The sequence below is a fragment of the Pseudomonas sp. 18173 genome (genome assembly GCF_050432945.1).
In the GTDB taxonomy this organism is placed as follows: Bacteria; Pseudomonadota; Gammaproteobacteria; order Pseudomonadales; family Pseudomonadaceae; genus Aquipseudomonas.
On sequence record NZ_JBKFTN010000005.1, the window covers coordinates 57063 to 287748 of the forward strand.

Sequence of the window (230686 nt, forward strand, 5' to 3'; positions counted from 1 at the left end):
CAAGACCTGTACGGCCTGAAGATCGCCGTGGTGGAAAACTACGCCCCCCACGAGCTGCTGCGCACTCACCACCCCGACCTGAACCTGGTGGCGATGCCCAATGTCAGTTCGGCGTTGCAGGCGCTGGCCACCGACGCAGTGGACGCCGTGGTGGGCGATCTGGCATCCAGCGTCTGGAGCCTGCGCCAGCTCAAGCTCGATGGGCTGTATGTCAGCGGTGAAACCCCCTATCGCTATCAACTGGCCATGGCGGTTCCGCGCGGCAACACAATGCTCATCGGCATTCTCGACAAAGTCCTGGCGGACATGAGCCCCGCCGAAATCAGCGCCATTCAGGAGCACTGGGTCGGCAACGTCCTCGATCATCGAACGTTCTGGAATGACCTGCTGGTGTATGGCCTGCCCGGATTGCTGCTGCTGACCATCGTGCTGGCCTCGGTTATCCGCATCAACCGCCGCCTGAGTTCGGAAATCGCCCGCCGGGTCGATCTTGAACAGGAACTGCGCAGCAGCGAATACCACTACCGAGGCCTGGTGGAGAGCCTGTCGGCCATCGCCTGGGAAGCAAAGGTCACCGACTTCACCTACAGCTATGTATCGCCCCACGCCGAAGACCTGCTTGGTTATCCCCTGTCCCACTGGCTGATTCCAGGCTTCTGGCGCAACATCATTCACCCCGCTGACCTGACCCGCGCCCAGACCTTCTGCGACCACGAAGTGCTGGCCGGGCGCGATCATCGCCTCGACTACCGGGTGATCACCGCCGACGGTCGCTGTCTGTGGGTGCGCGATATCGTCAGCCTGATCGAACACGGGCATGAACCAGTGTTGCGCGGGTTGATGATCGACATCACCGACGCCAAGCGCACCGAAGAAGCGCTGCGCCTGTCGGAACAGAAATTCGCTTCGGTGTTCCAGCAATGCCCCGACATCCTGGTGATCGCGCGCCTGAGCGACGGCTGCCTGCTAGAAGTGAACGAAGCGTTCGAAGAGCAGATCGGCCTCAAAGCCGAAGACGTCATAGGCCTGACCGCTACCGACCTGAACATCTGGGGGATCCCCGGCGTCGGGCCAGGCCTGTTGCAACGCTTGCAGGCCGGCAGCATCCGCAACCTGGAAATGCCCTTTCGTCGCAGCAATGGCCACGTGTTTACCGGCCTGATCTCCGCCGAACCGTTCGACCTCGACATGACACCAGCGCTGGTGGTCGTGGTGCGCGACATCACCCAGCTCAAGGAAACCCAGCAACAACTGCAAACTTCCGAGGAGAAGTTCGCCAAAGCCTTCCATGCCTCCCCCGACGGCTTGCTGCTGTCGCGGCAAAGTGATGGCCTGCTGCTGGAGGTCAACGAAGGTTTCAGCCGCATTACCGGGTTCAACAGCGCAATGTCGGTGGATCGCTCAGCGCTGGACCTCGGTATCTGGGTCAACCTGAATGAACGCAAGCAGATGCTCGACCTGTTGCACCGGGACGGTTTCGTCCGCGACTTCAGCTGCCATATCCGTCGCAGTGACGGGCAGATCCGCCTGTGCGAGGTGTCCAGCCGCCCACTGCCGATTGGCGATGAAGACTGCATGCTGACCATCGCCCGGGACATCACCGAGCGACACCTGATGCAGGAAAAACTGCAACAAGCCGCCACCGTGTTCGAAAGCACCGCCGAAGGCGTATTGATCACCGATACCCAACAGCACATCAGCGCGGTCAACCGTGCGTTTACCGAAATCACCGGCTACAGCGAGAGCGAAGCCCTGGGCCATACGCCACGCCTGCTCGCCTCGGGCCTGCATGACAGCGCATTTTACGCGGCCATGTGGCATCAATTGACTGCCGAGGGTCACTGGCAAGGCGAGATTTCCAACCGACGCAAGAACGGCGAACTCTACCCAAGCTGGCTGACCATCAGTGCCGTACGCAACCGTGACAAATTCATCACCCACTTTGTTGCGGTGTTCGCCGATATTTCCAGCCTAAAACACGCCCAGGCCAAACTCGACTACCAAGCGCATCACGATCCGCTGACCGGCCTGCCCAACCGCACTTTGTTTGAAAGCCGCTTGCTGACAGCGCTCAACAATCAACAGGACAATGGCGGCCAGGGCGCAGTGCTGTTCCTCGACCTCGACCGCTTCAAGCACATCAACGACAGCCTCGGTCACCCGGTCGGCGACCTGTTGCTCAAGGGCATTGCCGTACGCCTCAAGGAGCAGTTGCGTGACATCGACACAGTGGCGCGACTGGGCGGTGACGAGTTCATTATCCTGCTGCCTGGCCTGCAACAACCCAGTGATGCCGAGCACATCGCCACCAAGTTGCTCAATTGTTTCGCCGCGCCGTTCCAGGCTGGCGAACACGAGTTCTTCATCAGCGCCAGCATCGGCACCAGCCTCTATCCGAAGGATGGCTGCGACGTCGCCACGCTGATCAAGAACGCCGACGCCGCGATGTACCGCTCCAAGGCCAAGGGCCGCAACCGTGTCGAAAGCTACACCCGCGACCTCACCGCCCAGGCCAGCGAACGCGTGGCGCTGGAGCACGAACTGCGCCGCGCCATCGAACGCAATGAGTTGCACCTGTGCTACCAGCCGAAAATCAGCCTCGTCGACTACAGCCTGGTCGGCGCCGAAGCCCTGATCCGCTGGCACCATCCAACCTTTGGCGACGTGCCGCGGGAACATTTCATCCCGCTGGCTGAAGAAAACGGCATGATCCTGCAAATCGGCGACTGGGTCCTGGAAACTGCCTGCCGGCAGATGGCCGAATGGCACCGGCTGTACGAAAGCCCCGGCCCGCTCTCGGTCAACCTCGCCGGCGCCCAGTTGCGCCAACCCAACCTGCTGGGCCGAATCGAACAGTTGCTCAAGGACAACCGCCTCAACCCGGGTTTCCTGCAACTGGAAATCACCGAAAACTTCATCATGAGCCAGGCCGAAGAAGCGCTGGCGGTGCTGCATCAACTCAAACATCTGGGGGTGCAACTGGCCATCGACGACTTCGGCACCGGTTACTCGTCCTTGAGTTACCTCAAGCGACTGCCGCTGGACATTCTAAAGATCGACCAATCCTTCGTCCGCGGCCTGCCGGACGACCCCCACGATGCGGCGATCGTACGCGCCATCATCGCGCTCGGACGCAGCATGCAATTCACCGTGATTGCCGAAGGCGTCGAGACCCAGGCGCAGCAGCAATTCCTGGCCTATGAGGGTTGCGAACAAATCCAGGGCTACATCGTCAGCGTGCCACTCCCCCCGGACGAATTTGCCGCGACGTTTCTTCGTACAACCGTAATGGCTTTTTCGGATGGCACAGCCGCGAAACCGTCGTTATAATCCGCGACCTACTGAGGGCCTATAGCTCAGTTGGTTAGAGCAGAGGACTCATAATCCTTTGGTCCACGGTTCAAGTCCGTGTGGGCCCACCAAACAAGAAAGCCGCGCAATGCGCGGCTTTTGCGTGTCTGAATGGCCCGAAACAGTAGAGCCATTTTTTAATCGTTCAGTTGGCAAAATTTTCGATCTTTACCTGACCCTCGGGGAAAGTGGCAATGATTTCCAACTCGCCCCCCATGGCGCGGATGTAGTTGCGCAAAGTACTGATGTACATGTCCGTTCGCCGCTCCATTTTGGAGATCGCAGCCTGGTTGACATGCAGTGTCCTGGCCAATGTGTCCTGACTCAACGCTTGCGCCTGGCGCAACTCGTGCAACGGCATTTGTGCTCGTAGCTTCTGATGCAAGGCCTCGACACGCGCCTGAGACTCTGGAGAGCGACGCGCCACCAGATCAGCAAATTTTTTAGCCATTGTCATAGCCCTCTTTCTTCAAAGTTTCCAAGTGCTCGTCGTAGAGGCGTTCGGCCAGTGGCACGTGTTCCGCATACCAACGCTCCTGACCGGTTTTATCACCGCCAATCAGCAGAATCGCACTGCGCCGTGGATCAAACGCGTACAGCACACGGTAAGGCCTGCCAGCGTGCTGCACCCTTTACTCACGAAGGTTGCCATGCCGTGAACCCTTGATATCGCTGGTATGTGGAAAACCCAAATGTGGACCATCCTCCCCCAGCAACATCACCGTAGCCTGAACCGAGTCCTGTTCGGCGTCGTTCAGACGATCCCACCAGGCCTCAAATTCATCCGTGTATTCGACGTCCCATTTCATACAAATATGCCACCAAAAGAATATAACCTCAAAGGAATAAATGTATGAGCTTCAGAGGTACCCAGCCACCCTGGTTCCTCTGTCAATTGTTAACGTTGGTTACTGGCAGAGGGTTTGCCGTCTCGCCAAATCCCTGACCGTCGATGCCGCTGCACTCAAGACTCCGACCGCCATGCCTGGGTTGCGCATTACCCGACGACGATGAGCAAAGCGGTGATTGATGATGTGGTGAAGGTGCTGACGAGGCGGCCAGCTGGAGCGAAAGAGGAAGCAGTCCAACCGAACAACACTTAATCACAGCAGCGTTGCCAATGAAGGAACCTGTAGGAGCGAGCTTGCTCGCGAATAATCCAGGAGCGCCGTTGAGCATCTGGCTTTACGCGTGATCGTTCACGACCTTCGCGAGCGAGCTCGCTCCTACAGGGGGTTCAATCGTTCAAGCATTTCACGCGTCAATACGATCTCATAGGTGTCCGCCGGTCGGCCCCACTGCTCCACGAGGACCATGCGGTCTACCAGCGTCTCTCCAAGCTCGGTAATCGTCTCGGCCAATGCCTCGACGATTTCTTGAGTCTGGGCCCACAGCCGATCGGTCATCTCCTTAAGCTGCGCCGCTATGCGCTCACCCGACGCTGGATCGGTATCGGGATACACAATATTGCGCAGCAGATGCTGAAGCTCCCTGATTTTTGCGTAGTCCTGCTCCGCCCCCTGTTCGCCTTTGAGGATGGCTGTGGCTTTCGGCTTATCGACGCGTTTGGCAGCCGAAGGTTTTGAAGGCAGTGTCTGCGCCATGGCGCCAGCCAGGAGCACCATCATCCGGGCTTCCAGATGCTCCTTCATGGCGTCGATCGACGAAATCGGGCGCACCAGCGTAATGCAGGCTCCACCTTGATGCCGCAAATCCATGGTCACCGTCAGGGTCACGCCGCCCGTGGCAAAGCCCAGGGCGTGGGCCACGACGTAGTGGCCCATTTCGTGATGGGCGATCTGCAGGGCGCGGTCCCGTACAGCGGCAGGTAGCTTCGTTGTCATGTCCTTCGCCTCGCACCTCGACTGCCTCAATCCTAGCCGATGCCTTACAAAAAGCCGCGCAACGGCGTAAGGCTGATCAGTCAAGGCATCAGGCAGCCTCTGTAGGAGCGAGCTCGCTCGCGATGAACTCAAGTACGACGCGTTTACTCAGCAAGTACGCATTATCGTTCACGTCCATCGCGAGCAAGCTCGCTCCTACAGCAGTCGCAGAGTCTTAATCAGGCAAAGCGTAGGCAATCACATAGTCCCCACGATCCGTCGACTGACGCGCACCGCCCACCGTCAGCAGGATGTACTGCTTGCCGGTTTTCGGCGAAACGTAAGTCATCGGCCCGGACTGACTGCCCACCGGCAAGCGCGACTTCCAGATTTCGTTGCCGTTGCCGGTATCGAAGGCGCGCAGGTAGAAGTCCTGGGTGCCGGCGAAGAACAGCAGGCCCGACTGGGTGGCGAGTGATGCGCCGAGGGTCGGCATGCCGATCGGGATCGGCAGGTGCATACGGATACCCAGCGGGCCGGTGTCCTGCACGGTGCCGACCGGGACTTGCCACATCAGTTTGTGGGTCTTGAGGTCGATGGCGGACATGGTGCCGAACGGTGGTTTCTGGCACGGAATGCCGACCGCCGAGAGGAAACGCTCGCGCATGGCGCCGAACGGTGTGCCTTCCTGCGGTACCACGCCCATTTCGATGCCGCTGGCCCCGGCGCCGATCTTCTCGCGCGGGATCATGTAGTTGGCCAGGCCCAGGCGCATGTCGTTGACGAACATGTAGTTCGTGTTCGGATCGACCGAGACGCTGCCCCAGTTCATGCCGCCCAGCGAGCCCGGGAATTGCAGGGCGCGGTCCATGCCCGGCGGGGTGTAGACACCCTCGTGGCGCATGCCCTTGAACTGGATGCGGCACATCAACTGGTCGAACGGCGTGGCGCCCCACATGTCGGATTCAGTCAGGGTCTTGTTGCCGATTGACGGCATCTCGACCGAAAACGGCTGGGTGGGCGAATAGCGTTCGCCGGGAACCTTGCCTTGGGGCACCGGGCGTTCCTCGACGCGGGCAATCGGCACGCCGGTCTCGCGGTTGAGCAGGAAGATCTCGCCCTGCTTGGTGACTTGCGCCAACGCTGGCTGGGTGCCGCCCTTGTCGTCCGGCACGTCGTACAGCAGCGGTTGCGCCGGCAGGTCGAAGTCCCACAGGTCGTGGTGGGTAGTCTGGAAGTGCCAGCGTACCTGGCCGGTTTTGACGTCGATGGCGACGATGGACGAGTTCCACTTGTCGTCGAATTCGGTACGTTGGCCGCCGAAGAAGTCTGGCGTCGCGTTGCCGGTCGGCAGGTAGACCAGACCGAGTCTGGCGTCGTAGGACATGGCCGACCAGACGTTCGGCGTGCCACGGGTGTAGGTCCCACCAGCCGGCGGACGCTTGGTGGTGTTCGGATTGCCCGGATCCCATGCCCATACCAGCTCACCGCTGCGCACGTCGTAGGCACGAACCACGCCCGGCGGCTCGCCAGTGGAGTAGTTGTCGGCCACGCGGCCACCGACGATCACCACGTCCCCTGCGACCAATGGGGTCGAGGTCTGCTGGTAGTAACCGGGCTTCACCTCGCCCATGTCGGTAGTCAGGTTGACGGTGCCTTTATTGCCGAACTCTTCGCAAGGCTTGCCGGTGTCGGCATTGATGGCGATCAGGCGCGCATCGCCGGTCGGCAGAAACAGACGTTTCGTACAGGCAGCTGGCTGATTGTCCGAAGAAGCCGGGGTTTCGGAGTAGCCCAGGCCACGGCAACGCTGCCAGTTGGGCGCGGTGCCTTGCGGGTCGAACTTCCAGCGCTGGGCGCCGGTGTCGGCATCCAGGGCGAAGACTTTGCCGTAGGCGGTGCAGGTGTAGACCGTGTCACCGATTTGCAGCGGGGTGTTCTGGTCTTCGGCACCGGCGCCGGTGCTTTGCGGGATGTCACCGGTACGGAAGGTCCAGGCGACCTGTAACTTGTCGATGTTGCCTTTGTTGATCTGGTCCAGCGCGGCAAAGCGATTGCCGGCGGTGGTGTTGCCCCAGTGAGCCCAGTCTTTCTGCTCGGTGCCCGGCGCGACCGGCGTTACCGCAGGCTCAACGGCGGCCTTGACCACGTGGGTCGGGACGAACATGTAGGCCATGGTCGCAACGACGCCCACGCCCAGAATGCTGGCCAGGCCGTAAGCACCACGCCCACCGGTCGCGCCCGAAGCGCGGACCAGGGTCGGATAGATCAGCGCCACAACCAGACCGATCACAGCGAACGTCAGTACCCGCGAGACCAGCGGCCAGTACTCGAGACCGGCATCCCATACCGCCCAGATCGCCGTGAGGATCAGCGCCCCACCATACAGCCATGCACCGAGCGGCTTGCGCCGGGCAATCATCAATCCGGACACCAGCATTGCCAGGCCCATCAGCAGGAAATACCAGCTGCCGCCGAGCGCGATCAGATAACCACCGCCACCGGCCAGGCCGAGCCCGATCAGTGCAATCAGCACACCCAGCCCAGCCAGCAACCATTTGCTGCCGGCGGCAGCCCCAGAATTGTTCATGTCGGAAATTTTCCCCATTTGTGACAAGGGCGGAATAATGTACTAACCAGTTACTTATGGCAATTTGTCGCAGGCAGAAATGGCATGAACGGTACTCAGACTAGATCCGGGATCCGTCGCGAGCGTCGTACAGAATCTGCCTGTAACATGCTTGCGCACTGATTCATGCCGCTGGAGATAAGCCTTTGCCTGACACTCGCCCACCTGTTCTCGATGAAATCGACCGCCAGTTGATTGCCGCCCTGCAGATCAACGCCCGCGAGAGCGTGGCCATGCTTGCCCGGCATCTGGGCATCGCTCGCACCACGGTCACTTCGCGCCTGGCTCGGCTGGAAAAGGCCAAAGTGATCACCGGTTACGGCGTGCGCCTCGGGCAGCGAGTGGTGGATGGCGGGTTGCAGGCGTATGTCGGGATCACTGTGCAACCGCGTTCCGGCAAGGAGGTGTTGCGACGCCTGAGCGCGATGGCGCAGGTGCAGCAGCTGTGTGCGGTAAGTGGCGAATTTGATTATGTGGCGTGGTTGCGCACTGATTCGCCGGAACAGCTGGATCAGTTGCTGGATCAGATTGGCAGTGTGGATGGGGTGGAGAAGACCACGACTTCGATCATCTTGAGCAGCAAGATTGATCGGGGGCAGCCGGTTTGAGTTTTTTCCGGTGGTTTTGGGTGTCTGACAGGCCTGCAAAGACCTGTAGGAGCTGGCTTGCCAGCGAAGGCGTCCGGACCATCAACACAAAATTCAACGGCCTCTTCGCTGGCAAGCCAGCTCCTACAGTGGGCAGTGTGCGCAATTTTATCGTCATAATGACCGTGAAAATGGCAAAACGACGACACTTTGCGTCTTATTAACGTGCTCTGTGCTCTCTAGAATGGCTGGCATCTTTTCCTATACTCAGATGCGCATTCCGCGTCGGGTCGCCAGTAAGGTCAGCCATGAACAAGAACAATCGCCATCCTGCAGACGGTAAAAAACCAGTCACCATTTTCGGCCCGGACTTTCCCTTCGCCTTCGACGACTGGATCGAGCACCCGGCGGGCCTGGGCAGCATTCCCGAGCACAATCACGGCGCCGAGGTGGCGATTGTCGGCGGCGGGATCGCCGGCCTGGTGGCGGCATATGAGCTGATGAAGCTGGGTTTGAAACCGGTCGTCTACGAAGCTTCGAAAATGGGTGGCCGTCTGCGCTCACAGGCGTTCAACGGTGCCGAAGGCATTGTTGCCGAACTGGGCGGGATGCGCTTCCCGGTGTCGTCCACCGCGTTCTATCACTATGTGGACAAGCTCGGCCTGGAAACCAAACCGTTTCCCAACCCGCTGACGCCCGCGTCGGGCAGCACAGTGATCGACCTTGAAGGCCAGACCCATTACGCACAGAAGCTGTCGGATCTTCCTGCGCTGTTCCAGGAAGTGGCTGACGCCTGGGCCGATGCCCTTGAGGCCGGCTCGCAGTTCTCGGATATCCAGCAAGCCATTCGCAACCGCGACGTGCCGCGCCTCAAAGAACTGTGGAACACCCTGGTGCCGCTGTGGGACGACCGCACCTTCTACGATTTCGTCGCCACCTCCAAGGCGTTCGCAAAGCTCTCGTTCCATCACCGCGAAGTGTTTGGCCAGGTCGGTTTCGGCACCGGCGGCTGGGACTCGGACTTCCCCAACTCGATGCTGGAAATCTTCCGCGTCGTGATGACCAACTGCGACGATCATCAGCACCTGGTGGTCGGCGGCGTGGAGCAGGTGCCGCAGGGCATCTGGCGTCATGTACCGGAGCGTTGCGTGCACTGGCCAGAGGGCACCAGCCTCAGCTCCCTGCACCACGGTGCACCGCGTACTGGCGTGAAGAAGATTGCCCACGCGCCAGGTGGCCGTTTCGCCGTCACCGACAACTGGGGCGACACTCGCGAATACGCCGCGGTGCTGACCACCTGCCAAAGCTGGCTGCTGACCACCCAGATCGAATGCGACGAAACCCTGTTCTCGCAAAAGATGTGGATGGCCCTGGACCGCACCCGCTACATGCAATCGTCGAAGACCTTCGTAATGGTCGACCGGCCGTTCTGGAAGGACAAGGATCCGGAAACCGGTCGCGACCTGATGAGCATGACCCTCACCGATCGCCTGACCCGTGGCACCTACCTGTTCGACAACGGCGACGACAAGCCGGGGGTGATCTGCCTGTCCTACTCGTGGATGAGCGACGCGCTGAAAATGCTCCCGCACCCGGTGGAAAAACGCGTGAAATTGGCGTTGGATGCACTGAAGAAGATCTACCCGAAAGTCGATATCGCCGCGCGGATCATCGGCGATCCGATTACCGTGTCCTGGGAAGCCGACCCGCATTTCCTCGGTGCATTCAAAGGCGCCCTGCCCGGCCATTACCGCTACAACCAGCGCATGTACGCGCACTTCATGCAGGACGACATGCCGCCCGAGCAGCGCGGGATCTTCATTGCCGGTGACGACGTTTCGTGGACGCCGGCCTGGGTAGAAGGCGCGGTGCAGACGTCGCTCAACGCGGTGTGGGGCATCATGAAACACTTCGGCGGTGCAACTCACGCCGAGAATCCGGGTCCAGGAGATGTATTCAACGAGATCGGTCCGATCGCCCTGCCCGAGTAAGAGGAATCTGAAATGCGCGTAGCCCTTTACCAATGTCCGCCGCTGCCCCTGGATGTCGCCGGCAACCTGCAACGCATGCAGCAGCTTGCGCAGGAAGCCAAAGGTGCGGATCTGCTGGTGCTGCCGGAGATGTTCCTGACCGGCTACAACATCGGCGTCGATGCCGTCAGCGTGTTGGCAGAGGTGTACAACGGTGAGTCGGCGCAGCAGATCGCGCGCATTGCCAAGTCGGCCGGGATCGCCATCTTGTATGGCTACCCGGAGCGCACCGCCGACGGGCAGATCTACAACGCCGTGCAACTGATCGACGCCCATGGCGAGCGCGTGTGCAACTACCGCAAGACACACTTGTTCGGCGATCTCGATCACTCGATGTTCAGCGCAGGTTCCGACGAGTTCCCCATCGTTGAACTCAACGGCTGGAAGCTCGGTTTCCTGATCTGCTACGACCTGGAGTTTCCGGAAAATGCCCGGCGCCTGGCCCTGGCCGGTGCCGAGCTGATCCTGGTGCCGACCGCGAACATGATTCCGTTCGATTTCGTTGCCGATGTCACCGTGCGCTCCCGCGCCTTCGAAAACCAATGCTATGTGGCTTACGCCAACTACTGCGGCCATGAAGGCGACATCCACTACTGCGGCCAGAGCAGCATCGCCGCGCCGGATGGCAGCCGAATCGCTCAGGCAGGCCTTGATGAAGCATTGATTGTCGGTGAACTGGATCGTCAGCTGATGCTCGACTCCCGTGCCGCCAATCGCTACCTGATCGATCGTCGTCCCGAGCTTTACGGCGACTTGAGCAAGCGCTGAGCCACTCTAATCCGCTAGCATTGGCACTTCACTGTTCTGGAAGTGCCCATGCCCGCGCTGAATCACCCTCGCCCCTCTACTGAAACCCTGGCCAACGGCCTGCGGGTGACGCTGCGTCATGCCCCGAACCTGAAGCGCTGCGCGGCAGCGTTGCGCGTCGCTGCGGGCAGCCATGATGTGCCGCTGGCGTGGCCCGGCCTTGCGCATTTTCTTGAGCATCTGCTGTTTCTGGGGACTGAGCGCTTTCCCGCGGGGCAAGGGTTGATGGCCTACGTCCAGCGTCATGGCGGGCAAGTGAATGCGCGGACCAGCGAACGCACCACGGATTACTTTTTCGAACTGCCACCCCAAGCGTTTGCCGGTGGGCTGGAGCGTCTGTCAGACATGCTCGCCCATCCGCGCATGAATCCGGACGACCAGCAGCGAGAACGGGAAGTGTTGCAGGCGGAATTTGTCGCCTGGTCGCAGGATGCCGCAGCACAGCAACAGTTTTCTTTGTTCAGCGGGCTTGGCCAGGCTCATCCATTGCGGGGTTTTCATGCCGGCAATCGTGACAGTCTGCCGCTGCAGCAACCCGAGTTTCAGCAGGCGTTGCAGGACTTTTATCAACGGTTTTACCAGACCGGACAAATGACCTTGAGCCTGGTCGGGCCGCAGAGCCTCGATGAGTTGAAGGCGATGGCCGAAGTCTTTGGCAGCATCATTGCCAAAGGCGAAACAGTCACTCAGCAGCCCCCGGTGCCACTGATGAACGCATCGGCCAACAGTTATCAACAGGCTGGCGAGCGACGCCTGGACCTGCTGTTTGCCCTTGAAGCACTACCCGAATTCTCTGCCCAAGCGCTGGCGTTCCTGTGCCACTGGCTGAACATGGCAAAACCCGGCGGCTTGCTGGCGGACCTGCGCGAACGCGGGCTGGCCGATCAGCTGAAGGCCCAGCCGCTGTACCAGTTCGCCGGTCAAGCCTTGCTGCATCTCGAATTCACCCTGCCCGCTGCGTCCCCGGCAACCGGTATCCGCGAACGCCTGATGGACTGGCTTGGCTTCTTTGCCGAACAAGACTGGCGCCCATTGCGCGAAGAGTACGCCACCCTGCTCCAGCGCCAGCAGCAAGTCAGCAGCGCCTTGCAACTGGCCCGACTGGACTGCGAACAACGTGAAGTCGGGCTGTCCGAGTCGGGGGTTAGCGCCCTCAAACGGATCCTCAAACAGCTCGGCGCTGTGGATAACTTCAGCGGCCCATGGCAATTGCCGACACCCAACCCGTTCTTACGCACCGAAACACCGGCACCCAATGCCGGATTGATTCGCGGCCAGACCAGCGCCCACCGCGGCCTGCGCACGTTTGCCCAGGACCGTTCGCGCAGCCGCCGTGAACGTTCGCCGATGCAATTCAGCCAGGCATGGCCGGACAACGCCGTTGAAGGCGCGATTTATCTGCGCTGGCGTCTGGGCTCGACTCCCGACAGCCACCTTCAATCACGGCTGGAAAACCTCCTGCAACCGTTGCGCGAAGACGCGCGTCAGGCCGGTGTGGATTTTGCCTTCAGCGCGTCGGGCAACGAATGGCTGCTGCAACTGAACGGGCTTCAGGAGCCGATGCCCAGCGTCCTCGAACATGCGCTGAAAGTACTGACACAACCTGATGCCGCTGTCCCACAGGTCGAATCGACGAGCGTGGCGCTCATACCGATTCGGCAGCTGCTCAAGGCATTGCCCGATCGCTGCGTTGAGCGCACCGCAAACTCGGATGACCTGCAGCAACTCTGGTCGAGTGCGCGATGGGATGGGCTCGCCATCGGCTTATCGGCTCAGACTCAAGCGGCCATGGGTCTGGCCCTGAGCCGCATACCTGGCACGCCGGACAATCAACTGACGCCACCCGCTTCGATCCATTCACAACGTCTGTGGAGCCAGATCGATACCGCCTCCAGCGAGCACGCGCTGCTGCTGTTCTGTCCGACAGCCACCCAGGCGATAGCCGACGAAGCCGCGTGGCGCTTGCTCGCTCACCTCTCCCAAACGCCGTTCTACCAGCGCCTGCGAGTGGAGTTGCAACTCGGTTATGCGGTGTTCAGCGCCCTGCGGCAGATTCACGGGCAAACCGGGCTGCTGTTCGGTGTGCAATCGCCAAGCGTTGTGCCGGTGGAGCTGCTGCAACACATCGAGCAATTCCTGAATCGATTGCCGGAGCTGATCCAGGCGCTCGACGACAGCACCTTCAGCGCTCAACGCCAGGCTCTGGCGGATCAATTTTCCAGCGCCGCACTCACCACCGCTCAAGCGGCCGAATTGCTCTGGCAGGGCAAGCTGGCCGGCCGCCCGTCGGAATATCTGACGCAATTACCCCAGGCCATTGTGCACGTTGACCGGGCCGCACTTCTGGCTGCAATTCGACGCCTGAATCAGGCCGAGGGCGGCTGGCGTTGCCTGGCCAGCGCCGCCAGCCCGGGTGATCCATGGCAAGCGGCAAAATGATCATTACCGGGGCTGCAAGGAGCTTTCTCAAAGTTTCACGGGCAATTTCTTTGAAATTTTGAGTAACATAGCAACCTAACTATCTGGAACATCTCTGAACTGAGGTGGACTATACCTATAGATAGCGCTGTCCCACCCTACCTGAAGGAGTTCGATTTATGGCCTGGACCAAACCTGCTTACACCGACCTGCGTATCGGCTTTGAAGTCACCATGTACTTCGCAAGCCGCTAATCTCTGCCTTGGCAGATGTGCAGCACAACGCCTCGCTTATCCGAGGCGTTTTATTTTCAGCGTTGAAATGATGGAGCGCTCATGTTTGTCCAGATTCTAGGTTCCGCCGCCGGCGGCGGCTTCCCCCAGTGGAACTGCAACTGCGTGAACTGCGCAGGCTTTCGCGACGGCAGCCTGCGGGCCAGCGCGCGGACGCAATCATCCATCGCGATTTCCGATGACGGCGTGAACTGGGTGCTGTGCAACACCTCGCCGGACATCCGCGCCCAACTCCAGGGCTTCGCCCCGATGCAGCCGGGCCGGGCCCTGCGCGATACCGGGATCGGCGCGATCATCCTGATGGACAGCCAGATCGACCACACCACCGGCCTGCTCATGTTGCGTGAAGGCTGCCCGCATCAGGTCTGGTGCACCGACATGGTCCACGAAGACCTGAGCAGCGGCTTTCCGCTGTTCACCATGCTGACGCACTGGAACGGCGGGCTGAACTGGAACCGCATCGAACTCGATCAAAGCTTCACCGTCCCCGCCTGCCCGAACCTGCGTTTCACCCCGCTGCCGTTGCGCAGCGCCGCGCCACCGTATTCGCCACACCGCTTCGACCCCCATCCGGGCGACAACATCGGCCTGATCGTCGAAGACCGGGGTACCGGCGGCAAGCTGTTCTATGCGCCGGGGCTGGGCAAGGTCGATGCGCCACTGCTGGAGATCATGGCCGGCAGCGATTGCCTGCTGGTCGATGGCACCTTGTGGGATGACGATGAAATGCAGCGGCGTGGCGTCGGCACCCGCACCGGGCGGGAGATGGGCCACCTGGCGCAAAACGGCCCCGGCGGCATGCTCGAAGTGCTGGAGCAACTGCCCGAACAGCGCAAGGTGCTTATCCACATCAACAACACCAACCCGATTCTCGATGAGGATTCGCCGCAGCGCGCGGAGCTGGAGCGGCGCCAGGTTGAAGTGGCGTATGACGGCATGAGTATCGTGCTGTAGCGGAGGGCCCCTTCGCGAGCAAGCCCGCTCCCACATTGGGTCTATGGCGTACACAAAACCCTGTGGGAGCGGGCTTGCTCGCGAAAGCGTCCGCCCAGACACCAAAGAACCCACCGGATGTTCCCCGGAGAAAAGCAATGACCGACACCCCGCTGTCCCCCGCCGAATTCGAAGCGGCCCTGCGCGCCAAGGGCGCCTATTACCACATCCATCACCCCTACCACGTGGCGATGTATGAAGGCCGGGCGAGCCGCGAGCAGATCCAGGGCTGGGTCGCCAACCGCTTCTACTACCAGGTGAACATTCCCCTGAAGGACGCAGCCATTCTGGCCAATTGCCCGGACCGCGAGATTCGCCGCGAGTGGATTCAGCGCCTGCTCGACCACGACGGTGCGCCCGGTGAAGACGGCGGCATCGAAGCCTGGCTGCGCCTGGGCCAGGCCGTGGGCCTCGACCCGGACCAGTTGCGCTCCCAGGAGCTGGTGCTGCCCGGCGTGCGCTTCGCCGTGGACGCCTACGTCAACTTCGCGCGCCGCGCCCGTTGGCAGGAAGCTGCCAGCAGCTCGCTGACCGAACTGTTCGCCCCGCAAATCCACCAGTCGCGCCTGGACAGCTGGCCACAGCATTACCCGTGGATCGATCCGGCCGGCTATGAATATTTCCGCACGCGCCTGGGCCAGGCACGGCGGGATGTCGAGCACGGCCTGGCGATCACCCTGCAGCACTACACCACCCGCGAAGGCCAGGAGCGCATGCTGGAGATTCTCCAGTTCAAACTGGACATTCTTTGGAGCATGCTCGATGCCATGAGCATGGCCTACGAACTGAAACGCCCGCCGTATCACAGCGTGACCGGGGAACGGGTCTGGCACAAAGGAATCACCTTATGAGTTTCGATCGCAGCAAGACCCCGACCTGGCGCCCCGGCTACCGGTTCCAGTACGAACCGGCGCAAAAAGGCCACGTGCTGCTGTACCCGGAAGGCATGATCAAGCTCAACGAAAGCGCCGCGCTGATCGGTGGCTTGATTGACGGCGAACGGGATGTCGCGGCGATCATCAATGAGCTCGACCAGCAGTTCCCCGGCGTGCCCGAGCTCGGCGACGACATCGAGCAATTCATGGAGGTGGCCCGTGCGCAGCACTGGATCGAACTTGCCTGAGGCATCGCTGCAAGTGCCGCCCACACCCGAAGTCGGCCTGCCGCTGTGGCTGCTGGCCGAGCTGACCTATCGCTGCCCGCTGCAATGCCCCTACTGCTCCAATCCGCTGGATTTCGCCGAGCAAGGCCAGGAGCTGAGCACCGAGCAATGGATCAAGGTGTTCCGCGAAGCGCGGGAAATGGGCGCCGCGCAACTGGGCTTTTCCGGCGGCGAACCGCTGGTGCGCCAGGACCTCGCCGAGCTGATTGCCGAAGCCCGCCAGCTGGGCTTCTACACCAACCTGATCACCTCCGGCATCGGCCTGACCGAGCAGAAAATCAGCGACTTCAAGCAGGCCGGCCTCGATCACATCCAGATCAGTTTCCAGGCCAGCGACGAGCAGGTGAACAATCTGCTGGCCGGGTCGAAAAAGGCCTTTGCACAGAAACTGGCAATGGCCCGGGCGGTGAAGGCCCACGGCTATCCGATGGTGCTGAATTTCGTCACCCATCGGCACAACATCGACCAGATCGACCGCATCATCGAGCTGTGCATCGCCCTCGAGGCAGACTTTGTCGAGCTCGCCACGTGCCAGTTCTACGGCTGGGCGCAGCTCAATCGCGTCGGGCTGTTGCCGACCCAGGAACAGCTGGTGCGTGCCGAACGCATCACCAATGAATACCGCGCCAGACTGGAAGCCGAAGGGCATCCGTGCAAGCTGATTTTCGTCACCCCGGACTATTACGAAGAACGCCCGAAAGCCTGCATGAATGGCTGGGGCAGTATTTTTCTGACGGTCACACCCGACGGCACCGCCCTGCCCTGTCACGGTGCCCGACAGCTGCCGGTGCAGTTTCCCAACGTGCGCGACCACAGCCTGCAGCACATCTGGTACGACTCGTTCGGTTTCAACCGCTTTCGCGGTTATGACTGGATGCCCGAGCCGTGCCGCTCCTGTGACGAGAAGGAAAAGGACTTCGGCGGCTGCCGCTGCCAGGCGTTCATGCTCACCGGTGACGCCAGCAACGCCGACCCGGTGTGCAGCAAGTCGCCACAACACGGCGTGATCCTCAAGGCTCGCGAAGAAGCCGAACACGCGACCCAGACCATCGACCAACTGGCCTTTCGCAATGAACGAAACTCACGCCTCATCGCCAAGGGCTGAACCCCTCAGCGCTGCCAAAGCCGTCGCGGCCGGTATCGACTTTGCCGAGCTGCAGGTCGGTCGACAGGGCCTGTTCTGGAACGAGTACCGCCCCGAAGACGCGGCGTGCCGGATATGGCATTGGCGTGACGGCGCAGCAAAATGCCTGACGCCACCTGGCTTCAGCGTGCGCAGTCGTGTGTACGAATATGGCGGTGGAGCGTTTTGTCTGACGGACGACGGCATCGTTTTCGTCAACGAGGCCGACCAGCAGTTGTATCGGCAAACACTGCAAGGCGAAGCGCCTGAGAGGCTGACGTCTGGCGTGTGCCGTTACGGCGATCTGCAATTTGCCCAAGGGCAGGTGCTGGCGGTCGAGGAGCACCGCGATCAACACCGGCTGGTGGCAATCGATCTGCACGATGGCGCACGTCACCTGCTGGCCGAAGGTGCTGATTTCTACGCGGCGCCGACGCTGAGCCCGGATGCCCGGCGCCTGGCCTGGATCGAATGGAGCCGCCCGGATCAGCCATGGACTGCGACTCGCTTGATGGTTGCCGAGCGCCACGCCAACGGCGGGTTTGCCGAGGCGCGTTGTGTGGCGGGCGACGGCGCTCAAGAATCTGTGCAACAACCACGGTTTGATGCCGGCGGTCGCCTGTATTGCCTGACGGATCGCGCCGGTTACTGGCAGCCATGGAGGGAGTCCGCAAAAGGCCTGAGCCCATTGCCAAGCGCTGCCGCCGACCATGGCCCCGCGCCTTGGCAACTCGGCTGCTGCACCTGGTTGCCGCTGAGCGAAGAAAGCTATCTGGCCAGTTGGACCGAAGGCGGGTTTGGTCGATTGGGCATAGGCGGCGACTCCAGCGTCGACTTCACCGGCAACTACAGCCGCTTCCGCCATCTCGCCGTGGATGAGCAGTTCATCTATTGCATCGCGGCGTCACCGATCAGCTCAACCGCTGTCATTGCCATCGACCGCCAGAGCCGGCAAGTGAACGTATTGGCCGGTGGCATCGCACCGCTTCCTCCCGAACAGATCAGCCGCCCGCAAACCTTGCGCTACCCAAGTGGCTCAGGCGAAGCACACGGCTTCTTCTACCCGGCGATGACCGGCGAGGCGAAACCACCATTGGTGGTGTTCATCCATGGCGGCCCGACGTCGGCGTGCTACCCGATGCTCGATCCGCGCATCCAGTTCTGGGCCCAGCGGGGTTTCGCCGTGGCCGACCTCAACTATCGCGGCAGCAGCGGTTATGGCCGGGCCTATCGCCAGGCTCTGCACCTGAGCTGGGGCGATGTGGATGTGCAAGACGCCTGCGCCGTGGTCGCTTACCTCAACGAGCGCGGCTTGATCGATGGCGACAAGGCCTTCATTCGCGGCGGCAGCGCCGGTGGCTACACCACCCTTTGCGCCTTGGCCTTTCACAACGTGTTTCGCGCCGGCGCCAGTCTGTATGGGGTCAGCGATCCGGTGGCGCTGGGGCGCGCGACCCACAAATTCGAAAGCGACTATCTGGACTGGCTGATCGGCGATCCGCAACTGGATGCCGAACGCTACGCGGCCCGCACGCCGCTGCTGCATGCCAGCAACATCCGCGTGCCGATGATCTTCTTTCAAGGAGAACTGGATGCCGTGGTCGTCCCGCAGCAGACCCGCGACATGGTCTCGGCCCTGCAGGACAACGGCATCCTGGTCGAAGCGCATTACTACGCCGACGAACGTCATGGCTTTCGCAAGGCCGGTAACCAGGCCCATGCGCTGGAACAGGAGTGGCTGTTTTATCGGCGGGTGATGGAGTTGGCGGACTGAAACCCGCGCTCATTGCCGAAACGGCGGCGCCCCCTTCGCGAGCAAGCCCGCTCCCACAGAGTTTTCCGTAGATCCTGTGGGAGCGAGCCTGCTCGCGAAGGCGATCCCTCTGAAGCCGCAAAAACTCAGCGCTTGGCGATGATGTAAACCGCATGCACGATCCCTGGAATGTAACCGCACAACGTCAGCAGAATATTCAGCCAGAACGCTCCGCCAAATCCTACTTGCAGAAATACACCCAGTGGCGGCAACAGGATGGCGATGATGATGCGAATAAAGTCCATGGGGGCAGCTCCTGATTGGGGTGGGCTCGTTCGAGCCCTACAGCTAATCGACCTGTACCGTTTGTCAGGGTTCAGTCCCACTACTCCCGAGCTGTACCCCTTCATTGAATGTCGCAGACAAAAAAACGCCCCACGCCAAAAGAGTCAGGCGTGAGGCGTGCGTTTTACCGCGAGACGGTTCTGGAAATTGATTGGGCGCGCCGGATCAGACGGCAATCCCATTGCGGCACTGCAATTGTGTAGTGCGTACGCGGGAGAAGGCGCGCGCCAGGCGCAGGAGCATTTCATCGATGTTGGCGTTGCTGACATTCAACGCCGGGGTAAAGCGCAGGCAGTCGGGTTGCGGGGCATTGAGCAGCAAACCTTCGTACAGTGCAGCCTTGACTACCGCGTCAGCGCAATCGTCCGACAGTGTCAGCCCCCACAGCAGCCCTTGTCCGCGCAGCTCGCCGTGGCCATAACGATGGGCCAGACGCCCCAACCCTTCGCGCAGGTGTTGACCGGTTTCTGCGACGTGCTTGAGGAAAGCCTTGTCCTGCACCGTTGCGAGCACCGACAGCCCCGCAGCGGTCATCAACGCATTACCGTGATGAGTACCGGTCACCTCGCCAATGTCGAAACAGCAAGCCTTGCCCCGCGCCAGCAGCGCGGCCAAGGGCACGCCACCGCCCAGTCCTTTGCCAAGCACGACGATATCCGCCGTTACACCGAACGACTGCTCCGCGAGCAAGGTGCCACAACGGCCGATGCCGGTTTGCACTTCGTCGAATATCAGCAAAATGCCGAGCTCACGGCACAGGCGTTCGACACCCTTGAGGTAATGGGCGGTGGCCGGGATCACGCCGGCTTCACTCTGGATCGGCTCGAGCATGATTGCTACGGTCCGTTCATCCACAGCCGCATGCAAGGCCGGAAGGTCATTGAACGGAACATGGCTGAAGCCCGGCAGTTGTGGCTCGAACCGGTTGACCAATGCCGAACTGTCCGACGCTGATATCATCGCCAGGCTCCGGCCATGACAAGCGTTGTTGGCCACAATGATTCGCGACGCACCGCCGCGATGCTGCTGGCCCCATTTGCGCGCCAGCTTGATCGCCGCCTCACAGGCTTCGCTGCCGGTATTGAGCAGATATGTCTGATCACTGCCGGTGCTGGCACACAGATGTTCAGCGAGGCTGAGCATGCCGCGGTTATGCAGGCCGAACCCCGGATTGATCAGCGATTGAGCCTGGGCCGTGATTGCATTGACCAGTACCGAAGGGCTGTGGCCAAGGCTGTTGGCCCCGCCGCCCTGGGAAAAATCCAGATACGCACGGTCATCGCTGTCCCACAACCATGAGCCCTGTCCACGTACAAATACCTGTTTGGGCCGCTCGACACTGGGCATCAAGTACTCGCTGGAAAGGTTTTCGCCTTGGGATGGCAGGGAGGCGCCCATGACCAGATCATCAAGACTGGGTGGACTGCGACGCAGACTGAACAGATTCATCTGAAAAAACCTCTTTTGAGGTTTTTTGCCCTACCTATGTAAACACCATCGAAGCAAACGCTATTCATCGCGCTCTGTGGCCCTGTAAGCCCTGTGAATGCGGTTAGACTAGGCTCAGGCGAGGTGTTCAGCCATTTCGATTTTTCAGCATTTTCAATAAGCAATACTTATGGATTTCAAGCAACTGCGTTATTTCGTCGCGGTCTATGAAGAAGGCCACGTGGGCCGGGCCGCCGAGCGCCTGTCCATCTCCCAGCCGGCGCTGTCCCAGCAAATCCGCCAGCTGGAACAAAACCTCGATGTGAGCCTGTTCGAGCGCAGCAGCAAACGCCTGTTGCCGACGCTCGCCGCCCACACGCTGTACAACCATGCCCTGCCATTGCTCGATGGATTACAACGGGCGCGGGAAGCACTCGGCAACTTCAAGGGGCAGGCGCTGCGTACCCTGGCCATCGGTGTATTGCAGACCGTGCACACCAGCCTCGTTCCGCAAATGCTCGAGCGAGTGCGCAAGGCGCAGCCGCATCTGGTGGTACAGATCTATGAACTGACCGGCCTGGAAATCGAGCGGCGCCTGCTCAACGGTTCCCTGGACATCGGCATCAGCTACCTGCCACCCCGCCAACCGGGATTGCATGGCGTGATGCTGTACGAAGATGAACTGACCCTGGTCATCCCGGCAGAGCATCCGCTGCGTGAATTCAAGAAAGTGTCCATGAGTCAGGCCGCAGAGCTGCCGATGTTGCTGCTGGGTGAGGAATTTCAGATAAGGCAGATCTGGCAGGCACAACTGGCAAGCCTCGGACGTCGCCCACAAGTGCAAGCCGAACTGAACAACATGGCCGGCATCCTCGACAGCCTGCCGCACACGCGCCTGGCAACGGTCCTGCCCGGGCGCTCGCAAAAGACCCATGGCAACCATGAACTGCTGTGGAAACCCCTGAGCGAACCGCGAGTACCGCTGAAAGTCGGTCTGGTGTGTCGGGATGTGCAACGGCAGCAGACCTCGCTGGCATTGCTGCGGACATTGCTGGAAGAGGTGATAAATGGCCCGGATGTGCGCTTGAACAGCGCGCAGGCCCTGGATGGGCTGGGCTAGAACTTTTCTTTGGGCAAAAGAAAACCCCGCCGAAGCGGGGCTTTGCAGACTGTTTCCCTGACATCCATTTCACTCCGCCGTCCTGGCAGAATCCTACGTGTCCCTGTTGTTGCTTTGCGCTTCCTGCGCTACGTCCATGTGAAGTAGATTAGCTGTGGATCCAATCTGCTTCTATGGGAAAACAGCAGCACGTTATGTAAGAGAATGCTTACATAACGTTTCTTCATCAGAATTGTCCTGCATCCAGCAGGAACAACGATTCGCTACCGGCCTTCACCGACGCGTTCAACGAGTGAATGCGCGGCAACAGGCGGGCAAAATAGAACCGCGCCGTGCCCAGTTTGCTGGCGTAGAAATCGTCTTGCGCTTCCTTGCCGAAAGCCGCCTTGGCCATCAGGGCCCACATGTACGCATAGGCCACGTAGCCGAACACCTGCAGATACTCGACCGACGCCGCGCCAATTTCGTTCGGATCGGTTTTGACCCGGTCCAGCAACCATGCGGTCAGTTCGTCGAGGGTGGTTACGGCGTCGTTCAACGGCTTGGTGAACTCGGCGAGGTCCGCGCTGGCGGTCGCCGTGAAGTGACGAATCTCGTCGGCGAACAGGTTGTAGAACGCCCCGCCGCTGCCGACGATCTTGCGCCCGACCAGGTCCAGTGCCTGGATGCCGTTGGTGCCTTCGTAGATCTGGGTAATGCGCACGTCACGCACCAGCTGCTCCTGGCCCCACTCACGGATGTAACCGTGGCCGCCGAAGACCTGTTGGCCGTGTACGGTGGTTTCCAGGCCGAGGTCGGTCAGGAACGCCTTGGCCACCGGGGTCAGCAATGCCACCAGGTCTTCCGCACGCTTGCGGGTGACGGCATCTTCGCTGAACTTGGCGGTGTCCAGTTGCATCGCCACGTAGGTGGAGAACGCACGACCACCTTCGTTCGAGGCTTTCATGGTCAGCAGCATGCGACGCACATCCGGGTGGACGATGATCGGGTCAGCCACTTTGTCCTTGTTCTGAGCGCCGGTTGGCGCACGGCTTTGCAGGCGATCACGCGCGTATTCCACGGCGTTCTGGTACGAGCGCTCGCCCGTGGCCAGGCCCTGGATGCCCACGCCCAGTCGCTCGTAGTTCATCATGGTGAACATCGCCGCCAGGCCTTTGTTCGGCTCGCCGACCAGGTAACCCACGGCCTCATCGAAGTTCATCACGCAGGTGGCGGACGCCTGGATACCCATCTTGTGTTCGATCGAACCGCAGTTCGCCGGGTTGCGCGCGCCCAGGCTGCCATCGGCATTGACCATGAACTTGGGCACCAGGAACAGCGAAATGCCTTTCGGACCCGCCGGTGCATCCGGCAGCTTGGCCAGCACCAGGTGGATGATGTTTTCGGTCAGGTCGTGCTCGCCGCCGGTGATGAAGATCTTGGTGCCGCTGACTTTGTAGGAACCGTCGGCCTGAGGTTCGGCCTTGGTGCGAATGATCCCCAGGTCGGTACCGGCGTGCGGCTCGGTCAGGCACATGGAACCGGCCCAGATGCCGGCATACATGTTCGGCAGGTACGCGGCTTTCAGCTCTTCGCTGGCGTGGGCGTTGATCGACAGGCAAGCGCCGGCGGTCAGCATCGGGTACAGACCGAACGACAGGCTGGCGGAGTTGACCATTTCTTCGACCTGGGCCGAAACGGCTTTGGGCATGCCCATGCCGCCGTAGGACGGATCGCCACCGACACCGACCCAGCCACCTTCTGCGTAGGTCTGATAGGCCTGCGGGAAACCTGCCGGCGTGGTGACGGCACCGTCCGCCCAATGGCAACCTTCTTCGTCAGCGGCACGGCTCAGCGGTGCGATGCTTTTGCTGGTGACTTTGCCGGCTTCTTCCAGGATGGCTTCAACCGTTTCCGCATCGACGGTCTCGGCCAAGGCAGGCAGCTCGGCCCAGAGTTTGGCGACCTCGAAAACTTCATTGAGGACGAAGCGCATATCGCGCAGGGGCGCTTTGTAGTCAGCCATGGCAAACCTCGCAAGATCTAATACAGGTGATTCACAGGAATGGTGCTTTGGATGTGTCCGAGTGTAACTCATCAACTTTTGCGACACATAGGGTCAGCACATGACCAATTTGTAATTTTTAGTCATTGCCGTAGGCGGGAGTGAACGGATGAAACTGTAGGAGCGAGCTCGCTCGCGAAAAACCCCAAGGCGCCACTGGGCATCTGGCTTTAAGCGTTATCGTTCACGACCATCGCGAGCAGAGCTCGCTCCTACAGGGGGCGATGTCAGAGCGCAAATAGCTCCGCCGGCAGCTGCATCAGGCAATCGCTGCCCGCTTCGATGGCCGCCCGATGAGCGGCTGTGCGTGGCAACAAACGCTTGAAGTAAAACTCGCTGGTCGCCAGTTTACCCCGGCAGAAATCGCCGTCGCCGCTGCCAGCATCGAGTTGCGCCTGAGCCACCAGCGCCATGCGCAACCACAGATAGCCGAGGATGATGTAACCGCTGTACATCAGGTAATCCACCGACGCGGCACCGACTTCGTCGGGTTTTTTCATCGCCGCCATGCCAACCTTGGTCGTCAACTCACCCCACTGCTGGTTCAGTTGATCGAGCTGCGCCACATACCCGGCCAGTTGTGGATGCCCGGCATTCGCCACACAGAACTTGTGGACGATCTTGGTGAAGCCGCGCAGCAGCTTGCCCTGGCTGCCGAGCACCTTGCGCCCTAGCAGGTCCAGCGCCTGAATGCCGTTGGTACCCTCATAGATCGGCGCGATCCGGCAGTCGCGGACCAACTGCTCCATACCCCATTCGCGAATGAAGCCGTGGCCGCCAAACACCTGCATGCCGTGGTTGGTCACCTCCAGCCCGGTGTCGGTCATGAAGGCTTTGCAGATCGGCGTGAGGAACGCCAGCAGGTCTTCGGCATCCTGGCGCGCCGTTTCATCCGGGCTCAGGTGCGCGATATCGAGCAACTGCGCCGTGAAGTAGGTCAGCGCGCGATTGCCTTCGTTGAAGGCTTTCATCGTCAGCAACATCCGCCGCACATCCGGGTGCACGATGATCGGGTCGGCGGCTTTTTCCGGCGCTTTCGGGCCGGTCAGCGCGCGCATCTGCAGACGCTCGTTGGCGTACTTGATCGCACCCTGGAAGCTTGCCTCACCCAGACACAGCCCTTGCATGCCAGTGCCCAGCCGCGCGTGGTTCATCATGGTGAACATGCAGTTCAAGCCCTTGTTCGCTTCACCGATCAGGAAACCCTTGGCCCCGTCAAAATTCAGCACACAGGTAGCCGAGGCCTTGATGCCCATCTTGTGCTCGATCGAGCCGCAGGACACGTCGTTGCGCTCGCCCGCTCCGCCCGTCGAATCGGGCAGGAACTTGGGCACGATGAACAGCGAGATACCCTTGGTCCCGGCCGGTGCATCCGGCAACTTGGCCAAGACCAGGTGAATGATGTTGTCGCTCATGTCGTGCTCACCGGCGGAGATGAAAATCTTGCTGCCGGAGATCGCATAGCTGCCATCGGTCTGAGGTATGGCGCGGGTCTTGATGATGCCCAGGTCGGTGCCGCAATGGGCTTCGGTCAGGCACATGGTGCCGGTCCATTGGCCAGCGGTGAGCTTCTTCAAATAGGTCTGCTTCTGCTCTTCGGTGCCATGGGCGTGGATCGCCGACATCGCACCGTGGGTCAGGCCGGGGTACATCCCCCACGAAGTGTTGCTGGAAGCCACCATTTCGCTGATGACCAGGCCCAGAGAGCTGGGCAAACCCTGGCCGCCGTATGCTGGATCGGCCGCCAGGCCGTGCCATCCGCCCTCGACATATTGTGCGAAAGCCTGCTTGAAGCCTGCAGGCGTGGTGACCACGCCATTGTCGAAATGGCAGCCTTCTTCATCGCCGCTGCGGTTAAGCGGCGACAGCACGTTTTCGCAGAATTTCGCACCTTCTTCGAGGATCGCATTGACCATGTCCGGGCTGGCATCGGTGGCCCCCAGCGCAGCGTAGTTACCGTGAAAGTCGAAGACGTGGTCGATCAGAAAGCGCATGTCGCGCAAGGGAGCTTTGTACTCGGGCATGGTCATTCTCCGTCGGCAGATTTCTTCAACCTACTGCCGCCGACCACGCCTCACAATCACAGTCCAGACGCTGAATGCGTCATCATCACTCAACCGTAGCCGCGTCCATGCGCACCGCACCACGGCGGTTCTGCCCGAATGCCATCACGCAGTTGCGCCCGGCGCCCTTGGCGCTGTAGAGCGCCTGGTCAGCGGACTTGAGTACCTCTTCGGGGCTGCGTTGATCGATCCGTTCGGCAACGCCGATACTGACCGTCACCGATACACTCGACGCACCGGAACCGGCACGCCGCTGGCGCCCCTGATTATCGTCCTGTGGGCGATTTTCCTGATTACGCAGTTGAATGTTGTAAGTGGCGATGGACTCGCGGATGACCTCCAGGTGCGGCATGCACTCTTCGAGGGTCTTGCCTGCAAACACCAGGGCGAATTCCTCGCCGCCATAGCGATATGCCTTACCGCCACCGCCGATTTTCGCCAGTTTGCTGGCAACCAGCCGCAGCACCTGGTCGCCGACGTCGTGGCCGTGGGTGTCGTTGAATTTCTTGAAGTGGTCGACGTCGCTCATCGCCAACACGTAGTTGCGCCCCAACCGTTGCATGCGTTCATTCAGCGCGCGACGGCCCGGCAGCCCGGTCAGTTCGTCGCGGAAGGCCATTTGATAGGCTTCGTGGGCAACGGCAGCGGCGATCATCAGCATCACCTGGCTGCACATGATGTTCAGCGTGAACGGCAGGATGAAGGTTTTCGGCAACATCCAGAACAACCCGAGCAGCCCCACCAATTGCGCGGCATGCAGCGGTCGCGGGCTACGCCAGTATTGCCAGGCCAGCAGCACAAACGCAGCGATGAACACCGGATAGGACAACTGGATCAGGCTCATCCAGGCACCATGCAAGGCGGGCCAGCGAATCTCCGACAGCCAGATCAGCAGCGCATGCGGATAGCTTTGCTCAAGCCCCAGCGCCACGCTGCCGACCGCCAGCAATACGGCGAAACGCGCCACCATGTCCTGGAACAGGTGGGTGCGCTCCTGCCATGCCGCGAAGATGCCAAACAGCAGCGGCAGCAGCAGGCAACACAAATGAAAGACCACGGCAGCATCGTCGCGTACCTTGCCGTTGTCGCGGTAATAGTCAGTCTGGGTGTCGAGCAGGAAGTAGGCGATGTACACCGTGACCATCAGAAACAGCTCACGCTGGCGTCGGTACACCGCGCAATAGGCACCACCGAGCAACAACACCAGGGTGGGCAGCACATTGAACAGCGAGGTGAAGAAAACGTTCAGATCCTTGATGTATGCAGCCGCAAGCCCCGCCAGTAGCAGCAGCAATGACGGCAGGAAATGACTGAAACGCACAGCGGAAGAACGCAGCAAGGGTAAAGCTCCGACCCGTCAGATCAAAAGATGGCATTGTGCCCACCACTTTAACGGCAGAAACCCCGATTTGCTGAGTGAATTACTGAGGTATTTATAAAAGGGCGTCACTGGCGTCCATCAGCCACCAGTGACGCAAGGGGAAAACCTGTTACAGATCGCTGTGGAATGATTGCAGCGGCCCTTCCAGACGTGTGCGACCTTCGGCACCGACCGGTCTGAGCTGGAAGTCTGCGTCCTGCGCCTGCCGGGTAGTGATCTTCGGACTGGCCGGTTTTTGCCCGACCGAGTTTTCATCACCCTTTTCGCCCTGAGGCAATACCAGCGACGGATGGTCAAACGGCGCCCGTTCCCACGCTACCCGAGGGTCGGTCAGGCCCACTTCCATGAACTTGACCAATGCATCCACTTCATCCGGGGTCAGGTTCAGCCGGGTCATGTCCGGATCGAGGTTCGAGCCGTTGTGCTGATTGACGGCCGGATGGTCGAAGCCACTGGTGTTGCTGGCGTCCTCGCCACGCCGGTCGCCACCGCGGTTGTAGAACTCCATGACCTGTTGCAGCGTTGCACGACTGCCGTTGTGGAAATACGGCCCGGTCAACGCGATGTTGCGCAAGGTCGGCGTCTTGAAGGCGCCATCGACCGAATCGCGGAAACCGACATTGGGCTTGAGCGTCGCATCACAAGGGATGGCCGGGCTCAAAGGCGCTTCGAAGGTGCACACGTCAACTTCCAGCGGGTCGGGAATCTGGCCGCCCTGGAGTACGGTGTTGTACTGGCGGGTGAAGGACAACGGATTGCCCCAGGCATCCGAGCCACCGACTGCCAGGTCTTCCGAGGTCGGGCGCACCCCGGTGTTGTAGAAGCCGTTGTCATAGAGCGTGGTCAGGCCGTCGGCCATGACCATGCGTTCGATCCGTTCCCGAGGATGGAACAGCAAGCGACTGCCGGCGTTGGTCAATTCCGCACCGCCGTGGCAACTGATGCATTTGCCCTTGCCCAGGAACAGGTTCATGCCCTGGACCTGCTGGTCGTTCATGGCCGTATGATCGCCCTGCAGATAGGCATCCAGCGGCGCCTGGTCCGAGATCAGCGTGGACTCATACATCTGGATCGCCAGCCCGAAGAACAGCGGGAAGTTCGCCTCCATCTGGGTGTACGGCGCACCGCCCAGCGAGACCTGCTGCGTGGCATTCCACAGGCGCGGCTGGAACGCGTTCTTGATCAACTCACGGTAGGTCGGCCGGCGGGCGCCGGAGACTGGCCCCAGTACCGAATCGGTAGACGAAATCCGTTGCTGCTTGAGCATCAAGGTGTCGAGCATGCGTCGGCCGATGTCGGCGAAGGTACGCCCACCGCAAGACATCTCCACCGGACTGCCGGGCGGCCCCACCGCTTGCGAGGCGGCGGAGGCATCCTTGAGCGCCAGCCGGACTTTGGTTGCCACGCCACTGCCATCGCTGGTCACGAAAATCCCCGCGTCAGGGTCGCGATTGCCGAACGGCGAGAAGCCATTGAAGATGTTGTTGGCCCGGCCATCCCAGAAGTTACGCACGTTGAACGCGGCGTTGATCACCGTGGGTGCATTACGCCCGGTGCTGCGGCGAACATTGATGCCACCCACCTGGAAGATGCCGTCCGGTTGCTGAATGCATTTGTCGAAGCGCGCCTGATGGGGCTTGACGAAGTTGGCGTCGAACACGCCTTGCGAGCCGATCACATCGTCGGTCGAGTAGAGAATTGGCGAATTGCGATCCATCGGGTCAGCCAGTACGTGGGTCGGGAAATCGCCTTTCTTCAGCTGGTAGTTCGGACCGCCCTTGCCACCGGACCTGGTGGTGTAGATCGGCACGTCGCCCGGGATGTCGGAGGCTGTGAACGGCTTGTTGAAGATCGACGAGACGTTCGCATTGGTGTTGGCCTGGCCAGGATTGATCTGGTTGGTGGTGCGGTGATCGGCACCCGCGTGGAAATGGCAGGATGCGCAAGCGGTGGAACCGTCACTGCCGATCTCCATGTCCCAGAACAGGGCCTTGCCCAGGAGCACTGCCGCCGAGCGATTGAGCACGTAGTCGGTCATGAGGTCGACTTTGCGCCCGCCTTCGGTTCCCGAAGGGTCGGGTGGCGTCAGACCGCGCAGCGATTGCAGGCTGGGTACGTCCGGCACGACCGGAACGACACCGGCCGGGTCTGCGGCCCAGGCACTCGCGGCCGGCAGACCGATAACCAGTAGAGCGCCAGACATCCCACAGGCGAAACGGGTAATTCGAAAGAGGCTCGAGTACTTGACCATCATGACTTTCTCGATTCAGTGCGGAGTAGCCAGGCTCCGCGATTATCCTGTTGCGAGATGAACTCATCGCCGAAAAACTTGTTGCCTGCACGAGTAGTTGCACCCACTCGAAATGGCTCGGGCAAAGCAAGGCTTAACTGGCAAAGTACTCTCTTGGCTCAGGCTTGATTAAGACATTGTTTTGTCGCACCGACGGGTGCGCTTTACCCAACTGTAGCTGTAACAAAAGATTTCAACAAAAAAAATCAATATTTTTTTCTCATGCAACGCAACTAAAAACACTTTGCAAAAACACCAAATGAAATACACTTCAACTAATACTAAAGTCCGACCTCATATTTGGTGAGTTTCCCCCACTATTGGGTAAAAGCCCCCAATTGCAGACATGAATCAAATTGAATAACAATTACAAATATATGATTTTAAATATAAATATTATTTAGATCGATTATCTTTGATTTTGGCAAAGCAATTGCTACCTCATGCTTCGGATAGGGTTACACGGGTTTTACAAGCCCAGAAAACCGGAAAGCACCCTTTATAAAAAACAAATAGTCCGCGCGTGCACAAGTTGCACTGCGCTAGCTATGGTTTTTATATATTTCCAATAAAAAAACATCGCAACCAATATTTCCATACATTTCCTTTGCAATGTTTTCCCGGCCAGAGTACATATAGAAAACTTTCTCATTCAGCACTGTTGGCGGAGACCATCCGGCAAGCATCTGAACTTCACTTTGCACACTCCCGAACCTGGGCATACACACCCCCCTATGTTGGTGAATATTAATTCGAAAGTATTAGGCGCAACACCGCCCTTGGCCACGCAGCCCGCATTCCGTGGGCCCTGGCGAATTTTTGTGTCCATTTATTTCAAAACAGGCACGACAACTGCTACGTCCCCCTCAGGCTCAAGGAAATGTTTCTCACGATCGCGTCCGTAACCGGCCGACGCACCGCAGATGAAAGCATCCCGACGGCAAGTGCCGAGTGTATCCAGGCACCTGTCCCGCAGGGTCGAGCCCCACTTCGAAACTCACAGCTTGGCGCTTTTCTTGCGCAGGATTGAGCGCATCAGCAGATCTGCGATTTCGATTGGCCGGCAACTGGTCCTGCAAGATTATGGAGAGAGCCATGAGCTTATCTTTGTACGCAAAAACGCTTGCCATACCGCTACTGCCTCGCAAGCGACTCGCCGGCATCTTCGGTCGCCATGCCCTGCTCGCCAGTGCCGTCGCCGTCGCACTGGCTCTGGGTGGTGGCGCAGATGCTTTTGCAAAAAACGGAGCTGGTGGCGGCGGCGGTGGTGGCGGCGGGACTGCCAAGCCCCCAGGATTGCCCTCGCCATTCACGACACCCACACTGCCCGACCCGATTTTTACAAACCCGACTGCGATTCATGGGTTTGACGTTACCGGTTTTATCCAGGACATGACCCTGGACCCTACCAATGCGAACTGCCCCAATACCAGCGACCCGAGCCGCTTTGGGGGGACCGTCCAGTTGAACGGCGTCACGATTGTTGTCCCTTGCAACACCGTTATCCAAATGCCGGCCAACACCCTGACCTGGGCCGACTTCGTCAGGGGTGGAACCCTGGCGCTTGGAAAATCACCGGCGGCCTACCCCTCGTTCGAGATCCATGTAGTAGGCAATACCGTCTCCAACAAACAGATTGCCGGGCTGATCTTTGTCTCCCAGCAATCCGTCAACGCGGGTAGCGGCGTCATCACCCGGATCGACTACACCAACGGCAACATCGAAGTTGACAGTGGCAACCCGACGCAACCGACGATCATTCAGATCAACGATCCGAATGGCCGTTTTGGCCGCGCCCAAAGCCCCGACCCACGCTTCTCCGTCGATGATGCCAACCCGACCATCCATGCCGCCACCGGCTACCCGATGTGCGTGCCACGTACGATTTCCGGCGACGATGCACTCTGCCCGCAAAAAAACCGGCCAAAAGTGGTCACCCCGACCACGACCAACAACTGCCGCAATTTCAGCCAGGCCGGTGTCGCGCTTCCGGCCAGTGGGGAGCTCTCGGCTCCAGCGGTGGGGCAGCTCTATTGCAGCCAGTACGTCATGAAGAGGTTCAGCGATGCTACACGCACGGCGACGGACCCCGACCCGACACAACAGGCACCCTTCGAAGTCGGCGACTTCATCAGCTGGTCCGGTACTCTGTTCAAGTCAGCCACAACGGGCCTTCCGGACTTCGTCTCTGCACACACGATCGAGGCGAATGTCGGGATCTACACCCAGCCCGGTTCGCAGCCCAGCTACATGGCTATCGGAGAGTTTGGCATCGGTACGGCCGACCCGGCCGCAACGGCCATCAACGGAGTAGCCCAGGAGACGCAGGACCGGATTTTCCTTGAAGCCTCGACCACCGACATCAAGACCCCGGTCGACATTTATCTGATAGATGTCAACCCAGCGACGGGCGTACAAACCAATCGCTGGATCACCCCCTATGAGATGACGGGTGAATGCAACCCAGGGGTGGGCCTTGCGGCCAGTTGCCTGGGAGCCTCGGGCGGCATCACGACCCAGAACACGGGTGCTCAGCCACAACGCGCCAGATTGCGTGCGACCAAAGCGCCCACTGGGCTGCTTAGCCAGCCGACACGTACCTTGCGCGTCGTTGCCCGGTCACTTTGCGTTCCACAGCAAAGCCTGACCCAGGCCGGCGTGGACGGTTGCATCCAGAATGCGGGCAGGTTGACCGTTGCCAATGGACTGACTGCCGGACAATATGTGGCGCCGGTGTTCGAGTTCATCTTTCCGGAAGGCGTCAAGCCTGGCGATCCGGTGGTGCCGAACGACTTCTGGCACCTGCCGTTCATACGTAACGGAGAGGGCGCGGGCACTCCGACTGGCGTCGGCCCTCTGGATCCTACTCCATGGTGATCAACGCCTGAGCACAGCGCAAAAAAAAACCGCCGTTCCCGAGGGAGCGGCGGTATTTTTTCAAGACACTGTGTTAAGGCTTAGTAGCCCAGGTCGAAGTTCTCTTCTTTCATGTCCATCAGGTTGTTGGCGCCCGACAGCATGGTTGCGACGTGAGTACGGGTACGCGGCAGGATGCGCTGGAAGTAGAAGCGCGCAGTCTGCAGCTTGGCGGTGTAGAACGCCTCTTCGGTAGTGCCGGCAGCCAGTTTCTCGGCAGCCAGGCGCGCCATGTCGGCCCAGAAGTAGGCCAGGCAGGCGTAACCGGAGTACATCAGGTAGTCCACGGAAGCCGCGCCGACTTCTTCGCGATCTTTCATGGCAGCCATACCGACCTTCATGGTCAGTTCGCCCCATTCCTTGTTCAGTGCAGCCAGCGGCGCGACGAACTCTTGAACCGCTTCGTTGCCTTCGTTGGTCTGGCAGAACTTGTGGACGATCTTGGTGAAGCCTTTCAGAGCCTCGCCCTGGGTCATCAGCACTTTACGGCCCAGCAGGTCGAGAGCCTGGATGCCGGTGGTGCCTTCGTACAGCATCGAGATGCGGCTGTCGCGAACGTTCTGCTCCATGCCCCACTCGGCGATGAAGCCGTGGCCGCCGTAGATCTGCACGCCGTGGTTGGCCGATTCGAAACCGACTTCGGTCATGAACGCCTTGGCGATCGGCGTCATGAACGCCAGCAAAGCGTCGGCTTTCTTCTTCTCTTCTTCGTCCACGCCGTATTTGACGATGTCGACCTGTTTGGCGGTGAAGTACACCATCGCACGGTTGCCTTCGGCGAATGCCTTCATGGTCAACAGCATGCGGCGTACATCTGGGTGCACGATGATCGGGTCAGCGGCTTTGTCCGGCGCTTTCGGGCCAGTCAGCGAGCGCATTTGCAGACGGTCGCGAGCGTATTTCAGGCCGCCCTGGAAACCGACTTCGGCGTGGGCCAGGCCTTGCAGCGCGGTACCCAGACGTGCGGTGTTCATGAAGGTGAACATGCAGTTCAGGCCTTTGTTCGCCGGGCCGATCAGGTAACCGGTGGCGCCGTCGAAGTTCATCACGCAGGTGGCGTTGCCGTGGATGCCCATCTTGTGTTCCAGGGAACCGCAAGACACGGCGTTACGTGTGCCAACCGAGCCATCGGCGTTCGGCAGGAACTTCGGCACGATGAACAGGGAGATGCCTTTGGTGCCAGCCGGTGCATCCGGCAGGCGGGCCAGTACGATGTGGACGATGTTGTCGGCCATGTCGTGTTCACCGGCCGAGATGAAGATCTTGGTGCCGGAAACCTTGTAGGAACCGTCGGCCTGAGGCTCGGCCTTGGTGCGCAGCATGCCCAGGTCGGTGCCGCAGTGCGGCTCGGTCAGGCACATGGTGCCGGTCCATTCGCCGGAAACCAGCTTGGTCAGGTACGCCTCTTGCTGCTCGGGGGTGCCGTGCTCGGAGATGGTGTTCATCGCACCGTGCGACAGGCCCGGGTACATGCCCCACGACCAGTTGGACTCGCCAACCATTTCGCTGATGGCCAGACCCAAAGACTCCGGCAGGCCCTGGCCGCCGTGCTCTACGTCGTGGGCCAGGCTTGGCCAGCCGCCTTCAACGAATTGCTTGTAGGCTTCCTTGAAGCCAGTCGGGGTCTTAACGCCGGACTCGCTCCAGGTGCAGCCTTCGAGGTCGCCTACGCGGTTCAGCGGAGCCAGTACCTGCTCACAAAACTTGGCGCCCTCTTCGAGAATGGCGTCAACCATGTCCGGAGTTGCGTCCGCACAAGCCGGCAGGCTCTGATAGTGCGCTTCGTAGCCGAGCAGTTCGTCACGTACGAAGCGAATATCACGCAAGGGGGCCTTGTAGTCAGGCATAGCGATAAACCTCTGCTGATGTAACCGGGAATGAACGACCGCATTGACTTGCTGTTGCGATCAAACAGTTGTTTGAAACATACGTTTACGCCGAAATCTTGTCAAGCGTCGATCTTTTGCCATTCGTCATCGCAGGTTTGGACACACAGGCGCACGACAACGCAGCCGCGCTTTCGAAGCGGCCCGCCACACAGGAAAGATTAGTTGAGCAAGAAAGACTTACGCAGAAAAACGCCGCGAACAGGCGCGGCGCTGGAAGGTGCGGACTCGGTAAAGAATCAGGCGTAGGTATCGATCAGGGTTCCGAGCACTTCATCGGCTGCCTTGGCGACTTTCACACCCAGCTCCGCCTGAATCTTGCCCTGGGACATTTCGACCACGTTGCTGGCCAGGTCCGATTGCTGGCTGCGATCGACTGAACGCAGGCGATCGACCTGAGCCTCGGAAGACTGGCTGGTGACTGAACGTTCAATGGTGGTGTTGGCAATCTGCCCGGCGGCTTGATCGACGCGGTTCTGCCCTGTCTGAATAGTGCTCAGACCGGCATAAAAAGCGGTGCTTCCTGAGATTTCCATGGGAGAACTCGTCCTTGCAAAGGATCAACAGCGCTCATTGAAGCAGAGTGGCTGGCAAAACACCCGACAAAAACACTAATGGCACAGTGCCTTGTCATAGGTAAAGCCCGCACTGCAAAAACGTCAGTCCAGCAGGTCCAGTTGCAAGTGCTCGGCCACGGCTTCAGCCATAACGGCCTTGAGTTTAGGCACACGCCCCAGGCACGGCGCCGGTATGCGCTCGGCAAGGGTGGCCAGGTTTTCTTCCAGCCGCGAGGTCTTCGGGTCGATGATGTTGGCCACCCACCCTGCCAGTTGCAAGCCGTCCCGGGCAATCGCTTCGGCCGTCAGCAAGGCATGGCTGATACAACCCAGGCGCACGCCGACGACAAGAATGACCGGAAGCTTCAGAGCGATGGCCAGGTCCGATAGATTGTCCTGATCGGCCAGCGGCACGCGCCAGCCGCCAGCGCCTTCGATCAAGGTGAAATCGGCCTGCATGGCCAGAATCTGCCGCATCGGCGTCAGTAACGACTGCACCGTCAGCGCCACGCCCGCCTCTCGCGCCGCCAGGTGCGGGGCGATGGCCGGTTCGAAGGCCACCGGATTGACCTGTGCATAGGTCAGTGTCAGCGAACACTCCGCCAACAAGGCCAGCGCATCGGCATTGCGCAAGCCTTTGGGTGTCACGTCGCAACCGGAGGCGACCGGCTTGCCCGCCGCCGTGCTCAAGCCTGCCGAACGTGCCGCATGCAGCAGCCCCGCAGCGATCGTGGTCTTACCGACATCCGTATCCGTGCCGGTGATGAAATAGGCAGCACTCATAAGGGTTTCTCCAAAACGGCGTACACCACTTGATAAGTCGCCGGCAGGCCTTGGGCCTGACGAAACTGCTCGTAGGCTTCAATCAGACCCAGAATCCGCGCCCGGCCGGTCAAGCCACCCGGTCGACCAGGATTGAGGTTGTGCGCACCCAGCGCCTTGAGTTCATGGGTCAGGCTGCGCACATCCGGGTAATTCAGCACATGCGCAACGTTCTGCAGACTGACCGTCCTCAAACCGCTGGCTGCACACAATTGCTGATAAACAGCAAACTCCCGGAAACGGTTGACGTGCACCATGCCATCGACCTGCCGCCAGCTGTCGCGCAGTTCAAACAACGTCCCTGCACAAAGACTAGCAAACGCGAAAACGCCACCCGGTTTCAGCACCCGAAAAGCTTCACTGAGCACCGACTCGAAGTCCGCGCACCACTGCACTGCCAGGCTGGAAAAAATCAGGTCGCAGGTCGAATCCTGCATTGGCAGACGCTCGGCATCGCCGGCGATGAAATGCGTCGCGCCACCCAGTGGCCGGGCGTGATTGAGCATGCCTTCGGCGATGTCCAACGCCACTCCGTGACCGGCGGGGAATCGCTCACCCAGTGCACGGCTGAAGTGTCCAGTGCCGCAGCCAAGGTCGAGCCACCGCGCTGGCACCCAGGCGTCCGGCAAGCGGCTCAACAACTGGCTGCCGACATCACGCTGCAATTCGGCCACGCTATCGTAGCTCGCCGCCGCACGAGAAAAAGAAGCCGCTACCTGGCGCTTGTCGGGCAAACCGTCAGGCGCCTTGGGAAGAGATAAATCAGTCATCACCGGACTCATGCAAAAAGGCATTGATTGCCCCCGCCACACCGTGAGGGTCTTCCAGAAGAAACGCGTGGCCGGCCTGTTCAATCAGGCCGATTTCAATGTCGGGCAGCAATGCCAGAAGTTCGCCGGCAGCTTCGGCCGGAACCAGACCGTCATGGCCGGCAAACAGATGCAACTGTGGCCCCTGAAAACCCAGCAAGGCCTCGCGCGTGCTCAACCCGCCCAACAGCTCCAGGCCACTGAGCAGCACTGAGTCCGAAGTTTTAGGGGCACCCGCCAACAAGAGCCGCGCCAGGGACCGTGGGTCGGCAGAGCCTTGTGAGCAAAGCAGGCTGAAGCGTTTCAAGGTCGCGCCTGAATCAAGACGGCAGCCGTTGAGGAAGGCATTGAACGTTTCTTCGTGCATGGCATTGGTCCAACCTGCCCATGCCACGAAACTGGGATTGCTTGCCAGCGTCAGCAACCCGCAGCAACGGTCCCCGCGCCGCGCCGCCAACTCAGACGCGAGCATGCCGCCCAAAGACCAACCGCCAAGCCAGGCGTCCTGAGGCAGTGTCGAATCCAGCTCATCGAGCCACTCTTGAAGATCGCTCGACTCCAGTTCCGGCAACGGCTCGATTTCGACGCGCAGGTGTTCATCCAACCCTCGCAACGCAGCAGCCAACGGCTCCAGCGGCGAAACGCCGAGGCCCCAGCCGGGTAGCAGAATCAGACGATCACGCATGGCTGGGCTCCGGTCCAAGTTGTTGAAAACAATCGGCCAGTCCCTCTAACAATAGCTGTACCTGCGCCTCGCTGTGGGCTGCCGTCAGCGTGACCCGCAGTCGGGCGCTACCGGCGGGAACGGTCGGTGGGCGGATCGCGGTCACCATCAATCCGCGTTCACGCAGCATTTGCGAAAGGCGCACCGCGCGCCCTGCGTCACCGATCATGATCGGCTGGATCGGCGTGAAGCTGTCCATCAGCTCCAGACCGATCTGCTCGGCACCACGGCGGAACTGACTGATCAGGGCTTTCAGGTGCGCGCGGCGCCAATGCTCACTACGCAGCAGTTCCAGGCTTTTCAGCGTGGCGCAGGCCAGCGCAGGTGGCTGGCTGGTGGTGTAGATGTAGGGACGGGCGAACTGGACAAGACTTTCGATCAGCTCTTCGCTGCCAGCCACAAAGGCACCCGCCGTACCGAACGCTTTGCCGAGGGTGCCGACCAATACCGGAACGTCATCCTGGCTCAAACCGAAATGCTCGACGATGCCGCCACCGTTGGCGCCCAGCGGTCCAAAACCATGGGCATCGTCGACCATCAACCAGGCACCTTTGGCCTTGGCCTCTCGGGCAAGCGCCGGCAAGTCGGCGATATCACCGTCCATGCTGAACACGCCGTCGGTGACCACCAGCGTATTGCCGGTGGCTTTTTCCAGGCGCTTGGCCAGGCTCACCGGGTCGTTGTGCAGATAACGATTGAACCGCGCGCCGGACAACAGCCCCGCGTCGAGCAGCGATGCATGGTTGAGGCGGTCTTCGAGCACCGTATCGCCCTGCCCGACCAGCGCCGTGACCGCGCCGAGGTTGGCCATGTAGCCGGTGGTGAACAGCAACGCGCGCGGGCGACCGGTCAGCTCGGCCAGCGCTTCTTCCAGGGCATGATGCGGGGCGCTATGGCCGATGACCAAATGTGACGCCCCACCGCCCACACCCCACTTCGAAGCACCTGCGCGCCAGGCTTCGATCACTTGCGGATGATTGGCCAGGCCCAGGTAGTCGTTGTTGCAGAACGCCAGCAACGGCTGGCCGTCGACCACCACTTGCGGCCCCTGCGGGCTTTCGAGCAGCGGACGCTGACGGTAGAGGTTTTCGGCACGACGGGCAGCAAGGCGTGCGGCGAGATCGAAAGACATGCAGGCCTCGACTTTCAAATGACATAGAGCTTTTTGTGGGAGCGGGCTTGCTCGCGAAGGCGGTGTATCAGTCAACATCTCTGTTGAATGTCAGACCGCCTTCGCGAGCAAGCCCGCTCCCACAGGGTTTTGCATTCATTCAGTGGAAGCAGAGATTGCTCAAACAGCCGCGTTATAGAACTGCTCGCTGCTCTTCTGCTCCACCAGCGCCTGCTCGATAGCCGCCTGATGCACTTCATCGGCGTGCTCTTCGCGGGCTTCCGGCAGGATGCCCAGGCGCGAGAACAGTTGCATGTCCTTGTCGGCCTGCGGGTTGGCGGTGGTCAGCAGTTTTTCACCGTAGAAAATCGAGTTGGCGCCGGCGAAGAACGCCAGGGCCTGCATCTGTTCGTTCATGGCTTCGCGGCCGGCGGACAGGCGCACGTGGGATTGCGGCATCAGGATGCGGGCAACCGCGAGCATGCGGATGAAGTCGAACGGGTCGACGTCGTCGGCATTTTCCAGCGGCGTACCGGCGACTTTCACCAGCATGTTGATCGGCACCGACTCCGGGTGCTCCGGCAGGTTGGCCAGCTGGATCAGCAGGTTGGCGCGGTCGTCCAGCGACTCGCCCATGCCGAGGATGCCGCCGGAGCAGATCTTCATCCCCGAGTCACGCACATACGCCAGGGTTTGCAGGCGCTCGCTGTAGGTACGGGTGGTGATGATGCTGCCGTAGAACTCCGGCGAGGTATCGAGGTTGTGGTTGTAGTAGTCGAGGCCGGCCTTGGCCAGCGCTTCGGTCTGCTCCTGATCCAGGCGACCGAGGGTCATGCAGGTTTCCAGGCCCAGGGCTTTCACGCCTTCGACCATCTTCAGCACATAAGGCATGTCCTTGGCCGACGGGTGCTTCCACGCCGCGCCCATGCAGAAACGGGTCGAACCGATGGCCTTGGCGCGAGCGGCCTCTTCGAGGACCTTCTGCACTTCCATCAGTTTTTCTTTTTCCAGGCCGGTGTTGTAGTGACCGGACTGCGGACAATATTTGCAATCTTCCGGGCAGGCCCCGGTCTTGATCGACAACAGGGTCGAGACCTGGACTCGGTTGGCGTCGAAATGCGCGCGGTGCACCGTCTGCGCCTGGAACAGCAGGTCATTGAATGGCTGAACGAAGAGTGCTTTGACTTCGGCCAAAGACCAGTCATGACGCAGGGTTGCAGTAGTGCTGGCGCTCATGGGCGTTACCTTTGTTTTATGCTGGGCAGGCGACCGGGGGAATGGAATACCCACAGGCGCGACACGGATGTTCGGCATATTTAAGGAAGAGCGATGCGCTGTCAACCACGATACAAAGGACTGGTTTACATCTGGTTAAAAAACAAACAGAACTGTTTGCTCTGCGATGAAATCGCCGACGGCACCCTCCCCGTCTGCATGGCCTGTGAAACCGAGCTGCCCTGGCTCGGCGATCACTGCCAGACCTGCGCGCTGCCCCTGCCCGCAGCCGGGCTGACTTGCGGCCATTGCTTGCAGCAACCACCGGCCTTCGAACAAGTGATCACCCCCTGGACCTACAGCTTCCCGGTAGACAGCCTGATCACCCGTTTCAAACACAATGCCAAGTGGCCGTTTGGCCGCCTGCTCGCCGAACTTCTCGTTCAATACCTGCAACATCGCTTCGAAGACGATTTGCCGCGACCCGATGTGCTGGTCCCGGTGCCGCTGGCCAGCCGCCGCCTGCGCCAACGCGGATTCAATCAGGCAGCGATGCTGGCTCAGTGGCTGGGTACGGGCCTCGGTATCCCTTGCGACGAACGGTTGCTGCTGCGACCCCAGGACACCGACGCCCAACAGGCCTTGAACGCCGAAGCCCGCCGAAAGAACCTGCGCAACGCTTTCGCCCTGGCACCCGGCGCCGTCGTCAAAGGCCGGCACCTGGCCCTGATCGACGACGTACTGACCACCGGTGCCACGGCCCAGGCCCTGGCTCGCCTGCTGATGGACGCCGGTGCGGCGAGGATCGACGTCTATTGCCTGGCCCGCACGCCAAAACCCGGCGAGACACCCTGACTTGACTCGCGCAGCGCAAGCGGCCAACGTCCCCACCATTGTCACCACCCAAAGCGACTTGCCATGTCTTTGCCAACCTTGTTGTCCCAGCACATTGTCCGCCGTCCGCAGCGCATCGCCCTGCTGCAGCACATCGCCGAACAAGGCTCGATCACCCGCGCCGCAAAGAGCGCGGGGCTGAGCTACAAGGCGGCCTGGGATGCGATCGATGAACTGAACAATCTGGCGCAGAAGCCGCTGGTGGAACGGATTGTCGGCGGCAAGGGTGGTGGCGGAGCCCGCCTGTCCAACGAAGGCGAGCGCGTGTTGCGCCTGTACCAGAAGCTGCAAGCCTTACAGGCTCAAGTGCTGGAAGCCGCTGAAGACGCGAGCGACCTCGACCTGCTCGGGCGCTTGATGCTGCGCACCAGCGCGCGCAATCAATTGCACGGCAAGGTGGTGGCGATCGAACCCCAGGGACGCAACGACCTGATCCGCCTCGAGGTCGCCGAAGGCGTGATCGTCGATGCGCAAATCACCCACGACAGCACCGAGCGCCTGGAACTGCAAATCGGTACTGAAGTCGTGGCGTTGATCAAGGCCGGCTGGCTCGATGTGCTGGAAGTCGATTCCGCTGAAACTCATGGAAACAATTGCCTGAAAGGCACCATCGAAAAGATTCTCGACGCCGACGATGGCCCCAGCGAAGTGCGCATTACCCTGCCCAACGGCCTGACACTGTGCGCCCTGGACGAACCGGAGCATTTGCAGGCATTGGGGCTGACATGCGGCAAGCCGGTGCGCGTGGAATTTTCGCCGTCCAGGGTGCTGCTGGGCACACCGTTGTAAACAGAATTGCAACAAAAGGTTCATTACTCATCATTAAGGTGTCTGCAAAACCGCAGGGAGCCTGAAATGAGCCTATTAGAAGAAAACCAGTCCACCGACCTCGAAACCATGGTCGGCCTCAGTCGTCGCGGCTTCATCAGTGCAGGTGCCCTGTGCGGCGCTGCGATGTTCCTCGGCGGCAACCTGCTGAGCCGCAGTGTGATGGCTGCCAGCGTCAGCGCCGGTAACAGCCAGTTGCTGGGCTTTGACAGCATTCCCGCCGCCACCAGCGACGCCATCACCCTGCCACCGGGCTACAAGTCCTCGGTGCTGATCAGCTGGGGCCAGCCTCTGCACAAGGATGGCCCGGCGTTCGACCCGAGCGGCAACGGCAGTGCCGAACATCAGGAAGCCCAGTTCGGCGACAACAACGACGGCATGAGCCTGTTCGAATTCCCGGGCGAAAAAGACCGGGCGCTGATGGCGATCAACAACGAATACACCAACTACCGCTACCTCTACGCCCACGGCGGCATGCCGCAATCGGCGGAAGACGTGCGCAAGGCGCTGGCCTGCGAAGGTGTGTCGGTGATTGAAGTGCAGCGCAAGAACGGCCAATGGCAATTCGTCCAGGGCTCGCGCTACAACCGCCGCATTCACGGCAACGCCCCGATCAGCATGAGCGGCCCGGCCGCCGGCCATGCCCTGTTGAAAACCAGTGCCGACCCCCACGGCAAGAACGTGCTCGGCACCTTCCAGAATTGCGCCAATGGCAAGACGCCTTGGGGCACCTACCTGACCTGTGAAGAGAACTTCACCGACTGTTTCGGCAGCAGCAACGCCGAGCAGAAATTCGACCCGGCGCAAAAGCGCTACGGCGCGGTGGCGACCAGCAAGGAGATCAACTGGCACCCGCACGACGAGCGCTTCGACCTGGCCAAGAACCCCAACGAGCTCAACCGTCACGGCTGGGTGGTAGAGATCGATCCGTTCGATCCGAAGTCGACGCCGGTCAAACGCACGGCCCTGGGGCGCTTCAAGCACGAAAACGCCGCCCTGGCCGAAACCGCCGACGGTCATGCCGTGGTGTACATGGGCGATGATGAGCGCGGCGAGTTCATCTACAAATTCGTCAGCCGCGACAAGATCGACCACAAGAACCACAAGGCCAACCGCGACATTCTCGATCACGGCACCCTGTACGTGGCGCGTTTCGATGCGGGGGACGGCAACGCCGATCACCCCAAAGGCCAGGGTGAATGGATCGAGCTGACCCACGGCAAGAACGGTATCGACGCCAGCAGCGGTTTTGCCGATCAGGCCGAAGTGCTGATCCACGCCCGTCTCGCCGCCAGTGTGGTGAAAGCCACGCGCATGGACCGCCCGGAATGGATCGTGGTCAGCCCCAAGGATGGCCAGGTCTACTGCACGCTGACCAACAACGCCAAACGTGGCGAAGACGGGCAACCGGTGGGCGGACCGAACCCGCGCGAGAAGAACGTCTACGGCCAGATCCTGCGCTGGCGCACCGAGCGCGACGATCACGCCTCGCACACCTTTGCCTGGGACCTGTTTGTAGTGGCCGGCAACCCGGGCGCGCATGCCGGTACACCAAAGGCCGGCTCGTCGAACATCACGCCGCAGAACATGTTCAACAGCCCGGACGGCCTGGGCTTCGACAAGGCCGGACGCTTGTGGATCCTGACTGACGGTGACGTGAGCAACACCGGTGACTTTGCCGGAATGGGCAATAACCAGATGCTCTGCGCTGACCCGGCGACCGGCGAGATTCGCCGCTTCATGGTCGGCCCGGTGGGCTGCGAGGTGACCGGGATCAGCTTCTCGCCGGACCAGAAAACCCTGTTTGTCGGGATCCAGCACCCGGGCGAAAACGGCGGTTCGACCTTCCCCGAGCACCTGCCCAACGGCAAGCCGCGCTCGTCGGTGATGGCGATTACCCGGGAAGACGGCGGGATCGTCGGCGCCTGATCCGGCCTCTTCGCGGGCAAGCCCGCTCCCACAAGGACTACATGAATCCCTGTGGGAGCGGGCTCGCCCGCGAAGGCGTCAGCCCAAACACCGCACATCTCAAGCCCACCCCCTAAAGCCGCGCCTTCTGCGCTACCATGCCTGGCCGGACGCAGCAGCCTGCTGCGCGCAGGAGTCAGCATGGCCCACCCGTTTGAAACCCTTACGCCAGACCTCGTGCTCGATGCCGTCGAAAGCATCGGCTTTCTCAGCGACGCACGCATCCTGGCGCTCAACAGCTACGAGAACCGCGTCTATCAGGTCGGTATCGAAGACGCCGAGCCACTGATCGCCAAGTTCTACCGGCCGCAACGCTGGAGCAACGAAGCGATTCTGGAAGAGCACCAGTTCACCGCCGAACTCGCCGACTGCGAGGTGCCGGTCGTGGCGCCGTTGATCCACAACGGTGAAACCCTGCACGAACACAACGGTTTCCGTTTCACCCTGTTCCCCCGCCGTGGCGGCCGTGCGCCAGAGCCAGGCAACCTCGACCAACTGTATCGCCTTGGCCAGTTGCTCGGTCGCCTGCATGCGGTCGGCTCGACCAGGCCGTTCGAACACCGTGAAGCGCTGGCGGTGAAAAATTTCGGCCATGACTCACTCAATACCTTGCTCGACGGCAACTTCATCCCCCGTAGCCTGCTGCCGGCCTACGAGTCGGTGGCCCGCGATCTGCTCAAGCGTGTGGAAGATGCCTACAGCAACACGCCGCACCAGAACATCCGCATGCACGGTGACTGTCACCCCGGCAACATGATGTGTCGCGACGAGATGTTCCATATCGTCGACCTCGACGACTGCCGCATGGGCCCGGCGGTGCAGGACATCTGGATGATGCTCGCCGGCGATCGCCAGGATTGCCTGAGCCAGTTGTCGGAACTGATGGATGGCTACAACGAATTCCACGACTTCGACCCGCGTGAACTGGCCTTGATCGAACCTTTGCGTGCCTTGCGCCTGATGCATTACAGCGCCTGGCTCGCCCGCCGCTGGGACGACCCTGCATTTCCCCGCAGCTTTCCGTGGTTCGGCACCGAGCGTTATTGGGGGGACCAGGTGCTGGCGTTGCGCGAACAACTGGCGGCGCTCAATGAAGAACCACTGAAACTGTTCTGACCAACCTGAAACCCTGTGGGAGCGGGCTTGCTCGCGAAGGCGGCGTATCAGTCGACATCAATGTTGAATGACTCACCGCTTTCGCGAGCAAGCCCGCTCCCACAGGTTGTCCGCGTTCACAAATGACCTACCTATTCAGTCAGGACATTTGCAAACAAATCTCCTTACAATCCCCTCTTTGTTAGCTGCCTAAGCAAGGATTCTGCATGCAAGCCGCCAACCCGCGTCGCGGGTACATTCTAGGCCTGAGTGCCTACATCATCTGGGGGCTTTTTCCCCTCTATTTCAAAGCCATCGCCAGCGTGCCCGCCGTGGAAATCATCATCCACCGGGTGCTCTGGTCCGCGCTGTTCGGCGCCCTGTTGCTGGTGGTCTGGAAACATCCCGGCTGGTGGCGCGAGTTGCGGGAAAACCCGCGACGGCTGGCGATCCTGGCCCTGAGCGGTGCGCTGATCGCAGCCAACTGGCTGACCTACGTGTGGTCGGTGAACAACGGCCGCATGCTGGAGGCCAGCCTCGGTTACTACATCAACCCGTTGGTGAACGTGTTGCTGGGCATGCTGATCCTCGGCGAACGGCTGCGGCGCATGCAATGGATTGCCGTGGGTCTGGCGGCTGTGGGTGTGGCGCAACAGGTCTGGCAAGTCGGCAGCCTGCCGTGGGTGTCGCTGGTGCTGGCCCTGACCTTCGGTTTCTATGGCCTGATTCGCAAGCAGGCACCCGTCAAGGCGCTGCCGGGGCTGGTGGTGGAAACCTGGATGCTGGTGCCGATTGCCCTCGGCTGGTTGTTGCTCAACCCGACGGCCAGCAGCGCCCAGGCCGAATTCTGGACCACGTCCCAAGCCTGGTGGCTGGTGGCCGCCGGGCCGATCACGCTGGTGCCGCTGGTCTGCTTCAACGCCGCTGCACGGCATTTGCCCTACACGACACTGGGCTTTCTCCAGTATCTGGCACCGACACTGGTACTGCTGCAAGCGGTGCTGCTGTTTGGCGAGCACCTGTCGTCCAGCACCTTGGTAGCGTTCATGTTTATCTGGGCCGGTCTGGCGGTTTACAGCGTTGATGCATGGCTCAGCTTGCGTCGCCGCAGCTGATCAAAAAACACACAAAGCTCTACAGGCCACGTCTCCCGTGGCCTGCGTTGATCCTTCCCAAGGTTATCCACAGCGTGATCCCCGCCGATTGTGCGCAAGTGGCTGAAACTGCTGGTTTTTTGATCAAGTCTTGAAGAACCCCGGTCGGCGTGGCCTGGCGGGGTGTCTCTACAGGTTATCCACAGGCCGGTGCACGTTTAACTTGGATAACCTGATCAGGGATCACTGCGCAGCACCAACTCGACCATCAGATCGTCCGCCAGGGTTTCCAGGCGCGATTGCAGTACGTCCAGCGACAGCGTCAACGGGACCGCAAGAATCGCTTCGGCATGGAACAACGGCTCGCTGCTCATCGGTGCCGGGCGCACTTCGGTGACCAGCCGTTCCAGGTTCACCCCCTGTTCGCTCAACAAGCGCGTGATGTCACGCACGATCCCCGGGCGATCATTGCCCACCAGTTCCATGGCGATCGGCTTCCAGGTGCAGGATTGTTCGATGCTGCTTTCGGCGACCAACACGCGAATGCCCTGGGCAGACAAGCCCTGCAGGGCAGCGACCAATTCGTCGTAGGCCTCGGCGGGCACCCCCACCCGCAAAATGCCGGCGAATTGCCCGGCCATGCGCGACATGCGGCTTTCCAGCCAGTTACCGCCGTGCTCGGCAATGCATTGGGCAATGCGCTCGACTTGCCCTGGCTTGTCCGGAGCAAAAACGGTGAGTACGAGATGGTCCATGGCGCAGCCCTCTGGTCATGTTTTTTGTTTTGGAAAAACAAGTATAGGCAAGGGTTGGACCTGCGCCGACAGGTCAGGCGCCTTCGCGAGCAGGCTCGCTCCCACAAGGGTTGCGCGGGCCTTTGTGGGAGCGAGCCTGCTCGCGAATGAAAACGCCGCCGATCAAAATGGAAAACAAATCGTGTACAACTTTTGATATTTAACTGGAACAATCCAATAGTTTTTTGAGAACATCACCATCCCCGACGTGACCGCAATGCGTCATGGGGTCGCAGAACGACGTAATTAGTCTAATTTTCACAACCGCAATTCATCATGTAGTATGCCGCAGCGCGCACTACATAACGTTGGATCGATGTCTGCCGCAGGCACGTTCGCAACCCTGAAAGCCCTGTCAGCAAGGCCCCAAGCCGTTGATTGGTCCCAACCCAGCCGCCCGTCGCGGGCATGTACTGGTAGAGGGGTTTGTGGTTTAAATGGCCAAAGGCTTCATTGTTAAATTGAAGAGCTGAAAAGCGAAATAGCTGAGCAGAGTGAGGCAAGCAATGACTGAACACGTTCAAGTCGGTGGCCTGCAGGTCGCCAAAGTCCTGTTCGACTTCGTGAACAACGAAGCCATTCCCGGTACCGGCCTCACCGCCGATAAGTTCTGGGCCGGTGCCGACAAGGTCATCCATGACCTGGCGCCGAAGAACAAAGCCCTACTCGCCAAACGCGATGATTTCCAGGCTCGTATCGATGACTGGCACCAATCCCGTGCCGGTCAGGCCCACGACGCCGTGGCCTATAAAGCCTTCCTGCAAGACATCGGTTATCTGCTGCCAGAAGCGGCCGATTTCCAGGCGACGACGCAAAACGTCGATGACGAAATCGCCCGCATGGCCGGCCCGCAACTGGTGGTGCCGGTAATGAACGCCCGCTTTGCGCTCAACGCCTCGAACGCCCGCTGGGGTTCGCTGTATGACGCACTCTACGGCACCGACGCCATCAGCGAAGCTGGCGGCGCGGAAAAAGGCAAAGGCTACAACAAGGTGCGCGGTGACAAGGTCATCGCCTTCGCCCGTGCCTTCCTCGACGAATCGGCGCCATTGGCGGCCGGCTCCCACGTCGACTCCACCGGCTACAAGATCGTCGATGGCAAACTGGTGGTCGCCCTCAAAGGCGGCAGCAACACCGGCCTGCGCAACGATGCTCAACTGATCGGTTTCCAGGGCGATGCCGCTGCACCGACTGCGATCCTGCTGAAAAACAATGGCCTGCATTTCGAAATCCAGGTCGACGCCAGCACCCCGGTCGGCCAGACCGACGCAGCCGGCGTCAAAGACATCCTGATGGAAGCCGCGCTGACCACCATCATGGACTGCGAAGACTCGGTCGCCGCCGTCGACGCTGATGACAAAGTGGTGATCTATCGCAACTGGCTCGGCCTGATGAAGGGCGATCTGTCGGAAAGCGTTGCCAAGGGCGGTCAGACTTTTACCCGCACCATGAACGCCGACCGCACCTACACCGCTGTCGATGGCAGTGAACTGAGCCTGCACGGCCGTTCGTTGCTGTTCGTGCGTAACGTCGGTCACCTGATGACCATCGACGCGATCCTCGACAAAGATGGCAATGAAGTGCCGGAAGGCATTCTCGACGGCCTGGTGACCTGCCTGTCGGCGATCCACAACCTCAACGGCAACAGCTCGCGCAAGAACAGCCGCACCGGCTCGGTCTATATCGTGAAGCCGAAGATGCACGGCCCTGAAGAAGCCGCGTTCACCAACGAGCTGTTCGGTCGCATCGAAGACGTGCTGGGCCTGCCACGCAACACCCTCAAAGTCGGGATCATGGACGAGGAGCGTCGTACCACGATCAACCTCAAGGCCTGCATCAAGGCAGCGAGCGAGCGCGTGGTGTTCATCAACACCGGTTTCCTCGACCGCACGGGCGATGAAATCCACACCTCCATGGAAGCCGGCCCGATGGTACGCAAGGCGGACATGAAGGCGGAAAAATGGATCGGCGCCTACGAGAACTCCAACGTCGATATCGGTCTGAGCACCGGCCTGCAAGGTCGTGCACAAATCGGTAAAGGCATGTGGGCCATGCCGGACCTGATGGCGGCGATGCTCGAACAGAAAATCGCTCACCCACTGGCCGGCGCCAACACCGCCTGGGTACCCTCGCCGACCGCTGCTGCGCTGCACGCGCTGCATTACCACAAGGTTGACGTGTTCGCCCGTCAGGCCGAACTGGCCAAGCGTGAGCATGCTTCGGTGGACGACATCCTGACCATCCCGCTGGCGGTGAACCCTCAGTGGACCGCCGAACAGATCAAGAACGAACTGGACAACAACAGCCAGGGCATTCTCGGTTATGTGGTGCGCTGGATCGACCAGGGCGTCGGCTGTTCGAAGGTGCCGGACATCAACGACGTCGGCCTGATGGAAGACCGTGCAACGCTGCGTATTTCCAGCCAGCACATCGCCAACTGGCTGCGCCATGGCATCGTCACCGAAGACCAGGTCATGGAAAGCCTCAAGCGCATGGCGCCGGTGGTTGACCGTCAGAACGCCGGTGACGCGCTGTACCGTCCGCTGGCCCCGAACTTCGACAGCAACATCGCCTTCCAGGCGGCGGTCGAACTGGTGGTCGAAGGCACCAAACAGCCGAACGGCTACACCGAGCCGGTCCTGCACCGTCGTCGTCGCGAGTTCAAGGCTGCCAATGGCCTGTAACTGAGCGTTTACACCTGACATGAAAAAGCCCTGATCGAAAGATCAGGGCTTTTTTATTTACCGATGCGCTCCCACAGGGGATGTGCGGGGCTGCTAAGGCTTCATCCCAAGCTCACGCTTGACCAACTCAAGCAACTCCCCGGCATCAATCGGCTTGAGCAAAAAGTCCACCACACTCAAATGCATCGCGGCGATCGCATCCTCCACGTCGGCGTCACCCGAAACAATAATGATCGGTAACGCTGCCCGAACCGACTCACGTATCTGGCGGATCAGATCCAGCCCGTCTACATGGCCCATCCGCAGGTCGGTGATCAGCAAACCGATCGAGGGCTTTTTGATCTCTGCCTCAGCCACCAGGATATTGAGTGCCGCTTCGCCACTGGCTGCTGTCTTGCAGCGAATCCCTTCCAACGCGAGGATCTCTGACAACAGCTCCCGGGCGTCTTTGTCGTCGTCGACGATCAGCACCCGTTGCGGCGGCAAGTCAGGTTCCAGCATGACAGCACTGAGCAATTCCCGCTCGGCGTCACTCAAAATATCGTGGTCGGACATGGCGTTCTCTACATGTTCAGTTCTATTCCCTAGCACAGTGGTGAGACATCGCTAAGCAGACCTTCAATGTGCACTTCGTCGAATACTTTTCCAATAGCAAGATAGAGCGATTTTTCTCTCAAGTGCGTAAGGCTTTTCCGACATTCCGTCTCGTTGATTGCCTACCTAGACTTACGTCCAATGGGCACCCTGACCATAGGGGCCGACCATGGGTGAGTCATCCGACAACAACAAATCCAAAAAAGACTGCGGTAATGGTTATGAGTAAAGCGGACGCCTTCACACAGGCAGGGAAAACCGCGGTGTTGCAGAACATCCAGGGCACGTTGCAATTCCTTCAGCGCTTCCCGCCCTTCAACCAGATGGAACACGCTCACCTGGCGTATCTGGTCGAGCAATGTCAGCTGCGTTTCTACGCCCCTGGCGAGAGCATCATCAAACCCGCCGACGGCCCGGTCGAGCACTTCTATATCGTCAAGCAAGGCCGGGTCGTGGGCGAGCGTGCGCATACGGCAAAGGGTGGTACCGAAACGGTCTTCGAGATCAGCACCGGCGAGTGCTTCCCCCTCGCGGCATTACTGGGTGAACGGGCGACCCGCACGGAGCACCTGGCCGGCGAGGACACCTTCTGCCTGCAACTGAACAAGCCGGCGTTCATCCGCCTGTTTTCGCTATCGGATACTTTCCGTAACTTCGCCCTGCGTTGCGTCAGCAGCCTGCTGGATCAGGTCAACCAGCAAGTGCAGCAAAAGGCCGTGGAAACCCTTGGCACCCAATATTCGCTCAATACCCGACTGGGCGAACTGGCCATGCGTCACCCGGTGACCTGCGCCCCGCAGACGCCGTTGCGCGAAGCCGTGACGCTGATGCACGAACAACAGGTCGGCAGCATCGTGGTGGTCGATGATTTGAAGGCCCCACTGGGGATTTTCACCCTGCGCGACCTGCGTCAGGCCGTGGCCGACGGCAGCAGTGATTTCAACGAAGCCATCGACGGGCACATGACCCGGGCGCCGTTTTTCCTGTCGCCGGATCACAGTGCATTCGACGCGGCGATTGCCATGACCGAGCGGCACATCGCCCATGTCTGCCTGGTCAAGGACCAGCGCTTGTGCGGCGTGGTCTCCGAGCGTGATCTGTTTTCCCTGCAACGGGTCGACCTTGTGCACCTGGCCCGCACTATCCGCAACGCACAAAAGGTGGAAAACCTGGTGGCGCTGCGGGGCGAAATCGGTCAGCTGGTCGAACGAATGCTGGCCCACGGCGCGTCGTCGACGCAGATCACCCACATCATCACCTTGCTCAACGACCACACCGTGTGCCGGGTGATCGAATTGACCCTCGCCGAAAAAGGCGACCCCGGCGTGCCGTTCAGCTGGCTGTGTTTCGGCAGTGAAGGCCGCCGCGAGCAGACGCTGCACACCGACCAGGACAACGGCATTCTGTTCGAAGCCAGGGATGCGGCCCATGCCGCCGAGATTCGCGGCAAGCTGTTGCCCATTGCCCAGCAGATCAACCAGAGCCTGGCGCTGTGCGGCTTCACGTTGTGCAAGGGCAATATCATGGCCGGCAACCCTGAGCTGTGCCTGTCCCGGGCCGAATGGGCGCGACGCTTTGCGGCGTTTATCCGCGAGGCAACCCCGGAGAACCTGCTGGGCTCGAGCATCTATTTCGATTTGCGCGTGGTCTGGGGTAGCGAGCAAGGCTGCGAGCAGTTGCGTCGGAGCATTCTCGATCAGGTCGCTGACAACCGTTTGTTCCAGCGCATGATGGCCGAGAATGCGCTGCGCAATCGCCCGCCTGTGGGGCGCTTCCGCGAGTTCGTGCTGACGCGCAAAAATGGCGAGAAGGCCACCCTGGACCTTAAGATCCAAGGCCTGGCACCCTTTGTCGAAGGTGCCCGGTTGCTGGCCCTGGCCCACGGTATCGAAGCGAACAACACCCTGGAACGTTTTCGCCAACTGGTCGTCAGGGAGGTCATCGACCCTCTGGACGGCGCCGCGTACGAAGAGGCTTATCACTTCATCCAGCAAACCCGCATGCAGCAACATCAACTACAGACCCGGGAGAATTTTCCTTACTCGAACCGGGTCGATCCTGACAGCCTCAACCATCTGGACCGGCGCATCCTGCGTGAGTCCCTGCGCCAGGCACAACGCCTGCAAAGCAGCCTGTCCTTGCGGTATCAGTTATGAGCCTGTTTTCCTGGTTGCGCCCGACGCCCCCCACCTTGCCTGCCCATCTGCAACATCGGCTGGAACGCCTGCCAACTGCTGCCGACCTGGCGCAGTGCAGCCTGCGCGAGCAGCGCTGGGTGGTGCTCGATCTGGAAACCACCGGGTTGAACCTGAACAAGGACCGCGTATTGTCCATCGGCGCCGTGGTGATCGAGGACGGGGCCATCGACTTTCGCCAGCAATTCGAGCGCACCCTGCAATATCCGCAAGTAAACCTGGGCCCCAGCGTGCTGATCCACGGTATTGGCCCCAGCGCCATTGCGGCGGGCTGCGACCCGGCTGAAGCGCTGCTCGACCTGATGGAGTACCTCGGTGACAGTCCGGTACTGGCCTTCCACGCGCCGTTTGACCAGCACATGCTCGGCCGTGCGCTGAAAGATCATCTGGGATTCAAGTTGCAGCATCCGTTTCTGGACGTGGCGGACATTGCACCGCTGCTGTGCCCCCAGGCGCACATTCGCGAGGCCGGGCTGGACGACTGGATCGACTGGTTCAAGCTCGAAGTCTTCGAACGCCATCACGCCAGCGCCGACGCCCTGGCCACCGCCGAACTGATGCTGATCCTGTTCAGCCGTGCGCGGCAGCAGCAGATTCATAGCCCGTTGAATTTGCAGCAGCGCCTGAGCCAGTGGAAGCGCCGGCAGCAGGCGCCTTCCTTCTGACCTTCAGGCCCCTTCTTGTAGGAGCGAGCTTGCTCGCGATGGACGCGAACGGTGACGCGTGCTGTCTGGAAAAATGCGTCGCCTTCAAATTCATCGCGAGCAAGCTCGCTCCTACAAGGGCCTTCGCCAAGTTCCGACCCGACCAACGCCAATTGCTTACCTCCCCCGCCTCTGCCACAATCGCGAACAATTCTCGTTAGTTAACATTTCCCAATCGGTGATGCGGCGTGTCGTCAGTCCCAAGCCCCCAAAGTGAGCTCGTCGGTGCGTTATATCGTGACCATCGCGGTTGGCTATTGGCCTGGCTTCGGCGCAACGTCGCCTGCCCGCAGCGTGCCGAAGACCTGAGCCAGGACACTTTCGTGCGCTTGCTGGGCCGCGAGGAACTGAAAGCCCCACACGAGCCACGGGCATTCCTGGTGGCGATCGCCAAGGGCCTGCTGTTCGATTATTTCCGCCGCGCCGCGCTGGAGCAGGCTTACCTCACCGAGTTGATGCTGGTTCCCGAAGCCGAACAACCGTCGGCGGAAGAACAGCAGATGATCCTCGAAGACCTGAAAAACATCGACCGTTTGCTTGGCACGCTTTCCAGCAAAGCCCGGGCAGCGTTCCTCTACAACCGTCTCGACGGCCTCGGCCATGCGCAAATCGCCGAGCGCCTGGGCGTGTCGGTGCCGCGGGTGCGCCAGTACCTGGCGCAGGGCATTCGCCAGTGCTACATCGCGCTGTACGGTGAACCGACATGAACCCGCTCAGTTCCAAGCCGGTGTCGGCCAAGGTGCTGGACGCGGCGATTGCCTGGCAGTTGTCCCTGGATTGCGCCAACCCGGTAGAGCGCGAAGAGTTCGCCAAGTGGCACGCGGCCCACGAAGAGCACGCCCGCGCCTGGCGCCAGCTGGGCATGCTCGACCAGCGATTCAGCGTGGCCAGCGGCCCGGCCCGCACGGCCCTGCTGCAATCGCGCGAAGGTATTCGTCGACGGGTGCGCAAGCTCGGCAGCGGTGTAGCCAGTTTCGTTGCCGTGATCGGCCTGGCGCTGTTTGCCGGGGAGCGTTATCTGCCTATCGACTATTGGCTGGCCGACCAGCGCACCGCCGTTGGCGAGCAGCGCACCCTGCGCCTGGCGGATGGCACGCTGGTCAATCTCAACACCCACAGTGCCCTGGATGTGCGCTTCGATGAAAAGCAGCGACGCATCGTGCTTCAGGACGGCGAAATCCTGGTGGAAACCGCTCATGGCGATCCCCGGCCGTTCATCGTCGAAACCCGCGAAGGCAGCATGCGCGCGCTGGGTACCCGGTTTCTGGTCAAGCGCGAAGAAGAAGGCACGCGCCTGAGCGTGTTGCAGTCGGCGGTGGCGGTTCATCCGCAGTCCAGTGCAGACGAACAGATCCTGCACGAAGGCCAGCAGGTGCTGATCCGCAACAACAGCCTGGGCCCGGTTCTGGCCATCCATTTCGGTGCGGATGCCTGGACCCGCGGCATGCTGGTGGTGGACAACACGCGACTGGAAGATCTGGTGCATGAAATCGGCCGCTATCGAACCGGTTACGTTGGCGTCGCGCCGGAAGTCGCCGACCTGCGCATCACCGGCAGTTTCCCGCTGCGCGACACTGACCTCGCGCTCAATGCCCTGTTGCCGACCCTGCCGGTGCAGATCGAACAGCACACGCAATGGTGGGTGAAGGTCGTGGCCAAGGCCGATACCAAGCCCTGAACCCGCACACAGAACCCTGTGGCGAGGGGGCTTGCCCCCGTTGGGTCGCGAAGCGACCCCTGCATTTTCCAGTTAAACCGCATTGGCTGATTTTGCGACTGCTACGCAGCCGGACGGGGCGGTGCGGCGATCCGACAAGCCCCCTCGCCACAACTGCGCACGACTGAAGCTTTTTGATAGCGACTCAGTATCTGAATCGAAATTATTTTCATCCAGCCCTATCACTTTTCAATTCTCGTTCGGCACACAGGCAATTGAGAAATATTTCCATTCAGGAGCCGCTGTATGTCCCGTTCGCTAGACACCTTGTTGCGCCCCGGTTTACTGGCGCTTGCCATTGCCCTTTGCACCCCTTTGGCCAGCAGCCCACTGTATGCCGCTGAACAGGCTTCCAGCGTTCGCGCCTACAACCTGCCGGCCGCTCCGTTGGCCAGCACCCTGAACCAGATCGCCAGCCAGGCCGGTTTGGCCTTGTCGCTGAATCCGTCGCTGGCGGCGGGCAAGACCTCGGCACCCGTCAATGGCCAGTTCGACGCAGCCGGCGCCCTGCGTGAAGCCCTGCGTGGAACCGGCCTGCAACTGGAACAGAGCAGTACAGGCACCTACAGCCTGGTTGCCGTGCCCGAGGGCGTGATGGCCCTGCCGGCAACCAGTGTGATCGGTGTGGAAGACTCTGAAAGCGCCTGGGGTTCGGCGCAGGGCTATACAGCCAAGCGCACCGCCGCCGGCACCAAGACCGACACCGCGCTGGTCGAAGCGCCGCGCTCGATTTCGGTCGTCACTCGCCAGCAGATGGACGACCGCAACGTGCACACCCTCGATGATGCCGTACGCTACTTGCCGGGCATCACCGCCAGCAGCTTCGGCAGCGACACCCGCTCCGACTGGTTGCGCGTGCGTGGTTTCGAACCGACTCAATTCCTCGACGGCCTGCCGCTGCCAAAAGGTGTGTACGCCAACCCGAAACAGGAAACCTGGAACCTCGACCGCCTGGCGTTGCTGCGTGGCCCGGCCTCGTCCGTATACGGCCAGACTCCGCCGGGCGGCTTGCTGGACATGGTCAGCCGTCGCCCAAGCGCTGAAGCCAGCAGCGAGATCCAGCTGCAGTACGGCAGTGACAACCATCGCCAGATCAACTTCGCCAGCACCGGCAAGATCGACGACGAAGGACAGTTCCTGTACAGCCTCAGCGGCGTACTGCGCGACGGTGGCACACCAATCGACCACATCGATGACAAGCGCTACAACATTGCGCCAAGCCTGACCTGGAATATCGACGACGACACCCGGTTCACCCTGCTCACGCAGTTCACCCGCGACGATACCGGTATCACCAGTCAGTTCTATCCGATCCAGGGCACCAAGATCGACATGCCGTTCGGCGAAATCTCCCATCACAAGAACCTGGGTGATCCGAACTACGACTTCTACGACCGCACCTACTACGCGCTGGGTTACGCCTTCGAACATCGCCTGAACGATGTCTGGCAGTTCCGGCAGAACCTGCGCTACACCAAGTCGGAGCTGTCGTTCCAGGCCGTGACCGTCAACAGCTACAACCCTGATTTTGCCCAGTTCGGGTTTGTCGTCGACGATCAAGGCAACACCGGTCGTGGCACCACCAACGTCGACGAAGACATCGCCCAGTTCGCCGTGGACAACAACTTCCAGGGCGATTTCGTCACCGGCGACGTCAGCCACACCTTGCTGATTGGCCTGGACCACCAGCGCAATACCACCAACTACCTGTCGATCTTCGGTACCGCGCCGGGCATCAACGTCAACAATCCGATCTATGGCTTGCCGATCGAGCGTCCGGCACGCTCCACGGCCTTCTATGACTACGAACAGAAAACCCAGCAGACCGGCCTGTACATCCAGGACCAGATGGCCCTCGACCAATGGCGCCTGACCCTCGGCGGTCGTGAAGACTGGGTCCACACCGGTACCACGTTCTTCAACAAGGGCGATGCCACCAACACCGAGCGCGACAAGAACTTCAGCGGCAACGCGGCGATCAGCTACGTGTTCGACTCGGGCTTCGTGCCTTACCTGTCCTACGCCGAATCGTTCCAGCCGACCAGCAATGCCGCCGCCTCGCCGACCGACTCGTTCAAGCCGACCGAAGGCAAACAGTGGGAACTGGGCATCAAATACCAGCCACCGGGCAGCAACACCCTGCTGACGGCGGCGGTGTATGACCTGACCCAGAAAAACGTTTCAGTCACCAACAACGTGGGCAACATCACGGTCACCAGCCAGACCGGCGAAGTGAAAGTCAAAGGCCTGGAGCTGGAAGCCGTCTCCGACGTGACCGAAAACCTCAAGGTTACCGCTGCCTACACCCTGGCCAAATCCGAAGTGCAAGACGGCATCTACAAGGGCAATCGCCTGCAACTGATGCCTAACCAGCAAGCGTCGGTGTGGGGCGACTACACCTGGCACAACGGCGTGCTGGACGGCTTCGGCATCGGCGCCGGCGCACGCTACACCGGCAACACCTACGGCGACCAGGCCAACACCTGGCTGGGCAAGGCCGGCGCCTACACGGTGTTCGACGCGGCGGTTCACTACGACCTCGGTCGCCTGGACAACAGCCTCAAAGGCGCTTCGCTGGCCGTTAACGCGACCAACCTGTTCGACAAGGACTACATCTCCACTTGCGACAGCTTCTACTGCTACTACGGCGACCAGCGCAGTGTCGTCGCGAGCGCCACGTACAAGTGGTAACGCCTTGAGCTGACACGCCCAATGACCAGGCCGTCCTTCGTGGACGGCTTTGGTTTATCTGAAGGCCATGAAATGAAAAGTAAAACAATACGCCGCTGGTCCGCTGTCCATACCTGGACCAGCCTGGTTTGCACGATGTTCCTGTTGCTGCTGGCGCTGACCGGCCTGCCGTTGATCTTTCACCACGAGATCGACCATTTGCTGGGCGATGCGCCTGAAGTGAAGGCAATGGCGGCGGACACCCCGCACCTGAATTTACAGCAACTGGCAGAGGCGGCCGAGCGACATCGTCCCGGTGAAGTCATGCAGTATTTCGGCTTCGAGGACGACGAGCCCAACGCGGTGCTGACCATCATGGCCGCGACCGCCGGCACCGAGCCGAACTCGTCCCACACCTTCATGCTCGATGCCCGCACCGGCGAAGCATTGGAAACGCCTTCGGCCAACGGCGGCTTCATGCTGACCATGTTGCGCCTGCACGTGGACATGTTCGCCGGGCTGCCGGGCAAGTTGCTGCTGGCGTTCATGGGGATACTGTTCGTGGTGGCGATCGTTTCCGGCACGGTGTTGTACCTGCCGTTCATGCGCCGCCTGAAGTTCGCCACCGTGCGCCAGGACAAATCCACGCGCCTGCGCTGGCTCGACCTGCATAACCTGATCGGCGTAGTGACGTTGACCTGGGCCTTGGTGGTCGGCGTGACGGGTGTGATCAGTGCCTGCTCCGACCTGATCATTGCCGCCTGGCGCAACGACAGCCTGAGCGCAATGGTCGCGCCGTACCGCGATGCGCCGCCGCTGACGCAGCGGGCACCGGCCACCCGTCTGCTCGAGATCGCCAAGGAGGTCGCGCCGGGCATGCAGCCGGACTTCATTGCCTTCCCCGGCACGCGGTTTTCCAGCGAACACCATTACGCGGTGTTCATGAAAGGCAGCACGCACCTGACCTCTCACCTGCTGACACCCGTACTGATCGACGCCAGCACCCTGCAAGTCACCGCCGTGGCCGAACGACCGTGGTACATGGACGCCATGGGCATGTCGCAGCCGCTGCATTTCGGAGACTACGGCGGCATGCCGATGAAAATCCTCTGGGCGACCCTGGATGTGCTGACCATCATCGTGCTCGGCAGCGGGGTGTACCTGTGGGTGGTGCGGCGCAAGGCTGCCAGGCCGGTGCTGGAAAAAACGGAGAGCGTGGCATGAAACCCCGGCAGTCGAACTTCTGGAAAGTGTTCAGCACCCCAATCGTCATCGCCCTGTTCAGCGCGGCAGGGCTGTTTGCCGCCTTGCTTGGCGATGGTGTGTGGGATGCCTTGAGCTGGTTGGGCCTGGGCATTCCCGCTGTCCTCGCCCTGCGCGGCCTCCTTCAACGCCACTAAACCCTGTAGGAGCGAGCCTGCTCGCGATGCACCTGAGAACGCCTCGGGGTGTCAGGACGCCAGCGTCATCGTTGGCGACCATCGCGAGCAGGCTCGCTCCCACAGAGTCCAACACGCTATGCTGCCCGACACTGCCACCGACCGAGACGCTGCCATGTCCGCCCCGAGCATGACCCTGTACCACAACCCGCTCTCTCCCTTCGTTCGCAAAGTCATGGTGCTGCTGCACGAAACAGGTCAACAGGACCGAGTAGCGCTGCAAAACTGCGTACTCACCCCGGTCAGCCCGGACCCGGCCCTGATCGACGACAACCCCCTGAGCAAGATCCCGGCCCTGCGCCTGGCCGATGGCAATGTCATCCATGACAGCCGGGTCATCTTCGACTACCTCGATCAGCAGCACGTCGGCAACCCGCTGATCCCCCGCGAAGGCTCGGCCCGCTGGCGGCGCCTGACCCTCGCTTCGCTGGCCGACGGGATCATGGATGCAGCCGTGCTTGTGCGCTACGAAGTCGCCCTGCGCGCCCCGGAGAAACACTGGGACGAATGGCTCGACGGCCAGCGCGACAAGATCCGCCGTGCCCTGGCACTGCTGGAGAAAGATGCGATTGCCGAGCTGACCTGTCATTTCGACGTGGCAGCGATCAGTGTGGCTTGTGCATTGGGGTATCTGGATCTGCGCCATCCGGATCTGGAATGGCGCGAGGCTAACCCGCAGTTGGCGGCGTGGTATTTCGAGGTCAGTCAGCGGCCTTCGATGATTGCGACGATGCCGAAGGTTTAACCTTTCAAAAGATCAGCAATCCGGCTTGTCCGCCGTAAAGCGCCGAGCCGGGTTCACCGCCGCCCCAAACTCACGCAAAGCCTTCGCTCCAATCAACAATGGATAGTTGAAGCTGCTGCGGTCGGTCAGGTTCACCTCAACCGTGCGCTTGACGTTGCCCAGGCACATTTCCAGATCAACCACCGGCCGCTTGGTGGGGGCTGCCGTTTCGTCATCCTCCTCTTCGGAACGGGTCTTGATCTTGCTGATCCGCGCAATCTTGTGCTCGTAGACCTTATTGCTCGCATCCTTGGTAGCGAGGCGGAAACGCACCCAGTCTTCGCCATCACGCTTGAAGGTTTCGATGTCCTTGGCCGACAGCGACGCGGTCAGGGCGCCGGTGTCCATTTTCGCCTTGAGGACCTGCCCGCCGATTTCCGGCAGGGCGATGTATTCGTAACGCCCATAGAGGGTGGGTTCGGCGGCCATGACCGGCAGGGCGATGAGGGAGAGCACTGCAAGGAGGGATTTCACGTGATGGGCTTCCATGAGAGTAAACAGCGGGAATTTAGACCGTCGTTCGCTTGATCGTTCCCACAAGGTTACCGGCGCAAAGGTGAAACATTTGTCAGCCCCGATTTGGCCTGGCAACCGAAGCTGCTTATCATGGCGCGCCCAACCGCTTCCATGAGTGACTTATGCGCCGCCTGCTCACCGGCTGTTTCGTGACCCTGCTGCTTCTGCTCAATACCCTGGTCCTGATCGGGCCGTTGATGGTGTTTGCCCTGCTCAAACTGGTCCTGCCCGGTCGCTTTCGCGATTACGCCTCATGGTCGGTGATGTGGATCGCCGAGACCTGGTCCGAGATCGACAAGCTGATCTTCCGCCTGTGCATCCCCACCCAATGGGACATCCGCGGCGGTGACGATCTGCGTCGCGACACCTCGTACCTGGTGATCAGCAACCATCAATCCTGGGTCGACATCCCGGCGCTGATCCAGACGCTGAACCGGCGTACGCCGTTCTTCAAATTCTTCCTCAAGAAAGAACTGATCTGGGTGCCCTTCCTGGGCCTGGCGTGGTGGGCGCTGGATTACCCGTTCATGAAGCGCTACAGCAAGGCGTTCCTGGCCAGGCATCCGGAGCTGGCGGGCAAGGATCTGGAGATCACCAGACAGGCCTGCGAGTTGTTCAAGCGCCAACCGGTGACGGTGGTCAATTATCTGGAAGGCACGCGCTTCACAACGGCTAAACGTGCCCAGCAACAGTCACCGTTCGATCACCTGCTCAAGCCCAAGGCCGGCGGAGTGGCCTTTGTGCTGGCGGCGATGGGTGAACAGCTGGACGCGATTCTCGATGTGACAGTGGTCTACCCGCAGCAGAAGATTCCGGGGTTCTGGGACCTGATCAGCGGCAATGTGCCAAGGGTCATCATCGACATCAAGACCCGCGAACTCGACCCGGCGCTCTGGCAGGGCGATTACGAAAACGATCCGCTGTTTCGCGAAAAAATCCAGAACTGGGTCAACCAGCTCTGGATCGAAAAGGACCAGCGAATCGACGCCTTGCGCACCGAGCGTCGCTGAATCAGCTACCGGTGCCGGTGCCGGTACCCCAGATGCTGCCCAGACTGCTCAGCAGCGAACCGCCGACGCCCTGCTGACCAAGGAACTGCAGGATCACCGGGGTAAACAAACCGATCATGCCGCTGTCCATGCCCAAGGTGCTGAAAGCATTGTTCAGGTCATTGGTGTTCTTGACGTTGCCCAAAGCGTTATCCAGGCCTGCGGCCTTGCCGCTGGAGCCGAGCAGTCCGGCCAGCGCTCCCAACTCACCGCCGCCCGAAAGCATGTCGATACCCGGCACGCTTTTGGCCAGTTCCGAGTAGTCGCTTGAACTCAACTGGTTCTTCGCCAGCCCCAGCATCGCCCCGGCGCCGCCAATGGCCTGCTGTGGGGTGATGTTCAATGCAGTGAGTGCGCCCAGCAGGTCCGCCGTTTCCGCAGTCGGCGCGGCTTCGGTCGCGGCATTGCCGCCCTGCATGCCGGAAATGGCATTGGCCGCATCGCTCAGGTTGAACTGGGCGAAGGCCGGGCTGGCCGCCAGGGTCAAGAGCGATGCCAGGACAAAACCGCGTGAAATCTTCATTCAGACATCCTCTATGAACGCCGCCCGGCAATGGGCGGCGAAAAACTGTGCGTTGGACTGAAATCCCCCGACATTGTTCCCGCCCACCCATCCCCTGTAGGAGCGAGCTCGCTCGCGATGGACGTCAACGATGACGCGGGCTGTCGGGATAAACGCATTGCCTTTGAGCCCATCGTCGGAGCGCCGCCCGGAGCAAGCTCGCTCCTACAGAAAAAATTCCCCACGCACTGCATCCAACCTGCCCCCACGCCCGTATATCAAGCACGGACAGACATTCCTGGCCGATTCCCCACCAAAGGATCACCACCATGAAACGCACTTCGATCAAAACACCGTTGATTGCCAGCCTGCTGACCCTGGCCCTTGGCGGCGCTTTCGCCCTGAATACCGTGCAAGCGGCAACCATGAGCCATGACAACGTGACGGTCGGCGGCCAGGCCATGCTGCCGAGCAAGGACATCGTCGATAACGCGGTGAACTCCGCCGATCACACCACCCTGGTCGCCGCGGTAAAAGCGGCAGGCCTGGTCGACACCCTCAAGGGCAAAGGTCCATTCACCGTGTTCGCCCCGGTCAATTCAGCCTTTACCGCCCTGCCCGCCGGTACCGTCGATACCCTGCTCAAACCGGAAAACAAGGCCACGCTGAGCAAAATCCTCACCTACCACGTGGTCGCCGGCAAACTCGACATGGCCACCCTGGCCGAGAAGATCAAGGCCGGTGGCGGCAAGACCGAGCTCACCACCGTTGCGGGCGGCAAGTTGTGGGCGATGATGAACGGCCCTCACAACATCACCATCAAGGATGAAAAAGGTGACGTCGCCGACATCACCACCTATGACGTGTACCAGTCCAACGGCGTGATACAGGTCATCGACAAAGTGTTGATGCCGAAAAGCTGAACCGGGCCGCCGACCCCGTGTATCGGGGTCGGCGGGTTAGCCGAGGTGTCCGCCCGTGAATGGAACAACCGCACGTCGTGAACTAACCTCTGGCTGCAACCAGCCCCTTGTCCTGCTTTCCAGGAGAACCGCTATTCCCGTCACCGACACCGATCAGCTCAGACAACTGCTGGCCCAGTGTTCACTGGGTGACCGCCGCGCGTTCGAGACGCTGTACCGCAGCGTCGGGCCTCGGCTGCACGGTGTTGCCCTGCGATTCATGGGCAGGCCTGATCTGGCGGAAGAAGTGCTGCAAGAAAGCTTCGTGCGCATCTGGAACAACGCCTCGCGCTACGAAGCGCATCTGTCGGCGCCGATGACCTGGATGATCAACATCACCCGCAATCAAGCCATCGACCAGTTGCGCAAACACCGCGACCGACCGTTGAGCGATCTTGAAGAACAGGCGCTGGTGGACGAAGCCCCGTCGGCCCACGACCTGTTGAACAGCACTCGCGAGGCCAATGCCCTGAGCCGCTGCCTGGACAGCCTCGAAAGCATGCAACGCCAATCGATCACCGTCGCCTACTTTCAAGGACTGTCGTGCTCCGAACTGGCCGAACACCTGGCCGCGCCGCTGGGCTCGGTGAAGTCCTGGATCCGCCGCGGCATGGAGCGCCTGCGCAGGTGCCTTGAATCATGAACTATAAAACCCCGACCCTGCGCCGCGCCCTCGCCGCCGACTATGCCATTGGCCTGATGCCTGCCACCGCGCGCCGGCGTTTCGAACAGCTGTTGCTGGAAGATGCGACCTTGCGCGCGGAACTGGCGCAGTGGCAGGAAAGCCTGCTCAGCCTGACCGAAACCCTGCCCGAGCAGACGGTGCCGGATCGTGTCTGGCAGGGCATTACCGAACGGATCGAACCTCAAGTGCTGCACGTGCCAGAGAAGCGTCCGTTCTGGAACTGGCTGCGAGTGACAGCTGCAGTTTGCTCACTGGTCATCGCCGTAACTCTCGGCATGCTCTACACCCGCGACGACGCCCGCTACAGCGCCACGCTGGTCAACGCCGACGCGAAACCAGCGTTGCGTGTGCAGGCCCACGACAATTACCTGCAAGTCGAGCCGCTGACACTCGCGGCTGTCGACCCCGGGCAAAGCCTGGAGTTGTGGGCGATTCCGGCGGACGGCAAACCGATCTCCCTCGGCGTGATTCCGGCTGGAGGCAAAGGCAAGGTCGAATTGAGCGAGGCGCAGAAAGCGCTGATCGGCAAGCCGATTGCGCTGGCGGTCAGTCTTGAACCGAAGGGCGGCTCGCCGACCGGGCAGCCGACGGGGCCGGTGCTGTACCAAGGGGCATTGGCGGCGCTGTGAAAGCAGAAGAGCAAAGATCGCAATAAAAAACGGCGACCCGAAGGTCGCCGTTTCATTTGGCGCGAAGACTCAAGCTGCGCTGAACATCTTGTGCGGATCGATCACAAACTTCTTCGGCACGCCGGCATCGAACTCGCCATAACCCTGTGGAGCCTGATCCAGGCTGATCACCTGAACGCCCACCACTTCGGCGATGTTGATGCGGTCCCACATGATCGCTTGCATGAGCGCGCGGTTGTACTTCATCACCGGGGTCTGGCCGGTGTGGAAGCTGTGGGACTTGGCCCAGCCCAGGCCGAAACGGATGCTCAGGCTGCCCATTTTCGCGGCAGCGTCGACAGCACCCGGGTCTTCGGTAACGTAGAGGCCGGGAATGCCGATCTTGCCTGCCACACGCACCACGCCCATCAGCGAGTTGAGTACGGTGGCCGGTGCTTCGTGCTTCACGCCGTCATGGCCGTGGCCACGAGCTTCGAAGCCTACGGCGTCGATGGCGCAATCCACTTCCGGTTCGCCCAGCAGTGCGGCGATCTGTTCGTGCAGCGGCGTGTCCAGGGACAGGTCGGCGATTTCGAAGCCTTGGGCCTTGGCGTGAGCCAGGCGAACGGTGTTGACGTCACCGACGATCACCACCGCTGCACCCAGCAGGCGAGCGGAAGCGGCAGCCGCCAGGCCCACCGGACCGGCGCCGGCGATGTATACGGTGCTGCCCGGGCCAACGCCTGCCGTCACGGCACCGTGGTAGCCGGTTGGCAGGATGTCGGAGAGACAGGTCAGGTCGCGTATTTTTGCCATGGCGCGATCGCGATCAGGCAGTTTCAGCAGGTTGAAGTCCGCGTAAGGCACCATCGCGTATTCAGCCTGGCCGCCGGTCCAGTCGCCCATGTCGACATAACCATAAGCACCGCCCGGACGCGCCGGGTTAACGCTCAGGCAAACGCCGGTGTGCATTTCCTTGCAGGAACGGCAGCGTCCGCAAGCCACGTTGAACGGTACGGACACCAGGTCGCCGATCTGCAGGTTCTCGACGTCGCTGCCCTTTTCGATCACTTCACCGGTGATCTCGTGACCCAGGACCAGACCGGTTTGTGCGGTGGTACGGCCACGCACCATGTGCTGGTCGGAACCACAGATATTGGTGGAAACCACACGCAGGATGACGGCGTGGTTAATTTTCCTGCCGCGCGGGTCCTGCATTTTCGGATAGTCGATTTTCTGTACTTCGACCTTGCCAGCGCCGAGATACACCACACCACGATTGCCAGACATGCTTTCACCTCGCTGTTGTTTTTATGGAACCGCGTTGCCCAGGCAGGCAGCGCGTTAAATGCTCGGGTACAGATGCTGTTTCTTGTGTTGCCTGTAAGGGCCTGCTCGCGAAAGCGATCTAAAGAACGACAGTTCTGTTCGCGTTCAAGAAAACCCTTCGTTCAATGTGATACCCAACGGCCCGCGCCAGGGTCAGCCCTTCAATATCCCGCCCCTTGGCGATCAGGTCCTCGGGGTAATGGCTGTGATCCACCACCTCCACCCCCTGGGCTATGATCGGGCCTTCATCCAGGTCGTTGTTGATGTAGTGCGCCGTGGCGCCCACCAGTTTCACGCCCTTGTTGTAGGCCTGGTGATAGGGCTTGGCCCCCTTGAAACCGGGCAGCAGGGAGTGGTGGATGTTGATCGCCTTGCCATCGAGCTTGCGACACAGCTCCGGCGACAGCACTTGCATGTAGCGGGCAAGAATCACCAGTTCGGCACCGGACTCTTCGATCACCTGCAACACTTGCCGCTCCTGGGACGGCTTGTCGTTGGGGTCCAGCGGGAAGTGGTAGTACGGAATCTGGTGCCAGTCGGCCAGCGGCTTGAGGTCCGGGTGGTTGGAGATCACCGCGGCCACGTCCATCGACAACTGGCCGATGCGCTGGCGATAAAGCAGATCGTTGAGGCAGTGATCGGCCTTGGAAACCATGATCACCACTTTTGGCCGATAGTTCGGCGCAGTCAGTTCGAAGATCATGCCAAAGGCCTCGCCACGCTCGGCCAGCCCCGCGCGGAACGACTGCTCGTCGAAGCCGTCGGGTTGGCGAAACTCCACGCGAATGAAGAAACGCCCCGAAAGGCGGTCATCGAAGGAGTGGTGTTCAGTGACGTAGCAGCCCTGCTCGAACAGAAAGCGGGTCACCGCGTCCACCGTGCCGAGCACGCTGGGGCAGTCGGCAGTCAGGATCCATGTGTCTGGGGCGCGGCTCATAGTGCGGTGACTCCTGTGCAATCTATAGATGAAGCTGCCTTCCTGTAGGAGCGAGCTTGCTCGCGATGAACTCAAGGACGACGCGCTCATCCAGCAAGCACGCGTTATCGTTGTCGTCCATCGCGAGCGATCGAGCGTCGACCGGCTGCTCCTACAGTGGCGGTGTGATCAAGCCTGAACGCTGAGGCCGTATTCGGCACAAGCATCCTGCAACCACAGCCACCAGTAATCCGAGAAGCTGCGACGAATCAGCAGTTCCCAGGTGTCTTCGGCGGTGTGACGGATCATCAGCTGCGACTTGGCGAACACCGTGCCGACGGCTTTGCCCACCGGGAAGTTGTTCGGGTGCACGTCGTAGCTGGTGGACTTCATCAGTACCTGGCGCACGTTCGGGCCGCTCAGTTCGAGCAGTTGCTGGCCACCGCTGACGTTGACGATTGCAATGTGCAGATCGCCCAGCGCTTCACGCAGTTTTTTCTCGGCCGCAAGCTCTTCACCGGTCGGCACGATCAGCAGCCACTCATCCGGCCCCATCCATTGCAAACTGGTTTCGCCTTTGACGATGACGCTGAGCGCGCCCGGCAACTCGATGCCCAGGGCCTTGTGCACGCCCGCGGCGAACGCGGCGTCGTGGCCATCGCCGCGGATGGTCAGGTGGCCGAGGAGTTTTTTCTCACGCACGGTCACGCCGGCGTTCTTGCGGCCCTTGCCCACCAGGCTGGCGAGGTCGGCGTGATGCAGCGACGACTCGGCCTTGGCCCCGGAGGTTGGGCGTTGTTGGTAAACATTGGCTGCGGTCATAAAGCACCTTTATCAATTCTGTTGGGGCGGGTTCCTGTGGTGGCTGTTCTACCGCCTTCGCGAGCAAGCCCGCTCCCACATTCGACCGCGTTCCCCTGTGGGAGCGGGCTTGCTCGCGAATGGGCCGACTCGGTGTCATGCCCATCCACGAGAACTGAAGCCTTTACACGTTCTGGCGCTCACCCTTCGGATCGAAGAACACCGAAGAAACGATTTCCGCCTCGATCACGCTGCCGTCCGCCAGGGGTGCGAACACACGTTCGCCCATGCGGTTCAGGCCGCCCTTGACCACGCCCATGGCAAACGAATAGCCCAGGGAGTTGTGCAGGTAACTGGAGGTCACGTGACCGACCATGGTCATCGGGATCGCCTGCTTGGTGTTGAACACCAGTTGCGCACCTTCCGGCAGCCACTTGTTCGGATCGATCGGCTTGAGGCCAACCAACTGCTTACGTTGATCACGCACACAGTCTTCGCGGTTCATGCCACGCCAGCCGATCCACGAGAACGGTTTGGTGCGACCGACGCACCAGCCCATGTTCAGGTCGTCCGGGGTCATCGAACTGTCAGTGTCCTGACCGACGATGATGAAGCCCTTCTCGGCCCGCAGCACGTGCATGGTTTCGGTGCCGTACGGGGTCAGGTTGAATTTCTTGCCGGCGTCGACGATTTTTTCCAGCACGCCCATGGCGTAGTCGGCTTGCACGTTGACTTCGTACGACAGCTCACCGGTAAACGAAATCCGGAACACCCGCGCCGGCACACCACCGACCAGACCTTCTTTCCAGGTCATGAACGGGAAGGCTTCGCTGCTCAGGTCGATGTCGGTGACTTCGCTGAGCAGCTTGCGGCTGTTCGGCCCGGACAGGGTCATGGTCGCCCAGTGGTCGGTCACGGAGGTGAAGTACACCTTCATGTCCGGCCATTCGGTCTGGTGGTACAGCTCCAGCCACTGCAGCACACGTGCCGCGCCGCCGGTGGTGGTGGTCATGACGAAATGGTTGTCGGCAAGGCATGCCGTCACACCGTCGTCGAACACCATGCCGTCTTCTTTGCACATCAGGCCGTAACGCGCCTTGCCCACGTCGAGCTTGGTCCAGGCGTTGGTGTAGACGCGGTTGAGGAACTCGCGTGCGTCCGGGCCCTGGATGTCGATCTTGCCCAGGGTCGATGCGTCCAGCAGGCCGACGCTGTCGCGCACGGCTTTGCATTCGCGCTTCACGGCCGCGTGCATGTCTTCACCGGATTTCGGGAAGTACCACGGACGTTTCCACTGGCCAACGTCTTCGAACTCGGCGCCGTTTTTCAGGTGCCACTGATGCAGGGCGGTGTAGCGCACCGGCTCGAAGATGTGTCCACAGTGACGACCGGCCACGGCGCCGAAGGTTACCGGCGTGTAGTTCGGGCGGAACATGGTGGTGCCCATCTGCGGGATGGTCACGTTCAGCGAGCGGGCAGCGATGGCCAGGCCGTTGACGTTGCCGAGCTTGCCCTGATCGGTGCCGAAGCCCAGTGCGGTGTAGCGCTTGACGTGCTCGACCGACTCGAAGCCTTCGCGGGTCGCCAGTTCGATGGCGGCGGCAGTCACGTCGTTTTGCAGGTCGACGAATTGCTTCGGTGCCCGTGCGGTGTTCTTTTCATGAGGCACCTGGAACAGCGCCAGCGTCGGCTCTTCGAGACGGCTCAGGGCTTTCGGCAGTACGCCTTCGACTGTCTGGAACCCGGCTTCAGCAGCGGCGCGGGAACCGCCTTCAAAACCGTCGGCCAGAGAATCGCCAAGGCCGTAAACGCCGTTGATGCCACCGACACACACGCGTTTCTGCGGTGCTTCACCCGGTACGAAACCGAGGATGTCTTCGCGCCAGATCGGCTTGCCACCCAGGTGCGAAGCCAGGTGAACCACCGGGCTGTAACCACCGGAGCTGGCCACCACGTCGCATTCGAGCCATTCGCCCGGGCTGGTCACGGTGTGCGCCTTGACATCGATGGCGGCCACACGGGCAGCGGTCACGCGCTTGCTGCCACGGGCCTCGATCACGGCGCTGCCGGTGAGGATGCGGATACCTTTGGCGCGTGCCTCTTCCACCAGCGCACCACGCGGGTTGCTGCGGGCGTCGGCGATGGCCACCACTTGCAGGCTGGCATCAAGCCAATCCAGGGCAACGCGGTAGGCGTGATCGTTGTTGGTCGACAGCACCAGCTTCTTGCCCGGTGCCACGCCGTAACGGCGCACGTAGGTCGAGACGGCACCGGCAAGCATGTTGCCCGGCACATCGTTGTTGCCGTAGACCAGTGGACGCTCGTGAGCGCCGGTCGCCAGCACTACACGCTTGGCACGAACACGGTGAATGCGCTGACGCACCTGGCCAATCGGTGCACGGTCGCCGAGGTGATCGGTCAGGCGCTCGTGAATGGTCAGGAAGTTATGGTCGTGGTAGCCGTTGACCGTGGCGCGCGGCAACAGCAGCACGTCCGGGGTGTTCTTCAGTTCGTCGATGACGCTGGCGACCCACTCCACGGCAGGCTTGCCGTCGAGGCTTTCGCGGGAGTCGAGCAGGCTGCCGCCGAACTCTTCCTGCTCATCGGCGAGGATCACACGGGCACCGCTGCGCGCAGCCGCCAGGGCAGCCGCCAGACCGGCAGGGCCAGCGCCGACGATCAGCACGTCGCAGTGCTGGTTCATGTAGTCGTAGGTGTCCGGATCGTTCTCGGTCGGCGAGCGGCCAAGACCGGCAGCCTTACGAATGTACTTCTCGTAAGTCATCCAGAACGATTGCGGGTACATGAAGGTTTTGTAGTAGAAACCCGGTGGCATCAGCTTGCCGCCGACCTTGCCGAGAATCCCCATCATGTCGTTGTTCACGCTCGGCCAGCCGTTGGTGCTGGTGGCGACCAGGCCCTGATACAGCGCCTGTTGCGTAGCACGCACGTTCGGGATTTGCGTGGCTTCGGTGGCGCCGATCTGCAGCACCGCGTTCGGCTCTTCGGCACCGGCGGCGAAGATGCCGCGCGGACGGGAATACTTGAAGCTGCGACCGATGATGTCGACGCCGTTGGCCAGCAGTGCAGCGGCCAGGGAATCGCCTTCGAAGCCTTTGTAGTTCTGGCCGTTGAAGGTGAAGGTCAAGACTTTGTTGCGGTCGATCCGTCCGCCGTTGGACAGGCGATTGATCTGGCTCATACCTTCTCTCCCAGAGCCGTGCTGGCCGCTTTCGGGCTATCGGTCTTGTCGGTGAATTGTGGCTTGGTGCCGATCTTGTAGGTTTCGAGAATCTCGTAGGTCACGGTGTCGCGGGTGACGTTGAAGTACTGGCGGCAACCGGCGACGTGATCCCACAGCTCGTGGTGCAGGCCGCGAGGGTTGTCGCGGAAGAACATGTAGTCGCCCCACTCCTCGTCGGTGCAGCTGCCCGGGTCCAGCGGGCGCGGGATGTGCGCCTGGCCGGATGCATGGAATTCCTCTTCGGAGCGCAGTTCGCCGCAGTGAGGACAGAAGATATGCAACATAGGGATTTCTCCTGTTAGTGGGCGACTGCCGCAGCGCCGTGTTCGTCGATCAACGCACCGCTGTGGAAGCGGTCGATGGAGAAAGGTGCAGCCAACGGGTGCATTTCACCCTTGGCCAGGCTCGCGGCAAACACGTTGCCCGAACCAGGTGTGGCCTTGAAGCCACCGGTGCCCCAACCGCAGTTGAAGAACATGTTCGGTACCGGGGTTTTCGAGATGATCGGGCAGGCATCCGGCGTGGTGTCGACGATGCCGCCCCACTGACGGTTCATGCGCACGCGAGACAGTACCGGGAACATCTCGACGATGGCCTGGATGGTGTGCTCGATCACCGGGTACGAACCACGCTGGCCATAGCCGTTGTAGCCGTCGATACCGGCACCGATCACCAGGTCGCCCTTGTCGGACTGGCTGATGTAACCGTGCACGGCGTTGGACATGATCACGCTGTCGATAATCGGCTTGATCGGCTCGGACACCAGCGCTTGCAGCGGGTGGGATTCGATCGGCAGGCGGAAACCGGCGAGCTTGGCCATGTGCCCGGAGTTACCGGCAGTCACTACGCCGACGCGCTTGGCGCCGATGAAGCCCTTGTTGGTTTCAACGCCGATGCACACGCCGTTTTCCTTGCGGAAACCGATCACTTCGGTCTGCTGGATCAAGTCCACACCCAAAGCGTCGGCGGCACGGGCAAAGCCCCAGGCCACGGCATCGTGACGGGCCACGCCGCCGCGACGCTGGACGGTCGCGCCCATCACCGGGTAGCGGGTGTTCTTCGAGCAGTCGAGGTACGGGATCTCGTCCGCCACTTGCTTGGCATCGAGCAACTCGCCGTCCACGCCATTGAGGCGGTTGGCGCTGACCCGACGCTCGGAATCACGGATGTCCTGCAGGGTGTGGCACAGGTTGTAGACGCCGCGCTGGGAGAACATCACGTTGTAGTTGAGGTCCTGGGACAGGCCTTCCCACAGTTTCATCGCGTGTTCGTACAGGTGCGCCGACTCGTCCCACAGGTAGTTGGAGCGAACGATGGTGGTGTTGCGCGCGGTGTTACCGCCGCCCAGCCAGCCTTTCTCGACCACGGCCACGTTGGTGATGCCGTGTTCCTTGGCCAGGTAGTAAGCCGTGGCGAGACCATGCCCGCCACCGCCGACGATGACCACGTCGTAGACCTTTTTAGGGGTCGGCGTGCGCCACATGCGTTGCCAGTTTTCATGGTGGCTGAGGGAGTGTTTGAAGAGGCCGAAGCCCGAGTAGCGTTGCATAGTCATTTACTCCAAAACCGCACTCAGCGATAAACCGGGAAGTCCGCGCACAGGGCCGATACCTGCTGGGCGACATTGGCCTCGACATCGGCGTCGCCGAGGTTGTCGAGGATGTCGCAGATCCAGCCGGCCAGCGTGACGCACTGGGTCACCTTGAAGCCGCGAGTGGTCACCGCCGGGGTGCCGATACGCAGGCCGGAAGTGACGAACGGCGACTGTGGATCGTTCGGGACAGCGTTCTTGTTCACAGTGATATGGGCGCGACCGAGGGCGGCGTCCGCCTCTTTGCCGGTGAGGCCCTGACGGATCAGGCTGACCAGGAACAGGTGGTTGTCGGTGCCGCCGGACACTACATCGTAGCCGCGTTTGATAAATACGCCGGCCATCGCCTGGGCGTTGTCGATCACTTGCTGCTGGTAGGCCTTGAAGCCTGGCTCCAGCGCTTCCTTGAAGCACACCGCCTTGCCGGCGATCACGTGCATCAGCGGGCCGCCCTGCGCACCGGGGAATACGGCTGCGTTGAGCTTCTTCTCGATTTCTTCGTTGGACTTGGCCAGGATCAGGCCGCCACGTGGACCGCGCAGGGTCTTGTGGGTGGTGGTGGTGACCACGTCGGCGTAAGGCAGCGGGTTCGGGTACAGGCCGGCAGCGACCAGACCGGCCACGTGGGCCATGTCGACGAACAGCAGCGCACCGACCTTGTCGGCGATCTGACGGAAGCGCGGGAAGTCGAGGGTCTTGGAGTAGGCCGAGAAGCCGGCAACGATCATCTTCGGCTTGTGCTCGACAGCCAGGCGCTCGACTTCGTCGTAGTCGATCAGGCCGGTCTTGGTGTCGATGCCGTACTGCACGGCGTTGTACAGCTTGCCCGAGGACGACACCTTGGCGCCGTGGGTCAGGTGACCACCGTGGGCCAGGCTCATGCCAAGGATGGTGTCGCCGGCTTGCAGCAGGGCTAGGTACACGGCGCTGTTGGCCGACGAACCGGAATGCGGCTGGACGTTGGCGTAATCGGCGCCGAACAGTTGCTTGGCGCGTTCGATGGCCAGGGCTTCGACCTTGTCGACGTGCTCGCAGCCACCGTAGTAACGCTTGCCCGGGTAACCTTCGGCGTACTTGTTGGTCAGGCCGCTGCCTTGCGCTTCCATCACGCGTTTGCTGGTGTAGTTCTCCGACGCGATCAGCTCGATGTGATCTTCCTGACGTTGCTCCTCGGCATTCATCGCCGCCAGCAGTGCATCGTCGTAACCCTGGATCTTGTCTTGCTTGCTGAACATCGCGTCTCTCCCAGCGGCGGCGGTGCGCCATTCGTCTCGGTGAGGCACTGGCTTTTCGGCAGTGCCCTTTGATAGCGATGGTATGACCGGCGTCGAGTCGTCAAATGCCTACGGGCGCCACGCAAAGGTGCGTTTACGACATGGCGGGAAATGGCAAGCCGGACACGATCCCCGAACCAGCCGCAATCCCCTGTGGGAGCGAGCCTGCTCGCGAAGGCGATGGGTCAGCAACATTGATGTCGCCTGACACTCCCTCTTCGCGAGCAGGCTCGCTCCCACAGGGTTTGCGTTCAGTTCCCGGGGTTATGCGAGCACCTGACGCAAAGCCAGCAAAGCGACGAAATGCACGGGATACAGGGCATACGCCCAGCGGCGCATCGGTGGTGGTTTTACGTCCCCGGCGTGTCGCAACAAGAACAGCCCCAGCCATGGCGCAATCAGACAAGTGGCAATGGCCGCCATCGCCACGTGGTTACCCAACCGAGTGGCGTAATACAGCACCTGCCATTGATTGGCCGCCAGACTGACCAGCCCCGCCAATAGCACGAAATACCAGGGTCGCCGGAATACCAGCAACAAGACCAGCGGCAACAGAACGCCAAAAAAACCGAACATCAACCGCTGGGAGAAAAACGCCGCCAGCAGTACCGCGCCGACCGCCAGCAGTCTCGACACAAGCGCCGGTTGCTGCCAGCCACGAATCACCAGCAAGCCCAGGGCAAGGGTGGGCAGCACATTCAAGGTGTCGGGATCGGGAATAAATATCCGGTAAGGAATTTCACTCACCACGCTAAATAGAATCAGCCAGGCCAGATAACGCCACTGACCACCGGTCGTCGTAGTCCGCGCGCGCGCCAGATTGGCCGCCATCGCCAGGCAGAACCACGGAAACGCCAGGCGTCCCGGCACATACAGCCAATCGGCGGAATAACCGACATATCGCAGGTGATCGAGCAGCATGCAGAGCAGCGCCAGCCACTTGAGCAGATCCAGCGCCCCGTCTCGCTGCTTTAAGTGCATAGTCGCGTGCATAATTACCCTTCGACACTGTATTTTCCCGACAGCGACATCCTGTGCGCTCCACCTGACGATCTTGGGTACAGTGCGCACCCTCATTGACCACGGGACGCTTCACCATAGGCATCTCGACCACGGAAGCAGGCCATGACCGACAAGAGCCAACAATTTGCCAGCGACAACTATTCCGGCATCTGCCCTGAAGCCTGGGCTGCCATGGAACAGGCCAACCACGGCCACCAGCGCGCATACGGCGACGACGAATGGACCGCCCGCGCCTCCGACGATTTCCGCAAACTGTTTGAAACCGACTGTGAAGTGTTTTTCGCCTTCAACGGCACCGCCGCCAACTCGCTGGCGCTGTCGTCGCTGTGCCAGAGTTACCACAGCGTGATCTGCTCGGAAACCGCCCACGTCGAAACCGACGAATGCGGCGCCCCGGAGTTCTTCTCCAACGGCTCCAAACTGCTGATCGCCCGCACTGAAAACGGCAAGCTGACGCCGGAATCGATCCGCGAGGTCGCGCTCAAGCGCCAGGACATCCACTACCCCAAACCCCGCGTCGTGACTCTGACCCAGGCCACTGAAGTCGGCAGCGTCTATACCCCGGACGAAATCCGCGCCATCAGCGCCACCTGCAAGGAACTGGGCCTGAACCTGCACATGGACGGCGCGCGCTTTTCCAACGCCTGCGCATTCCTGGGCTGCACCCCGGCTGACCTGACCTGGAAGGCCGGCGTCGACGTACTGTGCTTTGGCGGCACAAAAAACGGCATGGCGGTGGGTGAGGCGATTTTGTTCTTCAATCACAAACTTGCCGAAGACTTCGATTACCGCTGCAAACAGGCTGGGCAGCTTGCTTCAAAGATGCGCTTCCTGTCGGCGCCGTGGGTCGGCATCCTGGAAAACGACGCCTGGCTCAAATACGCCAATCACGCCAATCGCTGTGCGCAATTGCTGGCAGAACTGGTCAGCGACATTCCCGGCGTGGAACTGATGTTCCCGGTTCAGGCCAACGGCGTGTTCCTGCAGCTGTCGGAACCGGCCATCGCCGCACTGACCGCCAAGGGCTGGCGCTTCTACACCTTCATCGGCAACGGCGGCGCACGCTTCATGTGCTCGTGGGACACCGAGGAAGAGCGCGTGCGCGAGCTGGCCAAAGACATCCGCGAAGTAATGTCTCACTAAAACTCCAGAGCCAATGCAATCTCTGTGGGAGCGAGCCTGCTCGCTCCCACAAGTAAATCCCCCGCCGAATTTCCCCTGACCGTTCGCACCTGAAGTCTTGGTCTACATTGTCTGTCGATCCGTACAGATAACAACAATCAGGAGCGTACGCATGTCATTGCAAGGCAAAACCCTGTTCATCACCGGCGCCAGCCGTGGCATCGGCCGCGAGATCGCGCTGCGGGCCGCGCGCGACGGGGCCAATATTGTGATTGCAGCCAAAAGCGCCGAACCCCACGCCAAGCTGCCGGGGACGATTTTCAGCGTGGCCGAAGAAGTGGAAGCCGCAGGCGGCAAGGCGCTGGCGTTGCAGGTGGACGTACGTGAAGAGGATGCCGTCCGTGAGGCGCTGGCCCGGGCCAACGAACATTTCGGCAGTATCGATGCACTGGTCAACAACGCCGGGGCGATCAAGCTGACCGGGGTCCAGCACCTCGAGCTCAAGCGCTTTGACCTGATGCACCAGATCAACACTCGCGCCGTATTGCTGTGCAGCCAGGCTGCGTTGCCATACCTGAAGAAATCCAGCGGCCACATCCTCAACCTGTCGCCGCCGCTGAACCTGGCCACCAAGTGGTTCGCCCAATACAGCCCCTACACCGTGACCAAATACGGCATGAGCATGCTGACCCTGGGCATGAGCGAGGAATTCAGGAATTACGGCATCAGCGTCAACTCGCTGTGGCCACAGACGATGATCGCCACGGCTGCCATCGAGTTTCAGCTGGGATCACGGGAGTCGTTCAAGCATGCGAGGACACCGGCGATCATGGCGGACGCTGCCCATGTGATCCTGAGCAGCGCAAACCGCAGCCTGACCGGGCGTTTGCTGATCGATGAGGAAATACTGCGGGAAAACGGAGTGACCGAGTTCGAACACTATCGGTTCGCGCCCGACAGTAGCGACAAGCTGATGACGGACCTGTTTATCGATTGATCGCTCTCCTTGTAGGAGCGAGCTCGCTCGCGATGGACGACAGAACAACGCGGGGCATCAGGACGCCAGCATTACCGTTGACGTCCATCGCGAGCAAGCTCGCTCCTACAAGGGGCATCGATGTGGATCAGTACTCGATCCGCACGTCGCCTTTCGGCACGCTGCAGCACGACAGGATGAACCCTTCGGCTTCGTCTTCCTCGGTAATCCCGCCGTTGTGTTCCATCTCCACTTCGCCGCCCAGCTTCAACACCTTGCAGGTGCCGCAGATCCCCATGCCGCACGCTTTCGGAATCATCAGGCCGACCTTGGCCGCCGCCGCATGCACGGTCTCGCCCGGGGCCACGCGGATGCTCTTGCCCGAAGTGATGAACTCCACCTCGTGCAAGTCCGCCTCATCGACTTCCGGAGCCTCGGCAGCCTGTTCGGCATTCTCCACGGCATCTGCGATCGCCTCTGGCGGCGTGGCGCCGAAGGATTCCTCGTGATAGTGCTTCATATTGAAGCCGGCGTTTTCCAGCAGGCGCTTGACCGCGTTCATGTACGGCGTCGGGCCGCAGCAGAACACTTCGCGCTCAAGGAAGTCCGGAACCATCAGTTCCAGCATCTTGTGGTTCAGGTAACCGCGATACCCGGCCCATGGCTCACCGAAACCGTGTTTCTCGCAAATCAGGTGCAGGCTGAAGTTTTCGATCCGCGCCGCCATGTGTTCCAGCTCGCGGTGATAGATGATGTCTTTCGGCGAACGGGCGCTGTGGATGAACGCCATGTCGACATTGCCGTTGGTGTCGAAGAACCAGCGCGCCATGGACATGCACGGCGTGATGCCCACGCCGCCGCTGAGGTACAGCACTTTCGGGTTCGGGAAGTCGATGGCGTTGAACAGGCCCACCGGGCCGTGCACCGCCAGTTCGTAACCTTCATGCAGGGTGTCGTGCAGCCAGTTCGAAACCTTGCCGCCCGGAACCCGCTTGATGGTCACCGAGAAGCTGTACGGCACCGACGGCGAGCTGGAAATGGTGTACGAGCGCATGATCGGCTGGCCTTCGATCTCCAGCTCCAGGGTGACGAACTGCCCCGGCTTGAAGAAGAACATGATCGGCTGGTCGGCCATGAAGCAGAAGGTACGCACATCCCAGGTTTCCTGGATGACTTTGACGCAACGGACGATGTGCCGACCATTGGCCCAGGTCTGGGTGGTTACCGGGTTCAGGAAGTTATTGGACATGCTGATCTCCACGGCCGACTGCCGGCCTTCATGTTGGCGATTCTGCGTATAGCGCGAACCACCCATTTACCTATCTGCGACATTGACATGCTTATCGCGACCAGCCCCCAACTACCGGGGCTTGCGCGTCGGGAACAGATTGCACCATGTCGCCCATGGATAAGGTTCTGGCCTGCGCCGGCCCCACACTCGCCCCATACCAAGACACAACCTTTACACCTTGCGTAGCAACCCTGAACAGCACACCTGATTAGCCACTTTCGCCGGCCACGCAGATGGCCTTGAGGATAAAACGATGGACGTCACTACTACCCTGAGCCTGGGCGATCCGCTGGAACCCGCACGCAAGGCCACCGCACAGATGCTGCAAGAGCGCGAGCGCACGTTCTCGCTGCCGCAGCCGTTTTACTCCGACGACCGCCTGTTTGATATCGACATGCAGGAAATCTTTCAGAAAGAGTGGCTGATCGCCGGCATGACCTGCGAGATCCCCACCAAGGGCAACTACCTGACCCTGCAAATCGGCAAGAACCCGATCATCGTGATCCGTGGCGCCGAAGGCGTGGTGCACGCGTTCCATAACGTGTGCCGCCACCGCGGCTCACGCCTGTGCACCAGCGACAAGGGCAAGGTCGCCAAGCTGGTTTGCCACTACCACCAGTGGACCTACGAACTCGACGGCCGCCTGCTGTTCGCCGGCACCGAAATGGGCGCCGACTTCGACATGAACCAGTACGGCCTCAAGCCGGTGAACGTGAAGACCGCCGGCGGCTACATCTTCATCAGCCTGGCGGAGAACCCGCCGGCCATCGATGACTTCCTGTCGACGCTCAGCCACTACATGGAACCGTACGACATGGAGAACACCAAGGTGGCGGTGCAAACCACCTTGATGGAAAAGGCCAACTGGAAGCTTGTGCTGGAAAACAACCGCGAGTGCTACCACTGCAACGCGTCGCACCCGGAGCTGTTGAAAACCCTGCTGGAATGGGACGACGTCACCGACCCGCGCGCCGACCAGGCGTTCAAGGACCACGTAGCCGCCTCCGCCGCAGCCTGGGAAGCCGAGAAGATCCCTTACGCCCACGCCAGCTTCGGCCTGCGTAACCGCATCGTGCGCATGCCGCTGCTCAAGGGCACCGTGTCGATGACCATGGACGGCAAACAGGGCTGTGCCAAGCTGATGGGCCGCATCAAGAACCCGGACCTGGGCTCGATGCGCATCCTGCACCTGCCGCACTCCTGGAACCACTGCATGGGCGACCACATCATCGTGTTCACCGTGTGGCCGATCAGCGCTCAGGAAACCATGGTCACCACCAAGTGGATCGTGCACAAGGACGCGGTCGAAGGCGTGGACTACGACGTGGAGCGCATGCGCCAGGTCTGGGACGCCACCAACGACCAGGACCGTCGCCTGGCCGAAGAGAACCAGCGCGGCATCAACTCCACCGCGTACCAGCCTGGCCCGTACTCCAAGACCTATGAGTTCGGCGTGGTGAACTTCGTGGACTGGTACAGCGAACGCCTGCTGAGCAACCTGGGGGCCGAGCCTGCGCCGTACCTCAAAGGGGTTCCTGTTCAAGGCTAAATGCTTCCTGTAGGAGCGAGCTTGCTCGCGATGGATGCCTGAACACCGCGGATTGCCTGATACCCCGCGTTAACGTTCACGACCATCGCGAGCAGGCTCGCTCCTACAGTAGTTTGCCCTCTCCTTAAAACTGTACGAAATATGATCTATTTCGTTCAGGCCTATGCCAGCCGCACCTCCCAGCCTTCCGCGAACAAGTTATCCACACCTCCACCCACAGCTAATGGGGACAACTGTGGAAATGTCGCTGATTTTCTTCACTGAAACCAAAGAAAAACCGTGACTTATCCAGAAGCATGCTTCCATGGACAGGCTGGTTGTTTTTTGATCAACAACCTGAAGACCACGAATTACATAGCCTTCAGAGGATGGCAAACACCTTATCCACAGAAGCGCCAACAGACTTTGGGGTTAACTTCGCAGGCTCTGTGGAAAACCGCTGAAGCTCGCAGAAAACCGGTGTTTGCGTGATAGCTGATGGCACAAAACCGTCTTTTGATCATTTTTTGATCACAACCCTGCACACCGCTGTCTATAAGGCCTACAGACGATAGCGAACATCTTATCCACAGAAGCGCCAACAGAGATTGGGGGCAAGTCTGCATCAACGGCAGCACTTATCCCCTTGAAAAAGCTTGGAAAAACCAAGAGCCAGGGTGGTTGTTTTTTGTACGACGCCATGCAGGGCCTGCTCTATATGGGGTGTAGCGAGGGGCGAACATGTTATCCACAGATCCACCAACAGGGATTGTGGGTAAACACCAAAGTTGTTCAGACTTTATTGAGGCATGAGTGGCCTGTATCCAGGTCCAGGTTCAATTCGAAGTCTTTGAAGCCACGCCACCCGAGCAATATCGACGGGACGTATTGCCCGTCCACCAACGACGGCGGGATGGTAAAGCCCGGGTAATACTTGTAGCTGACCACCAGGGTGGCGCCTTGCAGGGCCAATACGCCGGTGAAGCGTTGAAAGTGCCTGTTGCCGCCGCTGTAACCGTTCGAGCCCCCCGGTGTCAGCGCCTGCACCACGCTGATTTGCCTGCCGGGCGACGCGGCCGTCAGGTAGTCGACATTTCCCGTATCGATGATGGCCTGCGTTGCCCGACGATCCAGCTGTGCGGCAACGACCAGCCGCTGGTTGAGATCCAGGCGGCTCAAGGCAATTGGCGCATCACAGCGCCCTGCAGGCGGCGGGTCAAGCTCCAGTGTTTGCCTGGTTATCTTCAGGCGCCCCAGCTTGCTGATCAGATCCAGCCCCAACAAATTATCCCGGTCGCTGACAAAGACCAGGACGTTCCTGAACTCACGGGTGCCAACTTTCAGCGAACCGAGAATTCCCAACCTGGCGGCCAAGCCGCTTTCACCATAAAACGTGCTGTAGCGATAATGAGCATCGGGCAACATCCTGATGCCCATCTGTTTCGCAGTCTCGATGTTGACCCGGGTTTGCGGTGCCCCGGTGTCCAGCACAAAACGCGCCGAGACACCGTTGGCCGTTCCGACCTCGATAAATGGCAGCGCTTGTTCAGCGATGTAGAAGTCATTGGCATAGGGATGGAGCTTAAGCACCTCATGTCGCGCCGGACCCTTGACCGAGAAATCGCCAGTCTTCGCCAGGATAGCCAGTGATTCGCTGCCAAACGTGGAGAACAGGGCATTCAGGTCGGCGTCGGCCGCAATCGCCCGGGCATGCTTGCCCTTGATGGCCAGGTAGTATTCGGGGATTTGGTTGGCGGCCTTGGTTTCGAACATCCTGGCCAGGACCGTTACCGAACAGCTGAGGTGCTGGTCGGCATCCAGCACCTTGTCGCACTGTTGCCGCAGCTGCGCCAGGGACGCGTTGCGCCCCTGATCGGTCTCCAGCCACTGATAAAAGTCCTGATCCGCGACAGGCACGTTTGCCGGGGCAGCAGACAGCAAGCCTGTGGATACCCACAGGGTCGATGCAAAAAACGCCAGAAGAGCGAAAGTCTTCATGTTCAAGCCAGTCATAAACACCAGGGTTCATGAGTCAGCGCTGAACGTCTGAAAACTCCCGAAAGCCTGTCGCACCCTTGATCAGCGCATTAAAAACTGTAGCTCAGCGCCCTCGTCAACGTGGGACGAGGGGGCGTGGCGTTGTGGATAACCGTCGCTGCCCTCGATCGAGCTCAGGGCCTGTGCATAAGATAGGCGTCACCGGTGACGCGGATCATTGGATGCGGGGTGACCTGGCAGGTTTTGATGATCCCGAAACCATGTCGCTCGTAAAAGCGTCGGGCACCCGTGTTGGCGGCATAATCGATCAGGCTAAGGCCATTGAGGCCCAGTCGTTCGGCACGCTCTTGGGCATGGGCGAGAAACTGCACGCCCAGCCCCCGATTGCGCCAGCCTTCATGCAAGGCCAGGCTGGAGATGTAGAGGGTGTCGGGCACTTCCATGTCGGCGTAAGGCGCCAGTACCGGGTCGGTGGTCGGCACCGCCAGTGGGTCGTGGCGCATCACGTAACTGTGCATCATGCCAACGACCTGGCCATCGGCTTCGGCAATCAGGCAGTTCTGGTAGGAGAAATCCACGTCGTCGCGGGCATAGCGAATGGCGCCGACGTCCAACAGATCCTGGCCGGGCTCTGCGATCTGGCTCCAGATGTAATCTGAAGCGCCCTCGGATGAAATCTGGAACAACCGCGCAATCTCACGCGCATCCGCGCGCACTGCCGAACGAAATTCAACTGTCATTGCTTTTCCTTGTGGGAGCGAGCCTGCTCGCGAATACGGTGGGTCAGGCAATATTCATGTCGACTGATACACCGCCTTCGCGAGCAGGCTCGCTCCCACATGGGTGCTTCAGTGATTGTTCGTCAGCGAACCACGCCTTCTTCGATCAGAAGTTTGAGGATCGCTTCAGCCCCAGCTTGAGCGGTAACGCCCTTGAGCACTTGTCCGCCTCCGCCACTGGCTTTCGCCGTTGCGGCTTTCATGCGATCGGCGCCGCTCTTGGCCTTGATCACCTTCAGGCGCTTGGGGCGTGGCTTGGCCGGTTGCAGGCTGGCGACCGCAAGCAGTTCATCATCGATGACTTCAACGTCCTGCGCTTGCAGCACGCCGCGCCGCGCCGGGCCGTAGGCGCTCTGACGAGGCTTGGGCGCTGCGTTATCCACAGTCGCCAGAAACGGCAGGCGTACCTTCAGCCGACGACGTTGACCGCGTGGCAAGGCTTGCAGCACCAGCGCCGAACCGCCATCGATGGACTCGACCTGCGCCAGCCCCACCACCAGCGGCCAGCCCAGGCTTTCGGCCAGCAGGAAGGGCAACATGCCCGAGCCTTCGCCGGTTTCCGCCTGGCTGCCGGTCAACACCACCTGAGCACCGGCATCACGCAGGTACTCGGTCAGCGCCGGCAGCGCATCGGCGCCTTGCGGTTGCTCCAGCACATGCAGTTGCTCGAGCCCCATGCCCAGATAAGCGCGCAAGGCAGGCTCGGCAATGTCGCCAGCATGCAGCACCTGCAAGTTATCCCCAGCCAGTTGCAGGCCCAGTTCTACTGCCCGCGCATCCTGTTCCGCGCGACGCGGCCGACCGGATGTCGGGTGGGCGCCGATGGACACCAGGCTGATGATTTTCGTGCTCATAACCCTTTCCTTCCCTTAAGCCGCATCGCGCTTGGCGTCGTTGCGGTAAGCCTCTACCGCCTCGATCAAGGCTTGAAGAATCTCCGCGCTCTCGCCGATCACCGAGAGGTCCGCACGCTTGATCATGTCGCAACCAGGGTCGAGGTTGATCGCCACCACCTTGTCGCAGGCACCAATGCCTTGCAGGTGCTGGATCGCCCCGGAAATCCCCACCGCCACATAGACCCGTGCCGTGACCCAGGTGCCGGATGCCCCGACCTGACGGTCGCGGGCCATGAAGCCGTCGTCCACGGCCACCCGCGATGCACCTTCGGTGGCGCCGAGGGCTTCGGCGGTCCTGTGGAAAAGTCCCCAGTCCTTGACCCCGTTGCCGCCGGAAAAAATGAACTCCGCTTCGGCCATCGGAATCGCCGCCGGGTCCACCGCCACCGCGCCCAGGTCTTCGATGCGCGACAGACTGCGCGCGATGGTTGTGGATAACTCAACCGGCAACACTTCATGACGGGTTTCGCTGACCGGTTCGGCGCACTCGGCAGCCGCCAGGATCAGTCGTGCCAGCGGACGGGCCAGGTCTTGCAGACCCGCGCCGGCGCGACCGATGCACTCCTGATCCTTGACCTGCCAGACCCGCGTGGCCGGGCGCTCGCCCAGTGCCGCGGCAAAACGCCGGCCGAGTTCACCGCCGCCGCTGCGGCTGTCCGGCAGCAACCAGTGACGCGGGCTGAACTGGTTATCCACAGCCCGCAGGCCCTGGACCCGTTGCTCCGGTGCATAACCGTTGAATTCTTCGCCTTCCAGCACCAGCAGGCGGTCGACGCCTGCCGTGGCGAAAGCGTTTTCCTTGTGCTCGCCGAACACCACGGCCAGCACTGCGCCGTCCTTGCCCGCCAACTGATGGGCCAGGCCCAGCAGGTCGCGGTCGTGACTGCTCAAGCGACCGCCGACCATGTCCGGCACCACGCTGATGTAGAACGCCGGCGCGGCCACCTGATGCAATGGCAACTGCACTTCGACGGCGGCCGAGCGTTTAGTCGCCCCGCCCTGCTGGGCGCCGCTGCGATCGATGCGCTTGATGCCGTTGGGGCCGATAAAACCGATCCCGTGGGGATTCTTGCGGATGACGCCGTTCGGCCCCATCCAGCTGTGTTGCGCCGGTTGCATGGCCGCGTGCAGTGGGTGCAGACGGTTGCGGGCGATCCATTCGGCCCGCGGGTCGCGGCGGATAATGTCGCTCATCAGTGGGCCTCCGCAGGTTCGCGCTTGACGGGTGTCTTGGCGGGCGCAGCGTCTTCAAGCAACGCATCAGCCACCAGTTCGGCAATGTCCTTGATCAGCGGACGCGGTTCGACCACGCCTTCAAGCATCGCGGTGCATTGTGGACAACCCACAGCCACCAGTTCGGCACCGGTTTCGCGGATGTCTTCCATGCGCATGTCGGGAATGCGTTGCTTGCCGGGAATGTCGGTGATCGGCGCGCCGCCACCACCGCCGCAGCAGCGGGAGCGGAAACCGGAGCGCTGCATTTCTTTCACTTCAATCCCGAGGGCGCGCAGTACCTGACGCGGCGCCTCGTACTCGCCGTTGTAGCGGCCGAGGTAGCACGGGTCGTGGTAGGTCACGCTGTCGCCTTTGTGCTGACCGAGATTGAGCGCGCCAGCATCGATGATTTCCGCCATGTAGGTGCTGTGATGCTGCACCAGGTAGTTGCCATCGAAGGCGCCGTATTCGTTTTTCAGCACGTGGAAGCTGTGCGGGTCGCAGGTAACGATGCGGTTGAAACTGTATTTGGCCAGGGTCTGGATGTTGCGTTTGGCCAACAGCTGGAAGGTCGCTTCATCGCCCAGGCGCCGCGCCACGTCACCGCTGTCGCGTTCTTCGAGGCCAAGCACGGCGAAGTCGATTTTCGCCGCCTTGAGCACTTTGACGAATGCACGCAGGGTGCGCTGGTTACGCATGTCGAAGGCACCGTCGCCAACCCAGAACAACACGTCGGTGGATTTCTTTTCGCTGAGCAGGTTGAGGTTCAGGTCAGCCGCCCAGTTCATCCGCCCGCCCGGCGCGAAGCCGCCCGGGTTGTCGGTGGCGATCAGGTTTTCCAGGACTTCCGCGCCCTTGTTCGGGGTCGCGCCTTTTTCCAGGGTCAGGTGACGGCGCATGTCGACGATGGCATCGACGTGCTCGATCATCATCGGGCACTCCTCGACGCAGGCGCGGCAGGTGGTGCACGACCACAGGGTCTCGGCGTCCACCAGGCCGTTGACGATCGGCTGATGCGGGTTACCGGCGTGTTCGCCAATGGCTTTGCCCGGATATGGACTGCCGGCGAACTTCGCATCGGTGCCACCGGCCAGGCCGACGACCATGTCCTGAATCAGTTTTTTCGGGTTCAGTGGCTGGCCGGCAGCGAAGGCCGGGCACGCCGCTTCGCATTTACCGCACTGCACACAGGCGTCGAAGCCGAGCAACTGGTTCCAGGTGAAATCCTTGGGTTTTTCCACGCCCAGTGGCGCGCTCAGGTCGTTCAGGTCGAGCGGTTTCAACCCCGTGGAACGACCACCGCCAAAGCGTTCGGCGCGACGGTGCCAGGCCAGGTGCAGGGCACCGGCGAAGGCGTGCTTCATCGGCCCGCCCCAGGTCATGCCGAAGAACAGCTCCGACACGCCCCACAGCACGCCAACCCCGAGAATCGCCGCCACCAGCCAGCCGCCAAAGTTTTCCGGCAGGATCCCGGCCACCGGCAGGGTCACCAGGAAGAACGAGGCCGAGAACGCCAGCAGGCTTTTCGGCAGGCGCATCCACGGGCCTTTCGACAGGCGCGACGGCGGGTTGCGCCGACGCAGGTAAACAAAGATCGCGCCGACGAACATCACCGCCGACATCAACAACAGGGCATAGCCAAGAAAGCGGTTATGCAGGCCAAAACCGTGCACCAGAATCGCCAGCACGACGGACGCTACCGCACCGCCAGCCGTGGCGACGTGGGTATTGGCAATGTATTTGTCCCGCGCCACCACATGGTGCAAATCGACCATGTAGCGCTTGGGCATGGCAAACAGGCCGCCGATCAGGTCGACCTTCGAGGCCCGGCCCCGGCGCCACATGTTTACCCGCCGCAATGCGCCCAGAACCGCAAGGCCCAGGGCAGCGAACAGCAGGATTGGAAGAAGGGTGTTCAACATGGTGAAGCTCCCAAAGACCTCGGGCTTAACTACCTGAATGCCTTGCTCGACTCCCTGTAGGAGCGAGCTTGCTCGCGATGGGCGTTAACGATGGCGCGTGCGGTCTGGAAGAACGCGGCGCCTTCAAACTCATCGCGAGCGAGCTCGCTCCTACAAGGGTTATGTGCAAGCTCTTAGAAATCCTTGCACAGCCGCAACGCGTCGTAGATCGCCGCGTGTACGTTACGCTGGGCCACGCAGTCACCGATGCGGAACAGCAGGTAACCGTCGCCGCTCTGCTCCAGGCAAGGCTGCGGCTTGATCGCGAACAAGGCTTCGACGTCGATCTGGCCTTTGTTGCGCGAGCCTTCCTTCAGCGCGTAGTAGATTTCTTCGTCCGGGCGCACGCCGTTTTCCACGACCACCTGGTCCACCACCCGCTCCTCCTTGGCGCCGGTGTATTCGTTTTCCAGCACCGCCACCAGCTTGTCGCCTTCGCGGTAGACCTTCTCCAGCATCATGTCGCCGGTCATGATCACTTCTTTCGGGTACATGCTGCGGTAGTAGGTCGGGAACGACGTACCGCCAATCGCCACACCAGGCTTGATGTCGTCGGTGACGATCTCGACCTGGCTGCCCTTGTCGGCCAGGAAGTCGGCGGTCGACATGCCGGTGAACTCACAGATGGTGTCGTAGACCAGTACGTTCTTGCCCGGCGCGACCTTGCCATCGAGCACGTCCCAGCTGCTGACCACCAGGCCTTCGGCCGCGCCCCAGTGTTCGTTCTGTTCAAGATACGGGTGACCGCCAACGGCCAGCACCACCACATCCGGACGCAGGTCCATGATGGTCGGCGCATCCGCCGCGGTGCCCAGGCGCAGGTCGACTTTCAAACGCGCCAGTTCCAGCTGATACCAGCGGGTGATACCGGCGATCTGGTCGCGCTGCGGCGCTTTCGACGCCGTGGTGATCTGCCCGCCGATGAATTCCTTCTTCTCGAACAGGGTCACGTCGTGGCCACGTTCGGCAGCCACACGAGCGGCTTCCATCCCCGCCGGGCCGGCACCGACCACTACCACCTTGCGTTTTTTACCGGTGGTTTTCTCGATGATGTGCGGCAGGCCCATGTATTCACGGGAGGTCGCCGCGTTCTGGATGCACAACACATCCAGGCCCTGGTACTGACGGTCGATGCAGTAGTTGGCACCGACGCACTGCTTGATCTGGTCGACCTGGCCCATCTTGATCTTGGCGATCAGGTGCGGGTCGGCGATATGGGCGCGGGTCATGCCGACCATGTCGACGTAACCGCCCTCCAGAATGCGGGTGGCCTGGTTCGGGTCCTTGATGTTCTGCGCGTGCAGCACGGGAACCTTGACCACTTCCTTGATACCGGCCGCCAGGTGCAGGAACGGCTCCGGTGGATAACTCATGTTCGGAATCACGTTGGCCAGGGTGTTGTGGGTGTCGCAACCCGAACCCACGACGCCGATGAAATCGAGCATGCCGGTGTCGTCGTAATACTTGGCGATCTGCTTCATGTCTTCATGGGACAGGCCGTCCGGGTGGAATTCGTCACCGCAGATACGCATGCCCACGCAGAAGTCGTCACCCACCTCGGCGCGCACGGCCTTGAGCACTTCCAGGCCGAACTTCATGCGGCCTTCGAAGGTGCCGCCCCATTCGTCGGTACGCTTGTTGACCCGAGGGCTCCAGAACTGGTCGATCATGTGCTGGTGCACGGCCGACAGTTCGACGCCGTCCAGGCCACCGGCCTTGGCGCGACGCGCCGCTTGCGCGTAGTTGCCGATCACCCGCCAGATTTCTTCCGGCTCGATGGTTTTGCAGGTAGCGCGGTGCACCGGTTCACGTATGCCGGACGGCGACATCAGCGTCGGCCAGTTGAAGCCGTCCCAACGGGAGCGACGGCCCATGTGGGTAATCTGGATCATGATCTTGGCGCCGTGCTTGTGCATGGCGTCGGCCAGATTCTGGAAGTGCGGAATGATGCGGTCGGTGGACAGGTTCACCGAACTCCACCATTCCTGCGGGCTGTCGACGGCGACTACGGACGAACCGCCGCAAATCGCCAGGCCGATCCCGCCCTTGGCCTTCTCTTCGTAATACTTGACGTACCGATCGGTGGTCATGCCGCCGTCGGTCGCGTAGACCTCGGCGTGCGCGGTACTGAGCACGCGGTTACGGATGGTCAGTTTGCCAATTTGAATTGGCTGGAACATTGCTTCGAAAGCCATGGCGGGTTCCTCGACTTACAACGGCTTGACGGTGAACAAGCCGTCTTCGTGGCCCTCTTCGGAGCCACCGTAGACTTGCTCTGCCACGGTGCGGATCTTGCTGCCGCGAGCGGCGAGGATCTGGTCCATCGCGCCGGCAAACCAGCCGGTGAACATGTAGTCGACCTTGCGCCCGACCTTGCCGTACACGTAGACGAACGCCGAGTGTTCGAGCTTGACGCTGCAGGTGCCTTTGTCGAGGTCGATGTCCTGGATCTTGAACAGGCCCCAGCCACGCTGCGACAGGCGCTTCATGTAGTGCTCGAACACCGCGACGCCTTCCAGGCCGTGGCATTCGGCTTCTTTTTCACACCAGTGCCAGGCGGACTTGTAGCCGGCCTTGTAGAGGATTTCGGCATAGGCTTCGGCGCCCAGCACTTCCTCGATGCCCATGTGGTTGTTGACGAAGAAGTGGCGCGGCACATACAGCATCGGCAGGGCGTCAGAGGTCCAGACACCGGTTTCGCTGTCGACTTCGATAGGCAATTGCGGGGCGATCTTGGCCATGGAAACTTAACTCCAGAAGAATTTTGGTATTGCCCCCGGCGCGGATGGCCGGGGGGAAAAGAATCAGAAGTGCTGCGGCTTACTCGCCCCAGACGTCCTTGAGAACGTTGACCCAGTTCTCGCCCATGATCTTGCGCACTACACGCTCGGAGTGGCCGCGCTTGAGCAACGTCTCGGTCAGGTTCGGGAACTCGCCCACAGTGCGGATGCCCAGCGGGTTGATGATCTTGCCGAAGCTGGTCAGGCGGCGGGCGTAGCCCTTGTCGTGGGTCAGGTATTCGAAGAAATCCTGGCCATGACCCTGGGTGAAGTCGGTGCCGATACCGATGGCGTCTTCGCCGACGATGTTCAGGGTGTATTCAATGGCTTCGGCGTAGTCGTCGATGGTCGAATCGATGCCCTTGGCCAGGAACGGTGCGAACATGGTCACGCCGACGAAACCGCCGTGGTCGGCAATGAACTTGAGTTCTTCATCGGACTTGTTGCGCGGGTGCTCCTTGAGCCCCGACGGCAGGCAGTGGGAGTAGCAGACCGGCTTCTTCGACTCGAGGATGACTTCTTCGGAAGTCTTGGAGCCGACGTGGGACAGGTCGCACATCACGCCGACACGGTTCATCTCGGCGACGATTTCACGACCGAAGCCCGACAGGCCGCCATCGCGCTCGTAGCAACCGGTGCCCACCAGGTTCTGGGTGTTGTAGCACATCTGCACGATACCGACGCCCAGCTGCTTGAACACCTCGACGTAGCCGATCTGGTCTTCATAGGCGTGGGCATTCTGGAAGCCGAAGAGGATACCGGTCTTGCCCTGCTCCTTGGCCTTGCGGATGTCGGCGGTGGTGCGTACCGGAATCACCAGGTCACTGTTCTCGCGGATCAGCTTCTGGCTGGCGGCGATGTTGTTGACAGTGGCCTGGAAGCCCTCCCACACCGACACGGTGCAGTTGGCTGCGGTCAAACCGCCTTTGCGCATGTCTTCGAACAGTTCACGGTTCCACTTGGCAATAATCAGCCCGTCGATAACGATGCTGTCGGCGTGCAATTCGGCTGGGCTCATCAGGCTGTCCCCTTATTAGCGATTCATGCGCCGAATCGTCTGCCGGCGCTTTGGGGCCAGCATATGCCTGAGGACCGAGGCAACCGGGTGCAAAAACGACAGGGGGTTTGCCGAAAGCGTCAATCCGCGACAAAGGGTCGTAGTCAGGCACTATCACCGACCTGTTCAAGGCCCTCGGCTTGGGCCAGAATTCGCCGCATCACTGAAATAGAGCGGCGACCTGAATGAAATCCATCCTTCTGGCTTTGGCATTGATTGCGACCGGCGCACACGCAGCGCAGGAGTCCGACGACAACCCGTGCGACAAAGTCGAAAACGACGTCCAGACCCTCGAGTGCTCGGCCTTCAGCAAAACCACCGCCGAAGACCTGCTCAAGGAAAACTTCCAGGGCCTGACCGATCGCATGCAGTCGCAATACGGCAAAAGCCCGTCGCAACTGGCCGACATCACGGCCAAGCTCAAGACCGCCCAACAGCAATGGCTCAAGACCCGGGACGCCGACTGCGCCGTCGAAGCCTTCCCGGCCACCAGTGGCAGTAAGGCATTCACCATTGCCCAGAATGATTGCATTGCGCGAATGAGTGACGAACGGTCGGAGTTTTTGGAGTCGATTGGGCAGGAGTAATCCTGATTCGACCGGCGAAAACGGGTAGCGCCATCAGCTATCACCCTCAAAAAAGACTATTCCCACAGTTATCCCAGACCAATCCCACATGTCCTTGCCGATAGGAGCGTTGACGCTCCTATCGGCGCAATAGCCTGACAAGATTTGTTTGTTGGCCAGCCAAAAAATATAAGTAAAGATTCGCAAATCTTATAAAAGACTTATATTCTTCCATGAACAGCATTCACTGGACTCGAAAGGCCGTTAAGCAACTCTTGAGATTGCATTCCGTTCACCAGATTCAGGTTCGTGATGCCATCACGGCGCTCGCTGACATGCCCGACGTAAGTCAGGTCAAGGCACTGGTTGGTCATGACTACGCTTATCGACTGCGTGTCGGTAATTACAGGGTCATGTTCAATTGGGATGGCGCGATCAAAGTGGTCAGTATTCAAGAGGTCAAAAAACGCGATGAACGCACCTACTGACGTTCAGATCATCAATGACGAAAACGGCAATCCCGCGTTCGTCGTCATTCCCTACGCGCAATACATCGCGCAGAAAATCGAGCCCGACCTTATTCCTCACGAGGTGGTGAGCCGTATTGTCGATGGCGCCACCCCTATCCGCGCCTGGCGCGAACACTTGAATCTTACACAGGACGAAGTGGCCAAACGCATGGGCATTACCCAGCCGGCTTTCGCCCAGCAAGAAACAGTCGCCAAGCCTCGCAAGGCCACCCGCGAAAAAATCGCTGCGGCATTCGGCATCAACGCCAGTCAGCTTGAGTTGTAAGCTGCTCACCTTCTGTCACTAACGGGATTCAACATGAAAGTCTGCGGCATCGAAATCAAAGGCAGCGAAGCGATCATCGCCGTGGCCACCCTGAACGGTCAGGCCTTGAGCCATGTCGCGATCGCCACCAAGAAAATTGCCCTGGACGATGACGACGAAGCCGCCAACGTCAAAGTGTTTGCCGCTCAGGTCGCTTCGTTTATCCGTGAGAATTCCATCGACCGCATCGCGATCAAGAAGCGCAGCAAGAAAGGCGAATTCGCCGGTGGGCCGACCACGTTCAAGATCGAAGGGGTTTTCCAGTTGCTGGAGAATTGCGAAGTGACCTTGCTGTCGCCGCAGGCCATCAATGCGCAGGTCAAGAAGCACAATGTCGAACTGCCGGGGACGCTGAACAAATATCAGCATGAGGCTTATAAGGCTGCCTGCTCGGCGTTACTGAAAAAGTAACCTTCAACCCTGTAGGAGCGAGCTCTGCTCGCGATGGACGTTAACGATTACGCGTGTTGCCTGAATGAACGCGTCGCCCAGGCGTTTTTCGCGAGCAGAGCTCGCTCCTACAAGGGTTCTGCGGGTGGTTATGCCTTGGCGGTACGCCGATCCTCTCGTGGGCACCGCTCGTATTTCGCCCTATAACTGCGGGTGAAATACGACGGCGATTCAAACCCGCAGGCAATGCTCACTTCCAGCACGCTCATGTCGGTCTGGCGCAGCAACTGCCGGGCTTTCTCCAGCCTTAAGCGCAGGTAGAAATTGCTCGGTGTGTCGTTCAGGTGCAACCGAAACAGTCGCTCCAGCTGCCGCCGCGTCACCTTGATCAATTCCGCCAGTTCCAGCGTACTCAGCGGCGGTTCGCTGTGCTGCTCCATCTCGCCGATCACGTGCACCAGCTTCTTGTTGCTGATGCCATAACGCGTGGCGACCTCCATGCGCTGGTGGTCTTTGCGCGGGCGGATGCGGCCGAGCACGAATTGTTCGCTGACCTGGATCGCCAGCTCGGGGCCGTGGGCCTGGGCGATCAGGTCGAGCATCAGGTCAATGGAAGCGGTACCGCCGGCGGAGGTGATGCGCCGGCGGTCGATCTCGAACAACTCCTGGGTGACGCTGAGCTGTGGATAGGATTCCTTGAAGGCGTCGATGGCTTCCCAGTGCAGGGTCAGGCGATGGCCGTCGAGCAAACCCGCCTCGGCGAGGATGAAGCTGCCGGTGTCGATGGCGCCGAGGGTCACGCCTTCGTTGTCCAACCGACGCAGCCAGTGCTCCAGCGCCGGGGTGGCGAATTTCAGCGGTTCGAACCCGGCGACCACCAATAGCGTCGCGCCTTTTTTCAACGGTTCCAGCGCCGCATCGGCGTTGACCGACATGCCGTTGCTGGCCAGCACCGCCCCACCGTCGGCGCTCAGCACATGCCAGCGATAGAGCTCGCCGCGAAAGCGGTTGGCGACCCGCAACGGCTCGATGGCCGAGATAAACCCGATGGCCGAGAAACCCGGCATCAACAAGAAGTAGAAATCCTGGGACATGGAGCGCACTCGGTTGCCGGTAGCGTGAGGACGTTGATACGCCTGTTGCTCGCGGCATTCAAGAGCACAGGTCGCTGCAGTGCAAGAGTCAGTCGCCGCAGTGCGCTTTCATGGGCGCTTAGCTGCGTAACTTGGCATCACCGGCGCATCAGACACCGGAACTCACAATAAACGAACTGCCGAGGAACCCGAGATGAAACGACTGATCAGCAGCTGTGTTCTTGCACTCAGTGGTACCGCTTTGCTGAGCGCCAGTGTCATGGCCGCCGAACCCGCCGCGTGCCAGAACGTGCGCATGGGTGTAGTGAACTGGACCGACGTGATCGCGACCAGCGCCATGACCCAGGTATTGCTCGATGGCCTCGGTTACAGCACCAAACAAACCAGCGCCTCCCAGCAAATCATCTTCGCCGGGATCCGCGATCAGCGTCTGGACCTGTTCCTCGGCTACTGGAACCCGCTGATGACCCAGACCATCACCCCGTTCGTCGACGCCAAACAGGTCAAGGTGCTTGAAGCGCCAAGCCTGCAAGACGCCCGCGCAACCCTCGCCGTGCCGACCTACCTCGCCGACAAGGGCCTGAAAACCTTCGCCGACATCGCCAAGTTCGAAAAAGAACTGGGCGGCAAGATCTACGGCATCGAGCCTGGCTCGGGCGCCAACACCCAGATCAAGGCAATGATCTCCAAGAACCAGTTCGGCCTCGGCAAATTCCAGCTGGTCGAGTCCAGCGAAGCGGGCATGCTCGCGGCGGTGGATCGCGCCGTGCGTCGCAACGAAGCCGTGGTGTTCTTCGGCTGGGCGCCGCACCCGATGAACGTCAACGTGAAAATGACCTACCTCACCGGCAGCGACGACGCCCTCGGCCCGAACGAAGGCAAGGCCACCGTGTGGACCGTCACCGCACCGACCTACGCCGAACAATGCCCGAACGTCGGTCGCCTGCTGAGCAACCTGACGTTCACCGCCGAAGACGAGAGCCGGATGATGCAGCCTCTGCTGGATCACAAGGACGCTTTCGAGTCGGCCAAGCAATGGCTCAAGGATCACCCGCAGGACAAAAAGCGCTGGCTTGAAGGCGTGACCACCTTCGATGGCAAACCGGCCGCTGAAAACCTGCAACTGACCAGTAAATAAACCCGAACGAACCACCGTCTCGCAGCCCCAACGGGCTGCGAACGGGATCACTACGCCTGGCCAAAACCAAAAACTCGCCTGTAAGGAACCGCCAAATGAACCACGACGTCATCATCACCTGCGCACTCACCGGTGCTGGCGACACGACCGCCAAGAGCCCACACGTGCCGGTCACCCCGAAACAGATCGCGGCCGCCGCCGTGGAAGCCGCCAAGGCTGGCGCCACCGTGGTTCACTGCCATGTGCGCGACCCGCAAACCGGCAAGTTCAGCCGTGACGTGGCGCTGTATCGCGAAGTGATGGAGCGTATCCGCGAGGCGGACGTGGACATCATCGTCAACCTCACCGCCGGCATGGGTGGCGACCTGGAAATCGGCGCTGGCGAGAACCCGATGGAGTTCGGCCCGAACACCGATCTGGTCGGCCCGCTAACCCGCCTGGCCCACGTCGAAGAGCTGCTGCCGGAAATCTGCACCCTGGATTGCGGCACCCTGAACTTCGGCGACGGCGACACCATCTACGTCTCCACCCCGGCGCAACTGCGTGCTGGTGCCAAACGCATCCAGGAGCTGGGCGTGAAAGCCGAGCTGGAAATTTTCGACACCGGCCACCTGTGGTTCGCCAAGCAGATGATCAAGGAAGGCCTGCTCGACAACCCGTTGTTCCAGCTGTGCCTGGGCATCCCTTGGGGTGCGCCGGCGGACACCACCACCATGAAAGCCATGGTCGACAACCTGCCGGCCGACGCGGTCTGGGCCGGCTTCGGTATCGGTCGCATGCAGATGCCGATGGCAGCACAAGCGGTGTTGCTCGGCGGCAACGTGCGGGTCGGGCTGGAAGACAACCTGTGGCTGGACAAGGGCGTGCTGGCGACCAACGGCCAACTGGTCGAGCGCGCCACGGAAATCCTCAGCCGCCTCGGTGCCCGCGTCCTGACGCCGGCGGAAGGCCGCAAGAAAATGGGCCTGACAAAACGCGGTTGAGCCTAAACAACTTTCCCCCTGTGGGAGCGAGCCTGCTCGCGATAGCGGTTTACCTGCCTCAAATGATGCATCGGATGTACCGACGTCATCGCGAGCAGGCTTGCTCCCACAGTTTTTTCCGAGCCAAATTCAGGAAATCACCATGAGCTTTATCACCGAAATCAAAACCTTCGCAGCGTTAGGCAGCGGTGTCATCGGCAGCGGCTGGGTATCCCGCGCCCTCGCCCATGGCCTGGATGTAGTGGCCTGGGACCCGGCTCCCGGTGCCGAAGCGGCCCTACGCAAGCGTGTCGCCAACGCTTGGGGCGCCCTGGAAAAACAAGGTTTGGCACCGGGTGCATCGCAGGATCGCCTGCGCTTTGTCGCGACCATCGAAGAGTGCGTGCGCGATGCCGATTTCATCCAGGAAAGCGCCCCGGAACGGCTGGAACTGAAACTGGACCTGCACAGCAAAATCAGCGCGGCGGCCAAGCCCAATGCGTTGATCGGCTCCAGCACCTCCGGCCTGTTGCCGAGCGAGTTTTACGAAAGCGCCACACACCCGGAACGCTGCGTGGTCGGTCACCCGTTCAACCCGGTTTACCTGCTGCCACTGGTGGAAGTGGTCGGCGGCAAGAACACCGCACCGGAAGCGGTGCAAGCGGCGATGAAAGTCTATGAGTCCCTGGGGATGCGCCCGCTGCACGTGCGCAAGGAAGTCCCGGGTTTCATCGCCGACCGCCTGCTCGAAGCGCTGTGGCGCGAAGCGCTGCACCTGGTCAACGACGGCGTGGCGACCACCGGCGAAATCGACGATGCAATCCGCTTCGGCGCCGGTTTGCGCTGGTCGTTCATGGGCACGTTCCTGACTTACACCCTGGCCGGTGGCGATGCCGGCATGCGCCACTTCATGGCGCAGTTTGGTCCGGCATTGCAGTTACCCTGGACTTACCTGCCGGCACCGGAACTGACCGACAAGCTGATCGACGACGTGGTCGATGGCACCAGCGATCAACTGGGTAAACACAGCATTTCGGCGCTGGAGCGCTATCGTGATGACTGCCTGCTGGCAGTGCTGGAGGCGGTGAAGACCACCAAAGAGAAGCACGGGATGGCCTTCAGCGAGTAATCAGTCAGCAGGCCCGGCCCCTTCGCGAGCAAGCTCGCTCCCACAAGTCATGCGCGGTCCTTGTGGGAGCGAGCCTGCTCGCGAAAGCGGCAGTCCAGTCACCATCAATGTTGGAACTAACATCATGCCCACCCTCACCACCTACCAGACCACCATCATCCCCGACTGGGTCGACTACAACGGCCACCTGCGCGACGCCTTCTACCTGCTGATTTTCAGCTATGCCACCGACGCGCTGATGGATCGCCTGGGCCTGGACAGCAACAGCCGGGAAGCCAGCGGCAACTCGCTGTTCACCCTCGAACTGCACCTGAACTACCTGCACGAAGTGAAGCTCGACGCCCAAGTCGAGGTGCATACCCAAATCATTGCCCACGACAGCAAGCGCGTGCACCTCTATCACAGCCTGCATCTGGTCGGTGACGCCCAGGAACTTGCAGGCAACGAACAGATGCTGCTGCACGTGGATCTCGCCGGGCCGCGTTCGGCACCGTTCAGCGAGCAGTCCCTGAGCCGGCTGCAAGCCATCGTCGCCGAACAGGCGGACCTGCCAGCACCTGCGTACATTGGCCGAGTGATCGCATTACCCCCAAAAAAATAACAAGGAGATCGCCATGAACACCGCCGCTGCATTTGCCGACTTTCGTACCTATCCGTTGATCAGCGCGCTGACTGGCGTGCAGACCCTGGCGGACCGTGTTCTGGTGAAGTGGGCCGACGATCGCGTCAGCCCTTTCCACCATCAATGGCTACGGGACAATTGCCCGTGCCCGCAGTGCGTCTACACGGTGACCCGCGAGCAAGTGCTGGAAATCGTCGATGTGACTCAGGATCTGATGCCCGAGAACGCCAGTATCGACAACGATGGCTGCCTGGCGGTTGCCTGGCAGGACGGCCACCGCAGCCGCTTCGACCCAGGCTGGCTGCGCGCCCACGCCTATGACGATGAATCCCGCGCCGAGCGCCAGCAGCGCAAGCCTGTAGCCAGGCTCTGGCACAGCGATTTGCAGTTGCCGGTGTTCGAGTATCAAGCGCTGATGAACGACTCCGACGCCTTGCTGCAATGGTTGTTGGCGGTGCGGGATGTCGGATTGACCCAGGTCCGTGGCGTGCCCACCGAACCCGGTTCCCTGAAGCTCATCGCCCAACGGATTTCCTTCATCCGCGAGAGCAATTTCGGCGTGCTGTTCAACGTGCAATCCAAGGCCGACGCCGACAGCAACGCCTACACCGCCTTCAACCTGCCGCTGCACAGCGACTTGCCGACCCGGGAGTTGCAACCGGGGCTGCAATTCCTGCATTGCCTGGTCAATGACGCCGAGGGTGGCGAGAGCATTTTTGTCGATGGTTTTGCCATTGCCGACGCCTTGCGCCGGGAACACCCTGAATCCTTCAAAAGCCTTTGCGAAATCCCCGTGGAGTTTCGCAACAAGGACCGTCACAGCGACTACCGCTGTCTCGCGCCGATCATTGCCCTGGATGCCCTGGGGCAGGTATCGGAAATCCGCATGGCGAACTTTCTGCGCGGGCCGTTCGATGCCTCGGTAGAGCAGATGCCCAGGCTGTATGAGGCCTACCGGCGCTTTATCGCAATGACCCGCGAGCCTCGATTCAGGTTGATGCAGCGGCTCAATCCCGGCGAGCTGTGGTGCTTCGACAACCGCCGCACCCTGCATGCCCGCAACGCCTTCGACCCTGCCACCGGGGCACGGCATTTCCAGGGCTGCTATGTCGACCGGGATGAGCTGTTGTCACGGATCCTGGTGTTGCAGCGCTAGACCGCGTCATCTTTCTTCGCGAGCAAGCCCGCTCCCACATTTGATCTATGTCGTTCACAGAACCAATGTGGGAGCGGGCTTGCTCGCGAAGGCGGTACATCAATCAACACAAAGCCCACTGATTCACAGGCAAAAAAAGCCCCGACCAAGCCGTGACAGGATCGAGGCAGAGGGTACTGTTGAGGAGCTGCCATGCGAGGGTGACCAAACCTTCGTGAAGCGAGCTGAGTCCAGTGTGCCTACTCCCCTGCGGGCCAGGTTAGCCGAAAACGACATGCTCATAACCAATTGAGCCATTGCGACAAATCGCCCTTGCCGACACCCGGTACCCCCACCAGAATCGAACCACGACACCGTTCCCTGAAGAAGGATTGCGTCATGATGCACGCCGATTTGATAGACCAGGAAGACCTGTTGGGCCAGCTCAAGTCATTGGGTTTCGAAGTGCCCACCGGCGCCACCGCAGAGCAAGCCTGCGAGTGTGCGGTACGGGGTTTGAACGATGTACGGGCGATGACCCTGCGGACCATGGTCAAGCAGATGTACACCAGCAGCGCGACCATCCTGCCGGCGGTGCGCCAGGCGATCGACAAGCAGTTGTTGCCGGCGCTGGCGGAGTATCAGCAAAGCCACACAGGCCGATAAATCCATTCGCGAGCAGGCTCGCTCCCACATTCGACCGCATTCCTCTGCTGGAACTCGGTCAACTGTGGGAGCGAGCCTGCTCGCGATGAAAACGCCTCGGTCTAGAGCCTTACGCTGGCAAACGTCGACTCGTTACGCGCCTGGCTCAGCGCCGACAACGGCCCGGACAGCGGCGACAGCACCAGCGCTTGCGGCAGCGGCATCATCGCCACTTGTTGGGTAGTGTTGGAGCCAACGCGCTCATCACGCGGCGGAATGCCAAAGTACTCGCGGTAGCACTTGGAGAAGTGCGGCGTGGACACGAAACCGCAGACCGACGCCACTTCGATGATCGACATCGGCGTTTGCTTGAGCAGTTGCCGCGCGCGGATCAGGCGCAGCTTGAGGTAGTAACGCGACGGCGAGCAGTGCAGGTACTTCTGGAACAGTCGCTCAAGCTGTCGACGGGACACCGCGACATACACCGCCAGTTCGTCGAGGTCGATCGGCTCCTCGAGGTTGGCTTCCATCAGCGCAACGATTTCCTGCAATTTTGGCTGGTTGGTGCCGAGCATGTGCTTGAGCGGCACACGCTGGTGATCCTGTTCGTTGCGGATGCGCTCGTAGACGAACATTTCCGAAATGGCCGCCGACAGTTCACGGCCGTGATCGCGACTGATCAGGTGCAGCATCATGTCCAGCGGCGCGGTGCCGCCCGAGCTGGTGAAACGGTTACGGTCGAGGGTGAACAGGCGGGTGCTCATCGCTACCCGCGGGAAGGCTTCCTGCATCGCCGCCAGGCATTCCCAGTGCACGCTGCAATCGAAGCCGTCGAGCAGGCCGGCGCAGGCCAGGGCCCAGCTGCCGGTGCACACCGCACCGAGGCGGCGGGACTGGCGAGCCTGGCTCTGCAGCCACGAAACGTGTTCCCGGGTAACAGTGCGCTGAATACCGATACCGCCGCAGACGATGACAGTGTCCATTGGCGGGGCTTTGTGCATCGAGGCGTCGGGGGTGATCTGCAAACCGTCACTGGCCCAGACCTGACCGCCATCGACTGTGAGGGTGGTCCAGCGATACAGCTCGCGACCGGACAATTGGTTGGCCATGCGCAGGGGTTCCACTGCGGAGGCCAGAGAAATCAGCGTGAAATTGTCCAGCAGCAGAAAGCCGATGGATTGAGGCGCACGGTTCTGGGGTTGGGCCCCGGAGTTGAACGTCGTCATCGCGGTATCTCCTCACACAAAGCGGGTGATGGCCTCAGGCGGAGGCTCTTTTTATTGCCATCGTTCTCGCGTGGGAGACGGGCTTTGTAATGACAGAGCAATTGCCATGCCTAAATTTGAATGCGCGTTCAATAACTCCTAAAAACGACGTCGGAATGTGTCTATATATGACGCGCAGGGAGTGGGGATTTAAATGGCCATCAGGGCTGGCAAGCGCCCCGGCCCACGAGCTGTGAGCAATTCGGTAGCACTTGTGGGAACAGGGCTACGAGCGGCTGGAAAAGAGTGTCACCGCAGGCACGGGTGACGAATGGTCGAAGCCTTGAATGACTCCGACCGGAGGCAAGGCGATTTATCTATGAGCGACGCACTAAAAGGCGGCGCGGTTTCGAGCCGGTGTTCACTTGGTGCGCAGTTTTGACTGGTCTGCCGCCTTCGCGAGCAGGCTCGCTCCCACATTGGCATACATATCAACTGTGGGAGCGAGCCTGCTCGCGAAGGGACCAACTCGATCTCAGCACTCGACAGCGCTGACCGCCAACCCACCCCGCGATGTCTCCTTATATTTGTCATGCATGTCGGCACCGGTATCGCGCATGGTGCGGATCACCCGATCCAGCGAGATAAAGTGCTGGCCATCGCCGCGCAACGCCATCTGCGCCGCATTGATCGCTTTCACCGCCGCAATCGCATTGCGTTCGATGCACGGCACCTGGACCAGACCACCCACCGGGTCGCAGGTCAGGCCGAGGTTGTGCTCCAGACCGATTTCCGCCGCGTTGCACAGCTGCTCTGGCGTGGCGCCAAGAATTTCCGCCAGCCCGGCTGCCGCCATGGCGCAGGCCGAACCGACTTCACCCTGGCAACCGACTTCAGCGCCAGAGATCGAGGCGTTCTTCTTGCACAGGATTCCCACCGCCGCCGCAGCGAGGAAGTAGTCGACGACATTGGCGTCGGTCACCGCTTCGCTGAACTTCATGAAGTAATGCAACACCGCCGGAATGATCCCCGCCGCGCCGTTGGTCGGTGCCGTGACCATGCGCCCGCCGGCGGCGTTTTCTTCGTTGACCGCCAGGGCGAACAGGTTGACCCATTCCATGGCGCTCAAGGTCGAGCCGATCACGTTGGGTTTGTTCAATTCCTGCAAGCTGCGATGCAGCTTGGCCGCACGACGGCGCACGTTCAGCCCGCCGGGCAGGATGCCTTCGTGCTTCAGGCCTTGTTCGACGCAATCCTGCATGGCGCGCCAGAGTTTCATCAGGCCGCTGCGGATTTCCTCTTCGCTGCGCCAGACTTTCTCGTTGGCCATCATCAATTGCGCAACGCTCAGGTTGTGGCGCTTGCACAGCGCCAGCAACTCGACGGCGCTGGAAAAATCATAGGGCAGCACGGTGCGATCCAGGTCCACCACGCCGCTGGAGGCTTGTGCCTGATCGACGACAAAACCGCCGCCGACCGAATAATAGGTATCGCGATGAAACTCGCCATGGTCGTCTTCGACAATCAGGGTCATGGCGTTGGGGTGATACGGCAGGTTTTCGTCGATCAGGCGCATGTCCCTGGCCCAGATGAACGGTACCGACAGTCGACCATCGAGCAACAGCGTGTGGGTTTCGCGCAGGGCCTGGATGCGGATGCCGATTTGCGACGGATCGATCGCGTCCGGCCACTCGCCCATCAGGCCCATGATCACCGCGTTGTCACTACCGTGACCGATGCCGGTGGCCGACAACGAGCCGAACAGCCGGACTTCGACACGCTGCACCCGTTCCAGCAATCCGCGCTCGCGCAAGCCCTGCACGAACAACGCGGCCGCCCGCATGGGCCCCACGGTGTGCGAACTGGAAGGACCGATGCCGATTTTGAACAGGTCGAAAACACTGATAGCCATTACTGCCGAACTCCTGGATGGGCCCACTGCGCACGCAAAAACGCACGGTGACGGAGCTGCTACGCTCAAGCTGCAATCCGCCGAGATGACCGCATCATCAAGCTTTTATCGTGTTGTTCGACGTCTCTAACCGACGCACTCATGCCCACCAGCGCCGCGTGTCTTTTACGCCGTGTTTTCGCCGTTTTTTTGCGGTTCAGAGCGAGAAAATGGGCTGAAAAAATCTGTAAACGACGTCACCGACACTGGATGCGACCATCCCTGTACTGGATACGACGCACCCTGTAGGCGTCAGATTTTCACTGGTACATGATCATATCGACTCGATTGCAAGGCGCCGTGGTAGAGCTGTCTCCAGAACGCCATCCAACCGCAACCTATAAGTGCGGTGGTCCAGTCGGAACACTGCCAAAAAAAACACCAAGGAGTCCATCCATGAAAGGTTCCCCGTCGTTGTTGTTGGCCGCCATGCTTAGTCTGCCGGTTCTGGCGCAAGCCGCAGAACCGGCGCAGTGCAGTACCGTAAACTTCTCCGATGTCGGCTGGACCGACATCACCGCGACAACCGCGACCACCAGCGTCGTGCTCGATGCCCTCGGCTACAAGACCAAGACCACCATGATTTCCGTGCCCGTGACCTACAAGTCCCTGGCCGACGGCAAGAACATGGACGTGTTCCTGGGTAACTGGATGCCGACCATGGAAAACGACATCAAGGCCTATCGCGATGCCGGTACCGTGGATATCGTGCGCACCAACCTCAAGGGCGCCAAGTACACCCTCGCCGTTCCCCAGGCGCTGTACGACAAAGGGCTGCATGACTTCGCCGACATCGCCAAGTTCAAGAAAGAACTCGACGGCAAGATCTACGGCATCGAGCCGGGCAACGACGGCAACCGCCTGATCCAGACGATGATCGACAAGAACGCCTTCGGCCTCAAGGACGCGGGCTTCAAGGTCGTCGAGTCCAGCGAAGCCGGCATGCTGTCGCAGGTCGACCGTGCGCAGAAACGCGACACCGCCGTGGTCTTCCTCGGCTGGGCGCCGCACCCGATGAACAAGCGCTTCAAGATCCAGTACTTGACCGGTGGTGATGACTTCTTCGGCCCGGATTTCGGTGCCGCCACCGTGGCGACCAACACCCGCAAGGGTTACACGCAGGAGTGCAGCAACGTCGGCCAGTTGCTGAAGAACCTGGAGTTCACCGTCGACATGGAAAGCTCGCTGATGGGCAACATCCTGGACGACAAGATGAAGCCTGACGCGGCCGCCAAGGCCTGGCTGAAAAACAATCCACAGGTGCTCGATACCTGGCTCGCTGGCGTGACCACCATTGACGGTAAACCAGGCCTGGAGGCCGTGAAAGCCAAGCTCGCCAAGTAATCGCTTATGCCGGGCGGGTTCGCCCGCCCGGGCTGTTTATTTCCTTGCATGCGGACGTTCACTACCATGCTGATTGATCAGAAAATCCCCTTAGGCCAGTACATCGCGGGCTTCGTTGAATGGTTGACGCAACACGGCGCCAGCACCTTCGACGCAATCGCCGTGACACTGGAAACGATGATCCACGGCGTGACGTTTGCGCTGACCTGGTTCAACCCGCTGGTGTTGATCGGCCTCATCGCTTTGCTCGCGCACTTCATTCAACGCAAATGGGGCCTCACCGCGTTCGTGGTCGCCTCCTTCCTGCTGATCCTCAACCTGGGGTACTGGCAGGAAACCATGGAAACCCTCGCCCAGGTGATGTTCGCGACCCTGGTCTGCGTGGTCATCGGCGTACCGCTGGGTATCGTCGCGGCGCACAAGCCGATGTTCTACACTTTAATGCGTCCGGTACTCGATCTGATGCAGACCGTACCGACCTTCGTTTACCTCATTCCTACCCTGACCCTCTTCGGGCTGGGTGTGGTCCCGGGCCTGATCTCCACGGTGGTGTTCGCGATTGCCGCGCCCATCCGCCTGACCTACCTGGGTATCCGCGATGTCCCGGAAGAATTGATGGACGCCGGCAAGGCCTTTGGCTGCTCGCGTCGCCAACTGCTGACGCGGATCGAACTGCCTCACGCCATGCCGAGCATCGCGGCCGGCATCACCCAGTGCATCATGCTGTCGTTATCGATGGTGGTGATCGCGGCACTGGTAGGCGCCGACGGACTGGGTAAACCGGTGGTCAACGCACTGAATACCGCTGATATCGCCCTGGGCTTCGAAGCGGGCCTGGCGATCGTACTGCTGGCGATCATGCTCGACCGTATCTGCAAACAACCCGAAGCCAAAGTAGGGGGTGACGCATGAGCATAATTCGCTTCGAAGACGTCGACGTGATCTTCACCAAAGATCCACGCGAGGCACTGAAACTTCTCGATCAAGGCTTGACCCGCAGCGAGATCCTGAAAAAGACCGGGCAGATCGTTGGCGTCGAAAAGGCCAGCCTGGACATCGAAAAAGGTGAAATCTGCGTGCTGATGGGCCTGTCCGGCTCCGGCAAATCCAGCCTGCTGCGCTGCATCAACGGCCTCAACACCGTCAGCCGCGGCAAACTGTTCGTCGAACACGAAGGCAAGCAGATCAACATTGCGTCCTGCTCCGCCGCCGAGCTGAAAATGATGCGCACCAAGCGCATTGCGATGGTGTTCCAGAAGTTCGCCCTGATGCCCTGGCTGACCGTTCGCGAGAACATCAGTTTCGGCCTGGAAATGCAGGGTCGTCCCGAGAAGGAACGCCGCAAGCTGGTGGACGACAAGCTCGAGCTGGTGGGCCTGACCCAGTGGCGCAACAAGAAACCCAACGAGCTGTCCGGTGGTATGCAACAACGTGTTGGCCTGGCCCGTGCACTGGCGATGGACGCCGACATCCTGCTGATGGACGAACCGTTCTCGGCACTCGATCCGCTGATCCGCCAAGGCCTGCAAGACGAACTGCTGGAACTGCAACGCAAGCTGCACAAGACCATCGTGTTCGTGAGCCACGACCTCGACGAAGCCCTGAAGCTCGGCAGCCGTATCGCGATCATGAAAGACGGCCGGATCATCCAGTACAGCAAACCGGAAGAAATCGTCCTCAACCCTGCGGACGACTACGTGCGGACCTTCGTGGCCCACACCAACCCGCTGAACGTACTGTGCGGTCGCAGCCTGATGCGCACCCTGGACAACTGCAAACGCATCAACGGTTCGGTATGCCTCGATCCGGGTGGCGATTCGTGGCTGGACCTGGCTGAAGGCAACACCATCAAGGGCGCACGCAAGAACGGCTCGAGCATGGACCTGCAGAACTGGATGCCGGGGCAAGCCGTCGAAGGCCTGGAACGCAAGCCGACGCTGGTGGACTCCAACATCGGCATGCGCGACGCGCTGCAGATTCGTTATCAGACCGGCAACAAACTGGTGCTGCACGATAACAACCATGTGGTGGGGATTCTCGGCGACAGCGAGCTGTATCACGCACTGCTCGGCAAGAACCTGGGGTAAGGCAACAGATGCAAAAACGCCGCGAGAGTATCGCGGCGTTTTTGTTTGTGGGGTATCGGGACATTCAGCTTTGCGGCTGATTGCCCCTTCGCGAGCAAGCCCGCTCCCACATTGGATCTGCGGTGTTCACAAATCCAATGTGGGAGCGGGCTTGCTCGCGAAGAATGCGACGCGGTGCTTCAGACAGAAACACCGCATCAGTTCACTACTTAGCTGTAAACCCGGCCAAGGAGCTGCCGATGGCTTTCAAACTGATCGAGCACGTCACGGGTGATCTGATCCTGGGTGAACCCCATCAAGTCGTAGTCCTGGCTGCCGTTGTGCAGGTACACCTCGGCACGGTAGTAACGCTGGCGCGCCTCATCGGACTGAGCCGATTCGGTTGGCGTGGCCAGGTAGCCGTCCAGGCTCACTTCGTAGACAAACGGGTTGCCCTCTTCCATCTCGATCCGCAGGCCCATGCAACGCTTGGACTTGCCCAGCAGCGTCTGCACTTCCAGCCCTTGGGTACGCAACTGCACAGCCGCATCGTTCAGCGCTGGCGTCACATGCTTGTCCATGAAGCGCTGGACCACCGACTGGCTCGGTTGCAGGTCCAACTGGGTCAAACGCTCAGTGAAACCACGGCGACCGCGTGCCGCCAGTTCCGCTTGCTCCTGTTCGATCTGTACGTCCTGGCGCATGGCCTTGTGCAAGCCGAACATGAAGAACACCAGCACCACCGAGAACGGCAGGCCGGCCAGTACCACCATGGTTTGCATGGCTTCGAAGTTGCCGGCGAACAGCAGGCCGATGGTCACCAGGGTGATCACCGCCGACCAGAAGATCCGCAGCCAGTGCGGCGCGTCTTCATCAACGGTGCCGCCTTTGCAGGACAGGTTGGCCATCATCACCGCGCCGGAGTCCGCCGGGGTCAGGAACAGCACGAAACCGACAAAGATCGACACGCCGATCACCACTTTCGACGCCGGGTAATGCTCAAGCAACTGGTAGATCGCCATGGATGGCTGTTCCAGCGCGGTCTTGCCGAGTTCTACCGCCCCATGGTTCATCACCAGGTCCAGGGCCGAGTTACCGAAGATCGACAGCCACGCCAGGGTAAAGCCCAGCGGAATCAGCAGCACGCCAGCGACCAGCTCACGCACGGTGCGACCACGGGAAATACGCGCGATGAACATGCCCACGAATGGCGCCCAGGAAATCCACCAGGCCCAGTAGAACAGGGTCCACAGGCCCAGCCAGCGGTCGGACTTCTCACTGTCGCCTTCGTACACATACAGGTCGAAAGTCTTCAGCACCACGCCGTTCAGGTAGTCGCCGACGTTCTGCACGAAGCCGTTGAGCAGGTGCAGGGTCGGGCCGAACAACAGGACGAAAATCAGCAGGCCGCTGAACAGCACGATGTTCAGGTTGGACAGACGACGGATGCCGTTTTCCACGCCCGACACGGCAGCGATGGTCGCCACGGTGCTCATCACGATGATCACGATCAGCAGGTTGGTGTTGCTGTGCTCCATGCCGAACAGGTTTTCCAGCCCGGACGACACTTGCAGCGAGCCAATCCCCAGGTTGGTCACCAGACCCAGCAGGGTCACGAACATGCCGAAGCCGTCCACCGCATGCCCGGCCGCGCCCTTGACCCAACGCTCACCCGCCAGCGGGTACAACGCCGAGCGCAACGCCAGCGGCTGGTTATGCCGGTAGGCAAAGTACGCCACGGCCAGGCCGACCAATGCGTAGATCGCCCAGCCATGCAGGCCCCAGTGCAGGAAGGTCAGCTGCACCGCCTGACGGGCGGCAAGGTTGCTGCCGGCCACGCCTTCCGGCGGGTTGAAGTAGTGGTCCAGCGGCTCGGAAGCACCGAAGTACAGCAGCGAAATACCGATACCCGAGGAGAACAGCATCCCCGCCCAGGCACCATAGCTGAAGTCCGGGGTGTCATCCTTGCTGCCGAGCTTGAGTTTGCCGTAGGACGAAAACGCCAGGCCGACGACAAAAATCAGGTAGGCGGCAATCACCACCATGTAGTACCAGCCGAAGCTGCGGGACAACCAGGCTTGCGCCGTACCCAGCATTCTGCCGGCCTCTTGCGGGGCGATGATCAGAATGGCGGTCAACAACAGAATCAACGCGGTAGAGGTGTAGAACACCCAACCGTTGACCGTCACCTTCTCGGGTGGGGTCTTTATTAGCGAGGCAGAACTCATGGCACAGATGCTCCGGGCAGTGCGAGAGAAGAACGCAAGACAAACGGGTTACCCGACCAATCGGTTAGTGGGCAGCCGACCGGCGGGTGATATAAAGACAGCCCGAAAAAAGCCCGAAGCCCATGAGACGCCGTGGCGTATAGGCTTCGAGCCGTTTCGGATGTCGGTTTGCCGCCATTTACACGTAGGAAAAATCTGTAAGCAGCGACGATTTGTCGCAGATCTTATTCTTTGTTGATTGAACGTTCAATCAAAACAAAATAGACTGGCCCTCAAGCCGGTAGCCGTCTGACGTCTGCCGCAAGGCCTAAGGAGATGTGCAAGATGCCCAAGGTCGGTATGCAACCCATCCGCCGCCAGCAATTGATCGAAGCCACTTTGCTGGCCGTCGATCAGGTCGGAATGGGGGACGCCAGCATTGCGCTGATCGCCCGTTTGGCCGGTGTCTCGAATGGCATCATCAGTCACTACTTTCAGGACAAGAATGGCCTGATCGCCGCCACCATGGGGTACCTGATGACCGTCCTGAGCGAGAACGTCACCGCGCGCCGATTGGCGCTGACAGATGACAGCCCGCGGGCGCATCTGCAGGTGATCATCGAAGGCAACTTCGACGCCAGCCAGGTCAATGGCCCGGCAATGAAAACCTGGCTGGCCTTCTGGGCCACCAGCATGCACCAGCCGTCTTTGCACAGGTTGCAGCGGATCAACGATCACCGTCTGTATTCCAACCTGTGCTGCCAGTTCCGCCGTGTGCTGCCGCTCAATGATGCGCGCAGCGCCGCCCGTGGCCTGGCAGCGTTGATCGACGGCTTGTGGTTGCGCGGCGCGCTGTCGGGAGATGCTTTCGACACCGGGCAGGCGCAACAGATTGCGTACGAATACATGGATACCCAACTGGCCAAGCGGGTGAGTTAGAGCACACATAAACGCTCAACCCCTGAACCGCGCCAATCACTTAATGCTCTTGCGAGGACTTTATGGCCCGTTTCGAACTGCAAAAACTCTACATCGATGGCGCTTACAGCGACGCCAGCAGCGACGCTACTTTCGAAGCCATCAACCCGGCTAACGGTGAAGTCCTCGCAAAAGTACAACGTGCGACCAAGGAAGACGTCGAGCGCGCGGTGGTCAGCGCCGAAAAGGGCCAGAAGATCTGGGCGGCGATGACCGCCATGGAGCGTTCGCGCATCCTGCGTCGCGCCGTGGAAATCCTGCGCGAGCGCAACGATGAACTGGCTGCCCTGGAAACCCTGGACACCGGTAAAGCATTCTCCGAAACCAAATACGTCGACATCGTCACCGGCGCTGACGTGCTGGAATACTACGCAGGCCTGGTACCTGCCATCGAAGGCGAGCAGATTCCGCTGCGCACCACCTCGTTCGTCTACACCCGTCGCGAGCCGCTGGGCATCGTGGCCGGTATCGGCGCGTGGAACTACCCGATCCAGATCGCCCTGTGGAAATCCGCACCGGCCCTGGCCGCCGGTAACGCGATGATCTTCAAGCCAAGCGAAGTCACCTCGCTGACCACCCTGAAACTGGCCGAGATCTACACCGAAGCCGGCCTGCCTGACGGCGTGTTCAACGTCCTGACCGGCAGCGGCCGCGAAGTCGGCACCTGGCTGACCGAGCACCCGCGCATCGAGAAAGTCTCGTTCACCGGCGGTACCGACACCGGCAAGAAAGTCATGGCCAGCGCTTCGGCTTCCTCGCTCAAAGACGTGACCATGGAACTGGGCGGCAAGTCCCCGCTGATCATCTGCGACGACGCCGACCTCGATCGCGCCGCCGACACCGCGATGATGGCCAACTTCTACAGCTCCGGCCAGGTCTGCACCAACGGCACTCGCGTATTCGTGCCAGCTCACCTGAAAGCGGCCTTCGAAGCCAAGATCGTCGAGCGCGTTGCACGCATCCGTATCGGCAACCCGCAAGACGAAAACACCAACTTCGGTCCGCTGGTCAGCTTCGCCCACATGGAAAACGTGCTGGGTTACATCGCCAAGGGCAAGGAAGAAGGCGCCCGCGTACTGTGCGGCGGTGAGCGTCTGACCGATGGCGAATTCGCCAAAGGCGCCTTCGTGGCCCCGACCGTGTTCACCGACTGCACCGACGACATGACCATCGTGCGTGAAGAAATCTTTGGCCCGGTGATGGCGATCCTCACCTACGAAACCGAAGAAGAAGTGATCCGCCGCGCCAACGACACCGACTTCGGCCTCGCCGCCGGTATCGTCACCAAGGACCTGAACCGCGCGCACCGCGTGATTCATCAGCTGGAAGCCGGTATCTGCTGGATCAACGCCTGGGGCGAGTCCGACGCGAAGATGCCGGTTGGCGGCTACAAGCAGTCGGGTGTTGGTCGCGAGAACGGCATCAGCTCGCTGAACAACTTCACCCGCATCAAATCGGTACAGGTCGAGCTGGGCGATTACGCCTCGGTGTTCTAAGAACCGAGTTTTGTATTGCCTGCGAGGGCCTCTTCGCGGGCAAGCCCGCTCCCACAGGTTCGGCGTCGTCCGCCAAATCTGTGGCAGCCCCCAATCCTTGTGGGAGCTGGCTTGCCAGCGAATCGAGTGCGCAGCACTCGCCTAGGCCCGAACTGACCACTATCAAAGAGGGTGCATTCAATGTCCCAAGAATTCGATTACATCATCATCGGTGCCGGCTCCGCCGGTAACACCCTGGCGACCCGTCTGACCGAAGACGCAGGCGTCACTGTCCTGCTGCTCGAAGCGGGCGGCCCGGACTACCGTTTGGACTTCCGTACGCAGATGCCGGCCGCTTTGGCGTTCCCGCTGCAAGGCCGTCGCTACAACTGGGCCTACGAAACCGATCCGGAGCCGCACATGGACGGTCGCCGCATGGAGTGCGGTCGCGGCAAGGGCCTGGGCGGTTCTTCGCTGATCAACGGCATGTGCTACATCCGCGGCAACGCCATGGACTACGACGGCTGGGCAAAATTGCCAGGCCTTGAGGACTGGTCGTACCTGGACTGCCTGCCCTATTTTAGAAAAGCGGAAACCAGGGACATCGGCCCGAACGACTACCACGGTGGCGAAGGCCCGGTCAGCGTGACCACGCCCAAAGCCGGCAACAACCCGCTGTTCCACGCCATGGTTGAAGCAGGCGTGCAGGCCGGTTACCCGCGTACCGAAGACTTGAACGGCTACCAGCAGGAAGGCTTCGGCCCGATGGACCGCACCGTGACGCCTAAAGGCCGTCGTTCCAGCACCGCTCGCGGCTACCTGGACACTGCCAAGAAGCGTTCGACCCTGACCATCGTCACCCACGCCCTGACCGACAAGATCCTGTTCGAAGGCAAGCGTGCGGTTGGCGTGCGTTACCTGGTCGGCGCGGCTGAAGAGCGTGTCGAGGTCAAGGCCCGCAAGGAAGTGTTGCTGTGCTCCGGCGCCATCGCTTCGCCGCAGATCCTGCAACGCTCCGGTGTCGGCCCGGCGAAACTGCTGCAAAGCCTCGACATTCCGGTGGTCCACGACCTGCCGGGCGTTGGTGAAAACCTGCAGGACCACCTTGAGTTGTACCTGCAATACGCTTGCACTCAACCGGTCTCGCTGTACCCGTCGCTGCTCTTGCACAACCAGCCGGCCATCGGTGCCGAGTGGCTGTTCAACGGCACCGGCATCGGCGCCAGCAACCAGTTCGAAGCCGGCGGTTTCATCCGTACCCGTCCGGAATTCGAATGGCCGAACATCCAGTACCACTTCCTGCCGGTGGCGATTAACTACAACGGCAGCAATGGTGTGAAAGAGCACGGCTTCCAGGCGCACATGGGCTCCATGCGTTCGCCTAGCCGTGGTCGCATCCAGGTCAAGTCCAAGGACCCGCGCCAGCACCCGAGCATCCTGTTCAACTACATGGCCACCGAGCAGGACTGGCAGGAGTTCCGCGACGGCATCCGCCTGACCCGTGAAATCATGCAGCAACCTGCACTGGACGCCTTCCGTGGTCGCGAGATCAGCCCGGGCATCGAGGTGCAAACCGACGAGCAACTGGACAAGTTCATCCGCGAACACGCCGAAACCGCGTTCCACCCGTCCTGCTCGTGCAAGATGGGCACCGACGAGATGGCCGTGGTCGATGGCCAGGGTCGCGTGCATGGCATGCAGGGCCTGCGTGTGGTCGATGCCTCGATCATGCCGATCATCACCACCGGCAACCTCAACGCGCCGACGATCATGATGGCCGAGAAAATCGCCGACAAGATCCGTGGCCGCAAGCCGTTGCCGCGCAGCAAAGCCACTTACTATGTGGCGGGCGGAGCGCCGGTGAAGGGCAAGCCGGTGCGGGAAGTGACTCAGACCGCATAACACCGCGTAGCGGCCAATCGCGGGCAAGCCCGCTCCCACAGGATATGCGCGATTTCAAGATTGGCGCATGACCTTGTGGGAGCGGGCTTGCTCGCGAAGAGGCCCTGAAGAACAACACAACAATCCCCTCCCACACTGCTCTATCCTTGATCCCACCCCCCTCGCAGGCCTAATCTAGCGCCACGCAAACGTTTCACCTCTTCCCCTCGCAACACCGCTGCGCCGCCACTCCATACCCAGGAGGTCCACGAATGTTCGATTTCTACCCCCAGCTCAAGCAGCGCTTCGCCGCCTTGCGCACGGGTGCCGAATTCTTTTCCCTGCGTTATGTGCGCGAATCCGGGCAGTACCTGTCGGTGCGCAAGAACGTCGCCGAACCGCCAAGCCTGAGCCGTGACGAAGGGGCGATGCTGACCGTGCGGGTCAATGGCGTCGAGGCCTATGCCGCAACCAACGATTTGTCGCAACACGGCCTGCAAGCAGCCCTCGAACGCGCCGAACTCCAGGCCCGTCGACTCAAGCCCCACGCCTTGCTGGACCTGCGTGAGCAGGCTGTTTCCAGCGACCGCGCCGATTACTTTTCGCCCAACCTCGACCAGGCCTTCCCGTCCCTGAGCGACTGCTACGCATTACTCGGCGCCGAATCCGCCGCCGTACCGAAAGACGAGCGGCTGGTGAACTGGCAGGTCAGCCTGGGCATCACCCATGTCGAGCAGATTTACCTCAACAGCGCCGGTGCCGAACTGCGCCAGGCCCAACGCTTTGTGTACCCCGGCCTGGATGTCACGGCCTACGACGGCAACGACAGCCAGACCCGCAGCCTGGGCCGCGAGAACTTCGGCCAGCAAGGCGCGGCGGATGTCATCAGCCGCTGCGGGCTGATCGGTGCCGGTGCCCAGGTGGCCGATCAGGCCCTGCAATTGCTGCTGGCGCCAAACACCCCGCAAGGCAAGCGCGACCTGCTGCTGATGCCCGACCAGATGATGCTGCAAATCCACGAGTCCATCGGTCACCCGCTGGAGCTGGACCGCATTCTCGGTGACGAGCGCAATTACGCCGGCACCAGTTTCGTCAAAGCTGAAGATTTCGGCCGCCTGCAATACGGTTCCGGCCTGCTCAACGTGACCTTCGACCCGAGCATCCCCGAGGAACTCGCCAGCTACGGCCATGACGACGACGGCACGCCCGCCAGCAAACAGTTCCTGATCCGCGAAGGCTTGTTGCTGCGGCCGCTGGGCGGTGCGCTTTCGCAATTCCGTGCCGGCATGGACGGCGTCGCCAACAGCCGTGCCTGCGGCTGGAACCGTCCGCCGATCGACCGCATGGCCAACCTCAACATCGAGCCGGGCGACCAGTCCATCGAACAGCTGATCGGCGGTATCGAACACGGCGTGCTGATGTCGACCAACCGTTCCTGGTCGATCGACGATGCCCGCAACAAATTCCAGTTCGGCTGCGAGTGGGGCCAACTGATTGAAAACGGCGAACTCAAGGGCGTGGTGAAGAATCCCAATTACAGGGGCATCTCCGCACAGTTCTGGAAGAGCCTCAGCGCCGTCGGCGATGCCGGTACCCTCAAGGTCCTCGGCACACCGAACTGCGGCAAGGGTGAACCGAACCAGGTGATCCGCGTCGGCCACGCGTCACCGGCCTGCGTGTTCAGCAATGTCGATGTATTCGGAGGAGACGCCTGATGAATCCTTCAAACAGTTCGTCCGCGTCGTTCAAGGCGCTGGTCAACAGCCTGCGTGAAGCACTCCGCGAGCCCGAACAGTTCACCCTCAGCTACGCCGCCGAATCGTCGGCCTTCGTGCGCTTCAACCACGCCAAGGTACGTCAGGCCGGTCAGGTGCAGCAGGCGAGTATCGGCCTGAAGCTGATCAACGAAGGCCGCCATGCCGACCTGAACATCACCCTGGCCGGCGATCCAAAGGTTGATCTGCAACGCTTGACCGAAGGCCTGCAACAGCTGCGGGAAACCTTGCCGCTGCTGCCTCAGGATCCTTATCTGCTGCTCAACCACAATGGCTGGCAGAGCAACAATGTGCAGTCGCATCCACTGCCGGACACCGAGCAGGTGGTCGCGCAGATTACCCAGGCCGCCGAAGGACTGGATCTTGTCGGTTTCTACGCGGCCGGGCCGATCAGCCGTGGCTTTGCCAGTTCTTCGGGTGCCTTCGGCTGGCATCAGGCCAACAGTTTCAATTTCGACTTCAGCCTGTTCCACGAAAACGGCCAGGCCGTCAAAGCCAGCTACGCCGGGCACGACTGGAGCAGCGAAGGCTTTGCCAAACGCTTCCAACTGGCCCGCGAGCAGCTTGAATTTCTGGGGCGGCCGCTGCGCACTCTGGCCCCCGGCCAGTACCGCGCTTACCTGGCACCGGCGGCACTGGAAGAAATCATGGGCATGCTGTGCTGGGGTGGTTTCTCGGCACAGTCGATTGCCAGCAAGAGCAGCCCGCTGCAAAAGCTCTACGGTGGTGACAGCGCTTTCAGCCCGCTGGTCTCGCTGGATGAAAAAGTCAGCGGCTCGCTGAGCCCGGCGTTCTCCGATGAAGGTTATCCACGCAGTGACCTGGGGTTGATCGTCGATGGCAAGGCCGGGGCACAACTGGTCAGTTCGCGCAGCGCCGCGGAATACGGTTTGACTGCCAATGGCGCCAGCGGCGGTGAATCTCCGAGCGCGCTGAACATGAAAGCCGGGCTGTTGCCTGACACTGACATCCTCAAGCAACTGGGCACGGGGCTGTACATCAGCAACCTGTGGTACCTGAACTTCTCGGATCAACCGGCCGCACGCCTGACCGGCATGACCCGCTTTGCCACGTTCTGGGTCGAGAACGGCGAGATTCAGGCACCGGTCAGCACCATGCGCTTTGATGACAGCGCCTTCAGCCTGCTCGGTTCGCAGCTCGAAGCGCTGACCGCAGAGCGGGAGTTGTTGCTGTCGGCGAGCACCTATAGCCAGCGGGCAACGGCGTCGGCGTTGCTGCCGGGGGCACTGGTGAGTCGGTTGACCTTGACGCTGTAAACACAATACCTGTGGGAGCGGGCTTGCCCGCGAAAGCGGTGGGTCAGTCGATATTGATGTTGAATGTTATGACCTCTTCGCGGGCAAGCCCGCTCCCACAGGGTCCGGTTACCTGACCACCACAAGAGGTCCCATGCCCAACCGCCCGCCTCTCGACGCCGTCACCGCCCGCTGGGTGCCGTGGGTCGTCGCCATCGCGTTTTTCATGCAGTCCCTCGACGGGACGATTCTCAACACCGCCCTGCCGGCCATGGCCCGCGACCTGGCCGAAGACCCCTTGCGCATGCAGGGTGTGATCATCGCCTACATGCTCACGGTTGCCTTGTTGATTCCCGCTTCGGGCTGGATCGCCGACCGTTTTGGCACCAAGAAGATCTTCTTCAGCGCCATCTTGCTGTTCAGTCTCGGCTCGCTGCTCTGCGCACTGTCGAGCAGCCTGAGCCTGCTGATTGGCGCCCGGGTGATCCAGGGCCTGGGTGGTGCGCTGATGCTGCCGGTCGGGCGGCTGGTGGTGTTGCGTGCCTACCCGCGCTCGGAGCTGGTGCGGATCATGGGCTTCATCACCATTCCCGGGCTGCTCGGCCCGTTGATCGGCCCGACCATGGGCGGCTGGATGGTGCAATTCCTGACCTGGCACTGGATCTTCCTGATCAACCTGCCGGTGGGCCTGGTCGGTTGCTACGCCGTGTGGAAATTCATCCCGGACCTGCGCGGCACCGAGCGCACGCGCTTCGATAGCCTGGGCTTCGTGCTGTTCGGCGCGGCGATGATCCTGATCACCATCGCCATGGAAGGCCTGGGCGAATTGCACCTGCCACACCTGCGGGTGATGTTGCTGCTGTTCGGCGGCATGGCTTGCCTGGCGGCATACTGGCTGCGCGCCGGGCATGTCGAGAATCCGCTGTTCGCGCCGTCTCTGTTCAAGACCCGGACCTTTGCCGTGGGCATTCTCGGCAACCTGTTCGCCCGCCTCGGCAGCGGTGCCCTGCCCTTTCTGGTGCCGTTGCTGCTGCAAGTGGCACTGGGTTACTCGCCGTCCCAGGCCGGGATGAGCATGCTGCCGCTGGCGGCGGCGGCGATGATCGCCAAGTGGGTCGCGCGGCCACTGATCGAGCGTCTGGGTTATCGCATCGTGCTCACCGGCAACACCCTGGCCCTGGGCATCATGCTGGCCGCCATGGGCCTGGTCAGCGAGCAGACACCGTACTGGCTGCTGCTGTGCATGCTGGCGATCCTTGGCGCGATCAACTCCCTGCAGTTCACCGCGATGAACACCGTGACCCTGATCGACCTCGACGACGCCAGCGCCAGCAGCGGCAACAGCCTGCTGTCGGTGGTCGCGCAATTGTCCCTGAGCCTTGGCGTGGCGTGCGCCGGTGCGTTGCTCGGCGGCTTCACGGCGGAGATTGGTAACGATGGCGTGGAGACGGTCCTGGGGGCGTTCCAGCTGACCTTCGTGACCGTCGGAATCATGGCGATGCTGGCGGCGACAATCTTTTCGCAACTGTCAAAGAATGACGGACGGCGAGTCAAACGTCCGGAAGAACACATAGAGCCTTAGGGCGAATGGCCACCGGGCTGGTACACTGCGCGACATTTTGTTTTGCAGGCCAGTCCCGTGACCACCATCGCCACCGAATTTAATACTTTGCCGCTGTCCGCCGCCATGCTGGCTAACCTCGACTCCCTCGGTTATGCCCAGATGACGCCGATCCAGGCGCAAAGCTTGCCGGTGATCCTCAAGGGGATGGACCTGATCGCCCAGGCCAAGACCGGCAGCGGCAAGACCGCTGCGTTCGGCATCGGCCTGCTGAACCCGATCAATCCGCGCTATTTCGGTTGCCAGGCGCTGATCCTGTGCCCGACCCGTGAGCTGGCCGACCAGGTCGCCAAGGAAATCCGCCGCCTGGCCCGTGCCGAAGACAACATCAAGGTCCTGACCCTGTGCGGCGGCGTGTCCCTCGGCCCGCAGATCGCTTCGCTGGAACACGGTGCGCACATCATCGTCGGCACCCCGGGCCGCATCCAGCAGCACCTGCGCAAGGGCTCGCTGGTCCTCCATGGCCTGAACACCCTGATCCTCGACGAAGCCGACCGCATGCTCGACATGGGTTTCTACGACTCCATCGAAGAAATCATCATGCAGGCCCCGGAGCGTCGCCAGACCCTGCTGTTCTCCGCCACCTACCCGGTCGGCATCAAGCAGCTGGCCTCGAAGTTCATGCGCAACCCGCAACAGGTCAAGGCCGAAGCGTTCCACGACGACACGCAGATCGAGCAGCGTTTCTACGAAATCTCCCCGGACGACCGCATGAGTGCGGTGACCAAGGTGCTTGGCCACTTCCGCCCGGCATCCTGCGTGGCCTTCTGCTTCACCAAGCAACAGGTCCAGGAAACCGTCGATCACCTGACCGCCAAAGGCATTTCTGCCGTCGGCCTGCACGGCGATCTGGAACAGCGTGACCGCGACCAGGTGCTGGCGATGTTCGCCAACCGCAGTACTTCGGTACTGGTCGCCACCGACGTCGCTGCCCGCGGCCTCGACATCGACTCGCTGGACATGGTGATCAACGTCGAACTGGCCCGTGATTCGGAGATCCACATTCACCGCGTGGGCCGTACCGGCCGTGCCGGTGAGAAAGGCCTGGCCATCAGCCTGGTCGCGCCGTCCGAAGCGCAGCGTGCACAAGCCATCGAACAATTGCAGAAGACGCCGTTGACCTGGGACCAGGTGGACAACCTCACCTCCAAGGGCGGCGGCCCGCTGCTGCCGCAGATGAGCACCCTGTGCATCGCTGCCGGCCGCAAGGACAAGGTTCGTCCTGGCGACATTCTTGGCGCACTGACCGGTGACGCCGGCATCCCTGGTGCCCAGGTCGGCAAGATCGCCATTTTCGACTTCCAGGCCTATGTGGCCGTAGAGCGCGGCGTCGCCAAGCAGGCCTTGCAACGTTTGAATGACGGCAAGATCAAGGGCCGTTCGTTGCGCGTTCGTATCCTGTAAGAACAACGTATACCCCTGTGGGAGCGGGCTTGCCCGCGATGAGGCCAGAACATTCAACATCAATGTTGCCTGTCAGTCCGCCATCGCGGGCAAGCCCGCTCCCACATGGATCGCCGGTGAATTTGAAATTTTGTGAGGACACCGTTTTGCGCTCTACCGAAGTCGTGATCATTGGCGCTGGCGCCGCAGGGTTGATGTGTGCACTGACCGCCGCCGGGCGCGGGCGCGAGGTGTTGCTGCTCGACCATGCCAACAAGGCCGGCAAGAAAATCCTGATGTCGGGCGGTGGCCGCTGCAATTTCACCAACATGTACACAGAGCCGGGCAATTTCCTCTCGCAGAACGCGCATTTCTGCAAATCCGCCCTGGCCCGTTACACCCAATGGGATTTCATCGGCATGGTGGCCAAGCATGGCGTGCCGTACCACGAGAAAAAACTCGGCCAGTTGTTCTGCGATAACAAATCCAGCGACATCCTCGAAATGCTCCTCAACGAATGCGACCAGGTCGGCGTAAGCCTGCACCTGGACACCTCGATCCAGACCATCGAGCGGCTTGAGAAGGGCTACCTGCTGGACACCACAATGGGCCAGGTCACCTGCCAATCGCTGGTGATCGCCACCGGCGGCCTGTCGATTCCGACCCTGGGCGCCACCGGTTTCGGCTACCAGGTGGCCAGGCAATTCGGCCATGAATTGCTGCCGACCCGCGCAGGCCTGGTGCCGTTCACCATCACCGACCAGCTCAAGGCCTTGTGCACCGAGTTGTCCGGTACGTCGGTGGATTGCCTGGTGAGCTGCAACGACCAGAGCTTCCGCGAGAACATCCTGTTCACCCACCGCGGCCTCAGCGGCCCGGCGATTTTGCAGATTTCGTCGTTCTGGGAGTCCGGCGATACCGTCGAGATCAACCTGCTGCCGGATCACGACGTGCCGGGCTGGCTGCAACAGCAACAGGCCGAACGTCCCAACAGCGAACTGAAAACCCTGCTCGGGGAAATCTTCACCAAGAAGATGGCCAACCTGCTGGCGGACAACTGGTTCGTCTCCAAACCGATGAAGCAGTACACCCACGCCGAACTGGCCGATATCGCGGAAAAACTGGCGAGCTGGAAAGTCGTGCCGGCGGGCACCGAAGGCTATCGCACCGCCGAGGTGACCCTGGGTGGCGTCAACACCAATGAAGTGTCGTCCAAGACCATGGAATCGCTGAAAAGCCCGGGGCTGTACTTCATCGGCGAAGTGCTGGACGTGACCGGGCATCTGGGCGGGTTCAACTTCCAGTGGGCCTGGGCCTCCGGTTACGCCGCTGCGCAATACGTCTGACCGTACACATAACAAAATGTGGGAGCGGGCTTGCTCGCGAAGGGGCCATAACATTCAACATCAATGTTGGCTGAAAGGACGCTTTCGCGAGCAAGCCCGCTCCCACATTTGTTTTATGTTGTTCGGTAAAGGAACAGATTTTGCTGTCTGATGTGATCGACGCCATTGCGTCGGCGTCATTAGTGGCTCAATTTAGCGTCATTGCCTCGGAAGGCCTTCGCATTTCATGTCATCGACTTCGTTCCGCCAGTCTCTGCGTCGCCTTTGGGCGCTGGATAAGTTCAGCTACAGCGTGCGGGTATTCATTGCCCTGACCGGCACCATGGCGCTGTGTTGGTATCAGGACGAAATGGGCCTGCTGATCCCGTTGTTCCTGGGGATTATCGCCAGCGCCCTGGCCGAGACCGACGACAGCTGGCAGGGCCGCCTCAACGCGTTGGCCGTGACGCTGGTGTGTTTCGCCGTTGCCGCCCTGTCTGTCGAACTGCTCTTCCCCTACCCCTCGCTGTTTATCGTTGCCTTCGCCCTGGCTGCGTTCTGCCTGACCATGCTCGGCGCCCTCGGCGAGCGCTATGGCGCGATTGCCTCGGCGACGTTGATCCTGTCGGTCTACACCATGATCGGCGTGGACCAGCGTGGCGGTGCGGTCACCGACGTCTGGCATGAGCCGGTACTGCTAGTGGCCGGCGCTGCGTGGTACGGCCTGCTCTCGGTGTTGTGGCAGGCACTGTTTTCCAATCAGCCGGTGCAGCAGAGCCTGGCGCGGCTGTTCCGCGAGCTGGGCTTTTACCTGAAGCTGAAATCCTCGCTGTTCGAGCCGGTCCGGCAAATGGACGTGGAGGCGCGACGCCTGGAACTGGCCCAGCAGAACGGCCGGGTGGTGGCGGCACTGAACGCCGCCAAGGAGATCATCCTGCACCGGGTCGGTAATGGCCGACCGGGGTCGAAAGTCAGCCGCTACCTGAAACTGTACTTCCTCGCCCAGGACATCCACGAACGCGCCAGCTCTTCGCACTACCCTTACAACGCCCTGGCCGAGGCCTTCTTCCACAGTGACGTGCTGTTCCGCTGCCAGCGCCTGTTGCGCCAGCAAGGCAAAGCCTGCCGGGCCCTGGCCGAATCGATCCAGATGCGCCAGCCGTTCACCTACGACGCCGGTTTCGCCGAAGCCCTGAGCGACCTGGATGCCTCCCTCGAACACCTGCGCATCCAGAGCAACCCGGCCTGGCGCGGCTTGCTGCGCTCACTGCGGGCACTGGCGGCCAACCTCGGCACCCTCGACCGCCTGCTCAGCGATGCGAGCAACCCTGACGCCCTGGCCGACGCCACCGACAGCAGCCTGCTTGACCGTTCGCCGCGCAACCTCAAGGACGTGTGGCTGCGCTTGCGCACGCAGCTGACGCCGACCTCGCTGCTGTTTCGCCATGCCCTGCGATTGCCCCTGGCGCTGAGCATCGGCTACGCCATGGTGCATTTGATTCACCCGTCCCAAGGCTACTGGATCATCCTCACTACGCTGTTCGTCTGCCAACCGAACTACGGCGCCACCCGCCGCAAACTCGGTCAACGGATCATCGGCACCGCCATCGGCCTGACCCTGGCCTGGGCGCTGTTCGACCTGTTCCCGAACCCGCTGATCCAGTCGTGTTTCGCCATTGCCGCCGGGGTGGTGTTCTTTACCAACCGCACCACCCGCTACACCCTGGCGACGGCAGCAATCACCTTGATGGTGCTGTTCTGCTTCAACCAGGTGGGTGACGGCTACGGGCTGTTCGTGCCCCGGTTGTTCGATACCTTGCTCGGCAGCCTGATCGCCGGGCTGGCGGTGTTCCTGTTCCTGCCGGACTGGCAGGGACGGCGCCTGAACAAAGTGCTGGCCAACACCCTGACCTGCAACAGCATTTACCTGCGCCAGATCATGCAGCAATACGCTGCCGGCAAAAGCGACGACCTGGCCTACCGCCTGGCCCGCCGCAATGCGCACAACGCCGACGCGGCGCTGTCGACCACATTGGCCAACATGCTGATGGAGCCCGGACATTTCCGAAAGGAGGCGGATGTCGGCTTTCGCTTCCTGGTGCTGTCGCACACGCTACTCAGTTACCTGTCGGGCCTGGGCGCGCACCGGGAAACCCAACTGCCGGCGGACGTGCGTGAGCACTTGATCGAGGGGGCCGGGGTGAAACTCGCCGCCAGTATCGACGAGATCGCCCAAGGGCTGGCGAGCAAGTCTTCGATTGCGATTCAGAGCGATGAAGAAGAAGCGCTGGCCAGTGAACTGGAGCAGATGCCCGATGAAATCGATGAAGGCCAGCGGTTGGTGCAGACGCAGCTGGCGCTGATTTGCCGCCAGCTCGGGCCGTTGCGGACATTGGCGGCGCATCTCATCAAGGACACCAGCGAAGATTGAGATTTGTAGTGTCTGAGCGGGCCTCTTCGCGAGCAGGCTCGCTCCCACAGGGATCTGCGCCGCGCCAAAGATCAACTTATAGCTTGAAGCTTGCGGCTTGAAGCTGCCCCTCTACATCCCATGCTGGCGCATCAACTTGTCATAACTCCCGTCCGCCTTCATGGCCGCGATCTCGCGGTCGAAGCCGGCGACGATCTGCTCATGCTTCGGATTCTTCAGGCTGACCAGAATGTGCAGGCTGTTCTCGCTCAAGGCCTTGGGCAGGAATTCCACGGCATTGCGGACCTTGGGGGACTCACGGGCCAGGTAATAGCGGGCAACGTACTCATCCTCCAGCGTCAGCTTGACCCGGTCGGCCGCGACCATGCGCACGGCCATGGCGAAGCTGTGCACCGGGATTTTCTGCAATGAGTCGTCTTTGTCGAACGCTGGCGAATAGGCGTAACCGCGCACGATGGCAATCGGATACGTGTGCAATTGCTGCAGGTTGTTGAACTCGATGGGGGCATCTTTACGCTTGAGAAAACGGACGCGATTGAGCAGGTACTCGCCGGAGAACTGGCCGAGTGTTGTGCGCTCGTCGTTGTACCAGGCATTGACCAGTACGTCGTACCGGCCCTCACCCAATCCCATCAAGGCCCGTGCCCAGGGCACCTGTTCGAAATCACTGGCATAACCGGCCCTGGCGAGCGCGGTACTGACAATGTCCGTGGCCAATCCACCGTTGACGAGCGTGGAGTCGGTAAAGGGGGGCCAGGCATCAGCGACCAACCGCAGTTTTTCTGCCGCCGCTCCCTGAACCAGCAACAGCAATCCAATCAAAGCAAAAGCTCGATGCAATCGCGGCATGCTAGAAAATCCTTAGCGGGCGGATTGCCCGACGTGTTTTCAGCCAAAACCCCAAGGCCCCGTACCGGCAAGACCCGGGTGCTAAACATTAGCTCATCGAAGCCATAGCACAGCGCTTCGATCCAGATTACACAAAGAAGACATCCACGCGAGAAATGAATGATGGCATTTTGGCCTTTGTCACAGATTCTTCCGCCATAAAGACTTCTGGCGTGAGTGCGCTTAGTATCGGCACGACGTTTTCAGGGAATCAAAACATGACAGTCGACTGGATCTGCAAACACCACAGCGACCTGGGCAAGGAGCAGCTGTACGCCATTTTGCAACTGCGTGCGCAAGTGTTCGTCGTCGAACAGCAATGCGCTTATCAAGATGTGGATGGCCAGGACCTGGAGGGTGACACTTGCCACTTGATGGCCTGGGACAGCAACCAACTGGTAGCCTACCTGCGGCTGCTCGACCCGGAACTGCAAGGCGGGGACGTAGTGATCGGTCGGGTGATCATTGCTCCACACGCACGAGGCGCCGGGCTTGGACATGAGTTGATGGAGCAGGCGTTGACGCAAATTGAAGAACGCTGGCCGGAAACGCCGATCTACCTCTCGGCCCAGGCACACTTGCAGGGGTATTACGGGCGGTACGGGTTTGTCGTGGCGGGCGAGGAATATGTGGAGGATGGCATTCCACACATCGGGATGCGTCGTTCCTGAGGGCCCTTTCGCGAGCAGGCTCGCTCCCACACTGGATTGTGTTCACAGCTCAAACGAACTGTGGGAGCGGGCTTGCCCGCGAAGGCGTCAGCTCAATCACCGCCAAAGTCAGGGATACTCCAGCACCGCCTTGATCTGCCGCAGGTTGCGTTCGATCCACCCGCGATCGATCGCACCCCACTCGCGAATCCGGTAGCACCCCGCATGGTTGCGCGCGCCCTCTTCCTGCTCGAATTCACACACGATATCCAGATCCGCCAACGCCGCGATGGTGTCCTGTGCCGTGCGCCGGGGCATGCCGGTGACATCGGTCAGCGCCGGGACACTGCTGGCCAGCCCGCTGTCGATCAGGTACGCCACATACAACCGGCGATAGAAGCTGCTCTTGGTCTTGCTTACGTCCATCCAACGCTCCTGAAAAATCATCCGACCGCGGCCCGGGCCTGCGGCAGTCACTACGCGCCTGCCGGCGCCGGCAAATCCCGCCACGTCAGGTACACCCGCACATCGAATTCCACCTGGTGATAACCCGGCAGCATGTGCTCGCACAGCTTGTAGAAGGCCTTGTTGTGGTCCGATTCCTTGAAGTGCGCCAGTTCATGCACCACGATCATTTTCAGGAACTCGGCAGGCGCCTCCTTGAACAGCGAAGCGATGCGGATTTCCTTCTTGGCCTTGAGCTTGCCGCCTTGCACCCGGGAGATCGTGGTGTGCAGGCCAAGGGCACGGTGGGTCAGGTCCAGGCGGTTGTCGAACAACACCTTGTCGATGGCCGGAGCATTACGCAGGAACTCCTGCTTGAGGTCCAGGGCATAGGTGTACAGCGCCTTGTCGCTCTGCACCCCGTGCTTTTGCGGGTAACGCTGGCTCAGGTAATCGCCCAGCCGACCGTCGGCGATCAGCTGGTGCACCTGAGCCTGCAAGGTAGCGGGGTAGGCCTGGAGATATTTCAACACGGTCATCGGGGCGGCAATACACATCACTGAAAGTGCCGCCAGTGTAGCGAATTCAGCCAGGCAGCGCGCTCCAGTCAAACGGCTGGACGAACCGTCCGGTGTCCTCGGCCATCATCGGCCGGGCGACCAGGAAGCCTTGCACATATTCACAGCCGTTGGACTTCAGCCATTCATACTGCGCGACGGTCTCCACCCCTTCGGCAATCACCAGCATTCCGAATTGTCTGCACAGGTCGATGACACTGCGCACCAGCGCCGCATCCCGTACCGACTCCGGCAACCGGGCGATCAGATGCCGGTCGATCTTGAGGGTATCCAGCTCCAGGTCGCGCAGGTGCGACAGGGAACACGGCCCGGCCCCGAAGTCATCCAGTGCCACGCGTACGCCCAGATTGCGCAGCAGGCGCAATTGCTTGCGGGTTTCTTCGGGGTTGTGCATCAAGGCATCCTCCGTGACCTCGACTTCCAGATGATGCGGTTGCAAGCCATGGCGCTCCAGTACCTGGCGCAACTCGGTGACCAGGTTGGGCATGCCGAACTGCGTACTGCTCAAACTGACGCCGAGCACCAGGTCCTCGGTAAACAGGGGCTCCCAGGCTTTGCGTTGCCCGGCGCTGCGATGGTAGATCCAGCTGCCCAGGCGACTGATCAGCCGCGCTTCTTCCAGCAGTGGCAAAAACAGCCCCGGGGGGACATCGCCAACGCTCGGATGCTGCCAGCGCAACAGGGCCTCGAAACCGCGAATCCGCCCGTCGGCAATCGCAACCTGAGGTTGATACACCAGATTGAAATCCCGGTTCTCGATGGCTGTTCGCACACTTTCTTCCAGCATCAACCGCGAGCGCGCGCGGCCGTTCATTTCGTGATCGTAGAAGCGATACTGCTGGCGCCCGGCACGCTTGGCTTCGTACATGGCGATGTCGGCCGCGCGCAGCATCCCGTCGAGATTGGCCCCACAATCGGGGAATGTGGCGATGCCGATGCTGGCACCCAGGGCGATATCGAGGCCGTCGATCTGCTGACAGATCGACACTCGCTCGATGAGTTTCTCGGCAATCTTCGCCGCCTGCTCGGGGAACTCCAGATCCAGCAGCGCAGTGAATTCGTCGCCGCCCATCCGCGCCAGAATGTCGAAGGGCCGCAAGCAGGCCTTCAACTGTTCAGAGACCCAGCGCAGCACCCGATCGCCAGCATCGTGCCCGAGCGAATCATTGACGCGCTTGAAGCCGTCGAGGTCCAGGTACATCAAGACCCAGGCGCTGTCGGAACGCTCACCGCGCAACAACAGGTTCTCTACGGTCTGGTAGAAACCCCGGCGGTTGAGCAACCCGGTCAGCGGGTCGGTGACCGCCTGAAACTCCAGTTGCTGATGCAGATGACGCACCACCGACATGTCCAGCACGGTCACTACCATCGCATGTTGCTCGGCAGGCAACGGCGCGCAGGACAAGGCCACCGGCACCTGCTGGCCGGGTGCCGTACGCAGCAGGGCATCGTGCAGGCGCAGGGTTTCGCCACGCTTGTATCCGGCCAGCAACTCGGAATCGGCCCAGATCGGGATATGTGGTTTTTGCAGGTAGTCCAGGAACTCCTTGCCTTGCAGTTCCTGCACCGTGGCATTGAGCAACCGCGAGATCGCCGGATTGGCAAAACGAATCAGACCGTCCTCACCCAATACCAGAATGCCTTCGGCAGCGTTATCCAGCACCGACGCATTAAAGGCTCGAGCGGATTCCAGATCATGACTCAGGCGCTGCAAGGCCCGGCGGTTACGCTGGTGTTCGAGCAACGCCTGGACCTTGGGCGTGAAGATCTGTGGGTCGAACGGTTTGAACAGATAATCCACCGCACCGCTGGCGTAGCCCTTGATCACCGCGTCCATGGACTGTTCGTTGGCGGTCAGGAAAATGATCGGCGTGAGACGGGTCCGCTGGCTTCCGCGCATCAGGCGCGCCACTTCAAAACCGTCCATGCCCGGCATCTGCACGTCCAGCAGCACCAGGTCGATATCGTGTTCAAGTAACAGGCCAAGGGCCTCGAAGCCCGAGGCGGCTGTGATGACCCGCCAGTCCTGGCGCTGTAACAACGCGCGCATGCTGATCAGGTTTTCAGGGTAATCGTCGACGACTAAAAGGGTTGAGTTGCCTTCTACTGGCGTGGGTTGCGCGCATTCCATGCTGCTTCTCTTATTGCGGGGCGTCAGGCCGGTTTCTCGTGAAAACCGGACAAATACTGTGCTTTCACTCTAGACCCGGTTCTGCAAAAGCAGAAGGTGTCAGTGAGCCATCATTTAATCATTGTGTCTTTTTACCGACTAACGGTCGATGGTCCAGGCTGATGAAAACCGGGAAAGATGGCATTTCGACAGGATGTTGACGCCAGCCACCCGTCAGACGGGCGTTAACAAAATCTCCCGCTACGCTTATAAAGGCCGCCCCCAAAGGTGCGCGCTAGAGCTTCTGGCACGTCCGTGCAGCATGAATCAAGTGGAAGAACCGACATGATCGATCTTGCAACCTGGAACCTCAGCGTCCCCGTCGGCAGCCCGCCGTACACCGTCGAAACCTCCAAGCTGGTGAATGGTTTCAAGGATCAATACTTCCATTCCGACACCGGTACGTTGTTTTTCTGGTCGCCCGTAACCGGCTCCCGTACCGAAAACGCGATTTATCCGCGCACCGAACTGCGTGAAACCTACAGCAACGGCACACTGAAAAACTGGTACTACCCGGACGCCGACAACTTGTTGCATGCAACGCTGGCCGTTAACCAGGTGCCGAGTTCCGGGAAAATCGTCATCGGCCAGATCCATGCCTTTCAAAGCCAGAAACCGCTGGTGAAGGTCGAATACCAATACAAGACAGGTACAGCCACCGGCAACATCGTCGCCAAAGTCCGAATGCATCCCGATGACGATACGGGCCGGGTGATCGTCGTGGCGACAGGGGTGAAACTCGATCAGGAGTTCAACTATCTCATTCACCTCAGCCCCGGCGGCGCCTTGGGCATCAGCGCGGCCGGCTATCAATGGGATACACAGATCAGCGCCACCTGGCGCGAAAAACCGCTGTACTTCAAGGCCGGGGTCTACGTGCAGGACAACACCGGGTACACCTCTGAAGGCGGGAAGGTGACTTTCAGCAGGCTGGATATCGATCACAACAAGTAGCGAAACCCATTCAAACATAGCAATAAGGGGGAGAGCGTTAAACTCTGCCCCCTCCTATAAAATACTCAAGACAACAAAACCATCTTAATTCCTCACTAAAAATATCAACATTTAGTTATTTCTGAAAAACAGCGAAATGGGCAGACAGATTTTTACCTTCTCGTCACTGCCATCTATCTTTAACACGCACGAAAGGTCAATCTCCCACTGCAGTTATTCAACCCCCCTTGCATTATGCTTATCGGCCAAGTTGTATCGGTTTTTACGGTATTGTTGATTTCTCGTGAAGCCTCCAGTTCCGGCTTTTCAGGGTGTGTGCCCGGAGCACGGCACTCAACATTCGTTCTGCACAGGAAAATGTCAGATTCGTTTTTTGATTTAGTAAGGTCGCTGAGAAGCCTGCATGTCTTGGCGGCACTACTTGCATCCCACAGCGATTTACATTCAGGATCGTTATCGGCGAAAGCGGAACTATGTATTGGCAACATTAGAGCTACCACTATCAGATTCGATTTTAGAAAATTCATGTTTCATACCCCACAAAAATGCGATTTAACAACGCAATAAAAAAGGGAGCAGATTCGTCACTCCGATCTTTCTTTGAAGGTAATAAATAGCACTTGTAAAATCACCTGTTAGAAATACTAGTTTTTAATAACATTTAGCAATAGCCACTAGCACCTTCTAAACATGAGGTGAAACTTTATTTCAAATTGATAAATTTTCCTGTTTCACGGCTGGTATATAGGTAAAAAAAACCCGCCTCTCGGCGGGTTTTTCATGCGACTCAAACGCTGAAGGGCTTAGTTGACCTTGGCGTTCAACTCACCTTTCAGGTAACGCTGATACATGCCTTCCAGGGAGATCGCCTTGATCTTCGAAGCGTTGCCGGCAGTACCGAAGGCTTCGTAGCGAGCGATGCACACGTCGCGCATGGCGGTCACGGTGGCGCCGAAGAATTTACGCGGGTCGAATTCGCTCGGGTTGGTGGCCATCAGGCGACGCATTGCGCCAGTGGATGCCAGGCGCAGGTCGGTGTCGATGTTGACCTTGCGCACGCCGTGCTTGATGCCTTCAACGATTTCTTCAACCGGTACGCCGTAGGTTTCCTTGATGTCGCCGCCGTACTGGTTGATGATCGCCAGCCACTCTTGCGGAACCGAAGACGAACCGTGCATCACCAGGTGAGTGTTCGGAATGCGCTTGTGGATTTCCTTGATGCGGTCGATCGCCAGCACGTCGCCGGTAGGCGGCTTGGTGAACTTGTAGGCGCCGTGGCTGGTGCCGATGGCGATGGCCAGGGCATCAACCTGAGTGCGTTTTACGAAGTCAGCGGCTTCTTCCGGATCGGTCAGCATCTGGCTGTGATCCAGAACGCCTTCGGCGCCGATGCCGTCTTCTTCACCGGCCATGCCGGTTTCCAGCGAACCCAGGCAGCCCAGCTCGCCTTCTACCGAAACGCCGCAGGCGTGAGCCATGGCCACGGTCTGCTGGGTGACACGGACGTTGTAGTCGTAGTCGGTCGGGGTCTTGCCGTCTTCACCCAGGGAGCCGTCCATCATCACCGAGCTGAAGCCCAGCTGGATGGAGCGCTGGCAGACGTCAGGGCTGGTGCCGTGGTCCTGGTGCATGCACACCGGGATGTGCGGGAATTCTTCGATGGCTGCCAGGATCAGGTGACGCAGGAACGGTGCACCGGCGTATTTGCGAGCACCGGCCGAAGCCTGGACGATCACCGGGGAGTCAGTCTTGTCAGCGGCTTCCATGATGGCGCGCATCTGCTCAAGGTTGTTGACGTTGAAGGCTGGAACGCCGTAGCCGAACTCGGCTGCGTGGTCCAGCATCTGGCGCATGCTGATAAGTGCCATTGTGTGTGTCTCTCCCGGTTGAGGGTCGTTAATCGTGCCAGCCTGCCGGAGCGGCGGCGGCTATTCAAGTTATTGCAGATCGGGGGTTAAGCCCGGGCTGCGAATTGGGTGTTGCAAAATCTCAAGAGCTGCATGGAACCCTTGTGGGAGCGAGCCTGCTCGCGAATGCGGTCTTACACTCAACAAAACTGTCGACGGATATACCGTATTCGCGAGCAGGCTCGCTCCCACATTAATTCCGAGGTGTGTCAGTTATTGCGCCTTGCAACCACGGCCAATCAAATCATTGGTGGCGACCCAGTAAACCAGGCCTTCCTCACCTTTTATGTGAAACGCCAGCATGTCATTGCTGTACAGCGAACCCGATGCACCCGGTTCCTGCTTCAAGCGATAGACCTGATCGCCACCGCCCAGGCGCACATCTACTTCCTTGCGGCTGTCGTCGGTGTAACGCCACAGCACCTTGGCCTGACTGTCGCAGGTCCAGGTGGTCCAGTTATCCACAGGTGCGGACGACTGGAACAGGTTCAACTGAGCACAACCGGCCAACAGCGCCAGCGCCGTAACGGCGATAAAACCTTTCATCCGTGTCCCTCGGCTGACGGCGCACGCCGCCAGCCCTGAGTAAAGAGTCAGACCCGTCAAGGGCAGCCATGTTCCTTGGCGGGTGCCTGGGTTTCATACTTGTCCAGGCCCTCGGGCCCGGAGCGCTTGTTGAGCACCGGGTTGGTTTCCGCCTGCCAGTCCGCCTGATAACAGCCGTTGCGCGATGCCGGCGCCTCAGGCTCCGGCGTGGCTTTCGGGCTGCTCCCGCAAGCCGCCAGTGAACCGGCGACGATCAACAGCGCTAGCGTCTTGACCATGTCAACACTCCCTTGCCTGGTCAAACGGGCGACCCTCAGGCCTTGGCCCGGCTTTCCAGGACTTCAACGGCCGGCAGAACCTTGCCTTCGACGAATTCGAGGAACGCACCGCCACCGGTAGAAATGTAGGAGATCTGCTCGGCCACGCCATATTTGTCGATGGCGGCCAGGGTGTCGCCACCGCCGGCAATGGAGAACGCAGCGCTGTCGGCGATGGCCTGGGCCAGCACTTTGGTGCCGTTGCCGAATTGATCGAATTCGAATACGCCAACCGGACCGTTCCACAGAATGGTTTTCGACGATTTCAGCAGCTCGGCGAAATTCGCGGCGGTCTGCGGGCCGATGTCGAGGATCATGTCGTCGGCAGCGACGTCAGCGATCAGCTTGACGGTTGCAGCGGCGCTTTCAGCGAATTCCTTGGCAACCACCACGTCCACCGGCAGCGGCACGCTGACTTTGGCGGCGATGGCGCGCGCCGTGTCGAGCAGGTCCGGCTCGTACAGCGACTTGCCGACCGGGTGACCGGCAGCGGCCAGGAAGGTGTTGGCAATGCCGCCGCCGACGATCAACTGGTCGCAGATCTGGCTCAGGCTGTTCAGTACGTCAAGTTTGGTCGATACCTTGGAGCCGGCAACAATGGCAGCCATCGGCTTGGCCGGAGCGCCCAGGGCCTTGCCCAATGCGTCCAGCTCGGCAGCCAGCAGCGGGCCGGCAGCAGCGACTTTGGCGAACTTGGCCACGCCGTGGGTCGAACCCTCGGCACGGTGAGCGGTGCCGAAGGCGTCCATCACGAACACGTCGCACAGGGCAGCGTATTGCTTGGCCAGCTCATCGGCGTTCTTCTTCTCGCCTTTGTTGAAGCGCACGTTTTCGAACAGCACGATGTCGCCAGCCTTGACGTCAACACCGCCCAGGTAATCGGCCACCAGCGGCACTTCACGGCCCAGGGCACGGCTCAGGTAGTCGGCGACTGGCTTGAGGCTGTTCTCGGCCGAGAACTCGCCTTCGGTCGGACGGCCAAGGTGCGAGCAGACCATCACGGCCGCGCCTTTTTCCAGGGCCAGCTTGATGGTCGGCAGCGAGGCCAGGATACGCGCATCGCTGGTGACAACACCGTCCTTGACTGGGACGTTGAGGTCTTCGCGGATCAATACGCGCTTACCTTGCAGATCGAGGTCGGACATCTTCAACACGGTCATGGGTCGCATTTCCTGGGTAGCTGTTTAGAGAGCAGTTTTTTTGGATGAAGCTATTTGCAGATAGTGGTCTGCAACGTCGAGCATTCGGTTGGCAAAACCCCATTCGTTGTCGAACCAGGCCAGGATGTTCACCAGCCGCGGGCCGGAAACGCGGGTCTGACTGGCATCGACAATCGCCGAATGTGGGTCATGGTTGAAATCACAGCTGGCATGGGGCAGCTCGGTGTAGGCCAGCAGGCCCTTGAGCGGGCCGCTGGTGGCGGCTTCGCGCAGGATCCGGTTGACCTCTGTGGCGTCGGTCGCGGTGGCGGTCTGCATCGTGATATCGAGGCAGGACACGTTGACCGTCGGCACCCGTACGGCTTTGGCCTGAATTCGTCCGGCAAGTTCCGGCAACAGGCGTTCAATGCCACGCGCCAGTCCGGTAGACACCGGGATCACCGACTGGAACGCCGAACGGGTGCGGCGCAGGTCTTCGTGGTGATAGGCATCGATGACCGGCTGATCGTTCATCGCCGAGTGGATGGTGGTGATCGACACGTATTCCAGGCCAATGGCCTGATTCAGCAGGCGCAGCAGCGGCACGCCGCAGTTGGTCGTGCAGGACGCATTGGACACCAGCAACTCGTCGCCGGTCAGGCAATCCTGGTTCACGCCATAGACGATGGTCGCGTCGACGTCCGTCTCGCTGGCCATCGGCTGGGAAAACAACACACGCGGGGCGCCGGCGTCGAGGAAACGCTGGCCGTCTTCGCGAGTGTGATAAGCACCGGAGCACTCGAGCACCAGATCGATGCCCAGGGACGCCCAATCGATGCCCTCGGGGGTGGCACTGCGCAGGACCTTCACGCAGTCACCATTGATATGCAGACAATCGCCGTCGACCTTCACTTCACCGGGGAACCGGCCATGGGTGGAGTCGAAGCGTGTCAGGTATTCGATACTGGCCATGTCGGCCAGGTCGTTGATCGCGACAATCTCGAACCCGGCCTTGTCGCCTCGCTCGAACAACGCACGCAAGACGCAACGACCAATCCGGCCGTAGCCGTTGAGTGCAACTTTGTAGGGACGCGGTTGGGGCATGGGGTTCTCGATTACCGTGGTGAATCTGTCATTGCAGCGTTGACCGAACCACCGCCTTCGCGAGCAAGCCCGCTCCCACAGGGAAATGCATTCCTATGTGGGAGCGGGCTTGCTCGCGAAGGCGGCAGCCCGGACGACGCAACTTCTGGATCAGTCTTCCAGCAGCTCTTCAGCCTGACCCAGGATGTTTTCCAGGGTGAAGCCGAACTCTTCGAACAAGGCCGACGCAGGCGCCGACTCGCCGTAGGTGGTCATGCCGATCACGCGGCCTTCCAGGCCCACGTACTTGTACCAGTAGTCGGCATGGGAAGCTTCGATGGCGATACGGGCGCTGACCTGCAACGGCAGGACCGATTGCTTGTAGCCGGCGTCCTGGGCATCGAACACGCTGGTGCATGGCATGGAAACCACACGTACCTTGCGGCCTTGCTCGGTCAGCTTGTCGAAGGCCTGAACGGCCAGGCCGACTTCCGAACCGGTGGCGATCAGGATCAGCTCAGGCTCACCCGCGCAGTCTTTCAGCACATAGCCACCACGGCTGATGTCGGCGATCTGGCCGGCATCACGGGTTTGGTGCGCAAGGTTCTGACGCGAGAAGATCAGGGCCGAAGGACCGTCCTTGCGCTCCAGTGCGTACTTCCAGCACACCGCCGATTCAACGGCGTCGGCTGGACGCCAGGTATCGAGGTTTGGCGTGCAACGCAGGCTGGCCAGTTGCTCGATTGGCTGGTGAGTCGGGCCGTCTTCGCCCAGACCGATGGAGTCGTGGGTGTAGACGTGGATCACGCGCTGCTTCATCAGGGCCGACATGCGCACCGCGTTGCGGGCGTATTCCATGAACATCAGGAAGGTCGCGCCGTAAGGCACCAGGCCGCCGTGCAGGGCAACGCCGTTCATGATCGCGGTCATGCCGAACTCGCGCACGCCGTAGTACATGTAGTTGCCGCTGGCGTCTTCAGCGGTGACGCCTTTGCAACCTTTCCACAGAGTCAGGTTGGAACCGGCCAGGTCAGCCGAACCGCCGAGGAATTCAGGCAGCAGCGGGCCAAATGCGTTCAGGGCATTCTGGCTGGCTTTACGGCTGGCGATGGTTTCGCCCTTGGCAGCCACTTCGGCGATGTAGGCCGAGGCCTTTTCGCTGAAGTCAGCTGGCAGGTCACCGCTCAGACGACGCACCAGTTCGTTGGCTTCGGCAGGGAATGCGGCGGAGTAGGCAGCGAAACGCTGGTCCCACTCGGCTTCGACAGCTTTACCGGCTTCCTTGGCGTCCCACTCGGCGTAGATATCGGCCGGGATTTCGAACGGACCGTGGTTCCATTTCAGCGCCGCACGGGTCAGGGCGATTTCCGCGTCACCCAGCGGGGCGCCGTGGCAATCTTCCTTGCCTTGCTTGTTCGGCGAACCGAAGCCGATGGTGGTCTTGCAGCAGATCAGGGTTGGCTGCGCGCTTTTGCGTGCAGTTTCGATCGCCGTCTTGATCTCTTCCGGGTCGTGACCGTCGACATTGCGGATCACTTGCCAGTTGTAGGACTCAAAACGCTTCGGCGTGTCGTCGGTGAACCAGCCTTCGACTTCGCCGTCGATGGAGATGCCGTTGTCATCGTAGAAGGCAATCAGCTTGCCCAGGCCCAGGGTACCGGCCAGGGAAGCGACTTCGTGGGAAATGCCTTCCATCATGCAGCCATCACCCAGGAATACATAGGTGTGGTGGTCGACGATGTTGTGGCCAGGACGGTTGAACTGCGCCGCCATGACTTTTTCAGCCAGGGCAAAACCCACGGCGTTGGCCAGGCCTTGACCCAGTGGACCGGTGGTGGTTTCCACGCCCGGGGTGTAGCCGAGTTCCGGGTGGCCCGGGGTGCGGCTGTGCAGTTGACGGAACTGCTTCAGGTCATCGATCGACAGGTCGTAGCCGGTCAGGTGCAGCAGCGAGTAGATCAGCATCGAGCCGTGGCCGTTGGACAGCACGAAGCGGTCACGGTCGGCGAACGATGGATTGCTCGGGTTGTGCTTGAGGTAGTCGCGCCAAAGTACCTCGGCGATATCCGCCATACCCATTGGGGCACCGGGATGGCCGCTGTTGGCTTTTTGCACGGCATCCATGCTGAGGGCACGAATGGCGTTGGCACGCTCACGACGGCTAGGCATCGCTGTTCTCCTGGGGGACTTGAATAAAACGAATCGGAAAAAAGGCGAGCATTTTCCCTCACCGGGCCGCCTCGGGGCAATGACAGATAGTCATCTGGAGGCGTTTTTCCAATGGATAACGACGTATTAACGTGATGAAACCTTTCTGCTCCGGCTTTGTTGACCGAACCTAACGCCAGGAAGTGCCATCTATCGAGCAATATCAAAACTTTTTGATATTGCTCTTGCGATGCCTTCGACCCGTGACTAGACTGCCGGCCTTATGAATTTACGCGTGCCCTCCATTCAACATGACGATTGCGATGAGCTGGCGGCCTTGTGCAAGGCTGGCGGCGATCCCCTGCGGTTGAATGTTTTGCGCGCACTGGCCAACGACTCGTTCGGCGTGCTGGAACTGGCGCAGATCTTCGGCATCGGCCAGTCAGGCATGAGCCACCACCTCAAGGTGCTGGCCCAGGCCGGCCTGGTGGCAACGCGCCGCGAAGGCAACGCGATTTTCTACCGTCGCGCCCTGCCCCACACCGATCTGCTGGGTGGCAAATTGCACGCAGCCCTGCTCGAAGAAGTGGACAACCTGACGCTGCCGACCGACGTACAGTCGCGCATCGCCCAGGTCCATGGGCAACGCGCGGCCGCGAGCCAGGACTTTTTCTCACGGGTAGCGGAGAAGTTTCGCGCCCAGCAAGACTTGATCGCCGGACTGCCGCAATACCGCGAAAGCGTGGTGGCCCTGCTCGACAAGTTGAGCTTCGACAAAGATGCCACGGCCATTGAAGTCGGCCCCGGCGATGGCGCATTCCTGCCGGAACTGGCGCGCCGCTTCTCGCAAGTCACGGCGCTGGATAACAGCACCGCGATGCTCGAACTGGCGCGCCAGGTCTGCGAACGCGACAAGCTGACTAACGTTAGCCTGCAATTGGCCGATGCATTGAACGGCGTCAGCCTCAAGGCCGATTGCGTGGTACTGAACATGGTGCTGCACCATTTTGCCGCGCCGGCCGATGCGCTCAAGCACATGGCCCACTTGCTGCAACCAGGCGGTAGCCTGTTAGTGACAGAGTTATGTAGCCACAACCAGAGTTGGGCCAAGGAGGCCTGCGGTGATCTCTGGCTGGGGTTTGAACAGGACGATTTGGCCCGTTGGGCCACCGCTGCGGGACTCGCTCCCGGGGAAAGCCTCTATGTAGGCTTACGCAATGGTTTCCAGATCCAGGTCCGCCATTTTCAGCGACCGGCTGGCGACACTCACCATCGGTAAATTCAGGAAAACATCGAGATGAGCGAATACTCCCTCTTCACCTCCGAGTCCGTGTCTGAAGGGCATCCGGACAAAATCGCCGACCAGATTTCCGATGCAGTGCTGGACGCCATCATTGCCCAGGACAAACACGCTCGCGTAGCCGTGGAAACCCTGGTCAAGACCGGCGTGGCCATCGTAGCCGGTGAAGTGACCACCAGCGCCTGGGTCGACCTGGAGCAGATCGTTCGTGATGTGATTTGCGATATCGGCTACACCAGCTCCGACGTCGGCTTCGACGGCGCCACTTGCGGCGTGATGAACATCATCGGCAAGCAGTCCCCTGACATCAACCAGGGCGTTGACCGTGCCAAGCCTGAAGATCAGGGCGCCGGCGACCAGGGCCTGATGTTCGGCTACGCCAGCAACGAAACCGACGTGCTGATGCCAGCACCGATCACTTTCTCGCACCAGCTGGTACAGCGCCAGGCCGAGGCCCGTAAATCCGGCCTGCTGCCTTGGCTGCGTCCGGATGCCAAGTCCCAGGTCACCTGCCGTTACGAAGGCGGCAAGGTTGTCGGTATCGACGCGGTAGTCCTGTCGACCCAGCACAACCCTGAAGTCTCGTACAAAGACCTGCGCGAAGCCGTGATGGAGCTGATCGTCAAGCACGCGCTGCCTGCCGAGCTGCTGAGCAAGGACACCCAGTTCCACATCAACCCGACCGGCCAGTTCATCATCGGCGGCCCGGTGGGTGACTGCGGCCTGACCGGTCGCAAGATCATCGTCGACAGCTACGGCGGCATGGCCCGTCACGGCGGTGGCGCGTTCTCCGGTAAAGATCCATCGAAGGTTGACCGTTCGGCGGCCTACGCCGGTCGTTACGTGGCCAAGAACATCGTTGCCGCAGGCCTGGCCGAGCGCTGCGAGATTCAGGTGTCCTACGCCATTGGCGTTGCCCAGCCGACTTCGATCTCGCTGAACACCTTCGGCACCGGCAAGATCAGCGATGACAAGATCATCAAGCTGGTCCGCGAAGTGTTCGACCTGCGTCCATACGCGATCACCACCATGCTCGACCTGCTGCACCCGATGTATCAGGAAACCGCTGCGTACGGCCACTTCGGTCGCACCCCGGAGACCAAGACCGTTGGCGAAGACACCTTCTCCACGTTCACCTGGGAAAAAACCGACCGCGCCGACGCCCTGCGCGCTGCTGCCGGCCTGTAAGACTCCCCCGCAACACCCGAAGCCCCGCACGGTTCGCGCCCTGCGGGGCTTTTCATTGGCATTCGCTTTACACCGTATCGCGACCTTCGCGGGCAAGCCCGCTCCCACAGGGTTATGAGTGGGTCAGATGATTTGTGAGCACCACCGCTTACTGTGGGAGCGGGCTTGCCCGCGAAGAGGCCCGCCCAGTCACCAGTAACACTCAGTAAAAACCCCGCCCGCCATGCCAACCGATACTGACCTAGCCTTCACCCACCTCACCGAGCAAGGACGCTCAAGATGCTTCCCGACCTGCGCCTGTTTTTCGCCTCGCTACTGGCCCTTGCCCACCTGACCACCAGCGCCGCCGACTGCCCCGACTGGCCACCCGAACGCGCCCTGAACGAAGTCGGCAAGCTGCAACAGCAAATCGACCTCTGGGACGACAGCTATCACCGTCTGGGGCGCTCACTGGTCGCCGATGAACTCTATGACCAGTCCCGCGTGCGACTCACCCAATGGCGCCAGTGCTTCAACCTGACCCCGTCCGCCGACCCTTTGCGCACCGCACGCGGCACACTGCCCCACCCCATCGTCCACACCGGCCTGGACAAACTGCACGATCGCCCCGCCGTCGAAAAGTGGCTGCATGGCCGGGTGGACGTCTGGGCCCAGCCTAAAATTGATGGCGTGGCGGTGACCCTGGTCTACCGCAACGGTCTGTTGGCCCAGGCCATCAGCCGTGGCGACGGCGAAAGCGGAAAGGACTGGACGGCTCCGGCACGGCAGATTCCGGGCATCCCGCAACGCCTGGCGCAGAACCGGGACCTGCTCGTGCAAGGCGAACTGTATTGGCGCCTGACCGACCATGTGCAGGCCCGGGCCGGCAGCCTCAATGCTCGCGGCACGGTGGCAGGCCTGATGGCGCGCAAGGTCTTGAGCCCCGAACTGGCCGCCGAAATCGATCTGTTTGTCTGGGATTGGCCCCAAGGGCCGGGGAGCGTGCCCGAACGTGCCGCGGCACTGAGTGCACTGGGCTTCCCGAGCACCACGGCATACAGCCAGCCAATCACCTCCGTCATCGAGGCCGAACGCTGGCGTGAACACTGGTACCGCTCCCCCCTGCCCTTTGCCAGCGACGGCATCGTCCTGCGCCAGAACCAGCGCCCGGCCGCCGAACGCTGGCAGGCCAGGTCACCCTACTGGGCCATCGCCTGGAAATACCCTTTCGCCCAGGCGCTGGCCGAGGTCCGCCAGGTTGATTTCAGGATCGGCCGGACCGGGCGGATCACTCCGGTACTTGAACTGACCCCGTTGACGCTCGATGACCGGCAGATCAAACGCGTCAGTGTCAGCTCGTTGCAACGCTGGCAGGCACTGGACATACGTCCTGGCGATCAGGTCGCCATCAGCCTGGCCGGGCTCACCATTCCCAGACTCGACGGCGTTGTGTTGCGCAGCAGCGAGCGCGCCGAATTGAACGCGCCACTGGCAACAGATTTTCATTTTTTGAGTTGTTGGCAACCGACTCCTGGCTGTGAGAGCCAGTTTCTTGCGCGCCTGACCTGGCTCAGCGGCAAACAGGGTCTGGCCTTGCCCAATGTGGGTCCGGGCACTTGGGAAAAACTTCTTGCAACAGGTCGCCTCAATGGCCTGCTGGATTGGTTGACCCTCGACGCCCAAGAGCTTGCTACTATTGACGGTTTCGGCGAGCGCAGCGCGACTCGCCTTGCAGACAGCTTTAACCTGGCCCGACAGCGCCCGTTCGTGCACTGGCTCAAAGCCCTGGGAATGCCGCCGACAGGTCGGATGCCTCTTGGCGATGCATGGCAAGCACTGGCGCAGCGAGACATCGAACAATGGCGGACCGAGACCGGGATCGGGCCAGGGCGCGCGGCGCAACTGAACGCTTTTTTTCGCGATCCGCAGGTCCTGGCCTTGATTGAGACGTTACGTGATGCGGGGATTGACGGCTTTTAACTGCCAGCCCTGTGCCCAGCGGGAACCCCAAGGGGATCGCCGGGCTCCAACAAGCCATCGCCACACCGGCCCGCTTGCTTTCCTACATGGAGCTTTTATGAAATTTCTTTCACCGCTCGCCCTGTTGACCCTTTGCAGCGTGCTGGCCACCCCGTTGATGGCGGACGAGGAAGCACCGGGGCTGACCGGTTGCGCCGCCAAGAAGCAAGGTATCGTAAACCAGATCGAACTGGCCAAGGTACACGGCAACGCCGACCAGCAGGCAGGCCTGGAAAAAGCCCTGAGCGAAGTCGAAGCGAACTGCACCGACGCCTCGCTGAAGAAGGAACGGGAAAACAAGGTGCTCGACGCCAGGCACGAAGTCAGCAAGCGTCAGGCGGACCTCGACAAGGCCATGAGCAAAGGCGACCCCGACAAGATCAACAAGCGCAAAGACAAACTGGCCGATGCCCGCAAGGAATTGCAGGATGCATTGGATGAGCTGGATAAGTAATCACTGGTAACGAACAGAGATCTTCGGTGTTGCCGAAGCAGCCTTCGCGAGCAAGCCCGCTCCCACAGGGAATTTGTGCCACACCACACATCCCCTGTGGGAGCGGGCTTGCTCGCGAAGACGTCAGACCGTGCAACGCCTATCAATGATCCCGAAACGCCTTATGACACGCACTGCAGGCATCTTCGACTTTCTGCACCGCCGGCCCCAGGTTGCTGGCCTTGTAGGGCTGAACCTGGCTGGCGATCACCAATTCACCGGTAGCGGACTCAAGGTCACGGGCCATGCCCTGGAAGCGCGCCTGCTGTTCCCAGACATCGCTCTTGGCGCTGGTGTGATCTTCCTCGCGGACCTGCGGAAAATGTTGCCACGGCTCACGGGACAGCGCATCGAGCTTCACCGCGCCCTCGGCGAACTTCGGGCCGTCGAACGGAATGCGCCCACGCAGCATGCCACCCAGGTCTTCGCCAGTCTTGAGCATCTGTTTGAAAATGCTCTTGCGCTGACCCAGCGGCGAGTTGGGGTCGACGCCGCCACAAGCGGACAACGTCAGGCAGGCCAGCAATACAACGGAAAGTCTTTTGAGAGTCATGGTGGCTTCAGGTCACGGGAAACGGCGGCCAGTATCCTCGCGTCATCGACAAAGACCAATAGCCCTATTATCAATAAGGGTTGTTTGAGCGCATGGAGCGCCCAGGCAACCGGCAAAGGAATCACTCCATGAACAGCCGTTTCAAGGCATGGCGTCACAGCCTGGCCTGGACCCTGCCGATGGTGGCCCTGCTTGCAGGCTGCACCGGTGGTGACAATAAACAACCGAAAACCCATGCCCTGGCCACCTACTCCAGTGCCACATGGGAAGCGCTGCCGGCGGTGTCCGACAACGACCTAGTCGCCGGCTTCGGTTCGTGGCGCAGCGCCTGCACCCGGCTCAAGGCCGACCCGGTTTGGGGTGGCACCTGCGCAGCGGCTGCCAACGTGCCGCAAACCGCTGGCGATATTCGCGGTTTTCTCAAGCAGAACCTCGATGTCTATGGCTTGCGCGCCGCCAATGACAACCCCAACGGCTTGATCACCGGCTATTACGAACCGGTCTATCCCGGCAGCCTGACCCAGACCGGCACTGCCAATGTCCCGGTCTATGGCGTGCCCGAAGACATGATCGTCGTCGCCCTCGACAGCATTTACCCCGAGCTCAAGGGCAAACGCCTGCGCGGTCGACTCGAAGGTCGCGTACTCAAGCCATACGACGATGCAGCAACCATCGAAAGCAAGGGGGTCAAGGCGCCGGTCGTGGCCTGGCTGACCGATCCGATGAACCTGCAGTTCCTGCAAATCCAGGGCTCGGGTCGTATCCAGCTCGACAATGGTCGCCAGTTGCGTATTGCCTACGCCGACCAGAACGGCCATCCGTATCGACCGATCGGCCGCTGGCTGGTGGAACAGGGCGAGTTGAAAAAAGAAGACGTGACCATGGGTGCCATCAGCACCTGGGCCAAGGCCAATCCGACGCGGATTCCCGAACTGCTAGGCAGCAACCCAAGCTACGTATTCTTCACCCGCAACCCGGACAGCAACGAAGGCCCGCGCGGCTCGCTGAACGTACCCTTGACCGCCGGTTACAGCGCGGCGGTGGATCGCAAGGTGATTCCGCTGGGCAGCCTGTTGTGGCTGTCCACCACCCGGCCGGATGGCACCGCCCTGGTTCGCCCCGTGGCAGCACAGGACACCGGCGGCGCCATTGCCGGCGAAGTGCGTGCAGATCTGTTCTGGGGCACCGGCGATGCGGCCGGGCAACTGGCCGGGGACATGAAACAACAGGGGCAGATCTGGATGCTTTGGCCCAAGGGTGCTGCACTGCCGCAAGTGCCGCAGGTGGCTGATGCGCAGAAGACCACCCCTTAAGTGCTGTTTCGCCTGTTAGATAGCTTTCGCGAGCAAGCCCGCTCCCACAGGTTTTACACTACCCATGTGGGAGCGGGCTTGCTCGCGAAGGGGCCCTCACAGGCGGTAAAAACTCAGACTGACACGACGAAGAAGGCCGTAATCAACGCAATCCCCACGAACCACACCAGCGACCGCAGCGTCGCCCAGTCCGCCAGGTAGCAAATGATGTAGAGCAGGCGGCTGGTAATGAACAACACGGCCAGCACATTGATCGTCACAAGTTCGGCATTGCCGGCCAGATGCGCCACGATCACTGCGGCAGCGAATGCCGGGATCACTTCAAAACTGTTCAGTTGCGCAGCATTCGCCCGCCTGCCGACGCCTTCCAGATTGTCGAGAAAGTCCCGAGGGTCATGATTGTCCTTGAGCCTGAACCCGCCACTGAGCTTGGCGATCCACGTGCACACGTACGGCAGGAAAATCGCGATCAAAATGCACCACAGAGCCACCGTCATAACGCCGTCCTTTCTTCAGGTTTCAGAGTGTCGAATTCCATCGGGGCGATCAAAACTTCATCACCAGTATGCCGACCAGTACCAGCCCGCAAGCCAGGAGCCGTGGCCGGCCGAAGGGCTCCTTCAAGTAGCGCATGCCAAACAGCACCACCAGAATCACACTGATCTCGCGCAGCGCCGCAGCCTCGGCAATCGAACCCATCTGCATCGCCCACAGCACCAAAGCGTAGCTGAACAACACGCAGAACCCGACCGCCAGGCCCAGCCGCCATTGCTCGCGCCAGAACAACTTGAATGCCGGACGCTTGCGTACCCAGGCCAGCAACGGAAACGGCCAGGCGCTCAGTAACGTGACCCAGACCAGGTAATCCAGCGGATGGGACCAGCGCCGCAACGCCTGGCCATCGATGTAGGTGTAGCAACCGATGCACAGGCCGATCAACGCCACCACCGGCAACATCGACCACGGCAAACGCGCACCGCCACCGCCCTGCCAGAGCAGGCACAACATGCCGAACGGAATCAGCAGGATTCCGAAAATCTGCTGATGGGTCAGCACCTCTCCGGCAAAGATCAGCGTCAGCGCCAGCACCACCAGCGGTGACAGACCACGCATCAGCGGATACACCAGCCCGAGGTCGCCAACCCGATAGGCCTGGATCAGCAAATAGCGATAGAGCAGCTCGAATGCCGCCGATGCCAGGATCCACGGCCAGATCTCCAGCGGCGGCACGGCCAGGAACGGCAACATCAGCGCGACAAAGAGCAGCGCCACGCTGTCCATGCAGGCCACCACCAACAGCCGCTCCGCGCTGAACTTGATCAGGGTATTCCACGCCGCATGCAACAGCGCCGCCACCAACACCAACGCCGTTGCAAGCACGGCCTACTCCTTATGTTGTCTCCACGATCCTTGTAGGAGCGAGCTCGCGAAAAACGTCAGGGCAACGCGTTCAAGCAGTAAGCACGCGTCTTCGTTCACGTCCATCGCGAGCGAGCTCGCTCCTACGGGGGCTCAGCGGAGAATTGATTCGCCATATGTCAGTGGCTGTTTATACTGCAAGCGACCACGCCGCACTCAGTTGCGCACAGACTAATTCCAAAAAAAATCCTGCCCGACCTGTTCTCGTCGAGAACGGTCGTCGGCCTGCGTATGCCTGATCACAGCGTCAAGACTACCGACAGAGACCTTGCGCATGCCACTCGCTTTACTTGACCTCGCTGTTGCCGCCTTCGGCATCGGCACCACCGAATTCGTCATCATGGGCCTGTTGCCCGACGTCGCCCGCGACCTCGGCGTGAGCATTCCCGATGCCGGCCTGCTGATCACCGGCTATGCCCTGGGCGTGGTGTTCGGCGCACCGGTCCTCGCCGTCGGCACCGCCAACATGCCGCGCAAGGCCACCTTGTTGGGCATGACACTGATGTTCATCCTCGGCAACATGCTCTGCGCGCTGGCGCCGAACTATGCCACGCTGATGGCCGCGCGAGTGATCACCGCACTGTGCCACGGCGCATTTTTCGGCATTGGTTCGGTGGTGGCCGCCGGGCTTGTTGCCCCCAACAAACGGGCGCAGGCGATTGCCATGATGTTCACCGGCCTGACCCTGGCCAACGTGCTCGGTGTGCCACTGGGCACCGCACTCGGGCAATACGCAGGTTGGCGCTCGACGTTCTGGGCGGTATCGGTGATCGGTGTGCTGGCCGCGATTGCGCAATGGGTCTGGCTGCCAAAAAACATCGCGATGGACAAGGCCAACTTGGCCAGCGAGTTCAAGGTGCTGGGCAAAGCCAACGTACTGCTGGCCCTGGGCATGAGCGTGCTGGCCTCCACCAGCCTGTTCAGCGTGTTTACCTATATCGCGCCGATCCTGCAGGACATCACCGGCGTCAGCCCCCACGGCGTCACCCTCATGCTGCTGTTGTTCGGCGTTGGCTTGACCGCCGGCAGCATGCTCGGCGGTCGCCTGGCGGACAGCCGTTTGCTGCCCTCGCTGGTGGGCATGGCGCTGGCGGTGCTGGTGGTGCTGGCGGCATTCACGCAAACCAGCCATTCGGTGATCCCCGCGGCCATCACACTGGTGTTGTGGGGAACGTTTGCCTTCGCCCTGTGCCCGATCCTGCAACTGCTGATCATCGATCAGGCCCATGAAGCACCGAACCTGGGCTCGACCTTGAACCAGAGCGCCTTCAACCTCGGCAACGCCGCCGGGGCATGGATTGGCGGACTGGTGGTGGCCAGCGGCGCGGATCTGGCGGACTTGCCGTGGACCGGTGCGCTGGTCAGCGGGCTGACCGTATCGACCGCACTGTTCTTCATCTATCGCCAACGGCGCAGTGCGGCTGTGCCTGATGTGGCGGGTTGAGCATCAACCTGATGGTTTTTTGATCTTCTGCGGATCAGGTGCTTCGCCCTGTTCCGCTGGTTTTTTCGGCGGCCCGCTTTCACTGCGAATCTGCGCATGACTGATCAGCGCGAAAATGAAACTGCCGCCGATGATGTTCCCCGCCAGTGTCGGACCGGCGAACACCAGCCAGAAGTCCTGCCACGGCAGCTCACCGGCAAACACCAGATACGACACCTCGGCCGCCCCCACCACGATGTGGGTGAAATCCCCAAGCGCCATGAGGTAGGTGATGAGGATGATGATCCACACCTTGGCGCTTTCCATCGATGGAATCATCCAGACCATGGTGGCGATCATCCAGCCTGAAACGATGCCCTTGGCGAACATCGGGCCCGGGGGGTTTTCCATGACCTTGCGGCCGATATCGAGGAAGGCGACATCGGTCTTGCTGTCGAAAATAGGCAGCTCCAGCATCACGTACGCCACCAGCAAGGTGCCACAGAGGTTGCCGACCAGCACCACGGTCCACAGCCGTAGCAATCGACCGAAATTAGCCAGCGTCGGCTTGGTCATCACTGGCAGGACAGCCGTCAGGGTGTTTTCGGTGAACAATTGCTGACGGGCCAGGATCACCGCGAGAAAACCGGCGCAATAACCGAAACTGGCAATGACCTTGAATCCTTCGCCGTCCGGCAGGCGCGAGTTGAGCAGCCCCATGCCCATCAACGACAGGCCCATGGTCAACCCCGCTGCCAGCGCCGACCACCACAGCGCGGCGATGCTGCGCTCCAGCTCCTGGTCGCCCTGGGTCCGAATGATCTCGTGCAACACCGCCGCTCGGGGCGGCTGGCTCTTTTCGACTTCGTGCTTTTCTTCAGCCGAAAGGTTCGGGGTCTTGCCTTCTGTTGACGTAGTCATGGCGCGAACACCGGTGGCGGGGCATCTAGCTATGACCTGTGCAGCGGGGATTCCGTTCTGTAGGAGCGAGCATGCTCGCGATGGACTTGAGAGCACCACTGGGTGTCAGGTGCCCAGTGTTATCGTTAACGACCATCGCGAGCAGGCTCGCTCCTACACGCCGGCGTCATCCTTGAACTGGTCCTTGACGTACTTGATCTCGGTCCGGCCATGAGGTGCCGGCAAGCCGTCTTCACCCAGGTTCACGAACACCATTTTTTCAACGGTGAGGATGCTCTTGCGGGTGATCTTGTTGCGCACTTCACACGTCAGGGTGATCGAGGTGCGGCCGAATTCGGTAGCCGTGATGCCCAGTTCGATGATGTCGCCCTGGCGCGAGGCGCTGACGAAGTTGATTTCGGAAATGTACTTGGTCACTACTCGCTGGTTGCCCAACTGGACGATGGCGTAGATCGCCGCCTCTTCGTCGATCCAGCGCAGCAGGCTGCCGCCGAACAAAGTGCCGTTGGGATTGAGGTCTTCGGGTTTTACCCATTTGCGGGTGTGGAAATTCATATGCACTCCTGACCATCTTGCCGATTGTTCCCCGGCATCATGGCAGAGCCCGGGCTAGAGCTCTATCAAGCTTCGACTATGGTCGCGATTACCGTTCGGACATTGACTGACAGAAACGCTTTGGAAGATCAGCATAGCCCGCTATAATCGCCCCCGTTTCAAAACGGTAACCTCTACTTGATACCGTTTTCCCGCCACCTGTCCGAGGGGCGCTGCAGCAGGCTAGACCTGTCAGGCTCGGATGGGGCGTTGCCAGGCCTTCATCGGCCCGACACTAAACGCACAACGGCGCCCATTCGCATACATTACGAATGGAGGCTCTTCATGAGCGCTGTCAACACGCCTGCAGATTTTACCGACTACAAAGTCGCCGACATGTCCCTGGCTGCCTGGGGCCGTCGCGAAACCATCATCGCCGAATCCGAAATGCCAGCCCTGATGGGTCTGCGTCGCAAGTACTCCGAAGAGCAACCGCTCAAGGGCGCGAAGATCCTCGGCTGCATCCACATGACCATTCAGACTGCCGTGCTGATCGAAACCCTGGTTGCCCTGGGTGCCGAAGTGCGCTGGTCGTCCTGCAACATTTTCTCGACTCAGGATCAGGCCGCCGCTTCCATTGCCGCTGCCGGCATCCCGGTTTTCGCCTGGAAAGGTGAAACCGAACAAGAGTACGAGTGGTGCCTGGAGCAAACCATCCTCAAGGATGGCCAGCCATGGGACGCCAACATGATCCTCGACGACGGCGGCGACCTGACCGAGCTGCTGCACAAGAAGTACCCACAGGTGCTGGATCGCGTCCACGGAGTGACCGAGGAAACCACCACCGGCGTTCACCGCCTGCTGGACATGCTGGCCAAGGGCGAGCTGAAAATCCCGGCCATCAACGTCAATGACTCGGTAACCAAGAGCAAGAACGACAACAAGTACGGCTGCCGTCACAGCCTGAACGATGCGATCAAGCGCGGTACCGACCACCTGCTGTCCGGCAAGCAAGCGCTGGTCATCGGCTACGGCGACGTGGGCAAGGGTTCCGCTCAGTCCCTGCGTCAGGAAGGCATGATCGTCAAAGTTTCCGAAGTCGACCCGATCTGCGCCATGCAAGCCTGCATGGACGGTTTCGAAGTGGTTTCGCCGTTCATCGACGGGATCAACAACGGCACCGAAGCAAGCATCGACAAGGCACTGCTGGGCAAGATCGACCTGATCGTGACCACCACCGGCAACGTCAATGTTTGCGATTCGAACATGCTCAAGGCCCTGAAGAAGCGCGCCGTTGTCTGCAACATCGGTCACTTCGACAACGAAATCGACACCGCTTTCATGCGCAAGAACTGGGCATGGGAAGAAGTGAAGCCACAGGTGCACAAGATCCACCGTACCGGCGCTGGTGATTTCGACCCACAGAACGACGACTACCTGATCCTGCTGGCCGAAGGCCGCCTGGTTAACCTGGGCAACGCAACCGGTCACCCAAGCCGCATCATGGACGGTTCGTTCGCCAACCAGGTCCTGGCCCAGATCTTCCTGTTCGGCCAGAAGTACGCCGACCTGTCGCCAGCCCAGAAAGCCGAGCGCCTGACCGTGGAAGTACTGCCGAAGAAACTCGACGAAGAAGTGGCCCTGGAAATGGTCCGTGGCTTCGGCGGCGTAGTGACTCAACTGACCAAGACCCAGGCCGACTACATCGGCGTGACCGTCGAAGGTCCGTTCAAGCCGCACGCCTACCGCTACTAAGAGCCCGGCTCTTCCTCTGCAGGAGCGAGCTTGCTCGCGATGGACGTTAACGAAAACGCGTGCTGTCTGGATAAATGCGTTGTTCTTGCGTTTTTCGCGAGCGAGCTCGCTCCTACAAGGGGTCAGCGTCCGCCTTACGTGTTTCCAAGGATATGACCATGTCCCAAGAACGTCGCTACAGCTTCGAGTTCTTCCCTACGAAGACCGATGCTGGGCATGAAAAGCTGCTCGCCACTGCTCGCCAGTTGGCCACCTACAACCCCGATTTCTTCTCCTGCACCTACGGCGCCGGCGGTTCGACCCGTGATCGCACGCTGAACACCGTGTTGCAGCTCGAAAGCGAAGTCAAAATCCCTGCCGCTCCGCACCTGTCCTGCGTGGGCGACAGCAAGGACGACCTGCGCGGTCTGCTGGCCCAGTACAAGGCCGCCGGCATCAAGCGCATCGTTGCCCTGCGCGGTGACCTGCCGTCCGGCATGGGCATGGCCAGTGGCGAACTGCGCCACGCCAATGACCTGGTTGAATTCATTCGTGAAGAAACCGGCGATCATTTCCACATCGAAGTCGCTGCTTACCCGGAGATGCATCCGCAAGCGCGCAACTTCGAAGACGATGTCGCCAATTTCGTGCGCAAGGCCAACGCCGGCGCCGACAGCGCGATCACCCAGTACTTCTTCAACGCCGACTGCTACTTCTACTTCGTGGAACGCGTGCGGGCGCTGGGCGTGGACATCCCGATCGTGCCGGGCATCATGCCGATCACCAACTACAGCAAGCTGGCACGCTTCTCCGATGCCTGCGGTGCGGAAATCCCGCGCTGGATCCGCAAGCAACTGGAAGCCTACGGCGACGACACCCAGAGCATTCAACGCTTTGGCGAACAGGTCATCACCGAGATGTGCGAACAACTGCTGCAAGGCGGCGCTCCAGGGCTGCACTTCTACACACTGAACCAGGCTGAAGCGAGCCTGGCGGTGTGGAATAACCTGAAGTTGCCGCGTTGAAGCAACTGCCAGTTCAAAGCTGACAGCTACCAGCAAGATCAATGGATCGTATTCTTCGGCAGCTCCTGTAGGAGCTTTCGCAGGGTGCGATCTTTTGCTTTCACGCACTGTTAATGTGCGGCAATCCACGGAGTTAGAGCATCTGCGGTCAGTTTCTGGCTCTTTGCGGCTTCTCGTCGTAATCTCAAGCACATGCCTTTGATCACGCAATTAATCGCCGTGCTTGTCTTCACTTGCCTGAGCTTCGCCGCCCGGGGCGAGAAGCTGCGCATTGTCACGGAACCGTGGGCGCCTTATGTCTACGAAGACAACGGCAAATCACTGGGCCTGGACTACGAAACCACCGCCATTGTCTTCAAGCGCCTGGGCATCGAAGTGGAATGGCAGTTCCTGCCATGGAAACGCTGCCTGTCGATGCTTGAATCCGGCCAGGCCGACGGCGCGCTGGACATCTTTCACAGCGATGAGCGCGATGCGACCCTGCTCTACCCCAGCGAACCACTGTCTGAAGTCCAGTTCGTGATGTTCTATGCCAATGAGCGGCCCCATCCGTTTCGCACCCTCGATGACTTGCGCGGCCTGACCATCGGCACTTCGCCGGGATACCTGTACAGCAAGGACTTCAGTGATTCGACGCTGTTCACCCGCGAACCGGCCCCCACCCATGAAGCCAACTTCGGCAAACTGGTGCGTGGGCGGATTGACCTGCTGATTACCGACCGCCGGGTCGGCCAGCATTTGCTCGATGAACTGGGCATCCGCGACAAGATCACCGAAAACCCCACGATCATCAGCCAGCAAAGCCAGTTTCTCGCGGTGCGGCGCAATGCGGGCATGGACCTGCTCGTGCAGCGTTTTGGCGCCGAACTCAAACGCTTCAAGCGCGAACCCGCCTACGCCGAACTGAGTGCCCGCTATGGCGCGGAACCGGCCGCCAGCATCAAGGCTGAAAAAGCCACGGCCGCCACGGAAAAAACCGTTGAGCAGCAGGAAAGCAGCGCGCAGTGATTGCTCTGTTATACTCCGGCCTTCCCGCCAGGCTCACGCCCGGACGCTCGGAATCGTTCAAGGCATCTCAACCCCGCTACTGCGCAGCTTCAGAGCCCGCGCGAGCGCTTGCAGGCGAGCCTTCGAGACCCAGCAGGACCGGACGGGATAGCGTCTCCTTAAACGCCATTCGCGCCAGGCAAGACTCCCATTGGGCCAAGCCCTAACTAAAACAGGATTACTCATGTCCTTTGCTTCCCTCGGTCTCTCCGAGGCTTTGGTCCGCGCTATCGAAGATGCGGGCTATACCGAGCCTACTCCGGTGCAACAGCGGGCCATTCCCGCCGTGTTGCAAGGTCGCGACCTGATGGTCGCGGCACAGACAGGTACTGGTAAAACCGGCGGTTTCGCCCTTCCGATCCTGGAGCGGTTGTTCCCCAACGGTCACCCGGACAAATCCCAGCGTCACGGCCCGCGCCAACCGCGCGTACTGGTCCTGACCCCCACCCGCGAACTCGCCGCGCAAGTGCATGAGAGCTTCAAGGTCTATGCCCGTGACCTGAAGTTCGTCAGCGCCTGCATTTTCGGCGGTGTCGGCATGAACCCGCAGGTTCAGGCCATGTCCCGCGGCGTAGACGTGCTGGTGGCCTGCCCCGGCCGCCTGCTCGACCTGGCCGGCCAAGGCAGCGTCGACCTGTCCCACGTGGAAATCCTCGTGCTGGACGAAGCCGACCGCATGCTCGACATGGGTTTCGTCCATGACGTGAAGAAAGTGCTGGCGCGTCTGCCGGCCAAACGCCAGAACCTGCTGTTCTCGGCGACCTTCTCCAAGGACATCACCGACCTCGCCGGCAAGCTGCTGCACAACCCGGAACGCATCGAAGTCACTCCGCCGAACACCACGGTCGAGCGCATCGAGCAACGCGTATTCCGTCTGCCGGCCAGCCACAAGCGCTCCTTGCTGGCCCACCTGATCACCGCCGGCGCCTGGGAACAGGTGCTGGTGTTCACCCGCACCAAGCACGGCGCCAACCGCCTGGCCGAGTACCTGGACAAACACGGCCTGAGCGCCGTCGCGATCCACGGCAACAAGAGCCAGAACGCCCGCACCAAAGCCCTGGCCGACTTCAAGGCCGGCACTGTGCGCATCCTGGTGGCCACCGACATCGCCGCCCGCGGCCTGGACATCGACCAATTGCCACACGTGGTCAACTTCGAACTGCCGAATGTCGATGAAGACTACGTGCACCGTATCGGTCGTACCGGCCGTGCCGGTCGTTCGGGCGAAGCGATTTCGCTGGTAGCTCCGGACGAAGAAAAACTGCTGAAAAGCATCGAACGCATGACCAAGCAGAAAATCGCCGATGGCGACCTGATGGGCTTCGATGCCAGCGCCGTGGAAGCCGAGAAACCTGAAGTGCGCGAGCGTCCGGACATGCGTAACCCGCGCAATCCGCGTGGCCCGCGTGGCGACGGTCCGAACGGCAGCGGTGGCGGTCGCAAGGACAAAGGCAAGGACAAGGGCAAGGAAAAACCGGCAGGTGAACGCGGTGAGCGACCTGCCCGTCAGCAAAAGCCTCGCGAAGGTACTCCGGCACGCGAACAGCGTCCGAGCCAACCGCCACGCGCCGCCGCTGATCGTGCACCGGACGAGTTCCTGGACGACGATATCGATAACTTCGGTAACCGCGTCGACTACGTGCCGCAGCAGAAACCCGCGCAAGGCCGTGGCCGCCGTCCGGGTGCTCCGGCACAAGGCACCGCAGCAGGTTCGGGCGCTCCACGTTCCGGCAAACCACAGGGTCGCCAGAGCGGTCCGCGCAACAGCGATGGCGCCAGCACCGGCACCCCGCCAGCCAAGCGTAACGGCCCTCGCAGTGGCGCACCGCGCGACGGCCAGGCCCGCCGCGAAGACTCGCGCAATCGCCGCCCGGCCCGTGACGACCAGCCGCGCTCCGAACCGGCCGTGCAGAACCCGCGCGGCCCGGCACCGAAGATCATGCACAAGGAGTCCAAAGCTGACCGCTTCCCGACACCTGAGCAGCTGGATCAATTGCCAAGCCGTCCTCGTGGTGAGAAACCAGCGCTGCTGACCCGCAATCGCTGAGTTATCGCTGCAATAAAAAATGCCCCGCACCAAAAGGTCCGGGGCATTTTTTATGCGTCACAAATGACCTGTAGGAGCGAGCTCGCTCGCGATGGTGGTCAACGATAACGTTGGTAACCTGACACCCCGCGGTGCTCTCGGGTTTCTCGCGAGCGAGCTCGCTCCTACAGGGTTATGTGGGGGGCAATAAAAAACGCCCACGCTCGTGTGAGCAGCGGGCGTTTTTTTGTCAGGCGCGAAAATTACTTCGCTTTGACACCTTCAAACGAGACGTACATTGCAACCGCGTCGGACGCTGGACCCAGGTCCATCATCTTGCCGAAATCAGAGCGCTTGATGTTGAAAGTGCCTTCGAAGCCTGCACGGTAGCCGCCCCATGGATCCTTGCCTTCACCCAGGAAAGTGGCCTTGACCACGACAGGCTTGGTTACGCCGGCAATAGTCAGGTCGCCCGCCACGTCGGCAGTGTCTTTGCCATCGGCGTTCTTGCCGGTGGATTTGACGCTGGTGGACACGAACGTGGCTTTAGGGAAATCAGCCACTTTCAGGAAGTCTTTGCTGGTGACGTGCTTGTCACGCTCAGCGTTGTTGGTGAAAACGCTGGCAGGATTGACGTTGAACTCGATCTTGCTGTCTTCTGGCTTGGTAGCGTCGAAGCTGAACTTGCCGTCGATGTCCTTGAAGGTACCGGTGATGTAGCTGTAGCCCAGGTGGCTGATCTTGAAGTTGACGAAGGCGTGCTGGCCTTGCTTGTCGACGGTGTAGTCAGCCGCCATCACATTGGCGGACAGCAGAGCGGAGCCGATTGCCAGAGCGGCGAGAGTCTTTTTCAACATGCTTTGTTTTCCTTGGGAGTCGAGGTTGAACTTCAGGCTTCGCGACCCAGCATTCGCTTGAGGGTCGCATCACGGTCGATAAAGTGGTGTTTCAATGCTGCCAACGCATGGAGGCCGGAAAAAATTACCAGCACCCACGCCAGGTAGAGGTGAATCGCACCGGCGTTATCTGCCTGGTCCGGCAGTCCGGAAATCAGGGCAGGCACTTCAAACCAGTCAAACACCGGAATCCCGACACCTTCTGCGGTGGAAATCAGGTAACCGGCAATCATCACGGCGAACAGACAGAGATACAGAAAGGCATGGCCGAACATGGCGCCCAGGCGCGTCAAGCGGCTGTAGCTGGTCAAGGTCGGTGGCGGTGGGCTGATGAAGCGCCACAACACCCTCAGCAGCATGACGCCCAGCAGGATCAAGCCAATGCTCTTGTGCAGATCCGGCCCGTCCTTGCGCCATGGGTCGTAATAGCCCAGGCCAACCATCCACAGCCCGAGGGCGAACAAACCGAATACGGCCAGTGCCACGCCCCAGTGCATGAAGATGCTGACCCAACCGTAGCGGGAGGTAGAGTTACGTAGCTGCATTGCCTAGATCCCTGTAAGTGCTGGCCCAAGACTATCGAGTTATCTATCGAATTAAAGCCGAAAATTTCGCTTTGAAATATCGAGAAATACGATCAAGAGTCTGAAACAGGCGAGTTAAGAAAAGATTAAAGGCTAATGTGTGTACAAAAATGTAGCGCAAATCAATAACACTTCTTGCAAAAGGTTTATTCGATTGTGAATCCGGATTTCTCCGGCCATAAAAAAACGCGGCATTTCTGCCGCGTTTTTTTTGACTCCAGGGCTTACTGCGCCTTGGTGTCCGTTGCCGGGGCTGCAGCAGGTTTGGCAGCCGGCTTCTTCGCTGGCTCAGCCTTCTTGACCGGTGCCTTGGCCGGGGCTTTTTTCGCCTCGGTCTTGGCTGACGGCTTGGCTGGCGCTTTGGCCGGAGCCTTTTTGGCTGGCTCGGTTTTTACCGGGGTCGCAGGCTTCGGTGCTTCCACCGGGGCCGGTGCGACGGCCGGGGCTGGCGCCGGAGCAGGCGCTGGCGGTGCAACGGGTTCAGGCGCCTTGACCGGCTCTGGCTTCTTCTCGTCATCCGAGCCGCCAAACAGGTTGCTGAAGAAATTGCCTTTCTTCGCCGCCACCGCGCCAGCGCCCGCCGCAGCGGCGGCCGGGACCACTTTCGCAGGTTCAAACGACTTGCCCGCCGCCAGGTCTTCAACCTGGCTGGCTGCACGCTGACCGGTGCGCAGCGCGCCTTCCAGGGTGCCAGGGTACAGGGTGTCGGTGTGTTCGCCGGCAAAGGCTACGCGCTGAACCGGACGTTCCCACAGGCGCCAGAACTTGCTGATCTGGCCCGGACCGAAGGCCAGGTAGGCGCCGCCAGTCGATGGGTCGGTGCTGTAGCGACGGATTTCATAACCGGTGAACGAACCGCGAGCCTGTGGATAGAACGCATGCAGGCGGATCAACACCTGGTCGACCATCTGCTTGTCGCCGAAAGCCTGCATCACCCGCGCGTTGTCGCCGGACAGGTTGATCACCACATTGGCGCCACCCTTCAGTGCAGGTTCGACCCACAGCATGCCCAGGCCGGTGTTGCTGAAAATCTCGCCAGACATGCGCGCCTTCGACTCCCACACCGGCGTCTTGAACTTCAGCATGATCTGGTCGCGCCAGCCGTAGTTGGTGCCCTTGATCGCCGCCAGGTGCTGGGCGTCCAGCGCCGGGGTCATCTGGATCTTGTTCAGCGCGCGCAGTGGCACGGCCAGTACGGCGTAGTCAGCCTGATAACTGACGTTGTCGACTTTGACGGTCACACCATCCTTGTCCTGAATGATCGCCGAGACCGGAGAGCTGGTCTTGATGGTTTTCAGCTGCTTGACAAAGGCCTGGGCCAGCACCGGGCTGCCACCGACCAGGCGCGAAGCACGCAGGTCACGATCGGAGACGCCACGGTAAACGCGGCTCTGCTGCGCGAAGTACAGCAGCGACAGGCGCGAAGGTTCGTCGTAGCGGGTACGGATCTGCTGGTTGATCAACTGGCGAGCGGTGGCCGGCAGGTTCTGCTTGTCGAGCCAGCTCGACACGTTCATCTGATCCAGCGCGTGCAGCGTGTTGTTGGCTGCCGGGTTCTGCGGGTCGTCGATCGAGCGCGCCAGATCGTCCACGGTCTTGTCGAAGCGCTTGAGCACCTCGGCGGTGGCCGGCTGTTTGGTCGCCAGATCGGCGGCGGAGAAATACTCGCCATCGATCAGGTAGCCAGGGGTGCGCACGAACTCAGGGGCTGGCGTGGTGCTCAGCTTGAAGTTCGATACGTACTTGTTCAGCACCGGTTGCGTCTTGTCATTGCCGATCCACTCGCCGGAGGCCATGCCGGAACGGCCGCCCAGGCTCGACTTGGCTTCCAGCAGGGTGACCTGCCAGCCCTTGTTCTGCAGTTCGTACGCGGCAGTCAGGCCCGACAGGCCGCCGCCGATCACGATCGCGGTTTTATCCTTGGCCAGCGCAGACACGCTGAACAGCCCCAACATCACCAGCGCACAGGCGCGCAGCCAACCGACAGACATTCAGCGAACTCCGGAATTACACGAGGAAAACAGCAGTTTTTGCGAGCCAGGCGGCTCAAGAACCGCGAAGGATACGTCAGCCTTCAAACACCCGCCAGCAACGTCTATCGGCCTGGATAAAGTAGTTCATTCGACACAATGGGTTGTCCCCGTGGCACGCATTGCATAGGCTTGCGCGATTGTTTGTCCGCGCAGGTTACGGACCGCCGCCAGGAGAGTGAAAATGGGCCTGAATAATCAGTGGATGCAACGCGATCTCGCCGTGCTATGGCATCCCTGCACCCAGATGAAAGATCACGAACAACTGCCGCTGATCCCGATCAGGCGCGGGGAAGGCGTGTGGCTGGAAGACTTCGAAGGCAAACGCTACCTCGATGCGGTCAGCTCCTGGTGGGTCAATGTGTTCGGGCATGCCAACCCGCGGATCAACCAGCGCATCAAGGATCAGGTCGATCAGCTCGAACATGTGATCCTTGCCGGTTTCAGTCATCAACCGGTGATCGAACTGTCCGAGCGTCTGGTGAAGATGACGCCGGAAGGCCTGACCCGGTGCTTCTACGCCGATAACGGTTCGTCCTGCATCGAAGTCGCGCTGAAAATGAGCTTTCACTACTGGCTCAATCGCGGTCAGCCGAACAAGAAGCGCTTCGTCACCCTGACCAACAGCTACCACGGCGAAACCATGGCGGCGATGTCGGTGGGCGACGTGCCGCTGTTCACCGAGACCTACAAGGCGTTGTTGATGGACACCATCAAGGTGCCGAGCCCGGACTGCTACCTGCGTCCCGAGGGCATGAGCTGGGAGGAGCATTCGCGCAACATGTTTGCGGCCATGGAACAGACCCTGGCCGAACACCACGACACGGTCGCGGCGGTGATCGTCGAGCCGCTGATCCAGGGTGCCGGTGGCATGCGCATGTACCACCCGGTGTACCTCAAGCTGCTGCGAGAGGCTTGCGACCGCTACGGCGTGCACCTGATCCACGACGAAATCGCCGTCGGCTTCGGCCGTACCGGGACGATGTTCGCCTGTGAACAGGCCGGCATCCGCCCTGACTTCCTGTGCCTGTCCAAGGCCCTGACCGGCGGCTATCTGCCGCTGGCGGCGTGCATGACCACCGACGAGGTCTACAGCGCCTTCTACGACGACTACCCGACCCTGCGCGCCTTCCTGCACTCCCACAGCTACACCGGCAACCCGCTGGCGTGCGCGGCGGCACTGGCGACCCTGGACATCTTCGAAGAAGACAACGTGATCGAGAACAACAAGGCCCTGGCGCAGCGCATGGCGACGTCCACGGCGCATCTGGTCGACCATCCGAACGTGTCCGAAGTACGCCAGACCGGCATGGTGCTGGCCATCGAGATGGTCAAGGACAAGGCCAGCAAGCAAGCGTATCCATGGCAGGAACGTCGCGGCCTGAAGGTGTTCCAGCACGCCCTGGAGCGCGGTGCCTTGCTGCGCCCACTGGGTAGCGTGGTGTATTTCCTGCCGCCGTATGTGATCACCCCGGAGCAGATCGACTTCCTGGCCGAAGTGGCCAGCGAAGGGATCGACATTGCGACCCGTGACAGCATCAGCGTGACGGTGCCGAAGGACTTCCATCCGGGGTTCCGTGATCCGGGTTGATTCGATTAATTCAGGATTTGTGGTGCCTGGACTGCCGCTTTCGCGAGCAAGCCCGCTCCCACAGGGAAATGCATTCCAATGTGGGAGCGGGCTTGCTCGCGAATGAAGTCAACACCGGTTTAACTGATTCACATTTTTCCAGAGATCCAGCATGAGACTGTCCCGCTTCTTCATCGACGCCCCCCTGAGCACCGGCGAGCACGAGTTGCCCGAAGCCCAGGCCCACTACATCGGCCGTGTGCTGCGCATGGCTGAAGGCGATGCACTGCAACTGTTCGACGGTTCCGGACACGAGTTTCGCGCCACGCTGGTCGAAGTCGGCAAGAAGCGCGTCGTGGTGCAGATCGATGAAAGCTTCGCCGGACAGATAGAGTCGCCGCTGCAAATCCATCTCGGCCAGGGCCTGTCCCGAGGCGAGCGCATGGACTGGGCGATTCAGAAAGCCACGGAACTGGGCGTCACTGAAATCACCCCGATCTTCACCGAACGCTGCGAAGTCCGGCTCAAGGACGAGCGCGCCGACAAGCGCCTGCTGCATTGGCGCCAGGTGGCGATCAGCGCTTGCGAGCAATGCGGGCGTTCAAGGGTGCCGGTGATTCACCCGCCGGTGCTGCTGGCGGATTGGCTGAAGCAGACGCAGGCTGAGTTGAAGCTGGTTTTACACCCGGTGGCCGAGCCGCTGGTGAGCCATGCCAAGCCTGCAACGCTGGCGTTCTTGATTGGGCCGGAGGGTGGTTTGTCCGATGCCGAGGTGGATCAGGCCAAGGGTGCCGGTTTCCATTCCGCACGCCTCGGCCCTCGGGTGTTGCGCACCGAGACCGCGCCGGTGGTGGCGTTGGCGGTGGCTCAGCAGCTTTGGGGGGACTTCTAGTCCGCCTTCGCGAGCAAGCTCGCTCCCACATTTGATCGGCGTTCACTGGAGATCCACTGTGGGAGCGAGCCTGCTCGCGAATGGCAGCAACGCGGTCTAGAGGACATAAAAGAAAATCGCCACAAAGTGCAGCAAACTCCCCGCAATCACGAACAGATGCCAGATTCCGTGGGCATGCCGTAGCCGGTCGTCCAGGGCAAAAAAGATGATCCCCACGGTGTACAACACGCCGCCTGATGCCAGCCACGCAAATCCGGCGCCGCCCAGCGCCGCAAGCAACGGCTTGACCGCCACCAACACAATCCAGCCCATCACCGCGTAAATCACGATCGACAGAATTCGCGCTTCCGAACGCGGCTTGATCTCCTGCAGGATGCCGATCAGCGCCAGCCCCCAGACAATCCCGAACAACGTCCAGCCCCACGGCCCGCGCAGGGTCACCAGGCAGAACGGCGTGTAGCTTCCGGCGATCAACAGATAGATCGAAAAGTGATCGACCTTCTTCATGATCGCTTTCTTGCGCCCGCGCACGCTGTGGTACACGGTCGATGCGCTGTAAAGCACCAGCAGGGTAAAGGCGTAGATCGCCATGCTGACAATCTTCCACGGGCTGCCATCGAGGCTGGCAAGCACAATCAGCCACACCCCTCCGACAAACGCCGCCACTGCCCCGACCAGATGCGTCCAGGCATTCAATCGTTCCCCGTGATACATGTGTTGCTCACCTCTAATTTCATTGCTGCAACGCGCAAGGCTCAGGCCTGGAGCGTAAAAGCGCAATGTTTCTGAACGACGGGCCCGGCGTAATTGGGCACAATCGAGTCATTCCAGAAAGAGTCCGGCCCATGCTGATCGATGAAGAGTTGACCCTGAAAAAACTCGAGGTGTTCCTGGCCTTCATGCGCACCGGCAATCTGGCACGCGCCGCTGCCGAGCTGCAGACCAGCAATGTCAGCGTGCATCGGGCGATCCACTCCCTGGAAAGCGCCCTGCGCTGCCCGTTGTTCAAGCACGAAGGGCGCAGCCTGACACCGCTGGAAAGTGCCTATGTGCTGGAAGAACGGGCGCAGAAGCTGATTCAGGATGTCGTCGAAAGCGTGCGCCTGACCCGCGAGGCCGCCGGGTTCTCGGCCGAACGCTTCAAACTGGGCTCGCTGTATTCACTGACGGTGAAGACCGTGCCGCAGCTGATCATGGGTTTGAAGATCCGCCGCAGCGAGCTCAACATCGACCTGATCCTGGGCTCCAACATCGACCTGCTCTACAAGCTCAAGAACATGGAAGTCGATGCGGCCCTGGTGTCGCTGGACGACAGCGTCAATGATCCGGATTGCGAGCACATCCCGCTGTTCTCCGACGACATCTTCCTCGCCACGCCCGCCGACTCCAGGTTTGCCCAGCGCACCGAAGTCGACCTGGCCGAGGTCCGCGACGAAACCTTCATCACCCTGACCCAAGGCTTCGCCACCCATCAGGACGGCAAGCGGGTATTCGAGCAGGCAGGGTTCGAGCCGAAGGTGGCGATGCAGGTCAACGACATCTTCACCCTGCTGAGCATGGTCAGTTCGGGCGTAGGTTATGCGTTGCTGCCGGGGCGGATTGCCGCGGTTTACGAGAACCGGGTGAAGCTGATCCCGTTGCAGGAAAAGTACCGCTTGCAGCAGCACATTGGCGTGGTGTTCCTGAAGGCCAAGGAGCGGGATCCGAACCTGCTGGCGTTGCTGGCGGAATGCCGGATGTATGCCAATCGGCAGCCTTGAAACCGGGTCGCGCCCTTCGCGAGCAAGCCCGCTCCCACATTTGACCGCATTCCAAATGTGGGAGCGGGCTTGCTCGCGAAGGCGTCAGATCTGACGATTCAGAATTTATAGCTACCCAACAATCCCCCGAACGATAAAGAACAACAGCGAAGGCCCCAGCAAGCAGCCCAACCCGGTATGGAACGTCGCGGTCAACGCGCCATAAGGCACCAGCCGCCGATCCGTCGCCGCCAAGCCGGCAGTCACGCCACTGACCGTCCCGGCCAGCCCACCGAACACCATCGCCGAGCGCGGGTTATCCAGGCCCATCCAGCGCGCCGCCATTGGCGTGCCGACCATCACCAGGATCGCCTTGATCAGGCCAGTGGCAATCGATAACGCCACGACATCGGAACTGGCGCCAATGGCCGCTCCGGTGACCGGCCCGACAATGTAAGTCACGGCACCGGCGCCAATAGTGGTCATGCTCACCGCATCGCGATAACCGAATGCCCAGGCCATGCACGCGCCGACAATAAACGGCAGCACCGTGCCCAACAGCAGTGCGATCACGCCGATCAAGCCGGCTTTTTTCGCTTCGGTTGCCTGCACCTCGAATGCCGTGGCGACGATGGCGAAGTCCCGCAGCATGGCACCACCCATCAAGCCAATGCCGGAAAACAGCGTCAAGTCCGCCAGGCCCTTTTGCCCACCGGTCATCGTGCCCCCGACCCAGGCGAGCACCAGGCCGATGACGATGGCAATCGCCGACCCGTGGATACGCCCGAAGGTCAGGCGTTTGGAAAGAATGACCGACACCCACATGATGATGCCGACAAACGCGAATGCGGTGACCAGGCTGTTGGTTGCCAGGCCTTTCTCAATGAGTTCCCACATGTCAGCGACCTCCTGCCGGAGTGCCAACCGGCGCTACATCCGCCGGTTCATCGGGCAAGGGCTCGCCCTTGTGGGTCCGGCTGATCAGGGCAATGGTGCAACCGCAGACCACCACCGAACCGATCGCCGCCAGCACTGCCACCGGACCGCCGTGCAGCGCCGTGACCACGTTTTGTTGCGCCGCCATCGCCACCACCACCGGGATGTACATGGCGCCCCAGAAGCCGACGCCCATCTCGCAATCCCTGGTCATGCCGCCACGTTTTTGCATCCACAACCGGGCGCAAATCAGCAGGATCATCGCGATCCCGACACCGCCGACGTTTGACTTAACGCCCAGCAATACACCGAGCAAGTCACCCATGATCACCCCTGCCAGCGTACAGATCGCCAACAGCGCCACACCGTAAATAATCATTGTTGTAGTCCTCAAAGTGCATTTCGAATGTTGTTTTTGTTGTTCGAAGCCTGAGTCGGCGATTCAAGAGTGACGGCTTCCCTCCTCACGCATCAGCGCCTGCAAGGTATCGAGCCGCGCACCGTCGAAGGCAATCACGGTGCCCTGCTCGAACACCCGGCGCGCCAGCCCGGTCAACACCGCACCGGGCGGCAGTTCGATCTGTAGACGTACCCCGCGTTCGTAGGCGCTTTGTACCGTGCCGCGCCAATCGACGATGCGGCACATGTTGAAGGCCAGGTCGTCACGCAAGGCTTCGGGTTTGATCAGCGGACGCGCACGACTGCCGCTCAGGTAACCGATTTTTGGTGTATTCAGCGACACGTTGGCGAAGGCGTCGGCCAGTCGTTGCGCAGGGACCTCAAGCAACGGGCAATGGGACGGCACGCTCACGGCCAGACGCTTGGCCAAGCCGGCTCCGCAACCTTTCGCCAGCTCGGCCACCGCCCTCATCGCCACGTCGCTCCCGGCAATCACCACCTGGTTATCGGCGTTGATGTTGGCCAGATAAACCGGCATTTCCGTGCTGTGCACCCGGGCCAGCAACCCCTCCACCGTGACCAGGTCCAGACCGATGATGGCGGTCATGCCGTAGCCCTGTGGATAAGCCTGCTGCATCAGCTCACCGCGCAGGCTGACCAGATGCAGTGCATCGCTGAAACTCAAGGCACCGGCCACCACTGCGGCCGGGTAGGCGCCGATCGACAAGCCGGCCACGTAGTCCGGGGTCATGCCCAACTGGCGTGAAGCGGCGACGCCGGCGATCAGCAGGCAAAGCTGGACCGCCCTCGTCGACTGCAGCGCCTCGGCAGAATCCAGCTGCGTCACCGCTTCACCGAGCAGCTCGCTTGCCTCGTCCAACGTTTCCCGAGGCAAACGCGCCAGCATGCCGGGTTGTTGCGCACCCTGGCCGGGAAACACCAGCAAGCTGCTCACGCTGCTTGCTCCTGTGGATTCCACGGATCGGTGACCAGGCTGGCATGAGTGGCACTTTTCAACAGGACCCGCGGCGAAGTACCGGCCCACTCGCGCAGGGCGACGGCGCCCGACGGTGTTTGCAGTTGCAGGTCCACGCGGCACACGGCCGTGTCCAGGATGGCCACCAACGCCTGCGCATCGACACGACTCAACGGACGTGGCGTACGCAGGATCAGATCGAGATCGCTGCCCTCGTGCAATGCGGCAAACCCGCTGGCCAACTCGAACCCGGCGCTGCCACTGACACCCCAGGTCCAGCCACTGTCATCGAGGTGCGGACGCAGCTGCGCCAAGGCTCGCAGCGCCGGGAAATCCCGCAGGCCTTGAACATGGCACAGCGCTTCCGGCCGCACCCGCCGCGTGACGGCGGCGACTTCCATTTGCGCGGCAAATCGCTGTTCGCGCAACGGCCCGCGTACGCCCACCGCCACCTGCCCCACCGCGCTCAAGGCGCGACGAACCACCACCGGCTGGCCCGCACCGATCGACTCGATCACCCACGCAGGCGCATCCGCAGGCAACTGCTGCGGGGTCATGCCCCACAGCAGGTCGTGAGCCAGAAGCGCATTCACCACTGCGCTCTCAGCAATTGGCGAACCTTGCCCGACGCCGCACGGTTGGCCGCACCAAGACGACCGCTGAGATCCGTGCCCTTCTCGGCGATGTCACCCATCGCCTGGCTCAGGCACTCGGTCACTCGCGCCAGATCCACCGCAGTCGGCTGCTCGATCTGTTCCACCGACAAGGTTTCCCACAGCAGCCCGAGGCTGGCATAGCTGTCGATGTCATAGGCCATCGGCGGCACGCTGGCGGCGAAGGCTTCGAGTTCTTCAACGCTGCGCAAGGTCACCCGCGCCGCCGACGCCTTGCCCATTGCATGCACCATCACGCCCGGATCGCGCAGGGCGATCAAGCGATTGGCCTGATAACCGTGGGCCAGAAACGCTCCGGACATGGCCTTGCCCACCAGCAAACCGATGACCGCATGGCCGGCCAGGCGGGCACGGGCATAACTGTCCGCCGCAGCGGCCAGCGCCTGATGAATGCCAAGGGCTTCCTCGCGTCGACCGTAAGCCTGGCTCGGCACGTCGACGATGGCGACCAGAGCGCGCTTTTGTGCCTTGTCCTGATCGGCGGCAATGACTTCATCCACGGCCTTGGCCAAACCCCAGCCTTCGAGCAAACCCACTTCGCCGTTGCGTGCCCGGACGAAGCGGTTTTCGGGGTCAGCCACCACCGCGATGTAACGCACAGGCTGATCGCCCAGCACGCCGTCCGCGGCCTTCAGCGAAGCAGGCAAACTCTCGACCGGTTTTGCCCCGGCACTCAAGGCGTTGAACCAGTTCAAACCACGCAGGGAATACGAACTCATGGGCGTTCTCCTTGGTACAGATCGCGAACCACCGACGGCTCGATTTGCGGTGCGGCGTCCAGACGCGCCAGGCGTTGCAGGAACAACCCGGCCTGACGGCTGCGGGGTTGCGCCGGCAGACCTTGCTTGAGCCATTCACCAGCCTGCTGGCGGATCTGCGCCACGTCGTCAGCGACATAGCCGTCCGCCAGACCACTGGCAAAGCGCTGCTCGCCACCGGTCAGGCTCCAGATGAAAGGCCGGTCGCGGGAGTCGTATTCCTCGAGTCCGGCTTCCTGCTCGATCACCTGCGGGCCGTTCAGGCCGAGTCGCGCTTCCTGGGTCACCAACAGGTAGCTGCACAACCCGGCGGCAATCGACATGCCGCCAAAGCAACCGACGCTGCCCGCCACGACACCGACCACGGGTTGGTATTGCTGCAGGTCGACAATTGCCGCATGGATGTCGGCAATCGCCGCGAGGCCGAGGTTGGCTTCCTGCAACCGCACGCCACCGGTTTCCAGCAGCAGCACCGCGCGGGTCGGGATGCCATTGCGGTTGTCTTCGGCAGCCAGTTCCAGTGCGCCGGCAATTTTTGCTCCGCCGACTTCACCGAGGCTGCCGCCCTGGAACGCACCTTCGATGGCCGCGACCACCACGGGCAGGCCAGCAAGACTGCCCTTGGCGATCACCACGCCGTCGTCGGCTTGCGGGACCACGCCCTGGCGCTCGAGCCACGGCGACATGATGCGCTGGAACGGGTCAAGCAATTCGCGGAAGGTCCCGGCGTCGAGCAGGGCCCTGGCCCGTTGCCGGGCGCCGAGTTCGACGAAGCTGTGCTTGTTCAGTAAAGAGGCGCTGTCAGTCATGGCCGATCTCCTCGAAGCCCTGTTCCAGGCGCAGGCGCACCACGCCCGGTGTCGCGCCGAAATCATGGATGTCGATGGCCATCGCCGGCGGCGTCTGGCCGTCGAACATCCGTGCGAACAGATGCTGCCAGCGTTGTTCGCTGCCATTGACCGAGGTCTGCACGTTGATCGTCAGCTTGCCGGCCTGACCCGGTTCGATCAGCACTTCCAGATCGCCCGAGCCGACACAACCCACCAGCGTGCGGCCGCGTGGTGGCTGCCCGGCGGGGAATTCAAAGGATAAGGTTTCCATCAAAACACTTCCGTTCTTGAATGGCAGAGGATGAGGCCGTCGTCCGACTCGATACGGTCGATGAACAGGCAGGCTGCGAGCAAGTCCGCAGCACCACCGGGCGAGGCATTCAACGCGATCAGTTGTTGGTCCAGTTCATACAGGCGGCGACGTCCGCCGAGGCTGGCACTGCCACCCGCATCGAGCACCGCCCGGGCGCCCCGCTGCATGGTGTTCAGCCCCTCTTCACCCGCGCGGTAAAGCACGCAGGTGTCGGCCAGATTGGTCATGATCGCCAACAGTGCATCGAGCCGGGCGTTTTGCTCGCCGTGACCTGCGTCGCGGCTGCGGCGCAGTTGTGGCAACGCACGTTGCACCACCGCCGGGAAGCCCAGTTGCGCTTCTTCACGGGCACCCCGTGCGCCGAAACGCTGGGCGACTTGAGCGCCGTGGCTCAGCGGGCGCGGCGCGTGACGGTCGTCGAGCAACGCCAGGCGCGCGGCACGAATCGAAACGCTGCTTGCAGCCGTTGACCTGGGGTCCAGCGCAACGGCCGTGACCAACAAGCCCAAGGCCCAGATAGCCCCGCGGTGGGTGTTCACACCGCCGGTGGTGTCGAGCATCGCTTGCTCGCCTTCGCGACCGATGCGACCCACGGCTTCGCGCAGCGGCAATCCGACTTCGCCGAACTCGATGGCTGCTTCAGCCATTTCTTTAAAGGCCGGCCACAAGGACAGCGCCGAAGCGTGCATCAGCCCCAGGTGCAGATCGGTGTGGGCGCCATTGCCGCGACGGTCGACCAGTGCCGGTTTCGGCGACAGATCAGCCTCGTCGATCAGCGCGTCCACCGCGAGGTCTGCCAGCCGTTCGGCCAGGCTCAGGGTTTTGGTTTGCAGGTTGAGTGCGTGCATTACCAGCTCCTGAACTTGGCGGGCGGGTTGTACAGGCCACCGGACCATTCCACCAGATCGGCCACGCTTTTCGCCGCGAGCAGTTCGCGGGTGGCGTCGGTGCGGCGGATGCCGAGGTCTTCGGGCAAGGCAATCAGGCCTTCACGGCGCATGCGCGCGGTGTCCTTGGGGTTGTGACGCAGGCCGATGGCGGTCACCCCGGCGACGGCGGCGATCATCGCCTGGCGTTCCTCCAGCGAGCGCGCCTTGTACAGATAGGCGATGCCTTCTTCGGTCAGCAGGTGCGTGACGTCGTCGCCATAGACCATGATCGGTGCCAGGGGCATGCCGCTTTTCTTCGCCACATCCACCGCATCGAGGGTTTCAACGAAGGTCGGCTTGCCGCCCTCCTGGAAGGTCTCGACCATCTGCACCACGAGTTTTTTACCGCGCTCGAGCATCGGCTCGGCCACGTCGGTGTTGCGCATGTCGAGCCAGGCTGGCGTACCGTGACGACGACCGCGCGGGTCGTGGCCCATGTTCGGTGCACCGCCGAAACCAGCCAGGCGTCCACGGGTGACGGTGGAGGAATGACCGTCGCCATCGACCTGCAACGTCGCGCCGATGAACAGGTCCACGGCGTATTGCCCGGCCAGTTGGCTGAACATCCGGTTGGAGCGCAGGGAGCCGTCGCGCCCGGTAAAGAACACATCCGGCCGCGCCGCAATGTAGTGCTCCATCCCCAGCTCGGTGCCAAAACAATGCACGCTTTCGACCCAGCCGCTTTCAATCGCCGGAATCAGGGTCGGGTGCGGGTTGAGTGTCCAGTTGCGGCAGATCTTGCCCTTGAGGCCGAGGGATTCGCCGTAGGTTGGCAGGATCAATTCGATGGCGGCGGTGTTGAAACCGATGCCGTGATTCAGCGACTGCACGTTGTGTTTTTCGTAGATCCCACGGATCGCCATCATCGCCATCAGCACGTGAACGGGCTTGATGTGCCGGGGGTCGCGGGTGAACAGCGGTTCGATGTAGAACGGCTTGTCGGCCACCACCACGAAATCGACCCAGGAGGCGGGAATGTCTACCCGCGGCAGGTCGCTGACGTCGTCCACCAACTGGTTGACCTGGACGATGACGATGCCGTCGCTGAAGGCCGCCGGTTCGATCAGTGCCGGGGTGTCCTCGGTGCTCGGCCCGGTGTAGATGTTGCCGGCACGGTCGGCCATGAACCCGGCCGACAACACGACGTTGGGAATCAGGTCCACCACCAGCCGTGCGTAGAGTTCGATGTAGGTGTGGATCGCACCGATTTCCAGCAGGCCGTCTTCGAGCAACTGGCTGATGCGCAGGCTCTGGGTGCCGGCAAAAGAGAAGTCGAGCTTGCGGGCGATGCCGCGTTCGAACAGGTCCAGGTGCTCGGCGCGGCCGACGCTGGGCATGATCATGTGCAGGTCATGCAGCTTCGCGGGGTCGGCCTTGGCCAGCGAGCGCGAAAGGAAATCAGCCTGCTTCTGGTTGTTGCCTTCGAGCACCACACGGTCGCCGGGCAGGATCAACGCCTCCAGCGCCGCGACGATGTTGTCGGTGGGCAACACCACACCGTCGGCAAGACCTCGCACCAGCTCGAGGCGCCGCTGCTTTTCGCTGCGCCGCCGCGTCCATCGCGAGTCGGGGGATATTGTTGTTGTCATGACCACTCCACGGGTTCGCTGTCGTGGGGATCACCTTAGGAGTGTTGGGTGGGGGCATCAATCAAGCAGAGCGGTGGATCGTTACGCTTAGGGTAATGATCGAGATTCATGTCGTTCATGCTGGCCTCTTCGCGGGCAAGCCCGCTCCCACAGTGTCCGTGTGTTACCCAAGTTCAATGGCAACCACTAGCTCTGTGGGAGCGGGCTTGCCCGCGATGAGGCCGGTGCAGTCAACGCAAGTCCGCGATCAGATGGTCAATCCGGCCTCCACCAACAGCTCCTCCAGCGCCAGCAGATCCGGCACCTTGGCCACTTGCTCGCCCACCTGCACCGCCGCCTGCTCAAGCGAGCACAACGGCACATCCACATAACTCAATTGGCTATCGAGCTTGCAGGAGCGCGGAATCCCCTGCACCAGCAGCGCGATGAATTTCAGCTCGGGCCGCCCGCCGAGGGTGTTGAGGATGACGATCCGCGCACGCTCGCCGATGACGATTTTCTGTGCGCAGGCCGACTCGAAACTCAGCAGCGGAATCTGCCGGTCGCGCCACGTCACCAGCCCCAGGTACCACGGCGGTGTGTCGAGGTCGAACGTCCCCGGCGGCTGGTAATCGATCAGTTCGGCCACGGCAACGTTGGGCAGGATCAGGATGCGGTCGGCCAACGGCAGCAGCAGGCCGGTGAGGTTGCTGGTGCGGTGCTCAAGCATGGGTCTTGCTCCACAAGGCGATGCTTTCGAGCAGCACCGATTCCTGGTACGGCTTGCCAAGGTAGTCGTTGACGCCAATGGCCATGGCGCGATCGCGGTGTTTCTGCCCTGTGCGCGAGGTGATCATGATGATCGGCAGGTGTTGCAGGCGTTCGTCGTTGCGTACCTGCGTCGCGACTTCGAAGCCATCCATGCGTGGCATCTCGATGTCCAGCAGCATCAGGTCGGGCATGTGTTCTTCCAGCAGCAGCATGGCATCGACCCCGTCCTTGGCGGTGAGCACGTTCATGCCGTGGCGTTCGAGCAAGCGACTGGTGACCTTGCGCACGGTGACCGAGTCGTCGACCACCATCACCAGCAGCGGACGCTGCGGCTCGGCCTCGACTTCCTGCCCCGCCGGACGCTGGGGGAGACGGGCCTGCATGGCGCGGATCGGCGCCAGCAAATCGAGGATCAACACCACCCGGCCGTCCCCGAGAATGGTCGCACCGGACACCCCTTGCACCGCGGCAAACTGCGGACCCAGGCTCTTGACCACAATCTCGCGAGTGCCGGCCATGGCATCCACCTGAACGGCGATATACCGCTCGTTGCACTGCACCAGCAACACCGGCAATGGCAGGCTCTGGCCCAACAGTTTCGGGCGCGGGATGGTTTTCAGCAGCTCACCCAGATAGCACAGCTCGTAACGTTGCCCGGCGTATTCGTAGGTTGGCGAATCGAAACGGAAATAGCCTTCGAGCTCGTTGGGCAGGACGCGAACGATGCCGTCGATGGTATTGAGCGGAATGGCGTACTGGTCCTCACCGCACTGCACCATCAGCGCCCGGTTGACCGATACGGTAAACGGCAGGCGAATGCGGAAATGCACGCCCTGCCCGGGTACCGAGTCGATGCTCATGGTCCCACCCAGTTGCCGCACCTCTTCGTGCACCACGTCCATGCCGACCCCGCGACCGGAAATCTGGGTGATTTTCTCGGCGGTGGAAAACCCCGGTTGCAGGATGAACTGCAACACATCGTGATCACTGATGACGCTGTCCGGGGCCAGCAAGCCGCGCTTGATCGCCTTGCGCCGCACCGCGTCCAGCGGCACACCGGCACCGTCATCACGGATGTCGAAAATGATGTCGCCGCCTTCGCGCAGCAGATCGAGGGTGATCTTGCCCTTGGCCGGTTTCCCTGCCGCCAGCCGCGCGTCGACTGACTCCAGGCCGTGGTCGACGGCGTTGCGCAGCATGTGTTCCAGCGGCGCGGCCATGCGTTCGAGGACATTGCGATCCATCTCGCCTTCGGCGTTATCGACGATGAAATCCACGTCCTTGCCCAATTCGCTGGACACCTGCCGAACGATGCGCTGCAAACGCGGAAGCATGCGTTCGAACGGCACCATGCGCGTGCGCATCAGGCCTTCCTGCAGTTCGGTGTTGATGCGGCCCTGCTGCTGCAACAGGTTTTCCGCATCCTGATTGCGGCGTTCGAGGGTTTCCTTAAGGTCGAGCAAGTCGGAGGCCGATTCGAACAGCGCCCGGGACAGTTGCTGCAACTGTGAGTGGCGGTCCATTTCCAGCGGGTCGAATTCTTCGTAGCCCAGACGGTCGGCGTCGACTTGCTGGCGGCTGAGGATCCGCCCCTGGGTTTCGGTATCGAGGCGGCGCAACTGGTCGCGCATGCGCTCGATGGTGGTCTCCATCTCGCTCAAGGCGATGTGTGCATCGTTGACCTGCTGTTCGATGCGGCCACGGAAGATCGATGTTTCACCGGCCAGGTTGACCAGATCATCGAGCAGCTCCGCCGAGACCTTGACCATGTCCGCCCCGGTATCGGACGGCGGCGCCGGCGGCTCGGCCTTGGGCGTGGCCGACGGTGCAACCGGTGCGGGGATTTCAGGTTCGGCTGGATGGCTGAAGTTCCTGATCGCATCGATCAAGCGGTCGGCGGGAGGCATGGGCTCACCGGCGCGGGCCGCGTCGAGCATCTGCGCCAGGCGGTCATGGCTGCGCTGCAACAGCGCGAACAACGGCTCCGTCGGTTGCAGCGCGCCAGTGGACAAGCCTTCGTAGAGAAATTCCAGTTCATGGGCCAGATCACCGATCGCGGCGATTTCCACCATGCGCGCACCGCCCTTGAGGGTGTGCAGGTCGCGCAGCAGGGTTTCCACTTCCTGGCGATTCGAAGGCTGGGCCTGCCAGCGCTCCAATGCCGCCCCAGAGCTTTCGATGATGTCGAAACCTTCCTCGAGGAAGATTTCCAGCAATTCCGGATCGTGCCCGGCCGAGTCGCTGTCGATCGCTTGCCGGGCCGCCTCGGCGACACCCGCATGACCTTGGCGATAGGCACGAATGGCTTCGATCAGCTCATGGGAATCGTCCAGTGGCTGGTTGAGTTGCAACTGTTCAAGGTACAACGCCAATCGCTCATGGCTCTGTTGCAGCAGCACCGCCAGTGAATCGCTGAAGGCGTAGCGACGGTCCAGCAGGCCTTGGTAAAGGCTTTCCAGTTCATGGGCCAGATCGCCGACCGGCCCGACCTCGGCCATGCGCGCGCCGCCTTTGAGGGTGTGCAAATCCCGTTGCAGCGACGACAGCGGCGCGGCGTTGTCCGAGTCGCGCAACCAGCGCTGCAAGGCCTGTCCGGCGCTTTCGAGGATATCCACCGCTTCTTCAAGGAAGATCGCAACGATTTCATCGTCCAGCTCGACCGCGCGGTCCCTTGTAGGAGCTGGCTTGCCAGCGAGGGACTCACCGGCACTGCGTTTACTCAGTGAAAACGCGTCATTGTTAACGTCCATCGCTGGCAAGCCAGCTCCTACAGGGGGTTGCGCCGTGCGCTCGAGTTCCTCGGTGGCAGAACCCAGCTCGCGGATACTCAGGCTCCGGCTGCCATCGCTGCGGATCAGGCCCATGGCCGACGGGTCAAGGCTCTCGTCGAGCAGCTCGCGCAAGGCCCTGATCCGTTGCGGCTGCGGGCTGATTTCCTGGCCGGCGGCCAGTTCGTCGAGCATGTTGATCAGCGCTTCGCGGGCATGCTGGGCTTCATGGAAAAACCGTTCGCTGACCGCAAGGCTGCTTTCTTCCACGGCACCGTACAGGTCGAGCAACGCTTCGCACAATTCGTCCACCGGGTGCAGGTCGGCCAGATGCGCGCCTTCGCCGAGGGTGGTTAATTCGTCCAGCAGCGCGCTGAGCTCCTGACGTTCACCGGGGTGTTGCTGCCAACGCTGCAACAGGCTTTCGGCGTCCAGCAGGATGTCCATGCCCTGGGCGAGGAAGTTGTTGATCAGTTGTGGGTCACGCTTGATCCGCAGCCCCGTGTTCGGCGTGCTCAGGAGGTTTTCCAGACGCTCGGCCAGCAGCGCCCTGGCCCGTTCGGTCAACCCCCGGGCGCCGGGAATTTCCGCCAGCGGATCTTTCTTGAGCTGACGCAAACCGAGGCGGAACAACCCTTCTGCTTCCAGCAGCAATTCGACTTCATCCAGATCCAGCGCGATCAGGTGCGCCTTGTATTCACGGGCCAGTTGATCCAACGGGGCAGCCAGTTCGGCAATCGGCAACACGCCGGCCATGGAGGCACTGCCCTTGAGGGTGTGCAAGGCGCGCTGCAATTGGTCGCTGGCCTGCAACGGCACATGTTCGGCGGCCTGATCAAGGAAGCGATTGAGGCTGCCCAAGTGGGTTTCGGCCTCTTTGCGGAAGATCTCCAGCAACAGCGGGTCGAGGGCCGCGACATCTTGCGTATCCTCATCGGACACCGGCTCCTCGCCCTTGGCCAGGGCATGAGCACGGGCGGCCAACTGGTCGACATCGTTGCGCTGGCGCTGGGCATTGGCGGCGTATTCGGCCACCAGATCCGGCAGCAGATGCAGCACATCGCCGATCAGTTGTTGCACGGTGGCACCCGGCTCCACGCTGTTTTCCAGTACGCGGTTGAGCAGGTTTTCCACGGCCCAGGCCAGCTCGCCCAGCACCAGGGCGCGCACCATGCGGCCACTGCCCTTGAGGGTATGGAAGGCGCGGCGCAGCTCACTCAGGGCCGAGCGGTTGTCAGGGTTGATCGACCAGCGTGGCAAGTACTCGCGCAGGATTTCCAGGACTTCGTCGGTTTCTTCGAGGAACACCTCGCGCAACTCCTCGTCCACCGGCTCTTCGCCCGAGGGCGGCGGCAGCAGGCTGCCCGGGGTGTTCAGCGCGGGTGGGTTCAGGCTCGAAACCGGGCTGGCGAGCACGTCTGCCAGGGTCTGGACGATCTGCGGATCATCCAGTTCCTGCATCATCTGCATGACCTGCGCCTCGCTCGGGTTGAGCACATCATCGAGCACTGGCACATGCTGCTCACTGGGGAAGAACCCGAGGCTCGCCAGGCTCTTTTGCGCGACATCGAGCAGGTTTTCACCTTGCGCTTGCGGGTCGTCGCTGAGGCGCTCGAGGTAGTACTCGATGCTGGTGATCACGTCGGCCAGGCTGTCCAGTTCCTGCCAGCCCGGTTGACCCGGTTCGAGCAACAGGTGCTCGCGAATGAAGTGGTTGCAGGTTTCGACCAGGCTCGCCGCGCGGCTCAGCGGAATCATCGCCAGCGCGCCGCGCACCTGGGTCAGCAAGGCCGGCAGCGCCTGCAAATGCTGACGATCCCAATCGGCGTCGATGTAGTCGACGATCATGTCCTTGGCCTGCTGCAAACAGATGCGGGCCTCCTTGATCACGATCTGGTGGATCTGCGTCAGGTCGGTGGTCGGCAGGCGGTTGTCGTCCTGGCTCTCCGGCTCCACGGTACCGACCATGCCGGCCAGCGTCGCTTCGACATACAACAAGGCCCCGGCAACGTCCATGAGGATGGCATCGTTGGGTTCACGCTGGCCCTGAGCGAGGCTGAGCACCACCGCCAATTGATCGATGATCACCTTGCGCGGCTGGCCGAAGCCCAGGACCGCCAGGGTGTCGGCAATCTGCCGCAGCGGCGCCAACAGGCTGTCGAGGTCGGAGGTGTGCTGGCGGTCACTGCGTACGAACAGGTCCAGACGCTCCTTGACCCGCACCAGCTCTTCACACAGCGCCGCCAGCACCGAGCGCATGGCGTCGCGGTCGGGACCGGCCAGCCGCGCGCGTTCTTCATCGACCATCGCGCTGTCGGGCAGCGCGTCGTCCAGTGAGTAGCGTTCTTTCATGGTCAGCATCTGCCCGGTGGGATGTTCGGCCTTGGCAATGTAGAACAGCAAACTCTTGAGCAGCTCCGGCGGGGCCGGCTGATTGATACCGTGCATGCCTTGCTCGAGCAAGCGCTTGAGCTCCTTGTCGGCATCCTTGAACAGGCTGCGCAAGGCCGGGCTGTTGGCAATGACACCGCCCTGCATGCCTTCGACCAGCGCCGACGCCACCTGCCACAACGGGCTCAGGGGCGCGTTGCCGCACAGCGTTTCGAGGCGGGTGAAGACCTTGGCCAGGTAGTCGAGGTTGGTGTCGTTGTCCTGCTCGCGCAGGAATCCGACCAACGCCATTTGCAGCATCTGCCGCAGCTTGCGCAGCACATTGGGCAATTCGTCCGGTTCCAGCTGCGCCAGCGCTTCTGCGTTCAGCGCCGGCAACTCCGGCAATAGCGGGCTGAACAGGCTGGTTTCCGACAACAGGCTTTCGCCTCGGGCGCTGCGCAGGTCGTTGATCAACGGCAGTACCACCAGCGGCAAATCGCGGCGCGCGCCTTGCACCCGGTCCAGATAAATCGGCAGTTGCCCAAGGGCCTGCATCAGCAGGTGCAGTGCCTCGTCGCGATGGCTGACACGGTTGCCCTGCAAGGCCATGGCCAGTTGTTCCATCTCTTCGGCGAGCAACGCCGCGCCGTAGAACTCGACCATCTGCAAACTGCCGTGGACCTGATGGATGCACGCCAGGCAATCATCCAGCGCATGCGTCGCCTGCGGGTCATCGAGCAGGTTTTCGATCGCGTGATGAGCCTGTTTCAGCGTTTCGGCAATCTCGCCCTTGACCCACTCGAGGGCCACATAGTCGTGCCGATCACCCATAACCACTCCAATCACAATTCAGATACCCATGGGCGGTTCAAGCTTTGTCCACAACCTGCGCCTTGGCATCCGGCAAGGTGAAACCGGACACCGAACGACGCAACTGACTGGCCATTTTCGCCAGGTTGCCGATGCTGTCGGCAGTGGCGGTGGAGCCCGACGACGTCTGCGAGGTGATCTGCTGGATCACGTTCATCGTCAGGGAGATTTGACCGGCTGACGACGTCTGTTGTTGCGCCGCATTGGAAATGCTCTGGATCAACGCCGCAAGTGTCTTGGACACGCCTTCGATTTCTTCCAGGGCCACACCGGCATCCTGCGCCAGCCGGGCGCCGCGTACCACCTCGGTCGTGGTCTGCTCCATGGAGATCACCGCTTCGTTGGTGTCGGTCTGGATCGCCCGCACCAGGGTTTCGATCTGCCGGGTGGCGGCGGATGAGCGCTCCGCCAGTCGCTGCACTTCATCGGCGACCACGGCGAAACCACGACCGGCGTCACCGGCCATGGACGCCTGGATGGCCGCGTTGAGGGCAAGGATGTTGGTTTGGTCGGCAATGTCATCGATCAGGCTGACAATGTCGCCGATTTCCTGGGAGGACTCGCCCAGGCGCTTGATGCGCTTGGCGGTGTCCTGAATCTGCTCGCGAATGTTGTCCATGCCGTGGATGGTGTTGTGCACCACCTCGTTGCCCTTGTTGGCGATTTCCACCGAGCGCTCGGCCACCGCCGACGACTCAGCCGCGTTGGCCGACACCTGGTCGATGGACTCGGCCATGTCGTTGATCGCCATGGAGGCCTCGGATATCTGCTGGGCCTGATGTTCCGAAGCCTGGGCCAGGTGCATGGCGGTGGCCTGGGTTTCCTGCACGGCGGCGGCCACCTGGCCGGCGGTGAGGTTGATGGTCGCGACCAGGTCGCGCAGCTGGTCGACGGAGTAATTGATCGAGTCGGCAATGGTGCCGGTAAAGTCTTCGGTCACCGAGGCCGTCACTGTGAGATCGCCATCGGCGAGGTCTTCGATCTCGTCGAGCAAACGCATGATCGCATTCTGGTTGCGCTCGTTTTTCTCGGCGGTTTCACGCAACTGACGATTGGTTTCGCGCACCATCACCATGCCAATCAGGATGATCGAGGCCAGCGCCAACAGGCCCAGCACATAACCGCCTATGGTGTCGGTGGTGCGCCCGCCGACCATGTTTTCAAAACCGCTGGCCAGGTGCGAGGCTTCGTCGAGCAGGGTTTGCGACAGACTGAAGATGTTCGAGGCCGATTCGCGGACCTTGAACAGTTGCGGCGAGGTTTCGAGAATCTCGTCCACCGAGCCCGATACGAACTCGAACAGCTCGGAGATTTCCGCGAGCCGCGCACGGGCGTCGCGATCTTCAACCTGGCTGACCTTGAGTGCCGGGTCGCCCTGGAGCATGCCGTTGAGCACCTTGCCGAACTGCGTCGCGTCACGTCCGAACGCATCGGCGGCCTGCTGTGAATTCTCGTCGCCGGCCAACACTGTGTTGACCGCGCCGAGAATCCGCTCGGCCAGCAGCGATTGACGCTGGGCCATCGCCACCTGGGTCGCCGGGGCGCCCCGTTGCAGGAGAATCTCGACGACTTTTTCGTATTCGACCTGCAACTGCGGCACGGTCTCGGCCAAAGTCGCGGCGACCTGATGCAGCGACAGTACGGTTTGTTCGCTGGAGAGAATCGCGTCGGTGTTTTTCAGCAGGCGTTCCCAGTCCTGTTGCACGGCGCGCATCTCCGGACGCACGGTGGAGGGGGCTGGCGGCAGACCGGTCGCCGGGTCGCCCTTTTTCAGATAAGCCCAGCGCTGGGCAAAGTCGTTGCGCGCATCGCTGAGCAACTTGAATGCGGCAGCCTTGCCGGCGGCGGCTTCGGTGGCGTTCTTGGCGATACGCTGGGACAGCACGCGCAGTTCGCCGGCGTGGCCGATGTACTGTTTGTCGTAGGTAGCCTGGGTGTTGAGGTACGCGAAGTTGGCGAACAGCAGCATGATGAAGACGATCAGCGCGATGAACAGCACGATAATCTGCGACCTGCTGCGCGACCCTTCCATTGGCTTGCCTGCTTTTGCTTTTATCATCGGTCCTCGCCTGTTAACCCATTTCCGGGCCTGCCCGGGACCTTGTGGGAGCGGGCTTGCTCGCGAAAGCGGTAGATCAGCCAATATCAATGTTGTATGGACTGCCGCCTTCGCGAGCAAGCCCGCTCCTACAAGGGTCCGTGTTTACACCGCGACGTTCATGAACCCCTGAGACCGCGTCAATGCAAACGGGCTGAACACCTGCCAGCACTGCTCGCGCTGAAACCGGCCTTTGACAAACGCCGCCATCGTCCCTTTCAACTCACCTGCCGGCACCGGCTCCAGGCTGTCCTGGGCAAAGTGCTGCAGGCCGAAGATTTCATCGACCAGCAACCCGGCAAACACTTCTTCATGTTCCACCACCAACACCCGGCGCTGACGGCGCGCCGTCGAAAGCTCGTGACCGAAGAAGCCGCACAAGTCCATGACCGGCAGCAAACGCCCGCGCAGGTTGGCGACCCCCTTGACCCAGGGTTTGACTCCCGGCAACTGAGTGAGGCGTGGCTCGTGCAAGACCTCGCTGACTTCGCTCATGGGCGCGACATACCAGTGCTCGCCCAGGCGAAAACCGATGCCGCTCCAGCTGTCCCGCCGGGCCGGCTGGGACGGCAAGTCCGCCGCCAGCAAACGACAGCGCTGGTCGATTTGCAGCAGCAGTTCGAAAGCCGTCAGCGACTCGTTCATGGCCTGACGATCAACCGGCCAGCACGTTGTTCAGGGTCTTGATCAGGGTGTCTTCATCGACCGGCTTGGTCAGGTAGTCCCTGGCGCCCTGGCGCGTGCCCCAGACCTTGTCGGTTTCCTGATCCTTGGTGGTGATGATGATCACCGGGATATGCCCGGTGTCCGGGTCCTTGGTCAATTGGCGGGTCGCCTGGAAGCCGTTGAGGCCCGGCATGACAATGTCCATCAGGACCGCATCGGGCTTTTCCTGGCGGGCCAGGGCCACGCCGTCGGCGCCGTTTTCGGCTTTCAACACTTCATGGCCGTGCTTTTCCAGCATGCCGGTCAGTTTGTACATTTCGGTCGGCGAATCATCGACGATCAGAATACGTGCCATGGTCTTCCCCATTTTTGTCGACGCCAGGCCCGATGGCCGAGCGTCACTGTGCGTGTCCTACTGCGGCAAAACGGCGGCGAAACCAGGAACATGGGCCTGGATCGCATCAAGCAATTCTTCCTTGCTGAAAGGCTTGGTCAAAAACTGGTCGGAGCCGACGATGCGCCCCTTGGCCTTGTCGAACAGCCCGTCCTTGGACGACAGCATGATCACCGGCGTGGACTTGAACGCACTGTTGTTCTTGATCAGGGCGCAGGTCTGGTAGCCATCCAGGCGCGGCATCATGATGTCGACGAAGATGATGCCGGGGTGGTTGTCGGCAATCTTGGCCAGGGCATCAAAACCGTCGATGGCCGTGATGACCTCACAACCCACATTCTTGAGCAGCGTTTCGGCGGTGCGACGGATCGTCTTCGAATCGTCGATCACCATGACCTTCAAGGCGCTGGGGTGTCGTTCCATAAAATGCTCTACCGTCGCCTTTGCGAAACAAATTGTCCGTTTGCCGGTTAACGCGGCTCGAAACCCTTGATGCTCAAGGGCCAGCACGACATGGCAGCCTTTTTAGCACAGTCTCCAGAACCAATCTATCAGCCGGCCTGCAAGGTGGTTTTTCCTTGACCGGGAACACACTCGGCGCCACTCTGACGCCACTTTTATACGCTGATCTTTTGTAGGAGCGAGCTCGCTCGCGATGGTCGTCAACGATGACGCGCCTTCGCAGGATGAGCGCGGCGCCCTGAAGCGCATCGCGAGCGAGCTCGCTCCTACAGGTCGCCATAGCCCCCAAATTTCGAGGAAACACCCATGAGCGTTCGCGTCGGGATTGTCATGGACCCTATCGCCAGCATTTCCTATAAAAAGGATAGCTCGCTGGCCATGCTGCTGGCCGCGCAGAAGCGTGGCTGGGAGCTGTTCTACATGGAGCAGCGCGACCTGTATCAGGGCGAAGGCCAGGCACGGGCGCGGATGCGTCCGCTGCAGGTGTTCGCCAACCCGGAAAAATGGTTCGAACTGGGCGCTGAAAGCGATGCGTTGCTGAGCGATCTGGACGTGATCCTGATGCGCAAGGATCCGCCGTTCGACATGGAGTTCGTCTACTCCACTTATTTGCTGGAGCAAGCCGAGCGCGCTGGCGTACTGGTGGTCAACAAGCCGCAAAGCCTGCGCGACTGCAATGAAAAGCTGTTCGCCACACTGTTCCCGCAGTGCACGCCGCCGACTGTGGTCAGCCGCCGCGCCGACGTACTGCGCGAGTTCGCCGCCAAACACGGCGATGTCATCCTCAAGCCGCTGGACGGCATGGGCGGCACTTCGATTTTCCGTCACCGCGCGGGCGATCCGAACCTGTCGGTTATCCTCGAAACCCTCACCGCCCTTGGCGCCCAGCAGATCATGGGCCAGGCCTACCTGCCAGCGATCAAGGACGGCGACAAGCGCATCCTGATGATTGATGGCGAGCCTGTGGATTATTGCCTGGCGCGGATTCCGGCCCAGGGCGAAACCCGCGGCAACCTCGCCGCCGGCGGCCGTGGCGAAGCCCGCCCGCTGACGGACAAGGACCGCTGGATCGCCGCGCAAGTCGGTCCGACCCTGCGTGAAAAAGGCCTGCTGTTCGTGGGTCTGGACGTGATCGGCGAGCACCTGACCGAGATCAACGTCACCAGCCCGACCTGCATTCGCGAGATCGATAATGCATTTAGCACCGACATCGGCGGCCTGTTGATGGATGCCATCGATCAGAAGCTCAAGGCACGTTGATTAGCCAAACCAACATTGCGTTATCATGCGCGGCCTGTAAAAACGCGATGTTGGTTTCCTTGTCATGACACTCCCGTCCGATCTGCCTGCCGAACTCGCCCACCGCGGCGTGCGCCCGGCCGATCGTCTCGGTTTTACCCTGTTCCTGGCAGCGCTGATCCACCTGGCCTTGCTGTTGGGCGTCGGGTTTGCGGTGGTCGAGCCCAAGCAGATCAGCAAGACCCTGGAAATCACCCTCGCCACCTTCAGAAGTGAAAAGAAGCCCGAGAAAGCCGATTTCCTGGCCCAGGAGAATCAGCAAGGCAGCGGCACCCTGGATAAAAAGGCGATTCCCAAGACCACCGAGGTCGCGCCCTTCCAGGACAACAAGGTACAGAAAGTCACGCCACCGCCGGCCGCCAAGCCTGAGGTGCAGGAAGCGCCACCGAAGGCAGCTGTGACCACAGTGGCGCCGAAGCCGAAAAAAGCCCCCGCCAAGACCGAAGAACCCAAGATCGAGGCCAAACCCCAGGTCCAGGCGCCGACGTTCGACAGTGAGCAATTGTCCAGCGATATCGCCAGCCTCGAAGCGGAACTGGCCGCCGAACAACAGCTGTACGCCAAGCGCCCGCGCATCCACCGCCTGAGCGCGGCCTCGACCATGCGCGACAAGGGCGCCTGGTACAAGGACGAATGGCGCAAGAAAGTCGAGCGCATCGGCAACCTCAACTACCCCGACGAAGCGCGGCGCAAGCAGATCTACGGCAATTTGCGCCTGATGGTCTCGATCAATCGCGACGGTTCGCTGTATGAAGTACTGGTGCTGGAATCTTCCGGCCAGCCGCTGCTGGACCAGGCGGCGCAACGGATTGTCCGACTGGCGGCGCCATTCGCACCGTTTACCGGGGATTTGTCGGATGTTGACCGGCTGGAGATCATCCGGACCTGGAAATTTGCCCGCGGCGACCGCCTCTCAAGCAACTGACCACCACAATTCCCTTGTGGGAGCGGGCTTGCTCGCGAAGGCGTCAGGTCAGTCGACATCGATGTTGAATGTGCCGGCCTCTTCGCGAGCAAGCCCGCTCCCACCCTGGATCTGAGTTGTTGACGGGTATTCGGGGTATTTCCCATGCATCCCCAGCTTGTCAGTTTGCCCCCCGAACGCCACACTAGCGCACATGAAAAACGTCAGCCCCAGCTACCTCAAGCATCAATTCCTGATCGCCATGCCACACATGGCCGACCCGAACTTTGCGCACACCTTGACCTACATCGTCGAGCACACGGCCAATGGTGCCATGGGGCTGGTGGTCAACCGTCCGCAAGAGCTGAGCCTGGCCGATATCCTCGAGCAATTGCGCCCGGATATCGAACCGCCGGCGCTCTGCCAGCATGTGCCGATCTTTATCGGCGGCCCGGTGCAGACCGACCGCGGCTTCGTCCTCCATCCCAAGGGGCTGAGCTTCCAGGCTACCGTTGATCTGGAAGACGACTTAGCCCTGTCGACCACCCAGGACATACTGTTCGCCATCGCTGACGGCGTCGGCCCGGAAAAAAGCCTGATTGCCCTCGGCTATGCCGGTTGGGAAGCCGGGCAACTGGAGGCCGAACTGGCGCAGAACGCCTGGCTGACCTGCCCGTTTGACGCCGACATCCTGTTCAACACCAGCAGCGAGCTGCGCCTGGAAGCGGCGGCCAAGCACCTGGGCGTCAACCTCAGCCTGCTCACCAGCCAGGCGGGGCACGCCTGATGGCCCTGCGGTTGATTCTCGGATTCGACTACGGCACCAAACAGATCGGCGTTGCAGTCGGCCAGGTGGTTACCGGCCAGGCCCGCGAGCTGTGCACCCTGAAAGCGCAGAACGGCATTCCCGACTGGAACCAGCTCGAAGCGCTCATCAAAGAGTGGAAACCCGATGCCGTGGTAGTCGGCCTGCCGTTGAACATGGACGGCACGCCCAGTGACATGTGCGCCCGCGCGGAAAAGTTCGCCCGGCGCCTGAACGGACGCTTCAACCTGCCCTTTTATACCCACGATGAACGCCTGACCACCTTCGAGGCCAAGGGCGAACGCCTGGCCCGTGGCGGCCAGAAAGGCAGTTACCGCGATAACCCGGTGGATGCCATCGCCGCCGCCCTGCTGCTGCAAGGCTGGCTCGACGAGAATGGCGCACTGTTCGAATCCTGAAGAGCCGCTGCGCGTCTCTATTAGCTACAACCCGAGCCACCTGCAGCAGCTTTAACCAAAAAGCAGGGCCCGGGCCCAAGAAGGAGCAACCATGAGCCTGCCAAATCCCGCCGAACTGATCAGCCAGATGGCGACCCGACTTGACGCTTATCTGGCCAAACGAGGCATTAGCGATCCGCGTTTCATCGGCATCCGCACCGGTGGCGTCTGGGTGGCCCAGGCCCTGCTCAAGGAACTGGGCAGCGCAGAGCCCCTCGGCACCCTGGACGTGTCCTTCTACCGCGACGATTTCAGCCAGAGCGGCCTGCACCCACAGGTTCGCCCATCGGCGCTGCCGTTCGAGATCGAAGGCCAGCACCTGGTGCTGATCGACGACGTGCTGATGAGCGGCCGGACCATCCGCGCCGCCATGAACGAACTGTTCGACTACGGCCGCCCGGCCAGCGTGACGCTGGTGTGCCTGCTGGACCTGGACGCCGGCGAACTGCCGATCCGCCCGAACGTGGTTGGCGCCACCCTGTCGCTGGCGGCCCACGAACGGGTGAAGTTGTCCGGCCCGGAACTCGCCCTCGAACTGCAAGACCTCGCCCTTTAATTCGCCCTATTGAGAGTCCCCCTTGCGATGACGCCTCTAGAAACCAAGCGCCCGCTGCAGCTCAATGATCAGGGCCAGCTGCGCCACTTCCTATCGCTCGACGGTTTGCGCCGCGAGCTGCTGACGGAAATCCTCGACACCGCCGACTCCTTCCTCGAAGTCGGCGCCCGGGCCGTGAAGAAAGTCCCGTTGCTGCGCGGCAAGACCGTGTGCAACGTGTTCTTCGAGAACTCGACCCGCACCCGCACCACCTTCGAACTGGCGGCCCAGCGGCTCTCGGCGGACGTGATCACCCTCAACGTGTCCACGTCGTCGGCGAGCAAGGGTGAAACCCTGCTCGACACCCTGCGCAACCTGGAAGCCATGGCCGCCGACATGTTCGTCGTGCGCCACGGTGACTCCGGTGCCGCGCACTTCATCGCCGAACACGTTTGCCCGCAGGTGGCGATCATCAACGGCGGTGACGGCCGGCACGCACACCCGACCCAGGGCATGCTCGACATGCTGACCATCCGCCGGCACAAGGGCGGCTTCGAGAACCTTTCGGTGGCCATCGTCGGCGACATTCTGCATTCGCGGGTCGCGCGCTCGAACATGCTGGCCCTGAAAACCCTCGGCTGCCCGGACATCCGCGTGATCGCGCCGAAGACCCTGCTGCCGATCGGCATCGAGCAATACGGCGTGAAGGTCTACACCGACATGGCCGAAGGCCTGAAAGACGTCGACGTGGTGATCATGCTGCGCCTGCAGCGTGAACGCATGACCGGCGGCCTGCTGCCGAGCGAAGGCGAGTTCTACCGCCTGTTCGGCCTGACCACCGCGCGCCTGGCCGGCGCCAAGCCCGATTGCATCGTGATGCACCCGGGGCCGATCAACCGTGGCGTGGAAATCGAGTCGGCAGTGGCCGACGGTCCGCATTCGGTGATCCTCAACCAGGTGACCTACGGGATCGCCATTCGTATGGCGGTACTGTCCATGGCCATGAGCGGGCAGACTGCGCAACGCCAATTCGAGCAGGAGAACGCCCAGTGAAGCTCAGCATTCTCGGTGCCCGCGTGATCGATCCGGCCAGCGGCCTGGATCAAGTGACCGATATCCACATTGAAGCCTGCAAAGTCGTCGCCCTTGGCGCTGCGCCAGCCGGTTTCGTTGCCGTCGACACCATCGACGCCAAAGGCCTGGTGGCCGCTCCCGGCCTGGTCGACCTCAACGTTGCCCTGCGCGAGCCGGGTTACAGCCGCAAAGGCTCGATCGTCAGCGAAACCCGCGCAGCGGCGGCTGGCGGCGTGACCAGCCTGTGCTGCCCGCCGAAGACCAAGCCGGTGCTGGACACCTCCGCGGTGGCCGAACTGATCCTCGACCGCGCCCGTGAAGCCGGCAACACCAAAGTCTTCCCGATTGGCGCCCTGAGCAAAGGCCTGGACGGCGAACAGCTGGCAGAGCTGGTTGCACTGCGAGATGCAGGTTGCGTGGCTTTCGGCAATGGCCTGGAGAGTTTCCGCAACACCCGCACCCTGTGCCGGGCGCTGGAATACGCAGCGACTTTCGACCTGACCGTGATTTTCAACTCCCAGGATCACGACCTCGCCGAAGGTGGCCTGGCCCACGAAGGCCCGACCGCCAGCTTCCTCGGCCTGCCGGGCATTCCGGAAACCGCGGAAACCGTAGCCCTGGCCCGGGACCTGCTGCTGGTCGAACAGACCGGCGTGCGCGCGCACTTCAGCCAACTCACCAGCGCTCGCGGCGTAGCCCTGATCGCCCAGGCCCAGGCCCGTGGCTTGAAGGTCACGGCGGATGTCGCCCTGTACCAGCTGATCCTGACTGACGAAGCGCTGATCGATTTCAGCAGCCTCTATCACGTCCAGCCACCGCTACGTACCCGCGCCGACCGCGAGGGCCTGCGCGCTGCGGTGAAATCGGGCGTGGTCTCGGCCATCTCCAGTCATCATCAACCCCATGAACGCGACGCCAAGCTGGCACCGTTCGGCGCGACCGAGCCGGGCATCAGCAGCGTCGAACTGCTGTTGCCACTGGCAATGACCCTGGTCGAAGACGGCTTGCTGGACCTGCCGACGCTACTGAAACGCCTGAGCGTCGGCCCCGCCGAGGCCTTGCGCCTGCCAGCAGGCAAACTGGCGGTGGGTGGTGCGGCGGACATCGTGCTGTTCGACCCGGCGGCCTCGACCGTGGCGGGTGAAAGCTGGTTGTCCAAAGGCGAAAACTGCCCGTTCATCGGCCACAGCCTGCCGGGCGTGGTGCGTTACACCCTGGTGGATGGCCGGATCAGCCACCAGGCGTAGGACCCTGTGGCGAGGGAGCTTGCTCCCTCGCCACATTAATCAGCGACTCTGTGCGTTACGCACGGAAACCTGATCATTCAACGTCCAGAAGTCATATAGCCCTCCTGCCCCTCCTCCACTACCTTTCCCCAAACAGCACATCCGCATCAAGAACATTTCTACAAACGATGGCGAATAAAACTATCCAGCGAACAGAAATTTCTGACTTCTCATCATCTGTGCGAAAGGAACTTCGCAACATACAGAAATAGCCTACAAAGTTATTCAATGCAGACTCAACAACCATCACTTAGTATAAAAATAGCACAAGGAAAAACCACTTCCCTCTGAATACAAATGCTGTACAACCAAGGAGCAACACATGAAAAATGGACTTACCCTACCTCCTATCGTAACGAAAGGAACAACGGGCAACTCAGGTGGCTTTACAGTTAATCCCGGGTTCAACTGGGGAGCCTATGCGACTGCAGATTGGCAGGGAGCCGGTGAAGCCATCATCACCAACGACGGGCAAACTTACTCACTACCACTATGCGATGGCCCCGTCATTACCTCAGCCGAAATGGATATGTTCCATGCCTGGCTCGAAATGAAAAGTGGCATAAAAGCCTTTACTTATGAACTGCAAATGGTAGGCAGAGCAATTAACAACGACGCCTCGGGCGCCATTCAAGACCTTTGGAAAATCACGGAGAGCGACAACTACCTACTAAATAATTCTTCGATCATTACTCATGCCTACTTCAAAAACAAACTCGTAAACTTCAGCCTTGCCGACACCTTCGTAACGCAACAAAAACTAAGCAACCTTGACGCACTGATCAAAGTCGCATCAACAAGCCTGTACAATATCAACTATGAAACACAAACAACCGAACTATCAGGTGGAACATTTAGTCCTGTCAAAGCATTTGCTCACTACCTATGGGGAAATGGAGAGAAACTGCGAGTCAATATAAATAATATAGGCCTCAACATAAAGGCGAGTGAAATTCCACTGCTAGCCAACACCATAGTCAGCACCAGAGAATCCGGAAGATACTATTTATCTGATCCAAAAGTACCTTACGGCACTAATGACGACAGCAAAATCACAGGACATTATCTAGGGCGAATAACATTGAAAATCGAAGGAGATTTTACAAGAGAAGAAAACGGCTCTTGGATTTTTGAAGGAACTGCAAAAGCCTATACTGACTTATACGACTTCAACGAAAGCAACAGATCAACACTACTCGAGATTTTAACCACAGCAGGCAGGGCACTATCAGGAACGGATTATGAAATCGACATAACAGGAGAGCACAAAATAAGGCTAACTGGAACTGGCTTCCAGCCGGATCTGCACTAGATAAATCCGTTAGAGTTTTCAACTATCAACTGCACCCAAGAAGAGCCCACATGAAGACTCTCTACAAACACCTGAACTACATCTACCCTTTACTTTTAGCGATCACTTCCAGCGTAGCAATATTTACCATAGAAAGAAATTTGAGCGCAGGCATTTACGACATAGATCGAGACTCAATCGGAATACCAATAGGCGCAATCCTGATTGCGGGCTTAATGCTATTCATATTTCACCTGATGCAAATATTTTTATACAGGAAAGCCCGTAAATACCATACCAATGCAATCTTGATAAAAGTATCAGCGCTGACAATTGCAATTGCATCGCTTGCGATTCTCTCCGACAGCATAAATTACTGGGCCACCCCAAACCACTTCATCATTTCAATTTTCTACAGCTTCGGCACAATGGCATTTTTAACGCTTCAGCTTCAATTACTGAAAGCATTTCAGTAACCACCCATAGGCTGTAATTCAAGCGGGCAGATAGCCGGATCAGTCACCAGACGTAAAACCCTGCGGCGAGAGGGCCTGCCCCCCCCTCGCCGCAGAAATCAGCGACTCTGTGCGTTACGCACGGAAACCTGATCATTCAACGTCCAGAAGTCATACAGCACGCCAATGAAGAACAACCCGCCCGTGAGCAGGTACAGCAGCCCGCTGATCCATTTCCCCTGATACATCCGGTGCACGCCAAACACCCCGAGAAACGTCAGCAGAATCCACGCCACGTTGTATTCGATCGGCCCGGCGGTGAACCTCAGGTCCGCTTCACGGTCCATGGACGGGATCAGGAAAACGTCGATCAGCCAGCCGATGCCCAGCAAGCCGAAGGTGAAGAACCAGATCGTCCCGGTCACCGGCTTGCCGTAATAGAAGCGGTGAGCGCCGGTAAATCCGAAAATCCACAGCAGGTAACCGATCACTTTGCTGTGGGTGTCTTGCTGCTGGACTGTCTGTTGATAGGGGTTCATGAATGACCTCGATTCGTGCAATAGATAAATATTCTTGAATTCTTTGTGACTTTTTTACAGGCACCCGACGTATGGCAGGTGCTACCTTCACTCCTGTCAAAGCCTTGTAACACCTGACTTGTGTCGGACAATTGCGCCAATTTGCCGCTATTTTGCCGCCATTGCCCCCCTGGTTGAATCGACCAACGGCCTCGGAGGCGCCAAAAAAGCTGTTATAAAGTTGCGCGCTAACTTATTAAGAGCCTTGCCTAATGCGTTCATTTTTCAAGACATGGCTAACCATTTGCCTTTTGATGCCACTGGCCGCCCACGCCACCAATCGTGAGCAACGTCTTCCTAACGTTAATGGTTACACCCCCAAATCCCACGTTTCTGCTCCTTCGAGCAAAAACAAAAAAAACGCTAAACACGCTCCGACCCTGGCCAGCGACAAAAGCGGCCTGGTTCCACCGATGGGCACCAAGGACAGCAGCAACGTACTGAGCCGCGCTGTAAACGTCCTGGGCACTCCCTATCGTTGGGGCGGCAGCAGCCCAAGCAAAGGCTTCGATTGCAGCGGCCTGGTGAAATACGCGTTCAACGACGCCACGTTCGACCTGCCTCGCACCTCCAACGCCATGGCCAGCGGTCATGGGGAGAAAGTCGATCGCGACGACCTGAAGCCGGGCGACCTGATTTTCTTCAACATCAAGAGCCGTCGGGTCAATCACGTTGCCATTTACCTGGGCAACGACCGCTTCATCCACGCGCCACGTCGCGGCAAGTCGGTGAGCATCGACACTTTGAAGAAACCGTACTGGGAAAACCACTACGTGGTTGCCAAGCGGGTTCTGCCGAAAGAGCCGAATCAGTTGCGTGTGGTTCAGCGCTGATTTCAGTGTCCTGAATCCGTATCGAACATGATGACCCCATCGCGAGCAGGCTCGCTCCTACAGGATTGATGCAGTCCATGTGGGAGCGAGCCTGCTCGCGATGGCGTCCTTGAAAACGCCACACTCCTCTCAAATCCCATCCGGTGACCGCGCCTTCTCCTGCGCATGCTCACGACTGACCAGCCCCCTGGCCACCAAGCCCTTCAAGCTCATATCCAGCGTCTGCATTCCCAACGCCCCTCCCGACTGAATCGCCGAATACATCTGCGCCACCTTGTCCTCGCGGATCAGGTTGCGGATCGCCGACGTTCCCAGCATGATCTCGTGGGCCGCGATGCGTCCGCCGCCGACCTTCTTCACCAGTACCTGGGACACCACCGCCAGCAGCGACTCGGAGAGCATCGAGCGCACCATCGACTTCTCGTCCCCCGGAAACACATCGATCACCCGGTCGATGGTTTTCGCCGCCGACGTGGTGTGCAGCGTGCCGAACACCAGATGGCCAGTTTCTGCCGCGGTCAGCGCCAGGCGAATGGTCTCCAGATCGCGCATTTCCCCCACCAGAATCACATCCGGGTCTTCGCGCAGTGCCGAACGCAATGCGGTGGCAAAGCTACGGGTATCGCGATGAACCTCACGCTGGTTGATCAGGCACTTGCGCGACTCGTGAACGAACTCGATCGGGTCTTCGATGGTGAGGATGTGATGATGGCGATGGGTATTGAGGTAATCGATCATCGCCGCCAGCGTGGTGGACTTGCCGGAACCGGTCGGACCGGTCACCAGCACCAGGCCACGGGGAGCGTCGGTCATCTTGCGAAACACTTCACCCATGCCCAGTTCGTCCATGCTCTGCACTTTTGCCGGGATGGTGCGAAACACGGCACCCGCGCCACGGTTCTGATTGAACGCATTGACCCGGAAACGCGCCACTCCGGGTACTTCAAAGGAAAAGTCGGTTTCCAGATGTTTCTCGAAGTCCATGCGCTGGGTGTCATTCATGATGGCGAAGACCAGCGCCTGCACCTGCTGGTGGTCCATCGCCGGCAGGTTGATGCGTCGCACATCGCCATCCACCCTGATCATCGGCGGCAGGCCGGCGGACAAGTGCAGGTCGGATGCGCCCTGTTTAGCGCTGAACGCCAGCAGTTCGGTGATATCCATTGCGCCTCTCAATTCCAGTAGAATGCCGCGAACCTTCAGACCGCTGGCGCCTCTTGATGTCCACCATAGCAGACAACATTCTTGAAGTTAGTTCGCGCATCCATGCCGCGACACTCGCCGCCAACCGCACCGAAAACTGCGTCCAGCTGTTGGCCGTGAGCAAGACCAAACCCGCACAAGACCTGCGTGAAGCCTACGCCGCCGGCCTGCGCGACTTTGGCGAGAACTACCTGCAGGAAGCACTGGGCAAGCAGCTCGAACTGGCCGACCTGCCCTTGATCTGGCACTTCATTGGCCCCATTCAATCGAACAAGACTCGTGCCATCGCCGAGCACTTCGACTGGGTGCATTCCGTGGATCGTCTGAAAATCGCACAACGCCTGTCCGAACAACGTCCCGCCGACTTGCCGCCGCTGAACATCTGCATTCAGGTCAACGTGAGCGGTGAAGCCAGCAAATCCGGTTGCACCCCGGCCGACCTGCCGGCCCTGGCCAACGCGATCAACGCCCTGCCGCGCTTGAAGTTGCGCGGGTTGATGGCGATCCCCGAGCCGACTGAAGATCGCGCCGCCCAGGATGCCGCATTTGCTGCCGTGCAGAGCCTGCAAGCCAGCCTGAACCTGCCGCTCGACACACTTTCCATGGGCATGAGCCACGACCTCGAGTCGGCCATCGCCATGGGCGCCACCTGGGTCCGAATCGGCACCGCCCTGTTCGGCGCTCGCGGCCCCTCACCAATGCACGGCCAGCCATGAACCATGGCCGGCACACTTCTGAACAAGGACCTGACATGAGCAAGACACGTATTGCCTTTATCGGTGCCGGCAACATGGCTGCCAGCCTGATCGGCGGCCTGCGGGCCAAGGGTCTGGAAGCCGCACAGATCCGCGCCAGCGATCCGGGTGAAGAAACCCGCGCCCGCGTGAGCGCGGAACACGGTATCGAAACCTTCGCCGACAACGCCCAGGCCATCGTGGACGCCGACGTCGTCGTCCTCGCGGTCAAGCCCCAGGCGATGAAAGCCGTGTGCGAAGCCCTGCGCCCAAGCCTCAAGCCCGATCAACTGGTGGTTTCGATTGCCGCGGGCATCACCTGCGCCAGCATGAACAACTGGCTCGGTGCCCAGCCGATCGTGCGCTGCATGCCCAACACCCCGGCGTTGGTGCGTCAGGGCGCGAGCGGCCTGTTCGCTACAGCCCAAGTGTCAGCTGAACAGCGTCAGCAGGCCCAGGAGCTGCTGTCCGCGGTCGGCATCGCCCTATGGCTGAATGAAGAGCAGCAACTGGACGCCGTCACCGCCGTTTCCGGCTCGGGCCCGGCGTATTTCTTCCTGCTGATCGAGGCCATGACCGCCGCCGGCGTGAAACTCGGCCTGCCGGCGGACATCGCCGCGCAACTGACTCTGCAAACCGCACTGGGCGCCGCACACATGGCGGTCTCCAGCGACGTCGACGCTGCCGAGTTGCGCCGCCGTGTCACTTCGCCTGCGGGCACCACGGAAGCGGCAATCAAGTCGTTCCAGGCCAATGGCTTTGAAGCCCTGGTCGAAACAGCACTCGGCGCTGCGGCGCATCGCTCGGCCGAGATGGCTGAGCAACTTGGCCGCTAATCAGCTCTTACAAAGGACTCAATAATGCTAGGACTCAACGACGCTGCCGTTTTCATCATTAAAACCTTGGGCAGCCTGTATCTGCTGATCGTGCTGATGCGCTTCATCCTGCAACTGGTTCGGGCGAATTTTTACAACCCGCTCTGCCAGTTCATCGTCAAGGCCACCCAACCGTTGCTCAAGCCTCTGCGTCGGTTCATTCCGAGCATGTTCGGCCTGGACATGTCGTCGCTGGTGCTGGCTCTGATCGTGCAGATGCTGCTGATGGCGGTCATCCTCACGCTCAAGGGCTTCGGGTTTGACTGGCTGCTGCTGGTGCCATGGTCGGTGATCGCCCTGTTCTCGCTGTTCTTGAATGTGCTGTTCTACGCGATGATCATCAGCGTGATCCTGTCCTGGGTTGCCCCGGGCAGCCACAACCCGGGGGCCGAGCTGGTCGCGCAGATCACTGAGCCGGTACTCGCCCCGTTCCGCCGCTTCATCCCGAGCCTGGGTGGCCTCGATATTTCGCCGATCTTCGCGTTCATCGTGATCCAGTTGCTGCAAAGCTGGCTGATCCCGCGCCTTGCGTACTATGCCTTCATGCCGCAGGGTCTGCTCGGCCTGGTCTGATGAGCTACTTCCGCTGGGACGGTGACGACCTGATTCTGGAGTGTCACCTGCAACCGGCAGCCCGTAGCGATGATTTCTGCGGGCTGCACGGCGATCGCCTGAAGATCCGTCTGACCGCACCGCCAGTCGAGGGCAAGGCCAACGCGCACCTGATGGCCTTTCTGGCCAAGGCCTTTGGCGTGTCCAAGAGCCAGGCCAGCTTGATCAGCGGCGAGTTGAACCGGCAGAAACGGGTGCGGATTTGCGCGCCGAAGAAGTTGCCGGAGTTGCCAGGACTGATGCGACAGAACTGATATACCGAGGTGCTGCCTTCGCGAGCAAGCCCGCTCCCACAGGGGTATGCATTCCAATGTGGGAGCGGGCTTGCTCGCGAATGGCGCACCTCGGTCTTGTTGAATGAAAACAGGCCCGGCCTTTGCTTGCCGCTAACCCCAGCGGTCTTTAGACTTACGCCTCATTTCAATGAGAGCAGGGTCGATGCCAGCTGCCTTTCCCCCCGATTCTGTTGGTCTGGTGACGCCGCAAGTGGCGCACTTCAGCGAGCCGCTGGCCTTGGCCTGTGGTCGTTCGCTCCCGGCCTATGACCTGATTTACGAAACCTACGGCACGCTCAATGCCACGGCGAGCAACGCCGTGCTGATCTGCCACGCCTTGTCTGGCCACCACCACGCCGCCGGCTATCACAGCGCCGACGACCGCAAGCCCGGTTGGTGGGACAGCTGCATCGGCCCTGACAAGCCAATCGACACCAACAAGTTCTTCGTGGTCAGCCTGAACAACCTCGGCGGCTGCAACGGCTCCACCGGCCCGAGCAGCATCAACCCTGAGACTGGCAAACCATTCGGCGCCGACTTCCCGGTCCTGACCGTCGAGGATTGGGTGCACAGCCAGGCGCACCTGGCAGATCGACTCGGCATCGCCCAGTTCGCGGCCGTGATCGGCGGCAGCCTCGGCGGCATGCAGGCGATGCAATGGAGCATCACCTACCCCGACCGCATCCGTCACTGCCTGGCCATCGCCTCGGCACCCAAGCTGTCGGCACAGAACATCGCGTTCAACGAAGTGGCGCGCCAGGCAATCCTCACCGACCCTGAATTCCACGGCGGTTCGTTCCAGGAACACAACGTGATCCCCAAGCGCGGCCTGATGCTGGCGCGGATGGTCGGGCACATCACTTACCTGTCCGATGACTCCATGGGCGAGAAATTCGGCCGCGGGCTGAAAAGCGAGAAGCTCAACTACGACTTCCACAGCGTCGAGTTCCAGGTTGAAAGCTACCTGCGCTATCAGGGCGAAGAGTTCTCCGGGCGCTTCGATGCCAACACCTACCTGTTGATGACCAAGGCGCTCGATTACTTCGATCCGGCGGCGAACTTCGACGATAACCTGGCGAAAACCTTTGAAGGTGCCAAGGCCAAATTCTGCGTAATGTCGTTCACCACCGACTGGCGCTTCTCCCCTGCCCGCTCGCGGGAACTGGTGGATGCGCTGATGGCCGCGCGCAAGGACGTCTGCTACCTCGAGATCGACGCACCGCAAGGCCACGACGCCTTCCTGATTCCGATCCCGCGCTATCTGCAGGCATTCGGCAATTACATGAACCGCATTACGTTGTGAGAAAGCCATGAGAGCTGATCTGGAAATCATCCAGGAATGGATCCCCGCCGGCAGCCGCGTGCTCGACCTCGGGTGCGGCGATGGCGAACTGTTGACCTGGCTGCGCGATAACAAGCAAGTCACCGGTTATGGCCTGGAAAACGACGCCGACAATATCGCCGAGTGCGTGGCCAAGGGCATCAACGTCATCGAACAGGACCTGGACAAGGGCCTGGGCAACTTTGCCAGCAACAGTTTCGACATCGTGGTCATGACCCAGGCGCTGCAAGCGGTGCACTACCCGGACAAGATCCTCGACGAAATGCTGCGCGTCGGTCGCCAGTGCATCATCACCTTCCCCAACTTCGGTCACTGGCGCTGCCGCTGGTACCTGGCGAGCAAGGGCCGGATGCCGGTTTCCGAGTTCCTGCCGTACACCTGGTACAACACGCCCAACATTCACTTCTGCACCTTCGCGGACTTTGAAGCCTTGTGTCGCGAACGTGAAGCGAAGGTCATTGATCGGCTTGCCGTGGATCAACAGCATCGGCACGGGTGGGCCAGTAAGCTATGGCCTAATCTGTTAGGTGAGATCGGAATCTACCGCGTCAGCAGCCCGGGACTTTCCGACCACAAGGTCGCGGTCTGATCCACCCTATTTCAAGGAGAACGATCATGGGTCGTCTAGCGTTATTTCTACTCACTGCCTGCCTGAGCGTTACCGCCATGGCCGCCGACGTCATCAAGGGCGAGCGCAAGGAAACCTTCGGTGACGTGACGGTGCATTACAACACCTTCAACTCCACCTACCTGACCCCGGACATTGCCAAGTCCGCCGAACTGATCCGCAGCAAGAACCAGGGCGTGATCAACATTTCGGTACTCAAGGAAGGCAAGCCACTGATGGCCCAGGTGAGCGGCTCGGTCAAAGACCTGACCAGCCAGACCGTACCATTGCAGTTCAAACAGATTACCGAACAAGGCGCGATCTACTACATTGCGCAATACCCGGTGGATCAGCAGGAAGTCCGCACCTTCGATATCAAGGTGCAGACCGGCGACAAAACCAACACCATCAGTTTCCAACAAGAGCTTTTCCCCGGCCAATGATGAATTTCACCCAACTCGTACTGGCCAGCCATAACGCCGGCAAACTCAAGGAACTCCAGGCCATGCTCGGCGAGTCGGTGCAACTGCGCTCGATCGGCGAGTTCAGCAGCGTCGAGCCTGAAGAAACCGGTCTGTCGTTCGTCGAGAACGCCATCCTCAAGGCCCGCAATGCTGCGCGCATTTCCGGCCTGCCGGCGCTGGCCGACGATTCCGGGCTGGCGGTGGATTTCCTCGGCGGTGCGCCGGGCATCTACTCGGCGCGTTATGCCGACGGCAAGGGCGATGCGGCGAACAACGCCAAGCTGCTCGACGTGCTGAAAGACGTACCTGAAGCCGAGCGTAGCGCGCAGTTCGTCTGCGTGCTGGCGCTGGTGCGCCACGCCGATGATCCGTTGCCGATCCTCTGCGAAGGCTTGTGGCATGGACGCATCCTGACCCAGGCCAGCGGTGAACACGGTTTCGGCTACGACCCGCTGTTCTGGGTGCCGGAGCGCGATTGCTCCAGCGCCGAGCTGAGCCCGGGCGACAAGAACCAGATCAGCCACCGCGCCCGTGCAATGGATCTGCTGCGCCAGCGTCTGGGATTGAAATGACCTCTGAATCATCCGCGTCGCCGCTGATCTTCGGTGGCGCGCAATCGCCTCGGGCGGCCTTGCCTGTGCTGCCGCCCCTGGCGCTGTACATCCACATCCCGTGGTGCGTACGCAAATGCCCTTATTGCGACTTCAACTCCCACACCGCCAACCCTGTGCTGCCGGAAGAAGAGTACGTCGACGCCTTGCTGGCCGATCTCGACCAGGACCTGCACGCCGTCCATGGTCGTGAGCTGAGCTCGATCTTCTTTGGTGGCGGCACGCCAAGCCTGTTCAGTGCCGAGGCTCTGGGGCGTTTGCTCAAGGGCGTCGAGCAACGCATTCCGTTTGCCAGCGACATCGAAATCACCCTGGAAGCCAATCCGGGGACGTTCGAGCAAGACAAATTCGTGGCCTACCGGAAACTGGGGATCAATCGCCTGTCGATTGGTATCCAGAGCTTCCAGCAAGAAAAGCTTGAGGCCTTGGGGCGAATTCACAACGGTGACGAAGCCGTACGCGCCGCCGGCATGGCTCGGCAGGCCGGGTTCGATAACTTCAACCTGGACTTGATGCATGGCTTGCCGAATCAGTCCCTGGACGATGCCTTGGCGGACCTGCGCACAGCCATCGCCCTGAAACCGACACACTTGTCGTGGTATCAACTGACCCTGGAACCGAACACGGTGTTCTGGAACCAGCCGCCGACGCTGCCGGAAGACGATACGCTGTGGGACATTCAGGAGGCCGGGCAAGCGTTGTTGGCCGAACACGGTTACGCGCAATATGAAGTCTCGGCCTATGCCCTGCCCGGTCGCCCGGCGCGACACAACCTCAATTACTGGAGTTTTGGCGACTTCATCGGCATCGGCGCCGGCGCACACGGCAAGCTCAGCCACCCGGACGGGCGCATCATCCGCACCTGGAAGACCCGCCTGCCGAAGGATTACCTGAATCCGGCGAAAAGCTTCAAGGCCGGCGAGAAAGCGCTGACCAATGACGAGATGCCGTTCGAGTTCCTGATGAACGCGCTGCGCCTGACCGGGGGTGTCGAATCGCGGCTGTACCCGGAACGCACGGGCATGACGCTGGACAGTCTCGCCGAAGGTCGCCGCGACGCAGAACAAAGCGGCCTGTTACAGGTCGAACCGTCACGTCTGGTGGCCACCGAGCGCGGACAGCTCTTTCTCAACGACTTGCTGCAGAAATTTCTGACATAAGGAAATCGAATGGATCTGATACTCGACCTGCTGGCCACGGTATCCCGCTGGAGCCGCAGCAACCTCTCGGAAATCGCCCTGGCCCTGGTGGGTTGCCTGCTGGTGCTGTTCGGTGCGGATTTCAAAGGCTGGGTCGAGCAGCGCCTGGGCAGCATCGCCGGCGCCTTGCGCGTGCCGCTGATGTCCCTGCTGTGCATGATCGGCAGCGGCGCGGCACTGATCTACGCCACGCCATGGGTCGTGCGCGGCCTGAGCCAGTTCAATAACTACAGCCTGGCGCCGGTGTTGCTGGTGGTGCTGGTGTTGATTGGCGTGGTCGCTGACCGCCGCTGATCTCAGCCACACCCTAAAACAACTGTGGGAGCGGGCTTGCTCGCGAAGGCGGTGTATCAGACAACATTAATGTCGACTGACACGACGCCTTCGCGAGCAAGCCCGCTCCCACATTTTTACCGTGTAAGAGTTAAGCCAGCTTCTCGAACTTCAGATCCCACACCCCATGCCCAAGTCGTTCGCCACGGCGTTCGAACTTGGTGATCGGGCGCTCGGCCGGGCGTGGTACGCACTTGCCGTCTTCGGCAAGGTTGCGATAACCCGGTGCAACGTTCATCACTTCCAGCATGTATTCGGCGTACGGTTCCCAGTCGGTGGCCATGTGCAGAATGCCGCCGACCTTCAACTTGCTGCGCACCAGTTCAGCGAAGGACGCCTGAACGATACGGCGCTTGTGGTGACGGCTCTTGTGCCAAGGGTCCGGAAAAAACAGCATCAGGCGATCGAGGCTGTTATCGGCCACGCAGCGGTTGAGCACTTCGATGGCGTCGCAATCGTAGACCCGCAGGTTGGTCAAACCCTGGGTCAGCACGCCATTGAGCAGCGCCCCGACACCCGGACGGTGAACTTCCACGCCGATGAAATCCTGATCCGGCGCCGCCGCTGCCATTTCCAGCAGCGAATGGCCCATGCCGAAACCGATTTCCAGCGAGCGTGGTGCCGAGCGACCGAACACCTGGTCGAAATCCACCGGCGCGTCGGCCAGCGGCAGCACGAACAGCGGCGCGCCCTGCTCCAGGCCGCGTTGCTGGCCTTCGGTCATGCGCCCGGCGCGCATCACGAAACTCTTGATGCGGCGGTGTTGGCGCTCGTCGCCTTCTTCCGTCTGGATAGGCGTGTCGTTCGATTCAGTCATCAATGGCTCTTACTTGATCAGACCATCCAGCGGCGAAGAGGCGCTGGCATAGAGTTTTTTCGGCATGCGGCCGGCGAGGTAGGCCAGGCGGCCTGCGACGATCGCATGTTTCATGGCTTCAGCCATCATGACCGGCTGCTGGGCGTGGGCGATGGCCGAGTTCATCAGCACCGCGTCACAACCCAGTTCCATGGCGATGGTGGCGTCGGAAGCGGTACCGACACCGGCATCCACCAGCACCGGGATTTTCGCCTCTTCGAGGATGATCTGCAGGTTGTACGGGTTGCAGATCCCCAGGCCCGAACCGATCAGACCGGCCAGCGGCATGACTGCGATGCAGCCGATTTCCGCCAGTTGCCGGGCAATGATCGGATCGTCACTGGTGTAGACCATCACGTCGAAGCCTTCCTTGACCAGCGTTTCGGCGGCCTTGAGGGTTTCGATCACGTTGGGGAACAGTGTTTTCTGATCCGCCAGCACTTCCAGCTTCACCAGGTTGTGGCCATCGAGCAGCTCACGGGCCAGGCGGCAGGTGCGCACGGCCTCGATAGCGTCGTAGCAACCGGCGGTGTTCGGCAGGAAGGTGTAGCGATCCGGCGACAACACTTCAAGCAGGTTCGGCTCGCCCTCGATCTGCCCGAGGTTGGTGCGGCGCACGGCGAAAGTGACGATTTCGGCACCCGAGGCTTCGATGGCCTGACGGGTTTCTTCCATGTCACGGTACTTGCCGGTACCGACCAGCAAACGCGACTGGTAAGTACGACCGGCCAGGACGAAGGGCTTGTCGCTACGAACGATGCTCATGGGAAATCCTCTGTAGGGGTGAGGTTCTTGCAGAATTCCTTATTAACCAAACGCTGTGAAAACGTCGCGAGCGAAGGAAAGACAAGGCAAAAACAGGCGAGGAAGCGGAGTTTACGGGTTGTAAATGAGCATTCCGAGCCTGTTTTTAACGCAGTATTTCCGAGCGCAGCAGTTTTCACAGTGTTTGGGGCTAGCCGCCGCCGATGGCGTGTACCACTTCGACGTTGTCGCCGTCGTTCAACGTGGTGTCTGCATGCTGGCTGCGCGGGACGATATCCAGATTGAGTTCGACCGCCACCCGGCGTCCGGTCAGGTCCAGACGGGTCAGCAGGGCCGCAACGGTTTCACCGTCGGGCAGTTCAAAGGATTCGCCGTTCAACTGAATGCGCATGCCGGATGCCGCCATCATTTTTTGGGGCAGGCATTCTAGCCCGATCGTGACCTAAAGGTCAGCAATAAGCGTCAAGTGGTCAGCGGCAAGCGCCAGGCGGCGAGGCCAAGGCAGAGCCAACCCGCGAGGAAGGCCAGGCCGCCGAACGGGGTGACGATGCCAAGCTTGCTGATACCGGTCAGCGTGAGCACGTACAGGCTGCCGGAGAACAGCAGGATGCCGACGGCAAAGGACGCACCGGCCCAGCTGAGCAAGCGGCCGGGAATCTGCGTAGCCAGCAGCGCCACGCCCAGCAGCGCCAGGGTGTGCACCAACTGGTAAGTGACGCCGGTATGAAAAATCGTCAGATATTCAGGTGTCAGACGGCTCTTCAGGCCGTGGGCGGCAAAGGCCCCAAGGCCGACACCGGTGAAGCCGAAAAAAGCGGCCAGCAGCAGAAAGCCACGCAGCATGCAGAACTCCAGTCAGACTCGATCAACAGTGTCTGTATAATGGCCCGCTCAACGGGTTCGGCCAAGCCATCTCTATGCTGCGTATCTATTTTCGTCTTTTCACCAAGGCCGTGCTCTGGTTCATGGGTGGCAGCGTATTGCTGGTGCTGATCTTTCGCGTGGTGCCGCCACCGGGGACGGCGTTGATGGTCGAGCGCAAGATCGAATCCTGGTTCGATGGCGAACCCATTGATCTGCAACGGACCTGGAAACCCTGGGACGAGATCTCCGATGACCTGAAAGTCGCGGTGATTGCCGGGGAAGACCAGAAGTTCTCCGAGCACTGGGGCTTCGATATCGGCGCGATTCAGGCCGCGTTTGCCCATAACGAGCGCGGCGGTTCGATCCGTGGCGCCAGCACCCTGAGCCAGCAAGTCTCGAAAAACCTGTTCCTGTGGTCCGGACGCAGCTATCTGCGCAAAGGCCTCGAGGCCTGGTTTACCGCGCTGATTGAAGTGCTCTGGCCCAAGCAGCGGATTCTTGAGGTTTATCTCAATAGCGTCGAATGGGATGAAGGGGTGTTTGGTGCAGAGGCAGCAGCCCGGCATCACTTTGGCGTGAGCGCCAAAGGCCTCAGTCGCCAGCAGTCGAGCCTTCTCGCTGCCGTGCTGCCCAACCCGCGGGTCTGGAGCGCCAGCCATCCGACCTCTTACGTTGCACGGCGCGCCGGGTGGATTCGGCAACAGATGAGCCAGCTCGGTGGAGACAGTTATCTGCTGGGGCTCAACGATTCGCGCCGGGCGCCGTGGTCTCAATAACACGACGCCTTCCCCTGTAGGAGCGAGCTTGCTCGCGATGGTCGTGAACGATAACGCGTAAAGCCAGATGCTCAGCGGCGCCCTTGGGTTTTTCGCGAGCAAGCTCGCTCCTACAGGGATTGGGACGTGAATCAGGAATAGCAGGCACAAACAAAAACGCCCCGATCGATGATCGGGGCGTTTTTTATTGCCTGCTCGCCAGTTACGCGGCGATCGACAACTTGAGCTTGTTCATCGCGCTCTTTTCGAGTTGGCGAATACGCTCGGCCGACACGTTGTACTTCTGCGCCAGGTCGTGCAGCGTGGCCTTTTCTTCCGCCAGCCAGCGCTGGTAGAGGATGTCACGGCTGCGGTCGTCCAGCACTTCCAGCGCTTCGTGCAGGTTGTGGTTGGAGTTGTCGCTCCAGTCGGCGTCCTCCAGTTGACGCGCCGGGTCGTACCGGTGGTCTTCCAGATAGTTGGCCGGCGACTGGAATGCACTGTCGTCGTCCGCTTCGGCAGCCGGGTCGAAGGCCATGTCATGGCCAGTCAGGCGACTTTCCATCTCGCGCACTTCCCGAGGCTCTACACCCAGGCTTTCCGCTACGCGATGGACTTCCTCGTTATTCAACCAGGCCAGACGTTTCTTCTGGCTGCGCAGGTTGAAGAACAGCTTGCGCTGAGCCTTGGTGGTCGCGACTTTCACGATGCGCCAGTTGCGCAGGATGAACTCGTGGATTTCCGCCTTGATCCAGTGCACGGCAAAGGACACCAGGCGCACGCCCATTTCCGGGTTGAAGCGCTTCACGGCCTTCATCAGGCCAACGTTGCCTTCCTGGATCAGGTCAGCCTGAGCCAGGCCGTAGCCGGAATAGCTACGGGCGATATGTACGACAAAACGCAGGTGGGCGAGCACCATCTGCCGAGCCGCCCCCAAATCCTGCTCATAATAGAGACTCTCGGCCAGTTCACGCTCCTGCTCCGGCGACAGCAATGGAATGCTGTTGACGGTGTGCACATAGGCCTCCAGGTTCGCACCCGGGACCAGAGCATATGCAGGTTGCAAAGAATTGGTCATACGAAAAAACCTCCGACTTACAAACTCGTGCAGTTCAGCACTGCGAAAATTGACCGGAAACCGAAAGACAAGTTCCCTAAAACCCATAAACGCTGAAAGGTCAATACGAGCAAAATGATACTACTTAGGCGCAAGCTCCCTCAGGTGGCGTGCGACTGCAATCCATGCACCGATATACCCCAACAGCACCGCGCCAAGCAAGAGAGACAGACCGTCGGCAACTGGCACTCCAGCCAGCGCAAAGTCACTGCCGTACAAACCGGCCAGCCCCACCACCGCATCGTTCAGCCAATCCAGGCCGAACGCGAGTACGCCCCAAGACAGAATCCCCGCACCGAAGCCGTACAGCGCCCCCATATATAGAAAGGGCCTGCGTACATAGCTGTCAGTGCCGCCGACCAGTTTAATCACTTCTATCTCTGTGCGGCGGTTTTCAATATGAAGACGAATGGTATTGCCTATCACCAAAAGTAATGCAGAAACCAGAAGCACGGTCAGACCGAAGACAAAACGGTCACCCAGCTTGAGGATGGCTGCCAGACGCTCAACCCAGACTAAATCAAGTTGCGCCTGCTGTACCTTCGGCAGCTCGGAAAGTTTTTGTCTTAATGCTTCAAGGGCCGGCTTGTCGACTTCAGTCGGCGTTACCAGCACCACGCCCGGCAACGGGTTTTCCGGCAGCTCCTTGAGCGCCTCGCCCAGGCCGGACTGTTGCTGGAACTCTTCCAGCGCCTGCTCCCGACCAACATATTCGGCCTCGGCGACGCCAGGCATACCCTTGATCTGCTCGCGCAACGCCTCGCCTTGCGCCGGGCTCGCCTCGATTTCCAGATACAGGGAAATCTGCGCCGCGCGCTGCCAGGAACCGCCCAGGCGCTCGACGTTACTTAGCAGAAGTGACAGGCCCATGGGCAAACTCAGGGCCACCGCCATCACCATGCAGGTGAAAAAACTGCCGATGGGTTGTTTGCCCAAGCGCCGCAGACTATCCACCAGGCTCGCGCGATGGCTTTCGATCCAGGCACGGAACAACGTGGCGAAGTCCGGCCCGTCGTCATCGTCGTGTTTTTTCTTTTGCGGCTGCGGGTCGGCGGCTTTCGGGGCCACACGCTCGGAAACCTTGGGGCTACGTGTTGCACTCATACGGCAGCCTCCCCGTCGCCGATCAGTCGGCCGCGTTGCAGGGTCAGCATGCGGTGACGCATGCGGGCGATCAGGGCCAGGTCGTGACTGGCGATCAGCACGCTGGTACCCAGACGGTTGATGTCTTCGAACACACCCATGATTTCGGCGGCCAGACGCGGGTCGAGGTTACCGGTTGGTTCGTCCGCCAGCAGCAAGGCCGGTCGGTGGACGATGGCGCGGGCGATACCGACGCGCTGTTGCTGACCGGTGGACAGGTCGCCCGGGTACAGATCGGTTTTATCCGACAGCGCCACGCGTTCCAGTGCCGAGTCCACGCGCTTGGCGATCTCGGCCTTGGACAGGCCCAGGATCTGCAAAGGCAACGCGACGTTATTGAACACCGTGCGATCGAACAGCAACTGGTGATTCTGGAACACCACGCCGATCTGCCGACGCAGGAAAGGAATCTGCGCGTTGCTGATGGTGCTCAGGTCTTGCCCGGCCAGCAGTAACTTGCCGCTGGTCGGGCGCTCCATGGCCAACAACAGGCGCAACAGGGTGGACTTACCGGCACCGGAATGGCCGGTGACAAACAGAAACTCGCCACGACGGACTCGAAAGCTCAGCTCATGCAAGCCGACGTGACCGTTCGGGTAGCGTTTACCGACCTGTTCGAAACGAATCATGAACGCTCCCGCTCGGCAAAGAGTGCCTGGACAAAGGGTTCTGCTTCAAAGGTACGCAAATCGTCGATGCCTTCGCCGACGCCAATGTAGCGGATCGGCAGGCCGAATTGCTTGGCCAGGGCGAAAATCACCCCGCCTTTCGCGGTGCCGTCGAGCTTGGTCAGCGCCAGGCCAGTCAGTTCGACGGTCTGGTTGAATTGCTTGGCCTGGTTGATGGCGTTCTGGCCGGTGCCGGCGTCAAGCACCAATAGCACTTCGTGCGGCGCATCGGCATCGAGCTTGCCGATTACCCGGCGAACTTTCTTCAGCTCTTCCATCAGGTTGTCTTTGGTGTGCAGGCGACCGGCGGTGTCGGCGATCAGCACATCGATGCCACGAGCCTTGGCGGCCTGCACGGCGTCGAAGATCACCGAAGCCGAGTCAGCGCCAGTGTGTTGCGCAATCACCGGGATCTTGTTGCGCTCGCCCCAGACCTGCAACTGCTCGACCGCCGCCGCGCGGAAGGTATCGCCGGCCGCCAGCATGACTTTCTTGCCTTCCAGCTGCAGTTTCTTCGCCAGCTTGCCGATGGTGGTGGTCTTGCCGGCACCGTTGACGCCGACGACCAGAATCACGAACGGCTTGTTCTGCGAGGTGATTTTCAGCGGCTGCTCGACAGGCTTGAGCATGGCGGCCAGCTCGGCCTGCAGGGATTTATACAGGGCATCGGCGTCGGCCAGCTCCTTGCGTGCGACCTTCTGCGTCAAGCGCTGAATGATCACCGACGTGGCTTCTACGCCGACATCGGCGGTCAGCAAACGGGTCTCGAGGTCTTCAAGCAGCTCGTCATCGATGACCTTCTTGCCCAGAAACAGGCTGGCCATGCCTTCGCCGATACTGGCGCTGGTCTTGGACAGGCCCTGCTTGAGGCGGGCAAAGAAACCGGCCTTGGTTTCTTCGGTGCGTGCCGGCGCGGCCGGGGTTTCGACCGGAGCCGGGACGGGAGCAGCGGCTGCAACAACCGGGGCTACCGGGGCTACGACGGGCGGGGCAACCGGTTCGGTTACAACCGGTGCAGGTGCAGGCTCAGCCACAACGACTGGCGCCACCACCGGCTCGACCACAGGCGCATGGACCGGAGTCGGCGTGAACGCTGCCGGGGCCGGAATCGGCGGGGTCACATGGGGTGCCAGGTCATTCTCGACCAGCGCCACGGCCTCTTCCGCCACCGGCAAGGTCAGCCATGGCTCGGCAGCGGTGGTCAGCGGCTGCCCGATGATTTCGCGGGCAGGTTCGGCCTGCGGTTGCAGCACCGGTTCGGCAATTGGCGGGATCAGTGGCGCAGGCGCTTGTTCTATTACCGCAGCCGCGACAGGCGCTGGCTCAGGGACGGGTTGTGGCTGTTCGACGGCGGGTTCCTGCGGCTTTTTGCGCAGCCATCCGAACAGGCTTTTCTTCTCACCAGCCGCAGCTGGGGTCTTCTTGTCGTCGTTGGAACCAAACATGGAGGACGGCTATCTCACGGTAGCGACGCGCCAATGGCGCCCCGGCAATTAAATATTCGATGCAGAACAGACTGCGATTGACCCAGCTTGTTCACGCGCAACATTTTGTCGAGGTGCCCATCGGCGCCTCAAGAAATCGATTTCTCATAGGACTAAAGCAGCAAAATCGGCGAAAAAGCAGAGTTTAGTTGATAAATATCCACCTTCCGTCGCAAACCCATACAACCTGATCAAGCATAAAGGCCTGATAGGCGTGGCCGCCGCTAAAACGGATCAGTATCCTAGCACCCTCTCGCCCGCTGACGCTAAGAACAAGCGGGCAGCCCCAAAGGTTTGAAAACGAATGAATGCTCTTGCCCGCCGCGCCGCAGGCCTGCTGCTCAGCACAGTTTGCCTGCCCCTTTCGGCCTTGGCTGCCGACCCGCAACCCACCCACGAATTCACCCTCGACAATGGCCTGAAGGTGGTCGTGCGTGAAGACCACCGAGCACCCGTGGTGGTTTCCCAGGTCTGGTACAAGGTCGGCTCCAGCTACGAGACACCGGGCAATACCGGCCTGTCCCACGCCCTGGAACACATGATGTTCAAGGGCAGCGAGAAAGTCGGCCCCGGCGAAGCCTCGCTGATCCTGCGCGACCTCGGCGCCGAAGAGAATGCATTCACCAGCGACGACTACACCGCGTACTACCAGGTGCTGGCCCGGGATCGCCTGGGCGTAGCCTTTGAACTCGAAGCCGACCGCATGGCCAGCCTGCGCCTGCCGGCCGACGAGTTCGCCAAGGAAATCGAGGTCATCAAGGAAGAACGTCGCCTGCGCACCGACGACAAGCCGATGTCCAAGGCCTACGAACGCTTCAAGGCCATGGCCTACCCGGCCAGCGGCTATCACACGCCGACCATCGGCTGGATGGCCGACCTTGAGCGCATGAACGTCGAAGAGCTGCGTCACTGGTACCAGACCTGGTACGTGCCGAACAACGCCACGCTGGTGGTGGTCGGGGACGTGACGCCTGATGAAGTCAAGGCTCTGGCCCAGCGCTATTTCGGCCCGATCGCCAAGCGTGATGTGCCGGCGGCGAAAAAACCGCTGGAACTGGCCGAACCCGGCGAGCGCCAGATCACCCTGCACGTGCAGACCCAACTGCCAAGCCTGATGCTGGCCTTCAACGTGCCGAGCATCGCCACCACCGACGACAAACGCCTGGTCAATGCCCTGCGCCTGATCTCGGCGCTGCTCGATGGCGGCTACAGCGGGCGCATCCCGGCGCAGCTGGAGCGCGGAGAAGAACTGGTGTCCGGCGGCTCGTCGAGTTACGACGCCTATACCCGTGGCGACAGTCTCTTCACCCTGTCGGCATCGCCAAACTCACAGAAGCACAAAACCATCGCCCAGGCGCAAGCCGGCTTGTGGAAGCTGCTCGATCAACTGAAAACCACGGCGCCTACCACCGAAGAGCTGGAACGCGTACGCGCACAGGTCATTGCCGGTCTGGTCTACGAGCGCGACTCGATCACCAGCCAGGCCACCGCCATCGGCCAACTGGAAGCCGTCGGCCTGTCATGGAAGCTGATGGACACCGAACTGGCCGACCTGGAAAGCGTGACACCGCAAGACATCCAGAAAGCCGCCAAGCTGTATTTCACCCGTGAACGTCTCAGCGTCGCCCATGTACTGCCTCTGGAGACGACTCATGAGTGAGCGTAAATCCTCCCGCCTGGCCCTGATCGGCCTGGTCGCCGTTGCCGTTATCGGTTCCGCTGCGTTCTATTTGTCACGCCCTGGCCAAACCAATGCCAGCGAAGCCCTGGACAAGGCCAAGGCCAGCCAGAAACTGCAATCGCTGACCGAACTCAACGGCAAGGCACCTGACCACCGCAAGCTCGACGTGCAGACCTGGAACACCGCTCAAGGCACCAGGGTGCTGTTTGTCGAAGCCCATGAGCTGCCGATGTTCGACATGCGCCTGATCTTCGCCGCCGGCAGTAGCCAGGACGGCGATACACCGGGCCTGGCGCTGTTGACCAACGCCATGCTCAACGAAGGCGTGGCCGGCAAAGACGTCGGTGCCATTGCCCAGGGCTTCGAAGGCCTTGGCGCCGATTTCGGCAACGGTGCCTATAAGGACATGGCCATTGCTTCGCTGCGCAGCCTGAGCGCCAAGGACCAGCGCGAACCGGCCCTGAAGCTGTTCGCCGAAGTCATCGGCAAGCCGACTTTCCCTGCCGATTCGCTGGCTCGCATCAAGAACCAGATGCTCGCCGGTTTCGAATACCAGAAACAGAACCCCGGCAAACTGGCCAGCCTGGAGCTGATGAACCGCTTGTACGGAGATCACCCGTACGCGCACTCCAGCGACGGCACGGCGAAAACCGTACCGACGATTACCCTGGCCCAACTGCGTGCCTTCCACGAAAAAGCCTACGCAGCGGGTAACGTGGTGATCGCGCTGGTCGGTGACCTGTCCCGCGCAGAAGCCGAGGCGATTGCCGCACAGGTTTCCAGCGCCCTGCCCAAAGGCCCGGCCTTGCCGAAGATCGCGCAGCCTGCCGAGCCCAAGGCTGGCGTCAACCATATCGAGTTCCCGTCCAAGCAGACCAACCTGATGCTCGCGCAACTGGGCATCGACCGTGACGACCCGGACTACGCGGCGTTGTCCATGGGTAACCAGATTCTCGGTGGCGGCGGCTTCGGCACCCGGTTGATGAGCGAAGTGCGCGAGAAGCGTGGCCTGACTTACGGCGTGTATTCGGGCTTCACGCCGATGCAGGCACGTGGCCCGTTCATGATCAACCTGCAAACCCGCGCCGAGATGAGTGAAGGCACCCTCAAACTGGTGCAGGATGTGCTGGCCGACTACCTTAAGACCGGCCCGACCGAAAAAGAACTCGACGACGCCAAGCGCGAACTGGCCGGCAGCTTCCCGCTGTCTACCGCCAGCAACGCCGATATCGTCGGCCAGCTGGGCGCCATCGGTTTCTACAACCTGCCGTTGAGCCACCTGGAAGACTTCATGCAACAGTCCCAGGACTTGACCGTCGAGCAGGTCAAGGCCGCCATGAACAAACACCTGAGCACGGACAAAATGGTCATCGTCAGCGCTGGCCCGACCGTGCCGCAACAGCCGTTACCGGCCCCTACTGATAAACCTTCCGAGCAGCCGCTCGGGGTTCCGGAGCACTAATGGCCCATCCAAAAAAACCCGCCAAAAACGTCCACAACGGCGTAAACCAGCTGCGCATCATCGGCGGCGAATGGCGCAGCCGGAAGCTGAGCTTCCCCGACGCCCCGGGCCTGCGCCCGACGCCGGACCGTGTGCGTGAAACCCTGTTCAACTGGCTCGCGCCGTACGTGCCGGGCGCCAAGGTGCTCGACCCGTTCACCGGTAGCGGCGCACTGTTCCTCGAAGCCCTGTCCCGTGGTGCGGCCATGGGGCAGGCGCTGGACGCCAGCAGCCTTGCGGTATCGAGCCTGAAGGAACACCTGGGCACACTGCGTTGCACCAACGGCCAGGTCCAGACCGCCGATGCCCTGCGCTATCTGGAAACCCAGACCGCAACGGCCTACGACCTGGTGTTCCTCGACCCGCCGTTCAACCAGAATCTGTTGCCCGCCGTTTGCAAGCTGCTCGAAGAGCGCCAGTGGCTGGCCGAAGATGCCTGGGTGTACACCGAAAGCGAGTCCGCGCCGTCGACCCTGGGCCTGCCGCAAAACTGGCGCCTGCACCGGGAGCAGAAATCCGGGCGCGTGTATTACTCGTTGTGGCAACGTAGCGCCTGAACGCCTGGCGAGATGACTGCACCAAAGACAATTTTGGAAAGCACTACATAGTTACCGCCTGACACCCTTCCGGATCATCCACAGTGGTTTGCGCAAATAACTGCAAACCACTGAGGATGTACACGGATGAACATCTCCCGCAGCACGTTTGTGCTGTCCTTTATCGCCTGGTTGCCGCTCGTGGCTACTGCGGCAACAAACCCCACGACACAAGACTTCGTACTCGATAATGGACTCAAGGTTGTCGTGCGCGAGGACCATCGCTCTCCCATTGTCACCGCCCAACTCTGGATCAAGGTCGGCTCAAGCTACGAACCCCCCGGCCAGTCGGGCCTGTCCCACGCCCTCGAACACTTGGTTTACAAAGGCAGCAGCAAGGCCTGCGCCGGAGAGTTCGCGCACATACTGAAGAAGCTTGGCGCCAGTCAAAACGCATTCACCGGCACTGACTTCACGTTTTTTTACCAGACCCTGCCTTCCGGCCGCACAGGTGTCGCTTTCGAAATACTGGCCGACCTGATGAGTACGGCCAAGCTGGATGCACAGGACTTCACGCCGGAGCTCAAGGTCATTCAGGAGGAGCGTCGGATGCGCGTCGATGATGAAATCACCGCGTCGGCTCACGAACGACTGAACAGCATCGCCTACCCGGCCAGCGGCTACCGCACCCCGACAATTGGCTGGATGCACGACCTGCAACGCATGAATGCCGTTCAATTGCAGCAGTGGTATCAGGCTTGGTATTCGCCAGGCAATGCGACGCTGGTAGTCGTTGGCGATGTTGTGCCTGAACGCATCAAGGAGCTGGCACAACAGTACTTCGGCCACCTTGAGAAGCGCGCAATACCTGCAGTTCCTGCACCCGTCGAGCTGGCTTCTGCCGGCGAACGGTCACTGGTCTTGCATGCACCGATATCATCCCCGCGCCTCATCATGAGTTTCAACACGCCAAGCCTGGCCACGGCACAAAATCGCCGGAGCGCTCATGCCTTGCGCTTGCTCAATGTGATGCTGGCCGGGTCCGAAAGCGCGCGAATCAAGCAGCAACTGCAACTGAGCGAGGCAATATTTACCGACGTCCAGGCAGAGTACGACGCCTTCAATCGTGGCGATTCGTTGCTGACCATCAGCACACAGCTCAACCCGGACAAGCTCAACGACGCTGACGAAGCCTCCGCCCGCCTGTGGCAAGTGATCGACTCACTGAAAAGCAAGGCACCGGATCCGGCAGAACTGGAGCGCGCGAAAAACATCCTGATTGCCAATTCGGTTTATGCGCAGGACGACGTGGAGGCACAGGCCAGCACCCTTGGCTTGCTGGAAACCATCGGCCTCGACTGGCGGCTGGCCGATCAGAACACAGATGAGCTGAACCGGGTCACGCCCCAGGACATTCAAAACGCCGCGATCACATTCCTGACACATGAACGCCTGAGTACCGCGAAAATTTTGCCGGAGAAAAACAATGGATAAGTTAAAAGTCGCCATCAACGGATTGATATTGGCCGGAATGCTTATGAGTGGGCAGGTCCTGGCAACCACGATTACGGCACCCAGGAAACCGGCACTGCAATCGCTCAATGAACCTCTGGTCCCGGCAATCCAGCGCCCGCTATCCATCAAGGGTTACAAAACTCACAGCGGGACCAAGATCCTCTTCATCCGCACTCCAGACTTGCCGATGTTCGACGTCCTTGTGAGCTTTGCCGCCGGCAGCGCTCACACACAGCAGCAACCCGGCCTGGCAGCGGTGACTTTCAGCCTTTTGAATGAAGGTGTGGCTGGCAAGGACGCCAACGACATACAAGCGACGTTCGACAACCTGGGTGCAAAGGTGGGTATGGACATAAGCCAGGATCGGACCCTTTTTTCCCTGCGCAGCTTGAGCGACGAAGCCCGGCGCGCTCCGGCCCTGGAACTGTTTGCCCAAGTACTCGGCAAGCCGCTGTTGCCGGAAAAATCCCTGTCTGCGGTGAAATCCCAGTTGCAGTACTTTCTGGACCTTGAAGATGAGTCCCATGCCGTTCAAGCCCGACAAGCGAACCTCACTCAGCTGTTTCCCGACCACGGTTATGCTCAGTCCCTCTACGGAACCAGGGCCGGACTTGCCTCCATTACCCGTCCCCAGGCGCAAGACTTTCATCGCGAGGCTTATGCCGCGGGCAACGCCCAGATCACGCTGGTCGGTGACCTCACCGAGGAAGAAGCCCAGCGCATCGGCGCACAGATATCCGCGGCTTTGCCCCTGGGACCGGCCATTGCCGCGATCCAGCCAATGACGAGTCCGACCGCTCCAGAATCACTGTTAATAGAGCGCCCCTCGACCCAGGTTTACCTGCGACTTGCGCAGCCAAGCGTATTGCGCAGCAGTCCGGACTACGACGCACTTCGGCTGGCCATGCAGATATTCTCCATCCGGTTGGCGAATGAACTTCGTGAACGCCGAGGCCTGACCTACCACGTTGAAGCCGACCTTTCAGCCCTTCAGGCCCAAGGGTTGCTGACCATTCAATTGCAGACCCGACCAGAGCAGGCCGATGCCGTGCTGGCCCATATCAAGACGATGTTCAGCGACTTCCTCGCTCAAGGGCCGACCCAACAGGAACTCGACGACATCCAACTACAACTGTCCGGTAGCGCGCCATTGAACAGTGCCACCAATGCGCAGATTCTGAGCCAGTTGCACGCCATCAGCACCCACAACCTGCCGCTGGAGCTCGACTTCTCCACGCAAGCGGCCTTGAAGCTGAACCTCGCATCCATCAAGAACGCACTCAACCGGCATTCCCACGCTGACCAATGGCGCGTTGTAATCCTGGGACCGAAGACAGATCAACAACCGCTGCCAGCACCGAGCGAAAGCGCAACCAATGCCATATGTCGCGCACCTGACGAGATTGTGGCAAGTTAGCTACCCACGACGACGCGTTCGCAGTGATGTACCGCCGCGTTTTCGGGCAGGCTCATGAACACTTTTTCCGAGAATCGCTGTGCACTCCGGACTGGCCCAATCACCGCCCTTCACCCCCGCCTTCGGCCTCGGCAATCCGCACTTGCAAACCTTGTGGGGGCCGCTGTGGCGCAAGACAGTGCATCTTGATCGCGAGCGCGAACGCCTGTGGCTTGAAGATGGCGACTTCCTCGATCTGGACTGGCACGGCCCGCACAGCGCCGACGCGCCTTTGGTGCTGGTGCTGCACGGGCTCACCGGTTCGTCGAATTCGCCTTACGTGGCCGGTATGCAAAAAGCCCTGGGCGACCGCGGCTGGGCCAGCGCCGCGCTGAACTGGCGCGGTTGCTCGGGCGAACCCAACCTGCTGCCGCGCAGCTACCATTCCGGCGCCAGTGAAGACCTGGCCGAAACCATCAGGCACCTGCGGGCCAAACGGCCTCTCGCGCCACTGTATGCGGTGGGTTACTCATTGGGTGGCAATGTTTTGCTCAAGCACTTGGGCGAAACCGGCAGCGACAGCGGCGTGACGGGGGCCGTGGCGGTGTCGGTGCCGTTTCGCCTGGACCAGTGCGCCGACCGGATCGGCCAAGGCTTCTCCCGGGTCTACCAGGCGCACTTCATGCGCGAAATGGTCGCCTACATCAAGAACAAACAGCGACAGTTCCAGCACGATGGGCGCGAGGAAGGCCTGGCAGCCCTGGCGGCCCTCGGATCACTGGAAAACATGCGCACGTTCTGGGATTTCGATGGCCGGGTAACCGCGCCGCTGAACGGTTTCGCCGATGCCGAGGATTACTATCGCCGGGCCTCCAGCCGCTATTTTCTCGGCGAAATTCATACACCGACCTTGATGATCCAGGCCGCCGACGACCCCTTCGTGTTTCCCCACAGCCTGCCGCACGTCGATGAGTTGTCCGCTTGCACGCAATTGGAACTGCAAGCCAAGGGCGGGCATGTCGGCTTCGTCGACGGCACGCTCAGGCAACCGGGTTACTACCTGGAACGGCGCATCCCCGAGTGGCTGGCCGCCGTCGGGGGCGCTTGAATCATGGACACGGATCAGGGCGAGTCGATCCACTTCTGGCAAACCCCGCCACTGGCCGGGGTCGAGTTGCTGTCCGCCCGCTACATCGATCATCGCTTCGCCCCCCATGTGCATGACGGCTATGTGATCGGCATGATCATGGCCGGCGCCCAGCGTTATCGCTATCGCGGCGCCGAACACCTGGCGGGCAGCGGCACACTGGTGCTGATCAACCCCGATGAACTGCACACCGGCCACAAAGGTACCGAGGATGGCTGGCTGTACCGGGCGTTTTATCCGGACAGCGAACAGATACTCTCGCTGCTGGCCGAACTCGATCTGCCAACCCACAACCCGCCAGCCTTCGGCGCCACGCTGTATCGCGACCAGGATCTGGTGAGCGGTTTCTGCCAATTGCACCGCCTGCTGGAAAGCCCTGCCACCGCGCTGCAGCAGCAAACCGCCTGGCGCGAGCTGATGCTGTCGCTGTTACAACGCCATGCGGCGGTCCCCGATGCCGCCAAACCCGGCAAGGAACATCGGGCCGTGAGCCTGGCCAAGGAATTGCTGCACGCGCAGCTGGCAGCACCGCCCTCACTGGAGACGCTGGCGGCGGCGGTCAACCTTTCGCCCTTCCATTTCGCCCGGGTGTTCCGCCGGGCCACCGGCATGCCGCCGCACACCTGGCTGATGCAGCAGCGCATCGCCCGGGCGCGAGGGTTATTGCAAAGTGGTTGTTTGCCGCTGGAGGTCGCGACGCAACTGGGATTTGCCGACCAGAGCCATCTGAGCCGGCAGTTCAAGCAGGTGTATGGGGTTGGCCCGGGGGCGTATCGCACAGCCCGGCAATTACCCGGATCCTGATAGCGACGAAAAACCAATGTGGGAGCGGGCTTGCTCGCGAAAGCGGTGGATCAGTCGACATCTTCTTTGACTGTCACACCGCTTTCGCGAGCAAGCCCGCTCCCACAAGGTTATGTGGTGTGTTTATTCGCCTGTGGCGACGCCTCGCGCAGGTTCGTTGATCCATTCACTCCACGACCCGGCATACAACGAAGCCAACGGATAACCGGCCAGGCACAACGCAAACAGGTTGTGGCACGCCGTCACGCCGGAACCGCAGTACGCCACCAGCTCATTCGGCGAACGATCACCCAGTTTGGCGGCAAAACGCTGCTTGAGCTGATCGGCCGGCAGGAAGCGCCCGTCACTGCCCAGGTTGTCGGTAAATGCTGCGCACTGGGCACCGGGAATGTGTCCGGCTACCGGATCGATCGGCTCCACTTCCCCCTTGAAACGCGGCAGTGCACGGGCATCGAGCAGGGTCAGCTCCGGCCGGGCGAGGCGCTTTTGCAGTTTCTCGGCACTGATCAGCAACGCTGTGTCAGGGCTGCCGGTGAAAGAGCCACGGGCGATGGACGGCGCATCCAGGCTCAGTGGCAAGCCGGCCGCATGCCAGGCCTTGAGACCGCCATCGAGGATGAATACACCGTCGCGCTTGCCCAACCACGCCAGCAACCACCAGGCCCGCGCCGCATAGGCACCCGGACCGTCGTCATACAGAACCACTTCGCTATCGGCATTGATGCCCCAGGCTTGCAGGCGCTCGATCAATTGCGCCGGCTCGGGCAATGGATGACGCCCGGTCACGCCCTTGACCACGGTGCCACTCAGATCACGCTCAAGGTCGGCATAGCTCGAGCCGGCGATGTGCCCTTGCGCATAGCTGCGATGGCCGTAATCCGGGTCTTCGAGAGCAAAACGACAATCCAGAATCACCAGCCCCGGCTGGTCCTTTTTCAGGTCCAGTGCTTGCGGGCTGATCAGTTGCGCAATGGGCATAGCGGGCTCCTGTGATGTTTATCGGCTTTCGATCCTACGACACTTCCTCAAGCGCCTGGGCCAGGGGGACGTAAAACTCTTCGAACAAGGCGTTGACTGCATCGCGGGCCAGATCCGTGACAAACCCGGCTTCCAGCACCAGCACCTGATACACCCCGCGTTTAATGGCCTGTTCGCTCAAGTGGCTGGAGTTCTCCCGCGTGGTGCACAGGAAGCGTACCCAGGACGTGAGGATGATCCAGGCATTGAGCGTCAGGGATTCGATCTGCACCTTGTCCATCTTCAGGATGCCGGCAGCGACAAAACCTTCGTAGATCGCCGCCCCCTGGATCAGGCAGCGCTGGGAGAAGCGTCGATAGCGGTCGGCCAGGTCCGGATCGCTGTCGAGCAGATGTTCGAGATCGCGATGCAGAAACCGGTAGCGCCACATCGCCGACAGCAACTCCTTGAGATAGAAGCGCTTGTCTTCCACCGTGGCGGCACGACCCTGGGGCGGGCGCAGGAAGCTGTCCACCAGGCTTTCGTACTCGCTGAACAGCACGGCGATGATCGCCTGCTTGTTCGGGAAGTGGTAGTACAGGTTGCCCGGAGAAATTTCCATGTGGGCAGCAATGTGGTTGGTGCTGATGCTGCGCTCGCCCTGTTGATTGAACAGCTCCAGGCTGTTCTGCACGATGCGCTCGCTGGTTTTGATCCGTGGGGCCATGGCTTGAGCTTTAATTCAGAGTGCGTTGACGGGCATCTTAGATCTATCCGCGAGCGGATAAAACAAAGCTGTTCCAGGATGTCATTTGACTTTTTAGAGCATAGACTCTAAAAGGTGCTTCATTACAATAAATCCGGAGCCGACCATGACCGCTGACATTTCCTACATGCAGAACCTTCAGCAGCCGCTGGAAGCGCTTCAGGCCCTGTTTGTCGCCCAGCGTGCCGCGTACGCCGCCAACCCGATGCCACCTGCTGCGCAGCGTCAGCAATGGCTCAAGGCGCTAAAGGATTTATTGAGCAATGAACGCCAGGCGCTGATCGACGCGATCAGCCAGGACTTCAGCCATCGCAGTGCCGATGAAACCCTGCTCGCCGAACTGATGCCCAGCCTGCACGGCATCCATTACGCCAGCCGCCACCTCAAGGGCTGGATGCGCGCTTCACGGCGCAAGGTCGGCGTTGCCTTCCAGCCGGCGTCGGCGAAAGTGGTCTACCAGCCGCTGGGCGTGGTCGGGATCATCGTGCCGTGGAACTACCCGCTGTACCTGGCCATCGGTCCGCTGGTCGGCGCGTTGTCGGCGGGCAACCGGGTGATGCTCAAGCTCAGCGAATCAACGCCCGCGACCGGCCTGCTGATGAAGCAACTGCTGGCGCGGATTTTCCCCGAAGACCTGGTTTGCGTGGTCCTGGGCGAGGCTGACATGGGCGTGGCGTTTTCACGCCTGCCGTTCGATCACCTGCTGTTCACCGGCGCCACCAGCATCGGCAAGCACGTGATGCGCGCCGCCGCGGAAAACCTGACCCCGGTGACCCTGGAGCTGGGCGGTAAATCCCCGGCCATCGTTTCTCGCGACGTACCGCTCAAGGACGCCGCCGAGCGTATCGCCTTCGGCAAGACCCTGAACGCCGGCCAGACCTGCGTGGCCCCGGACTATGTTCTGGTGCCGGAGGACCGTGTCGGCGGTTTCGTCGAAGCCTATCGCAGCGCTGTCCGCGGGTTTTATCCGACGCTGGCGGACAACCCGGACTACACCGCGATCATCAATGAACGACAACTGACGCGCCTCAACGGTTACGTCAGCGACGCCACCAGCAAGGGTGCGCTGCTGATGCCACTGTTCGACCAGGGCCAGGGCCGCCGCATGAGCCATAGCCTGCTGCTCAATGTCACTGACGACATGACGGTGATGCAGGACGAAATCTTCGGGCCACTGTTGCCGATCGTGCCGTACAAGGATCTGGACCAGGCCTTTGCCTACATCAACCAGCGCCCTCGCCCACTGGCGCTGTATTACTTCGGTTATGACAAGCGCGAACAACAGCGCGTACTGCACGAAACCCATTCCGGCGGCGTGTGCCTGAACGACACGCTGCTGCACGTCGCCCAGGACGACATGCCGTTCGGCGGCATCGGCGCCTCGGGCATGGGCCATTACCACGGCCATGAAGGCTTCCTCACGTTCAGCAAGGCCAAAGGCGTATTGATCAAACAGCGGTTCAACGCGGCGAAGCTGATCTACCCGCCGTACGGCAAATCCATCCAGAAGCTGATCCAGAAGCTGTTCATCCGCTAACGATCGTCACCGTCAGGTAATAACAATAATGAACCAAAGCCTGTCCGAATCACCCGCGCTGTCACGGCGCGGGTTGCTTAAATTCAGCCTCGGCGCCACAGCGTTCCTCGCCACCGCCGGGCTCGGAGCCAGCCTCAGCGGTTGTTCGTCGAGCGACCCGGCCAGTGGTTTCACCACGTTACGCAGCGGCGACCTGCCGTTTTTGCGGGCGTTGATTCCGGTGATGCTCGAGGGTGCCGTGACCTCCGAACGGATGCCCGAGGCTGTCGAAGGCACACTGAAAAACCTGGATTACAGCCTCGCCCACCTGTCGCCGGAAATGCTCAAGCTGACTCGGCAACTGTTCGATGTGCTTGGCATGGCCGTGACCCGCGGCCCGCTGACCGGAATCTGGGGCAGCTGGGAAAACGCCAGCGCCGACGATATCCGGCATTTTCTCGAGCGCTGGGAAAACAGCTCGTTGAGCCTGCTGCGCATGGGCCACAGCTCCTTGCTGCAACTGGTGATGATGGCCTGGTACGGGCGCAAGGAGTCGTGGGCGCATTGCGGATATCCCGGACCGCCAACGGTTTGAAACTGAGTCGACCCCTTCGCGAGCAAGCCCGCTCCCACATTGACCGCGTGACCCTGTGGGAGCGGGCTTGCTCGCGAAGGCGTCAGTCCTGTCACCCCCAGTACCCAGATCCTAATAAAAAGAGAACCCGAAGATGCCCGTACCCGACCCGTTTCGCGAAGGCATGGCCCGAGGCTGGAAAACCCACGACGGCTCGCAACTGACCCAGGACCTGACACTCGAAGCGGATGTGGCGATCATCGGCAGCGGTGCCGGCGGCGGCACCACGGCCGAAATCCTCAGCGCGGCCGGCTACAAGGTGTTGTTGATCGAGGAAGGTCCGCTCAAGACCAGCAGCGACTTCAAGATGCTCGAAGACCAGGCCTACGCCAGCCTTTATCAGGAAGGCATCGGCCGCATGAGCAAGGACGGGGCGATCACCATCCTCCAGGGCCGGGCGGTGGGCGGCACCACGTTGATCAACTGGACCTCCAGTTTCCGCACCCCGGAGCCGACCCTGGAGCACTGGGCCAAAGAGCACAACGTCAAGGGCCACAGCCCGGCGGACATGGCGCCGTGGTTCGAGAAAATGGAGCAACGCCTGGGCGTCGCACCGTGGATGGTGCCACCCAATGCCAACAATGATGTGATCCGCCAGGGCTGCCAGGCGCTGGGCTACAGCTGGCACGTCATCCCGCGCAACGTTCGCGGCTGCTGGAACCTCGGGTACTGCGGCATGGGCTGCCCGACCAACGCCAAGCAATCGATGATGGTCACCACCATTCCAGCCACCCTGGAAAAAGGCGGCGAGCTGCTTTACCTGGCCCGCGCCGAAAAACTCATGATCAGCGGCGACAAGGTTACCAGCCTGCAATGTTCGGCGATGGATGAACGCTGCGTCGCACCGACCGGGCGCACTATCACGGTCAAGGCGCGGCATTTCGTGCTGGCCGGGGGTGGCATCAACAGCCCCGCCTTGCTGATGCGCTCCGGGGCACCCGACCCGCACAAGCGCCTTGGAAAACGTACATTCCTGCACCCGGTGAACATGTCTGCCGCGTTGTTCGACGAAGTGGTCAACCCGTTCTACGGCGCACCACAGTCGATCTATTCCGACCATTTCCAGTGGCAGGACGGCACCACCGGCAAGATGTCCTACAAACTGGAAGTCCCGCCCCTGCACCCGGCGCTGGCCACGACACTGCTCGGTGGTTTCGGCCAGGAAAACTCGCAGCACATGGCCGATCTGCCCCATACCCACGCCATGCTGGCGTTGCTGCGGGACGGGTTTCATCCGGACAGCCCCGGCGGCAGCGTCGAATTGCGCAGCGACAACACGCCGGTGCTGGATTACCAGCTCTCGCCGTACGCCTGGGATGGATTGCGCCGGGCGTTCCATACCATGGCCGAGATCCAGTTTGCCGGTGGCGCCAAGGCCGTCATGCCGATGCACGCCGATGCCCGTTACGTGAAGACCCTCGCCGACGCCCGCTCGCTGATCGACGGCCTGATCCTGGAGTTGTACCGCACACGCCTGGGCAGCGCCCATGTGATGGGCGGTTGTGCCATGGGCGAAAGCCCGGAAACTGCGGTGACCGACAGCCTCGGCCGGCATCATCAACTGGGCAATCTGTCGATCCACGACGGCTCGCTGTTCCCCACCAGCATTGGCGCCAACCCGCAGCTGTCGGTCTACGGACTGACGGCGCAACTGGCGACATCCCTGGCCGATCGTTTAAAAAACCCATGAAAATGACGATAATTCCCATCGTCTATAGTGCTTTCTTACCCAACAGGCGACTTGGCCGACCGGGAAGGCTGCGATACCATCCGACTCCCCAACGGATTCCCGCCAGGACGACGCGATGAACCGAGTGTTGTACCCAGGTACCTTCGACCCTATTACCAAGGGCCATGGCGATCTGGTCGAACGCGCCTCGCGCCTGTTCGATCACGTGATCATCGCCGTTGCCGCGAGCCCGAAGAAAAACCCGCTGTTTCCTCTGGAACAACGGGTAGAACTGGCGCGCGAGGTCACTAAACATCTGCCGAACGTTGAAGTCGTCGGCTTCTCGACGCTGCTGGCGCACTTCGCCAAAGAGCAGAATGCCAACGTGTTCCTGCGTGGTTTGCGCGCGGTGTCGGACTTCGAATACGAATTCCAGCTGGCCAACATGAACCGCCAGCTGGCGCCGGATGTGGAAAGCCTGTTCCTGACCCCGTCCGAACGTTATTCCTTCATCTCCTCGACGCTGGTCCGTGAAATTGCTGCCTTGGGCGGCGATATCACCAAGTTCGTGCACCCTGTGGTGGCGGACGCCCTGACCGAACGCTTCAAGAAGTAGGAGCGAGCTTGCTCGCGATGGGCGTCAACGATAACGCTGGAAACCTGACACCCCGCGGCGCTCTCAGGTTTTTCGCGAGCAAGCTCGCTCCTACGGCGCCAATGCGGCACAATTAAGCGCATTGGTTTATTGCGCCCGGGCCTGCCGCCCCGGCTGGAGTTAGCATGTCCCTGATCATCACCGACGATTGCATCAACTGCGACGTCTGCGAACCCGAGTGCCCGAACGCCGCCATTTCCCAAGGCGAAGAGATCTACGTGATCGACCCGAACCTGTGCACCCAGTGTGTCGGCCATTACGACGAACCGCAGTGCCAGCAGGTCTGCCCGGTGGATTGCATTCCACTGGACGAAGCTCATCCGGAGACTGAAGAACAGTTGATGGAGAAGTACCGCAAGATTACCGGTAAGGCTTAAGTCTTCCAGCGCCTGTCAGGCCGCCTTCGCGAGCAAGCCCGCTCCCACATTTGGAATGCGTTCCCCCTGTGGGAGCGGGCTTGCTCGCGAAGGCGTCATAAGCCTCACTGAAGCTGTAACTGGCGATCAGCTCTGACAGCGCGGGCAAAAAACGCTGGCGCGCTGCCCCAGCTTCACTTCCCGCAGGCCCGTGCCACAGACTTTGCAGTGCTCGCCGCCGCGACCGTACACGAACAATTCCTGCTGGAAATAACCAGGCTGACCGTCACCACCGATAAAGTCCCGCAACGTGGTACCGCCGCGCTCGATGGCAGCCGCCAGGATGCGCTTGATCTCGATGGCCAGCTTCAAATACCGCGCACGGGAAATGCTCTTGGCTTCGCGGCGCGGGTCGATTCCAGCGGCGAACAACGCTTCGGTCGCATAGATATTGCCGACGCCCACCACCACCGCGTTATCCATGATGAACGGCTTGACCGCCATCGAACGCCCACGGGACAGCTGAAACAGGCGCTCGCCGTCGAACAGGTCGGTCAGGGGTTCCGGCCCCAGGCGGATCAGCAATTCATGATTGAGCGGATCGAGGCTCCAGAGCATTGCGCCGAAGCGCCTCGGGTCGGTGTAACGCAGGGCCAGGCCCGACTCCAGCTCGATGTCCACATGCTCATGCTTGGCCGCCGGCAACCCGGCCTCCACCAGACGCAAATTGCCTGACATGCCCAAATGGCTGATCAAGGTACCGACTTCGGCATTGATCAGCAGGTATTTGGCGCGCCGCTCCACCAGTACGATGCGCTGCCCGGACAACCGCACATCGAGGTCTTCGGGAATTGGCCAGCGCAAGCGACGATCACGCACGATCACCCGGCTGACACGCTGGCCTTCCAGGTACGGTGCGATGCCGCGACGGGTGGTTTCGACTTCTGGCAATTCAGGCATGGTGCTCTCGGATCAGGCTCGTGGCCTGGAAAGTTCCGACACTCAGCGATGAGTGCCGAGGTCGCGGATCGTCTGCTTGAGGGTCTCGAAGTCGTAGTCCGAGAGGCCGACATAATCGAGCACCAGCGGTGCGATGCTGTTCCACTCGTGATCTTCGGTCTGGTTGCCCAGCACCCGGTACGACGCGCAAATGTGCTCGGCCATCTTCAGGATCGCCAACAGGTTCTTCAACGAACTGTTGCGCGAAGTCTCATCGCTGAAGATCGCCAGGGCATTGTGGTGATTGGCGATCGCAGCGCTCACGTGCTCCGGCAGGCGCCAGGACTTGGCCGTGTAATACCCGACCACCGAGTGATTGGTATTGAACACCTGATTCTCCGTGTCCACCACCCGGCATTCGGCACTGGCATTGGCATAGGCCTGCTCCAGAACCCCCATGTAATCGGGAAAACGCTGGAGCATCAAGGGCACGCCGCAGTCGTGGAACAAACCGAGCGCGTACGCTTCATCGCCGTTTTCAACGCCGATGCGCTTGGCCAGGGTCAGGCAGGTCATTGCCACGTCCTGGGCGGTGTCCCAGAAACGGTTGAGGGTGACAATGGTGTCGTCATTCATCTCGCCCTTGATCGACTGCGCGTTGATCAGGTTGATGATCGAGCGGCTGCCCAGCAGATTCACCGCGCGCTGGATCGAAGCAATCTTGTTGCTCAGCCCGTAATACGGCGAATTGACGATCTTCAGCAGGGAACCGGAAAGGCCCGGATCCTGGGAGATCAGCTTGGCGATGACTTCCAGATCCGGGTCGGGCATGTACTGCTCCATCTGCAAATCCACCATGATTTGCGGCTGGGCCGGTACGCTGATGCCCTGCAGGGCGTGTTGGATCTGTTCGGAAGTCAGCTCTTGGGACATAAGTACACACTCTGGGTCAGGCGCAGATTCTAGCTTCTAACAGTTGGATCCGAAACCTTGTACCGCCCATCGCCTGAAGTTTCATCCGGGCCGGCCCTGCTCACCGCATGTCCATCCACCCTGCCGAGGCCTTGCGCAACAGGCTATACTCCCGCTCTTTTTTCCGGAGCGACGTCATGTCCCTGCCTAGCCTGCGCCTCAAAGCCAACGCCGACCGCCGTCTGCGCAACGGCCACTTGTGGGTCTACAGCAACGAAATCGATGTAGCCGCTACGCCTTTGCACGGTTTCAAGGCCGGCGACCAGGCGATCCTCGAAGCCGCCGGCGGCAAGCCGCTGGGCATCGTTGCCATGAGCCCGAACAACCTGATCTGCGCCCGTTTGCTGTCGCGCGACATCAAGCTGCCGCTGGACAAATCGCTGCTGGTGCATCGCCTGAACGTGGCCCTGTCACTGCGCGATCGCCTGTTCGACAAGCCGTTCTATCGCCTGGTCTACGGCGATTCCGACCTGTTGCCAGGCCTGGTGGTTGACCGTTTCGGCGACATCCTGGTGGTGCAGATCGCTTCGGCGACCATGGAAGCCCATAAGGACGACGTGATCGCGGCGCTGACCCAGGTGCTCAAGCCAAGCGGCATCCTGTTCAAGAACGACTCCGCTGCCCGTGACGCCGAAGGCCTCAACCGCTACGTCGAAACCGTGTTCGGCCTGGTGCCGGAGTGGGTTGCCCTCGAAGAGAACGGCGTGAAGTTCGAAGCCCCGGTCATCCAGGGCCAGAAAACCGGCTGGTTCTACGACCACCGCATGAACCGCGCACGCCTGGCGCCTTATGCCAAGGGCAAGCGCGTACTCGACCTCTACAGCTACATCGGCGGCTGGGGCGTTCAAGCTGCTGCATTCGGTGCCAGCGAAGTGTTCTGCGTCGACGCCTCGGCCTTCGCCCTCGACGGCGTCGAGCGCAACGCCGCGCTGAATGGCTTCGCCGAAAAAATGACCTGCATCGAAGGCGACGTATTCGAAGCCCTCAAAGAACTGAAGGCCAGCGAAGAACGCTTCGACGTGATCGTGGCCGACCCGCCGGCGTTCATCAAACGCAAGAAAGACATGAAGAACGGCGAAGGCGCCTACCGTCGCCTGAACGAGCAAGCCATGCGCCTGCTGACCAAGGACGGCATCCTGTTCAGCGCATCCTGCTCGATGCACCTGCCGGAAGACGACCTGCAGAACATCCTGCTGACCAGCGCCCGCCACCTGGATCGCAACATCCAGATGCTCGAACGCGGCGGCCAGGGTCCGGACCATCCGGTGCATCCGGCCATCCCGGAAACCCGCTACATCAAGAGCATTACCTGCCGGTTGTTGCCAAACAGCTAACAACCCAGACCACTGTAGGAGCGAGCTTGCTCGCGATGGTCGTCAACGATAACGCGGGGAACCTGATGCCCCGCGGCGTTCTCGGGTTCATCGCGAGCTCGCTCCTACAGTGCACGACACATCCTGACCCACAGTCGAAGCGGCAACCTCCCATCCCACGCCTACCGTTTCTCTTCTAACCACAGAAGAGGACAACGGAATGTCCAACACGCCGCAAGCTAATCGTTTACGTACTGGCCGCCGCTCGGAATCCGGTCGCATCTATCTCCTGACCGCAGTCACCCATGAACGGCAACCGATCTTCAATGATTTGTACGTTGGACGTTTGGTAGTGAACGAATTCAGAAGAGCTCATGAAGCTGGCAATGCCACCTCTATTGCCTGGGTGCTCATGCCGGATCACTTTCATTGGCTGGTTGAATTGCACAACGGTGATTTGCCGAAACTGATGCAAGCGGCCAAATCCAGAAGTGCTCGCGCCATCAACCAGCAAAGAGGTCGCCACGAAACGCTATGGCAAAAGGGTTACTTCGACCGAGCCTTGCGCCGCGAGGAAGACCTGAAAGCAGCTGCCCGATACATCATCGCCAACCCTTTGCGGGCAGGACTTGTGACTCGGGTTGGAGACTACCCGCTGTGGGATGCCATGTGGCTTTAATACTGTAGGAGCGAGCTCGCTCGCGATGGTGGTCAACGATAACGCGGGGAACCTGATGCCCCGTGGCGTTCTCGGGTTCATCGCGAGCTCGCTCCTACAAGGGCGGTCGCCGAACGTCTTGTGAATGCTTGCAGCCATTCCCTCCAGCCGCCAGCCGTGTAGAATCGCGAACATTCATCGCCAGTCATCCCCCGGCGGGTTTATGAGCTCAAGCTGAAGCGCGCGGCGATCCCGCAAAGTTATCGGCAACTTCCGGACACACGGCCATTTCTGAGTGTTCCAGACGTCAATAGAAGCTCACTTCCCTTTTGATACCTGATTAGCCGCCCGGAGTGCTTCATGCCTGATTACCGCTCGAAAACGTCCACCCACGGCCGCAACATGGCCGGCGCCCGCGCACTGTGGCGCGCCACCGGGATGAAAGATGACGACTTCAAGAAGCCGATCATCGCCATTGCCAACTCGTTCACCCAGTTCGTACCGGGCCACGTGCACCTCAAGGACCTGGGCCAACTGGTCGCCCGTGAAATCGAACGCGCTGGCGGTGTGGCAAAAGAATTCAACACCATCGCTGTCGATGACGGCATCGCCATGGGCCACGACGGCATGCTGTATTCGCTGCCGAGCCGCGAGATCATTGCCGACTCCGTCGAGTACATGGTCAACGCCCACTGCGCCGACGCCATCGTCTGCATCTCCAACTGCGACAAGATCACCCCCGGCATGCTGATGGCGTCCCTGCGCCTGAACATCCCGGTGATCTTCGTCTCCGGCGGCCCGATGGAAGCCGGCAAGACCAAACTGGCCAGCCACGGTCTCGACCTGGTCGACGCCATGGTGATCGCCGCCGACTCCAGCGCTTCTGACGAGAAAGTCGCTGAGTACGAGCGCAGCGCTTGCCCGACTTGCGGTTCGTGCTCCGGCATGTTCACCGCCAACTCGATGAACTGCCTGGTTGAAGCCCTGGGCCTGGCCTTGCCGGGCAACGGTTCGACCCTGGCCACCCACAGCGACCGCGAGCAGCTGTTCCTGCAGGCCGGCCGCACCATCGTCGAGCTGTGCAAGCGTTACTACGGCGAGAACGACGAATCGGTATTGCCGCGCAACATCGCCAACTTCCAGGCGTTCGAAAACGCCATGACCCTGGACATCGCCATGGGCGGTTCCACCAACACCATCCTGCACTTGCTGGCCGCCGCCCAGGAAGCCGAGATCGATTTCGACCTGCGCGACATCGACCGTCTGTCCCGTCACGTGCCGCAACTGTGCAAGGTCGCGCCGAATATCCAGAAGTACCACATGGAAGACGTGCACCGCGCTGGCGGCATCTTCAGCATCCTCGGCTCGCTGGCCCGTGGTGGTTTGCTGCACACCCAGTTGCCGACCGTGCACAGCCGCAGCATGGAAGAAGCCATCGCCAAGTGGGACATCACCCAGACCAACGACGAAGCGGTGCATCACTTCTTCAAGGCCGGTCCTGCGGGCATCCCGACGCAAACCGCGTTCAGCCAGTCGACCCGTTGGGAAACCCTGGACGACGACCGTGAAAACGGCTGCATCCGCAGTGTCGAGCACGCCTACTCGCAAGAAGGCGGCCTGGCCGTTCTCTACGGCAACATCGCCCTCGACGGTTGCGTGGTGAAAACCGCCGGCGTCGACGAGTCGATCCACGTGTTCGAAGGCAACGCGAAGATCTTCGAAAGCCAGGACAGCGCCGTACGCGGCATCCTCGCCGACGAAGTGAAGGAAGGCGACATCGTCATCATTCGCTACGAAGGCCCGAAAGGCGGCCCGGGCATGCAGGAAATGCTCTACCCGACGTCCTACCTGAAATCCAAAGGCCTGGGCAAAGCCTGCGCCCTGCTCACCGACGGTCGTTTCTCCGGTGGTACCTCGGGCCTGTCCATCGGCCACGCTTCGCCTGAAGCCGCTGCCGGCGGCGCAATCGGCCTGGTGCAGGACGGCGACAAAGTGCTGATCGACATTCCGAACCGCTCGATCAACCTGTTGGTCAGCGACGAAGAACTGGCGGCACGCCGGGTCGAGCAGGACAAGAAAGGCTGGAAACCGGTGGAAGTGCGTCCACGTAAAGTGACCACCGCGCTGAAAGCCTACGCCCTGCTGGCGACCAGCGCCGACAAGGGTGCTGTGCGTAACAAGGCGATGCTCGACGGGCTGTAAGGCTTAACCGTTGAACAAAAAATGCCCCGCCAAGTGCGGGGCATTTTTTTGGACCAATTATCAAACGATTATGTCAACCCTTGGAATTTTTGACTTTCAAACTTAAAACACTCTACATCAGGAGAATCAAAAGCAAGACTTTCTCATTCTTAGGCACGAGAGCTCCGCGCAACTTGCCACAGATAGTGAAGCGCTAACAATGTCGGCCCAAGAACTACCGCACCAAACCACATCTTGCTGCTGGGGTGGGTTAATGAATATATCAGCACAGGAAATATTACCACCAAACCTATTATTAACATTACTGATATAACCAGCCTGCGACACGGCCTGATGCCACTAGGCCAGTTGAACGACGCCAATACAAGCCCGATAGTTCCCAGCCATGCGAGTGTGCTTAGCAATATGCCAAACACGTCACCAAACATCGTAAAAAACAGACTGAGCAGAGCCAACCCAACAGCAGGCAGAACACCTCCAACCAAATATATCGCTGACCAAAGAATACGTACCACCATGTACATCTACTCCATTAAAGTAACTCGCCAAGTTAAATAATCTGACCTCATCGCACACCCCGGCCTGCGGCAATTTCAAGAATCGCCTGTTCGATGAGATGGCGATCAGAGCGCCGCAGCAACTCATCAAATTGCGTCGCGGCCTTGAGTACGAAGGGCATGCGTTGATGGATGTCGGCCAGATTGGCAAAGTAATCGCTGCTGAAACCAACTGTACGTCCGTCTTCACTGGGACGGCACTGGCTGGCCAGGGTCAATTCGACGGCTGCAGCGGCGCCGGACGGTAAGTTCGTAACATAAGAGAACTGATTGCCAAGTAGCAAAGCCACCAGATTCAGGTCACTGTACATTGCTGGCTGCAGGATGTTCTTCTGTTCATGTTCGGCAAGAAAAACAACACTTTCGACGATGTTTCCTGCATCAATGGCTTCGAAAGCTTGCAGGATTTCCTTGTAGTTATAACCAAATGTCACCTTCTTCTGCTCGATCGGCCACAGGACTTGATACTGATCATGTCTATAAATATCTTGACGAGAGCCCAAGCAAGTCCTGAGCGCCGACAATCCACGCTCTTTATAAAAAGCATGTAGCGGAAACACATCCAAAAACAGCGTGGTATTGCCCAGCGCCAGCATGTCGTGCACGAACTGGAGCTGCTTCTGCACATATGACAACGACTCTCCCTCGTTCCGCTTACCGCCAGGAAGCGGGTTGTTGCGGCGGGCTTGTTCGTATTCTTGTCGCGCTTGCTCACTTCGTTGAGCGCTCTGCTGCCGTTCACGCTCGCTTCGCTTGTCGAACAACCCGGAGAATCCTCTCCTGATCGCATCCTTCCAGCGTAAGTGCGCGTCATGTTCGGCCTGGATCTTGTCTATCGAATCAGCCGCATGCAACAACCCACACCCCACCTGCTTGGATGCGAAAGCCGCAAGTCCCGCCCATTGGAAACGCTGATCCTCCAACCACAATCGAGCGTACGCCGCATTGATCGCGCGATTACGCGCGTTTGGGTCTGCTATCAGAACGCCGCCCGGCGCCACGACGGCCTCGGCTCTCTGCTGGTATCCACGCCACAGGTTCTGGCAGATTACCCCCGGCAACTCGCTGAAAGACGGCGTCGAGGGGCTCGTGGCAGGTGCAAAACCGGAGGGGCGCGGTTCGACAATCGGTTGGCGCGCGTCCGTCGGTGTCGCGGGTTGAGCGGCGGCTCGGGCAGGTGGCGCGACGTTGCCAACGTCGATCTGTTGGCTCCTGTTGGTCTGATTGGCAATCAACTTGGGCGGTGGATCGCACTTGCACTTGCACAGGTCGCCGTCCAGTGCGGGCTTGCGTCCATCCCACTCCTCCGAAAGACGTGGGCTGACGCAAATGATGGTCCCGGTACTGTCGCATTCCGGGCATTTGACTTCATCGCCCTCGCGGGCCATGGCCTGGCCATTGATGCGGCCATGAGGAAAACCACTGACGACAGTGCCGCCGACGGTGGTTTTGGCCCCGACCGTAATGTAATAGCGCTTCATGCGAAATGTGTCCCTGTCAGATCGAAAGGACGCACGCTAGAAGAGGCGAAGCGGAGGAAGAATCAGACCCTTCTTTGATTGATGTAGGCCAATTCTGAAATGAGACCGGGTATGGTCGTCGGAGTGCTCGCGCTAACCGTCAAACATAAAAATGCCCCGCCAAGTGCGGGGCATTTTTGTTTCTGCCGGTCACCTTTCACCTGTAGGAGCGAGCCTGCTCGCGATGGACTGGAGAACGCCGCTGGGTGTCAGGCTTCCAGCGTTATCGTTGACGACCATCGCGAGCAGGCTCGCTCCTACAAGGGCAGAACTATTCCTGCGGATCGAGATTATCGAGGGCCTGGTTCACCGCCAGCTCGCCCAGCATGATGACCTGTGCAATCCCCAGCATCGTGCTGCGTTGGGAGCCTTCCAGCAGGCCGGCGAAATCGCTGGCCATGACGTTGGCCGAGGCGAGGGATTCGCAGGCGTGAGCCAACAGGGTTTCGGTGTCGAGGCCGGGTGCGATGATGAATGTTCGGCTGGGTTTGCGCGGAGGATCGGGGGTGATTTTTAGCATTGATAAAACTCCTTACACCATAAGACAAGGAGCCATCACCCTCGCTACCAAACGAAGGTGGCGGCCATGCGCAGGTTGGTAGACCGGGGTGTAAGGAAACCGGCGCGCCCGAAAGCGCCCTGTGCATGACCACCATAAAAAGCAGAGACGCAAGAACGTCTGCAAATCATGATGCTTTGCACCCTACACAGCCGGGCTACCAAACCCGATCACTGATGTTCAGTGACAGGTAGACGGTAGAGTCCGGGAGTAAGGCGCACAAGCCGGCGGATTCTGGCGTAGTCGTAGTCCCTTACGCAAGAAAGCGTAGGTTGCGACTGTCAGGAGATGGCGATCAAACAGAGGCTTTCATTGCACTGGCTGGCCTCTTCGCGAGCAGGCTCGCTCCCACAATGGATCTGCGTTGAACACTGGATTGGGGAACAACACCGATCAAACTGTAGGAGCGAGCTTGCTCGCGATGGTCGCAAGGACGCCGCGTAAAATCAGACAGCACGCGTCATCGTTAACGACCATCGCGAGCAAGCNCTGCGTTGAACACTGGATTGGGGAACAACACCGATCAAACTGTAGGAGCGAGCTTGCTCGCGATGGTCGCAAGGACGCCGCGTAAAATCAGACAGCACGCGTCATCGTTAACGACCATCGCGAGCAAGCTCGCTCCTACAGGGAATCAAAATCCTTACTGGATTTCTTCAGGCTTGACGATCACCCAGTTCTTGTCAGCAGTCACGGTGAGCCCTTCCTTGGCCTGGGCCGCAGCGTGCTTGGCCATCATGCCGTTGATCTGGGTCATGTACTTGTCTTTGCGATTGACCCACAGGTGGATGCCGCCCTTGGCCACGTCAACACTGTGGAACAGCATGTAGCCGTCGCTGCTCGGGGTGTCGCCGCCAACCAATACCGGTTTTTTCCACTCGTCGATGTAAGTCAGGATTGCCGCCTGCTTGCCGGCCATCCAGGTCGCCGGGGTCCACAGGTATGGGGTTACTTCAAGGCCGAGGTTGGCCTTCTCGTCATACTTGCCGGCGGTGATCTGCTTGCGTGCGGTGGTCAGCTCGCCTGTCTTCGGGTCCTTGAGCAGCAACGATACGCCGATCACGTTCTGCGGCTTTACGTTGTAGCCATACTTCGGATCGGCCGCGACCATGCGCACCAGTTCTTCGGAGGCGGCGGTCATTACATAGACCTCGATGCCGTTCTCCATCAGTTTGTTGTACAGCTCTTGCTGGCCGGTGAAGATTTTCGGCGGGTTGACGTCGAGCTTCTTGACCACATCGCCTTCGTAATAAGTGGCCGGCACCGGTTTGCCGGACGCCATCATCTCGTCGACGTAGCCCTTGAGTTCCTTGAGCGTAAAGCCGGAGAACACCTGGGCGACCCATGGATAGCAAACCATGTCGTCGACTTCACAGAGGCGGTAGTAGTAGCTGAACAGGCTTTCCTTGTGGTCGGCGGTGTCCTTGAACGGCATCAGCTTCAGGGAGGGATCGAGCTTGTCGCGGGTGATCAGGCCCTTGTTCTCCATGAACGGCAGCAGCGACTCTTCCAGGTCGTAGCGGTAACTGGTGTTGTCCATGTCGAACACCGCGTAGTTACCTTTGTTGGCGTTGGCCGCGATCATCGCGTCCAGTGCCTTGGCCTGATCGGCTGGCCAGTGTTTCAGATCCGTTGCGAAAACCTGGCCGGCAAGGCCCAGGCAAAGTGCTGCAGCCAGTAATTTCGGTGCGAACTTCATCGGCGTTTCTCCCTGAATGTGAAAGACATCGACGCTAACAAATAAGTGTGACAGTCCTCGTCTGTCAGCGACCGTCCGCGTCCCTTTCGCGTCAGTTGCATTTCTGACAGCGACATCCGCTTATTCCAAAAACGACGGATACCATACGTTTTTGATATTAATTCATTAGTTTTCAAGCTGTTAGGCTTGCCGGTTCGCAGCTGCCCCGGAAGGTGGCTGGCACAAGTCTCACTCGGAGTTCTCATGAATCTGCCGCTGATCCTCAATCTGCTGGTGTTCCTCGCTTTGCTCTTCGGCCTGGCGCAAACCCGCCACACCACCTGGAGCCTGGCGAAAAAAGTCCTGCTCGCGCTGGCACTGGGCGTGGCGTTCGGTGTGGCGCTGCACACGGTCTACGGTGCCGGCAACCCGGTGCTGAAAGCCTCGATCGGCTGGTTCGATCTGGTGGGCAACGGTTATGTGCAATTGCTGCAAATGATCGTGATCCCGCTGGTGTTCGCCTCGATCCTCAGTGCCGTGGCCCGTCTGCACAACGCTTCGTCGCTGGGCAAGATCAGCTTCCTGACCATCGGCACGCTGCTGTTCACCACGGCCATTGCGGCGCTGATCGGCATCGGCCTGACCAACCTGTTCGGCCTGACCGCCGAAGGCCTGGTGGCCGGCACCCAGGAAATGGCGCGCCTGCAAACCATCCAGACCGACTACGCCGGCAAGGTCGCCGACCTGAATGTGCCGCAACTGTTGCTGTCGTTCATCCCGCAAAACCCGTTCGCCGATCTGGCGCGGGCCAAGCCGACGTCGATCATCAGCGTGGTGATTTTCGCTGCGTTCCTGGGTATCGCTGCGCTGCAACTGCTCAAGGATGATGCCGAAAAAGGTCAGAAAGTGATCAACGCCATCGACACCCTGCAAGCCTGGGTGATGCGCCTGGTGCGCCTGGTGATGAAGCTGACCCCGTACGGCGTGCTGGCGCTGATGACCAAGGTGGTCGCCGGTTCCAACCTGCAAGACATCATCAAGCTCGGCAGTTTCGTGGTGGTGTCCTATATCGGCCTGGGCCTGATGTTCGTGGTGCACGGCGTGCTGGTGTCGGTTGCCGGGATCAATCCGCTGCGCTTCTTCCGCAAGATCTGGCCGGTGCTGACCTTCGCGTTCACCAGCCGCTCCAGCGCAGCGACGATTCCTTTGAGCATCGAAGCGCAAACCAGTCGCCTGGGCATCCCGCAATCCATTGCCAGCTTCGCCGCTTCGTTCGGCGCGACCATCGGCCAGAACGGCTGTGCAGGTCTGTACCCGGCGATGTTGGCGGTGATGGTGGCGCCGACCGTGGGCATCAACCCGCTGGACCCATTGTGGATCGCGACGCTGGTGGCGATTGTCACGCTGAGCTCGGCCGGCGTGGCCGGCGTGGGTGGCGGTGCGACGTTTGCCGCGCTGATCGTGCTGCCGGCGATGGGCTTGCCGGTGTCACTGGTGGCGTTGCTGATTTCGGTCGAGCCGTTGATTGATATGGGGCGTACGGCGTTGAACGTCAGTGGTTCGATGACGGCGGGGGCGATTACCAGCCAGGTGATGCAGCAGACCGACAAGGCGCTGCTGGATGCGGATGAGCATTCGGCGTTGGCGCAGGCTTAAGTGCTTTAGCGACTGAGCGGGCCTCTTCGCGAGCAAGCCCGCTCCCACATTGGATCTGTGAGCGACACAAATCCCCTGTGGGAGCGGGCTTGCTCGCGAAGCTTTCAGGCTTTTTCCCAAACTTCGAAGTTGAACGCCGGCTTGTCGCCTTCGGCCGGGTTCGGCACATTCGACACCAGTTTCCACTGGTTCAAATCAAACTCCGGAAACCACGCATCCCCTTCCGGGCTCAGCGCCACGCGGGTCAGGTACAACCGGTCAGCCTGCGCCAGGCCCTGCGCATACAACTGCGCCCCGCCAATCAGCATCAACTCATCGACGCCCTGTTCCTTCGCCCATGCTTCAGCGCGAACGATGGCGGCTTCCAGCGACGGATAAACCTCCGCACCTTCGAGCAGCAGATCCGCCTGACGGCTGACCACGATGTTCAAGCGGCCCGGCAACGGGCGACCGAGGGAATCCCAGGTCTTGCGACCCATGATGATCGGCTTGCCGAGGGTGGTGGCCTTGAAATATTTGAAGTCCCCCGGCAGGTGCCAGGGCATGCTGTTGTCGACGCCGATCACACGGTTTTCACCGAGGGCTGCGATCAGGCTGAGGGGGAGTGATTTAGTCATGTCGGCGAGGATACCAGAGCCGCGCTTTCGCCGATAAGCGCCACAGCGGTTATGCTCTCAGCTCAATGAAGCGACGGGATGCCGCGTGACTGAACTCAATACCCTCTGGCTGACAGAAACCATCCGCCTGCGCGAAGAACACGCTGGCCCCCTGGAAGACCTTGAAGCCAACCGGATGGCCCGCAGCGCCGGCGGCGATTTGCCGTCGCGCATTCAACGCCGGGCCCTGTGGCTGGCTGAACGCGATGGCCTGGCCGCAGCCCTCCAACACTGGCTGCAAGGCGCACGACTGGCGCTGATCGTATTGGCGGTGCTGGCCGTGGTCAGCGGCGCCGGCCTGGCCTTCGCGGCAATGGGTGACGGCCTGCACCCGGTGAATGTGTTCTGGGCCTTGGGCAGCCTGCTCGGGCTGAATCTGATCCTGCTGCTGAGCTGGGCGCTGGGGCTGGTGTTTGCCGGCGAACACGGCGCCAGTCTGGGGCGACTGTGGTTATGGCTGAGTGAAAAGCTCGCCCGGGACGCCAAGGCCGCACAATTGGCACCGGCCCTGCTCCTGTTGCTGCAACGCCAGAAACTCAATCGCTGGGCCATCGGCGTGCTGGTCAACAGCCTGTGGTTGCTGGCGATGCTCAGCGCCCTGGTCATTTTGCTGACGCTGATGGCGACCCGACGCTACGGCTTCGTCTGGGAGACCACTATCCTCAGTGCCGACACCTTTATCGCCGTCACCCAGGCGCTTGGCGCGCTGCCGGCCCTGCTCGGCTTCAACGTGCCGACCGAGGAGATGATCCGCGCCAGCGGCGATGCCGCACTGAACATCGAAAGTGCCCGCCAAGCGTGGGCCGCCTGGCTGGTGGGGGTACTGCTGGTCTACGGCGTTTTGCCGCGCCTGCTGCTCGCGCTGTTTTGCCTGTGGCGCTGGATGACGGGGCAAACGGCGCTGCGCCTGGATTTGAACCTGCCCGGATATGCGCAACTGCGCGAGCGCCTGATGCCCACCAGCGAACGCCTCGGCGTCAGCGATGCGGCACCGGCCCAACTGCATCGCGTGGAAAGCGGCGTCACCGAGCAGCAAAGCGACGGCGCGCTGTTGGTCGCCATCGAACTGGACGAGCAACGTCCGTGGCCACCGCAATTACCGAAGAACGTGAGCAACGCCGGCATCCTCGACAGTCGCGAATCGCGGCACAAACTCCTTGAACAACTGAGCCGCTTTCCTCCGGCACGCCTGGCCATCGCCTGCGATCCGCAACGCTCACCGGATCGCGGCAGCCTGGCCTTGATTGCCGAACTGGCCCGCAACGCCAGCGCCACCCGCGTGTGGTTGTTGCAGGCACCGCCCGGTGAAGCACTGGACGCCGAACGCCTCGGCGACTGGCACGTGGCGCTGCAACAACTGGAGCTGCCTTTTGCCGACTGTGCGCCGATGAACTGGCTGGAGACGGGCCATGACTGACACCCGCAAGCAGCCCCTGAAACTCGCCGTCGTCGGCCACACCAACGTTGG

Annotated in this window: 203 protein-coding genes, 1 tRNA gene, 2 pseudogenes and 1 riboswitch (2 of these 207 only partly in view); of the genes and pseudogenes, 112 read left to right on the forward strand and 94 right to left on the reverse strand. The window is 60.8% G+C overall.

Annotation, left to right across the window (positions count from 1 at the left end; genetic code table 11):
* On the forward strand, positions 1 to 3330 hold the 3' portion of the coding sequence (locus tag ACLD1X_RS07325) for a bifunctional diguanylate cyclase/phosphodiesterase (protein WP_429366747.1). Its footprint begins 417 nt before the window's first position; the window shows 3330 of its 3747 coding nt (coding positions 418-3747); its start codon lies beyond the left edge, outside the window; its stop codon occupies positions 3328 to 3330.
* 15 nt (positions 3331 to 3345) lie between these two features.
* Positions 3346 to 3422: transfer RNA gene (locus tag ACLD1X_RS07330), tRNA-Ile, on the forward strand.
* 74 nt (positions 3423 to 3496) lie between these two features.
* On the opposite strand, the gene ACLD1X_RS07335 is transcribed toward ACLD1X_RS07330, so the two are convergent.
* Together ACLD1X_RS07335 and ACLD1X_RS07340 are read right to left on the reverse strand one after the other, a co-directional pair.
* Complete coding sequence (locus ACLD1X_RS07335; protein ID WP_008051594.1) at positions 3497 to 3802, reverse strand: XRE family transcriptional regulator; 306 nt, start codon at positions 3800 to 3802, stop codon at positions 3497 to 3499.
* Positions 3795 to 4160, reverse strand: a pseudogene (locus tag ACLD1X_RS07340) (type II toxin-antitoxin system RelE/ParE family toxin). The gene ACLD1X_RS07335 and the pseudogene ACLD1X_RS07340 overlap by 8 nt, the downstream one beginning before the upstream one ends.
* A 121-nt stretch (positions 4161 to 4281) precedes the next feature.
* Here ACLD1X_RS07340 and ACLD1X_RS07345 point away from each other — a divergent pair.
* Positions 4282 to 4454: pseudogene (locus ACLD1X_RS07345) on the forward strand (DUF3077 domain-containing protein); the annotation flags it as partial.
* Positions 4455 to 4577: 123 nt separating this feature from the next.
* Here ACLD1X_RS07345 and ACLD1X_RS07350 read toward each other — a convergent pair.
* Together ACLD1X_RS07350 and ACLD1X_RS07355 are read right to left on the reverse strand one after the other, a co-directional pair.
* On the reverse strand, positions 4578 to 5195 hold the full coding sequence (locus ACLD1X_RS07350; RefSeq protein ID WP_429366748.1) for a peptidase M41: 618 nt from the start codon (positions 5193 to 5195) through the stop codon (positions 4578 to 4580).
* 214 nt (positions 5196 to 5409) lie between these two features.
* Entirely contained in the window at positions 5410 to 7764 is a 2355-nt protein-coding gene (locus tag ACLD1X_RS07355; protein WP_429366749.1) for a glucose/quinate/shikimate family membrane-bound PQQ-dependent dehydrogenase, read from the reverse strand.
* A gap of 185 nt (positions 7765 to 7949) precedes the next feature.
* On the opposite strand from ACLD1X_RS07355, the gene ACLD1X_RS07360 reads away from it, so the two are divergent.
* From ACLD1X_RS07360 to ACLD1X_RS07405, 10 genes are all read left to right on the forward strand, one after another.
* A complete protein-coding gene (locus ACLD1X_RS07360) occupies positions 7950 to 8411 on the forward strand; it encodes an Lrp/AsnC family transcriptional regulator (RefSeq protein ID WP_137805039.1) in 462 nt (153 codons plus the stop codon).
* 287 nt (positions 8412 to 8698) lie between these two features.
* Entirely contained in the window at positions 8699 to 10381 is a 1683-nt protein-coding gene (locus ACLD1X_RS07365; RefSeq protein WP_429366750.1) for a flavin monoamine oxidase family protein, read from the forward strand.
* A gap of 12 nt (positions 10382 to 10393) precedes the next feature.
* The gene (locus ACLD1X_RS07370) at positions 10394 to 11188 is read left to right on the forward strand and encodes a carbon-nitrogen hydrolase family protein (RefSeq protein WP_429366751.1); all 795 of its coding nucleotides are present in this window, start codon (positions 10394 to 10396) and stop codon (positions 11186 to 11188) included.
* 48 nt (positions 11189 to 11236) lie between these two features.
* Positions 11237 to 13666 carry a pyrroloquinoline quinone biosynthesis protein PqqF gene (gene pqqF, locus ACLD1X_RS07375; protein ID WP_429366752.1) on the forward strand — a complete coding sequence of 810 codons (2430 nt, stop codon included), beginning with the start codon at positions 11237 to 11239 and terminating at the stop codon, positions 13664 to 13666.
* A gap of 158 nt (positions 13667 to 13824) precedes the next feature.
* Complete coding sequence (gene pqqA, locus ACLD1X_RS07380) at positions 13825 to 13899, forward strand: pyrroloquinoline quinone precursor peptide PqqA (RefSeq protein ID WP_003444522.1); 75 nt, start codon at positions 13825 to 13827, stop codon at positions 13897 to 13899.
* Between the two features lie 81 nt (positions 13900 to 13980).
* Positions 13981 to 14892 (forward strand): pyrroloquinoline quinone biosynthesis protein PqqB, encoded by a 912-nt coding sequence (gene pqqB, locus ACLD1X_RS07385; RefSeq protein WP_429366753.1) that lies wholly within the window; start codon positions 13981 to 13983, stop codon positions 14890 to 14892.
* Positions 14893 to 15029: 137 nt separating this feature from the next.
* Positions 15030 to 15782: a pyrroloquinoline-quinone synthase PqqC gene (gene pqqC, locus ACLD1X_RS07390; RefSeq protein WP_057398272.1), complete on the forward strand. Its 753-nt coding sequence runs from the start codon at positions 15030 to 15032 to the stop codon at positions 15780 to 15782.
* Entirely contained in the window at positions 15779 to 16054 is a 276-nt protein-coding gene (gene pqqD, locus ACLD1X_RS07395) for a pyrroloquinoline quinone biosynthesis peptide chaperone PqqD (RefSeq protein WP_015097086.1), read from the forward strand. The genes pqqC and pqqD overlap by 4 nt, the downstream gene beginning before the upstream one ends.
* Entirely contained in the window at positions 16026 to 17198 is a 1173-nt protein-coding gene (gene pqqE, locus ACLD1X_RS07400) for a pyrroloquinoline quinone biosynthesis protein PqqE (protein ID WP_429366754.1), read from the forward strand. The genes pqqD and pqqE overlap by 29 nt, the downstream gene beginning before the upstream one ends.
* A complete protein-coding gene (locus ACLD1X_RS07405) occupies positions 17164 to 18990 on the forward strand; it encodes a S9 family peptidase (protein ID WP_429366755.1) in 1827 nt (608 codons plus the stop codon). The genes pqqE and ACLD1X_RS07405 overlap by 35 nt, the downstream gene beginning before the upstream one ends.
* Positions 18991 to 19115: 125 nt before the next feature.
* On the opposite strand, the gene ACLD1X_RS07410 is transcribed toward ACLD1X_RS07405, so the two are convergent.
* Both ACLD1X_RS07410 and ACLD1X_RS07415 read right to left on the reverse strand, forming a co-directional pair.
* Positions 19116 to 19274: a YqaE/Pmp3 family membrane protein gene (locus tag ACLD1X_RS07410; protein WP_003228885.1), complete on the reverse strand. Its 159-nt coding sequence runs from the start codon at positions 19272 to 19274 to the stop codon at positions 19116 to 19118.
* A gap of 205 nt (positions 19275 to 19479) precedes the next feature.
* A complete protein-coding gene (locus ACLD1X_RS07415) occupies positions 19480 to 20763 on the reverse strand; it encodes an aspartate aminotransferase family protein (protein ID WP_429366756.1) in 1284 nt (427 codons plus the stop codon).
* A gap of 169 nt (positions 20764 to 20932) precedes the next feature.
* Here ACLD1X_RS07415 and ACLD1X_RS07420 point away from each other — a divergent pair, with 169 nt between their 5' ends.
* Entirely contained in the window at positions 20933 to 21862 is a 930-nt protein-coding gene (locus tag ACLD1X_RS07420) for a LysR family transcriptional regulator (protein ID WP_429366757.1), read from the forward strand.
* Positions 21863 to 22088: 226 nt separating this feature from the next.
* Here the strand turns inward: ACLD1X_RS07420 and ACLD1X_RS07425 are convergent, their stop codons facing one another.
* The 4 genes from ACLD1X_RS07425 to ACLD1X_RS07440 all read right to left on the reverse strand — a co-directional run bounded on the left by ACLD1X_RS07425 (position 22089) and on the right by ACLD1X_RS07440 (position 29601).
* Positions 22089 to 23867 carry an acyl-CoA dehydrogenase C-terminal domain-containing protein gene (locus ACLD1X_RS07425; protein WP_429366758.1) on the reverse strand — a complete coding sequence of 593 codons (1779 nt, stop codon included), beginning with the start codon at positions 23865 to 23867 and terminating at the stop codon, positions 22089 to 22091.
* Between the two features lie 266 nt (positions 23868 to 24133).
* Positions 24134 to 25930: an acyl-CoA dehydrogenase C-terminal domain-containing protein gene (locus ACLD1X_RS07430; RefSeq protein ID WP_429366759.1), complete on the reverse strand. Its 1797-nt coding sequence runs from the start codon at positions 25928 to 25930 to the stop codon at positions 24134 to 24136.
* A gap of 85 nt (positions 25931 to 26015) precedes the next feature.
* On the reverse strand, positions 26016 to 27308 hold the full coding sequence (locus tag ACLD1X_RS07435) for a GGDEF domain-containing protein (RefSeq protein ID WP_429366760.1): 1293 nt from the start codon (positions 27306 to 27308) through the stop codon (positions 26016 to 26018).
* Positions 27309 to 27459: 151 nt separating this feature from the next.
* Positions 27460 to 29601: a cytochrome-c peroxidase gene (locus ACLD1X_RS07440; protein WP_429366928.1), complete on the reverse strand. Its 2142-nt coding sequence runs from the start codon at positions 29599 to 29601 to the stop codon at positions 27460 to 27462.
* Between the two features lie 1134 nt (positions 29602 to 30735).
* On the opposite strand from ACLD1X_RS07440, the gene ACLD1X_RS07445 reads away from it, so the two are divergent.
* Complete coding sequence (locus ACLD1X_RS07445; protein WP_429366761.1) at positions 30736 to 32517, forward strand: hypothetical protein; 1782 nt, start codon at positions 30736 to 30738, stop codon at positions 32515 to 32517.
* Positions 32518 to 32597: 80 nt separating this feature from the next.
* Here ACLD1X_RS07445 and ACLD1X_RS07450 read toward each other — a convergent pair whose 3' ends face one another.
* From ACLD1X_RS07450 to bioB, 7 genes are all read right to left on the reverse strand, one after another.
* Positions 32598 to 34403 carry a phenylacyl-CoA dehydrogenase gene (locus ACLD1X_RS07450; protein WP_008017373.1) on the reverse strand — a complete coding sequence of 602 codons (1806 nt, stop codon included), beginning with the start codon at positions 34401 to 34403 and terminating at the stop codon, positions 32598 to 32600.
* A gap of 278 nt (positions 34404 to 34681) precedes the next feature.
* On the reverse strand, positions 34682 to 34978 hold the full coding sequence (locus tag ACLD1X_RS07455; RefSeq protein ID WP_429366762.1) for a pyrroloquinoline quinone biosynthesis protein PqqE: 297 nt from the start codon (positions 34976 to 34978) through the stop codon (positions 34682 to 34684).
* A gap of 123 nt (positions 34979 to 35101) precedes the next feature.
* A complete protein-coding gene (gene bioD, locus ACLD1X_RS07460; RefSeq protein ID WP_429366763.1) occupies positions 35102 to 35782 on the reverse strand; it encodes a dethiobiotin synthase in 681 nt (226 codons plus the stop codon).
* Positions 35779 to 36591 carry a malonyl-ACP O-methyltransferase BioC gene (gene bioC / locus ACLD1X_RS07465; protein ID WP_429366764.1) on the reverse strand — a complete coding sequence of 271 codons (813 nt, stop codon included), beginning with the start codon at positions 36589 to 36591 and terminating at the stop codon, positions 35779 to 35781. Before bioC ends, bioD begins: the two co-directional genes overlap by 4 nt.
* Positions 36584 to 37315, reverse strand: a complete 732-nt coding sequence (locus ACLD1X_RS07470) for an alpha/beta fold hydrolase (protein ID WP_429366765.1) — start codon at positions 37313 to 37315, stop codon at positions 36584 to 36586. Before ACLD1X_RS07470 ends, bioC begins: the two co-directional genes overlap by 8 nt.
* The gene (gene bioF, locus ACLD1X_RS07475) at positions 37308 to 38486 is read right to left on the reverse strand and encodes an 8-amino-7-oxononanoate synthase (protein WP_429366766.1); all 1179 of its coding nucleotides are present in this window, start codon (positions 38484 to 38486) and stop codon (positions 37308 to 37310) included. The genes ACLD1X_RS07470 and bioF overlap by 8 nt, the downstream gene beginning before the upstream one ends.
* 159 nt (positions 38487 to 38645) lie before the next feature.
* Positions 38646 to 39701, reverse strand: a complete 1056-nt coding sequence (gene bioB / locus ACLD1X_RS07480; protein WP_429366767.1) for a biotin synthase BioB — start codon at positions 39699 to 39701, stop codon at positions 38646 to 38648.
* A gap of 93 nt (positions 39702 to 39794) precedes the next feature.
* Between bioB and ACLD1X_RS07485 the strand changes: the two genes are divergently transcribed.
* From ACLD1X_RS07485 to rarD, 5 genes are all read left to right on the forward strand, one after another.
* Positions 39795 to 40535, forward strand: a complete 741-nt coding sequence (locus tag ACLD1X_RS07485) for a ComF family protein (protein ID WP_429366768.1) — start codon at positions 39795 to 39797, stop codon at positions 40533 to 40535.
* Between the two features lie 63 nt (positions 40536 to 40598).
* Positions 40599 to 41363, forward strand: coding sequence for a TOBE domain-containing protein (locus tag ACLD1X_RS07490; RefSeq protein WP_429366769.1), 765 nt, complete (start codon positions 40599 to 40601; stop codon positions 41361 to 41363).
* 66 nt (positions 41364 to 41429) lie between these two features.
* On the forward strand, positions 41430 to 43331 hold the full coding sequence (locus ACLD1X_RS07495; RefSeq protein WP_429366770.1) for a PhoX family protein: 1902 nt from the start codon (positions 41430 to 41432) through the stop codon (positions 43329 to 43331).
* A 180-nt stretch (positions 43332 to 43511) separates the two neighbouring features.
* Positions 43512 to 44486, forward strand: coding sequence for a serine/threonine protein kinase (locus tag ACLD1X_RS07500; RefSeq protein ID WP_108231659.1), 975 nt, complete (start codon positions 43512 to 43514; stop codon positions 44484 to 44486).
* Between the two features lie 206 nt (positions 44487 to 44692).
* Positions 44693 to 45580, forward strand: coding sequence for an EamA family transporter RarD (rarD, locus tag ACLD1X_RS07505; protein ID WP_429366771.1), 888 nt, complete (start codon positions 44693 to 44695; stop codon positions 45578 to 45580).
* A gap of 215 nt (positions 45581 to 45795) precedes the next feature.
* On the opposite strand, the gene ACLD1X_RS07510 is transcribed toward rarD, so the two are convergent.
* Positions 45796 to 46314: a glycine cleavage system protein R gene (locus ACLD1X_RS07510; RefSeq protein ID WP_429366772.1), complete on the reverse strand. Its 519-nt coding sequence runs from the start codon at positions 46312 to 46314 to the stop codon at positions 45796 to 45798.
* A 545-nt stretch (positions 46315 to 46859) separates the two neighbouring features.
* Here ACLD1X_RS07510 and ACLD1X_RS07515 point away from each other — a divergent pair.
* Positions 46860 to 49037: a malate synthase G gene (locus ACLD1X_RS07515; protein ID WP_429366773.1), complete on the forward strand. Its 2178-nt coding sequence runs from the start codon at positions 46860 to 46862 to the stop codon at positions 49035 to 49037.
* Positions 49038 to 49130: 93 nt separating this feature from the next.
* On the opposite strand, the gene ACLD1X_RS07520 is transcribed toward ACLD1X_RS07515, so the two are convergent.
* On the reverse strand, positions 49131 to 49592 hold the full coding sequence (locus tag ACLD1X_RS07520; RefSeq protein WP_429366774.1) for a response regulator: 462 nt from the start codon (positions 49590 to 49592) through the stop codon (positions 49131 to 49133).
* A 254-nt stretch (positions 49593 to 49846) separates the two neighbouring features.
* Between ACLD1X_RS07520 and ACLD1X_RS07525 the strand changes: the two genes are divergently transcribed.
* The 8 genes from ACLD1X_RS07525 to ACLD1X_RS07560 all read left to right on the forward strand — a co-directional run bounded on the left by ACLD1X_RS07525 (position 49847) and on the right by ACLD1X_RS07560 (position 59101).
* Positions 49847 to 51787, forward strand: a complete 1941-nt coding sequence (locus ACLD1X_RS07525; RefSeq protein ID WP_429366775.1) for a putative nucleotidyltransferase substrate binding domain-containing protein — start codon at positions 49847 to 49849, stop codon at positions 51785 to 51787.
* The gene (locus tag ACLD1X_RS07530; RefSeq protein ID WP_429366776.1) at positions 51784 to 52491 is read left to right on the forward strand and encodes a 3'-5' exonuclease; all 708 of its coding nucleotides are present in this window, start codon (positions 51784 to 51786) and stop codon (positions 52489 to 52491) included. The genes ACLD1X_RS07525 and ACLD1X_RS07530 overlap by 4 nt, the downstream gene beginning before the upstream one ends.
* A 227-nt stretch (positions 52492 to 52718) precedes the next feature.
* Complete coding sequence (locus ACLD1X_RS07535) at positions 52719 to 53237, forward strand: RNA polymerase sigma factor (protein WP_429366777.1); 519 nt, start codon at positions 52719 to 52721, stop codon at positions 53235 to 53237.
* Positions 53234 to 54208, forward strand: a complete 975-nt coding sequence (locus tag ACLD1X_RS07540; RefSeq protein ID WP_429366778.1) for a FecR family protein — start codon at positions 53234 to 53236, stop codon at positions 54206 to 54208. Before ACLD1X_RS07535 ends, ACLD1X_RS07540 begins: the two co-directional genes overlap by 4 nt.
* A gap of 285 nt (positions 54209 to 54493) precedes the next feature.
* Entirely contained in the window at positions 54494 to 56938 is a 2445-nt protein-coding gene (locus tag ACLD1X_RS07545) for a TonB-dependent siderophore receptor (protein WP_429366779.1), read from the forward strand.
* 72 nt (positions 56939 to 57010) lie between these two features.
* On the forward strand, positions 57011 to 58141 hold the full coding sequence (locus ACLD1X_RS07550; protein WP_429366780.1) for a PepSY-associated TM helix domain-containing protein: 1131 nt from the start codon (positions 57011 to 57013) through the stop codon (positions 58139 to 58141).
* A complete protein-coding gene (locus ACLD1X_RS07555; protein ID WP_429366781.1) occupies positions 58138 to 58317 on the forward strand; it encodes a hypothetical protein in 180 nt (59 codons plus the stop codon). Before ACLD1X_RS07550 ends, ACLD1X_RS07555 begins: the two co-directional genes overlap by 4 nt.
* 154 nt (positions 58318 to 58471) lie before the next feature.
* Positions 58472 to 59101 (forward strand): glutathione S-transferase, encoded by a 630-nt coding sequence (locus tag ACLD1X_RS07560; protein WP_429366782.1) that lies wholly within the window; start codon positions 58472 to 58474, stop codon positions 59099 to 59101.
* Positions 59102 to 59113: 12 nt separating this feature from the next.
* Here the strand turns inward: ACLD1X_RS07560 and ACLD1X_RS07565 are convergent, their stop codons facing one another.
* Positions 59114 to 59614 carry an ATP-dependent zinc protease family protein gene (locus ACLD1X_RS07565; protein ID WP_429366783.1) on the reverse strand — a complete coding sequence of 167 codons (501 nt, stop codon included), beginning with the start codon at positions 59612 to 59614 and terminating at the stop codon, positions 59114 to 59116.
* Positions 59615 to 59778: 164 nt separating this feature from the next.
* On the opposite strand from ACLD1X_RS07565, the gene ACLD1X_RS07570 reads away from it, so the two are divergent.
* The gene (locus tag ACLD1X_RS07570) at positions 59779 to 60666 is read left to right on the forward strand and encodes an acyltransferase (RefSeq protein ID WP_429366784.1); all 888 of its coding nucleotides are present in this window, start codon (positions 59779 to 59781) and stop codon (positions 60664 to 60666) included.
* 1 nt (position 60667) lies between these two features.
* On the opposite strand, the gene ACLD1X_RS07575 is transcribed toward ACLD1X_RS07570, so the two are convergent.
* A complete protein-coding gene (locus ACLD1X_RS07575) occupies positions 60668 to 61228 on the reverse strand; it encodes a DUF2780 domain-containing protein (protein WP_429366785.1) in 561 nt (186 codons plus the stop codon).
* A 308-nt stretch (positions 61229 to 61536) separates the two neighbouring features.
* Between ACLD1X_RS07575 and ACLD1X_RS07580 the strand changes: the two genes are divergently transcribed.
* Genes ACLD1X_RS07580 through ACLD1X_RS07590 form a run of 3 tightly spaced genes read left to right on the forward strand, consistent with a single transcriptional unit; the run spans position 61537 to position 63483 of the window.
* Positions 61537 to 62130: a fasciclin domain-containing protein gene (locus tag ACLD1X_RS07580; protein ID WP_429366786.1), complete on the forward strand. Its 594-nt coding sequence runs from the start codon at positions 61537 to 61539 to the stop codon at positions 62128 to 62130.
* A 55-nt stretch (positions 62131 to 62185) separates the two neighbouring features.
* Positions 62186 to 62812, forward strand: a complete 627-nt coding sequence (locus ACLD1X_RS07585; RefSeq protein WP_429366787.1) for a sigma-70 family RNA polymerase sigma factor — start codon at positions 62186 to 62188, stop codon at positions 62810 to 62812.
* Positions 62809 to 63483, forward strand: a complete 675-nt coding sequence (locus tag ACLD1X_RS07590; protein WP_429366788.1) for an anti-sigma factor — start codon at positions 62809 to 62811, stop codon at positions 63481 to 63483. Before ACLD1X_RS07585 ends, ACLD1X_RS07590 begins: the two co-directional genes overlap by 4 nt.
* 69 nt (positions 63484 to 63552) lie before the next feature.
* Here the strand turns inward: ACLD1X_RS07590 and fdhA are convergent, their stop codons facing one another.
* From fdhA to ACLD1X_RS07630, 8 genes are all read right to left on the reverse strand, one after another.
* Positions 63553 to 64752: a formaldehyde dehydrogenase, glutathione-independent gene (gene fdhA / locus ACLD1X_RS07595; protein ID WP_429366789.1), complete on the reverse strand. Its 1200-nt coding sequence runs from the start codon at positions 64750 to 64752 to the stop codon at positions 63553 to 63555.
* Positions 64753 to 64870: 118 nt separating this feature from the next.
* Entirely contained in the window at positions 64871 to 65728 is an 858-nt protein-coding gene (gene purU, locus ACLD1X_RS07600) for a formyltetrahydrofolate deformylase (RefSeq protein ID WP_429366790.1), read from the reverse strand.
* A gap of 168 nt (positions 65729 to 65896) precedes the next feature.
* Positions 65897 to 66529: a sarcosine oxidase subunit gamma gene (locus tag ACLD1X_RS07605; protein WP_429366791.1), complete on the reverse strand. Its 633-nt coding sequence runs from the start codon at positions 66527 to 66529 to the stop codon at positions 65897 to 65899.
* Between the two features lie 163 nt (positions 66530 to 66692).
* Positions 66693 to 69710, reverse strand: a complete 3018-nt coding sequence (locus tag ACLD1X_RS07610) for a sarcosine oxidase subunit alpha (protein ID WP_429366792.1) — start codon at positions 69708 to 69710, stop codon at positions 66693 to 66695.
* On the reverse strand, positions 69707 to 70036 hold the full coding sequence (locus ACLD1X_RS07615) for a sarcosine oxidase subunit delta (RefSeq protein ID WP_053163068.1): 330 nt from the start codon (positions 70034 to 70036) through the stop codon (positions 69707 to 69709). The genes ACLD1X_RS07610 and ACLD1X_RS07615 overlap by 4 nt, the downstream gene beginning before the upstream one ends.
* Before the next feature lie 14 nt (positions 70037 to 70050).
* Positions 70051 to 71301, reverse strand: a complete 1251-nt coding sequence (locus tag ACLD1X_RS07620; protein WP_007936415.1) for a sarcosine oxidase subunit beta — start codon at positions 71299 to 71301, stop codon at positions 70051 to 70053.
* Positions 71302 to 71324: 23 nt separating this feature from the next.
* Positions 71325 to 72578 (reverse strand): serine hydroxymethyltransferase, encoded by a 1254-nt coding sequence (gene glyA / locus ACLD1X_RS07625; RefSeq protein WP_413424829.1) that lies wholly within the window; start codon positions 72576 to 72578, stop codon positions 71325 to 71327.
* 303 nt (positions 72579 to 72881) lie between these two features.
* A complete protein-coding gene (locus ACLD1X_RS07630; RefSeq protein WP_429366793.1) occupies positions 72882 to 73598 on the reverse strand; it encodes a TraX family protein in 717 nt (238 codons plus the stop codon).
* A 144-nt stretch (positions 73599 to 73742) separates the two neighbouring features.
* Here ACLD1X_RS07630 and ACLD1X_RS07635 point away from each other — a divergent pair, with 144 nt between their 5' ends.
* On the forward strand, positions 73743 to 74783 hold the full coding sequence (locus ACLD1X_RS07635; RefSeq protein ID WP_429366794.1) for a low specificity L-threonine aldolase: 1041 nt from the start codon (positions 73743 to 73745) through the stop codon (positions 74781 to 74783).
* Between the two features lie 151 nt (positions 74784 to 74934).
* Positions 74935 to 75759, forward strand: coding sequence for an SDR family oxidoreductase (locus tag ACLD1X_RS07640; protein ID WP_429366795.1), 825 nt, complete (start codon positions 74935 to 74937; stop codon positions 75757 to 75759).
* 127 nt (positions 75760 to 75886) lie between these two features.
* On the opposite strand, the gene gbcB is transcribed toward ACLD1X_RS07640, so the two are convergent.
* Positions 75887 to 76987: a glycine-betaine demethylase subunit GbcB gene (gbcB, locus tag ACLD1X_RS07645; RefSeq protein ID WP_429366796.1), complete on the reverse strand. Its 1101-nt coding sequence runs from the start codon at positions 76985 to 76987 to the stop codon at positions 75887 to 75889.
* Between the two features lie 295 nt (positions 76988 to 77282).
* Here gbcB and gbcA point away from each other — a divergent pair, with 295 nt between their 5' ends.
* The gene (gene gbcA, locus ACLD1X_RS07650) at positions 77283 to 78578 is read left to right on the forward strand and encodes a glycine-betaine demethylase subunit GbcA (protein ID WP_429366797.1); all 1296 of its coding nucleotides are present in this window, start codon (positions 77283 to 77285) and stop codon (positions 78576 to 78578) included.
* Between the two features lie 771 nt (positions 78579 to 79349).
* Here the strand turns inward: gbcA and ACLD1X_RS07655 are convergent.
* The 8 genes from ACLD1X_RS07655 to ACLD1X_RS07690 form a co-directional block, all read right to left on the reverse strand.
* Positions 79350 to 80555 carry a retroviral-like aspartic protease family protein gene (locus ACLD1X_RS07655; RefSeq protein WP_429366798.1) on the reverse strand — a complete coding sequence of 402 codons (1206 nt, stop codon included), beginning with the start codon at positions 80553 to 80555 and terminating at the stop codon, positions 79350 to 79352.
* Between the two features lie 173 nt (positions 80556 to 80728).
* Entirely contained in the window at positions 80729 to 81295 is a 567-nt protein-coding gene (locus ACLD1X_RS07660; protein ID WP_429366799.1) for an N-acetyltransferase family protein, read from the reverse strand.
* Between the two features lie 122 nt (positions 81296 to 81417).
* Positions 81418 to 82188, reverse strand: a complete 771-nt coding sequence (locus ACLD1X_RS07665; protein ID WP_150672040.1) for an electron transfer flavoprotein subunit beta — start codon at positions 82186 to 82188, stop codon at positions 81418 to 81420.
* 15 nt (positions 82189 to 82203) lie between these two features.
* On the reverse strand, positions 82204 to 83424 hold the full coding sequence (locus ACLD1X_RS07670) for an electron transfer flavoprotein subunit alpha/FixB family protein (RefSeq protein WP_429366800.1): 1221 nt from the start codon (positions 83422 to 83424) through the stop codon (positions 82204 to 82206).
* Entirely contained in the window at positions 83424 to 85367 is a 1944-nt protein-coding gene (gene dgcB / locus ACLD1X_RS07675) for a dimethylglycine demethylation protein DgcB (RefSeq protein WP_429366801.1), read from the reverse strand. The genes ACLD1X_RS07670 and dgcB overlap by 1 nt, the downstream gene beginning before the upstream one ends.
* 173 nt (positions 85368 to 85540) lie before the next feature.
* Entirely contained in the window at positions 85541 to 87601 is a 2061-nt protein-coding gene (gene dgcA, locus ACLD1X_RS07680) for a dimethylglycine demethylation protein DgcA (RefSeq protein ID WP_429366802.1), read from the reverse strand.
* 15 nt (positions 87602 to 87616) lie between these two features.
* Positions 87617 to 88147 carry a DUF5943 domain-containing protein gene (locus tag ACLD1X_RS07685; protein ID WP_020796073.1) on the reverse strand — a complete coding sequence of 177 codons (531 nt, stop codon included), beginning with the start codon at positions 88145 to 88147 and terminating at the stop codon, positions 87617 to 87619.
* Between the two features lie 79 nt (positions 88148 to 88226).
* A complete protein-coding gene (locus ACLD1X_RS07690) occupies positions 88227 to 89204 on the reverse strand; it encodes a dipeptidase (protein WP_096514542.1) in 978 nt (325 codons plus the stop codon).
* A 224-nt stretch (positions 89205 to 89428) separates the two neighbouring features.
* Between ACLD1X_RS07690 and ACLD1X_RS07695 the strand changes: the two genes are divergently transcribed.
* From ACLD1X_RS07695 to ACLD1X_RS07710, 4 genes are all read left to right on the forward strand, one after another.
* Positions 89429 to 89830 (forward strand): lysozyme inhibitor LprI family protein, encoded by a 402-nt coding sequence (locus ACLD1X_RS07695; protein ID WP_429366803.1) that lies wholly within the window; start codon positions 89429 to 89431, stop codon positions 89828 to 89830.
* Between the two features lie 212 nt (positions 89831 to 90042).
* Positions 90043 to 90297, forward strand: a complete 255-nt coding sequence (locus ACLD1X_RS07700) for a type II toxin-antitoxin system RelE family toxin (protein WP_429366804.1) — start codon at positions 90043 to 90045, stop codon at positions 90295 to 90297.
* On the forward strand, positions 90281 to 90604 hold the full coding sequence (locus ACLD1X_RS07705) for a helix-turn-helix domain-containing protein (RefSeq protein WP_429366805.1): 324 nt from the start codon (positions 90281 to 90283) through the stop codon (positions 90602 to 90604). Before ACLD1X_RS07700 ends, ACLD1X_RS07705 begins: the two co-directional genes overlap by 17 nt.
* 33 nt (positions 90605 to 90637) lie before the next feature.
* The gene (locus ACLD1X_RS07710; protein ID WP_429366806.1) at positions 90638 to 91054 is read left to right on the forward strand and encodes a DUF3010 family protein; all 417 of its coding nucleotides are present in this window, start codon (positions 90638 to 90640) and stop codon (positions 91052 to 91054) included.
* Between the two features lie 128 nt (positions 91055 to 91182).
* Here the strand turns inward: ACLD1X_RS07710 and ACLD1X_RS07715 are convergent, their stop codons facing one another.
* Complete coding sequence (locus tag ACLD1X_RS07715; protein ID WP_429366807.1) at positions 91183 to 92127, reverse strand: GlxA family transcriptional regulator; 945 nt, start codon at positions 92125 to 92127, stop codon at positions 91183 to 91185.
* A 193-nt stretch (positions 92128 to 92320) separates the two neighbouring features.
* Here ACLD1X_RS07715 and ACLD1X_RS07720 point away from each other — a divergent pair, with 193 nt between their 5' ends.
* The 6 genes from ACLD1X_RS07720 (at position 92321) to ACLD1X_RS07745 (ending at position 97779) form a co-directional block, all read left to right on the forward strand.
* The gene (locus ACLD1X_RS07720) at positions 92321 to 93265 is read left to right on the forward strand and encodes a choline ABC transporter substrate-binding protein (protein WP_085716446.1); all 945 of its coding nucleotides are present in this window, start codon (positions 92321 to 92323) and stop codon (positions 93263 to 93265) included.
* 95 nt (positions 93266 to 93360) lie between these two features.
* Positions 93361 to 94248 carry a 3-keto-5-aminohexanoate cleavage protein gene (locus ACLD1X_RS07725; protein WP_103396696.1) on the forward strand — a complete coding sequence of 296 codons (888 nt, stop codon included), beginning with the start codon at positions 93361 to 93363 and terminating at the stop codon, positions 94246 to 94248.
* A gap of 142 nt (positions 94249 to 94390) precedes the next feature.
* The gene (locus tag ACLD1X_RS07730) at positions 94391 to 95356 is read left to right on the forward strand and encodes an L-carnitine dehydrogenase (RefSeq protein ID WP_095964145.1); all 966 of its coding nucleotides are present in this window, start codon (positions 94391 to 94393) and stop codon (positions 95354 to 95356) included.
* Between the two features lie 124 nt (positions 95357 to 95480).
* Positions 95481 to 95957 carry a thioesterase family protein gene (locus tag ACLD1X_RS07735; protein WP_429366808.1) on the forward strand — a complete coding sequence of 159 codons (477 nt, stop codon included), beginning with the start codon at positions 95481 to 95483 and terminating at the stop codon, positions 95955 to 95957.
* Between the two features lie 13 nt (positions 95958 to 95970).
* Positions 95971 to 97134 carry a gamma-butyrobetaine dioxygenase gene (locus ACLD1X_RS07740; protein ID WP_429366809.1) on the forward strand — a complete coding sequence of 388 codons (1164 nt, stop codon included), beginning with the start codon at positions 95971 to 95973 and terminating at the stop codon, positions 97132 to 97134.
* Positions 97135 to 97512: 378 nt separating this feature from the next.
* Entirely contained in the window at positions 97513 to 97779 is a 267-nt protein-coding gene (locus tag ACLD1X_RS07745) for a hypothetical protein (RefSeq protein WP_007995656.1), read from the forward strand.
* Between the two features lie 101 nt (positions 97780 to 97880).
* On the opposite strand, the gene ACLD1X_RS07750 is transcribed toward ACLD1X_RS07745, so the two are convergent.
* Both ACLD1X_RS07750 and ACLD1X_RS07755 read right to left on the reverse strand, forming a co-directional pair.
* Positions 97881 to 98984, reverse strand: a complete 1104-nt coding sequence (locus ACLD1X_RS07750) for a GlxA family transcriptional regulator (protein WP_007975492.1) — start codon at positions 98982 to 98984, stop codon at positions 97881 to 97883.
* A gap of 514 nt (positions 98985 to 99498) precedes the next feature.
* On the reverse strand, positions 99499 to 100875 hold the full coding sequence (locus tag ACLD1X_RS07755; protein WP_429366810.1) for an L-serine ammonia-lyase: 1377 nt from the start codon (positions 100873 to 100875) through the stop codon (positions 99499 to 99501).
* 435 nt (positions 100876 to 101310) lie between these two features.
* Here ACLD1X_RS07755 and ACLD1X_RS07760 point away from each other — a divergent pair, with 435 nt between their 5' ends.
* The 3 genes from ACLD1X_RS07760 (at position 101311) to choV (ending at position 104345) form a co-directional block, all read left to right on the forward strand.
* Positions 101311 to 102258, forward strand: a complete 948-nt coding sequence (locus tag ACLD1X_RS07760; RefSeq protein WP_429366811.1) for a choline ABC transporter substrate-binding protein — start codon at positions 101311 to 101313, stop codon at positions 102256 to 102258.
* Positions 102259 to 102324: 66 nt separating this feature from the next.
* Positions 102325 to 103170, forward strand: a complete 846-nt coding sequence (choW, locus tag ACLD1X_RS07765; RefSeq protein WP_429366812.1) for a choline ABC transporter permease subunit — start codon at positions 102325 to 102327, stop codon at positions 103168 to 103170.
* Positions 103167 to 104345 carry a choline ABC transporter ATP-binding protein gene (gene choV / locus ACLD1X_RS07770; protein WP_413426407.1) on the forward strand — a complete coding sequence of 393 codons (1179 nt, stop codon included), beginning with the start codon at positions 103167 to 103169 and terminating at the stop codon, positions 104343 to 104345. Before choW ends, choV begins: the two co-directional genes overlap by 4 nt.
* Before the next feature lie 209 nt (positions 104346 to 104554).
* Here the strand turns inward: choV and ACLD1X_RS07775 are convergent, their stop codons facing one another.
* Complete coding sequence (locus ACLD1X_RS07775; RefSeq protein WP_429366929.1) at positions 104555 to 106495, reverse strand: BCCT family transporter; 1941 nt, start codon at positions 106493 to 106495, stop codon at positions 104555 to 104557.
* A gap of 381 nt (positions 106496 to 106876) precedes the next feature.
* Here ACLD1X_RS07775 and betI point away from each other — a divergent pair, with 381 nt between their 5' ends.
* The 9 genes from betI (at position 106877) to yccS (ending at position 120656) form a co-directional block, all read left to right on the forward strand.
* Positions 106877 to 107470, forward strand: a complete 594-nt coding sequence (gene betI, locus ACLD1X_RS07780; RefSeq protein WP_008019478.1) for a transcriptional regulator BetI — start codon at positions 106877 to 106879, stop codon at positions 107468 to 107470.
* A gap of 62 nt (positions 107471 to 107532) precedes the next feature.
* Entirely contained in the window at positions 107533 to 109005 is a 1473-nt protein-coding gene (gene betB, locus ACLD1X_RS07785; protein ID WP_429366813.1) for a betaine-aldehyde dehydrogenase, read from the forward strand.
* A gap of 180 nt (positions 109006 to 109185) precedes the next feature.
* Positions 109186 to 110886: a choline dehydrogenase gene (betA, locus tag ACLD1X_RS07790; RefSeq protein WP_429366814.1), complete on the forward strand. Its 1701-nt coding sequence runs from the start codon at positions 109186 to 109188 to the stop codon at positions 110884 to 110886.
* Between the two features lie 251 nt (positions 110887 to 111137).
* Positions 111138 to 112580 (forward strand): TldD/PmbA family protein, encoded by a 1443-nt coding sequence (locus tag ACLD1X_RS07795; RefSeq protein WP_429366815.1) that lies wholly within the window; start codon positions 111138 to 111140, stop codon positions 112578 to 112580.
* Complete coding sequence (locus ACLD1X_RS07800; RefSeq protein WP_429366816.1) at positions 112580 to 113917, forward strand: TldD/PmbA family protein; 1338 nt, start codon at positions 112580 to 112582, stop codon at positions 113915 to 113917. The genes ACLD1X_RS07795 and ACLD1X_RS07800 overlap by 1 nt, the downstream gene beginning before the upstream one ends.
* 133 nt (positions 113918 to 114050) lie before the next feature.
* On the forward strand, positions 114051 to 115478 hold the full coding sequence (mdtD, locus tag ACLD1X_RS07805) for a multidrug transporter subunit MdtD (protein WP_429366817.1): 1428 nt from the start codon (positions 114051 to 114053) through the stop codon (positions 115476 to 115478).
* A gap of 105 nt (positions 115479 to 115583) precedes the next feature.
* Positions 115584 to 116921, forward strand: a complete 1338-nt coding sequence (gene dbpA / locus ACLD1X_RS07810) for an ATP-dependent RNA helicase DbpA (protein WP_230853210.1) — start codon at positions 115584 to 115586, stop codon at positions 116919 to 116921.
* Positions 116922 to 117067: 146 nt separating this feature from the next.
* A complete protein-coding gene (locus ACLD1X_RS07815; protein WP_429366818.1) occupies positions 117068 to 118246 on the forward strand; it encodes an NAD(P)/FAD-dependent oxidoreductase in 1179 nt (392 codons plus the stop codon).
* Positions 118247 to 118472: 226 nt separating this feature from the next.
* On the forward strand, positions 118473 to 120656 hold the full coding sequence (yccS, locus tag ACLD1X_RS07820) for a YccS family putative transporter (RefSeq protein WP_429366819.1): 2184 nt from the start codon (positions 118473 to 118475) through the stop codon (positions 120654 to 120656).
* Positions 120657 to 120767: 111 nt separating this feature from the next.
* Here the strand turns inward: yccS and ACLD1X_RS07825 are convergent, their stop codons facing one another.
* On the reverse strand, positions 120768 to 121505 hold the full coding sequence (locus ACLD1X_RS07825; RefSeq protein WP_429366820.1) for a substrate-binding periplasmic protein: 738 nt from the start codon (positions 121503 to 121505) through the stop codon (positions 120768 to 120770).
* 257 nt (positions 121506 to 121762) lie between these two features.
* On the opposite strand from ACLD1X_RS07825, the gene ACLD1X_RS07830 reads away from it, so the two are divergent.
* Positions 121763 to 122215 (forward strand): GNAT family N-acetyltransferase, encoded by a 453-nt coding sequence (locus ACLD1X_RS07830; RefSeq protein ID WP_429366821.1) that lies wholly within the window; start codon positions 121763 to 121765, stop codon positions 122213 to 122215.
* 108 nt (positions 122216 to 122323) lie between these two features.
* Here the strand turns inward: ACLD1X_RS07830 and ACLD1X_RS07835 are convergent, their stop codons facing one another.
* Genes ACLD1X_RS07835 through ACLD1X_RS07845 form a run of 3 tightly spaced genes read right to left on the reverse strand, consistent with a single transcriptional unit; the run spans position 122324 to position 125347 of the window.
* Entirely contained in the window at positions 122324 to 122620 is a 297-nt protein-coding gene (locus ACLD1X_RS07835; protein WP_429366822.1) for a winged helix-turn-helix domain-containing protein, read from the reverse strand.
* A gap of 50 nt (positions 122621 to 122670) precedes the next feature.
* Positions 122671 to 123177: a M48 metallopeptidase family protein gene (locus ACLD1X_RS07840; protein ID WP_429366823.1), complete on the reverse strand. Its 507-nt coding sequence runs from the start codon at positions 123175 to 123177 to the stop codon at positions 122671 to 122673.
* Positions 123178 to 123223: 46 nt separating this feature from the next.
* Positions 123224 to 125347, reverse strand: coding sequence for a putative bifunctional diguanylate cyclase/phosphodiesterase (locus ACLD1X_RS07845; RefSeq protein WP_429366824.1), 2124 nt, complete (start codon positions 125345 to 125347; stop codon positions 123224 to 123226).
* A gap of 324 nt (positions 125348 to 125671) precedes the next feature.
* Here ACLD1X_RS07845 and ACLD1X_RS07850 point away from each other — a divergent pair, with 324 nt between their 5' ends.
* Positions 125672 to 126340, forward strand: a complete 669-nt coding sequence (locus ACLD1X_RS07850; protein ID WP_429366825.1) for a polysaccharide lyase family 7 protein — start codon at positions 125672 to 125674, stop codon at positions 126338 to 126340.
* 803 nt (positions 126341 to 127143) lie between these two features.
* Here the strand turns inward: ACLD1X_RS07850 and fba are convergent.
* The 6 genes from fba to tkt all read right to left on the reverse strand — a co-directional run bounded on the left by fba (position 127144) and on the right by tkt (position 133501).
* Positions 127144 to 128208, reverse strand: coding sequence for a class II fructose-bisphosphate aldolase (fba, locus tag ACLD1X_RS07855; protein WP_007981624.1), 1065 nt, complete (start codon positions 128206 to 128208; stop codon positions 127144 to 127146).
* Positions 128209 to 128460: 252 nt separating this feature from the next.
* Positions 128461 to 128793 carry an MliC family protein gene (locus tag ACLD1X_RS07860; protein ID WP_429366826.1) on the reverse strand — a complete coding sequence of 111 codons (333 nt, stop codon included), beginning with the start codon at positions 128791 to 128793 and terminating at the stop codon, positions 128461 to 128463.
* Between the two features lie 56 nt (positions 128794 to 128849).
* Complete coding sequence (locus ACLD1X_RS07865; RefSeq protein WP_008019897.1) at positions 128850 to 129071, reverse strand: hypothetical protein; 222 nt, start codon at positions 129069 to 129071, stop codon at positions 128850 to 128852.
* A gap of 35 nt (positions 129072 to 129106) precedes the next feature.
* Positions 129107 to 130270: a phosphoglycerate kinase gene (locus ACLD1X_RS07870; protein ID WP_429366827.1), complete on the reverse strand. Its 1164-nt coding sequence runs from the start codon at positions 130268 to 130270 to the stop codon at positions 129107 to 129109.
* A 24-nt stretch (positions 130271 to 130294) separates the two neighbouring features.
* A complete protein-coding gene (epd, locus tag ACLD1X_RS07875) occupies positions 130295 to 131353 on the reverse strand; it encodes an erythrose-4-phosphate dehydrogenase (protein WP_429366828.1) in 1059 nt (352 codons plus the stop codon).
* A gap of 150 nt (positions 131354 to 131503) precedes the next feature.
* A complete protein-coding gene (gene tkt / locus ACLD1X_RS07880) occupies positions 131504 to 133501 on the reverse strand; it encodes a transketolase (RefSeq protein ID WP_429366829.1) in 1998 nt (665 codons plus the stop codon).
* Between the two features lie 262 nt (positions 133502 to 133763).
* Between tkt and ACLD1X_RS07885 the strand changes: the two genes are divergently transcribed.
* The 4 genes from ACLD1X_RS07885 (at position 133764) to ACLD1X_RS07900 (ending at position 138420) form a co-directional block, all read left to right on the forward strand.
* On the forward strand, positions 133764 to 134759 hold the full coding sequence (locus tag ACLD1X_RS07885) for an ArsR/SmtB family transcription factor (RefSeq protein WP_429366830.1): 996 nt from the start codon (positions 133764 to 133766) through the stop codon (positions 134757 to 134759).
* 18 nt (positions 134760 to 134777) lie between these two features.
* On the forward strand, positions 134778 to 135968 hold the full coding sequence (gene metK / locus ACLD1X_RS07890; RefSeq protein WP_429366831.1) for a methionine adenosyltransferase: 1191 nt from the start codon (positions 134778 to 134780) through the stop codon (positions 135966 to 135968).
* A gap of 279 nt (positions 135969 to 136247) precedes the next feature.
* Entirely contained in the window at positions 136248 to 137927 is a 1680-nt protein-coding gene (gene ligB, locus ACLD1X_RS07895; protein WP_429366832.1) for an NAD-dependent DNA ligase LigB, read from the forward strand.
* A 97-nt stretch (positions 137928 to 138024) separates the two neighbouring features.
* Positions 138025 to 138420 (forward strand): DUF1090 domain-containing protein, encoded by a 396-nt coding sequence (locus ACLD1X_RS07900; protein WP_085716416.1) that lies wholly within the window; start codon positions 138025 to 138027, stop codon positions 138418 to 138420.
* 142 nt (positions 138421 to 138562) lie between these two features.
* Here the strand turns inward: ACLD1X_RS07900 and ACLD1X_RS07905 are convergent, their stop codons facing one another.
* On the reverse strand, positions 138563 to 139012 hold the full coding sequence (locus ACLD1X_RS07905; RefSeq protein WP_429366833.1) for a c-type cytochrome: 450 nt from the start codon (positions 139010 to 139012) through the stop codon (positions 138563 to 138565).
* 128 nt (positions 139013 to 139140) lie between these two features.
* On the opposite strand from ACLD1X_RS07905, the gene mltA reads away from it, so the two are divergent.
* The gene (gene mltA, locus ACLD1X_RS07910; protein ID WP_429366834.1) at positions 139141 to 140325 is read left to right on the forward strand and encodes a murein transglycosylase A; all 1185 of its coding nucleotides are present in this window, start codon (positions 139141 to 139143) and stop codon (positions 140323 to 140325) included.
* A 113-nt stretch (positions 140326 to 140438) separates the two neighbouring features.
* On the opposite strand, the gene ACLD1X_RS07915 is transcribed toward mltA, so the two are convergent.
* Positions 140439 to 140822, reverse strand: a complete 384-nt coding sequence (locus ACLD1X_RS07915) for an MAPEG family protein (RefSeq protein WP_429366835.1) — start codon at positions 140820 to 140822, stop codon at positions 140439 to 140441.
* A 49-nt stretch (positions 140823 to 140871) separates the two neighbouring features.
* Entirely contained in the window at positions 140872 to 141705 is an 834-nt protein-coding gene (locus tag ACLD1X_RS07920; RefSeq protein ID WP_429366836.1) for an EamA family transporter, read from the reverse strand.
* Between the two features lie 313 nt (positions 141706 to 142018).
* On the opposite strand from ACLD1X_RS07920, the gene ACLD1X_RS07925 reads away from it, so the two are divergent.
* Positions 142019 to 143188 (forward strand): MFS transporter, encoded by a 1170-nt coding sequence (locus ACLD1X_RS07925; RefSeq protein WP_429366837.1) that lies wholly within the window; start codon positions 142019 to 142021, stop codon positions 143186 to 143188.
* Between the two features lie 3 nt (positions 143189 to 143191).
* Here the strand turns inward: ACLD1X_RS07925 and ACLD1X_RS07930 are convergent, their stop codons facing one another.
* Both ACLD1X_RS07930 and ACLD1X_RS07935 read right to left on the reverse strand, forming a co-directional pair.
* Positions 143192 to 144088, reverse strand: coding sequence for a formate/nitrite transporter family protein (locus tag ACLD1X_RS07930; RefSeq protein ID WP_429366838.1), 897 nt, complete (start codon positions 144086 to 144088; stop codon positions 143192 to 143194).
* A 153-nt stretch (positions 144089 to 144241) separates the two neighbouring features.
* Positions 144242 to 144643: an acyl-CoA thioesterase gene (locus tag ACLD1X_RS07935; protein WP_429366839.1), complete on the reverse strand. Its 402-nt coding sequence runs from the start codon at positions 144641 to 144643 to the stop codon at positions 144242 to 144244.
* Positions 144644 to 144841: 198 nt separating this feature from the next.
* Positions 144842 to 144944: riboswitch (S-adenosyl-L-homocysteine riboswitch) on the forward strand.
* A gap of 23 nt (positions 144945 to 144967) precedes the next feature.
* Here ACLD1X_RS07935 and ahcY point away from each other — a divergent pair.
* From ahcY to ACLD1X_RS07955, 4 genes are all read left to right on the forward strand, one after another.
* A complete protein-coding gene (ahcY, locus tag ACLD1X_RS07940) occupies positions 144968 to 146377 on the forward strand; it encodes an adenosylhomocysteinase (protein ID WP_085716412.1) in 1410 nt (469 codons plus the stop codon).
* Between the two features lie 158 nt (positions 146378 to 146535).
* Positions 146536 to 147381 carry a methylenetetrahydrofolate reductase [NAD(P)H] gene (gene metF / locus ACLD1X_RS07945; protein ID WP_429366840.1) on the forward strand — a complete coding sequence of 282 codons (846 nt, stop codon included), beginning with the start codon at positions 146536 to 146538 and terminating at the stop codon, positions 147379 to 147381.
* 192 nt (positions 147382 to 147573) lie between these two features.
* Positions 147574 to 148389 (forward strand): substrate-binding periplasmic protein, encoded by an 816-nt coding sequence (locus ACLD1X_RS07950; protein ID WP_429366841.1) that lies wholly within the window; start codon positions 147574 to 147576, stop codon positions 148387 to 148389.
* 223 nt (positions 148390 to 148612) lie between these two features.
* Positions 148613 to 150475: a DEAD/DEAH box helicase gene (locus tag ACLD1X_RS07955; RefSeq protein ID WP_429366842.1), complete on the forward strand. Its 1863-nt coding sequence runs from the start codon at positions 148613 to 148615 to the stop codon at positions 150473 to 150475.
* Positions 150476 to 150717: 242 nt separating this feature from the next.
* Here the strand turns inward: ACLD1X_RS07955 and ACLD1X_RS07960 are convergent, their stop codons facing one another.
* From ACLD1X_RS07960 to ACLD1X_RS07970, 3 genes are all read right to left on the reverse strand, one after another.
* The gene (locus tag ACLD1X_RS07960; protein ID WP_429366843.1) at positions 150718 to 151311 is read right to left on the reverse strand and encodes a YceI family protein; all 594 of its coding nucleotides are present in this window, start codon (positions 151309 to 151311) and stop codon (positions 150718 to 150720) included.
* Positions 151312 to 151343: 32 nt separating this feature from the next.
* The gene (locus ACLD1X_RS07965) at positions 151344 to 151895 is read right to left on the reverse strand and encodes a cytochrome b (protein WP_429366844.1); all 552 of its coding nucleotides are present in this window, start codon (positions 151893 to 151895) and stop codon (positions 151344 to 151346) included.
* 263 nt (positions 151896 to 152158) lie between these two features.
* On the reverse strand, positions 152159 to 153925 hold the full coding sequence (locus ACLD1X_RS07970; RefSeq protein ID WP_429366845.1) for a flavin monoamine oxidase family protein: 1767 nt from the start codon (positions 153923 to 153925) through the stop codon (positions 152159 to 152161).
* 223 nt (positions 153926 to 154148) lie between these two features.
* On the opposite strand from ACLD1X_RS07970, the gene ACLD1X_RS07975 reads away from it, so the two are divergent.
* Together ACLD1X_RS07975 and ACLD1X_RS07980 are read left to right on the forward strand one after the other, a co-directional pair.
* Complete coding sequence (locus ACLD1X_RS07975; RefSeq protein ID WP_429366846.1) at positions 154149 to 155555, forward strand: adenosylmethionine--8-amino-7-oxononanoate transaminase; 1407 nt, start codon at positions 154149 to 154151, stop codon at positions 155553 to 155555.
* Positions 155556 to 155706: 151 nt separating this feature from the next.
* Complete coding sequence (locus ACLD1X_RS07980) at positions 155707 to 156426, forward strand: 16S rRNA (uracil(1498)-N(3))-methyltransferase (protein WP_429366847.1); 720 nt, start codon at positions 155707 to 155709, stop codon at positions 156424 to 156426.
* 96 nt (positions 156427 to 156522) lie between these two features.
* On the opposite strand, the gene trhA is transcribed toward ACLD1X_RS07980, so the two are convergent.
* Positions 156523 to 157140, reverse strand: a complete 618-nt coding sequence (gene trhA, locus ACLD1X_RS07985) for a PAQR family membrane homeostasis protein TrhA (protein WP_429366848.1) — start codon at positions 157138 to 157140, stop codon at positions 156523 to 156525.
* A gap of 131 nt (positions 157141 to 157271) precedes the next feature.
* Here trhA and ACLD1X_RS07990 point away from each other — a divergent pair, with 131 nt between their 5' ends.
* Complete coding sequence (locus ACLD1X_RS07990; RefSeq protein ID WP_429366849.1) at positions 157272 to 158186, forward strand: LysR family transcriptional regulator; 915 nt, start codon at positions 157272 to 157274, stop codon at positions 158184 to 158186.
* A gap of 111 nt (positions 158187 to 158297) precedes the next feature.
* On the opposite strand, the gene madM is transcribed toward ACLD1X_RS07990, so the two are convergent.
* The 15 genes from madM to pilG all read right to left on the reverse strand — a co-directional run bounded on the left by madM (position 158298) and on the right by pilG (position 175911).
* On the reverse strand, positions 158298 to 159062 hold the full coding sequence (gene madM / locus ACLD1X_RS07995; protein WP_429366850.1) for a malonate transporter subunit MadM: 765 nt from the start codon (positions 159060 to 159062) through the stop codon (positions 158298 to 158300).
* A gap of 1 nt (position 159063) precedes the next feature.
* The gene (madL, locus tag ACLD1X_RS08000; RefSeq protein WP_429366851.1) at positions 159064 to 159480 is read right to left on the reverse strand and encodes a malonate transporter subunit MadL; all 417 of its coding nucleotides are present in this window, start codon (positions 159478 to 159480) and stop codon (positions 159064 to 159066) included.
* Between the two features lie 63 nt (positions 159481 to 159543).
* Complete coding sequence (gene mdcH, locus ACLD1X_RS08005; protein WP_429366852.1) at positions 159544 to 160455, reverse strand: malonate decarboxylase subunit epsilon; 912 nt, start codon at positions 160453 to 160455, stop codon at positions 159544 to 159546.
* Complete coding sequence (locus ACLD1X_RS08010; RefSeq protein WP_429366853.1) at positions 160452 to 161072, reverse strand: malonate decarboxylase holo-ACP synthase; 621 nt, start codon at positions 161070 to 161072, stop codon at positions 160452 to 160454. Before ACLD1X_RS08010 ends, mdcH begins: the two co-directional genes overlap by 4 nt.
* Positions 161066 to 161869 carry a biotin-independent malonate decarboxylase subunit gamma gene (gene mdcE, locus ACLD1X_RS08015; RefSeq protein ID WP_429366854.1) on the reverse strand — a complete coding sequence of 268 codons (804 nt, stop codon included), beginning with the start codon at positions 161867 to 161869 and terminating at the stop codon, positions 161066 to 161068. Before mdcE ends, ACLD1X_RS08010 begins: the two co-directional genes overlap by 7 nt.
* Positions 161866 to 162717 carry a biotin-independent malonate decarboxylase subunit beta gene (locus tag ACLD1X_RS08020; RefSeq protein WP_429366855.1) on the reverse strand — a complete coding sequence of 284 codons (852 nt, stop codon included), beginning with the start codon at positions 162715 to 162717 and terminating at the stop codon, positions 161866 to 161868. The genes mdcE and ACLD1X_RS08020 overlap by 4 nt, the downstream gene beginning before the upstream one ends.
* On the reverse strand, positions 162710 to 163009 hold the full coding sequence (locus ACLD1X_RS08025; RefSeq protein ID WP_008001147.1) for a malonate decarboxylase subunit delta: 300 nt from the start codon (positions 163007 to 163009) through the stop codon (positions 162710 to 162712). Before ACLD1X_RS08025 ends, ACLD1X_RS08020 begins: the two co-directional genes overlap by 8 nt.
* Positions 163009 to 163899, reverse strand: coding sequence for a triphosphoribosyl-dephospho-CoA synthase (locus tag ACLD1X_RS08030; protein WP_429366856.1), 891 nt, complete (start codon positions 163897 to 163899; stop codon positions 163009 to 163011). The genes ACLD1X_RS08025 and ACLD1X_RS08030 overlap by 1 nt, the downstream gene beginning before the upstream one ends.
* Positions 163899 to 165569: a malonate decarboxylase subunit alpha gene (mdcA, locus tag ACLD1X_RS08035; protein ID WP_429366857.1), complete on the reverse strand. Its 1671-nt coding sequence runs from the start codon at positions 165567 to 165569 to the stop codon at positions 163899 to 163901. Before mdcA ends, ACLD1X_RS08030 begins: the two co-directional genes overlap by 1 nt.
* 247 nt (positions 165570 to 165816) lie before the next feature.
* The gene (locus ACLD1X_RS08040) at positions 165817 to 166278 is read right to left on the reverse strand and encodes a chemotaxis protein CheW (protein ID WP_429366858.1); all 462 of its coding nucleotides are present in this window, start codon (positions 166276 to 166278) and stop codon (positions 165817 to 165819) included.
* Complete coding sequence (locus tag ACLD1X_RS08045) at positions 166271 to 172291, reverse strand: Hpt domain-containing protein (protein ID WP_429366859.1); 6021 nt, start codon at positions 172289 to 172291, stop codon at positions 166271 to 166273. Before ACLD1X_RS08045 ends, ACLD1X_RS08040 begins: the two co-directional genes overlap by 8 nt.
* Positions 172292 to 172328: 37 nt before the next feature.
* On the reverse strand, positions 172329 to 174389 hold the full coding sequence (locus ACLD1X_RS08050; RefSeq protein ID WP_429366860.1) for a methyl-accepting chemotaxis protein: 2061 nt from the start codon (positions 174387 to 174389) through the stop codon (positions 172329 to 172331).
* A gap of 144 nt (positions 174390 to 174533) precedes the next feature.
* Positions 174534 to 175073: a chemotaxis protein CheW gene (locus tag ACLD1X_RS08055; RefSeq protein WP_429366861.1), complete on the reverse strand. Its 540-nt coding sequence runs from the start codon at positions 175071 to 175073 to the stop codon at positions 174534 to 174536.
* Positions 175074 to 175083: 10 nt separating this feature from the next.
* Positions 175084 to 175449, reverse strand: a complete 366-nt coding sequence (gene pilH / locus ACLD1X_RS08060; RefSeq protein WP_085716385.1) for a twitching motility response regulator PilH — start codon at positions 175447 to 175449, stop codon at positions 175084 to 175086.
* Between the two features lie 57 nt (positions 175450 to 175506).
* Complete coding sequence (gene pilG, locus ACLD1X_RS08065; protein WP_429366862.1) at positions 175507 to 175911, reverse strand: twitching motility response regulator PilG; 405 nt, start codon at positions 175909 to 175911, stop codon at positions 175507 to 175509.
* 345 nt (positions 175912 to 176256) lie between these two features.
* Between pilG and gshB the strand changes: the two genes are divergently transcribed.
* The 9 genes from gshB (at position 176257) to ACLD1X_RS08110 (ending at position 184078) form a co-directional block, all read left to right on the forward strand.
* Entirely contained in the window at positions 176257 to 177210 is a 954-nt protein-coding gene (gene gshB / locus ACLD1X_RS08070) for a glutathione synthase (RefSeq protein ID WP_429366863.1), read from the forward strand.
* A 64-nt stretch (positions 177211 to 177274) separates the two neighbouring features.
* Positions 177275 to 178174, forward strand: coding sequence for an energy transducer TonB (locus ACLD1X_RS08075; protein WP_429366864.1), 900 nt, complete (start codon positions 177275 to 177277; stop codon positions 178172 to 178174).
* A gap of 193 nt (positions 178175 to 178367) precedes the next feature.
* Positions 178368 to 178940, forward strand: coding sequence for a YqgE/AlgH family protein (locus ACLD1X_RS08080; RefSeq protein WP_429366865.1), 573 nt, complete (start codon positions 178368 to 178370; stop codon positions 178938 to 178940).
* Positions 178940 to 179377 carry a Holliday junction resolvase RuvX gene (gene ruvX / locus ACLD1X_RS08085; protein ID WP_008019952.1) on the forward strand — a complete coding sequence of 146 codons (438 nt, stop codon included), beginning with the start codon at positions 178940 to 178942 and terminating at the stop codon, positions 179375 to 179377. The genes ACLD1X_RS08080 and ruvX overlap by 1 nt, the downstream gene beginning before the upstream one ends.
* A 91-nt stretch (positions 179378 to 179468) precedes the next feature.
* Positions 179469 to 179972 (forward strand): bifunctional pyr operon transcriptional regulator/uracil phosphoribosyltransferase PyrR, encoded by a 504-nt coding sequence (gene pyrR, locus ACLD1X_RS08090; protein ID WP_008019953.1) that lies wholly within the window; start codon positions 179469 to 179471, stop codon positions 179970 to 179972.
* A 27-nt stretch (positions 179973 to 179999) separates the two neighbouring features.
* A complete protein-coding gene (locus tag ACLD1X_RS08095; RefSeq protein ID WP_053163287.1) occupies positions 180000 to 181004 on the forward strand; it encodes an aspartate carbamoyltransferase catalytic subunit in 1005 nt (334 codons plus the stop codon).
* A complete protein-coding gene (locus ACLD1X_RS08100; RefSeq protein ID WP_429366866.1) occupies positions 181001 to 182272 on the forward strand; it encodes a dihydroorotase in 1272 nt (423 codons plus the stop codon). The genes ACLD1X_RS08095 and ACLD1X_RS08100 overlap by 4 nt, the downstream gene beginning before the upstream one ends.
* Before the next feature lie 361 nt (positions 182273 to 182633).
* Positions 182634 to 183623 carry a lipid II-degrading bacteriocin gene (locus tag ACLD1X_RS08105; RefSeq protein ID WP_429366867.1) on the forward strand — a complete coding sequence of 330 codons (990 nt, stop codon included), beginning with the start codon at positions 182634 to 182636 and terminating at the stop codon, positions 183621 to 183623.
* A 50-nt stretch (positions 183624 to 183673) separates the two neighbouring features.
* Positions 183674 to 184078 (forward strand): hypothetical protein, encoded by a 405-nt coding sequence (locus ACLD1X_RS08110; RefSeq protein ID WP_429366868.1) that lies wholly within the window; start codon positions 183674 to 183676, stop codon positions 184076 to 184078.
* Between the two features lie 98 nt (positions 184079 to 184176).
* Here the strand turns inward: ACLD1X_RS08110 and ACLD1X_RS08115 are convergent, their stop codons facing one another.
* Positions 184177 to 184596, reverse strand: coding sequence for an NINE protein (locus tag ACLD1X_RS08115; protein WP_429366869.1), 420 nt, complete (start codon positions 184594 to 184596; stop codon positions 184177 to 184179).
* Between the two features lie 251 nt (positions 184597 to 184847).
* Between ACLD1X_RS08115 and ACLD1X_RS08120 the strand changes: the two genes are divergently transcribed.
* Positions 184848 to 185468, forward strand: coding sequence for a C40 family peptidase (locus ACLD1X_RS08120; RefSeq protein ID WP_429366870.1), 621 nt, complete (start codon positions 184848 to 184850; stop codon positions 185466 to 185468).
* A gap of 129 nt (positions 185469 to 185597) precedes the next feature.
* On the opposite strand, the gene ACLD1X_RS08125 is transcribed toward ACLD1X_RS08120, so the two are convergent.
* On the reverse strand, positions 185598 to 186632 hold the full coding sequence (locus ACLD1X_RS08125; RefSeq protein WP_429366871.1) for a type IV pilus twitching motility protein PilT: 1035 nt from the start codon (positions 186630 to 186632) through the stop codon (positions 185598 to 185600).
* 56 nt (positions 186633 to 186688) lie between these two features.
* Between ACLD1X_RS08125 and ACLD1X_RS08130 the strand changes: the two genes are divergently transcribed.
* From ACLD1X_RS08130 to ACLD1X_RS08175, 10 genes are all read left to right on the forward strand, one after another.
* A complete protein-coding gene (locus ACLD1X_RS08130) occupies positions 186689 to 187387 on the forward strand; it encodes a YggS family pyridoxal phosphate-dependent enzyme (RefSeq protein WP_429366872.1) in 699 nt (232 codons plus the stop codon).
* 35 nt (positions 187388 to 187422) lie between these two features.
* Positions 187423 to 188241 carry a pyrroline-5-carboxylate reductase gene (gene proC, locus ACLD1X_RS08135; RefSeq protein ID WP_429366873.1) on the forward strand — a complete coding sequence of 273 codons (819 nt, stop codon included), beginning with the start codon at positions 187423 to 187425 and terminating at the stop codon, positions 188239 to 188241.
* A gap of 24 nt (positions 188242 to 188265) precedes the next feature.
* Positions 188266 to 188853, forward strand: coding sequence for a YggT family protein (locus ACLD1X_RS08140; RefSeq protein ID WP_429366874.1), 588 nt, complete (start codon positions 188266 to 188268; stop codon positions 188851 to 188853).
* Positions 188853 to 189146, forward strand: a complete 294-nt coding sequence (locus ACLD1X_RS08145; RefSeq protein ID WP_429366875.1) for a DUF167 domain-containing protein — start codon at positions 188853 to 188855, stop codon at positions 189144 to 189146. Before ACLD1X_RS08140 ends, ACLD1X_RS08145 begins: the two co-directional genes overlap by 1 nt.
* Positions 189147 to 189330: 184 nt before the next feature.
* Complete coding sequence (gene metX, locus ACLD1X_RS08150; protein ID WP_429366876.1) at positions 189331 to 190470, forward strand: homoserine O-succinyltransferase MetX; 1140 nt, start codon at positions 189331 to 189333, stop codon at positions 190468 to 190470.
* Positions 190471 to 190477: 7 nt separating this feature from the next.
* A complete protein-coding gene (gene metW / locus ACLD1X_RS08155; protein ID WP_007987819.1) occupies positions 190478 to 191098 on the forward strand; it encodes a methionine biosynthesis protein MetW in 621 nt (206 codons plus the stop codon).
* 26 nt (positions 191099 to 191124) lie between these two features.
* Entirely contained in the window at positions 191125 to 191559 is a 435-nt protein-coding gene (locus ACLD1X_RS08160; RefSeq protein WP_429366877.1) for a DUF4426 domain-containing protein, read from the forward strand.
* On the forward strand, positions 191556 to 192152 hold the full coding sequence (gene rdgB / locus ACLD1X_RS08165; protein WP_429366878.1) for an RdgB/HAM1 family non-canonical purine NTP pyrophosphatase: 597 nt from the start codon (positions 191556 to 191558) through the stop codon (positions 192150 to 192152). The genes ACLD1X_RS08160 and rdgB overlap by 4 nt, the downstream gene beginning before the upstream one ends.
* Positions 192149 to 193351, forward strand: coding sequence for a radical SAM family heme chaperone HemW (gene hemW, locus ACLD1X_RS08170; protein WP_429366879.1), 1203 nt, complete (start codon positions 192149 to 192151; stop codon positions 193349 to 193351). The genes rdgB and hemW overlap by 4 nt, the downstream gene beginning before the upstream one ends.
* A gap of 9 nt (positions 193352 to 193360) precedes the next feature.
* Entirely contained in the window at positions 193361 to 193684 is a 324-nt protein-coding gene (locus ACLD1X_RS08175; RefSeq protein ID WP_008019970.1) for a DUF3392 domain-containing protein, read from the forward strand.
* A 130-nt stretch (positions 193685 to 193814) separates the two neighbouring features.
* On the opposite strand, the gene trmB is transcribed toward ACLD1X_RS08175, so the two are convergent.
* The 4 genes from trmB to ACLD1X_RS08195 all read right to left on the reverse strand — a co-directional run bounded on the left by trmB (position 193815) and on the right by ACLD1X_RS08195 (position 196187).
* Positions 193815 to 194540, reverse strand: coding sequence for a tRNA (guanosine(46)-N7)-methyltransferase TrmB (trmB, locus tag ACLD1X_RS08180; protein ID WP_057398140.1), 726 nt, complete (start codon positions 194538 to 194540; stop codon positions 193815 to 193817).
* Between the two features lie 9 nt (positions 194541 to 194549).
* Positions 194550 to 195344, reverse strand: a complete 795-nt coding sequence (locus tag ACLD1X_RS08185; RefSeq protein WP_008019974.1) for a thiazole synthase — start codon at positions 195342 to 195344, stop codon at positions 194550 to 194552.
* 190 nt (positions 195345 to 195534) lie between these two features.
* Entirely contained in the window at positions 195535 to 195735 is a 201-nt protein-coding gene (gene thiS, locus ACLD1X_RS08190; RefSeq protein WP_007953386.1) for a sulfur carrier protein ThiS, read from the reverse strand.
* A 71-nt stretch (positions 195736 to 195806) separates the two neighbouring features.
* The gene (locus ACLD1X_RS08195; RefSeq protein ID WP_429366880.1) at positions 195807 to 196187 is read right to left on the reverse strand and encodes a DUF423 domain-containing protein; all 381 of its coding nucleotides are present in this window, start codon (positions 196185 to 196187) and stop codon (positions 195807 to 195809) included.
* A gap of 74 nt (positions 196188 to 196261) precedes the next feature.
* On the opposite strand from ACLD1X_RS08195, the gene mtgA reads away from it, so the two are divergent.
* Complete coding sequence (gene mtgA, locus ACLD1X_RS08200) at positions 196262 to 196984, forward strand: monofunctional biosynthetic peptidoglycan transglycosylase (RefSeq protein WP_429366881.1); 723 nt, start codon at positions 196262 to 196264, stop codon at positions 196982 to 196984.
* A 202-nt stretch (positions 196985 to 197186) separates the two neighbouring features.
* On the opposite strand, the gene rpoH is transcribed toward mtgA, so the two are convergent.
* From rpoH to ftsY, 4 genes are all read right to left on the reverse strand, one after another.
* Complete coding sequence (rpoH, locus tag ACLD1X_RS08205) at positions 197187 to 198041, reverse strand: RNA polymerase sigma factor RpoH (RefSeq protein ID WP_007975386.1); 855 nt, start codon at positions 198039 to 198041, stop codon at positions 197187 to 197189.
* Positions 198042 to 198161: 120 nt separating this feature from the next.
* Complete coding sequence (ftsX, locus tag ACLD1X_RS08210) at positions 198162 to 199184, reverse strand: permease-like cell division protein FtsX (protein WP_429366882.1); 1023 nt, start codon at positions 199182 to 199184, stop codon at positions 198162 to 198164.
* Positions 199181 to 199852, reverse strand: coding sequence for a cell division ATP-binding protein FtsE (gene ftsE / locus ACLD1X_RS08215; protein ID WP_007975383.1), 672 nt, complete (start codon positions 199850 to 199852; stop codon positions 199181 to 199183). Before ftsE ends, ftsX begins: the two co-directional genes overlap by 4 nt.
* Entirely contained in the window at positions 199849 to 201336 is a 1488-nt protein-coding gene (ftsY, locus tag ACLD1X_RS08220; protein ID WP_429366883.1) for a signal recognition particle-docking protein FtsY, read from the reverse strand. The genes ftsE and ftsY overlap by 4 nt, the downstream gene beginning before the upstream one ends.
* A gap of 343 nt (positions 201337 to 201679) precedes the next feature.
* Between ftsY and ACLD1X_RS08225 the strand changes: the two genes are divergently transcribed.
* The 7 genes from ACLD1X_RS08225 to ACLD1X_RS08255 all read left to right on the forward strand — a co-directional run bounded on the left by ACLD1X_RS08225 (position 201680) and on the right by ACLD1X_RS08255 (position 209955).
* On the forward strand, positions 201680 to 203035 hold the full coding sequence (locus tag ACLD1X_RS08225) for a M16 family metallopeptidase (RefSeq protein ID WP_429366884.1): 1356 nt from the start codon (positions 201680 to 201682) through the stop codon (positions 203033 to 203035).
* On the forward strand, positions 203028 to 204518 hold the full coding sequence (locus tag ACLD1X_RS08230; protein WP_429366885.1) for a M16 family metallopeptidase: 1491 nt from the start codon (positions 203028 to 203030) through the stop codon (positions 204516 to 204518). Before ACLD1X_RS08225 ends, ACLD1X_RS08230 begins: the two co-directional genes overlap by 8 nt.
* Positions 204518 to 205114 (forward strand): 16S rRNA (guanine(966)-N(2))-methyltransferase RsmD, encoded by a 597-nt coding sequence (rsmD, locus tag ACLD1X_RS08235; protein WP_413421800.1) that lies wholly within the window; start codon positions 204518 to 204520, stop codon positions 205112 to 205114. Before ACLD1X_RS08230 ends, rsmD begins: the two co-directional genes overlap by 1 nt.
* A 126-nt stretch (positions 205115 to 205240) precedes the next feature.
* Positions 205241 to 206587, forward strand: coding sequence for a M16 family metallopeptidase (locus tag ACLD1X_RS08240; RefSeq protein ID WP_429366886.1), 1347 nt, complete (start codon positions 205241 to 205243; stop codon positions 206585 to 206587).
* A complete protein-coding gene (locus tag ACLD1X_RS08245; protein ID WP_429366887.1) occupies positions 206580 to 208025 on the forward strand; it encodes a M16 family metallopeptidase in 1446 nt (481 codons plus the stop codon). Before ACLD1X_RS08240 ends, ACLD1X_RS08245 begins: the two co-directional genes overlap by 8 nt.
* A gap of 91 nt (positions 208026 to 208116) precedes the next feature.
* Positions 208117 to 209112: a hydrolase gene (locus tag ACLD1X_RS08250; protein WP_429366930.1), complete on the forward strand. Its 996-nt coding sequence runs from the start codon at positions 208117 to 208119 to the stop codon at positions 209110 to 209112.
* Positions 209113 to 209115: 3 nt separating this feature from the next.
* Positions 209116 to 209955 (forward strand): AraC family ligand binding domain-containing protein, encoded by an 840-nt coding sequence (locus tag ACLD1X_RS08255; RefSeq protein ID WP_429366888.1) that lies wholly within the window; start codon positions 209116 to 209118, stop codon positions 209953 to 209955.
* A gap of 123 nt (positions 209956 to 210078) precedes the next feature.
* Here ACLD1X_RS08255 and ACLD1X_RS08260 read toward each other — a convergent pair whose 3' ends face one another.
* Positions 210079 to 210933 carry a sulfurtransferase gene (locus ACLD1X_RS08260; RefSeq protein ID WP_429366889.1) on the reverse strand — a complete coding sequence of 285 codons (855 nt, stop codon included), beginning with the start codon at positions 210931 to 210933 and terminating at the stop codon, positions 210079 to 210081.
* 34 nt (positions 210934 to 210967) lie between these two features.
* Positions 210968 to 211639, reverse strand: coding sequence for a TetR/AcrR family transcriptional regulator (locus ACLD1X_RS08265; protein ID WP_413703860.1), 672 nt, complete (start codon positions 211637 to 211639; stop codon positions 210968 to 210970).
* 145 nt (positions 211640 to 211784) lie between these two features.
* On the opposite strand from ACLD1X_RS08265, the gene ACLD1X_RS08270 reads away from it, so the two are divergent.
* The 5 genes from ACLD1X_RS08270 (at position 211785) to ACLD1X_RS08290 (ending at position 216529) form a co-directional block, all read left to right on the forward strand.
* Positions 211785 to 213215, forward strand: a complete 1431-nt coding sequence (locus ACLD1X_RS08270) for a coniferyl aldehyde dehydrogenase (protein ID WP_429366890.1) — start codon at positions 211785 to 211787, stop codon at positions 213213 to 213215.
* Positions 213216 to 213243: 28 nt separating this feature from the next.
* Entirely contained in the window at positions 213244 to 213789 is a 546-nt protein-coding gene (locus tag ACLD1X_RS08275; protein ID WP_429366891.1) for a twin-arginine translocation pathway signal protein, read from the forward strand.
* Positions 213790 to 213922: 133 nt separating this feature from the next.
* On the forward strand, positions 213923 to 215518 hold the full coding sequence (locus ACLD1X_RS08280; RefSeq protein WP_429366892.1) for a GMC family oxidoreductase N-terminal domain-containing protein: 1596 nt from the start codon (positions 213923 to 213925) through the stop codon (positions 215516 to 215518).
* Positions 215519 to 215633: 115 nt separating this feature from the next.
* Positions 215634 to 216113, forward strand: a complete 480-nt coding sequence (gene coaD, locus ACLD1X_RS08285; RefSeq protein ID WP_007939322.1) for a pantetheine-phosphate adenylyltransferase — start codon at positions 215634 to 215636, stop codon at positions 216111 to 216113.
* Positions 216114 to 216277: 164 nt separating this feature from the next.
* Entirely contained in the window at positions 216278 to 216529 is a 252-nt protein-coding gene (locus tag ACLD1X_RS08290) for a YfhL family 4Fe-4S dicluster ferredoxin (RefSeq protein WP_003195146.1), read from the forward strand.
* Between the two features lie 126 nt (positions 216530 to 216655).
* Here ACLD1X_RS08290 and mutM read toward each other — a convergent pair whose 3' ends face one another.
* Both mutM and ACLD1X_RS08300 read right to left on the reverse strand, forming a co-directional pair.
* Positions 216656 to 217468: a bifunctional DNA-formamidopyrimidine glycosylase/DNA-(apurinic or apyrimidinic site) lyase gene (mutM, locus tag ACLD1X_RS08295; protein WP_413703856.1), complete on the reverse strand. Its 813-nt coding sequence runs from the start codon at positions 217466 to 217468 to the stop codon at positions 216656 to 216658.
* A gap of 42 nt (positions 217469 to 217510) precedes the next feature.
* Positions 217511 to 218380 carry an HDOD domain-containing protein gene (locus ACLD1X_RS08300; RefSeq protein WP_429366893.1) on the reverse strand — a complete coding sequence of 290 codons (870 nt, stop codon included), beginning with the start codon at positions 218378 to 218380 and terminating at the stop codon, positions 217511 to 217513.
* 176 nt (positions 218381 to 218556) lie between these two features.
* Here ACLD1X_RS08300 and ACLD1X_RS08305 point away from each other — a divergent pair, with 176 nt between their 5' ends.
* The 3 genes from ACLD1X_RS08305 (at position 218557) to ilvD (ending at position 222592) form a co-directional block, all read left to right on the forward strand.
* Positions 218557 to 219753: a class I SAM-dependent rRNA methyltransferase gene (locus ACLD1X_RS08305; RefSeq protein WP_008065056.1), complete on the forward strand. Its 1197-nt coding sequence runs from the start codon at positions 218557 to 218559 to the stop codon at positions 219751 to 219753.
* Positions 219754 to 219952: 199 nt separating this feature from the next.
* Positions 219953 to 220411 carry an REP-associated tyrosine transposase gene (locus ACLD1X_RS08310; RefSeq protein WP_429366894.1) on the forward strand — a complete coding sequence of 153 codons (459 nt, stop codon included), beginning with the start codon at positions 219953 to 219955 and terminating at the stop codon, positions 220409 to 220411.
* A 339-nt stretch (positions 220412 to 220750) separates the two neighbouring features.
* Positions 220751 to 222592, forward strand: a complete 1842-nt coding sequence (ilvD, locus tag ACLD1X_RS08315; protein ID WP_008048311.1) for a dihydroxy-acid dehydratase — start codon at positions 220751 to 220753, stop codon at positions 222590 to 222592.
* 565 nt (positions 222593 to 223157) lie between these two features.
* Here the strand turns inward: ilvD and ACLD1X_RS08320 are convergent.
* From ACLD1X_RS08320 to ACLD1X_RS08330, 3 genes are all read right to left on the reverse strand, one after another.
* Positions 223158 to 224630: a PAAR domain-containing protein gene (locus ACLD1X_RS08320; protein ID WP_429366895.1), complete on the reverse strand. Its 1473-nt coding sequence runs from the start codon at positions 224628 to 224630 to the stop codon at positions 223158 to 223160.
* Between the two features lie 310 nt (positions 224631 to 224940).
* Positions 224941 to 225189 carry a DUF6124 family protein gene (locus ACLD1X_RS08325; RefSeq protein ID WP_429366896.1) on the reverse strand — a complete coding sequence of 83 codons (249 nt, stop codon included), beginning with the start codon at positions 225187 to 225189 and terminating at the stop codon, positions 224941 to 224943.
* Between the two features lie 682 nt (positions 225190 to 225871).
* Entirely contained in the window at positions 225872 to 226927 is a 1056-nt protein-coding gene (locus ACLD1X_RS08330; protein WP_429366897.1) for a haloacid dehalogenase-like hydrolase, read from the reverse strand.
* Between the two features lie 243 nt (positions 226928 to 227170).
* On the opposite strand from ACLD1X_RS08330, the gene ACLD1X_RS08335 reads away from it, so the two are divergent.
* A complete protein-coding gene (locus ACLD1X_RS08335) occupies positions 227171 to 228562 on the forward strand; it encodes an L-cystine transporter (protein ID WP_429366898.1) in 1392 nt (463 codons plus the stop codon).
* Between the two features lie 104 nt (positions 228563 to 228666).
* Here ACLD1X_RS08335 and ACLD1X_RS08340 read toward each other — a convergent pair whose 3' ends face one another.
* Positions 228667 to 229179 (reverse strand): dihydrofolate reductase, encoded by a 513-nt coding sequence (locus ACLD1X_RS08340; RefSeq protein WP_429366899.1) that lies wholly within the window; start codon positions 229177 to 229179, stop codon positions 228667 to 228669.
* A gap of 85 nt (positions 229180 to 229264) precedes the next feature.
* Here ACLD1X_RS08340 and ACLD1X_RS08345 point away from each other — a divergent pair, with 85 nt between their 5' ends.
* Together ACLD1X_RS08345 and ACLD1X_RS08350 are read left to right on the forward strand one after the other, a co-directional pair.
* The gene (locus ACLD1X_RS08345) at positions 229265 to 230635 is read left to right on the forward strand and encodes a DUF2868 domain-containing protein (protein ID WP_429366900.1); all 1371 of its coding nucleotides are present in this window, start codon (positions 229265 to 229267) and stop codon (positions 230633 to 230635) included.
* Positions 230628 to 230686, forward strand: partial view of a GTPase/DUF3482 domain-containing protein gene (locus ACLD1X_RS08350; protein WP_429366901.1) — the start only. 1318 nt of this gene lie beyond the right edge of the window; 59 of the gene's 1377 nt are visible here — the first part of the coding sequence; it begins with the start codon at positions 230628 to 230630; its stop codon lies beyond the right edge, outside the window. Before ACLD1X_RS08345 ends, ACLD1X_RS08350 begins: the two co-directional genes overlap by 8 nt.

Excerpts from the sequence above, each read along its gene's own strand:
- ACLD1X_RS07850 (WP_429366825.1), top strand. The coding sequence starts at position 125,672 with ATGATCGATCTTGCAACCTGGAACCTCAGCGTCCCCGTCGGCAGCCCG.
- ACLD1X_RS08310 (WP_429366894.1), top strand. The coding sequence starts at position 219,953 with ATGTCCAACACGCCGCAAGCTAATCGTTTACGTACTGGCCGCCGCTCG.
- ACLD1X_RS07365 (WP_429366750.1), top strand. The coding sequence starts at position 8,699 with ATGAACAAGAACAATCGCCATCCTGCAGACGGTAAAAAACCAGTCACC.
- gshB (WP_429366863.1), top strand. The coding sequence starts at position 176,257 with ATGAGCGTTCGCGTCGGGATTGTCATGGACCCTATCGCCAGCATTTCC.
- ACLD1X_RS08290 (WP_003195146.1), top strand. The coding sequence starts at position 216,278 with ATGTCCCTGATCATCACCGACGATTGCATCAACTGCGACGTCTGCGAA.
- ACLD1X_RS07510 (WP_429366772.1), bottom strand. The coding sequence starts at position 46,314 with ATGGACCATCTCGTACTCACCGTTTTTGCTCCGGACAAGCCAGGGCAA.
- ACLD1X_RS07605 (WP_429366791.1), bottom strand. The coding sequence starts at position 66,529 with ATGACCGCAGCCAATGTTTACCAACAACGCCCAACCTCCGGGGCCAAG.
- ACLD1X_RS08110 (WP_429366868.1), top strand. The coding sequence starts at position 183,674 with ATGAAGACTCTCTACAAACACCTGAACTACATCTACCCTTTACTTTTA.
- ACLD1X_RS08340 (WP_429366899.1), bottom strand. The coding sequence starts at position 229,179 with ATGACTAAATCACTCCCCCTCAGCCTGATCGCAGCCCTCGGTGAAAAC.
- bioD (WP_429366763.1), bottom strand. The coding sequence starts at position 35,782 with ATGAGTGCTGCCTATTTCATCACCGGCACGGATACGGATGTCGGTAAG.
- metK (WP_429366831.1), top strand. The coding sequence starts at position 134,778 with ATGAGCGAATACTCCCTCTTCACCTCCGAGTCCGTGTCTGAAGGGCAT.
- ACLD1X_RS07430 (WP_429366759.1), bottom strand. The coding sequence starts at position 25,930 with ATGCCCGAGTACAAAGCTCCCTTGCGCGACATGCGCTTTCTGATCGAC.
- ACLD1X_RS08130 (WP_429366872.1), top strand. The coding sequence starts at position 186,689 with ATGTCCACCATAGCAGACAACATTCTTGAAGTTAGTTCGCGCATCCAT.
- ACLD1X_RS07740 (WP_429366809.1), top strand. The coding sequence starts at position 95,971 with ATGAACACCGCCGCTGCATTTGCCGACTTTCGTACCTATCCGTTGATC.
- proC (WP_429366873.1), top strand. The coding sequence starts at position 187,423 with ATGAGCAAGACACGTATTGCCTTTATCGGTGCCGGCAACATGGCTGCC.
- ACLD1X_RS07455 (WP_429366762.1), bottom strand. The coding sequence starts at position 34,978 with ATGGAAATCTCAGGAAGCACCGCTTTTTATGCCGGTCTGAGCACTATT.
- glyA (WP_413424829.1), bottom strand. The coding sequence starts at position 72,578 with ATGTTCAGCAAGCAAGACAAGATCCAGGGTTACGACGATGCACTGCTG.
- mutM (WP_413703856.1), bottom strand. The coding sequence starts at position 217,468 with ATGCCTGAATTGCCAGAAGTCGAAACCACCCGTCGCGGCATCGCACCG.
- mtgA (WP_429366881.1), top strand. The coding sequence starts at position 196,262 with ATGCTGCGTATCTATTTTCGTCTTTTCACCAAGGCCGTGCTCTGGTTC.
- ACLD1X_RS07950 (WP_429366841.1), top strand. The coding sequence starts at position 147,574 with ATGCCTTTGATCACGCAATTAATCGCCGTGCTTGTCTTCACTTGCCTG.
- ftsX (WP_429366882.1), bottom strand. The coding sequence starts at position 199,184 with ATGAGTGCAACACGTAGCCCCAAGGTTTCCGAGCGTGTGGCCCCGAAA.
- ACLD1X_RS07700 (WP_429366804.1), top strand. The coding sequence starts at position 90,043 with ATGAACAGCATTCACTGGACTCGAAAGGCCGTTAAGCAACTCTTGAGA.
- ACLD1X_RS07990 (WP_429366849.1), top strand. The coding sequence starts at position 157,272 with ATGCTGATCGATGAAGAGTTGACCCTGAAAAAACTCGAGGTGTTCCTG.
- ACLD1X_RS07830 (WP_429366821.1), top strand. The coding sequence starts at position 121,763 with ATGACAGTCGACTGGATCTGCAAACACCACAGCGACCTGGGCAAGGAG.
- ACLD1X_RS07350 (WP_429366748.1), bottom strand. The coding sequence starts at position 5,195 with ATGACAACGAAGCTACCTGCCGCTGTACGGGACCGCGCCCTGCAGATC.
- ACLD1X_RS08115 (WP_429366869.1), bottom strand. The coding sequence starts at position 184,596 with ATGAACCCCTATCAACAGACAGTCCAGCAGCAAGACACCCACAGCAAA.
- ACLD1X_RS07405 (WP_429366755.1), top strand. The coding sequence starts at position 17,164 with ATGAACGAAACTCACGCCTCATCGCCAAGGGCTGAACCCCTCAGCGCT.
- yccS (WP_429366819.1), top strand. The coding sequence starts at position 118,473 with ATGTCATCGACTTCGTTCCGCCAGTCTCTGCGTCGCCTTTGGGCGCTG.
- ACLD1X_RS07695 (WP_429366803.1), top strand. The coding sequence starts at position 89,429 with ATGAAATCCATCCTTCTGGCTTTGGCATTGATTGCGACCGGCGCACAC.
- ACLD1X_RS07540 (WP_429366778.1), top strand. The coding sequence starts at position 53,234 with ATGAACCCGCTCAGTTCCAAGCCGGTGTCGGCCAAGGTGCTGGACGCG.
- ACLD1X_RS07500 (WP_108231659.1), top strand. The coding sequence starts at position 43,512 with ATGGCCCACCCGTTTGAAACCCTTACGCCAGACCTCGTGCTCGATGCC.
- ACLD1X_RS08335 (WP_429366898.1), top strand. The coding sequence starts at position 227,171 with ATGAATCTGCCGCTGATCCTCAATCTGCTGGTGTTCCTCGCTTTGCTC.
- ACLD1X_RS07490 (WP_429366769.1), top strand. The coding sequence starts at position 40,599 with ATGTCTTTGCCAACCTTGTTGTCCCAGCACATTGTCCGCCGTCCGCAG.
- ACLD1X_RS07965 (WP_429366844.1), bottom strand. The coding sequence starts at position 151,895 with ATGCAGCTACGTAACTCTACCTCCCGCTACGGTTGGGTCAGCATCTTC.
- tkt (WP_429366829.1), bottom strand. The coding sequence starts at position 133,501 with ATGCCTAGCCGTCGTGAGCGTGCCAACGCCATTCGTGCCCTCAGCATG.
- ACLD1X_RS07495 (WP_429366770.1), top strand. The coding sequence starts at position 41,430 with ATGAGCCTATTAGAAGAAAACCAGTCCACCGACCTCGAAACCATGGTC.
- ACLD1X_RS07545 (WP_429366779.1), top strand. The coding sequence starts at position 54,494 with ATGTCCCGTTCGCTAGACACCTTGTTGCGCCCCGGTTTACTGGCGCTT.
- pilH (WP_085716385.1), bottom strand. The coding sequence starts at position 175,449 with ATGGCACGTATTCTGATCGTCGATGATTCGCCGACCGAAATGTACAAA.
- ACLD1X_RS08120 (WP_429366870.1), top strand. The coding sequence starts at position 184,848 with ATGCGTTCATTTTTCAAGACATGGCTAACCATTTGCCTTTTGATGCCA.
- betI (WP_008019478.1), top strand. The coding sequence starts at position 106,877 with ATGCCCAAGGTCGGTATGCAACCCATCCGCCGCCAGCAATTGATCGAA.
- ACLD1X_RS07485 (WP_429366768.1), top strand. The coding sequence starts at position 39,795 with ATGCGCTGTCAACCACGATACAAAGGACTGGTTTACATCTGGTTAAAA.
- ACLD1X_RS07470 (WP_429366765.1), bottom strand. The coding sequence starts at position 37,315 with ATGCGTGATCGTCTGATTCTGCTACCCGGCTGGGGCCTCGGCGTTTCG.
- ACLD1X_RS08045 (WP_429366859.1), bottom strand. The coding sequence starts at position 172,291 with ATGGGTGATCGGCACGACTATGTGGCCCTCGAGTGGGTCAAGGGCGAG.
- ACLD1X_RS07560 (WP_429366782.1), top strand. The coding sequence starts at position 58,472 with ATGTCCGCCCCGAGCATGACCCTGTACCACAACCCGCTCTCTCCCTTC.
- epd (WP_429366828.1), bottom strand. The coding sequence starts at position 131,353 with ATGCCCCAACCGCGTCCCTACAAAGTTGCACTCAACGGCTACGGCCGG.
- ACLD1X_RS08030 (WP_429366856.1), bottom strand. The coding sequence starts at position 163,899 with ATGCACGCACTCAACCTGCAAACCAAAACCCTGAGCCTGGCCGAACGG.
- bioC (WP_429366764.1), bottom strand. The coding sequence starts at position 36,591 with ATGACTGATTTATCTCTTCCCAAGGCGCCTGACGGTTTGCCCGACAAG.
- madL (WP_429366851.1), bottom strand. The coding sequence starts at position 159,480 with ATGATTATTTACGGTGTGGCGCTGTTGGCGATCTGTACGCTGGCAGGG.
- ACLD1X_RS07960 (WP_429366843.1), bottom strand. The coding sequence starts at position 151,311 with ATGTTGAAAAAGACTCTCGCCGCTCTGGCAATCGGCTCCGCTCTGCTG.
- mdcE (WP_429366854.1), bottom strand. The coding sequence starts at position 161,869 with ATGAGTTCGTATTCCCTGCGTGGTTTGAACTGGTTCAACGCCTTGAGT.
- ACLD1X_RS08230 (WP_429366885.1), top strand. The coding sequence starts at position 203,028 with ATGAGTGAGCGTAAATCCTCCCGCCTGGCCCTGATCGGCCTGGTCGCC.
- trmB (WP_057398140.1), bottom strand. The coding sequence starts at position 194,540 with ATGACTGAATCGAACGACACGCCTATCCAGACGGAAGAAGGCGACGAG.
- ACLD1X_RS07860 (WP_429366826.1), bottom strand. The coding sequence starts at position 128,793 with ATGAAAGGTTTTATCGCCGTTACGGCGCTGGCGCTGTTGGCCGGTTGT.
- ACLD1X_RS07705 (WP_429366805.1), top strand. The coding sequence starts at position 90,281 with ATGAACGCACCTACTGACGTTCAGATCATCAATGACGAAAACGGCAAT.
- ACLD1X_RS07865 (WP_008019897.1), bottom strand. The coding sequence starts at position 129,071 with ATGGTCAAGACGCTAGCGCTGTTGATCGTCGCCGGTTCACTGGCGGCT.
- fba (WP_007981624.1), bottom strand. The coding sequence starts at position 128,208 with ATGGCACTTATCAGCATGCGCCAGATGCTGGACCACGCAGCCGAGTTC.
- mltA (WP_429366834.1), top strand. The coding sequence starts at position 139,141 with ATGAACAGCCGTTTCAAGGCATGGCGTCACAGCCTGGCCTGGACCCTG.
- ACLD1X_RS07555 (WP_429366781.1), top strand. The coding sequence starts at position 58,138 with ATGAAACCCCGGCAGTCGAACTTCTGGAAAGTGTTCAGCACCCCAATC.
- rsmD (WP_413421800.1), top strand. The coding sequence starts at position 204,518 with ATGGCCCATCCAAAAAAACCCGCCAAAAACGTCCACAACGGCGTAAAC.
- ACLD1X_RS08330 (WP_429366897.1), bottom strand. The coding sequence starts at position 226,927 with ATGAAGTTCGCACCGAAATTACTGGCTGCAGCACTTTGCCTGGGCCTT.
- ACLD1X_RS07640 (WP_429366795.1), top strand. The coding sequence starts at position 74,935 with ATGTCATTGCAAGGCAAAACCCTGTTCATCACCGGCGCCAGCCGTGGC.
- ACLD1X_RS07630 (WP_429366793.1), bottom strand. The coding sequence starts at position 73,598 with ATGCACTTAAAGCAGCGAGACGGGGCGCTGGATCTGCTCAAGTGGCTG.
- ACLD1X_RS07720 (WP_085716446.1), top strand. The coding sequence starts at position 92,321 with ATGAAACGACTGATCAGCAGCTGTGTTCTTGCACTCAGTGGTACCGCT.
- purU (WP_429366790.1), bottom strand. The coding sequence starts at position 65,728 with ATGAGCCGCGCCCCAGACACATGGATCCTGACTGCCGACTGCCCCAGC.
- ACLD1X_RS08055 (WP_429366861.1), bottom strand. The coding sequence starts at position 175,073 with ATGAACGAGTCGCTGACGGCTTTCGAACTGCTGCTGCAAATCGACCAG.
- ACLD1X_RS08300 (WP_429366893.1), bottom strand. The coding sequence starts at position 218,380 with ATGTCCCAAGAGCTGACTTCCGAACAGATCCAACACGCCCTGCAGGGC.
- rdgB (WP_429366878.1), top strand. The coding sequence starts at position 191,556 with ATGATGAATTTCACCCAACTCGTACTGGCCAGCCATAACGCCGGCAAA.
- ACLD1X_RS08270 (WP_429366890.1), top strand. The coding sequence starts at position 211,785 with ATGACCGCTGACATTTCCTACATGCAGAACCTTCAGCAGCCGCTGGAA.
- ACLD1X_RS07870 (WP_429366827.1), bottom strand. The coding sequence starts at position 130,270 with ATGACCGTGTTGAAGATGTCCGACCTCGATCTGCAAGGTAAGCGCGTA.
- ACLD1X_RS07335 (WP_008051594.1), bottom strand. The coding sequence starts at position 3,802 with ATGGCTAAAAAATTTGCTGATCTGGTGGCGCGTCGCTCTCCAGAGTCT.
- ACLD1X_RS07800 (WP_429366816.1), top strand. The coding sequence starts at position 112,580 with ATGAATCCTTCAAACAGTTCGTCCGCGTCGTTCAAGGCGCTGGTCAAC.
- ACLD1X_RS08240 (WP_429366886.1), top strand. The coding sequence starts at position 205,241 with ATGAACATCTCCCGCAGCACGTTTGTGCTGTCCTTTATCGCCTGGTTG.
- ACLD1X_RS07665 (WP_150672040.1), bottom strand. The coding sequence starts at position 82,188 with ATGAGCACGAAAATCATCAGCCTGGTGTCCATCGGCGCCCACCCGACA.
- ACLD1X_RS08305 (WP_008065056.1), top strand. The coding sequence starts at position 218,557 with ATGTCCCTGCCTAGCCTGCGCCTCAAAGCCAACGCCGACCGCCGTCTG.
- metX (WP_429366876.1), top strand. The coding sequence starts at position 189,331 with ATGCCAGCTGCCTTTCCCCCCGATTCTGTTGGTCTGGTGACGCCGCAA.
- ACLD1X_RS07725 (WP_103396696.1), top strand. The coding sequence starts at position 93,361 with ATGAACCACGACGTCATCATCACCTGCGCACTCACCGGTGCTGGCGAC.
- ACLD1X_RS07745 (WP_007995656.1), top strand. The coding sequence starts at position 97,513 with ATGATGCACGCCGATTTGATAGACCAGGAAGACCTGTTGGGCCAGCTC.
- ACLD1X_RS08245 (WP_429366887.1), top strand. The coding sequence starts at position 206,580 with ATGGATAAGTTAAAAGTCGCCATCAACGGATTGATATTGGCCGGAATG.
- ACLD1X_RS08140 (WP_429366874.1), top strand. The coding sequence starts at position 188,266 with ATGCTAGGACTCAACGACGCTGCCGTTTTCATCATTAAAACCTTGGGC.
- rpoH (WP_007975386.1), bottom strand. The coding sequence starts at position 198,041 with ATGACCAATTCTTTGCAACCTGCATATGCTCTGGTCCCGGGTGCGAAC.
- ACLD1X_RS07845 (WP_429366824.1), bottom strand. The coding sequence starts at position 125,347 with ATGGAATGCGCGCAACCCACGCCAGTAGAAGGCAACTCAACCCTTTTA.
- ACLD1X_RS08125 (WP_429366871.1), bottom strand. The coding sequence starts at position 186,632 with ATGGATATCACCGAACTGCTGGCGTTCAGCGCTAAACAGGGCGCATCC.
- ACLD1X_RS07655 (WP_429366798.1), bottom strand. The coding sequence starts at position 80,555 with ATGAAGACTTTCGCTCTTCTGGCGTTTTTTGCATCGACCCTGTGGGTA.
- ACLD1X_RS07670 (WP_429366800.1), bottom strand. The coding sequence starts at position 83,424 with ATGAGCGACATTATCCGCCGCGACCCGCGGGCCGAATGGATCGCCCGC.
- ACLD1X_RS07570 (WP_429366784.1), top strand. The coding sequence starts at position 59,779 with ATGCGCCGCCTGCTCACCGGCTGTTTCGTGACCCTGCTGCTTCTGCTC.
- choV (WP_413426407.1), top strand. The coding sequence starts at position 103,167 with ATGAGCATAATTCGCTTCGAAGACGTCGACGTGATCTTCACCAAAGAT.
- ACLD1X_RS07660 (WP_429366799.1), bottom strand. The coding sequence starts at position 81,295 with ATGACAGTTGAATTTCGTTCGGCAGTGCGCGCGGATGCGCGTGAGATT.
- ACLD1X_RS08320 (WP_429366895.1), bottom strand. The coding sequence starts at position 224,630 with ATGAAGCGCTATTACATTACGGTCGGGGCCAAAACCACCGTCGGCGGC.
- ACLD1X_RS08160 (WP_429366877.1), top strand. The coding sequence starts at position 191,125 with ATGGGTCGTCTAGCGTTATTTCTACTCACTGCCTGCCTGAGCGTTACC.
- ACLD1X_RS07370 (WP_429366751.1), top strand. The coding sequence starts at position 10,394 with ATGCGCGTAGCCCTTTACCAATGTCCGCCGCTGCCCCTGGATGTCGCC.
- ACLD1X_RS07930 (WP_429366838.1), bottom strand. The coding sequence starts at position 144,088 with ATGACTACGTCAACAGAAGGCAAGACCCCGAACCTTTCGGCTGAAGAA.
- dgcA (WP_429366802.1), bottom strand. The coding sequence starts at position 87,601 with ATGGCTTTCGAAGCAATGTTCCAGCCAATTCAAATTGGCAAACTGACC.
- ACLD1X_RS08260 (WP_429366889.1), bottom strand. The coding sequence starts at position 210,933 with ATGCCCATTGCGCAACTGATCAGCCCGCAAGCACTGGACCTGAAAAAG.
- ACLD1X_RS07840 (WP_429366823.1), bottom strand. The coding sequence starts at position 123,177 with ATGACCGTGTTGAAATATCTCCAGGCCTACCCCGCTACCTTGCAGGCT.
- ACLD1X_RS08050 (WP_429366860.1), bottom strand. The coding sequence starts at position 174,389 with ATGATAAAAGCAAAAGCAGGCAAGCCAATGGAAGGGTCGCGCAGCAGG.
- ACLD1X_RS07735 (WP_429366808.1), top strand. The coding sequence starts at position 95,481 with ATGCCCACCCTCACCACCTACCAGACCACCATCATCCCCGACTGGGTC.
- pqqB (WP_429366753.1), top strand. The coding sequence starts at position 13,981 with ATGTTTGTCCAGATTCTAGGTTCCGCCGCCGGCGGCGGCTTCCCCCAG.
- ACLD1X_RS07760 (WP_429366811.1), top strand. The coding sequence starts at position 101,311 with ATGAAAGGTTCCCCGTCGTTGTTGTTGGCCGCCATGCTTAGTCTGCCG.
- gbcA (WP_429366797.1), top strand. The coding sequence starts at position 77,283 with ATGGACGTCACTACTACCCTGAGCCTGGGCGATCCGCTGGAACCCGCA.
- ACLD1X_RS08075 (WP_429366864.1), top strand. The coding sequence starts at position 177,275 with ATGACACTCCCGTCCGATCTGCCTGCCGAACTCGCCCACCGCGGCGTG.
- ACLD1X_RS08325 (WP_429366896.1), bottom strand. The coding sequence starts at position 225,189 with ATGCTAAAAATCACCCCCGATCCTCCGCGCAAACCCAGCCGAACATTC.
- metF (WP_429366840.1), top strand. The coding sequence starts at position 146,536 with ATGTCCCAAGAACGTCGCTACAGCTTCGAGTTCTTCCCTACGAAGACC.
- madM (WP_429366850.1), bottom strand. The coding sequence starts at position 159,062 with ATGTGGGAACTCATTGAGAAAGGCCTGGCAACCAACAGCCTGGTCACC.
- ACLD1X_RS07715 (WP_429366807.1), bottom strand. The coding sequence starts at position 92,127 with ATGTCCCAGGATTTCTACTTCTTGTTGATGCCGGGTTTCTCGGCCATC.
- ACLD1X_RS08040 (WP_429366858.1), bottom strand. The coding sequence starts at position 166,278 with ATGCTTGAGCACCGCACCAGCAACCTCACCGGCCTGCTGCTGCCGTTG.
- ACLD1X_RS07710 (WP_429366806.1), top strand. The coding sequence starts at position 90,638 with ATGAAAGTCTGCGGCATCGAAATCAAAGGCAGCGAAGCGATCATCGCC.
- ACLD1X_RS07915 (WP_429366835.1), bottom strand. The coding sequence starts at position 140,822 with ATGACGGTGGCTCTGTGGTGCATTTTGATCGCGATTTTCCTGCCGTAC.
- ACLD1X_RS07420 (WP_429366757.1), top strand. The coding sequence starts at position 20,933 with ATGGATTTCAAGCAACTGCGTTATTTCGTCGCGGTCTATGAAGAAGGC.
- pilG (WP_429366862.1), bottom strand. The coding sequence starts at position 175,911 with ATGGAACGACACCCCAGCGCCTTGAAGGTCATGGTGATCGACGATTCG.
- ACLD1X_RS07445 (WP_429366761.1), top strand. The coding sequence starts at position 30,736 with ATGAGCTTATCTTTGTACGCAAAAACGCTTGCCATACCGCTACTGCCT.
- metW (WP_007987819.1), top strand. The coding sequence starts at position 190,478 with ATGAGAGCTGATCTGGAAATCATCCAGGAATGGATCCCCGCCGGCAGC.
- ACLD1X_RS08095 (WP_053163287.1), top strand. The coding sequence starts at position 180,000 with ATGACGCCTCTAGAAACCAAGCGCCCGCTGCAGCTCAATGATCAGGGC.
- pqqD (WP_015097086.1), top strand. The coding sequence starts at position 15,779 with ATGAGTTTCGATCGCAGCAAGACCCCGACCTGGCGCCCCGGCTACCGG.
- ACLD1X_RS07835 (WP_429366822.1), bottom strand. The coding sequence starts at position 122,620 with ATGGACGTAAGCAAGACCAAGAGCAGCTTCTATCGCCGGTTGTATGTG.
- ACLD1X_RS07590 (WP_429366788.1), top strand. The coding sequence starts at position 62,809 with ATGAACTATAAAACCCCGACCCTGCGCCGCGCCCTCGCCGCCGACTAT.
- trhA (WP_429366848.1), bottom strand. The coding sequence starts at position 157,140 with ATGTATCACGGGGAACGATTGAATGCCTGGACGCATCTGGTCGGGGCA.
- mdcA (WP_429366857.1), bottom strand. The coding sequence starts at position 165,569 with ATGACAACAACAATATCCCCCGACTCGCGATGGACGCGGCGGCGCAGC.
- ACLD1X_RS08175 (WP_008019970.1), top strand. The coding sequence starts at position 193,361 with ATGGATCTGATACTCGACCTGCTGGCCACGGTATCCCGCTGGAGCCGC.
- ftsE (WP_007975383.1), bottom strand. The coding sequence starts at position 199,852 with ATGATTCGTTTCGAACAGGTCGGTAAACGCTACCCGAACGGTCACGTC.
- dbpA (WP_230853210.1), top strand. The coding sequence starts at position 115,584 with ATGCTGGCTAACCTCGACTCCCTCGGTTATGCCCAGATGACGCCGATC.
- pqqF (WP_429366752.1), top strand. The coding sequence starts at position 11,237 with ATGCCCGCGCTGAATCACCCTCGCCCCTCTACTGAAACCCTGGCCAAC.
- ACLD1X_RS08275 (WP_429366891.1), top strand. The coding sequence starts at position 213,244 with ATGAACCAAAGCCTGTCCGAATCACCCGCGCTGTCACGGCGCGGGTTG.
- ACLD1X_RS08265 (WP_413703860.1), bottom strand. The coding sequence starts at position 211,639 with ATGGCCCCACGGATCAAAACCAGCGAGCGCATCGTGCAGAACAGCCTG.
- mdtD (WP_429366817.1), top strand. The coding sequence starts at position 114,051 with ATGCCCAACCGCCCGCCTCTCGACGCCGTCACCGCCCGCTGGGTGCCG.
- ahcY (WP_085716412.1), top strand. The coding sequence starts at position 144,968 with ATGAGCGCTGTCAACACGCCTGCAGATTTTACCGACTACAAAGTCGCC.
- ACLD1X_RS07750 (WP_007975492.1), bottom strand. The coding sequence starts at position 98,984 with ATGACGACGTTCAACTCCGGGGCCCAACCCCAGAACCGTGCGCCTCAA.
- ACLD1X_RS08255 (WP_429366888.1), top strand. The coding sequence starts at position 209,116 with ATGGACACGGATCAGGGCGAGTCGATCCACTTCTGGCAAACCCCGCCA.
- fdhA (WP_429366789.1), bottom strand. The coding sequence starts at position 64,752 with ATGTCTGGCAATCGTGGTGTGGTGTATCTCGGCGCTGGCAAGGTCGAA.
- ACLD1X_RS07580 (WP_429366786.1), top strand. The coding sequence starts at position 61,537 with ATGAAACGCACTTCGATCAAAACACCGTTGATTGCCAGCCTGCTGACC.
- ACLD1X_RS07410 (WP_003228885.1), bottom strand. The coding sequence starts at position 19,274 with ATGGACTTTATTCGCATCATCATCGCCATCCTGTTGCCGCCACTGGGT.
- ACLD1X_RS07450 (WP_008017373.1), bottom strand. The coding sequence starts at position 34,403 with ATGCCTGACTACAAGGCCCCCTTGCGTGATATTCGCTTCGTACGTGAC.
- ACLD1X_RS07515 (WP_429366773.1), top strand. The coding sequence starts at position 46,860 with ATGACTGAACACGTTCAAGTCGGTGGCCTGCAGGTCGCCAAAGTCCTG.
- ACLD1X_RS07525 (WP_429366775.1), top strand. The coding sequence starts at position 49,847 with ATGGTTATGAGTAAAGCGGACGCCTTCACACAGGCAGGGAAAACCGCG.
- ACLD1X_RS08185 (WP_008019974.1), bottom strand. The coding sequence starts at position 195,344 with ATGAGCATCGTTCGTAGCGACAAGCCCTTCGTCCTGGCCGGTCGTACT.
- ACLD1X_RS07925 (WP_429366837.1), top strand. The coding sequence starts at position 142,019 with ATGCCACTCGCTTTACTTGACCTCGCTGTTGCCGCCTTCGGCATCGGC.
- betA (WP_429366814.1), top strand. The coding sequence starts at position 109,186 with ATGTCCCAAGAATTCGATTACATCATCATCGGTGCCGGCTCCGCCGGT.
- ACLD1X_RS07440 (WP_429366928.1), bottom strand. The coding sequence starts at position 29,601 with ATGGTCAAGTACTCGAGCCTCTTTCGAATTACCCGTTTCGCCTGTGGG.
- ACLD1X_RS07530 (WP_429366776.1), top strand. The coding sequence starts at position 51,784 with ATGAGCCTGTTTTCCTGGTTGCGCCCGACGCCCCCCACCTTGCCTGCC.
- ACLD1X_RS07635 (WP_429366794.1), top strand. The coding sequence starts at position 73,743 with ATGACCGACAAGAGCCAACAATTTGCCAGCGACAACTATTCCGGCATC.
- ACLD1X_RS07355 (WP_429366749.1), bottom strand. The coding sequence starts at position 7,764 with ATGAACAATTCTGGGGCTGCCGCCGGCAGCAAATGGTTGCTGGCTGGG.
- bioB (WP_429366767.1), bottom strand. The coding sequence starts at position 39,701 with ATGAGCGCCAGCACTACTGCAACCCTGCGTCATGACTGGTCTTTGGCC.
- ACLD1X_RS07610 (WP_429366792.1), bottom strand. The coding sequence starts at position 69,710 with ATGAGCCAGATCAATCGCCTGTCCAACGGCGGACGGATCGACCGCAAC.
- ligB (WP_429366832.1), top strand. The coding sequence starts at position 136,248 with ATGCTTCCCGACCTGCGCCTGTTTTTCGCCTCGCTACTGGCCCTTGCC.
- ACLD1X_RS07575 (WP_429366785.1), bottom strand. The coding sequence starts at position 61,228 with ATGAAGATTTCACGCGGTTTTGTCCTGGCATCGCTCTTGACCCTGGCG.
- ACLD1X_RS07795 (WP_429366815.1), top strand. The coding sequence starts at position 111,138 with ATGTTCGATTTCTACCCCCAGCTCAAGCAGCGCTTCGCCGCCTTGCGC.
- ACLD1X_RS08025 (WP_008001147.1), bottom strand. The coding sequence starts at position 163,009 with ATGGAAACCTTATCCTTTGAATTCCCCGCCGGGCAGCCACCACGCGGC.
- dgcB (WP_429366801.1), bottom strand. The coding sequence starts at position 85,367 with ATGTTGAACACCCTTCTTCCAATCCTGCTGTTCGCTGCCCTGGGCCTT.
- ACLD1X_RS07980 (WP_429366847.1), top strand. The coding sequence starts at position 155,707 with ATGAGACTGTCCCGCTTCTTCATCGACGCCCCCCTGAGCACCGGCGAG.
- ACLD1X_RS07620 (WP_007936415.1), bottom strand. The coding sequence starts at position 71,301 with ATGCAACGCTACTCGGGCTTCGGCCTCTTCAAACACTCCCTCAGCCAC.
- ACLD1X_RS07905 (WP_429366833.1), bottom strand. The coding sequence starts at position 139,012 with ATGACTCTCAAAAGACTTTCCGTTGTATTGCTGGCCTGCCTGACGTTG.
- ACLD1X_RS07730 (WP_095964145.1), top strand. The coding sequence starts at position 94,391 with ATGAGCTTTATCACCGAAATCAAAACCTTCGCAGCGTTAGGCAGCGGT.
- ACLD1X_RS07615 (WP_053163068.1), bottom strand. The coding sequence starts at position 70,036 with ATGTTGCATATCTTCTGTCCTCACTGCGGCGAACTGCGCTCCGAAGAG.
- ACLD1X_RS07520 (WP_429366774.1), bottom strand. The coding sequence starts at position 49,592 with ATGTCCGACCACGATATTTTGAGTGACGCCGAGCGGGAATTGCTCAGT.
- pyrR (WP_008019953.1), top strand. The coding sequence starts at position 179,469 with ATGAGCCTGCCAAATCCCGCCGAACTGATCAGCCAGATGGCGACCCGA.
- ACLD1X_RS08225 (WP_429366884.1), top strand. The coding sequence starts at position 201,680 with ATGAATGCTCTTGCCCGCCGCGCCGCAGGCCTGCTGCTCAGCACAGTT.
- thiS (WP_007953386.1), bottom strand. The coding sequence starts at position 195,735 with ATGCGCATTCAGTTGAACGGCGAATCCTTTGAACTGCCCGACGGTGAA.
- ACLD1X_RS08020 (WP_429366855.1), bottom strand. The coding sequence starts at position 162,717 with ATGACTGACAGCGCCTCTTTACTGAACAAGCACAGCTTCGTCGAACTC.
- ACLD1X_RS07885 (WP_429366830.1), top strand. The coding sequence starts at position 133,764 with ATGAATTTACGCGTGCCCTCCATTCAACATGACGATTGCGATGAGCTG.
- pqqC (WP_057398272.1), top strand. The coding sequence starts at position 15,030 with ATGACCGACACCCCGCTGTCCCCCGCCGAATTCGAAGCGGCCCTGCGC.
- ACLD1X_RS08145 (WP_429366875.1), top strand. The coding sequence starts at position 188,853 with ATGAGCTACTTCCGCTGGGACGGTGACGACCTGATTCTGGAGTGTCAC.
- ilvD (WP_008048311.1), top strand. The coding sequence starts at position 220,751 with ATGCCTGATTACCGCTCGAAAACGTCCACCCACGGCCGCAACATGGCC.
- ACLD1X_RS07550 (WP_429366780.1), top strand. The coding sequence starts at position 57,011 with ATGAAAAGTAAAACAATACGCCGCTGGTCCGCTGTCCATACCTGGACC.
- ACLD1X_RS07755 (WP_429366810.1), bottom strand. The coding sequence starts at position 100,875 with ATGGCTATCAGTGTTTTCGACCTGTTCAAAATCGGCATCGGTCCTTCC.
- ftsY (WP_429366883.1), bottom strand. The coding sequence starts at position 201,336 with ATGTTTGGTTCCAACGACGACAAGAAGACCCCAGCTGCGGCTGGTGAG.
- ACLD1X_RS08195 (WP_429366880.1), bottom strand. The coding sequence starts at position 196,187 with ATGCTGCGTGGCTTTCTGCTGCTGGCCGCTTTTTTCGGCTTCACCGGT.
- ACLD1X_RS07825 (WP_429366820.1), bottom strand. The coding sequence starts at position 121,505 with ATGCCGCGATTGCATCGAGCTTTTGCTTTGATTGGATTGCTGTTGCTG.
- ACLD1X_RS07690 (WP_096514542.1), bottom strand. The coding sequence starts at position 89,204 with ATGAGCCCAGCCGAATTGCACGCCGACAGCATCGTTATCGACGGGCTG.
- ACLD1X_RS07685 (WP_020796073.1), bottom strand. The coding sequence starts at position 88,147 with ATGGCCAAGATCGCCCCGCAATTGCCTATCGAAGTCGACAGCGAAACC.
- ACLD1X_RS08280 (WP_429366892.1), top strand. The coding sequence starts at position 213,923 with ATGCCCGTACCCGACCCGTTTCGCGAAGGCATGGCCCGAGGCTGGAAA.
- ACLD1X_RS08105 (WP_429366867.1), top strand. The coding sequence starts at position 182,634 with ATGAAAAATGGACTTACCCTACCTCCTATCGTAACGAAAGGAACAACG.
- ACLD1X_RS07935 (WP_429366839.1), bottom strand. The coding sequence starts at position 144,643 with ATGAATTTCCACACCCGCAAATGGGTAAAACCCGAAGACCTCAATCCC.
- ACLD1X_RS08080 (WP_429366865.1), top strand. The coding sequence starts at position 178,368 with ATGAAAAACGTCAGCCCCAGCTACCTCAAGCATCAATTCCTGATCGCC.
- choW (WP_429366812.1), top strand. The coding sequence starts at position 102,325 with ATGCTGATTGATCAGAAAATCCCCTTAGGCCAGTACATCGCGGGCTTC.
- ACLD1X_RS07955 (WP_429366842.1), top strand. The coding sequence starts at position 148,613 with ATGTCCTTTGCTTCCCTCGGTCTCTCCGAGGCTTTGGTCCGCGCTATC.
- gbcB (WP_429366796.1), bottom strand. The coding sequence starts at position 76,987 with ATGTCCAATAACTTCCTGAACCCGGTAACCACCCAGACCTGGGCCAAT.
- ruvX (WP_008019952.1), top strand. The coding sequence starts at position 178,940 with ATGGCCCTGCGGTTGATTCTCGGATTCGACTACGGCACCAAACAGATC.
- ACLD1X_RS07900 (WP_085716416.1), top strand. The coding sequence starts at position 138,025 with ATGAAATTTCTTTCACCGCTCGCCCTGTTGACCCTTTGCAGCGTGCTG.
- ACLD1X_RS07415 (WP_429366756.1), bottom strand. The coding sequence starts at position 20,763 with ATGAATCTGTTCAGTCTGCGTCGCAGTCCACCCAGTCTTGATGATCTG.
- ACLD1X_RS07425 (WP_429366758.1), bottom strand. The coding sequence starts at position 23,867 with ATGGCTGACTACAAAGCGCCCCTGCGCGATATGCGCTTCGTCCTCAAT.
- ACLD1X_RS07975 (WP_429366846.1), top strand. The coding sequence starts at position 154,149 with ATGGGCCTGAATAATCAGTGGATGCAACGCGATCTCGCCGTGCTATGG.
- betB (WP_429366813.1), top strand. The coding sequence starts at position 107,533 with ATGGCCCGTTTCGAACTGCAAAAACTCTACATCGATGGCGCTTACAGC.
- hemW (WP_429366879.1), top strand. The coding sequence starts at position 192,149 with ATGACCTCTGAATCATCCGCGTCGCCGCTGATCTTCGGTGGCGCGCAA.
- bioF (WP_429366766.1), bottom strand. The coding sequence starts at position 38,486 with ATGTCTTTCGATCTCGCCGCACGCCTTGCTGCCCGTCGTGCCGAAAAC.
- coaD (WP_007939322.1), top strand. The coding sequence starts at position 215,634 with ATGAACCGAGTGTTGTACCCAGGTACCTTCGACCCTATTACCAAGGGC.
- rarD (WP_429366771.1), top strand. The coding sequence starts at position 44,693 with ATGCAAGCCGCCAACCCGCGTCGCGGGTACATTCTAGGCCTGAGTGCC.
- ACLD1X_RS07970 (WP_429366845.1), bottom strand. The coding sequence starts at position 153,925 with ATGTCTGTCGGTTGGCTGCGCGCCTGTGCGCTGGTGATGTTGGGGCTG.